Annotated in this window: 148 protein-coding genes, 2 tRNA genes and 7 pseudogenes; 76 read left to right on the forward strand and 81 right to left on the reverse strand. The window is 59.6% G+C overall.

The window, feature by feature from the left end; genetic code table 11:
• The 4 genes from BMX68_RS11220 to BMX68_RS11235 all read left to right on the forward strand — a co-directional run.
• The coding region (locus tag BMX68_RS11220) for a T6SS phospholipase effector Tle1-like catalytic domain-containing protein (RefSeq protein WP_143063277.1) at positions 1 to 1,501 on the forward strand (1,501 nt) is incomplete at its 5' end.
• Positions 1,498 to 2,151 (forward strand): DUF2931 family protein, encoded by a 654-nt coding sequence (locus tag BMX68_RS11225; RefSeq protein ID WP_074862183.1) that lies wholly within the window; start codon positions 1,498 to 1,500, stop codon positions 2,149 to 2,151. The genes BMX68_RS11220 and BMX68_RS11225, both read left to right, overlap by 4 nt.
• Before the next feature lie 137 nt (positions 2,152 to 2,288).
• The gene (locus tag BMX68_RS11230) at positions 2,289 to 2,942 is read left to right on the forward strand and encodes a DUF2931 family protein (RefSeq protein ID WP_074862186.1); all 654 of its coding nucleotides are present in this window, start codon (positions 2,289 to 2,291) and stop codon (positions 2,940 to 2,942) included.
• A gap of 137 nt (positions 2,943 to 3,079) precedes the next feature.
• Positions 3,080 to 3,736, forward strand: a complete 657-nt coding sequence (locus BMX68_RS11235; RefSeq protein ID WP_074862189.1) for a DUF2931 family protein — start codon at positions 3,080 to 3,082, stop codon at positions 3,734 to 3,736.
• 213 nt (positions 3,737 to 3,949) lie between these two features.
• Here BMX68_RS11235 and BMX68_RS11240 read toward each other — a convergent pair whose 3' ends face one another.
• The 4 genes from BMX68_RS11240 to BMX68_RS11255 form a co-directional block, all read right to left on the reverse strand.
• Positions 3,950 to 4,699 (reverse strand): class I SAM-dependent methyltransferase, encoded by a 750-nt coding sequence (locus BMX68_RS11240; protein ID WP_256218781.1) that lies wholly within the window; start codon positions 4,697 to 4,699, stop codon positions 3,950 to 3,952.
• Positions 4,696 to 5,847, reverse strand: a complete 1,152-nt coding sequence (locus BMX68_RS11245; RefSeq protein ID WP_026013096.1) for an MDR/zinc-dependent alcohol dehydrogenase-like family protein — start codon at positions 5,845 to 5,847, stop codon at positions 4,696 to 4,698. The genes BMX68_RS11240 and BMX68_RS11245 overlap by 4 nt, the downstream gene beginning before the upstream one ends.
• Before the next feature lie 58 nt (positions 5,848 to 5,905).
• Positions 5,906 to 14,371: a type I polyketide synthase gene (locus BMX68_RS11250; RefSeq protein WP_074862192.1), complete on the reverse strand. Its 8,466-nt coding sequence runs from the start codon at positions 14,369 to 14,371 to the stop codon at positions 5,906 to 5,908.
• Positions 14,372 to 15,000: 629 nt separating this feature from the next.
• Positions 15,001 to 15,876, reverse strand: coding sequence for a DNA/RNA non-specific endonuclease (locus BMX68_RS11255; protein WP_017131260.1), 876 nt, complete (start codon positions 15,874 to 15,876; stop codon positions 15,001 to 15,003).
• A gap of 232 nt (positions 15,877 to 16,108) precedes the next feature.
• Between BMX68_RS11255 and BMX68_RS11260 the strand changes: the two genes are divergently transcribed.
• Complete coding sequence (locus tag BMX68_RS11260; RefSeq protein WP_017131259.1) at positions 16,109 to 17,071, forward strand: class I SAM-dependent methyltransferase; 963 nt, start codon at positions 16,109 to 16,111, stop codon at positions 17,069 to 17,071.
• Positions 17,072 to 17,188: 117 nt separating this feature from the next.
• Complete coding sequence (gene rarD, locus BMX68_RS11265; protein WP_026013095.1) at positions 17,189 to 18,073, forward strand: EamA family transporter RarD; 885 nt, start codon at positions 17,189 to 17,191, stop codon at positions 18,071 to 18,073.
• A gap of 231 nt (positions 18,074 to 18,304) precedes the next feature.
• Here rarD and metC read toward each other — a convergent pair whose 3' ends face one another.
• The 6 genes from metC to BMX68_RS11295 form a co-directional block, all read right to left on the reverse strand.
• Complete coding sequence (gene metC / locus BMX68_RS11270) at positions 18,305 to 21,046, reverse strand: cystathionine beta-lyase (RefSeq protein ID WP_017131257.1); 2,742 nt, start codon at positions 21,044 to 21,046, stop codon at positions 18,305 to 18,307.
• A 26-nt stretch (positions 21,047 to 21,072) separates the two neighbouring features.
• Entirely contained in the window at positions 21,073 to 21,693 is a 621-nt protein-coding gene (locus tag BMX68_RS11275; protein WP_017131256.1) for a cysteine dioxygenase family protein, read from the reverse strand.
• A gap of 29 nt (positions 21,694 to 21,722) precedes the next feature.
• On the reverse strand, positions 21,723 to 22,544 hold the full coding sequence (locus BMX68_RS11280; RefSeq protein WP_017131255.1) for an amino acid ABC transporter ATP-binding protein: 822 nt from the start codon (positions 22,542 to 22,544) through the stop codon (positions 21,723 to 21,725).
• Entirely contained in the window at positions 22,531 to 23,220 is a 690-nt protein-coding gene (locus BMX68_RS11285) for an amino acid ABC transporter permease (protein ID WP_017131254.1), read from the reverse strand. Before BMX68_RS11285 ends, BMX68_RS11280 begins: the two co-directional genes overlap by 14 nt.
• Complete coding sequence (locus tag BMX68_RS11290; RefSeq protein WP_017131253.1) at positions 23,210 to 23,932, reverse strand: amino acid ABC transporter permease; 723 nt, start codon at positions 23,930 to 23,932, stop codon at positions 23,210 to 23,212. The genes BMX68_RS11285 and BMX68_RS11290 overlap by 11 nt, the downstream gene beginning before the upstream one ends.
• 236 nt (positions 23,933 to 24,168) lie before the next feature.
• Complete coding sequence (locus tag BMX68_RS11295) at positions 24,169 to 25,002, reverse strand: transporter substrate-binding domain-containing protein (RefSeq protein WP_017131251.1); 834 nt, start codon at positions 25,000 to 25,002, stop codon at positions 24,169 to 24,171.
• 243 nt (positions 25,003 to 25,245) lie between these two features.
• Here BMX68_RS11295 and BMX68_RS11300 point away from each other — a divergent pair, with 243 nt between their 5' ends.
• Positions 25,246 to 26,103 carry a LysR substrate-binding domain-containing protein gene (locus tag BMX68_RS11300; RefSeq protein WP_017131250.1) on the forward strand — a complete coding sequence of 286 codons (858 nt, stop codon included), beginning with the start codon at positions 25,246 to 25,248 and terminating at the stop codon, positions 26,101 to 26,103.
• 208 nt (positions 26,104 to 26,311) lie between these two features.
• Here the strand turns inward: BMX68_RS11300 and BMX68_RS11305 are convergent, their stop codons facing one another.
• Positions 26,312 to 27,610, reverse strand: coding sequence for an ATP-binding protein (locus tag BMX68_RS11305; protein ID WP_017131249.1), 1,299 nt, complete (start codon positions 27,608 to 27,610; stop codon positions 26,312 to 26,314).
• A 4-nt stretch (positions 27,611 to 27,614) separates the two neighbouring features.
• A complete protein-coding gene (locus BMX68_RS11310; protein ID WP_017131248.1) occupies positions 27,615 to 28,316 on the reverse strand; it encodes a response regulator transcription factor in 702 nt (233 codons plus the stop codon).
• A 157-nt stretch (positions 28,317 to 28,473) separates the two neighbouring features.
• Between BMX68_RS11310 and BMX68_RS11315 the strand changes: the two genes are divergently transcribed.
• Together BMX68_RS11315 and BMX68_RS11320 are read left to right on the forward strand one after the other, a co-directional pair.
• The gene (locus tag BMX68_RS11315) at positions 28,474 to 29,631 is read left to right on the forward strand and encodes an efflux RND transporter periplasmic adaptor subunit (RefSeq protein ID WP_017131247.1); all 1,158 of its coding nucleotides are present in this window, start codon (positions 28,474 to 28,476) and stop codon (positions 29,629 to 29,631) included.
• 2 nt (positions 29,632 to 29,633) lie between these two features.
• Complete coding sequence (locus tag BMX68_RS11320) at positions 29,634 to 32,723, forward strand: multidrug efflux RND transporter permease subunit (protein ID WP_017131246.1); 3,090 nt, start codon at positions 29,634 to 29,636, stop codon at positions 32,721 to 32,723.
• A 107-nt stretch (positions 32,724 to 32,830) separates the two neighbouring features.
• On the opposite strand, the gene BMX68_RS11325 is transcribed toward BMX68_RS11320, so the two are convergent.
• The 10 genes from BMX68_RS11325 to BMX68_RS11370 all read right to left on the reverse strand — a co-directional run bounded on the left by BMX68_RS11325 (position 32,831) and on the right by BMX68_RS11370 (position 42,928).
• Positions 32,831 to 33,466, reverse strand: coding sequence for an FMN-dependent NADH-azoreductase (locus tag BMX68_RS11325; RefSeq protein ID WP_017131245.1), 636 nt, complete (start codon positions 33,464 to 33,466; stop codon positions 32,831 to 32,833).
• Positions 33,467 to 33,505: 39 nt separating this feature from the next.
• Complete coding sequence (locus BMX68_RS11330) at positions 33,506 to 33,946, reverse strand: carboxymuconolactone decarboxylase family protein (protein WP_017131244.1); 441 nt, start codon at positions 33,944 to 33,946, stop codon at positions 33,506 to 33,508.
• A 303-nt stretch (positions 33,947 to 34,249) separates the two neighbouring features.
• Positions 34,250 to 35,533, reverse strand: a complete 1,284-nt coding sequence (gene dctM, locus BMX68_RS11335) for a C4-dicarboxylate TRAP transporter large permease protein DctM (protein ID WP_017131243.1) — start codon at positions 35,531 to 35,533, stop codon at positions 34,250 to 34,252.
• Positions 35,533 to 36,171, reverse strand: coding sequence for a TRAP transporter small permease (locus BMX68_RS11340; protein ID WP_017131242.1), 639 nt, complete (start codon positions 36,169 to 36,171; stop codon positions 35,533 to 35,535). Before BMX68_RS11340 ends, dctM begins: the two co-directional genes overlap by 1 nt.
• Before the next feature lie 111 nt (positions 36,172 to 36,282).
• Complete coding sequence (locus BMX68_RS11345) at positions 36,283 to 37,269, reverse strand: TRAP transporter substrate-binding protein (RefSeq protein ID WP_017131241.1); 987 nt, start codon at positions 37,267 to 37,269, stop codon at positions 36,283 to 36,285.
• A gap of 190 nt (positions 37,270 to 37,459) precedes the next feature.
• Positions 37,460 to 38,272, reverse strand: a complete 813-nt coding sequence (locus BMX68_RS11350; RefSeq protein ID WP_017131240.1) for an HpcH/HpaI aldolase/citrate lyase family protein — start codon at positions 38,270 to 38,272, stop codon at positions 37,460 to 37,462.
• Positions 38,273 to 38,341: 69 nt separating this feature from the next.
• The gene (locus BMX68_RS11355; RefSeq protein ID WP_017131239.1) at positions 38,342 to 39,556 is read right to left on the reverse strand and encodes a CaiB/BaiF CoA transferase family protein; all 1,215 of its coding nucleotides are present in this window, start codon (positions 39,554 to 39,556) and stop codon (positions 38,342 to 38,344) included.
• On the reverse strand, positions 39,556 to 40,905 hold the full coding sequence (locus BMX68_RS11360) for an MmgE/PrpD family protein (protein WP_017131238.1): 1,350 nt from the start codon (positions 40,903 to 40,905) through the stop codon (positions 39,556 to 39,558). The genes BMX68_RS11355 and BMX68_RS11360 overlap by 1 nt, the downstream gene beginning before the upstream one ends.
• A gap of 10 nt (positions 40,906 to 40,915) precedes the next feature.
• The gene (locus BMX68_RS11365) at positions 40,916 to 42,079 is read right to left on the reverse strand and encodes an acyl-CoA dehydrogenase family protein (RefSeq protein ID WP_017131237.1); all 1,164 of its coding nucleotides are present in this window, start codon (positions 42,077 to 42,079) and stop codon (positions 40,916 to 40,918) included.
• 21 nt (positions 42,080 to 42,100) lie between these two features.
• Positions 42,101 to 42,928: an HTD2 family dehydratase gene (locus BMX68_RS11370; protein WP_017131236.1), complete on the reverse strand. Its 828-nt coding sequence runs from the start codon at positions 42,926 to 42,928 to the stop codon at positions 42,101 to 42,103.
• A 130-nt stretch (positions 42,929 to 43,058) separates the two neighbouring features.
• On the opposite strand from BMX68_RS11370, the gene BMX68_RS11375 reads away from it, so the two are divergent.
• The 3 genes from BMX68_RS11375 (at position 43,059) to BMX68_RS11385 (ending at position 46,680) form a co-directional block, all read left to right on the forward strand.
• Positions 43,059 to 43,952, forward strand: coding sequence for a LysR family transcriptional regulator (locus BMX68_RS11375; protein ID WP_017131235.1), 894 nt, complete (start codon positions 43,059 to 43,061; stop codon positions 43,950 to 43,952).
• A 132-nt stretch (positions 43,953 to 44,084) separates the two neighbouring features.
• The gene (gene tal / locus BMX68_RS11380; protein ID WP_017131234.1) at positions 44,085 to 45,005 is read left to right on the forward strand and encodes a transaldolase; all 921 of its coding nucleotides are present in this window, start codon (positions 44,085 to 44,087) and stop codon (positions 45,003 to 45,005) included.
• A gap of 214 nt (positions 45,006 to 45,219) precedes the next feature.
• Positions 45,220 to 46,680: a DHA2 family efflux MFS transporter permease subunit gene (locus tag BMX68_RS11385; protein ID WP_017131233.1), complete on the forward strand. Its 1,461-nt coding sequence runs from the start codon at positions 45,220 to 45,222 to the stop codon at positions 46,678 to 46,680.
• A gap of 89 nt (positions 46,681 to 46,769) precedes the next feature.
• Here BMX68_RS11385 and BMX68_RS11390 read toward each other — a convergent pair whose 3' ends face one another.
• From BMX68_RS11390 to BMX68_RS11400, 3 genes are all read right to left on the reverse strand, one after another.
• Entirely contained in the window at positions 46,770 to 47,168 is a 399-nt protein-coding gene (locus BMX68_RS11390; RefSeq protein WP_017131232.1) for a VOC family protein, read from the reverse strand.
• A gap of 100 nt (positions 47,169 to 47,268) precedes the next feature.
• Positions 47,269 to 48,540 (reverse strand): Zn-dependent hydrolase, encoded by a 1,272-nt coding sequence (locus tag BMX68_RS11395; RefSeq protein WP_017131231.1) that lies wholly within the window; start codon positions 48,538 to 48,540, stop codon positions 47,269 to 47,271.
• A gap of 96 nt (positions 48,541 to 48,636) precedes the next feature.
• A complete protein-coding gene (locus BMX68_RS11400) occupies positions 48,637 to 50,127 on the reverse strand; it encodes an NCS1 family nucleobase:cation symporter-1 (protein ID WP_017131230.1) in 1,491 nt (496 codons plus the stop codon).
• A gap of 668 nt (positions 50,128 to 50,795) precedes the next feature.
• Between BMX68_RS11400 and hydA the strand changes: the two genes are divergently transcribed.
• The 3 genes from hydA to preA all read left to right on the forward strand — a co-directional run bounded on the left by hydA (position 50,796) and on the right by preA (position 55,061).
• Complete coding sequence (gene hydA, locus BMX68_RS11405) at positions 50,796 to 52,235, forward strand: dihydropyrimidinase (protein WP_017131229.1); 1,440 nt, start codon at positions 50,796 to 50,798, stop codon at positions 52,233 to 52,235.
• Between the two features lie 177 nt (positions 52,236 to 52,412).
• Positions 52,413 to 53,780 (forward strand): NAD(P)-dependent oxidoreductase, encoded by a 1,368-nt coding sequence (locus tag BMX68_RS11410; RefSeq protein ID WP_017131228.1) that lies wholly within the window; start codon positions 52,413 to 52,415, stop codon positions 53,778 to 53,780.
• Positions 53,781 to 55,061, forward strand: coding sequence for an NAD-dependent dihydropyrimidine dehydrogenase subunit PreA (gene preA / locus BMX68_RS11415; RefSeq protein WP_017131227.1), 1,281 nt, complete (start codon positions 53,781 to 53,783; stop codon positions 55,059 to 55,061).
• A 16-nt stretch (positions 55,062 to 55,077) separates the two neighbouring features.
• Here the strand turns inward: preA and BMX68_RS11420 are convergent, their stop codons facing one another.
• Positions 55,078 to 55,698, reverse strand: coding sequence for a TetR/AcrR family transcriptional regulator (locus tag BMX68_RS11420; protein WP_017131226.1), 621 nt, complete (start codon positions 55,696 to 55,698; stop codon positions 55,078 to 55,080).
• Positions 55,699 to 56,307: 609 nt separating this feature from the next.
• Between BMX68_RS11420 and BMX68_RS11425 the strand changes: the two genes are divergently transcribed.
• From BMX68_RS11425 to glgX, 8 genes are all read left to right on the forward strand, one after another.
• Positions 56,308 to 57,327, forward strand: coding sequence for an alpha/beta fold hydrolase (locus tag BMX68_RS11425; RefSeq protein WP_074862195.1), 1,020 nt, complete (start codon positions 56,308 to 56,310; stop codon positions 57,325 to 57,327).
• 14 nt (positions 57,328 to 57,341) lie between these two features.
• The gene (locus tag BMX68_RS11430) at positions 57,342 to 58,295 is read left to right on the forward strand and encodes a D-2-hydroxyacid dehydrogenase family protein (RefSeq protein ID WP_017131225.1); all 954 of its coding nucleotides are present in this window, start codon (positions 57,342 to 57,344) and stop codon (positions 58,293 to 58,295) included.
• 528 nt (positions 58,296 to 58,823) lie between these two features.
• Positions 58,824 to 60,389 (forward strand): glycogen synthase GlgA, encoded by a 1,566-nt coding sequence (glgA, locus tag BMX68_RS11435; RefSeq protein WP_074862198.1) that lies wholly within the window; start codon positions 58,824 to 58,826, stop codon positions 60,387 to 60,389.
• Positions 60,390 to 60,403: 14 nt separating this feature from the next.
• Entirely contained in the window at positions 60,404 to 62,209 is a 1,806-nt protein-coding gene (gene treZ, locus BMX68_RS11440) for a malto-oligosyltrehalose trehalohydrolase (protein ID WP_017131223.1), read from the forward strand.
• Entirely contained in the window at positions 62,206 to 64,287 is a 2,082-nt protein-coding gene (malQ, locus tag BMX68_RS11445; protein ID WP_017131222.1) for a 4-alpha-glucanotransferase, read from the forward strand. Before treZ ends, malQ begins: the two co-directional genes overlap by 4 nt.
• Complete coding sequence (locus tag BMX68_RS11450) at positions 64,284 to 67,037, forward strand: malto-oligosyltrehalose synthase (protein WP_060782286.1); 2,754 nt, start codon at positions 64,284 to 64,286, stop codon at positions 67,035 to 67,037. Before malQ ends, BMX68_RS11450 begins: the two co-directional genes overlap by 4 nt.
• A 21-nt stretch (positions 67,038 to 67,058) precedes the next feature.
• Complete coding sequence (locus BMX68_RS11455; protein WP_017131220.1) at positions 67,059 to 67,349, forward strand: DUF2934 domain-containing protein; 291 nt, start codon at positions 67,059 to 67,061, stop codon at positions 67,347 to 67,349.
• Positions 67,350 to 67,510: 161 nt separating this feature from the next.
• Entirely contained in the window at positions 67,511 to 69,661 is a 2,151-nt protein-coding gene (glgX, locus tag BMX68_RS11460) for a glycogen debranching protein GlgX (protein ID WP_017131219.1), read from the forward strand.
• 141 nt (positions 69,662 to 69,802) lie between these two features.
• Here the strand turns inward: glgX and glgB are convergent, their stop codons facing one another.
• The 3 genes from glgB to BMX68_RS11475 form a co-directional block, all read right to left on the reverse strand.
• Positions 69,803 to 72,037 (reverse strand): 1,4-alpha-glucan branching protein GlgB, encoded by a 2,235-nt coding sequence (gene glgB / locus BMX68_RS11465; protein WP_017131218.1) that lies wholly within the window; start codon positions 72,035 to 72,037, stop codon positions 69,803 to 69,805.
• Entirely contained in the window at positions 72,034 to 75,372 is a 3,339-nt protein-coding gene (gene treS, locus BMX68_RS11470) for a maltose alpha-D-glucosyltransferase (protein WP_060782285.1), read from the reverse strand. The genes glgB and treS overlap by 4 nt, the downstream gene beginning before the upstream one ends.
• A gap of 180 nt (positions 75,373 to 75,552) precedes the next feature.
• Positions 75,553 to 77,550: an alpha-1,4-glucan--maltose-1-phosphate maltosyltransferase gene (locus BMX68_RS11475; protein WP_017131217.1), complete on the reverse strand. Its 1,998-nt coding sequence runs from the start codon at positions 77,548 to 77,550 to the stop codon at positions 75,553 to 75,555.
• 224 nt (positions 77,551 to 77,774) lie between these two features.
• On the opposite strand from BMX68_RS11475, the gene BMX68_RS25905 reads away from it, so the two are divergent.
• Positions 77,775 to 77,942 carry a hypothetical protein gene (locus BMX68_RS25905; RefSeq protein ID WP_017131216.1) on the forward strand — a complete coding sequence of 56 codons (168 nt, stop codon included), beginning with the start codon at positions 77,775 to 77,777 and terminating at the stop codon, positions 77,940 to 77,942.
• A gap of 46 nt (positions 77,943 to 77,988) precedes the next feature.
• Complete coding sequence (locus BMX68_RS11480) at positions 77,989 to 78,228, forward strand: DUF3203 family protein (protein ID WP_017131215.1); 240 nt, start codon at positions 77,989 to 77,991, stop codon at positions 78,226 to 78,228.
• 130 nt (positions 78,229 to 78,358) lie between these two features.
• On the opposite strand, the gene BMX68_RS11485 is transcribed toward BMX68_RS11480, so the two are convergent.
• Positions 78,359 to 79,105, reverse strand: a complete 747-nt coding sequence (locus tag BMX68_RS11485) for an SDR family oxidoreductase (RefSeq protein WP_017131214.1) — start codon at positions 79,103 to 79,105, stop codon at positions 78,359 to 78,361.
• Positions 79,106 to 79,372: 267 nt separating this feature from the next.
• The gene (locus BMX68_RS11490) at positions 79,373 to 80,497 is read right to left on the reverse strand and encodes an MFS transporter (protein WP_017131213.1); all 1,125 of its coding nucleotides are present in this window, start codon (positions 80,495 to 80,497) and stop codon (positions 79,373 to 79,375) included.
• 315 nt (positions 80,498 to 80,812) lie between these two features.
• Here BMX68_RS11490 and mrdA point away from each other — a divergent pair, with 315 nt between their 5' ends.
• Positions 80,813 to 82,705 carry a penicillin-binding protein 2 gene (mrdA, locus tag BMX68_RS11495; protein ID WP_017131212.1) on the forward strand — a complete coding sequence of 631 codons (1,893 nt, stop codon included), beginning with the start codon at positions 80,813 to 80,815 and terminating at the stop codon, positions 82,703 to 82,705.
• A gap of 103 nt (positions 82,706 to 82,808) precedes the next feature.
• Here the strand turns inward: mrdA and BMX68_RS11500 are convergent.
• Both BMX68_RS11500 and BMX68_RS11505 read right to left on the reverse strand, forming a co-directional pair.
• A tRNA-Leu gene (locus BMX68_RS11500) sits at positions 82,809 to 82,893 on the reverse strand.
• A gap of 434 nt (positions 82,894 to 83,327) precedes the next feature.
• The gene (locus BMX68_RS11505; protein ID WP_017131211.1) at positions 83,328 to 84,200 is read right to left on the reverse strand and encodes a LysR family transcriptional regulator; all 873 of its coding nucleotides are present in this window, start codon (positions 84,198 to 84,200) and stop codon (positions 83,328 to 83,330) included.
• A gap of 250 nt (positions 84,201 to 84,450) precedes the next feature.
• Here BMX68_RS11505 and ampC point away from each other — a divergent pair, with 250 nt between their 5' ends.
• Together ampC and BMX68_RS11515 are read left to right on the forward strand one after the other, a co-directional pair.
• Positions 84,451 to 85,617 (forward strand): class C beta-lactamase, encoded by a 1,167-nt coding sequence (gene ampC, locus BMX68_RS11510; RefSeq protein ID WP_017131210.1) that lies wholly within the window; start codon positions 84,451 to 84,453, stop codon positions 85,615 to 85,617.
• A gap of 35 nt (positions 85,618 to 85,652) precedes the next feature.
• On the forward strand, positions 85,653 to 86,054 hold the full coding sequence (locus tag BMX68_RS11515; RefSeq protein WP_017131209.1) for a hypothetical protein: 402 nt from the start codon (positions 85,653 to 85,655) through the stop codon (positions 86,052 to 86,054).
• 95 nt (positions 86,055 to 86,149) lie between these two features.
• Here the strand turns inward: BMX68_RS11515 and BMX68_RS11520 are convergent, their stop codons facing one another.
• Positions 86,150 to 87,061, reverse strand: coding sequence for a helix-turn-helix domain-containing protein (locus BMX68_RS11520; RefSeq protein WP_026013092.1), 912 nt, complete (start codon positions 87,059 to 87,061; stop codon positions 86,150 to 86,152).
• A 173-nt stretch (positions 87,062 to 87,234) separates the two neighbouring features.
• On the opposite strand from BMX68_RS11520, the gene BMX68_RS11525 reads away from it, so the two are divergent.
• From BMX68_RS11525 to BMX68_RS11535, 3 genes are read left to right on the forward strand one after another with little or no spacing between them, the layout of a single operon-like run.
• A complete protein-coding gene (locus BMX68_RS11525) occupies positions 87,235 to 88,593 on the forward strand; it encodes a glutamine synthetase family protein (RefSeq protein ID WP_017131207.1) in 1,359 nt (452 codons plus the stop codon).
• Between the two features lie 34 nt (positions 88,594 to 88,627).
• Complete coding sequence (locus BMX68_RS11530; RefSeq protein WP_017131206.1) at positions 88,628 to 89,716, forward strand: polyamine ABC transporter substrate-binding protein; 1,089 nt, start codon at positions 88,628 to 88,630, stop codon at positions 89,714 to 89,716.
• Positions 89,713 to 91,014 (forward strand): NAD(P)/FAD-dependent oxidoreductase, encoded by a 1,302-nt coding sequence (locus BMX68_RS11535; RefSeq protein WP_017131205.1) that lies wholly within the window; start codon positions 89,713 to 89,715, stop codon positions 91,012 to 91,014. The genes BMX68_RS11530 and BMX68_RS11535 overlap by 4 nt, the downstream gene beginning before the upstream one ends.
• Positions 91,015 to 91,088: 74 nt before the next feature.
• Here the strand turns inward: BMX68_RS11535 and BMX68_RS11540 are convergent, their stop codons facing one another.
• From BMX68_RS11540 to BMX68_RS11560, 5 genes and pseudogenes are all read right to left on the reverse strand, one after another.
• Positions 91,089 to 92,318, reverse strand: a complete 1,230-nt coding sequence (locus tag BMX68_RS11540; RefSeq protein WP_017131204.1) for a D-amino acid dehydrogenase — start codon at positions 92,316 to 92,318, stop codon at positions 91,089 to 91,091.
• 64 nt (positions 92,319 to 92,382) lie between these two features.
• On the reverse strand, positions 92,383 to 93,042 hold the full coding sequence (locus tag BMX68_RS11545; protein ID WP_017131203.1) for a ribonuclease T2 family protein: 660 nt from the start codon (positions 93,040 to 93,042) through the stop codon (positions 92,383 to 92,385).
• 184 nt (positions 93,043 to 93,226) lie between these two features.
• Positions 93,227 to 94,504: a serine/threonine transporter gene (locus BMX68_RS11550; protein WP_017131202.1), complete on the reverse strand. Its 1,278-nt coding sequence runs from the start codon at positions 94,502 to 94,504 to the stop codon at positions 93,227 to 93,229.
• A gap of 212 nt (positions 94,505 to 94,716) precedes the next feature.
• Positions 94,717 to 95,316: pseudogene (locus BMX68_RS11555) on the reverse strand (integrase core domain-containing protein); the annotation flags it as partial.
• A 17-nt stretch (positions 95,317 to 95,333) separates the two neighbouring features.
• Positions 95,334 to 95,864, reverse strand: a pseudogene (locus tag BMX68_RS11560) (IS3 family transposase); the annotation flags it as partial.
• Between the two features lie 341 nt (positions 95,865 to 96,205).
• Here BMX68_RS11560 and BMX68_RS11565 point away from each other — a divergent pair.
• Entirely contained in the window at positions 96,206 to 98,104 is a 1,899-nt protein-coding gene (locus tag BMX68_RS11565; protein WP_157214223.1) for an AAA family ATPase, read from the forward strand.
• Positions 98,105 to 98,149: 45 nt separating this feature from the next.
• Entirely contained in the window at positions 98,150 to 99,205 is a 1,056-nt protein-coding gene (locus BMX68_RS11570) for a DNA cytosine methyltransferase (protein ID WP_074862203.1), read from the forward strand.
• A 223-nt stretch (positions 99,206 to 99,428) separates the two neighbouring features.
• On the opposite strand, the gene BMX68_RS11575 is transcribed toward BMX68_RS11570, so the two are convergent.
• Positions 99,429 to 100,325, reverse strand: a complete 897-nt coding sequence (locus BMX68_RS11575) for a hypothetical protein (protein ID WP_017131198.1) — start codon at positions 100,323 to 100,325, stop codon at positions 99,429 to 99,431.
• Positions 100,326 to 100,621: 296 nt separating this feature from the next.
• Here BMX68_RS11575 and BMX68_RS11580 point away from each other — a divergent pair, with 296 nt between their 5' ends.
• Positions 100,622 to 101,167, forward strand: a complete 546-nt coding sequence (locus tag BMX68_RS11580) for a DUF4946 domain-containing protein (RefSeq protein ID WP_060782276.1) — start codon at positions 100,622 to 100,624, stop codon at positions 101,165 to 101,167.
• Positions 101,168 to 101,211: 44 nt separating this feature from the next.
• On the opposite strand, the gene gorA is transcribed toward BMX68_RS11580, so the two are convergent.
• Together gorA and galU are read right to left on the reverse strand one after the other, a co-directional pair.
• Entirely contained in the window at positions 101,212 to 102,570 is a 1,359-nt protein-coding gene (gene gorA / locus BMX68_RS11585; RefSeq protein WP_017131196.1) for a glutathione-disulfide reductase, read from the reverse strand.
• Between the two features lie 140 nt (positions 102,571 to 102,710).
• Entirely contained in the window at positions 102,711 to 103,550 is an 840-nt protein-coding gene (gene galU, locus BMX68_RS11590) for a UTP--glucose-1-phosphate uridylyltransferase GalU (protein ID WP_017131195.1), read from the reverse strand.
• Positions 103,551 to 103,808: 258 nt separating this feature from the next.
• Here galU and BMX68_RS11595 point away from each other — a divergent pair, with 258 nt between their 5' ends.
• Together BMX68_RS11595 and BMX68_RS11600 are read left to right on the forward strand one after the other, a co-directional pair.
• The gene (locus tag BMX68_RS11595) at positions 103,809 to 103,991 is read left to right on the forward strand and encodes a hypothetical protein (RefSeq protein ID WP_017131194.1); all 183 of its coding nucleotides are present in this window, start codon (positions 103,809 to 103,811) and stop codon (positions 103,989 to 103,991) included.
• 12 nt (positions 103,992 to 104,003) lie between these two features.
• Positions 104,004 to 104,285: a hypothetical protein gene (locus tag BMX68_RS11600; RefSeq protein WP_017131193.1), complete on the forward strand. Its 282-nt coding sequence runs from the start codon at positions 104,004 to 104,006 to the stop codon at positions 104,283 to 104,285.
• A 12-nt stretch (positions 104,286 to 104,297) separates the two neighbouring features.
• Here BMX68_RS11600 and BMX68_RS11605 read toward each other — a convergent pair whose 3' ends face one another.
• Positions 104,298 to 104,654, reverse strand: a complete 357-nt coding sequence (locus tag BMX68_RS11605) for a hypothetical protein (RefSeq protein ID WP_017131192.1) — start codon at positions 104,652 to 104,654, stop codon at positions 104,298 to 104,300.
• A 208-nt stretch (positions 104,655 to 104,862) separates the two neighbouring features.
• Here BMX68_RS11605 and BMX68_RS11610 point away from each other — a divergent pair, with 208 nt between their 5' ends.
• Genes BMX68_RS11610 through alkB form a run of 3 tightly spaced genes read left to right on the forward strand, consistent with a single transcriptional unit; the run spans position 104,863 to position 106,063 of the window.
• Positions 104,863 to 105,168, forward strand: a complete 306-nt coding sequence (locus tag BMX68_RS11610) for a DUF1883 domain-containing protein (protein ID WP_017131191.1) — start codon at positions 104,863 to 104,865, stop codon at positions 105,166 to 105,168.
• A gap of 41 nt (positions 105,169 to 105,209) precedes the next feature.
• Positions 105,210 to 105,374, forward strand: a complete 165-nt coding sequence (locus BMX68_RS25910; RefSeq protein ID WP_169316087.1) for a hypothetical protein — start codon at positions 105,210 to 105,212, stop codon at positions 105,372 to 105,374.
• A 32-nt stretch (positions 105,375 to 105,406) separates the two neighbouring features.
• The gene (alkB, locus tag BMX68_RS11615; protein WP_017131189.1) at positions 105,407 to 106,063 is read left to right on the forward strand and encodes a DNA oxidative demethylase AlkB; all 657 of its coding nucleotides are present in this window, start codon (positions 105,407 to 105,409) and stop codon (positions 106,061 to 106,063) included.
• A gap of 112 nt (positions 106,064 to 106,175) precedes the next feature.
• Here the strand turns inward: alkB and BMX68_RS11620 are convergent, their stop codons facing one another.
• Positions 106,176 to 106,634, reverse strand: a complete 459-nt coding sequence (locus BMX68_RS11620; protein WP_017131188.1) for a GyrI-like domain-containing protein — start codon at positions 106,632 to 106,634, stop codon at positions 106,176 to 106,178.
• Positions 106,635 to 106,822: 188 nt separating this feature from the next.
• Between BMX68_RS11620 and BMX68_RS11625 the strand changes: the two genes are divergently transcribed.
• From BMX68_RS11625 to BMX68_RS11645, 5 genes are all read left to right on the forward strand, one after another.
• Entirely contained in the window at positions 106,823 to 107,887 is a 1,065-nt protein-coding gene (locus BMX68_RS11625) for an NAD(P)H-dependent flavin oxidoreductase (RefSeq protein WP_017131187.1), read from the forward strand.
• 175 nt (positions 107,888 to 108,062) lie between these two features.
• Complete coding sequence (modA, locus tag BMX68_RS11630; RefSeq protein WP_017131186.1) at positions 108,063 to 108,821, forward strand: molybdate ABC transporter substrate-binding protein; 759 nt, start codon at positions 108,063 to 108,065, stop codon at positions 108,819 to 108,821.
• Entirely contained in the window at positions 108,822 to 109,502 is a 681-nt protein-coding gene (modB, locus tag BMX68_RS11635) for a molybdate ABC transporter permease subunit (RefSeq protein WP_017131185.1), read from the forward strand.
• Between the two features lie 3 nt (positions 109,503 to 109,505).
• Entirely contained in the window at positions 109,506 to 110,594 is a 1,089-nt protein-coding gene (gene modC / locus BMX68_RS11640) for a molybdenum ABC transporter ATP-binding protein (protein ID WP_017131184.1), read from the forward strand.
• Positions 110,595 to 110,714: 120 nt separating this feature from the next.
• A complete protein-coding gene (locus BMX68_RS11645; RefSeq protein WP_017131183.1) occupies positions 110,715 to 111,503 on the forward strand; it encodes a PA4824 family protein in 789 nt (262 codons plus the stop codon).
• Between the two features lie 39 nt (positions 111,504 to 111,542).
• Here BMX68_RS11645 and BMX68_RS11650 read toward each other — a convergent pair whose 3' ends face one another.
• The 3 genes from BMX68_RS11650 to BMX68_RS11660 all read right to left on the reverse strand — a co-directional run bounded on the left by BMX68_RS11650 (position 111,543) and on the right by BMX68_RS11660 (position 113,576).
• Positions 111,543 to 111,887 carry a putative quinol monooxygenase gene (locus BMX68_RS11650; RefSeq protein ID WP_425262049.1) on the reverse strand — a complete coding sequence of 115 codons (345 nt, stop codon included), beginning with the start codon at positions 111,885 to 111,887 and terminating at the stop codon, positions 111,543 to 111,545.
• A gap of 109 nt (positions 111,888 to 111,996) precedes the next feature.
• On the reverse strand, positions 111,997 to 112,200 hold the full coding sequence (locus BMX68_RS11655; RefSeq protein ID WP_017131181.1) for a hypothetical protein: 204 nt from the start codon (positions 112,198 to 112,200) through the stop codon (positions 111,997 to 111,999).
• 119 nt (positions 112,201 to 112,319) lie between these two features.
• Complete coding sequence (locus BMX68_RS11660) at positions 112,320 to 113,576, reverse strand: 3-phosphoshikimate 1-carboxyvinyltransferase (RefSeq protein ID WP_017131180.1); 1,257 nt, start codon at positions 113,574 to 113,576, stop codon at positions 112,320 to 112,322.
• Positions 113,577 to 113,812: 236 nt separating this feature from the next.
• Here BMX68_RS11660 and BMX68_RS11665 point away from each other — a divergent pair, with 236 nt between their 5' ends.
• The 6 genes from BMX68_RS11665 (at position 113,813) to BMX68_RS11685 (ending at position 119,196) form a co-directional block, all read left to right on the forward strand.
• On the forward strand, positions 113,813 to 114,463 hold the full coding sequence (locus tag BMX68_RS11665) for an START domain-containing protein (protein WP_017131179.1): 651 nt from the start codon (positions 113,813 to 113,815) through the stop codon (positions 114,461 to 114,463).
• Between the two features lie 649 nt (positions 114,464 to 115,112).
• Positions 115,113 to 115,307, forward strand: a complete 195-nt coding sequence (locus tag BMX68_RS25440; protein WP_017131177.1) for a hypothetical protein — start codon at positions 115,113 to 115,115, stop codon at positions 115,305 to 115,307.
• Between the two features lie 242 nt (positions 115,308 to 115,549).
• Positions 115,550 to 115,708 (forward strand): hypothetical protein, encoded by a 159-nt coding sequence (locus tag BMX68_RS25915; RefSeq protein ID WP_157214222.1) that lies wholly within the window; start codon positions 115,550 to 115,552, stop codon positions 115,706 to 115,708.
• A gap of 180 nt (positions 115,709 to 115,888) precedes the next feature.
• The gene (gene folD / locus BMX68_RS11675; RefSeq protein ID WP_017131175.1) at positions 115,889 to 116,797 is read left to right on the forward strand and encodes a bifunctional methylenetetrahydrofolate dehydrogenase/methenyltetrahydrofolate cyclohydrolase FolD; all 909 of its coding nucleotides are present in this window, start codon (positions 115,889 to 115,891) and stop codon (positions 116,795 to 116,797) included.
• On the forward strand, positions 116,794 to 117,360 hold the full coding sequence (locus BMX68_RS11680) for a methylated-DNA--[protein]-cysteine S-methyltransferase (protein ID WP_017131174.1): 567 nt from the start codon (positions 116,794 to 116,796) through the stop codon (positions 117,358 to 117,360). The genes folD and BMX68_RS11680 overlap by 4 nt, the downstream gene beginning before the upstream one ends.
• 210 nt (positions 117,361 to 117,570) lie before the next feature.
• Positions 117,571 to 119,196, forward strand: a complete 1,626-nt coding sequence (locus tag BMX68_RS11685; protein ID WP_017131173.1) for an NADP-dependent glyceraldehyde-3-phosphate dehydrogenase — start codon at positions 117,571 to 117,573, stop codon at positions 119,194 to 119,196.
• Positions 119,197 to 119,206: 10 nt separating this feature from the next.
• Here the strand turns inward: BMX68_RS11685 and BMX68_RS11690 are convergent, their stop codons facing one another.
• Positions 119,207 to 119,425: a hypothetical protein gene (locus tag BMX68_RS11690; RefSeq protein ID WP_074862205.1), complete on the reverse strand. Its 219-nt coding sequence runs from the start codon at positions 119,423 to 119,425 to the stop codon at positions 119,207 to 119,209.
• A gap of 256 nt (positions 119,426 to 119,681) precedes the next feature.
• Between BMX68_RS11690 and BMX68_RS11695 the strand changes: the two genes are divergently transcribed.
• Positions 119,682 to 120,830, forward strand: a complete 1,149-nt coding sequence (locus BMX68_RS11695; RefSeq protein WP_017131172.1) for a MalY/PatB family protein — start codon at positions 119,682 to 119,684, stop codon at positions 120,828 to 120,830.
• Positions 120,831 to 120,864: 34 nt separating this feature from the next.
• On the opposite strand, the gene BMX68_RS11700 is transcribed toward BMX68_RS11695, so the two are convergent.
• The 16 genes from BMX68_RS11700 to BMX68_RS11775 form a co-directional block, all read right to left on the reverse strand.
• Complete coding sequence (locus BMX68_RS11700) at positions 120,865 to 121,497, reverse strand: S-adenosylmethionine--2-demethylmenaquinone methyltransferase (RefSeq protein ID WP_017131171.1); 633 nt, start codon at positions 121,495 to 121,497, stop codon at positions 120,865 to 120,867.
• On the reverse strand, positions 121,488 to 122,267 hold the full coding sequence (locus BMX68_RS11705; protein ID WP_017131170.1) for an IucA/IucC family C-terminal-domain containing protein: 780 nt from the start codon (positions 122,265 to 122,267) through the stop codon (positions 121,488 to 121,490). Before BMX68_RS11705 ends, BMX68_RS11700 begins: the two co-directional genes overlap by 10 nt.
• Complete coding sequence (locus BMX68_RS11710; RefSeq protein WP_017131169.1) at positions 122,264 to 123,055, reverse strand: ABC transporter ATP-binding protein; 792 nt, start codon at positions 123,053 to 123,055, stop codon at positions 122,264 to 122,266. Before BMX68_RS11710 ends, BMX68_RS11705 begins: the two co-directional genes overlap by 4 nt.
• A gap of 10 nt (positions 123,056 to 123,065) precedes the next feature.
• Complete coding sequence (locus BMX68_RS11715) at positions 123,066 to 124,097, reverse strand: FecCD family ABC transporter permease (protein WP_017131168.1); 1,032 nt, start codon at positions 124,095 to 124,097, stop codon at positions 123,066 to 123,068.
• On the reverse strand, positions 124,090 to 125,079 hold the full coding sequence (locus BMX68_RS11720) for a FecCD family ABC transporter permease (protein ID WP_017131167.1): 990 nt from the start codon (positions 125,077 to 125,079) through the stop codon (positions 124,090 to 124,092). Before BMX68_RS11720 ends, BMX68_RS11715 begins: the two co-directional genes overlap by 8 nt.
• Positions 125,076 to 125,972 (reverse strand): ABC transporter substrate-binding protein, encoded by an 897-nt coding sequence (locus tag BMX68_RS11725; RefSeq protein ID WP_017131166.1) that lies wholly within the window; start codon positions 125,970 to 125,972, stop codon positions 125,076 to 125,078. Before BMX68_RS11725 ends, BMX68_RS11720 begins: the two co-directional genes overlap by 4 nt.
• Positions 125,962 to 127,830, reverse strand: a complete 1,869-nt coding sequence (locus BMX68_RS11730; RefSeq protein WP_017131165.1) for an IucA/IucC family protein — start codon at positions 127,828 to 127,830, stop codon at positions 125,962 to 125,964. Before BMX68_RS11730 ends, BMX68_RS11725 begins: the two co-directional genes overlap by 11 nt.
• Positions 127,831 to 127,834: 4 nt before the next feature.
• Positions 127,835 to 128,608 (reverse strand): HpcH/HpaI aldolase family protein, encoded by a 774-nt coding sequence (locus tag BMX68_RS11735; RefSeq protein ID WP_017131164.1) that lies wholly within the window; start codon positions 128,606 to 128,608, stop codon positions 127,835 to 127,837.
• The gene (locus tag BMX68_RS11740; RefSeq protein WP_017131163.1) at positions 128,602 to 130,467 is read right to left on the reverse strand and encodes an IucA/IucC family protein; all 1,866 of its coding nucleotides are present in this window, start codon (positions 130,465 to 130,467) and stop codon (positions 128,602 to 128,604) included. Before BMX68_RS11740 ends, BMX68_RS11735 begins: the two co-directional genes overlap by 7 nt.
• Before the next feature lie 27 nt (positions 130,468 to 130,494).
• The gene (locus tag BMX68_RS11745) at positions 130,495 to 131,898 is read right to left on the reverse strand and encodes a DHA2 family efflux MFS transporter permease subunit (protein WP_086009296.1); all 1,404 of its coding nucleotides are present in this window, start codon (positions 131,896 to 131,898) and stop codon (positions 130,495 to 130,497) included.
• Positions 131,895 to 133,118 (reverse strand): type III PLP-dependent enzyme, encoded by a 1,224-nt coding sequence (locus tag BMX68_RS11750; RefSeq protein ID WP_017131161.1) that lies wholly within the window; start codon positions 133,116 to 133,118, stop codon positions 131,895 to 131,897. Before BMX68_RS11750 ends, BMX68_RS11745 begins: the two co-directional genes overlap by 4 nt.
• Complete coding sequence (locus tag BMX68_RS11755) at positions 133,111 to 134,895, reverse strand: IucA/IucC family protein (RefSeq protein WP_017131160.1); 1,785 nt, start codon at positions 134,893 to 134,895, stop codon at positions 133,111 to 133,113. The genes BMX68_RS11750 and BMX68_RS11755 overlap by 8 nt, the downstream gene beginning before the upstream one ends.
• A gap of 254 nt (positions 134,896 to 135,149) precedes the next feature.
• Positions 135,150 to 136,526: a diaminobutyrate--2-oxoglutarate transaminase gene (locus tag BMX68_RS11760; protein ID WP_017131159.1), complete on the reverse strand. Its 1,377-nt coding sequence runs from the start codon at positions 136,524 to 136,526 to the stop codon at positions 135,150 to 135,152.
• Positions 136,527 to 136,890: 364 nt separating this feature from the next.
• Entirely contained in the window at positions 136,891 to 139,293 is a 2,403-nt protein-coding gene (locus tag BMX68_RS11765; protein ID WP_017131158.1) for a TonB-dependent receptor, read from the reverse strand.
• A 69-nt stretch (positions 139,294 to 139,362) separates the two neighbouring features.
• A complete protein-coding gene (locus BMX68_RS11770; RefSeq protein WP_017131157.1) occupies positions 139,363 to 140,328 on the reverse strand; it encodes a FecR domain-containing protein in 966 nt (321 codons plus the stop codon).
• Positions 140,325 to 140,834 (reverse strand): sigma-70 family RNA polymerase sigma factor, encoded by a 510-nt coding sequence (locus tag BMX68_RS11775; RefSeq protein ID WP_026013089.1) that lies wholly within the window; start codon positions 140,832 to 140,834, stop codon positions 140,325 to 140,327. The genes BMX68_RS11770 and BMX68_RS11775 overlap by 4 nt, the downstream gene beginning before the upstream one ends.
• Positions 140,835 to 141,124: 290 nt before the next feature.
• Here BMX68_RS11775 and BMX68_RS11780 point away from each other — a divergent pair, with 290 nt between their 5' ends.
• Positions 141,125 to 141,454, forward strand: coding sequence for a hypothetical protein (locus tag BMX68_RS11780; RefSeq protein ID WP_026013088.1), 330 nt, complete (start codon positions 141,125 to 141,127; stop codon positions 141,452 to 141,454).
• Positions 141,455 to 141,461: 7 nt separating this feature from the next.
• On the opposite strand, the gene BMX68_RS11785 is transcribed toward BMX68_RS11780, so the two are convergent.
• Positions 141,462 to 142,145 carry a hypothetical protein gene (locus tag BMX68_RS11785; protein ID WP_017131154.1) on the reverse strand — a complete coding sequence of 228 codons (684 nt, stop codon included), beginning with the start codon at positions 142,143 to 142,145 and terminating at the stop codon, positions 141,462 to 141,464.
• 278 nt (positions 142,146 to 142,423) lie between these two features.
• A complete protein-coding gene (locus BMX68_RS11790; RefSeq protein ID WP_017131153.1) occupies positions 142,424 to 143,755 on the reverse strand; it encodes an aminotransferase-like domain-containing protein in 1,332 nt (443 codons plus the stop codon).
• A 121-nt stretch (positions 143,756 to 143,876) separates the two neighbouring features.
• On the opposite strand from BMX68_RS11790, the gene BMX68_RS11795 reads away from it, so the two are divergent.
• Positions 143,877 to 144,773, forward strand: a complete 897-nt coding sequence (locus BMX68_RS11795) for a DMT family transporter (protein WP_017131152.1) — start codon at positions 143,877 to 143,879, stop codon at positions 144,771 to 144,773.
• A gap of 80 nt (positions 144,774 to 144,853) precedes the next feature.
• Here BMX68_RS11795 and yfcF read toward each other — a convergent pair whose 3' ends face one another.
• Positions 144,854 to 145,489: a glutathione transferase gene (gene yfcF / locus BMX68_RS11800; RefSeq protein WP_017131151.1), complete on the reverse strand. Its 636-nt coding sequence runs from the start codon at positions 145,487 to 145,489 to the stop codon at positions 144,854 to 144,856.
• 518 nt (positions 145,490 to 146,007) lie between these two features.
• Here yfcF and BMX68_RS11805 point away from each other — a divergent pair.
• Positions 146,008 to 147,105: a carboxynorspermidine decarboxylase gene (locus BMX68_RS11805; RefSeq protein WP_060783936.1), complete on the forward strand. Its 1,098-nt coding sequence runs from the start codon at positions 146,008 to 146,010 to the stop codon at positions 147,103 to 147,105.
• 28 nt (positions 147,106 to 147,133) lie between these two features.
• Entirely contained in the window at positions 147,134 to 148,378 is a 1,245-nt protein-coding gene (locus BMX68_RS11810; RefSeq protein ID WP_026013087.1) for a saccharopine dehydrogenase family protein, read from the forward strand.
• Positions 148,379 to 148,508: 130 nt separating this feature from the next.
• Here BMX68_RS11810 and BMX68_RS11815 read toward each other — a convergent pair whose 3' ends face one another.
• Positions 148,509 to 149,327 carry a shikimate 5-dehydrogenase gene (locus tag BMX68_RS11815; protein WP_017131149.1) on the reverse strand — a complete coding sequence of 273 codons (819 nt, stop codon included), beginning with the start codon at positions 149,325 to 149,327 and terminating at the stop codon, positions 148,509 to 148,511.
• A 243-nt stretch (positions 149,328 to 149,570) separates the two neighbouring features.
• Between BMX68_RS11815 and BMX68_RS11820 the strand changes: the two genes are divergently transcribed.
• The 4 genes from BMX68_RS11820 (at position 149,571) to pbpG (ending at position 152,200) form a co-directional block, all read left to right on the forward strand.
• On the forward strand, positions 149,571 to 149,915 hold the full coding sequence (locus BMX68_RS11820; RefSeq protein ID WP_017131148.1) for a hypothetical protein: 345 nt from the start codon (positions 149,571 to 149,573) through the stop codon (positions 149,913 to 149,915).
• 269 nt (positions 149,916 to 150,184) lie between these two features.
• Positions 150,185 to 150,379 carry a hypothetical protein gene (locus BMX68_RS11825; protein WP_017131147.1) on the forward strand — a complete coding sequence of 65 codons (195 nt, stop codon included), beginning with the start codon at positions 150,185 to 150,187 and terminating at the stop codon, positions 150,377 to 150,379.
• A 141-nt stretch (positions 150,380 to 150,520) separates the two neighbouring features.
• Positions 150,521 to 150,703: a hypothetical protein gene (locus BMX68_RS11830; RefSeq protein ID WP_017131146.1), complete on the forward strand. Its 183-nt coding sequence runs from the start codon at positions 150,521 to 150,523 to the stop codon at positions 150,701 to 150,703.
• Between the two features lie 561 nt (positions 150,704 to 151,264).
• Positions 151,265 to 152,200: a D-alanyl-D-alanine endopeptidase gene (gene pbpG / locus BMX68_RS11840; protein ID WP_017131144.1), complete on the forward strand. Its 936-nt coding sequence runs from the start codon at positions 151,265 to 151,267 to the stop codon at positions 152,198 to 152,200.
• A 289-nt stretch (positions 152,201 to 152,489) separates the two neighbouring features.
• Here pbpG and BMX68_RS11845 read toward each other — a convergent pair whose 3' ends face one another.
• Positions 152,490 to 156,389: a glycosyltransferase gene (locus tag BMX68_RS11845; RefSeq protein WP_017131143.1), complete on the reverse strand. Its 3,900-nt coding sequence runs from the start codon at positions 156,387 to 156,389 to the stop codon at positions 152,490 to 152,492.
• Between the two features lie 311 nt (positions 156,390 to 156,700).
• Between BMX68_RS11845 and BMX68_RS11850 the strand changes: the two genes are divergently transcribed.
• From BMX68_RS11850 to BMX68_RS25445, 4 genes and pseudogenes are all read left to right on the forward strand, one after another.
• Positions 156,701 to 157,261 carry a GNAT family N-acetyltransferase gene (locus BMX68_RS11850; protein WP_017131142.1) on the forward strand — a complete coding sequence of 187 codons (561 nt, stop codon included), beginning with the start codon at positions 156,701 to 156,703 and terminating at the stop codon, positions 157,259 to 157,261.
• 70 nt (positions 157,262 to 157,331) lie between these two features.
• The gene (locus BMX68_RS11855; RefSeq protein WP_017131141.1) at positions 157,332 to 157,559 is read left to right on the forward strand and encodes a hypothetical protein; all 228 of its coding nucleotides are present in this window, start codon (positions 157,332 to 157,334) and stop codon (positions 157,557 to 157,559) included.
• A gap of 240 nt (positions 157,560 to 157,799) precedes the next feature.
• A pseudogene (locus BMX68_RS26815) lies at positions 157,800 to 158,015 on the forward strand (hypothetical protein); the annotation flags it as partial.
• A 532-nt stretch (positions 158,016 to 158,547) separates the two neighbouring features.
• Positions 158,548 to 160,254, forward strand: a complete 1,707-nt coding sequence (locus BMX68_RS25445; protein ID WP_143063278.1) for a hypothetical protein — start codon at positions 158,548 to 158,550, stop codon at positions 160,252 to 160,254.
• 297 nt (positions 160,255 to 160,551) lie between these two features.
• Here the strand turns inward: BMX68_RS25445 and mqo are convergent, their stop codons facing one another.
• Positions 160,552 to 162,201 carry a malate dehydrogenase (quinone) gene (gene mqo / locus BMX68_RS11865; protein ID WP_026013086.1) on the reverse strand — a complete coding sequence of 550 codons (1,650 nt, stop codon included), beginning with the start codon at positions 162,199 to 162,201 and terminating at the stop codon, positions 160,552 to 160,554.
• Between the two features lie 771 nt (positions 162,202 to 162,972).
• On the opposite strand from mqo, the gene BMX68_RS11870 reads away from it, so the two are divergent.
• The 4 genes from BMX68_RS11870 (at position 162,973) to arsH (ending at position 164,886) form a co-directional block, all read left to right on the forward strand.
• Positions 162,973 to 163,047, forward strand: a tRNA-Gln gene (locus BMX68_RS11870).
• Between the two features lie 205 nt (positions 163,048 to 163,252).
• Positions 163,253 to 163,603, forward strand: coding sequence for a metalloregulator ArsR/SmtB family transcription factor (locus tag BMX68_RS11875; protein WP_017131138.1), 351 nt, complete (start codon positions 163,253 to 163,255; stop codon positions 163,601 to 163,603).
• Positions 163,604 to 163,681: 78 nt separating this feature from the next.
• The gene (locus BMX68_RS11880) at positions 163,682 to 164,152 is read left to right on the forward strand and encodes an arsenate reductase ArsC (protein WP_017131137.1); all 471 of its coding nucleotides are present in this window, start codon (positions 163,682 to 163,684) and stop codon (positions 164,150 to 164,152) included.
• Positions 164,152 to 164,886, forward strand: coding sequence for an arsenical resistance protein ArsH (gene arsH, locus BMX68_RS11885; RefSeq protein ID WP_017131136.1), 735 nt, complete (start codon positions 164,152 to 164,154; stop codon positions 164,884 to 164,886). Before BMX68_RS11880 ends, arsH begins: the two co-directional genes overlap by 1 nt.
• 48 nt (positions 164,887 to 164,934) lie before the next feature.
• Here arsH and BMX68_RS11890 read toward each other — a convergent pair whose 3' ends face one another.
• Entirely contained in the window at positions 164,935 to 166,509 is a 1,575-nt protein-coding gene (locus BMX68_RS11890) for a L,D-transpeptidase family protein (protein WP_026013085.1), read from the reverse strand.
• A gap of 71 nt (positions 166,510 to 166,580) precedes the next feature.
• Between BMX68_RS11890 and BMX68_RS11895 the strand changes: the two genes are divergently transcribed.
• On the forward strand, positions 166,581 to 167,309 hold the full coding sequence (locus BMX68_RS11895) for a murein L,D-transpeptidase catalytic domain family protein (RefSeq protein WP_017131134.1): 729 nt from the start codon (positions 166,581 to 166,583) through the stop codon (positions 167,307 to 167,309).
• Positions 167,310 to 167,333: 24 nt separating this feature from the next.
• On the opposite strand, the pseudogene BMX68_RS11900 reads toward BMX68_RS11895, so the two are convergent.
• Together BMX68_RS11900 and BMX68_RS11905 are read right to left on the reverse strand one after the other, a co-directional pair.
• Positions 167,334 to 168,368, reverse strand: a pseudogene (locus BMX68_RS11900) (MFS transporter); the annotation flags it as partial.
• 38 nt (positions 168,369 to 168,406) lie between these two features.
• Positions 168,407 to 168,637 (reverse strand): annotated as a pseudogene (locus BMX68_RS11905) (recombinase family protein); the annotation flags it as partial.
• A gap of 209 nt (positions 168,638 to 168,846) precedes the next feature.
• Between BMX68_RS11905 and BMX68_RS11910 the strand changes: the two are divergent.
• The 3 genes and pseudogenes from BMX68_RS11910 to BMX68_RS11920 form a co-directional block, all read left to right on the forward strand.
• The gene (locus BMX68_RS11910) at positions 168,847 to 169,119 is read left to right on the forward strand and encodes a CopG family ribbon-helix-helix protein (protein ID WP_017131131.1); all 273 of its coding nucleotides are present in this window, start codon (positions 168,847 to 168,849) and stop codon (positions 169,117 to 169,119) included.
• The gene (locus BMX68_RS11915; RefSeq protein WP_017131130.1) at positions 169,119 to 169,394 is read left to right on the forward strand and encodes a type II toxin-antitoxin system RelE/ParE family toxin; all 276 of its coding nucleotides are present in this window, start codon (positions 169,119 to 169,121) and stop codon (positions 169,392 to 169,394) included. Before BMX68_RS11910 ends, BMX68_RS11915 begins: the two co-directional genes overlap by 1 nt.
• Positions 169,395 to 169,479: 85 nt before the next feature.
• Positions 169,480 to 169,755, forward strand: a pseudogene (locus BMX68_RS11920) (transposase); the annotation flags it as partial.
• A gap of 341 nt (positions 169,756 to 170,096) precedes the next feature.
• On the opposite strand, the gene BMX68_RS11925 reads toward BMX68_RS11920, so the two are convergent.
• Positions 170,097 to 170,372: a hypothetical protein gene (locus tag BMX68_RS11925; protein ID WP_017131129.1), complete on the reverse strand. Its 276-nt coding sequence runs from the start codon at positions 170,370 to 170,372 to the stop codon at positions 170,097 to 170,099.
• Positions 170,356 to 171,924 carry an IQM protein middle domain-containing protein gene (locus BMX68_RS25920; protein WP_017131128.1) on the reverse strand — a complete coding sequence of 523 codons (1,569 nt, stop codon included), beginning with the start codon at positions 171,922 to 171,924 and terminating at the stop codon, positions 170,356 to 170,358. The genes BMX68_RS11925 and BMX68_RS25920 overlap by 17 nt, the downstream gene beginning before the upstream one ends.
• Before the next feature lie 593 nt (positions 171,925 to 172,517).
• Here BMX68_RS25920 and BMX68_RS11935 point away from each other — a divergent pair.
• A pseudogene (locus tag BMX68_RS11935) lies at positions 172,518 to 172,937 on the forward strand (DUF4158 domain-containing protein); the annotation flags it as partial.
• 86 nt (positions 172,938 to 173,023) lie between these two features.
• Here the strand turns inward: BMX68_RS11935 and BMX68_RS11940 are convergent.
• On the reverse strand, positions 173,024 to 173,575 hold the full coding sequence (locus tag BMX68_RS11940; RefSeq protein ID WP_017131126.1) for a hypothetical protein: 552 nt from the start codon (positions 173,573 to 173,575) through the stop codon (positions 173,024 to 173,026).
• A 243-nt stretch (positions 173,576 to 173,818) separates the two neighbouring features.
• Between BMX68_RS11940 and BMX68_RS11945 the strand changes: the two genes are divergently transcribed.
• On the forward strand, positions 173,819 to 174,277 hold the full coding sequence (locus BMX68_RS11945) for a hypothetical protein (protein ID WP_017131125.1): 459 nt from the start codon (positions 173,819 to 173,821) through the stop codon (positions 174,275 to 174,277).
• 391 nt (positions 174,278 to 174,668) lie between these two features.
• Complete coding sequence (locus BMX68_RS11950; protein WP_143063280.1) at positions 174,669 to 176,588, forward strand: HAMP domain-containing methyl-accepting chemotaxis protein; 1,920 nt, start codon at positions 174,669 to 174,671, stop codon at positions 176,586 to 176,588.
• A gap of 132 nt (positions 176,589 to 176,720) precedes the next feature.
• On the opposite strand, the gene BMX68_RS11955 is transcribed toward BMX68_RS11950, so the two are convergent.
• The 3 genes from BMX68_RS11955 to BMX68_RS11965 form a co-directional block, all read right to left on the reverse strand.
• Positions 176,721 to 178,430, reverse strand: coding sequence for an amidase (locus BMX68_RS11955; RefSeq protein ID WP_017131123.1), 1,710 nt, complete (start codon positions 178,428 to 178,430; stop codon positions 176,721 to 176,723).
• A 282-nt stretch (positions 178,431 to 178,712) separates the two neighbouring features.
• Complete coding sequence (locus tag BMX68_RS11960) at positions 178,713 to 182,390, reverse strand: hypothetical protein (RefSeq protein WP_017131122.1); 3,678 nt, start codon at positions 182,388 to 182,390, stop codon at positions 178,713 to 178,715.
• A 382-nt stretch (positions 182,391 to 182,772) separates the two neighbouring features.
• On the reverse strand, positions 182,773 to 183,525 hold the full coding sequence (locus tag BMX68_RS11965) for a helix-turn-helix domain-containing protein (RefSeq protein WP_017131121.1): 753 nt from the start codon (positions 183,523 to 183,525) through the stop codon (positions 182,773 to 182,775).
• A 271-nt stretch (positions 183,526 to 183,796) separates the two neighbouring features.
• Between BMX68_RS11965 and BMX68_RS11970 the strand changes: the two genes are divergently transcribed.
• Positions 183,797 to 184,969 carry an NAD(P)/FAD-dependent oxidoreductase gene (locus BMX68_RS11970; RefSeq protein ID WP_026013084.1) on the forward strand — a complete coding sequence of 391 codons (1,173 nt, stop codon included), beginning with the start codon at positions 183,797 to 183,799 and terminating at the stop codon, positions 184,967 to 184,969.
• Positions 184,970 to 185,078: 109 nt separating this feature from the next.
• Positions 185,079 to 185,750, forward strand: coding sequence for an RraA family protein (locus BMX68_RS11975; RefSeq protein ID WP_017131119.1), 672 nt, complete (start codon positions 185,079 to 185,081; stop codon positions 185,748 to 185,750).
• A 188-nt stretch (positions 185,751 to 185,938) separates the two neighbouring features.
• Here BMX68_RS11975 and BMX68_RS11980 read toward each other — a convergent pair whose 3' ends face one another.
• Together BMX68_RS11980 and BMX68_RS11985 are read right to left on the reverse strand one after the other, a co-directional pair.
• On the reverse strand, positions 185,939 to 187,060 hold the full coding sequence (locus BMX68_RS11980) for a sterol desaturase family protein (RefSeq protein ID WP_074862211.1): 1,122 nt from the start codon (positions 187,058 to 187,060) through the stop codon (positions 185,939 to 185,941).
• Positions 187,061 to 187,174: 114 nt separating this feature from the next.
• On the reverse strand, positions 187,175 to 187,618 hold a 444-nt coding region (locus BMX68_RS11985), incomplete at its 5' end, for a type VI secretion IcmF C-terminal domain-containing protein (protein ID WP_305729086.1).

Here is a 187,618-nt window from a genome sequence, read left to right on the forward strand (position 1 = left end):
GGCGACAGCCAAGCCTGGAATGCCAATCCGGGAGCCCATCCTGGAAGAGGAGGAAGAAGAAGAGGAGCTGGAGCAAAGCGGTATCGTGCTCCATCTGGGCTTGTTCTTCGACGGCACCGGCAACAATCAGGGCAACAGCGCGATCGGTGAAGGTTGCCGGGCCAGTGACCTGGGTATGGATAGGGAGACGGCGGTCATGATTCGCCAACTCTGTACCACCTATGGCTTCGATGCATCTGGAGTGCCTCCCGACAATAGCTATGGCAATGCCACCAGCAATGTCGCACTTCTGCATGACCTTTATCCGGATCAGGCCGACGTGCAATTACCAAACAGGGTGGAGCAAGCTCATATCAAGGTCTACGTCGAAGGCATCGGCACAAGCAGCGGCCAGAGTGATTCTCTCTACACCCAGAGCAGCGGCCAAGGGGATACCGGCGTGGTGGCCAGGGTCGAACAGGCACCTGCCTTAGTCCTACAGCAGTTACGGCGGTTTCGAGAAAACAACCCCAGCCTCAAGATTCGCCGCCTTGAAGTCGACCTGTTTGGCTTCAGTCGCGGCGCGGCGGCAGCTCGGCACTGCGCCAATGACCTGCTCAAAGGGGCAGACAGCCTGCTGGCTCGGGCCATGCCGGTCGGTACACCGGGGTTTGCTGAAACCTTCGCCTGGCGTGCCGGCAGCGACGTCATCCTCAATTTTATCGGCCTGTTCGATACCGTGACCGGCATCGTCGCCCCGCTGAGCAACGATTTCAGTCCGCACAACGCCCTTAATCCTGGCGTGAATCTACGCCTGGCTCCAGGCAGCGCTCGTCAGGTGGTGCAACTGGTGGCCAACGACGAGCATCGTCACAACTTCTCGCTCACCCGTACCGACACTGATTTGTTTGTACCGGGCTGCCATTCCGACGTTGGCGGCGGTTACCTGCCGCTGGCCACGGAAAACCTGTTGCTGAGCAAACCCGACAGCAGCTTCAGTCCGCCCCAGGAACCCAACGAACATAGCGAGGCTTATCGCCGTACCCAACAGCGCCTCGAACGTAGCCAAGACCACTGGCAGCATTACATCCCGCACGAGGGGTTGAGTATTGTCACCTGGGACACGGGGACCGAACACCAGCGCCGCGATACCCCAGCACAAAAGCGTGTTTATGCGGCCATCGCGGGTGAGCGTCAGGTGCGCGGCGAACTCTCCTTGGTGTACCTGCGGATCATGCGTGCGCTGGGCGTGCGCGCTGGGGTGGCGTTTGATCCCGTTCCAGATACACCAGCCCTTGCCTTGCCTACCGAACTCCAGCCCATCGCCGCCAAGTTGCAAGCCTATGCCTTACATGAGCCCTTCACTCTCCTGAACGCCGAGGACCTCGCGTTGTTGCGCCGCCATTACATTCATCTCTCGGCCCATTGGAATGCCGCCAAAGGATGGAACAACAGCGATCTGGAGGGGGTGTTCATCAACCGTCCCGCCGAGGGTTATCAACGGGCGAAGTACCACCCATGAGTCCGCTTAAAGGCTTGCTGCTGTGCGGCGTGATGGTGTGGTTGAGCGGCTGCGCCCATGGTACCGGGCGCTTGCCGTATGACGCGTGGTACCTGGGGTTGTTCGTCCCCGATTATATGGAGGTGTGGATCGAAACTGCCGATGCGGTGGATATTCAAGACCGAGCCTACCGTCGCGCCATGAGCGGTGTGGCCTCAATCAACAGATCGAAAAACCTCAAGGACGATCCGCGTGGCTGGCCGAAGTTCCCAGGGGCCGGAAAGGGCAAGCTGGTCCTGGGGGCTGATTTACCGCGGCTGATTTATGTGCGCTGGCAATCGCTGGTGGAGCCGCAGACCTATGAGGCCTATATCGTTATTCCCGAGACCACCCGGCAAGCCATGCTTGTCGGTGAGAAAGCGTACTGCGCCGCCGATGGAAAATGGATCACGGATTATCGGAACATGCTGACGGTTGGCCTGGCTCCAGGCGGCATTGCCAGGGTCTGGCTTGGGGGAGCGTGCCTGAAACCCATCGACGTGGCACGGGTGCAGGGCTGGGTGGTGAAAGTGGGGCCTTATGACGGTACGTCAGGCGGCAGGCATCGACCACTATCCGCAATCGCCAAGGAATACATCGAGAAATATGGAGTTCCCTATGGTTCGTGGTAATACCAAAGTCACCTGGGCCATGAAGATCCAGCACCGGCTTCGCGATGCCCAGGCGCAAAAAGATGGAGCAACAGTGATCTGGAGGTGGTGTTCATCAACCGTCCCGCCGGGGCTAATCAACGGGCGAAGTACCACCCATGAACCCACCTAAAGGCTTGCTGCTGTGTGGCGTGCTGCTGTGGTTGAGCGGCTGCGTCCATGGTACCGGGCGCTTGCCGTATGACGCGTGGTACCTGGGGTTGTTTGTCCCCGATTATATGGAGGTGTGGATCGAAACTGCCGATGCGGTGGACATCCAGGACAGGGCCTACCGTCGCGCCATGAGCGGTGTGGCCTCAATCAACAGATCGAAAAACCTCAAGGACGATCCGCGTGGTTGGCCGAAGTTCCCAGGGGCCGGAAAGGGCAAGCTGGTCCTGGGGGCTGATTTACCGCGGCTGATTTATGTGCGCTGGCAATCGCTGGTGGAGCCGCAGACCTATGAGGCCTATATCGTTATTCCCGAGACCACCCGGCAAGCCATGCTTGTCGGTGAGAAAGCGTACTGCGCCGCCGATGGAAAATGGATCACGGATTATCGGAACATGCTGACGGTTGGCCTGGCTCCAGGCGGCATTGCCAGGGTCTGGCTTGGGGGAGCGTGCCTGAAACCCATCGACGTGGCACGGGTGCAGGGCTGGGTGGTGAAAGTGGGGCCTTATGACGGTACGTCAGGCGGCAGGCATCGACCACTATCCGCAATCGCCAAGGAATACATCGAGAAATATGGAGTTCCCTATGGTTCGTGGTAATACCAAAGTCACCTGGGCCATGAAGATCCAGCACCGGCTTCGCGATGCCCAGGCGCAAAAAGATGGAGCAACAGTGATCTGGAGGTGGTGTTCATCAACCGTCCCGCCGGGGCTAATCAACGGGCGAAGTACCACCCATGAACCCACCTAAAGGCTTGCTGCTGTGTGGCGTGCTGCTGTGGTTGAGCGGCTGCGTCCATGGTACCGGGCGCTTGCCGTATGACGCGTGGTACCTGGGGTTGTTTGTCCCCGATTATATGGAGGTGTGGATCGAAACTGCCGATGCGGTGGACATCCAGGACAGGGCCTACCGTCGCGCCATGAGCGGTGTGGCCTCAATCAACAGATCGAAAAACCTCAAGGACGATCCGCGTGGTTGGCCGAAGTTCCCAGGGGCCGGAAAGGGCAAGCTGGTCCTGGGGGCTGATTTACCACGGCTGATTTACGTGCGCTGGCAATCGCTGGTGGAACCGCAAACCTACGAGGCCTATATCGTTATTCCCGAGGCAACCCGGCAAGCCATGCTTGTCGGTGAGAAAACGTACTGCGCCGCCGATGGCAAATGGATAACAGACTATCGCGACATGCTGACGGTCGGCCTGGCCCCTGGAGGCATCGCCAGGGTCTGGCTTAGAGGCGCATGCCTGAAACCCATCGACGTGGCACGGGTGCAGGGCTGGGTGGTGAAAGTGGGGCCTTCGGGCGGTAAAAATGATGGCCGGTACGCATTGCCCCTGAAGCCAGCCGCCAAGGAATATATCGAGAAATATGGAGTCCCTTATGGTTCGTGGTGATACCAACACACTCGCCCCGCTTCTTGACGTCACCCACCAACGGCAACGCCCATGCATGAACATTCAATACACACGACATTTTCATGCCCGCCCCTTACGGCACTCTAAAATGAAAGAGATGGATTTCCGATGTTGGAGACAGGCCGTCATCTCGCCCTTGGCAATACCGTTCGCGTTGCATCCTTGGCGACAAGTGCTCACACAACTCAAAACCTAGCCCTTTCGCAACATTGCTAACTCAGGATTTAATTGAGTAACCAATTGTTCTCCTCGCCTTGCGGTAAATTTTTCAATTTTTTCAAATCTCGAAAAATCACAGCTATCGCCACACTCCTTCGGTACTCTTATGTCAACCACCAGCTCGGTACCACTGCAAAAATCATTAGCAATAGTGGCCATCATCTCCAGAAAAACCTTCTCTTGAATATAGTAACTCAAACCAAGAATAGAAAAAAAAGCTGGAACATCCTTTGAAAATCCAGAGCTCACTAATGACGCCTGAAAATCTTGACGTTCGAAATCTACCGGGACACAGTGCAGATTGGCGGGCATATCCGACAACAGCTTCATCACCAGCTTTTTCTTGTATTGTTGAGTCGTCGGGGCATCTAACTCCCAAACCCGTAGTGCCTCCATGGAGCCGACCCTTCTCAGGGCAAATGAATCAAGCCCCGCACCTAAAATAATATAATCCTGGATATTTTTTTCGAGCGATCGCTCAAGTGCATCTTCGGCAAAACGCGCTCGACACAGCACACTGGCCTGGGCCGGGCGCAAGTCAGCCAACAGCGTATCAAACACGCAAGCGGCGAAAAATCTGTTACCGCAAACAAAACGCCAAAACCCACTGGTAAGCTTGATCGCCCATGGATCATTGAAAATGATCGGACTATCGTAGAGTCTATGTTTCGCACGAACTGCCGCAACGATACTCGCCGTCTTGCTGATACGTTTGTCTTTCATACAGAATTAACACTGTAGACCGGAAAATAAGAGGACAAACTGCCATTTGCATACGCCGACACCAGTTCCGGGATGCTGTCAAAATCGTATTCAACCGTCACCGTCGGCATCCAGTTATTGGCTTCGGCGAACACCATAGCCTCACGAACCTCCGAATAACAGGCAGAATGCGTGTGGACATGAATATGTCGCCGAATACACTCGCTAGCCCGTAAAAATGTAGTTTTCATTCCCAGCTTCCAACCGGCAGTGGTGATCACGCCTTGGCGGGCCAACCCGCGCAGAGAGGCCCGTTGAACGGGGCTTCCTATGTAGTCTACAAATATCGAAACGCCTGCATGTCGGGTCCGCTCTTGGACGATTTCAATAAATTTCTTTTCTGCCGCGTTATACGCCATTTTATAATCGGCATCGGTATAATATTTGTTTTCATCGTAGTTGAGATCCGCTAGCAGGCGTCGATCAACTATTTCGAGACCAAGAGCTTGCGCTTCATGTTGGCGAGCCTTATTGCCCGCCACCAGGGTGGGCTCGCATCCAAAGTGACGGGCCAGGTCAAGCTCGGCAACCGTTGTTCCGCCACCCCATCCCCACACCAGTGGAACCGGAAGAGCCGCTTCATTCATTTGCAATCTCAAACACCCGTAGGCAACTCTCCAATTCGACCATGCAGTGAGGTAGCGAATTGAAAAGGCGGCCCATTGCTGCAAAGTAAAACGAGAGTCATCGGGAATGGGGAATAAATTGTTCGCCGCAACCTTCGTGCGCTTGGCTAACAAGCCTATCGTATTGGGTGCATCGTAAGCATGGGCCAGTTCAACATAACCATATCGATCACACTTAGTCGCCCCAAAAAACAAACAGTTATCACCCTCTGAAAGGCCAGTAACGTCACGACCACATTTAAGTACACGAACCACTCCAGAATTACCCAGCACCACCTCCGGCTCTCCTCGCGCCACACAAATATCGATCGGTGAGCGTTCGATGGCATGCGTCATATTGCCTTCCCAGGAACCGAACAATGGTTCAACCAATACTTCCGAATCTTTGATTTCGCCAAACTCAATGGCTTTTCTGATTAAAGAGTCAGTTGCACCGCCCATAGAATCGCCAGAACGCAAAACCCAAGCATCCGCAGTATACATAAGTCACCCTTAATTTAGATTAAGATCATTTAAACCCCACAATCCTCATCTAACTGATTTAAGTTAACGAGGCAATCCATTCCTCTACAGCCGTTGCGGTTTCCTTCTCTTGCAGCATGGAGTTGTGATCTCCCGAAACTGTCACTGTTGCAGTTGAGCGATCCCAATCCGAACGCCATTCGTGCTCTTTAAGCCCGCTCATACGCTCAGACACTTGCACATGTAAGACAGGGGCGGACAGCTTTGGCGGTTGCCAGTGTTGATTGAGCTCGCTGCCATCTTTGTCAAGCGGGAAGAACATCCGGCTATACCAGGCCATCGCTGTCAGCGCCGTGTCCGGAATACTCCCTAATAAAGAGGTGGTCTCAATAGCCTGCGCGCTCAGTTCGGCTATTATCGACGCAGTGACTTGCTCCATCTTGTGCGAATCCAATAGCACTACCCCTACCGGCCCACGTCCGATGCGCTCCAGATACTCGGCTACCCTATACGCAACCCACCCTCCCGAAGAATGTCCCAGGAGGACAAAGGGTGCATTCCCGGCACTGGCGAGGACGAGTCGCGCTCGCGAGGCCACTAAATCATCGAGATTTTCTGGTAATGGCTGACCGCTGCGATAACCCGAATGTGGTACGACCAACAGGTCACGTCTGCCTCTGAACTCGGCAGCAAAACGCGCAAATACAATGGGCCCGGATGGCAGCAGGAAGGACGGGAAACACAACAAACAGATTGCCTGCGGACCACTGCTCAGTCGAACGGGCGACGCTTCAGCTTGCGCTACCGCCTTTGACTGCTCCGTACTGACGCGAGCTTGCATCGCTGTTTCTATGGCTTTCAGACTCTCTTCATAGGCCCCTGTCACCCGCGCCTGGCGAAGCAGTCCAATCAAGCGTCCATCCTGCTCCTCCGGTGAGGAGACGGCTGGCACCGATGAGCCCGTGGAGAGTTCGGCCTCAAGACGCTTTAGCAGAGTCACCACCAAGGCTTCAGGAGTGGGGTGATCGAGCACAACTTTGACTTGCAGTGACAGGCCCGTTGCCGCCGCCAGATTGTTTCGCAGTTCAACGGCCATAAGAGAATCAAGCCCTAGTTCCTGTAGCGAACGAGTGGGCTCGATCTCTGTCGCGGCAAGGCCAAGAACCGTGCTGGCTTTGCTGCGCACAAGCTCCAGCAGAGCTTGCCGGCGATCGGTACTCGGTAGCGCCGACAGCTGTTGAGCAAACGAAGCACTCGCAGTGACGCCACTGGCGGTCGGCCGCTCGCGGCGGCGGCGTAACAGCCCACGGAACAAAAGAGCGGGACCATCAGCGCGAGCAGCGAGTCTGTTCATATCAAAACGCGCTGCGACCAGCGTAGCCTCTGGCCTCGCCAGCGCCGCATCGAACAAAGCCAGGCCTTGAGCCGACGAGAGCCCAAGCACACCTTGCTGCTCCATTCGCGTGATATCGGCAGCGCTGAGTTTTGCCACGCCAGATACCTGCTCCCAATATCCCCAGGCTATCGAGGTGGCGACAAGCCCTTGAGCTCGGCGTTGCTGCGCCAGGGCATCGAGAAAGCTGTTGGCGGCAGCGTAATTGGCTTGACCGGGACTACCGACAAGGGCGGAAATCGAAGAAAAGAGCACGAAGGCCGAAAGGTGCAGGTGCAGGTGCAGCGTGAGCTGATGCAAGTGCCAGGCGGCATCGAGCTTGGGTAAGAAGACTCGATCAAGACGCTCGGGGCTCATGGCATCGAGCACGCCATCATCAAGAATACCGGCCGCATGCACGATCGCGGTCAGTGGATGGGCCGCCGGAACGCGGTTCAAAAGGTCTTGCAGCGCGGCGCGCTCGGCGACGTCGCAGGCCATAATGGTGACCTCGGCACCTGAGGCCTGCAACTCCGCAAGCAAGTGGGTCGCGCCGGTCGCGCCAAGCCCTTGGCGTGAGACCAACAGCAGGTGCTTGACCCTCCATCGACTGACCAGATGACGGGCTATCAACGCACCCAACGTGCCCGTTGCACCCGATATCAGAACGGTGCCCTCTGGATCGAATGCCGGAGCGTCGGAGCGAGTGACCAGCGCCCGGCCAGCAAGGGAGCCTGCGGTCACAGGGTGCGATCCCACGGGCGCCTTCGGGGTCGCTAACAGATCCTGCGCACCAACCCTGGCCAATTGAGGGAGCAGACACTGCCCGTTGCGCAAGGCGAATTGCCGATGCCCCATGGCTACGCCCTTGGACAGCACGCGGTATGAAGCTTCGCTATCGTCGGTATCGACGAGGAAAATCGGCAGATCGGGGTTCTCGCTTTGCGTGGTACGGGCAAGTCCCCAGAGCGGTGCGCAAGCGAGCTCAAGGAGAGCGTCATCACTCGAAGTGGCAACTGCGTGAGACGTCAGCAGAACCAGTCGCGTGGAAGCAAGGCGAGAGTCTTTGAGCCAACTTTGCAGAAACGACAGCTCCAGAGCGGCTGCCCCATGGGCGGCAGCCACCAGATCCTTTGACGCGGGTACTGGTAACGCCAGAATGACAATATCAGGAGCCGCCGCACCGTCATCAAGCGACCGCTGCAAGGCCGGAAGATCGGGGTAACTTTCACCCTCAAGCCCGTCTGTCTGTCCCTCTTGCTTGTCGCCACAAACACCGAGAAATGCGCAATGCACAAAGGTGGCGGCGACCTTGGACCAAGGTGAAGGGGTCCAGCGAAGCTCAAGCAGCGTGTCTTGAGTGTTGAGTTGCCTGGTGGAGACGGGGCGCAGCGTCAACGCCTGAATCGAGGCCAACGCGTTGCCATCAGCGTCGGCGATATCCAGTTGGATATCGCCTGACTCTTTTTGCCGCTCCAAACGCACTCGTAACAAGCTAGCGCCCACCCGGAGCAAGGAAACACCCATCCAGGAAAAAGGCATCGCGAGGGGCGCCTGGCCAGCGTCGTCAACCATCAATGCATGCAGCGCCGCATCGAGCAATGCAGGATGAATGGCAAAGTTCGCGGCCTCCTCTACGAGAGTGTCAGGGAGCCGGACTTCACAGAAAATCGCCTCATCCAACTGCCAGATCGCGCGCAAGCCCTGGAAATCGGCGCCGTAGCTCAAACCGAGCGCAGCCAACCTTTCATAGAGTCCCTCGATAGATACAGATACGACTCCCTCGGGCGGCCATCGGCCCAGATCGAAAGAGGCCACCTCGATCTCGGCCGCCAGCGTCCCACTGGCATGTCGCACCCAAGGCGTATCCGCAAATCCGTCCTGGGCCTGGCTGTAGATCGTCAGTGGCCTTTGGCCCGTTGCGTTCTGGGCGCCGATAACCATCTGCAACAGCACCGCACCCTCGGCGGGAAGTGCCAGGGGCGCTTCCAGGGTGAGTTCTTCAACAAGATCAAGAGCAACATGATGCCCCCCCAGCAACGCGAGTTCGAGTAACGCCGTGCCCGGCAAAATCACTGAACCAGAAACGTTGTGACCGGCGAGCCAGAGCTGCTCGGCGAGAGATAAGCGACCACTGAAAATATAGCCCTCGCCGTCAGCCAGGGTAATGACGGAGGCCAATAGCGGATGGTCCACCGCTCCCTGCCCCAAGGTAGCGGCATTGGCTTCTTTATGTTTGCTGGCCTTCAGCCAGAAGCGCTCATGCTGGAAAGCATACGTAGGCAGCCCGACCGCCTGCGCCGGATAAGGTGCAAAGAAGCGCTTCCAGTCCACCGGCAAGCCTTGGACCTGTAGTTCGGCGACAGACAGCAGCAGGCGGGCAAGGTCGCCATTCTGGCGACGCAGCGTACCGGCAACAGCCGTGGCGAACGATCTCTTCTCCAGGGTTTGTTTTAGCGCGACGTTCAGTACAGGATGAGGACTGACTTCAATGAAGAAGCGGTGCCCGTTATCCAACAGCTTTTCAGTCACGTCGACAAAACGCACGGTCTGGCGCAGGTTACGGTACCAATGCCGAGCATCCAGCTCCGTGCCCTCGATCAGGTCGCCGGTCACCGTTGAATACAGCGCGAGCTCACTGGTGCGAGGTGCGATAGGAGCAAGGTGGCGCAAAAACTCCTGACCGACACTCTCCACCAAGGCACAGTGCGAGGCCCCCTCGACATTTAGCCTGCGAGCGAAGATTTGCGCCTGCGTCAGTTCGTTCAATAAAACTTCAATGGCCTGCGCCTCCCCCGCCACCAGTGTCGCATCCGGGCTGTTGACTGCCGCGATAGACAGCCGTTCGCCCCATGGCATCAGGTACGGCGCCAGGGCTTCGGCACCGAGTGCCACGGTCAACATCGCACCTTTGCCTGGCAGGCCCTTGAACGCCTGGCTTCGCCGAATAACAATTTGCGCCGCATCCTCGAGTGACAGCGCTCCGGCAACAAAGGCCGCGGCAATCTCCCCCTGGCTGTGACCCACCACGGCATCGGGCTCGATACCCATCGAGCGCCAGAGCGCCGCCAGCGATACCATTACAGCGAAAAGAACAGGCTGCACGACATCGACTTGATTGAGTTCACGATTGTCGATGCCGCTCAATACCTCACCTAAGGACCAGTCGAGATAGGGAGCGAAGGCACGCTCGCACGCCTCGATCTGCGCTTTGAACACCGGTGCGGTTGCCAGCAGCACGCTCGCCATACCCGCCCACTCCGAGCCTTGCCCGGGAAAGACGAAAACCACCTTCCCTCTAACGCTACGGCCGCTAGCGCTCCTTGGGACGGGCAAGCCCTGGGCCAAGGACTCAAGCGCGACGAGTAACTCGTTGCGTTCCGCCACGACGACGGCGGCACGATGCTCGAACTGCGTTCGGTGGGTCGCCAGCGAATAGGCCACATCGACCAGGGCAAGGCCCGCATCGGCCAACAGATGCTCGTGCAAACGCCGGGCCTGGGCACGCAGGGCCACCTCACTCTTTGCTGAAAGCAGAATCGGCCAGGCATCTACTGGTGGCAAGGAACTCTGGACCGATGGCCGCGTGGCATCGGGCGCGTCTTCAATAATCACATGGGCGTTGGTGCCGGACATTCCGAATGACGAGATACCCGCACGACGTGGGCGACTACCAGCCTTCCAGGGAACGGAATCGGTGAGCAAACGAACACTGCCAGAAGACCAGTCGACATGCGGTGACGGACGTTGCACATGCAGGGTTTTGGGCAACACCCTATTCTGCAGGGCCAGAACCATCTTGATGACCGCACCGACACCAGCCGCTGCCTGGCTGTGACCAAGATTGGACTTGAGGCTGCCGAGCCACAGCGGTTGTTCGCGGGAGTGGGCGCTACCATACGTCGCAAACACCGCCTTGGCCTCAATCGGATCACCAAGAGGGGTTCCCGTACCATGAGCTTCGACGGCATCCACGTCTTGAGGGGTAAGCCGGGCATTGACCAACGCCTGGCGGATGACACGCTCCTGCGCAAGACCGTTAGGTGCCGTCAAGCCTTGGCTTTTACCGTCCTGATTAATCGCGGAACCTTTGATCAGCGCCAGTACCGGGTGACCGTTGCGCTTGGCATCGGACACACGTTCCAGTAACAACATCCCCGCACCTTCGGCCCACCCCGCGCCGTCTGCCTCGGCAGAGAAAGCTTTGCAGCGCCCGTCCGCTGCCCCCGCGCTTTGCGGATCCAACAATATGAACGTATTCAGGGTCGCCATGACCGTCGCCCCACCGGCCAGTGCCAGCGTACACTCGCCGCGTTGCAGCGCTTGCGCAGCGAGATGGAGAGCGACCAGGGATGAACTACAGGCCGTATCGACACTGACCGCCGGGCCTTGGAAATCAAAGAAGTAGGCTAGACGACCAGCGGCAACGCTCGTCGCACAGCCAGTGACCACATGATCTTTCAAGTGCTCGATGCTTGAGGGCGGGTGTTGCGCGAGGTAGTCATTGGCGAAAATGCCGATAAAGACACCACTGTTGCCACCATCGTGCTGGACTGGATCAATGCCCGCACGTTCCAGCGCCTCCCAGGCGAGCTCGAGCAGTAACCGTTGCTGCGGATCGATAGCCAACGCTTCGCGCGGGCTCACGCCAAAAAAGGCCGGATCAAAACCATCGCAGTCATAAAGAAAACCACCTTCGCGTGCATAACGCTTGTCCGTTGCGCCCGAGGTGAGACGGTAAAAGCCATCGAGATCCCAGCCGCGATTCTCGGGAAACCCTGAAATAGCGTCTTCTCCATCGACTAGCAATTTCCACAGCTCTTCGGGTGTACCGGCGCCCGGGAACCGACAACTCATCGACACGATGGCAATAGGGTCCTCTTCTCCCTCCACTGAACACGGTGCTCCAGAACTCGCATCGGACTCCGGCAGACGCCCCAAAAGTTCAGCGGTCAAAAACGCAGAGAATGACAATGCAGTGGAGTGTTCAGACGCAACGCTTCCTTCAAGCCGAAATCCAGTAGTGGCGGCAAGCCTGTTGTGCAACTCGACAACCATCAGGTTATCCAGCCCCAATTCCTGGAAGGAACGGTGGGTGGCGATTGACGTTGCTGCGGGAGATTCGAGGAGCACAGCCGCTTCGGCACAAACGAGACCGAGCAGCCAACGACTGGTCAACAGACGGGTGAGCTGTTGAATGCTGGGATAGTCATAGAAAGCCGTGACGGGCACCTCCAGGCTGAATCGCTCCGTCAATTGGCTCATGAGTTGGGTCCCCTGGATCGAACTCAGCCCAAACTCGGCAAAGGGGCGGCTGATATCGACAGCCGATGGCGGCAACATCGTCAGTTCGCAGACACAGGCGATCATAAATGCTTCAAGATCAGCGGGTAACGAACACAACGCCGCTGGGGGGCGGTCCAGCGCAGAACTTTCTTTTGCCATGGCATCGCGACGATCCCATTGCGCGATCGTGTGCAACGAACCATCGAGGTAGGCCTGCCTGGAGGACGCTCGCTGAATCTTGCCGCTGGATGTCTTCAGTGTGCTGCCGGGGCTGATCAGCACGATTGCCTCAACGGGTAGCTCATAGATCGAGCCGACCGCCCGCCTGACCGCCGCGAACATCTCGTCAAACGACCAGCGAGCATAATTGCGAACCAATTCCTGCACGACGATAACTTTTTCCGCCTCCTCCCGTTCCACGGTAAATACCGCGCAGCCACTGGGTTTGAACGCCGGATGAGCCAGCACAATCTCTCCCTCGGCGTCCTGAGGGTAGTAATTGCTGCCACCGACAATGATCAAATCCTTAATCCTGCCGGTAATGAACAGCTCGCCTCCATTTAGAAAGCCAAGATCGCCCGTGCGCAAAAAGGACGGACCGGTGGCGTCGTTGGCCAACCTGGCGCCAAACGTCTGGGCGCTCTGCGTCGGACGCTGCCAATAACCACTGGCTACGCTGTCATTTCGTAGCCATATTTCCCCGATACATTCGGCCGAACACGTTTGCCCATCAGGATCGACAATTTTGAGCGTCGTACCCAGTGCCACCGGAGCACCGCAAGACACAATTTCGCTGACCGCCTCATCCGGCTTTGCCGGTTGGACAAGGTGATGTTTTAACGCCTCGGACGATAGTTTGAGACTGCGCGTCGGCGAGTTCCACTCCTTGGCGGTAACCAGACAGGTCGCTTCCGCCAGTCCGTATCCGCCGCTCACGGTGTATGGACTGAGGCCATAGGGAGAGAACTTTTCGTTGAAGCGCCGGATGGCATTGGCTCGTACCGGCTCCGCACCGTTAATTGTCAGACGCCAGGACGAGAGATCGAGCCCCTGGCATTCAGCTTCAGTCACTCGGTCGCAGCAGTGATCATAGATAAAGTTCGGCCCCATTGTATGGCTGCCGTTAAAATTTGAAATAGCCTGCAACCAACGAGCCGGCTTTTGCACGACCGAAAGTGGCGGCAACAAATAACTTGAGACACCTTTGTAGAGAGGAAAGAGTACGCCATAGAGCAAACCAAGATCATGAAAATGAGGCAGCCACGTTACAATTCGACTGTCTGTTTGATGACCGGCACGGTGATCGAAAAGAGCTAAATTATGCAACAGATTTTGATGTGAAAGCATAACCCCCTTGGGAATCGCCGTCGACCCTGAAGTGTATTGCAAACAGGCGAGTTGATGAGCGCCAAGAGGCTGCGGGGTAAATGCATAATGCCACCAGACCTCGGTATTATCGGTCGCAAACCATGCTATCTCGGCAAAGTCAGGATAATGACCAACAAAGTCCGGAGCCTGCTGAATTATCTGAGTCACGCCCAATATGATTGCCGGCTTAGAGTCTCGTATAATCGCCTGAACGCGCTTGCCCTTGGGTCCATTATCGGAGAGCCGCGCCGGGGCCACAGGCACAGCGATCACACCCGCAAACATACAGGCCATGAACGCTTCGATGAATTCGAGCCCAGGGGGATAGAGAAGCACGGCTCGCTGGCCGGAATAACCATTTGCAACAAGCCAACCAGCCAGGCGCTGAGCACGATCAGCCAGTTGCTCATGCGTGAGGGTGAAGCCAGGTACTTCACCCTCGTACAAATAAGTCAGTAATGTGGCAGGTTGATGTTCGACATTTGCGAGAAATAAATCGATGAGTGACTCAAATTTCATATCCCCTCCTTGGCCAGCTCCGGTCCATCTAACGGATTAATGGCTCACATAACTTCGATTCAATCGATAGCCTGCTAATCGATGACTTTATCTATGCACACGACTTTAGACACATCCTCCCGTTTGTCCAGCAGATGGATTAATAAACCTGCCGCTAATTTATGCTTTTTTCGTATACCTTCAAAATCCATGAGTTCTATACAGTAATGCCATAAAGATGGCAGCGCACCGAATAGCCCCGTTAATAGGCAAGATTGGTTTGTGAACCGCCCTCACAAAAAATCTGCTTTGATTACTTGATCGACGTGGTTGGCGCTGCCGGTAATTGATCATCGATTGTGTGAAGCCGCAGCGGTCAATCTTCTCGCTTTTTATGAACACTTTGGCTTTGGAACAGATGATTATCTTCAATATATGAGAGAGTGCCCTTTACTTTATTAGTAGAGGGCATCTCTCTTATATTAATACCGTCCAGTCCGAAACAACCCTGGGAAATTGCCGAGGGCGGATGGGCCATTCCGACAATCCTGACCTGGTACCGACTCCCACCCTGAACAGCAGGATTTCATTCAAGTGGCTGCGTGGCACCGGAACGATCCGCTCCGTGTAGACACGATCCGGGCCGTAGGCTAACCCTTGGCCAACGATCCCGACACCGGCAGGGTATCCAACAGGCGCAGCCCAGTGGTCTTGACGAAGGTCGGGTAGTCCATCGGTCGCTCGATGCGGGTTTGCGCATTCGGCAGCACATAAGCCCAGGCTCGCCCGGACGCACTGTCGTAGACCAGCTTGAACAGTCGCGTGGGCACCCAGACCTGGTTGTCGCCGATGGTCCCGTGGCCGTCGTCGAACAGCGGGCCGGTAAAGACATAGACGTTGCCCTCGGCACGCATCGCGAATTTGCGCACATCCGCCTCGACCTTGCTCCAGATTTTGCGGTTGTTGGTCGGATCTTGCGGCACCATGTTCGACAGCGCGAAGGATTGGGCCATGGCATTCGGGTTCGGCGCATCCGCCGCCGGCGACTGATGACCACGGTCCACTGCCGGATGCTGGCCACGGTAATCACTCAGTTCGGCCCGGCCGCCCTTGGGGATGCGCGGGTCCGGGTAGAACTGGTTGGTGCGCTCCTCACCCTTGGCGTCCTTCAACTGCGCGGAACTCAGACGCTCGACCACCACCAGCGGGGTCTTGCTGGTTTGCGAGTAGAGCACTGCGAAATGATCGGAACACAGCGCCAGGGGTTTCATGGTCGCCGGCACGCTGCCCAGGCTGATTGGCTTGGCGTTGGGGAACAACGTCGCACACCCCTCGAACGACGGCTGACGCTCCTGGCTGGAATAAAGATCGAGCGCCGCGCCCTGGCTGATGGAGCCGGAACCGTATCTCTGCTTTTCGTGGTGCGCCGGCGGGTCGAGAAAATCCAGCACACCACGCGCTTGCGCCGCGCCACTGGCGAACAACAAAAAGGCGGATAACCCTACTGCGATTTTACCTGGGTTCATGCATTGCTTCTTTGGATTGAGTGGTCGAAAAAAATCCTACAAAACCCTCTATATCGGGGCTCGGCGAGCCTTCTACCATCTGTCGAGAACAAATGACAGGAAAATCATCCGGCCCTCCCTTGAACGCATTTGCGTAGCGGCCCATTGACATCAATGAAGCCGATAAAGTCGCACGATTTTCCATCGGCATGGGGTTAAAATACGGGTCCTTTCAGATTGCCGATCCTGCCCGATGAATCCCCAAGCCCTGTCCCTCCTCCACACTCACCTGCTCGACGCCCTGGCGACCTGCCCGGAAGAAACCCGACGGCTGTTCCATGGGCGTGGCCGTTGCTGGCCAGGGCTGGAGCAAGTGACTGTCGACTGGTTACAGGGGGTGATCATGGCCTCCTTGTTCAAGGAGCCGGAGCCGGCACAACTCGCGGATCTCAAGCGGGTACTGCGCGAGTTGAGCCAGTCCGATGCCTGGAAAACCACGGGTGCCCATTCCCTGCTCTTGCAACACCGCTACCTGCCGTTGAGCCCCGCCGAATGGTTACTCGGCGAAGCCGTCGAAGAATGGACCCTGACCGAAAGCGGTCTGCGTTATCAGGTCGACCTGGACAAAAAGCAGAACAACGGCCTGTTCCTCGATATGCGCTATGGCCGCGACTGGGTCCGCGCCCATGCAGCCGGCAAACGTGTGCTCAATCTGTTCGCCTACACCTGCGGCTTCTCGGTGGCGGCCATTGCGGGTGGTGCGGAGCATGTGGTGAACCTGGACATGTCTCGTGCCGCCCTCGGCCGTGGCCGCGACAATCACCGCCTGAACGGCCACGATATGGGCAAGGTGAGCTTTCTTGGCCACGACCTGTTCAAGTCCTGGGGCAAGGTGATCAACAGCGGCCCCTATGACTTGGTGATCATCGACCCGCCCTCCTTCCAGAAAGGCAGCTTCCTGCTGACCAAGGATTACCAACGGGTACTGCGTCGCCTGCCGAAATTGCTGGCCGAAGAAGGGACGGTGCTGGCCTGCATGAACGATCCGTCAATCGGTTCGGATTTCCTGATTACCGGTATGACCCACGAAGCGCCAGGCCTGCGTTTCGAACAACGGCTGGAAAATCCGCCGGAGTTTCCCGATATCGATATCGAAAGCAGCCTGAAGGCGCTGGTGTTCCGCCGACAAAAGGCCGACGACATCCTTTCACACTGAAAACGACGCCATAGCGCAGCCACGCCCGAAAACCGCGCGACCGGTTTGCCTCGCCCGCCGTAAAGCATCAAGCTATCGGCCACCAAAAACCCGTACTCGCCCATCCGTGAGGCCGTTGTGTCCAGAGGTATTGTTTTATCGGTCTTGGCATCCTGCCTGTTCGCCATCCTGTATTTCTACACCGCCTCGCTCGAGCCGCTCAATGGCGAGGACATCTTCGGCTGGCGCATGCTGCTGACTGTGCCGTGCCTGACGGTGTTCATGTGGCTGTCCGGTGACTGGAAAGTGGTGCCCACGATCTTTATCCGCATTCGCCGACAACCGATATTGTTGGCCAAGCTACTGCTGTCCTCGGCGATGCTCGGCGTACAGCTCTGGATATTTCTCTGGGCACCGCTCAACGGCCACAGCCTCGACGTGTCCCTGGGTTATTTCCTGCTGCCGCTGACCATGGTGCTGACCGGACGCATCGTCTACGGCGAGCGTCTGTCGCGGCTGCAGACCATTGCCGCCCTGCTCGCCTGCAGCGGCGTGCTCAACGAGTTGTACCAGGCGGGCAGTTTCTCCTGGACCACCTTGCTGGTTGCCCTCGGCTATCCGGTGTACTTCGTGCTGCGCCGGCGCAATGGCACCGATAACCTGGGCGGCTTATGGTTCGACATGGCCTTGATGTTGCCGGTGGCCTGGTGGTTCGTGCAATACGGCGAACAAGGTTTTGCCGTGCTCGACCGGCGACCTGCGCTGTATGGGTTGATTCCACTGTTGGGGGTGATCAGCGCGGCGGCATTGATCTGTTACCTGTTGGCCAGCCGTATGCTGGCTTTTGGTTTGTTCGGCCTGCTGGGGTACGTCGAACCGATCCTGCTGGTGATCGTCGCCTTGCTGCTGGGCGAAAGCATCCGGTCATGGGAATGGCTGACCTATAGCCTGATCTGGCTGGCGGTACTGGTATTGGTGCTTGAAGGCGTGAAACGCGTGCTGGAACAGCGCCGGGCCTTATGACGGGCCCAGGACGTTTCACCGTGGAGGTAGGCCAGCCCGAGGGATCGTGACTTCCCTCGGGAGGCTAGTGGCCTGTACGGTGAGTTCGCCAGCTCGAGTTCGGATGCCACACGTCCATGGCCAAGACGCTATGACGAGTCATCGACGGGCTATGGCGAGCAATAGCAGCGCCGGCCAGGGGTGGGTGGCGCCGGCATTGACTCATAGAACGCGTCACGCAGGCCACTAGGCTCAGAGGGCGGCGAAGCCGCGTTGCAGATCCTCAATCAGCGAGGCGACCGCTTCCAGCCCGATATGCAGACGGATCACCGGGTGGCGCGACGGCACCGGGAACTGGCGATCGTCCAGATCCGCCAGCGTCACCAGGCTTTCATAACCCCCCCATGACGCCCCCAACCCGAACAGCTTCAAGGCGCCGATAAAGCGCTCGGCCTGCCGAGGGTCGGCCTCGGCGAACTCAAACGACAGCAACCCGTTGCTGCCGTTGAAATCGCGCCGCCAGAGCTGATGCCCAGGGTGCTCCGCCAACGCCGGATGGAACACCTGCCGGACCTGCGGTTGCGCCTGTAACCAGCGGGCAATCTCCAGGCCCTGGCGCTGGTGTACTTGCAGCCGCGCCGCCAGGGTTCGCGCACCGCGTAGCACCAGGAAGGCATCGTCGGGACTGACCGTGTTGCCAAAGCTGTCGCTCATCCGCGCCAACGGCTGCCAGGCGGCCTCGCTAGTGCAGACGCTGCCCATCACCACATCGCTGTGACCGGCCAGATACTTGGTCAGCGCCATGATCGAGATATCCGCACCCAGCGCCAACGGTCGATACTGGTACGCCGAACCCCAGGTGTTGTCGACTGCCACCAGGATATTGCGGGGTTTGCACAAAGCGACAATTGCCGGCAAATCGCTCAGTTCGTACAGCAACGAACCCGGCACCTCACAATAGACCATCCGCGTGGTGGCGCGCAGCCTGGATTGGAGATCGCGGCCATCCGCCGGAAAGTACTCGACATCGATACCGAAGGGACCGAGAAATTCCTTCGCCAGCCGGCGTACCGGCCCGTACACACCATCGGTAATCAATACATGATCACCCGGTCGCAGGTACGCCAGCAGCGTCTGCGCTACCGCCGCCAGGCCGGTGCTGAACAGCCGCGTGCGATAACCGCCTTCCAGCTCGGTCACCAGGTCTTCCAGGGCAAAGGCCGTCGGATTGCCACGGGCACCGTAGCTCAGCACCCGTTCGCTGTCGCGCCGGGTGCGGGCGTCGAGCATCTGTGCCAGATTGTCGAACAACACGGTGCTCAGGCGCGTCACCGGCACGTTTACCGCCCGAGCGCCGCTGCCATTGCAGGTCCGCGCGGCGTGCACCAGGCGAGTTCGCACATCGACCGGCGCGGTCGCCGGTGGCACTGGATTCAGACTGGCAATCTCGGCCTCGGTCATCTGCCCCAACAGACCGATTTCCCAAGCCAGGTACTGGCGTGCCGCGTCCTTGTTAACGGAGTGCCGGTCGTGGGTGAAGAACAGGTAGTCGATGCAATGCTCATCAGGCAAAGCCGAGGTGTCCTTCACCAGTTTCAGGCCGGCCTCTTCCCAGGACTTGATATCTCCTGCCAGCACTCGTGCCTGGGCGCGCTGGGCCGGCGGCAATTCCAGCAACGCCAACTGCGCGACCGCCCGGTCTGCAACGACAAGCACCAGTGGCCGCGTTTCATTCGCCACCTGAGCGGCCAGCAAAGGTCGGATCGACCATTGCGAGCCAGCCAGATGGCTCTCGCGGAAGGTCATGCTCGGACGCAGGTCGATCAGCGCCACGCGCTCTTGGGCCAAGGCCCGCGACAAGCTTGTCGCGTCGAGGGTGGGCAGTTCGGAGAATGGCGGCGAAGTCGGCACCGGCAAACTCAGGTCGCTGTGCAGGCCTTCCTCAAGGACCCGCGCATCGTGACCTAATTGACGCAACCAACTGGCAACAACCGGCGCGCGCACGCCATCGTCGTCGAACACCACGACCCGCGCCCCGCGCACACCGAGATACAGGTCGGTGTCCTGGATCAACTGGCCACCCGGTGTATGTTGCGCACCGGGCAGACTGCCCAGAGCAAACTCTTCGGCACTGCGCACATCGCAGAGAAACAGGCTGTCCTCGGTGCTTTCGGCCCAGGCACGAACCTGCACCGCTGTCACGCTCGGCACGCCGACGCGAAGCGCCAGTTGCCGGGCCGCTTCGCGCTGCTGCTCAAGCTTAGCCGGCGGCGCCTCGTCGCGATAACGCCGAGTGCTGCCATGTTCCAATTGCAAGTCGGCGAGAAACCAGCCCTGGGTGCCGTTTTCCAAGGCATAGACCGGGTTCTTCACGCCCAAGTTGATCAGCGTCTGCGCGCCGATAATGCTGCGGGTACGACCGGCACAGTTGATCACTATCGGCGTCGTCTCGTCCGGTACCAGGTCGTGCAGGCGATAACTCAGTTCGCCGTTCGGGCAGCAAATCGAACCGGGAATGGTCATCTGCAGGTATTCGCCGAATGGCCGACCGTCGAGCAGCACCACAGGCTTACCCTCGGCTTGCCAGGAAGCCAGTTCGCCTGCGCTGATATGCGGCGTATGGCAGACTTCCTCGACCCGTTCGCCAAACGCCTTGGACGGTACATGGACTCCCGCGAACAACTGCAAGCCGGCAGCCTGCCAGCCTTCGGCGCCACCTTCGAGGCGATGCACCTGACGGTAGCCAAGTTCAGCCAACCGCCGTGCCGCCCGTAACGACAGCTCACCGCCGTCCTGGTCATAGATCACCAGGCGTACCGCCAGGTTCGGCGCCAGGCGCCGGGCTTCCAGCTCCAACCGGCTATAGGGTAGATGAACACCATGAAACAGATGCGCCGAGCCGTACTGGCCGTACTCGCGAACGTCGAACAGGGCAATTTCCCGGCCATCGAACAACCACGTCTGTAACTGCACCGGAGTCACGGTTGTGCTCATAAAAGCTTCGCCTTGGGATAAAGAAGTCATTCCAACACCAATTCACGAGCACGAGCATAGGCATTGATCGAGGGCGTCATCTGCGACTTGTTGTAGTTGAGGACAGTACCATCGTCGCGCACGCCGTAACGGCCCTCCAGGGACTCCAACGGACGGCCATAGAGATGGAAGTGCAAGGTTGCCTGTTCGCCATCGACACGGATGCTGTGCAGGTCTTCGCCGAGGAAAGCAATCGACGTGCCGGGCTGCACCACCACTTCACGTTCCAGCTCCAGCACCGCGTGTTGCGGGTCGGCGCCGTCGTCGCGGCGGACATAGACGCGGTTCAGCTCCTGGCCTTCGACGGCGCTGATCACCGCCCACGTCTCATGGTTGTGGGCGATGGTGTTCTTGCCCGGTAGCAACGAGTTGAGGTACAGAGTGGGGGTGTCGCCATCGTCGTTCAGGCGGTAGCGGAACGCGCTATCGCCCTCGCCCACCACCGGCGCCGGAAAGTTTTCGAAATTGAACAGCTCACGGCGTTCGGCCAGCGCTTCCAGTAAAACGATGATTTCTTCCAGTGCCGCGCGATCGACGCCGCGCTGATGGATGGCGCGGATCTTCACCAGGAAAGATTCGATCACGTCGGTGCGTTCGGTGGTGCTCATGGGCAAGCTCCTTATCAGGTGAATCACGATCAGATGGACAGGCTCAATGGACTGATATTGCTCAGCCGGAACGGGTCGGCCTGCGTCGGGCGGCGGTGGACGTCGCCCAGGGCATGCCGGAGGAATTCGCGGGTGCGCTCGCTACGTGGTTGCTGGAAAATCTGGTAGGCACTGCCGGACTCGACGATCCGACCGTTCTCGGTGAAATACACCACGTCACTGATGTCCTCGGCGAAACGCATTTCATGGGTCACCAACACGCAGGTCATGCCTTCCTCGGTCAGCTCGCGAATCACTGTCAGCACTTCGCCAACGGTTTCCGGGTCGAGGGCCGAGGTCACTTCATCGAACAGGATCAGTTCCGGGCGCATCGCCAGCGCCCGAGCAATCGCTACCCGTTGCTGTTGGCCACCGGACAACTGGCCGGGAAAGGCCTCGGCCTTGTGCTCCATGCGTACTTTGGCCAGCAACCGGCGGGCTGGCGGCTCAGCTTCGGCGCGGCTACGCCCAAGCACCTTGCAGGGACCGACCAACAGGTTTTCCAGCACCGACAAGTGCGGGAACAGGTTGTATTGCTGGAACACGAAGCCGACCCGCTTACGCAGCTCGATCAACTCAGCTTCACGGCGCAATAGGTGGACCTCGGTGCCGCCGACACGGATGCTGCCGCGCAGCGGCTTGAGCAGCCCGGTGATACAGCGCAGGATAGTCGATTTACCCGAACCGGACGGGCCGATGATCGACACCGCCTGGCCGCGCTGGATATCCAGGTCGATACCCTTAAGCACCCGGTTGGTACCAAACGAGAGGTGCAGATCACGCAGACTGGCGAGCGTTTCAGTAGAAGGCATAACGTCGCTCCAGGCGTTGGGTCAGACGGGAAATCGGGTAGCAATAGGCGAAGAACAACGCCAGCACGCTGAAGTAGATCAACACGGTGAAGCCGCTGCGGTTGACGGTGTTGCTGGCGATCTGCGCAGTATCGATCAGGTCATGCACGCCCACCAGCGAAGCCAGGGCGGTGCCCATGGTGATCACCGCATAGAGGTTCATCCATGGCGGTAGCATGCGCTTGAAACACTGCGGCAGGATGATCGAACAAAATAGCTGGCGGCGACTGAGAGCCAGGGAGCGAGCAGCTTCCCATTGAGTGGCGGGAGTCGAGCTGATTGCCCCGCGAAAGATCTCCGCGACGTTGGCGCTGGTGGGTAAAGCCAGGCCAATGGTGACTTTCAGCCAGTCGGGAAATGGCAGATAGTGGCTGCCAGCATGGACTTCGAATGGGAACACATAAGTGGTGAAGTAGATCAGCACCAGCCACGGGGCATTGCGAAACAACTGCACCCACAACCGCGCCGGCCAGCGCAGCAGGCGCAATGACGACAACCCCAGGGCGCCAATCGGCAGGCCCACGGCAGAGCCGATGACAATTGCCAGCAAGCTGATCAGGATATTCTGGCCAAAGCCCACCGCCAGCGCCGGGGACCAACGCAGCAACGATTCGATCACCGACCATTCAATGGCCATAGCCAGGCATCCTCAGGCGCGCTTCAAGGTAGCGGCCGACACAATTGACGATAAAACTCAGCAGGCCGAAAAAGCTCAGGATCAGCAGCATCAGCTCCAGCACGTTGTCGCTCTGAGTCCAGATCATGATCGAGGCGTAGGTGATGTCACCGACGGCAATGGCCGAGGCCACGGCGGTCATCTTCACCAGATCGATCAGGTTGTTGACCAGCGACGGCAAGGCAAAACGCAGGGCCAGCGGCAGTTGCACATTCCACAGCAACTGCCAGCGGCTGAAGGCCAGGGAGCTGGCGGCCTCCAAGGTCACCACCGGTACCGCCTCGACGCCGGCCCGCAGGGCTTCAGCGTGAAACGCGCCTTTGTGCAGGGAAATCACGATCACCACCCAGGCGAACGGCGTCAACGGGTTAGCGGCGCCGACGGCCTGGGTCAGCAGCATGTTCAGCACCAGGAACGCGCAGTACAGCTGTACCAGCGTCGGTGTGTTGCGGGTCACTTCGACAAAGACTCGTGCCGGCCACGCCAGCCAGCGATGGCCGCTGGTGAGCATCGCCGCCAAAGCCAGTCCCGCCAGCAGGCTGCCGATAATGGCCAACAGGCAGAGCAAAACGGTGGTCCAAGCGCCATTGACCAAACTGCCGCGCTGATAGGCATCCAGCAGGAAGCCATAATTGAGGCTCAGGTGCCCGGCCCATTGCACAAAGCGCTCCATCAGCCGTGGTCCTCGACTCGCCCGACACAGGCATCGACGATACCGGCCAACAGAGAGTCTGGCCGGCTGATCTCGGCGCGAGCCGGAGGTAGATATTTGAGCATTGGGAGTGTCCTTGAGAGTTCGCGGGGTGTGGCGACCGTCTTTGCTGGCGCGACCGTCCCCACACTGCCTGTGTCAAGCTCTCAACGTGGGGGAAGTGCTTGCCTGAAGAGGCTCGTGGAGCGACAACGGGTTCAGCCCTTGAACTGGTTATGCCATTCCACCAGGGCGGGCGACGCCGGAGTGAGGTGATTGCGCGTCTCGGCCTCGATCAGCCAGCCACTGCGATGCAGCTCCTGGACCACGCCATCCAGGCGTTTCTGGATATCGGTTTGCCCCAGGCGACTCCAAATCACCGACGGCGCCGGATTCAACTCCGGGGTCAGCGCTCGGTAGTCCTTCCACTCGGGATTGTCGGCCAGCAATGGGTTGATCAGCGTTGCGTCATGCACAGCCGCCACACAGTTGTTGCCACGCAGCGCCAGCAGCGACTCCGAGGAACTCTTGAACGCCTTGAGGTCTACACCCAGCTCGCTCAGCGGCTTGACGTAGCTGCTACCCTGGGAGGTGCACACCGGCTGGCCCTTGAGGTCTTCCCAACGGCTGATCTTGCTGTCTTTCGGCACCGCAGCGACACCTCCGACCCGGTAGAACGGCGTCGGCACATGCCCCAGCAGGGTATCGCGCTCGGCGGTCCACTCCATGTTGGCGATCAGCAGATCGACCTTGCCCTGTTGCAGGAACTGCACCCGGTTGGCTGGCAATACCGGGACCAGTTCCACCGGCACATTGAGATCCTTGCCCAGGGCATTGGCCAGGTCGACGTTGAGGCCCCTGGGGTCCTGTGTGAGCGGGTCGATGGAGCCGAACGGCCCGCCGGATAACAGCACACCGACCACCAGCCGGTGCCGTTGCTGGATCTTGTCGAGGGTTGCGTCGGCCTGCGCGGATCCGACTACGCCAAAAGCGAGCACCGCGCCCAGTACGGTGGGTAGAAAACGCTGGATCGATGTGCGCGTGAACTGCATGGATATCCCCTCGGTGGCGATCGGCGTCTCCCGACCTCGTTGCCCACATGCTAGGGAGCGCTCCATCGGAACGGAAATTCAAATATCTAATATTGTTATAACTTTCTAGTTATTAGGTTTTTAAAAAAAAAGACATAAGCCGCATTTATTGGGTCATTTAAATTCAGCAGTAATTTTTTCTCGCCAGATACATAAGAATCCGTAATCTATTGAGCATCACCCTTGATATGAATTCGAACCGCCATGCCCTCTACGATCCTGGACCTGGAACTGCTGCGCACCTTCGTCGCGGTAGTCGATCATCACAACTTTGCCGAAGCAGGCCAGCACCTGGCCCGCACCCAATCGTCGGTCACCCAGCAAATGCAACGCCTGGAACATCAGGTCGGAATCAGCCTGTTCCAGAAACAGGGCCGGCAGAAACAACTCACCGAGCCTGGCCGGCAGTTGCTGCGCCACGCCCGGCAGATGCTCTCGCTGAACGATGAAGCACTCAACTCAGTGCGCGAGAGCCACCTGAGCGGCGTACTGCGTATTGGCTCACCCCACGATATCGCCGAGACCCTCCTGCCGCCGATCCTCAGCCACATTGCCCGCTCGGCGCCCCGAGTGCGCCTGGAGATCGATGTGGGACGCAGCCCCTACCTGATGGAGGATCTGCACCGGGGCAAGATCGACATGCTCATCTCCACCCGCGAGGACTCGCGCCTGCAAGGCTTCGCCCTACGCACCTCACCGGTCTGGTGGATCTGTTCGACGCAGTACCTTCATGTGCCCAGCGAGCCGCTGCCCTTGATCCTGATCGAGGAACCGAGCATCTATCGGCGTTATGCCCTGGAGGCGCTGGAGCGTGAGGGGATTGCCTGGCGCCAGGCGTATCTGGCGTCAAACCTGATCGGCATCAAGGCGGCGATTCGCGCCGGGCTCGGGGTGACACCCCGCAGCATGGAGCTGCTGGGACCCGATATGCGCGTACTGGGGGAAAACGACGGTTTGCCACGACTTCCGAACATTACCTATTACCTGTGGATCCGTTCCAACACGGTCAACCCGTTGGTACGCCGGGCCTATGATCTGATCCGCACCAGCCAGGGCCTCTAGTGGCCTGTGTGGCTAGTTCTATGAGTCAATTTCGGCGCCCTAAATCCCTGGCTTGCGTTGCTGTTCCTCGCCATAGCCCGGCTATGACTCGTCACAGCGCCTTAGCCATGAACTTATGGCATCCGAACTTGAGCTAACGAACTCACCGTACAGGCCACTAGCGGCTTGTGGCGCCGCAATTGATTAACAGAACTGGCCACACAGGTGACTAGAGCACCGGCAACCAGAGCCGCAAACGCGCCCCGCCCAGCGGCGACTGTTCGACCGTCAGGGTCCCGCCCTGGGCCTCGGCCGCCCGCCGACTGATCGCCAGACCCAGGCCAAAGCCTCCCGTGGACCGGTCGCGGCTGCGGTCCAGGCGGTAGAACGGCTCGAAGACCCGCTCGCGCTCCTGTTCGGGAATGCCAATGCCATCGTCATCGACCCACAGTTCACAACCTTCGGTGTTGGTGCAGATGCCGACCTGGATCCTGCGCTCACAATAACGGGTGGCATTGCGCAACAGGTTCTGTACGGCCCGCGCGGTCAGCCGTGGGTCGAGGGAAAACCGCTCCAGGGAGCCGTGCATCAGCACATCGATAACGATATCCGGAGCCTCCAACTCTTCGTCGAAACTGCCGAGGATACTGTCGACAAACTCATCGAGCGACACCATTACCCGCTCCGACACTCGCCCCGAGCTCTGCAGGCGACTGTAGGACAGCAACTCCAGCACCAACTCATCCAGCTCGCGGATATGCCCCACTAATCCTTGCAGACGCTCGCGCGAAGGCTGCGGTAAGTCATCCGAGAGGGCCAGGGCCATGCCGAAATCCAAGCGGGTCAAGGGTGTGCGCAGTTCATGGGACACAGCATTGAGCAGGTCGCGTTGCTGGTTGAGCAGGCATTCGATATCACCGGCCATGGTGTCGAAGACTGCCGCCAACTCGCCGATATTGGAGCGCGGCGAGATATGCGTGCGTTCGCTCAACCGACCCTGGCCGATGCGTCGGGCGGTCTGCTTGAGGCGCTCCAGGTCGCGCCAGTGCGGCCGTAGCCAAAACAGCAGGCAAGCCAGCAGCGCCGCGCCGATCAGTACATTCATACTCCAATACAACAGGTTGACGTCCAGCGGATCGGGCGGCACCACGCGCTCCACCGCCAGTTGCCCGTCCAGCGGCGAGGCCACCAGCTTGGCCGCGCCCCAGTCGCCCAAGCGGATCACATTCTCGCCACGGCGCAGGCGTTCCTGTTCAGGCTCGCTGAAACTGATGTCGTCAATACGGGCCAGCGCCACCCGCAACGGAGCGAAGCTCTTGTCCAGTTCGATCGCCAGCGCCGGCCATTGCTCGTTGGGCACCGCCTGAAACTGCCTGACCAACAGCTCCTGCATACCTCGGGACTGGTCAATGTTGTAGCCCATGAAACGGTCGCGAAAGAGCCCGATCACCAGGTCGGGCACCAGGTAGATCGCCGCGCTGTAGGTCACCATGGTCACCAGGTAGAGACGGATCAGAATCTTCAGCATCGATTCAGCATTCCCACTCGGAACGGCTGAACAGGTACCCCTTGCCCCACACGGTCTTGATCTTGCGGGCTTCGCCGGCATGGTCGTCGAACTTGCGCCGCAGCTTGGAAATCGCCACGTCCACCGAACGATCGGTGCCGTTGAACTCGATGCCGCGCAGACGTTGCAGGATCTGGTCGCGGCTGAGAACCTCACCGGCATGTCGGGCCAGCACCACCAGCAGGTTGTATTCGCCGCAAGACAGCTCCACGGGCTGCTCACGCCAGCTCACGGTGCGCTCGGACAGGTCGATGCACAGGCTACCCATCAGGATCTGGTCGCTAGCCACCTGCGGCTCGCTGAGGCTGCTACGGCGCAACAGCGTGCGAACCCGAGCCAGCAGCACCCGCGGCTCGCAGGGCTTGCTCACATAGTCATCGGCGCCCATTTCCAGGCCTAGCACTTGGTCATGGCTGTCGTCGCGGGCGGTGAGCATCAGGATCGGCAGCGTCGCCGAATCGGCCCGCAACAGCCGACAGACCTGCAGGCCATCGAGACCGGGCAGCATCAGATCGAGGATCACCAGGTCCGGCGGATTCTGCCGGGCCTGCTCGCGTACCTGGTCGCCACGGGCCAGCACATTGACCTGATAGCCGTTGCGCTCCAGATAACTGGCAATCAGTTCGCAAAGCGCGGCGTCGTCTTCGACCAGGAGAATCGTCGGCATAAATTAACCACAAGTAGGTGAACAACCGTAAAGGATATACGCCCTTTCGTGTGCGCGAGCACCAGCTTCACACTTTTTCACCAACCACCTACACAGCTTCACAGCACCTGTTGACAGCCACCCTTAGCATGCCTGGGGTCATTACTGGAACTTGATTATGTTGAAGAAGCTGTTGGCCCTGCCTTGCCTGTCGGCCCTGGCTCTGCTGTTGAGCGCCTGCGATCGGTCCGTGGGCGAGCCCGAAGCCCCGCCCGCGCCCAAGGTGCGGGTCGAGACCATTCACAGCCAACCGCTGTCGATCAGCAGCGAACTGAGCGGGCGCATTGCCGCGCCGCGCATCGCCCAAGTCCGTGCGCGGGTTGCCGGTGTGGTGCTCAAGCGTATGTTTGCCGAAGGCAGTGACGTCAAACAGGGCGATGTGCTGTTCCTGATCGACCCGGCACCGTTCAAGGCCGACCTCGACAGCGCCATGGCCAGCCTGCAGAAAGCCCAGGCTAATGCGTTCCAGGCGAAATTACAGCACCAGCGCTACCGCGAACTGGTGGACAGCAACGCCATCAGCCGCCAGGACTACGACAACGCCCAGGCCGCCGCGCGCCAGAGCGCCGCCGATGTCGCCGCCGGTCAGGCTGCGGTGCAGCGAGCGAAACTGAACCTGGACCATGCCACCGTCACCGCACCGATCTCCGGGCGTATCGGTCGGGCGCTGGTCACCGAAGGCGCGCTGGTCGGCCACAACGAAAGCACCGCACTGGCGTTGATCCAGCAGTTGAACCCGATCCATGCCGATCTGGCCCAGTCCACCCGAGAGCTGAACGATCTGCGTCGGGCCTTTCGCGCCGGTCAGTTGCAACAGGTCGGGCAGAACCAGGCCAAGGCGACGTTAATCCAGGACGACGGCAGCGCCTATCCGTTGCCCGGCAAGCTGCTGTTCACCGATATCAGCGTCGACCCAAGCACCGGGCAGATTATTCTGCGCAGCGAGTTCCCGAACCCGGATCTCGACCTGCTGCCGGGCAGCTTCGTGCGAGTCAAGGTCGAACAGGCGTTCAACCGCGAAGGCATCAGCGTGCCACAACGGGCGATCCTACGCGACAGCGCCGGGGTGCCTCTGGTGCTGCTGGTGGACGCCGACCAGCGCGTGAGTCAGCAGCCGGTCAGCCTCGGCGCGGCGCAGAACGACCGCTGGATCGTCAACGATGGCCTCAAGCCTGGCGACCGCATCATCATCGAAGGCCTGCAGCACGCCCGCCCCAACGAACGGGTGCAGGTCGATGACGGCCCTATTTCCCTGGCCCGGTCCGAAGGACAGTGAGCATGCCGCATTTCTTTATCGACCGCCCGATCTTCGCCTGGGTGGTCGCGTTGTTTATCCTGCTGGCCGGCGCGCTCGCCATCCCCAAGTTGCCGGTGGCGCAGTACCCTAACGTCGCGCCGCCCAAGGTGGAAATCTACGCGGTGTACCCCGGTGCCTCGGCGCAGACCCTCGACGAAAGCGTGGTCAGCCTGATCGAACAGGAACTCAACGGCGCCGATCATTTGCTCTACTTCGAATCCCAGAGCAGCCTGGGCAGTGCCACCATCACCGCGACCTTCCAGCCCGGGACTAGCCCAGAGATGGCCCAGGTGGATGTGCAGAACCGCCTCAAGGCGGTCGAGCCGCGCCTGCCCGCCGCCGTCACCCAGCAAGGCTTGCAGGTGGAGAAGGCTTCTTCCGGCTTCCTATTGCTGGCTACCCTCACCTCCCATGACGGCCAATACGACGATACCGCGCTCAGCGACTACCTGGCACGCAACGTGATGAACGAGATCAGGCGTCTGGACGGCGTCGGCAAAGCCCAACTCTACGGAGCCGAACGCGCCCTGCGAATCTGGATCGACCCGCAAAAGCTGGTGGGCTTCAACCTCACCGCCGCCGACATCAGCGCCGCCGTGGCAGCGCAGAACATCCAGGTTCCGGCCGGCAGCATCGGCGACCTGCCGGGGCCGTCGACCCAGGAAATCACGGCGGCGGTGCTGGTCAAGGGCCAGCTATCGCTCCCCCAGGAATTCGCCGATATTGTCCTGCGGGCCAACCCGGACGGGTCCAGCGTGCGCGTCGGCGATGTCGCCCGGGTCGAAGTGGGCAGCCAGGAATACCAATATTCGACACGCCTCAACGGTAAGCCCTCGACCGCCTTCAGCGTGCAACTGGCGCCCGGCGCCAACGCCCTGAAGACCGCGACGCTGGTGCGGGAGAAAATGGACGAACTGTCGCGCTACTTTCCGGCGAACGTGGAATACAAGATTCCCTACGACACCTCGCCGTTCATCAAGGTCTCGATCACCAAGGTGCTCTACACCCTCGGCGAAGCCATGCTGTTGGTGTTCGCCGTGATGTTCCTGTTCCTGCAGAATATCCGCTATACGCTGATCCCGACGCTGGTGGTGCCGGTGGCGCTGATGGGGACCTTTGCCACCATGCTGGCCCTGGGTTTCTCGATCAACGTGCTGACCATGTTCGGCATGGTGCTGGCCATCGGTATTCTGGTGGACGACGCCATCGTGGTGGTGGAGAACGTTGAGCGGATCATGGTCAATGAAGGCCTGGCGCCGAAAGCGGCGACTCGCAAGGCCATGGGCCAGATCAGCGGAGCAATCGTCGGCATCACCCTGGTGCTGGTGGCGGTGTTCATTCCCATGGCCTTTATGCAGGGCTCGGTCGGAGTGATCTACCAGCAGTTCTCGTTGTCCATGGCCACCTCGATCCTGTTCTCGGCGTTCCTTGCCCTGACCCTGACGCCGGCGCTCTGCGCGACCCTGCTCAAGCCAATCGCCAGGGACCGGCACGATGCCAAGGGGGGGTTCTTCGGCGGGTTCAATCGACGCTTCGAACAGATGAGCGCAGGCTACGAACGCTGGGTAATCCAAATCCTGAAACGCAGCGGTCGTTACCTGCTGCTCTACGGCTTGCTGCTGGTGGTTCTCGGCCTGCTGTTCAGCCGCCTGCCAGCCTCGTTCCTGCCGGTGGAAGACCAGGGCTACACCATCACTGATATCCAACTGCCGCCGGGTGCGAGCAAGAACCGCACGGTCAAGGTCGTGGAGCAAATCGAGGCCAATAACGCCACGGAGTCCGGTGTCGGAGACACCACCATGATCCTCGGTTTCAGCTTTTCCGGCAGCGGCCAGAACGCTGCGCTGGCCTTTACCACCCTCAAGGACTGGTCACAGCGCGGTGCCAGGGACACGGCGGCAGCCATCGCCGAACGGGCGAATATCGCCTTCGGCGACCTCAAGGATGCGCTGGCCTACGCCATCCTGCCGCCGCCGGTGAATGGCCTGGGCACCTCCAGCGGCTTCGAGCTGCGCCTGCAGGACCGTGGCGGCGTCGGTCATGCAACCTTGATGCTGGCCCGTACAGAGCTGCTGGCGGCGGCGGAAAAGAGCGAGGTACTGGCTAATGTCCGCGAAAGCGCCCTGGCCGAAGCACCGCAGGTGCAATTGGAAGTCGACCGCAAACAAGCCAATGCTTTGGGCGTGTCGTTCGCCGATATCGGCAATATCCTCGCCACCGCTGTCGGTTCGTCCTATGTCAACGACTTCCCGAACCAGGGACGCATGCAGCGGGTGGTCATCCAGGCTGAGGGCGACAAGCGTGCCCAGGTGGAGGACCTGCTGAAGATCCATGTGCGCAACAACAACGGCAAGATGGTACCGCTGTCGGCTTTTGTCGAAGCTCGCTGGATCCAGGGTCCGGCGCAACTGACCCGATACAACGGCTACCCGGCGATTGCTATCTCCGGCGAATCGGCGCCCGGCTACAGCACGGGCCAGGCCATGGAGGAAATGCAACGTCTGGTGACGCGGTTGCCAGCGGGCCTGGGCCTGGAATGGACCGGGCTGTCGTTGCAGGAGCGCTTGTCCGGCTCCCAGGCACCGATCCTGCTGGGCCTGTCGTTGCTGGTGGTATTCCTGTGCCTGGCGGCGTTGTACGAGAGCTGGTCGATTCCGACCTCGGTGCTGCTGGTGGTGCCGCTGGGGGTACTCGGCGCGGTGCTGGCGGTGACCTTGCGCGGAATGCCCAACGATGTGTTCTTCAAGGTGGGGCTGATCACCATCATCGGTCTGTCGGCGAAGAACGCGATCCTGATTATCGAGTTCGCCAAGAGCCTGTACGACGAAGGGCATGACCTGCCGAGCGCCACGGTGAAGGCCGCACGGCTGCGCTTGCGACCGATTATCATGACTTCGCTGGCGTTCATTCTCGGCGTGGTGCCGCTGGCAATCGCCACCGGGGCCAGTTCGGCGAGCCAACAGGCCATCGGTACCGGGGTGATCGGCGGGATGATCAGTGCAACCCTGGCGGTGGTGTTCGTACCCATGTTCTTTGTAGTAGTCATGAAACTGGTCACGCGCAAGGCCTGAAACTCTCAGGCCTTGCGCGTGACCACCAGCATGGGCATAGGCCGTACTTTCAACCCCTCGGTGAAAGCGCAAAGGTCGGTGTCCGGATAGCAAACCCGGCGCGTGGATCAAGCGGCCTTCAGCGCCCACTGCCGAGCAACGACCGCCAGCTCGGCCTTGGCCCGTTCCAGGGCCTCAAGGCGCGCCTCGGCCTCGGCAAACTGCAACGGCTGGGCGTCGACGAACTGCGGGTCCTGCACGCCGATAAAGGCAAACGCCGCCTTCAGCGCCGGGGTCAAGGCATCCATCGACGCTAACGGACTGCCGGGGCGCAGATCGGCGCCCCGGCTGGTCAGGAACAGCACCTTCTGCCGGCTCAACTGGCCGACAATGCCCTGCGGGGTATTCAGATAAGTCAGATCGGTACGGATGATGTTGTCGATAAAGGCCTTGAAGGTCGAAGGCATCGACCAGTTGTACATCGGCATGGCGAACAGGCAGGCATCGGCCTCTATCAATCGTTTGCACAGCGCATCCGAGGCAGCAAGTGTCTGCTTCATGGCCTCTGTGCGCGCCTGCGAGGGGGTATAAGTAGCGACCGCAAACGCCTCGGTGACATGCGCGGGAGTTTCGACGCTCAGGTCCAGGTAATCGATTTCCAGCTCAACGCCGAGTTCGTGCAGTTGCTCGATAAAGTGCCGGGACAACGCTCTGGAGTTGGACCGTTCGCCTTTGGCGCTGGCGTCAACATGCATCAGCTTCATTACGAATAACCTCTTGGTGCACCAGGGAAAATATTGACCTCAAACCGACAACTGTTGGCGGAACGCCACGGCCAGGCGGTTCCAGCAGTTGATCGAGGCAATCGCCACGCTCAGGTCGACCAGTTCGCATTCGCTGAACTGCAGGCGGACATGGGCGTATAATTCGTCACTGATTGGATGATTGGCGAGCAAGGTCAAGGCCTCGCTCCAGGCCAGCGCCGCCCGCTCGCGAGGGCTAAACAGAGGCGAATCACGCCACGCCAGAATACCGTGCAGGCGCCGTTCGGTTTCACCCTGACTGCGGGCCTCCTGGCTGTGCAGGTCGGCGTAGAACGAACAATGGTTGAGTTGCGAGACCCGCAATCTCACCAATTCTAGCAGGGGCTTTTCAACGGACAGACCGAAGCTGACCTCTTCCAACAGCAGCAGCCCCTTAAGAGCCTGGGGTGAAGCAGCATAGAAATCCAGGCGCGGTTCCAAGGTGTGACTCCATCGTGATGGCTCATAACGCTGTTCACATGCTGCCCAGCCTAAGGCTTCGACATTGAATGACGGATAGCCAATCCGAGCTTTTTTGCAGAGGCCAACGCCGCACCCTGATCGGCTGGCGGAACTTGCCGCAAATGAGCTGAACTGCCTGAACTCACCTATAGACTGTCGCTGCTAGGACTGTCTCGCCAGGCAATGCCGCTTGAGTAAAGCGATGAAGTGCTCAAAGGCCGCTACGAACCCATTCGCGGCGGCCTTTCAATGAAGTGTCAGTAGTCTATGCCATCAATCCACTCACGGCATCCCCAGCCAGTGCGGCAAGGCCAGCGAGATAATTGGTACGTAGGTCACCAAAATCAGGAACGCCAGCAGTATCATCAACCACGGCAGCGCCGCACGAATGGTCTGGCCGAGGCTCAGGCCGGTCACCGCCGAGGTCACGAACAGGTTCAGGCCCACCGGCGGATGCACCAGACCGATTTCCATGTTGACCACCATCACGATGCCCAGGTGAATCGGGTCGATACCCAGCTTCATGGCAATCGGGAAGAAGATCGGCGCGAGGATCAGTACGATGGCCGACGGCTCCATGAAGCTGCCTGCCACCAACAGCACGACGTTGACCACCAGCAGAAAACCAATAGGCGTCAGGCCTTCGGAGACCACCCAGTTGGTGATCTGTTGCGGGATTTGTTCGGTGGTCAACACATGGGCAAAGAGGATCGCGTTGGCGATGATGAACATCAGCATAATCGACAGACGACCGGACTCCATCAGCACTTTCGGGCAGTCGCGGATCTTCATGTCCTTGTAGATGAACAGTGCGACGAACGCCGAATACACCGCTGCCACCGCTGCTGCTTCGGTCGGGGTGAACAGACCGCTGTAGATGCCGCCGAGGATGATCACCAGCAACAGCAAGCCCCAGAATGCCCGGCGCGCCGCCGACAGCCACTCGCGTAAAGTCGCTCGCGGTTGCGCCGGGAGCTTCTTGATCCGGGCGACGATATAGATCGCCACCATCAGCATCAGGCCCAGCAACAGCCCTGGAATCACCCCGGCCATAAACAGCTTGCCCACCGAGGTCTCGGTCGCCGCCGAATACACCACCATCACGATCGACGGCGGAATCAGGATACCCAAGGTACCGGCATTGCAGATGATCCCGGCACCGAATTCCTTCGGATAACCGGAGCGCACCATGCCCGCCACGGCAATCGAGCCGACTGCCGCCACGGTGGCCGGCGACGAGCCGGACAAGGCTGCGAACAGCATGCAGGCCAGCACGGCGGCAATCGCCAGGCCACCACGGATATGCCCGACGCAGGCGTTGGCGAAATCGATCAGGCGCCTGGCCACGCCGCCGGTGGTCATGAAGGCACCGGACAGCAGAAAGAACGGGATCGCCAGGAAGGTGTAGCCGTCGGAGGTCTCGAACAACTTGATCGCCAGGGAACTGAGGGAGTCCTGGCTGAAGATCAGGATCGACACCGCCCCGGACAACCCCAGGGAAATCGCAATGGGCACCCCGAGGAACATGAAAGTGAACAACAGCAGGAACAGACAGAGTACGGCCATCAGTGCTGCTCCTTGTGCTCGCCAGCGAGCTTGCTGGCTTCGCCGGCTTCATCGGCCAGACCGAGACCGCTCTGGCGCCGGGTAAAGATGCGATAGAAGATTTCCAGGTAGCGGATCAGTACCAGGGCAAAGCCGATGGGCACGATCACTACGATGTAGCCGACCTTGATGCCGAATTGGTCGAGGTCCTCTGCGCCGATGCTGGCGGTCAGCAAAGCGTTCAACCACTTGTAGCTGGCCACCATGAACAGTCCGGCGTAGGCCAGGCAGCAGGCACAAGCCAGCAGCGCCAGGTAGCGTTGCACCGGGCGCGGAGTCAACTTGACCACGGCATCGACACCCAGATGGCCGGCGGTGCGCACCCCGTAGGAAATGCCGAAGAAGATCAACCAGCCGAACATGGCCTTGGTCAACGCCACGCTCCAGGTCATTTCCTGGGCCACGGTCATGGTGGCGTCGCCGAGGGCGTTGAAGAAGTCGCTGCTCCAGACCCAACGATCGGCCAGGTTGAAGAACAGCGTGTAGACGTTGTTGGCCATCACGTAGACAAAGGTCACCAACGTCATGGCGGCCAGGAGGAAGGCGATCAGGCCCTCCTCGAAATGCTCCCAGATGCGACGCAGCGATTGCGCTTGCATGGACAGGACTCCGCGAGAGAAAAAAGAGAGAGACTCTTCTCGACCTGATCGTTCGCCACGCTCGGCATGGCAACGATCAGTCACAGGTGTGGTTCACAAACCCGCTGTCGGTCAAGGCTGGTTGGACTTGTCCGCCGCATTGATCAGGTCGGCACCGATTTCGCTCTCGAACTTCTTCCACACTGGCTTCATTGCCTCGCGCCATTGCGTGCGCTCTTGTGGGGTCAGCTCGATGATCTCGCTGGTCTTGGCGTCGATGATTTTCTGCTTCGCGGTCTGGTTCAGTGCTTCGGCCTGCTTGTTCACCTCAATACTGACTTCGGCCATGGTCTTTTCCAGCTCACTGCGGATGTCAGCTGGCAGGCCGCTCCAGAACTTGCTGTTGGTGATCACCATGTAGTCGATCAGGCCATGGTTGGACGCGGTGAAGTACTTCTGCACCTCATGGACCTTCTGGCTTTCATAGTTCGACCAAGTGTTCTCGGTGCCGTTGACAGTGCCGGTCTGCAGGCCCTGATAAACCTCGGCGAAACTCATCTTGCGCGGGTTGGCACGGATCGCCTTGAACTGCTCTTCAAGCACACTGGAGGCCTGGACGCGGAACTTCAGGCCACGGGCATCGCCCGGCACCCGCAGTGCCTTGTTCGCCGACAGTTGCTTGAGGCCGTTGTGCCAATAGGCCAGGCCGAGAATCCCCTTATCCGTCATCGAAGCCAGCAACGCCTTGCCCTGGGCGGCTTGGAAACGGTCGACGGCGGCCAGGTCGTTGAACAGGAACGGCAGGTCATAAATCTGTACCTGCTTGGTGTACTGCTCGAACTTGGCCAGAGACGGTGCCAGCATCTGCACGTCGCCCAGCAGTAACGCCTCCATCTCCTTACCGTCGCCGAACAGCGAGGAGTTTGGGTAGACCTCGACCTTGACCCGACCAGGCAGGCGCTCTTCGACGAGCTTCTTGAATAGCAGCGCGCCCTGCCCCTTGGGCGTATTTTCCGCAACCACATGGGCGAACTTGATAACGATGGGATCGGCCGCCTGTGCGAGGCCAGCGACAACCAGGGTAGCGGCGCAGAACAGCGCCCGTGTCAGCTTGAGCATGAAAATCACCTTCTTATTGTTGTGTTGTCAGGCAGGTTGCCTAAAGCGGTGCATGTAGTGAATTTCGAATTTTGAGTACCTGCGTTCGGCTCAGGCGAACACAAGCCAATGTGCCACCTCAACCACCACACGCACTGATCCTAGCGCATCGCAAAGCTCAATAGCTGCCCTGCATAGCGCTTTATCGAGTCTAGCCCAATGCCAGCAGGCGCCGCGCCCGCAGCAGCACCGGAGCATCGACCATTTGCCCATCGACCTGATAGGCCCCGGCGCCGTGAGTGTCGGCAGCCACCACGCGCCGGGCCCATGCCAGGTCCTCGGCGCTAGGAACCAGTGCGGCGTGGATCACCGAGACTTGTCGGGGATGAATGCACAGCGCCCCGGCAAACCCCATGTCATAGGCATGGCGAATGGACCGGTGCAACCCTTCGGGGTCGTCGATAGCCGGATGCACACCATCCAGCGGCGCCACCAGGCCGGCGCTTCGAGAGTGGATGATCAACGCCAGGCGCGCCTGGTCAAGGGCCCATTGCGCGGCAGCCGAGCCATTGCTCAGGTTGAGGTCCAGGGCCAGGTCTAGGCCACCGAAGGACAAGCGCTCGACACCGGGCGCCACCGCGATCTGCGCCAGGGCCAGCAGCCCGCGGGCACTTTCGATGATCGGCCAGACGCGCTTGCCGGTGTTAGCCACCGCCTGGATCTGTGAGGTATTCTCAACCTTGGGCAACAACACGCCGACAACGCCGGGATGGTCCCTGCAGAATGCCAGGTCGGCGCTGTGTTCGGCATGATTCGGGGCATTGACCCGCACCAGGACCTGGGCCTGGGGATTGGCGGCGAAGAACTGCCCGAGATTGTCGCGGGCGATGCGCTTGAGCGGCTCCTCGACGGCATCTTCGAAGTCGACAATCACCGCATCGGCGCCGCTGGCCAGGGCCTTGGCGAAACGCTCGGGACGGCTGCCGGGCACGAAGAGCGCGGAACGGACAATAGGTGAAGACATGCTGTGTTCCTTGTTTTAATTCATATCAACCGGCTGGTAATGAAGCGCGGGCCACAAGGTATGCACGCCTCAGATCACGCCGTCCGCGCGCAACCGCGCCACCGCCTGCGCCGAGAAGCCTAACTCGCCCAGGATCACCTCGGTGTGCTGCCCCAGCCCCGGCACCGCATCCATCCGTGATTGGAACGCCGCATTGCGCGCCGGCGGCAACAGCGACGGCAGTTTCCCCGAGGGACTGTCGATCTCACGCCAGCCATCACGGGCCTTCAGTTGCGGGTGGTCCCAGACGCCCTGCATGTCGTTGACCCGGGCGTTGGCGATCTGCGCCTCTTCCAGCCGCGCAATCAGTTGCTCGACGCTAAGCCGGGCAAAGCTGTCGACTATGATCTGGCGTAGCGCTTCGCGATTGGCCGAACGCTTGAAGTTGGCCGAGAACCGCTCATCCAGCGTCAACTCGGGCATCAGCAGCACCTTGTCGCAAAACGCCGCCCACTCGCGCTCGTTTTGCAGGCCCAGCATCACGGTGCCGCCATCGCCCGTGGGGAACGGACCATAAGGGTAGATCGTCGAATGCGCCGCGCCGGCACGGGGTGGTGGTGGGGCGCCATCGAAGGCGTAGTACATCGGGTAGCCCATCCACTCCACCAGGCTTTCCAGCATGCTCACCTCGACTCGGCTACCCTCCCCGGTCTTGCCCCTCAGTAGCAGCGCCGAGAGGATGCCGCTGTAGGCGTACATGCCGGCGGCGATATCGGCGATGGAACAGCCGGCCTTGGCCAACTGGTCGTCTCCCACGCCACCGGTCACCGACAGAAAACCGCCCTCGCTCTGGATCAGCAGGTCGTAGGCTTTTTTCTTTTCATAGGGGCCACCTTCGCCATAACCGGAGATATCACAGACGATCAACCGCGGAAAACGCTCGTGCAACGCCGCGAAGGACAAGCCCATGCGCGCGGCGGCTCCCGGCGCCAGGTTCTGGACCAGCACATCGGCCTGATCCAGCAGTTCTTCGAGGATATCCCCGGCCTGGTCCTGCTTGAGGTCCAGGGTCAGGCTTTGTTTCGAGCGGTTGGTCCAGACGAAGTGCGAGGCCAGACCGTGCACGCGCTGATCGTAGCCACGGGCGAAGTCGCCGCTGCCGGGGCGTTCGATCTTCACCACTCGCGCACCGAGATCCGCCAGTTGTCGGGTACAGAACGGCGCGGCGATGGCGTGCTCCAGGCTGATCACCGTGATGCCGTCCAGCGGACGTGGGGCCGAGGTGTTGCCTGCTGGCGTGTTCATCAGCACAGCTCCTGCAAATCAGTGGTGTTACGCAGGTCCCAGACCTGACGGATCAACGCTTCACCCTGCTCGGGCGCACGAGCGCCGGAGAACCGCAACAGGCGGCGGAACTTGTCTTCCAGTTCGGCGCGCGAGAGGCTGTTGCCCGGATCGCCCTTCGGTTCGTCGATTGCCCCGTGCAGGGTCCGCCCGTCGACCGTGGTGACCGTCACCCGACCCAGCCAGCGTTGGGGATAGGCACCGTCGACCTCGGGGTCGAGAGTCATGCTGACCTTGTCGCGAAAGGCCGAGACGGCTGGGTCGGTCAGGGACAACTGATGAAATTCCGGCAACCCGGCGTTACCATGCACAGCAATCAGGCCCAGGACGGTGCCCATGGAGAACTTGGCCTGATGCACGGTCTGCGGCACCTTGACTCGCCCCAATACGTCGATGGCGCCCTGATGCACACAGGTTTCCACGTGCCGGATCTGCTCATGAGCCAAACCTTCCTGGCGCATCAGTTGCAGTAGCGCATCGGCGGCCGGATGGGTATGGCGGCAGGAGGCATGGAACTTGAACGAGGTTTCCACCAGCGCCCAGCGACTGCCTAGGCGGTCGGACAGCTTCGTCGGATCGGCATCGCTGGACATTCCGGCAGCCAGTCCCTGGTCGCCTTCGAGGATATTGCGCGCACCGGTCAAACCATCCGCTGTCAGGTACGCCGCCAACAGGCCATCGGCGGCAGCCTTGGCGGTGTGCAGTTGCTTGGAGTCGGCGGCATCGCGCAAGAACTCCCAGAGCCCGGCGGCCTGGGTGCCGGCGCTGCCGAGCAGGTTGAGGAACTGTTCCTGATTGAAGTTCATCAGCTTGCCCACGGCCACAGCGGCTGCCAGGGTGCCGACGGTAGCCGTGGTGTGAAAGATCCGATAGTGGGAGCGGCCAAGGAACTCGCCGATGCGAATCCCCGCCTCGTAGCCGGCAACCGACGCCAGCAGCAGCTCGCGGCCTGACTTGCCAAGATCCTGGGCCGCGGCCAGGGCTGCCGGGAAGACCACGGTGGCTGGGTGCAGCACGGAGCTGTTGTGCAGGTCGTCCTGCTCCACCAGATGGGACGAGGCGGCATTGACCAGAGCGGCGAAGTACGCCGAACTGCTCTGGCCATTGACCAGGATCCGCGCCGGACCAGAGACCGGCCCCATCTTGCGGGCATAAGCCTCAAACAGCGGAATCGGATGAGCGTGCTGGCTGGCCAGGGCCGAGGCCAGCCAGTCGAGGAACAGGTCTTCGGTGCGCTCGAACACGGCCTGAGGCACCTGCTCGTAACGCAGCTCGGCGAGGAAGGCGGCCAAGTCTTGGGTATGGCTCATGGGGTACTCCTCAGAAGCTGCGTGGCAGTTCGAGCAAGTGCTCGGCCACATAGGACAGAATCAGGTTGGTAGAGATCGGCGCGACCTGATACAGGCGGGTCTCGCGAAACTTGCGCTCAACGTCGTACTCGCAGGCGAAACCGAAACCGCCATGGGTCTGCAAGCAGGCATTGGCCGCCTCCCAGGAGGCCTTGGCCGCCAGGTACTTGGCCATGTTGGCACTGGCCCCGGCGTTCTGGCCCGAGTCGTATTCCTCGCAGGCGCGCCAGCGCATCAGGTCGGCAGCTTCGATCTCGATATGTGCCTCGGCAATCGGGAACTGCACACCCTGGTTCTGGCCGATGGGCCGGCCAAACACCACACGGTCACGGGCATAGGCGCTGGCCTTTTCGACAAACCAGCGACCGTCGCCGATGCATTCGGCGGCAATCAGCGTGCGCTCGGCGTTGAGGCCGTCGAGGATGTACTTGAAACCCTTGCCCTCTTCGCCGATCAGGCTGTCGGCCGGCAGTTCGAGGTTGTCGAAGAACAGCTCGTTGGTTTCGTGGTTGACCATATTGGCGATCGGCTGCACGGTCATGCCGTTGCCGATGGCCTCGCGCAGATCGACGAGGAAGATCGACATGCCTTCGGATTTTTTCTTGACCTCGGCCAGGGGCGTGGTGCGGGCCAGCAGGATCATCAGGTCGGAGTGCTGGATCCGCGAGATCCATACCTTCTGCCCATTGATCACATACTTGTCACCGTGCCTGATGGCGGTGGTCTTGATTTTGGTGGTGTCGGTGCCCGTGGTCGGCTCGGTCACGCCCATCGATTGCAGGCGCAGTTCGCCGCTGGCCAGCTTCGGCAGGTAGAAGCTTTTCTGCGCATCGCTGCCGTGGCGCAACAGGGTGAACATGTTGTACATCTGGCCGTGCACGGTGCCGGAGTTGCCACCGCAGTGGTTGACTTCTTCGAGGATCACCGAGGCCTCGGCCAGACCGAGACCGGAGCCGCCGTATTCGCTCGGGATCATCGCCGCCAGCCAGCCGGCATCGGTCAGAGCCTTGACGAAGGCTTCGGGGAAGCCCTTTTCCTCGTCGACCTTGCGCCAGTAGGCAGCATCGAATTCGGCGCACAGGGCGCGCACGCCTTCGCGGATGGCATTAAGTTCTTCGTTGTGATTCGGATTCATCGATGAATGGCCTTTTTCTTGTTAGTCGAAGTGCACTTCGGCGTGCTGGGCGATACCGCCCGCATTGCCTGCCCAGAGTTCGGCGATGCCGGGGCTGACGATCCGCCCGCCGACTTCAAAGGGGTGCGGAGCAATCAGGGGACGCAGGCCGCGATAGGAAAAGCGCCGCAGGGCGGCGCCGGGATGGGCCCGGCAGAAGGCCCGCAGGTTCAGGGTGGCAATCATCGGTCCGTGTACCACCAAACCCGGATAACCTTCGATTTCGGTGACGTAGGGGTAGTCGTAATGGATACGATGGCCATTGAAGGTCACGGCGCTGTAGCGAAACAGCAGGGTTGGCGTCGGCTCGACGACTTCGCGCCAATCGCCCGCGACCAGAGCCTGGCCGCTGTTCTGCTTGGGCGGCGTGGGTTCACGGTAGACGATGTCCTGTTCCTCGCGGATCGCCAGACGGCCATCCTGGGAATACTCATGTTGCACGGTGACGAACAGCAGCGAACCGGTGCGCCCCTGTTTTTCCTCGATCCGGGTGATGGTCGAGACCCGTGTGGCATCGTGACCAGCGCGCAGGCCGTGGAAGAACGTCAGGCGACCGCCCGCCCACATGCGATTGCGCTTGTCTGCCGGCGGCAGGAAACTGCCACGGGCCGGGTGGCCGTCGCCGCCCAATTGGCTCTCGACGAGTGGGTCCTGGAAAAAACACCATTGCCAGAGCGGCGGCAGGGCCTCGCCGTGGGAGGGCACGGTTTCTCCAAAGGTCGCGGCAATGCGCTTGAGCAGGTTGTGACTCAGTTGGTCGTGGGCCTCTTCGGTTCGTCCCAACCAGGCACTCAGATCCGTCACACTCATTGGAAGGTTTCCCCTTGCCGATTGTCGTTGTGTGCCGATGATGCAAGTTGATCGCCGTTCCGAGAATTTACATTTCAATAAGCCGGCGTTCAGTTATGCTGAACGCTCAGCCGTTGATTAGGAAAGGTCCATGCATTTCGATCTGGCGGATTTGCGTCTCTTCATTCATATCGCCGAATCGCCGAGTCTGACCCAGGGCGCCAAGCGCGCCTTTCTCTCGCCGGCAGCCGCCAGTGCGCGGATCAAAGCGCTGGAGGCACAGCTCGACACACGCCTGCTGTACCGCGACAGCCGCGGCGTCGAAGTTACCCCGGCCGGCCAGCGTCTGCTGCAGCATGCGCGGTTGATCATGCGCCAGGTCGACTACCTGAAAGGCGAGTTCACCCGCTATGGCGGCGATTCTGCCGGGCATATCCGCATCTTCGCCAACACCACGGCGGTCACTGAGTTTCTTCCGGAAGTGCTCGCCGGGTTCCTCTCGAAGCGTCCTGGTGTGACGGTGGACTTACAGGAACGCTTGTCGCGCGATATCGTTCGCGGTGTGCTCGACGGCACGAGTGACATGGGCATCATCGCCGGCCCGGTGGAGGCCAGCGGCTTGCAGGTGATGCACTTCAGCACCGACCGCCTGGTACTGATCGTGCCGGTGGATCATCCGCTGGCGAGCCGACAATCGGTAACACTGAAAAACACCCTGGCCTACCAGCATATCGGCCTACACGAAGGCAGCACCCTCCTGAGTTTCCTGCGCGAACAGGTCGAGCGACTGGGCAAATCCCTGTCGCTGCGGATCCAGGTCTCCAGCTTCGAAGCTATCTGCCGGATGGTCGAGGCCGGCGTGGGCATCGGCATCATTCCCGAATCCGCCGCCCTGCGTCACAGCCGGACCATGCAACTGATAACAGTAGCCCTCGACGAACCCTGGGCGATTCGCGAACGCAGCATCCTGGTGCGAGAGCTGGAGGCCCTGCCTGGCACCATTCGCGCCCTGATCGCGACCTTGATGCCACCGCCCGAAGCCTGAATTGCCCCGCGTTTTTGGGTTGCACAACACTCGCGTTCGGCGGCATTCTTGGGTTATTCCTCCGACCGAACTTTTTACGCTACAGGCACTCAATCAGTGCATTGACCCACGCCCTTCCCGACAGAGACGCTCATGACTTCGAAGCTGGAACAACTCAAGCAGTTCACCACCGTGGTCGCGGACACCGGCGACCTCGACGCCATTACTCGCCTCAAGCCGGTCGACGCCACCACCAACCCGTCACTGCTGCTCAAGGCTGCCGCGCTGCCAGGCTACGCCGAGTTGCTGAAAAGCGCCGTGGCCCATGCCAAGGGCGATGTCGGCCTGGCCTGCGACCACTTTGCCGTAGCGGTCGGCGGTGGCATTCTCAAGGCGATTCCGGGACGTATCTCCACCGAGGTCGATGCCCGCCTGTCGTTCGACGAAGCGGCGCTGTTGAGCAAGGCCAACCAGTTGATCGAGCTGTATGACAAGGCCGGCGTCGGACGTGACCGCGTGCTGATCAAGCTGGCGTCCACCTGGGAAGGCATCCGTGCCGCCGAGAAGCTGGAAAAGGCGGGTATCCAGACTAACCTGACCCTGCTGTTCTCCTTCGCCCAGGCGGCTGCCTGCGCCGACGCCGGGGTGTTTCTGATCTCGCCGTTCGTGGGGCGCATCTACGACTGGTACAAGAAGTCCACGGGCAACGAATACACCGGCGCCGACGATCCGGGCGTGCAGTCGGTGACCCGCATCTACAACTACTACAAGGCCAATGACTACCAGACGGTGGTCATGGGCGCCAGCTTCCGCAATATCAACCAGATCGAGCAGTTGGCCGGTTGCGACCGCCTGACCATCAGCCCGGACCTGCTGGAAAAGTTGGCCCAGGACTCAGGTACCTTGGCCCGCAAGTTGGCTCCGGGCCATGCTGGCGAAGCTCGGCTGAAGCTGACCGAGGCGCAATTTCGCTGGGCCTCCAATGAAGACGCCATGGCCACCGAGAAACTGGCCGAGGGCATTCGCCAATTCGCCCGTGACCAGGAGAAACTCGAAGCCCTGCTCTCCCGGTAATCCTGTCACTGATCGTTCTCGCGCTGGAGCGTGGGAACGATCAGATTGCCCGCAATGAGATATCGCGGCGTGATCGAAAGACCAACCCCGTAACGCCTTTGGGCATTGCCTACAGACCTGCGCAACAATCCGTCACAACCTCACTACACTCTGTTCATTGAGCCCAACCGCCAGGCAAGCCTACACTCTCGCGCCTGCCCTGTGAGAGAACACCATGGCCACCCCCGACATCTCTCCCCACGATTGCCGACAACGCTGGCTCGCCCTGATGGTGTTGTGCCTCGGGGTCCTGATGATTGTGCTCGACACCACCATCGTCAACGTTGCCCTGCCATCGATCAAGACCGACCTGGGGTTCTCCGAAACCGCCCTGGCCTGGGTGGTGAACGCCTATATGCTGACCTTCGGCGGCTTCCTGTTGCTCGGCGGACGCCTGGGTGATCTGTACGGGCATCGCCGGCTGTTCCTGCTGGGTATCGCTTTCTTCACCCTGGCCTCCCTGGTCTGTGGCATTGCCCAAAGCCAGGCCGTGCTGGTCTGGGCTCGCGCCTTCCAGGGCCTGGCCGCCGCGGTAGTCACCGCCGTGGCGTTGTCATTGATCATGGACCTGTTCAGTGAGCCGGCCGAGCGTGCCAAGGCCATGGGCGTCTACGGTTTTGTCTGTGCCGGCGGCGGTAGCCTGGGCGCGCTGCTCGGCGGGGTGCTGACCAGCGCCCTGAGCTGGCACTGGATTTTCCTGGTCAATCTGCCGATCGGCATAGCGGTGATCCTGTTGTCCTTGCGCCTGTTGTCGAAAACCCTCAACGAGCACCCTTCGCGCCATCTGGATGTGGCCGGTGCCCTGACGGTGACGGCTTCGCTGATGCTGGCGGTGTACGCCATCGTCAATGGCAATGAAATGGGCTGGGGCTCCACCCGCACCATCTGGCAACTGGGCCTGGCCGGTGGCCTGTTGATTGCCTTCCTGGTGATCGAAACTCGGGTCAAGGTACCATTGATGCCGTTGCGCCTGTTTAGCCGGCGCAACCTGGCCATCGCCAATATCGTCAGCGTGCTCTGGGCCGCAGCGATGTTTGCCTGGTTCTTCCTGTCGGCGCTGTATATGCAACTGGTGCTGGGTTACACGCCGCTGCAAGTCGGCCTGGCCTTCCTCCCCGCGAACCTGATCATGGCGATTTTTTCCCTGGGTATTTCGGCCAGGCTGGTGATGCGCTTCGGCATCCGTAGCCCTCTGGCAGCCGGCCTGGCACTGGCGACCCTCGGCCTGCTGCTGTTCGCCCAAGCCCCCGTGAACGGCGCTTTCATGCACGATATCCTGCCAGGCATGCTGCTGCTGGGACTGGGTGCTGGCATCGCGTTCAACCCACTGCTGCTGGCGGCGATGAACGATGTCGCACCGTCCGAGTCGGGCCTGGCGTCCGGGGTGGTCAATACCGCCTTCATGATGGGTGGCGCATTGGGGCTCGCCGCGCTTGCCAGTCTCGCTCAGGCGCGCAGCCAGTTGCACCTGAGCACCGGGTTATCGCCATTGGAGGCTCTCAACGAAGGCTATCAAGCCGCCTTCCTGGTGGGCGCCTTGTTTTCCGCGCTGGGCGCCGGTATCGCCGCGACGCTGATGCGCACGAAAACCGCCAGCAACATCGGCGGCGAGGCACCGTCGGCCAGTGATCACTGAGTGGACGCAGAGGTTTCGCCAGCCACTTTTTTGTCGCTCGGCCCGGCTGCTCCGGCAGACCCCTTGCCGGGAATCGCCGCCCAGCCGGGTTAGGAGGCCAGCCCGAGGCCTGCGGCCAGCTCGGAAATCTCGATCAGGTTCAGGTCTGGATCGCGCACATACACCGAGCGGATCGGTGCACTGGCTCCGGTACGCATTACCGGCCCCTCGATGATCGGCCAGTCGGCCTGGCGCAACCGTTCGATCACCTGTTCCAGGGGAATGGCGGCGATAAAGCACAGGTCCAGCGCCCCTGGCACTGGCAGATGGGCCTTGGGCTCGAACTCATGGCCACGCACATGCAGGTTGATCTTCTGGTGGCCGAAGCGAAACGCCTTGCGCCCGCCGGCAAAGGTTTCCAGGCGCATGCCCAGCACCCGCACGTAGAAATCCTCGGCGGCCACGGCATCGATGGTGGTTAGCACCAAGTGGTCGAGATGGTCGATCATGGGTCAGCTCCTGAGGCCTATCGGACTCGTTGCGCTTGTGGCTTCTACTGCTACCGGACTCCAGACAATAGACCCCGTCCCAGGACCCGGTGCAATAACGTCAGGCGCCGGCAATCGCTTCGGACGCCGCCAGCATGGCTCGCAACAATACCGCGCAGCCCGCCGCCAGGTCCTTGGGATCGGCATTCTCGATTTCGTTGTGACTGATCCCGCCCTCGCACGGCACGAAAATCATCCCCGCCGGCCCCAGTTTCGCCAGGAAGATCGCATCATGCCCCGCGCCACTGACGATATTCATATGGGACAACCCCAACCCCTCGGCCGCATTACGCACTGCCTCGACACAACCCTTGTTGAAATACAGTGGCGGGAAATCCGCGGTCGGCGTCAGTTCGAAGCTCAACCCATGCTCGCTACACGTGTTATCGATGACCTCCCTGACCTCGGCAATCATCGAGTCCAGACGTGCCGGCTCCAGGTGCCGGAAGTCCAGGGTCATGCGCACTTCCCCTGGGATCACATTGCGCGAACCTGGATACGCCTGCAGGCAGCCGACAGTGCCGCAGGCATGAGGTTGGTGCCCGAGGGCCGCACGATTGACCGCCGCCACCACCGCCGCCGCGCCGACCAAGGCATCTTTGCGCAGGTGCATCGGGGTCGGCCCGGCATGGGCCTCGACGCCGTTGAGCCTGAGGTCGAACCACTTCTGGCCCAGCGCCCCCAGCACCACGCCAATGGTCTTGCGTTCATCCTCAAGGATCGGCCCCTGTTCGATATGCGCCTCGAAATAAGCCCCCACCGCGTGTCCGCTCGCCGCACGCGGGCCGGCGTAACCGATGGCGTTCAGGGCTTCGCCCACGGTGACGCCCTCGGCATCGGTCTTGGCCAGGGTTTCTTCAAGGCTGAACTCTTGCGCAAACACCCCTGAACCCATCATGCAAGGGGCGAACCGCGAGCCCTCCTCATTGGTCCACACCACCACTTCCAGCGGTGCCTCGGTTTCGATGCCAAGGTCATTGAGGGTACGCAACACCTCCACTCCGGCCAACACGCCGAAGCAGCCGTCGAACTTGCCGCCGGTGGGCTGGGTATCGATGTGGCTGCCGGTCATCACCGGTGGTAGCAATGGATTGCGCCCCGGTCGACGGGCAAAAATATTACCCACGGCATCAACGCTCACGGTGCAGCCGGCGTCCTTGCACCAGCCGACAAAAATATCCCGGGCCTGGCGATCGAGATCGGTCAGGGCCAGACGACAGACGCCGCCCTTGACCGTCGCGCCAAGCTGGGCAAGCTCCATGAGCGAATGCCACAAGCGCTCACTGTTGATGTGCTGATGGTCGGACTGCATAACGTGGGCCAACGCGTTCATGATGATCTCCTCAAACAGTTCCTGTTACACCGATCTTTCCCGCGCCAAGCAGGGCAATGTCGGCCTGGATGCTCCGTGCCGCCTTTTTTGGCAATATCAGACTAATGGCTTGGCGGCCACCACGGCCTTGTCGCTGCCCAACCGGCACAGCCCGTAATACAACACGCCACCCAGCGTCGAGCCGGTGAACCAGCCATAGTCGTAGAACCAGCTAAACGCGCTGCTGCCCAGGGATATCAGCGTCAACACCACGGGTAGGCCGAAGGCCAGGAAACCGTTCCAGTTCCACGCCGGGTAGACATCGTCACGGTACAGACCAGCCAGATCCAGGCGCTGCTGCTTGATGATGAAATAGTCCACCACCATGATCCCGGCAATCGGCCCAAGCAGGCTCGAATAGCCCAACAGCCAGTTGGAATACACCGTCTCCAGGCTTACATCGGAGACCAACAGGCCGAGCTTCTTCAGCAACTCATGACTCATCAGCAACAACCCCACCAGACCGGTCAGCATGACCGCCGTGGTGCGATTGATCAGCTTGGGAGCAATATTTTGGAAGTCATTGGTGGGCGAGACGATGTTCGCCGCCGTGTTGGTGGCCAAGGTGGCGATAATAATCAGGGCCATCGCCAGGGCCACCCAGACCGGACTCTGGATATGTCCGATCAGGCTGACCGGATCGGACACCGTCTGGCCCACCAGCGATGCCGAGGCTGCCGTCATTACCACACCCAAAGCGGCGAACAGGAACATCGTCAGCGGCAAACCGAGAATCTGCCCGACGATCTGGTCCTTCTGGCTTTTGGCATAGCGACTAAAATCGGGGATGTTCAGCGACAGGGTGGCCCAGAAGCCGACCATCGCCGTCAGCCCGGCAAAGAAGTAGCCGTAGACACTGGCACCTTCAGGCCGCTTGGGCGGCTGGGCGAGCAACTCGGTCAGGGAAATATGCGGCAAGGCCCACACCAACAAACCCAAGCCGACCAACACCAGCAGCGGTGCCGAGAGGACTTCCAGCCACTTGATCGACTCCGCTCCACGCAACACCACCCACAGATTCAGGCACCAGAAGATCATGAAGCCGATCGCCTCGCCGGTGCCGCCCAGGGACTTCCATCCCTCGAAGATAGAGCCGAGAAACAGGTGGATCGCCAGCCCGCCGAACAGGGTCTGGATGCCAAACCAGCCGCAAGCCACCAATGCGCGGATCAGGCACGGCACGTTGGAGCCGATCACCCCGAAGGACGAACGCAGCAGTACCGGAAACGGGATGCCGTATTTGGTGCCGGCGAAGGCATTGAGCGTCAGGGGAATCAGCACCACGATATTGGCCAGCAGGATTGCCAGCAGCGCTTCGCCCACTGTCAACCCGAAATACGCGGTGAGGACACCGCCCAGGGTATAGGTCGGTACGCAGATCGACATGCCGATCCACAAGGCGGTGATATGCCATTGATTCCAGGTGCGTTCGTGAACCTTGGTCGGGGCGATGTCGTGATTGTAACGGGGGCTGTCGAGGACGTCGTTGCCGGCTTCCAGCTCGTACAAGCCAGCACGCTCAGTCACTTGCGATCGGTTCTGTTGCATTGGCCGCTCCACTGTTGTTCTGATTATTCGCTCATCGGACTGGCTGACGGAAAACACCGCGCGCCAGACGATGGCCGGAGATTCTGGGCAAAACATGCCTGCACACAGGCCTGCGGAAAACTCACCACGCCTGCAAGTTCCCGTGCCGAGCCTACGACACCTACAAACCGGTCAGCGTGTTGTCGGCGGCAATCAATAAACGTGCCGGGTTCTCCGAAAACTCGTCTGACCAATCCTAAAAACGGCTACAACTTGCTGATTTTTTTCAGCTTTATAAAATTTATCAGTGAGCCCCGGCAGCCTTGTCTTCAAGCACTCAGGCTGAATGCAGACGCATGCTGCGTACTATCGGGACTCAACTTGCCATCAGTTGCCGGGCACCTGCTCAAGCAACTGATTTGCCCTATAAAATCTCGCTTAAATTTGAATCTTGTCAAGCATGTCAAAATGCAAAAAATCGTGTGTATTTTTAATAAAAATATTTAATTTCTTATTTTTCAACGAGTTATTTTAAATATAAACTTATAAAAAATAATCTTGCTCATTTCATAACAAACAACTAAATTTTAATCCTGACACAGCTGACAGGATTGGAACTCCCCTTCAGCACGCTTTCCGTACAAAACCTAGAATCGGCACCAGCCGGTCAAGCCTGCGAGGAATTCGGTATGTCCCTATTGATCCGTGGTGCCACCATCGTTACCCATGAAGAAAATTATCGCGCCGATGTGCTCTGCGCCGACGGTTTGATCAAAGCCATCGGCAACTCGCTTGAGGTTCCGTCAGGTTGTGAAGTTCTCGATGGCAGCGGGCAATACCTGATGCCAGGCGGCATCGATCCCCATACCCATATGCAATTGCCCTTCATGGGCACCGTCGCCAGCGAGGATTTCTTCAGCGGCACGGCGGCAGGTCTTGCCGGGGGTACCACCTCGATCATCGACTTTGTGATTCCCAACCCTCAACAATCCCTGCTGGAAGCCTTTCACCAATGGCGCGGCTGGGCTGAGAAATCTGCCGCCGACTACGGTTTTCATGTCGCTATCACCTGGTGGAGCGAACAGGTCCGCGAGGAGATGGCCGAACTGGTGAGTCACCACGGCATCAACAGCTTCAAGCATTTCATGGCCTACAAAAACGCGATCATGGCGGCCGACGATACGCTGGTGGCCAGTTTCGAACGCTGCCTGGAATTGGGCGCGATCCCCACGGTACATGCCGAGAACGGCGAGTTGGTCTACCACCTGCAGCGCAAACTGCTGGCGCAAGGCTTCAGCGGGCCTGAAGCCCACCCATTGTCACGTCCATCGCAGGTCGAAGGCGAAGCCGCCAGCCGCGCGATCCGCATCGCCGAAACGCTCGGTACGCCGCTGTACCTGGTGCATGTGTCAACCCGCGAAGCCCTCGATGAAATCACCTACGCTCGCGCTAAGGGTCAGCCGGTCTATGGCGAAGTACTGGCCGGGCACCTGTTGCTCGACGACAGTGTCTACCGCGATCCCGACTGGCAGACCGCCGCCGGGTATGTGATGAGCCCGCCGTTCCGCCCACGCGGCCATCAGGAAGCACTGTGGCGTGGCCTGCAATCGAACAACCTGCACACCACCGCGACTGACCATTGCTGCTTCTGCGCCGAACAGAAAGCCGTCGGGCGCGACGACTTCAGCAAGATCCCCAACGGCACCGCCGGGATAGAGGACCGTATGGCGGTGCTCTGGGATGAAGGGGTCAATACCGGGCGCCTGTCGATGCAGGACTTCGTGGCGCTGACCTCGACCAACACCGCGAAAATCTTCAACCTGTTTCCGCGCAAGGGGGCGATCCGCGTCGGCGCTGACGCCGATCTGGTGCTCTGGGACCCGCAAGGCAGCCGGACGATCTCCGCCAAGACGCACCATCAGCAGGTCGATTTCAATATCTTCGAAGGCAAGACCGTGCGCGGCATTCCCAGCCATACCATCAGCCAAGGCAAGTTGGTCTGGGCCGATGGCGAGCTGCGGGTCGAACGCGGTGCCGGACGCTATATCGAGCGCCCGGCCTACCCGGCGGTGTTTGACCTGTTGAGCAAGCGCGCCGAACTGCAACGTCCGACCGCCGTCAAGCGCTGAACGCCTGGCGGCCTGTGCGGTGCGTTCGCTAGCTCAAATTCGGATACCCGCAGGCCAGGGGCTTGTGGCATCCAAAATTGACTAACAGAGCTCGCCACGCAGGGGCTACTCGATCCGCCAGAGATAAAACCACTGCCCGCCTAGAGGCAATTCGCACAAAACCGTGAGGCCTTCACCGTGATCAAGACCCTGAGCCACCTTCCTCATCCCAGTGACAACCCGGCTGCCCTCGCCGCCCATTTCACCGACCTGGCGCCGCCGTTGAACGCTCGTCAGGCCCATCTGGAGGCATCGCGCTGCCTGTATTGCTACGACGCTCCGTGCGTTAACGCTTGTCCCAGCGACATCGATATCCCGTCGTTTATTCGCAATATTCATCAGGACAATGTCCAGGGCGCCGCGCAGAAGATTCTGGAGGCCAATATTCTCGGCGGCAGCTGTGCGCGGGTCTGCCCGACCGAAGTCCTCTGCCAGCAAGCCTGTGTGCGCAACAACAGCCAGGAATGTGCGCCGGTGCTGATCGGCCTGTTGCAACGCTTTGCCGTCGACAATGCGCACTTCAGCGAACACCCGTTCAAGCGCTCGGCCGCCAGCGGCAAGCGGATCGCCGTGGTCGGGGCCGGTCCCGCCGGCTTGTCCTGCGCCCATCGACTGGCCATGCACGGTCATGACGTAGTGATCTTCGAAGCGCGAGAAAAAGCCGGCGGCCTCAATGAATATGGGATCGCCAGATACAAACTGGTGGACGATTTCGCCCAGCACGAACTGGAGTTTCTATTGCAGATCGGCGGCATCGAGATCCGCCACGGACAGAAAATGGGTCGCAATCTGTCCCTAAGCGAACTGCACTCACAGTTCGACGCGGTGTTCCTCGGCCTCGGTCTGGCCGCCACCCGCCAACTGGGGCTGACCGACGAAGACGCACCGGGCCTGCTGCCCGCCACTGAGTACATCAGCGAACTGCGCCAGGCCAGCGACCTCAGCCAACTGCCGCTGGCCAACCGCTGCATCGTGCTCGGTGCCGGCAATACCGCCATCGACATGGCCGTGCAGATGGCCCGTCTTGGCGCCCAGGACGTCAACCTGGTGTATCGCCGTGGGCTGGAGGACATGGGCGCTACCGCCCATGAGCAGGCGATCGCCAAGGCCAATCAGGTGCGCCTGCTGACCTGGGCTCAACCGCAAGCGGTGCTGCTCAACGAGCGGGGTCAGGTGCGCGGCATGCGCTTTGCCCGTACCCGCCTGGAAAACGGTCGTTTGCAGAGCACCGGCGCAACCTTTGAACTGGCCGCCGACGCCATCTTCAAAGCCATCGGCCAGACCTTCGATGACACGGTCCTGGACGATCCGTTGGCCCGCGAACTGCGCCGCGTGGGTGATCGTATCGAAGTTGACGAGCACCTGCGCACCAGTGTGCCCGGCGTCTACGCTGGCGGCGACTGCATCAGCCTCGGCCAGGACCTCACAGTCCAGGCCGTCCAACACGGCAAGCTGGCCGCCGAGGCCATCCACGCCCAACTCTTGCTCAATGTGGAGGCTGCATAAATGGCCGATCTGTCGATTGTCTTCGCCGGCATCAAGGCTCCCAATCCGTTCTGGCTGGCCTCCGCGCCGCCCACCGACAAGGCCTATAACGTGGTCCGCGCCTTCGAGGCCGGCTGGGGCGGCGCGGTCTGGAAAACCCTGGGGGAAGACCCCGCCGCGGTCAACGTGTCCTCGCGCTATTCGGCGCACTTCGGACCCAACCGCGAAGTGATGGGCATCAACAACATCGAACTGATCACCGACCGCTCCCTGGAGGTCAACCTGCGGGAGATTACCCAGGTCAAGAAGGATTGGCCGGACCGGGCGCTGATCGTGTCGTTGATGGTACCTTGCGAGGAAGACTCGTGGAAATTCATCCTGCCCCTGGTGGAAGCCACCGGAGCGGACGGCATCGAACTGAACTTCGGCTGTCCCCATGGCATGCCCGAGCGCGGCATGGGCGCTGCGGTCGGCCAGGTTCCCGAGTATGTGGAGATGGTCACACGCTGGTGCAAGACCTACTGCTCGCTGCCGGTGATCGTCAAGTTGACCCCGAACATCACCGATATCCGCCTATCGGCCCGCGCCGCCCATCGCGGCGGGGCCGACGCGGTGTCGCTGATCAACACCATCAACTCCATCACCAGCGTCGATCTCGATCGCATGGTTGCCCTGCCCATGGTCGGCAGCCAGAGCACCCACGGCGGCTACTGCGGCCCGGCGGTCAAGCCCATCGCCCTGAACATGGTCGCGGAAATCGCCCGCGACTCGCAGACCCATGGCCTGCCGATCTGCGGCATCGGTGGCATCGGCAGTTGGCGCGATGCCGCTGAGTTCGTCGCCCTGGGTTGCGGCGCGGTGCAGGTGTGTACGGCGGCAATGCTCCACGGCTTCCGTATCGTCGATGAGATGAAGGACGGTCTGTCGCGCTGGATGGACAGCCAGGGCTATACCCGCTTGCAGCAGTTTTCCGGCAAAGCGGTCGGCAATACCACCGACTGGAAGTACCTGGACATCAACTATCAGGTCATCGCGAAGATCGACCAGGACGCCTGTATCGGCTGCGGCCGTTGCCATATCGCCTGCGAAGACACCTCGCACCAGGCCATCGCCAGCCTGCGCCAGGCCGATGGCAGCCACAGCTATGAAGTGATCGACGCAGAATGTGTGGGCTGCAACCTGTGCCAAATCACCTGCCCGGTAGCGGACTGCATCGAGATGGTGCCCCAGGCAACCGACAAACCGTTCCTCGACTGGAACCACGATCCGCGCAACCCCTATCGGATCCAGGAGGCCAGCTAACCAGAGCACCGGGGGATCAGGGCTCCAACCCGATCCCTCGCAGGATGACCTGGGTCACTGTCTGCACCGCCTTTTCGAACTGCAGGTCCGACAGCGGCTGGTGATCGTTGAGAATCGCCACCTGATGGCTGAAGTCGGCATAGTGCTGGGTCGAGGCCCAGATCATGTACAGCAGGCTCAACGGCTCCACCGGCAGAATCCGACCGTCCTCCACCCACTGGCGAATCTTCGCCTCCTTCATCTTGGCCCAGTCATACAGGCCGAGATCGAGAGTCTCACCCAAGGCCGGCGCACCATGGATGATTTCATTGGCCCAGACTTTCGAGCCGTGGGGCCGGGTTCGCGAATGATTCATCTTGGCGCGAATATAGCTGCTCAGTACCACCCGAGGATCGTCGAACATCTCGAAACACAGGGCATCCTGCTTCCACACCTCCAGCAGATCGAGGAGTACCGCGTTATAGAGCTCGCTCTTGGTGCTAAAGTAATAGTGCAAATTGGAGCGCGGCAACTGTACCTCTTCGGCAATATCCGCCATGGCGGTGCCACCGAAGCCCTTTTCGGCAAAGACCTTCTCGGCCGCCAGGAGAATCTTCTCGACGTTACTGCGACGAATCCGAATCTTGTGATTGCCCATAAGGGCTCCCTGCAAACGACAGGCTCTAAGACTAACCCGTGCCGGATACGCGGTATAGCGCAATCGCGGGCACGCCCGTGAACAACCTCAACGGACACGGACCATCCCACCTCATCGCCTTGCTGGCCGACCTGTACATCGCATGCAAACCGTTACCTGATCGATAAGGAAACCTATCAAGAACATAATAAGCAGACTTGTCGATAAAATTAGTGACAGTAAATGTATTACTCTCCGCTCAACGTCGCGGCCATTTATGTCTAAATTAATCTTCATCCAGGCCGGGCCATCACCCCTTCCAAACATTCTCTATGGATTCACCGCACACAAACGAAAAATAATCATATGACGTGTGTCCATCATTTCGCAAAAACAAACCTTATACCCATGAAAAATAGTGTAAATATAGTAAAAATTTAGAGAAAATAGCACTGTGAATTGCAAGAAAATTCGCACAAAATAAAATCAAACAAGATAAAACAAAAAACAACCAAGGTCGCATTCAGCTTAAAATCGCAGGCATCTAACATGATGAATTAACCCTACTCACCTTAATCCAAGGTTAATCGTAAACTACCAGTATCGGCCTACTTCTTCTGGAGATTCCCTATGTCGAATGCCCGCGCCCTTGTCCTCGGCAGCCTGTTCCTCGCTGCCTCATTGCCCGCGCTGTCCCATGCCACCGAAGGACCGGCCTACGGTCAGGAACTGCAAGGTTTCGACTATCCCTATCCGGTCGAACACTTTGCCTTCCAGTCTCAAGGCAAGGCTCTACGGATGGGCTATATGGACGTCAAGCCCAGCGGGCCGGCCAATGGTCAGAGCGTGGTGCTGATGCACGGCAAGAACTTCTGCGGTGCCACCTGGGAGGAGTCGATCAAGGCTCTGAGCGCGGCCGGCTACCGGGTCATCGCCCCGGACCAGATCGGTTTCTGCACCTCCAGCAAACCCGACAGTTACCAGTACACGTTCCAACAATTGGCGAGCAACACTCACGCCCTGCTGGAAAATCTCGGCCTTCACAAGGCCGTGCTTCTCGGTCACTCCACCGGCGGCATGCTCGCCACTCGCTACGCATTGCTCTACCCCCGGCAGGTCGAGCGCCTGGCGCTGGTCAACCCCATCGGCCTGGAAGATTGGAAAGCCCTGGGCGTGCCCTATCGCACCGTCGACCAATGGAACGAGCGCGAGTTGAAGCTGACTGCCGAGGGCATTCGCAACTACGAACGCAACACCTACTATGCCGGCCACTGGAAACCCGAGTTCGACCGCTGGGTCGATATGCTCGCCGGCCTGAACAAAGGCCCTGGGCAGGTCGCGGTGGCCTGGAACTCGGCGCTGATCTACGACATGATCTTCACCCAGCCGGTGTACTACGAGTTCAAGGACCTGAAGATGCCCACCCTGTTGCTGATCGGCACCGCCGACACCACGGCCATCGGCAGCGATATCGCGCCGCCGGAGGTCAAGGCTCGCCTCGGTCACTATGACGTGCTCGGCAAGCAGGTGACCAAGCTGATCCCGCACTCGACACTGGTCGAATTCCCCGGCTTGGGCCATGCCCCTCAGATGGAAGAGCCGGCCCGTTTCCACAAGGCCCTGCTCGGCTGGCTGGCCGCCAAACAATAAAGAGGAAAGAGGCAATGACGTTGCAGATTGCGGTAATCGATGACTGGCAAGGCGTGGCGGGCGATGTCGTGGACTGGTCGGTACTGGAGGTCATCGGTCAGGTGAGCTTTCTCCACGACTACCCCGCCGCCACCGAAATCATGGCCGAACGCCTGGCAGGCTTCGATGTGATCTGCGTGATGCGTGAGCGCAGCACATTCGACGAGACCCTGCTGCGCCAGCTACCGCGCCTGAAACTGCTGGTGACCGGGGGCATGCGCAATGCCGCGCTGGATATCCAGGCCGCGACGGCCCTGGGTATCCCGGTCTGCGGCACGCAAAGCTACAAGCATGCCGCTCCGGAACTGACCTGGGCGCTGATCATGGCCCTGAGCCGCAACCTGTTGAAAGAAGCCAACGCCCTGCGCGCCGGTGACTGGCAGCAAGGGCTGGGCGGCGATCTCTACGGCAAGACCCTGGGCATTCTCGGTTTGGGCAGCATCGGCCAGAAAGTCGCTCGCTACGGCCAGGCATTCGGCATGCGGGTGATCGCCTGGAGCGAAAACCTCACGCCCGAACGCGCCGCCGAATCAGGTGTGGAATATGTCGGCAAACAGGCGCTGTTCGAACAGGCCGACCTGTTGTCCATTCACCTGGTGCTCAGTGATCGTTCCCGTGGCCTGGTGGACGTCCAGGCACTGGGCTGGATGAAACCGTCCGCCTTGCTGATCAACACCGCTCGCGGGCCGATCGTCGACGAACAGGCGCTGATCCATGCGTTGGAAAACGGCAAGCTGGCCGGTGCCGCGCTGGATGTCTACGAACAAGAACCACTGCCGAACAACCATCCATTGCGTACCCTGGAGAATGTCCTGGCGACTCCCCATATCGGTTATGTCAGCGAGAATAACTACCGGATGTTCTACAGCCAGATGATCGAGGACATCCAGGCCTGGGCGGCTGGACAGCCGATCCGGCGCTTGGGCTAAGCAGTTGCCTGCCCAGATCAGCCTATGGTGCAACTATTCCCCGACCCAGTGATCGAGGGATAGATCAGCGGGCTCTCTATCTGGGCGTATCACCCGCTGCTCCGCAATCATTAACGCACCATTCTTGAGCGACTGGGCTTGGAACTGGCGTCAGTGAGGAGCAATCCTCCCACGGTGTCCTTCAGCGGTGACGACGCTAGCGTCCGGACCTTAAGTCATATCGTCGGATATTTCCCACCTATTCGTCTAAGCGATGGCATCTCTTATACGCTGTTTGTTCAGGTCTATTGACCGCTCGGTCATTTCGTCGAGAAAAAGTCGAAACTTCTCAATAGTCGACCGGTCAGCTTAAAGGTAGGGCGTCTGTTTCGGCAGTCATGGGCACAGGCGTTCCCCCACTCTTTCATGTTCCGGTGCATTGGGCGGTGGTCGCCCAATCGCCCTGAATAGGTGTGGCCGACCAAAGGATGTGGTTTCGGCACGCTGTGTGAAAGGTTTGAGTCACATCAAATAAAATAGGAGAGGCACATGATCAGCGCTGCGTTGGAAGTTCAGGGGGAGGGTTTGAATCAAGCCAGCGAACCGGTCCACGTGTCAGTCCCCTTGGCGGGAGGGAAGACGTTGTCACCGCCAGTAGCCATCAACTCCAACAAGAAGAAAGTCCTGTTTGTCACCTCGGAATTCGCCGATCTGGTCAAAGCCGGTGGCCTGGGCGATGTCTCGGCGGCGTTGCCCAGGGCCATGCGTCATCTGCACGATGTGCGGGTACTGATTCCTGGTTACTCGCAGGTGCTGCACAGCGACAACCCGATCCACCTTGTCGGCGAACTGGGTGGCCATGCTGCCTTGCCACCGTGCAAGATCGGTCGTATGGACATGCCCGACGGCTTGGTAATCTACGTACTGATCTGCCCCGAGTTATTCGAGCGTGAAGGCACCCCCTATGGCGCCAACAACGGGCGCGATTGGCCGGACAACCATATCCGCTTCGCCCGCCTGGGCCTGGCCGCCGCCGATATCGCTGCCAACCTGGCACAGATCCACTGGACCCCCGACCTGGTCCATGCCCACGACTGGCCGGCTGGCCTGGCTCCGGCCTATATGCACTGGCGCGGCCAGCACACGCCGACCCTGTTCACCATCCATAACCTCGCCTACCAGGGCGTGGTCAGCCTGGCCTGCTGCCCGGAGTTGGGGATCCCGCCCCACGCCCTGCAACAGGAGGGCATGGAGTTCTACGGCAAGCTGTCGTTTCTTAAGGCCGGTATGGCCTATTCGAGCCATATCACCACGGTCAGCGCCACTTACGCCGAGGAAATCACCACCCCGGAGTTTGGGTGCGGCCTCGACGGTTTCCTCGCCAGCAAGACCTACCAGGGCCTGCTCAGCGGCATTCCTAACGGTATCGATGAAAGCTGGGATGCGGCCACCGACAGCCACCTGGTCTGCCCGTTCAATATCGGCGACTGGGACAGCAAGGCCACCAACATCGCCCATGTGCGCCAGTTGTTCGGCCTGGAGCCCTCCAGCGGCCCGCTGTTCGCCGTGGTCTCGCGATTGGTCTACCAGAAGGGCCTGGACCTGACCGAAGCGGTCAGCGAATTTATCGTCCGCGCTGGCGGCCAGATCGCCATTATCGGCCGTGGCGAGCCGGAAGCAGAACAGGCGTTGCGCCAGCTGGCCCTGCGTTTCCCAGGCCAGATCGGTGTGCGCATCGGCTTCAATGAAACCGATGCGCGGCGGATGTTCGCCGGCAGTGATTTCCTGCTGATGCCTTCACGCTACGAACCCTGTGGATTGAGCCAGATGTATGCCCAGCGTTTCGGCTCGTTGCCGGTGGCGCGCAATACCGGCGGCCTGGCCGACACCATCGAGGACGGCGTAACCGGTTTCCTCTTCGACGAATCCACCGTACAAAGCTACGAAGCAGCCCTGCACCGGGCCTTCAAGGTCTTCGCCTATCCGCCGCTGTTCAATGCCATGCGCTGCCGGGCGATGGCCGCGCCGTTCAACTGGTGTAAGGCGGTGGAACCCTATGCGCAACTGTATGAAACCTTGGTGGCCAATTCCCGGAGCAGTTCAGGCGAGCGCTGAGGAGGCCTTCAGAGATGCCGATAGGGACTTCGCAAACCTGGCCTCACGGTGCCATCATGCTGGACGCGGAACATACCCGCTTTGCACTCTGGGCACCGGACAGCCGTTACGTCAGCGTCGAACTGGAGGATGGCCGCTCGCTGGCCATGTCACCGAAGCACGACGGCTGGTTCACCCTGCAAACCTGCTGCGCGGCCGGCACCCGCTACCGCTACAACATCGAGGGTGACCTGCTGGTCTGCGATCCGGCTTCCCGCGCCCAGGCCGGTGGCGTGCGGGCCGCGAGCGTGGTGGTCGATCCGCTCGCCTATCATTGGCAGCATAACGATTGGCAAGGGCGGCCCTGGCATACGGCGGTGATCTACGAGCTGCATGTCGGTGCCTTCGGCGGCTATCGTGCGCTGGAGCGACACCTGCCGCGCCTGGCCGCGCTGGGGATCACCGCCATCGAATTGATGCCCCTCGCCGAGTTTCCCGGCAAGCGCAACTGGGGTTATGACGGTGTGCTGCCCTATGCTCCGCACGCCGCCTATGGTTCGCCCGAAGAGCTCAAGCACCTGATCGATAGCGCCCATGGCCATGGCCTGATGGTGATTCTCGACGTGGTCTACAACCACTTCGGCCCAGACGGCAATTTGCTCGGGCACTATGCCAAGGACTTCTTCCTGGAAGATCGCCAGACACCCTGGGGCGCGGCCATCGACTTCCGCCGCCGGCAAGTGCGCGACTTCTTTATCGACAATGCCCTGATGTGGCTACAGGAATACCGTTTTGACGGCCTGCGATTGGATGCCGTGCATGCCATCAACGACAGTGCCTTCCTGCGCGAGCTGTCTGACAAAGTGCGCCAGCAGCTCGACCCCACACGGCAGGTCTGGTTGACCGTGGAGAACGAACTCAACCAGGCCAGCCTGCTGGAAGAGACCTACGACGGACAATGGAACGATGACGGTCACAACGCCCTGCATGTGTTGCTGACCGGCGAGATCGAGTCCTATTACGCCGATTATGCACGGCAAACCACCACCAAACTGGCACGCTGCCTGAGTCAGGGTTTTGTCTACCAGGGCCATCTCAACCGTCACGGCCAGAGTCGCGGCGAACCGAGTGCGCACCTGCCGCCCACGGCCTTTATTCTGTTCCTGCAGAACCACGACCAGATCGGAAACCGGGCCCTCGGCGAGCGCCTCAACCAACTGTGCCCCGCTCCAGCCCTGCGCGCGGCCACGGTGCTGTTGCTGTTGTCGCCGATGATCCCGCTGATGTTCATGGGCGACGAGATCGGTGCCGAGGAACCTTTCCTGTTCTTCACCGATTACCAGGGTGAGCTGGCCGATGCCGTGCGCGAAGGCCGGCGTGCGGAGTTCGCCGAGTTCGAAGGTTTCGCCGACCCGCAACGGCGTGCGCATATCCCCGACCCGAACGCTACGAGCACTTTCGAGGCTTCATGCCCGGACCTCGACTCTCCCGTCCATTTCACCCGCCAGGCCACGGCGCGACTCTACCGGCAGTTATTGGCGATTCGTCACCGCGAATTGATACCCAGGCTGCCCGGCACCCAGGCGCTAGGCGCCGACGTGCTGGCTGACGGCGCCCTCAGTGCGCGGTGGCGGTTGGGCGACGGTAGCCTGCTGCGCATCGACCTGAATCTCAGTGCCGCTCCCGTCGATCATCGCGCCGACAGCACCGCCCGCTGGTTGTTCGAAAGTAGTCAGGGCGCTACCCGACAACTGGACCACGGTTGCCTGGCGCCTTACTGCGCCCTGGTCAGCCTGAGCACCGATGAAGACTTATCGTCCCTTGATGGAGAATTCCCGTGAGCGATACGCAGTTGGAAATGCTTGCGAGCCAAGCGGGCCTGGCCGTTGACTGGATCGATGCCAATGGTCGTCCTCAAAAGGTCCGCTCCGAAGTCCTGCGCAAGGTCCTGGCCGGCCTCGGGCATCCGGCCGATGACGATGCCGCCATTGAAAGCAGCCTGTTAGAGCTGCTGCGAATCCAACAGGACAGGCGCTTGCCGCCGCTGCTGACAGCAGACGTCGGCCAGGGGCTGGACCTCGCCCACTACTTCGCCCCCGACACGCCTTGTGAGATTCACCTGGAAGACGGCACACTGCTCAACCTGCGGCTGGACAACAACGCGGTGTTGCCAGGACAGGTACCGGTCGGCTACCAAAGCGTGAGTATCGAAGGTCAGCATTTCACCCTGGCCGTCGCTCCCGAGACTTGCCACAGCACGGCCGCCGCCACTGGCGCCCGAACACCCCGGGCCTGGGGCCTGAGTGCCCAGCTCTACAGCTTGCGACGTCCCGGCGATGGCGGCTTCGGCGACACCCTGGCCCTGGAAAACCTGGTACGGGCAGCTGGCGAGCGAGGTGCCGATGCCCTGGCCATCAGTCCGTTGCATGCGATGTTCAGTTGTGACCCGCAGCGCTACAGCCCTTATTCGCCTTCCAGCCGCCTGTTCCTCAACAGTCTGTACGCCGCGCCGGGGGCTATCCTCGGGGAGCGTGCCCTGCGCATGGCCATCGACACCGCCGGGTTGACCGATGAACTGCAAGCTCTGGAACAGTTGCCGCTGATCGACTGGCCCCGTGCGGCCCGTGCCCGACAACGACTGCTACGCGCCTTGTACGAGGGTTTCCGTCTCGGCGACCACCCCCTCGGCGCAGACTTCAATAGCTTTCGCCAGGCCGGTGGCGAAGCCCTGGAGAATCACTGTCGCTTCGAAGCGCTACAGGCCCTACGGGTTGCTCGCGGCGAAAGCAGCGACTGGCGTCACTGGCCCGAGGAATGGCGTCAGCCACGCGGCGCGGCACTGGAGCGCTTCGCTGAGGAACACGTTGAAGACATCGGCTTCTACGCTTTCAGCCAATGGCTGATCGCCCGCTGCCTGGAGCGCGCACAGGACGCGGCCTTGGGCAGCGGCATGCGCATCGGGCTGATCGCCGACCTCGCCGTTGGCGCAGACGGCGGCGGCAGCCAGGCCTGGAGCCGGCAGGATGAACTGCTGGCCGAACTCACCGTCGGTGCACCGCCCGATATCCTCAACCGCTCGGGACAGAGCTGGGGCATTTCCGCCTTCGCCCCCGAAGGCCTGAAGCGCCATGGTTTCCGCGCGTTCATCGAAATGCTGCGGGCCAACTTCGCCCACGCCGGCGGCCTGCGCATCGACCACGTGATGGGCCTGCAACGACTTTGGCTGATTCCCCTCGGCTCGCCGGCGAGCGACGGCGCCTATCTCTATTATCCTCTGGACGATCTGCTGCGTCTGCTGACCCTGGAGTCCTCGCGACACCAGGCCATCGTCCTCGGCGAAGACCTCGGCACGGTGCCCGAGGGCCTGCGGGAAAAACTCAGTGCCCGAGCGATCCTCGGCATGCGTGTGCTGCTGTTCGAGCAGGAGCACGACCATCGTTTCAAACCGATTCTCGACTGGCCGGACAATGCCCTGGCCACCACCAGTACCCACGACCTGCCCACCCTAAACGGCTGGTGGCATGCACGGGACATCGACTGGAATATCCGTCTCGGGCTGATCGACACCCCGACCGCCGATCACTGGCGCCAGACCCGCCAGCACGAACGCGAAGGCTTGCGCCGAGCCCTGAGCGCGGACCCGCAGAGCTTTCGCGACGAATCCCAAGAGACCGACCAGATGGTGGATGCCTGCATTCGTTTCCTCGGGCATACCCGTGCGCCACTGGTATTGTTGCCACTGGAAGACGCTTTCGCGGCACAAGAGCAACCGAACCTGCCGGGCACCCTCGACAGCCACCCCAACTGGCGCCGCCGCCTGCCGGGCTACAGCAACAAACTGCTGGACGATAGCGACGCGGCACGCCGCCTCGAACTGCTGGCCTGCGCCCGTCTCCAGGCCGCCGAGCGTGACCGATGAACAGGTTGGCGCAACCCGCCCTGCGTGCCACATTGCGACTGCAATTGCATAAGGACTTCACGCTCGATGCCGCCGTGCCCTGGGTGCCTTATTTCGCCCGGTTGGGCATCAGCCACCTGTACGCCTCGCCGCTGCTCAGTGCCCGGTCGGGTTCGATGCATGGCTACGACGTGGTCGATCCGACCCGGATCAATCCCGAGCTGGGCGGCGAACCGGCACTGCGACGGCTGGTGATGGCCCTGCGCGAACACGGCATGGGCCTGATCCTCGATATCGTCTCCAACCATATGGCGGTGGGCGGTGCCGACAATCCCTGGTGGCTCGACCTACTGGAATGGGGGCGATACAGCCCCTATGGCGAGTTCTTCGACATTCAGTGGCATTCGCCGGACCCATTGCTCGAAGGCCAGTTGCTGATGCCGTTTCTCGGCAGTGACTATGGCGTCGCCTTGCAGGAAGGCACCCTGCCCCTCTGTTTCGATGCCGCACGCGGCGGTTTTCGAGTGGAGCATTATCAGCACCACTTCCCGATCTGCCCCAGGGACTATGGGCAGATTCTCGCGGATCTGCCAGGCCTGGGAGACCTCGCCGCGCGCTTCAGGGCACTCAACACCCGCCCCGATGCTTACCATCAGGCCCGGCAATTACGCGCCGAACTGGCCAGCCGCACGGACAGCCACCCGGCGCTCCTGGCCAGCCTTGAACGCTACGACTCCCGTGACCCCGAAGGCTTTCAGCGCCTGCACCACTTGCTGGAACATCAACACTATCGTCTCGCCAGCTGGCGCACCGCAGGCGATGACATCAATTGGCGGCGCTTCTTCGATGTCAACGAACTGGCCGGCCTGCGCGTGGAGCGCCCGGCGGTGTTCGAGGCCACTCACCAGAAAATCTTTCAACTGATCGGCGACGGCCTGGTGGACGGCCTGCGGATCGACCATATCGATGGCCTCGCCGATCCACGGGGCTATTGTCGCCGGTTGCGGCGACGGGTCGATGCGCTGGCACCCGGACGGCACTTACCGATTTATGTCGAAAAGATCCTCGGCCCAGGCGAAAACCTGCACCGTGACTGGCGGGTCGATGGCACCACCGGCTATGAGTTCATGAATCAGTTATCACTGCTGCAACACGATCGCGCTGGAGCCGAACCCTTGGTGGAACTCTGGAGCCGTCTGAGCGAACGATCTGCCGAGTTTGCCCAGGAAACCCGCCTGGCGCGCCAACAGATGCTCAACGGCTCGCTGGCCGGCGACTTCGAAAGCGTCGCCCAGGCCCTGCTACAAGTAGCCCGCGATAACCTGATGACTCGCGACCTGACCCTGGGGGCGATCCGTCGCGCCTTGCAGGAACTGATCGTGCATTACCCGGTATACCGCACCTATATCAACGCCTGTGGCCGACCGGCCGAAGACGAGCGGTTTTTCCAGCAAGCCCTGGCTGGCGCTCGCACCACTCTCGGCGAAGCCGATTGGCCGGTCCTCGACTGCCTGCAACGCTGGCTGGGAGGCCAGCGCTGGCGCGACCGTGCGCCAGGTCGTCAGCGCAAACGGCTCAAGCACGCCTGCGTGCGCTTTCAACAACTGACCTCGCCAACCGCCGCCAAGGCCGTGGAGGACACAGCCTTCTATCGCTCGGCGGCGCTGCTCTCACGCAACGACGTGGGCTTTTGCACCGAACAGTTCAGTGCACCCGTGGAAGATTTCCATCAGGCCAATCAACAGCGCCTGCAAGCCTTTCCCGACAACCTGCTGACCACCGCCACCCATGACCACAAGCGCGGTGAGGACAGCCGCGCACGGCTGGCCGTATTGAGTGAATGCAGCACCACCTATATCGGCTGGATCGAGCAATGGCGCGAGCAGGCGGCAACCTTGCGCGATGATCCGGCGGCCCCCTCGGCAGGCGACGAACTGATACTTTACCAGGCCTTGCTCGGCAGTTGGCCGTTGGGCCTCGCAGCCGATGACCTGCCTGCCTTGCGCCAGTACGCCGAACGCCTGCGGCAATGGCAACGCAAGGCTTTGCGCGAGGCCAAGCTGCTGAGCAGTTGGGGCGCGCCGAACCAGGCCTATGAAAACGCCTGCCATGCATTTCTCGACACCTTGCTGCTCAAGCCCGAGGGGCAGGCATTGCGCAGTGCCATCGCGGCGGCGGCGCACTGCATCGCTCCCGCCGGTGCGCTCAACAGCCTGGCCCAATGCCTGCTACGAATGACCGTGCCGGGGCTACCGGACCTGTACCAGGGCAATGAGTTCTGGGACTTCAGCCTGGTGGATCCAGACAACCGACGGCCCGTGGACTTCGCCGCTCGACAGGCCGCGTTGCAGGCATCGACAGACCCTGCCGCGCTGATCAGCGACTGGCGCAGCGGCTGGATCAAACAAGCGCTGATTGCCCGCACCCTGGCGCTCCGGGCCCGTCACGCCAGCCTGTTCAGCGCCGGCGACTATCAAGCGCTGCCAGTGTCCGGCGAACAGGCTGGCAAGGTGCTGGCGTTCAGTCGTGCGACCGCGACGCAAACGGCCATTGTGATCGTGCCCAGGCTGGCCCAGCCCTTATTGGCTGCCGGCGAGTGGCCGTGGGTAGCGACAGCGGTTTGGGGCGATACGCGGATCAGACTGCCGTTCACCGCACCGGTCGACAAATTAAAGGGACTTTTCTCAACCTGCACAGTCACACCCCATGGAGAACTGAGGGTCGGTGACGCACTGGGAGACTTCCCGGTCAATCTCTTTATCCACCCTTGAGTTCATTTCAGGAGCATGGCGATGAGTACCGACGAAAAACGCATTCGTGAATTTGCTTATCAGATCTGGCAATCGGAGGGGCAGCCTGACGGCCAGGAAGCCCGCCACTGGGACATGGCTCGCAAGCTGGCCGAAGCCGAGGCACTGGCACCGAGCAAACCGGCAACCGCCAAAGCCAAACCGAAGACGGTTGTGACCCCCACCAAGAGCACCGCGAAACCGCCGGCCAATCCTATTGCCCCGCCTGTCGCCAAACACTTGGAGCCGGTGCCAAAGAAACCGCGAGCACCACGCAAACCGGCAGCCACTTGAACTGAACGCGCTTCGGACAGCCCGCCGACCCCGTCACGCTCGTTGGCCCGCCCCCCCTTTTGACACTCTGAGCCAAGACACTGTGGGAGCAGGCTTGCCCGCGAATAGGACCTAACAATCGCCGAAAGCCTGGCTCTTGGCGAAGATTGCAGGAGCATCACATGACCCAACCCAAGAAAACACCGGACACCGAAGCCTCGCGCATCCGCGAAGGCCTGCCCTTCCCACTCGGCGCTACCTGGGATGGCCTGGGGGTCAATTTCGCCCTGTTCTCCGCCCACGCCACCAAGGTCGAACTCTGTCTGTTCGACGCCAACGGCGAGGTTGAACTGGAACGCATCGAACTGCCCGAATACACCGACGAGATCTATCACGGCTACCTGCCCGACGCCCACCCAGGGCTGATCTACGGTTATCGGGTGCATGGCCCTTACGACCCGCAGAACGGCCATCGCTTCAACCCCAACAAACTGCTGATCGACCCCTACGCCAAGCAACTGGTCGGAGAGCTCAAATGGTCTGAAGCGCTGTTCGGCTACACCATCGGCCATCCGGACGCCGACCTCAGTTTCGACGAGCGTGACAGCGCGCCCTTCGTGCCCAAGAGTAAGGTCATCGACCCCGCCTACACCTGGGGTCGGGATCAGCGGGTCAGCGTGCCCTGGGACCGCACGATCATCTACGAAACCCATGTGCGCGGCATCAGCATGCGTCATCCCGCCGTGCCCGAGGAGGTACGCGGCACCTTTGCCGGATTGATGGTCGATGACCTGCTGGAGCATATCCGCAAGCTGGGCGTCTCGTCGGTCGAGCTGCTGCCGATTCATGCCTTCGTCAATGACCAGCACTTGCTGCACAAGGGCATGACCAACTACTGGGGCTACAACAGCATCGCTTTCTTTGCGCCCGACCCGCGCTACCTGGCCAGCGGCAAAATCGCCGAGTTCAAGGAAATGGTCGCGCACCTGCACGAAGCCGGTCTGGAACTGATTCTCGACGTAGTTTACAACCACACCGCCGAAGGCAACGAGCAAGGCCCGACACTGTCCATGCGCGGTATCGACAACGCCTCCTACTACCGCTTGATGCCGGACGATAAGCGCTTCTACATCAACGATTCGGGCACCGGCAACACCTTGGATTTGAGCCATCCCTGCGTACTGCAGATGGTCACCGACTCGCTACGCTATTGGGCCACGGAAATGCACGTGGATGGCTTCCGCTTCGATCTGGCGACCATTCTCGGACGCTATCACCATGGCTTTGACGAGCGGCACAGTTTCCTCGTCGCCTGCCGTCAGGATCCGGTGTTGCGCCAGGTCAAAATGATCGCCGAACCCTGGGACTGCGGGCCGGGCGGTTATCAGGTCGGCGGTTTTCCGCCGGGCTGGGTGGAATGGAACGATCGCTTTCGCGACACTGTGCGTGCCTTCTGGAAAGGCGACGATGGCCAGCTCGCTGACTTCGCCGGACGCATGACCGCCTCCGGCGAATTGTTCAACCAGCGCGGTCGGCGCCCTTATGCCTCGGTCAACTTCATCACTGCCCACGATGGTTTCACCTTGCACGACCTGGTGTCCTATAACGACAAGCACAACGAGGCCAACGACGAAAACAACCAGGACGGCAGCAACAACAACCTGTCCTGGAACCATGGCGTCGAAGGCCCCACCGACGATCCGGCGATCAACACCCTGCGCCTGCGCCAGATGCGTAACTTCTTCGCCACCCTGTTGCTGGCCCAGGGCACGCCAATGATCGTCGCCGGCGACGAATTCGCCCGTACCCAGCACGGCAATAACAACGCCTATTGCCAGGACAGCGAAATCGGCTGGGTCAACTGGGACCTGGACGACGACGGCAAGTCCCTGCTGCGCTTCGTCAAGCGCCTGATCAAGCTGCGGCTGGCCTACCCGATTCTGCGTCGGGGGCGCTTCCTGGTGGGCGACTACAACGAGGCAATCGGCGTCAAGGACATCACCTGGCTGGCCCCGGACGGCAATGAAATGACCACCGAGCAATGGCACGACAACCATGGTCGCTGCCTGGGCATGCTGCTCGACGGACGAGCTCAGGTTTCCGGCATCCGCCGCGCCGGGGCTGATGCCACCTTGCTGATCGCGCTCAATGCCCACCATGACGGGGTCAACTTCCGCCTGCCCGAAGTCCCTCAAGGCATGTACTGGACTTGCATGATCGATACCAACGACGCGGCGATCAAGGGCCAGGAGCGTTTCGCATTCAACAGCGAATACACCTTGACCGGACGCTCGCTGGTGATGTTCGAATTGCAACGCGATGACGAAGACTGAGAAGCCTGTGAGTCGATAGCAACAGAAGTCGCATGGCGACCACCTTGGACGAGAGTCGGAACGCCGTGCTGGGACGCGGCGTTCCGACAAACTCGCTCGCCACCGCCCGCCGTACTCACTCAGTCGAGGCAGTGAATCGTCTCAGTCACGCGCCAGCGGCTGCAACATCAACACCGCCAGCGGTGGCAGGTTCAGCACCAGCGACGAGGCCTGTCCATGACTGGCGCGGTCTTCGGTGAAGGCCCCGCCACCATTGCCATAGTTGGAGCCGGCATAGATCGCCGCGTCGCTGTTGATCACCTCCTTCCACTGTCCGGCAAAGGGCACCCCAATCCGGTAGGCCTCGCGGGGTACGGGCGTGAAGTTGGCGACCACCAGCAGCGGTCGCCCTTCGCGGCTCCAGCGCAACCAGGCATAGACACTGTTGATGGCATCATCGCCGATCAACCACTGAAAGCCCTGGGGAGCATCGTCCTGGTCGTGCAGCGCCGGCTCCTCGCAATAGAGCCGGTTAAGGTCGCTCACCAGCTTCTGCACGCCCAGATGCTCAGGGTATTGCAGCAAGTACCAATCCAGTTGCTGGTCGTGATTCCACTCGCGCCACTGGCCGAACTCACAGCCCATGAACAGCAACTTCTTGCCTGGATGCGCCCACATGAAACTCAGGTAGGCTCGCAGGTTGGCAAACTTCTGCCAGCGATCGCCAGGCATTTTGTCGATCAGCGAATGCTTGCCATGGACCACTTCGTCATGGGAAATCGGCAGGATAAAACGCTCGGACCAGGCATATACCAGGCCGAAACTCAGCTCGTTATGGTGGTGTGCGCGGTACACCGGGTCTTGCTGGATGTAATGCAGCGAGTCGTGCATCCAACCCATGTTCCACTTATGAGTGAAACCCAAGCCGCCCTGCTGGGTACCCTGGCTAACCCCCGGCCAGGCCGTTGACTCCTCGGCAATCACCAGAGCACCCGGCGCCTCCAGCGCTACCACATCATTGAGATGACGGAGAAAGTCGATGGCTTCGAGGTTCTCCCGGCCACCATGGCGATTGGGCACCCATTCCCCGGCCTTGCGCGAGTAATCGCGGTAGAGCATCGACGCCACCGCGTCCACCCGCAACCCGTCGACATGGAAATGCTTGAGCCAGTGCAACGCCGACGCCAGCATGAAGCCATGTACCTCGGTACGCCCGAGGTTGTAGATCAGCGTATCCCAATCCTGGTGAAAGCCTTCCAGCGGGTTGCCGTACTCGTACAGCGCCGTACCGTCGAATTGCGCCAGGCCATGGCTGTCGGTGGGAAAATGCGCCGGCACCCAGTCGAGAATCACACCGATATTGGCCTGGTGACAGGCATTGACGAAGGCGGCGAACTCCTCCGGCGGGCCATAGCGGGCACTGGGCGCGAATTGCGACAGCGGTTGATAGCCCCAGGAGCCACCGAAGGGATGCTCCATGATCGGCATCAATTCGATATGGGTGAAGCCCAATTGCCGGACATAGGGGATCAGCCGTTCAGCCAGCTCGCCCCAACGGTACTGGCGAGACACCTCGCCCGCTTCATCGATCTCGCACTGCCAGGAGCCGGCGTGCAGTTCGTAGATTGACAGCGGTGCATTCGGCCGTTGCCGTTCGCCACGCGCTTGCATCCATTCCTGGTCCTGCCATTCGATGTGCAGCGGCGATGCCACCTGCGAGGCGGTATCCGGCGGCAACTGGGTAGCCAGTGCCACCGGGTCGGCCTTGAGCGGCAGGATCGCCTCGGCGCCGAGTATCTCGTACTTGTAGGCCTCCCCCGGCTGCAGGCGCGGGATAAAGATCTCCCAGACCCCGCTCGAATGACGCAGGCGCATCGGATGGCGACGACCATCCCAGATATTGAAATCGCCGACCACCGAGACCCGCCGGGCGTTCGGTGCCCAGACCGCGAAACGCACGCCGTCGATGCCTTCGACCGTCATCGGTTGGGCACCGAAACAGCCGCTCAGGTCACGATGATTGCCCTCGGCGAACAGATACAGGTCCATCTCCCCCAGCAGGGGTCCGAAACTGTAGGGATCTTCGCAGACCTGCTCGCCGCCGGCCCAGTGGATACGCAGCAAGTAGGGTTGGCGATCAGCGCACCGACCGACATACAGGCCAGGCACCGCACTGTTGTCCAGGCTAACCAGCACCCGCTCGCTGCCACGGGCCAGAACCTGGACACTCAGGGCACCCGGCAGGAACGCGCGGATGAACTGCCCGCCAGCACCGTCATCATGGGGACCGAGAATGGCAAACGGGTCCTGGTGTTCAGCACGCACCAGGGCTTCGATATCGTGGTCGGCAGGTAATAGACCGACTTTTATTTTACCTGGATCCTGACTTGAATTCATTGCTGCTCTCCACCGGACAAGGATTTCACCTCACTCAACAACCCGCTCAAACCGTGCAGGGGCACGGGGAGCCAGGTTGGACGGTTCTGCGCCTCATAGGCAATTTCGTAGGCAGCCTTCTCCAGACTGAACAGGACCAGGGCCGCTTCCGCGCCCGCCGGGTCCCGCCATGCATGAGCAAGATTAGTAGTTGCCTGCCGATAGGCCCGAATAAAAGCCTCGCGTGAATCCTTCAGGTAACACTCGGCAATACGCTGCAAGGCGGCCTGGGCCGATGCCGAGGCATGGGCGGCGTGTGAGCGGTCAAGGGCCATCGCCGCGGCATAGTCGAACGAGCGCAACACCCCGCTGACATCCTTGTACGGACTGTGCTTGCCCCGGCGCTCCGGCAACGAGCGTGCCGGTTCGCCTTCGAAGTCGATCAGGTAAGCGTCACCTTGCACCACCAGCACCTGCCCCAAATGCAGGTCGCCGTGCACGCGAATGCGCAAACCGCCCTGCACTTGCGCCGCAAGGGCCTGGACGTGAGCGACGATGGCTTTTTTTTGCGCCGCCAGGTGCGTGATCAAGGCCCGGTCCGGCGCTGCAAATTGCGCCTGATGCTGTTCGAGCAATCGCAGGGCCCGAGTTATCTGACCGCCGATCTGCTTGCCCCAAGCCTGGCTGTCCTTGGCCGTACTGACCTGAGCGCAAAAATTCGAGTTGGCGGTCGGCGCGGCCAGCACCTGGTGCATTTCGCCCAGGCGCTGGCCCAACAAACCGGCGAAATTCGCCAGCTCGCCGAGTGCATTGAACGGCTGCTCATGCTCGACAATCCCATCGGCCAGTTCATCGCGGATCGCCCGCTCCAGATTGTTCTGAGTCCAGACCCAGGCATCGCCCTGGTTGTTCAGCAAGCCCTGGGCAATCATCAACAGGCTTTCCCCGCCCGCCGGATCACGCCGCACCACCGAACCCAGTAGCGGTGAAATATGCTTGAAGCCGGCGGCACTGAGGTAGGCGCTCATTTCCAGTTCAGGGTGAATGCCGGCGCTGACCTTGCGGATCAGCTTGAGCATCACCCGCTCGCCCACCACCACCGAACTGTTGGACTGTTCGGCGGACAGGTACCGCACCTCGGCATCTGCGGGCAGCGGCTGCGCCATCAATTCGGGGCTGGCTTGGAAATGCAGCTCGCCCGCGCTGCCGCTCAGCACGCTGCCTGCCTGCATGCCCTGGATCACCGCCCGCACAAAGCTCTCGAGGCTGAAGGCATCGGTGATCAAGCCGACCTGACGACCGCGACGAACCCGAGCCAAGGCCAACTGCTGTGGCAATGCGGCATGGATCTGCTCTTCGGCCAGCAAACCGAAAGGTATCTGGTAGCGGCTGACTTGGCCGCCAACGCTCACCTCGATTTCGCTGAGCAACACCGGCTGCTGGGCATCGCCGAAACGCAAGCCATAGACCAGATGCACCTGCTCGATGGCGGCATCTTTGTTGGCGAACCATCGCCGCTTGGGCAGCCACTCAGGCAACGACACCTGCTCCAGGGTGATGCGCGAAGGGGCCTCGAGCAATTCTTCAAGGCGCTTTTTTAAGACCAGGGTAGTGAAGTCCGGCAGGCTCTGGGGTGCTTCCACATGCCAGCTCGGCATCTGGGTCTCGGCAGCCAGGAGAAACCAGTAGAAACCGTAGGGCGCCAGGGTCAGCAGAAAATTCAACTGGCCGATGGGAGGAAAGGCGTTGCCGCCCAGCATTTCCACCGGCACCTTGCCGGCAAAGTGCGACAGGTCAAGCTCCGCCGCCTGGGCGGTGCGCGAGACATTGGCGACACACAGAATGATTTCGCTCTTGCCATCCGGCCCGGTGTATTCGCGGGTGTAGGCCAGAATCCGGCGGTTGGCCGGCGAAAGCATTTTCAGGCTGCCGCGACCGAACGCTTTCTGCTGCTTGCGCACCGCCAGCAGGCGACGGGTCCAGTTCAGCAACGAATGGGCATCGCCGGCCTGGGTCTCGACATTGACCGACGGATAACCATAGAGCGGGTCCATGATCGGCGGCAACACCAGGCTGGCCGGATCGGCACGGGAGAAACCGCCATTGCGGTCGATCGACCACTGCATCGGCGTGCGCACGCCATCGCGGTCGCCCAGGTAGATATTGTCGCCCATGCCGATTTCATCGCCGTAATACAGGGTCGGTGTGCCCGGCATCGACAGCAGCAGGCTGTTGAGCAGCTCGATCCGCCGACGGTCACGCTCCATCAACGGCGCCAGACGTCGGCGAATACCCAGATTGATCCGGGCGCGGCGGTCGGCGGCATAGTAATTCCATAGATAGTCGCGCTCGTGGTCGGTGACCATCTCCAGGGTCAGCTCGTCGTGGTTGCGCAAGAAAATCGCCCACTGGCAATTGGCGGGAATCTCCGGGGTCTGGCGCAGGATGTCGGTGACCGGAAAACGATCCTCCTGGGCCAGCGCCATGTACATGCGCGGCATCAACGGAAAGTGGAAGGCCATGTGGCATTCGTCGCCGTTGTCGCCCTTCTGTTCGCCAAAATACAACTGGGTATCTTCCGGCCACTGGTTGGCTTCGGCCAGCAACATGCGGTCGGGGTAATGGGCATCGATTTCGGCACGGATCTGCTTGAGCACCTGGTGGGTCTCGGGCAGGTTCTCGTTGTGGGTGCCGTCGCGTTCGATCAAGTAGGGAATGGCATCCAGGCGCAGGCCGTCGATGCCCATGTCGAGCCAGTAGCGCATCACCGACAGCACTGCCTTCATGACCTGTGGATTGTCGAAATTCAGGTCCGGTTGATGGGAGTAGAAGCGGTGCCAGAAGTATTGGCCGGCGACCGGATCCCAGGTCCAGTTGGATTTCTCGGTGTCGAGAAAGATGATCCGGGTCTCGGCATACTTGTCATCGGTGTCGGACCACACGTAGAAGTCTCGGGCACTGGAACCTGGCTTAGCCTTGCGGGCTCGCTGGAACCAGGGGTGCTGGTCGGAGGTGTGATTGATCACTAGCTCGGTGATCACCCGCAGGCCACGTTTGTGCGCCTCGGCGATAAACCGCCGGGCATCGGCGAGGGTCCCGTAATCGGGGTGAACCCCACGATATTCGGCGATATCGTAGCCATCGTCGCGGCGTGGCGAGGGGTAGAACGGCAATAGCCAGATGGTGTTGACGCCGAGGTCGGCGATATAGTCGAGCTTGGCGATCAACCCGGGAAAGTCGCCGATGCCATCGTTGTTCGAATCGAAAAAAGACTTTACATGTACTTGATAAATAACCGCGTCCTTGTACCAGAGCGGGTCATTGATAAAGGTTGCTGGGCGGGATTTCTTCGCCATGGGTAACTCCTTGAATAGTGGCGAGCGGGCTTGTCAAAACGCCGCACCGCCCGCTGGGCTGCGAAGCGGCCCTGAATCCAGGCAACGCGTTGCATCAGAAAGAACGCGTTCAATGGTTTTAGCGAGGACGGCGCCGCCGAGCGCGGCGGTGCGACGTTTTGACAAGCCCCCTCGCCACACTCACATCGTGGTGATCCGCCAGATTCCAAATGGCTGGTGCCAGGGCTCGATGCGCATCCACTGGGTCTTGCCATACCAGGTCCAGGTATGGCCATTCATCAGGTCCTCGCCCTGGGTCGCGGCATCGTCGGCCAGGCCGAACTCCCACAGCGGCAGCTCGAAATGCGCCTCCTGGGCGTTGTGCGGGTCGAGGCTGACCGCCACCAGAATGAAACTCTCGCGGTCGGCGGTGCGTTTGCCGAAGTACAGGATGTTGTCGTTCCAGGCGTTGTAGACCTGCAACCCCAAATGCGTCTGCAACGCCGGGTGCTGGCGGCGGATACGGTTGAGCTGGGCAATCTCGGCAATGATGTTGCCCGGCGTATTGAAGTCCCGTGGACGGATCTGGTACTTCTCCGAGTCCAGGTACTCTTCCTTGCCCGGCACCGACGCCGATTCGCAAATCTCGAATCCCGAATACATACCCCACAGGCCAGAGCCCATGGTTGCCAGGACCGCGCGGATAAGAAAGCCGGCGCGGCCCGACTCGTGCAAGAAGGCCGGGTTGATATCCGGGGTATTGACGAAAAAGTTCGGCCTGTAGCACTCGCGCCAGGGCGACTGGTTCAGTTCGGTGAAGTAACTCGCCAGTTCGGCCTTGGTATTGCGCCAAGTGAAGTAAGTGTAGCTCTGGGAGTAACCGATCTTGCCCAGGCGCGCCATCATCGCCGGCGTGGTGAAGGCCTCGGCGAGGAAGATCACTTCAGGGTGGCGAGCGCGAACATCGGCAATCAACCATTGCCAGAAAGGCAGCGGTTTGGTGTGCGGGTTATCGACCCGAAAGACCTTGACGCCCTCCTCGACCCACGCGAGGACGATGTCGCGCAGCTCGATCCATAGGCTGGGGATGGCCTCGGCGGTATAGAAGTCGACGTTGACGATATCCTGATATTTCTTCGGCGGGTTCTCGGCGTATTTGATCGTGCCGTCAGGCCGCCAGTTGAACCAGCCAGGATGTTGGCGCAGCCAGGGATGGTCCTGGGAACACTGAATGGCGAAATCCAGGGCGATCTCCAGGCCATGGTCGGCGGCGGCGGCCACCAGTCGCCGGAAGTCGTCGCGGCTGCCCAACTGCGGATGAATCGCCTCGTGCCCGCCCTCTTCGCTACCAATCGCATAGGGGCTGCCCGGATCGTCGGGACCGGCGTTCAAGGCGTTGTTCGGGCCTTTGCGGTGGCGCCGCCCGATGGGGTGGATCGGCGGAAAATACAGCACATCAAAGCCCATGTCGCGAATCGCCGGCAAGCGTGCGTGCACGTCATCGAAGGTGCCATGGCGCGAGGCGCGGTCGGTGACGGAGCGCGGGAACAATTCGTACCAACTGGCGAACTGTGCCAGGCTGCGTTCCACTTCCAAGGGAAAATCATAGCTGCGGCTGAGGTAGGCATGAGGATCGCCGAGGCGCACCAGCACCGCCGTGGCGGGTGTGAGCAGGCACTCGACTTGGCCATCCGTCGACAACCCAGACAATTGCTCATGCAACGCCATCAGCCGTTGAGCCAGATCACCTTGGCTACGTTCGCTGGCCTGGCGGATATGCTCGCGACCTTCCTGCAGTTCGAGGTCGATCGGTACCCCGGCCAAGAATTTTTTCTCCAGCTCGTAGCAAAAACTGCCGAATTGATCGATCCAGGCCTCGATCCGATACACATAATGGCCCTGGCCGCCGACCCGCAGTCGACCCTGCCAGGCGTTATTGCCCTGGTCGGTCATCACCGAACGCTGCCAGTCGGCCACACCGGAGGCCTTCCAAGCCAGCATCACGGCCAACTTGTCATGCCCGTCGGTAAACACCTTGGCACTCACGACCAGCTCTTGTCCGACCACCGCCTTGACCGCGAATTGCCCGCCATCCACGGACGGACTCACGTTCTCGATGGCAATGCGTGGCAACAATAGCGCCTGAGACAGAGGCAGGACTTCGCTGATTTCCTCGTCCAACGATTTATCAGTTGTCATCGAGCATCACTCCTTACGCCCTGTGGACGCTCTACCTTGCGTAATCAAGATTCGCGACGGGCTTCATCCTGAAAGGCCGCTCAAGTTCGGAGCCGGGACACCACCAAAAAGTTCAGACGGATTTGCCGGGAACGTCCATTCGTCAAAAAAGTGCAGTCAATCTTGAATGAACAAGGTCAACCGTTACACGAGGCACCCAGACCGTGCATAAAAGAGGTCACTTCATGAATATTCCGATTCCGGCGCAAACGCCCGATCCCAATATCGACCAACCGACCTTGCCGCCGACCGAGCCCCAGCCGGTACCGGAGCAAGAGCCGCCCGGCAGCCCCCCGCCACCCAAAATCGACCCGCCAACCACGCTACCGCCGGTGATCGCCAAGCCAGCATAGACTCGGTTCCAAGAGTGACGGGGCGCCAGAGCAAAAGGAGTACACCATGCCCATCAAGATCGATCGATCCAACCAGACCTGCACCCTGGAAGAACACGACACCTGTGTCCACGGTTTGGCCAAGAACGTCAGGATCACTACCGACGACGCCAAAAGCATGTCCCGCGCCGAACTCAACGGCAAGGCGATCTGGATTACCGAAGCAGAAGCCGACGCCTTGACCGGCGCCGGTGCCGTCGATGGCCGCCACCACGTCAAGGTCACGTCCAACCAGTCGGTGATTTGATTGGCGCGCCGCCGCGTGCCCGTCCTGTCGTCCAGCGACGGCGGTACCTCAAGCGTGGGACCGCACGCGCTAAGGCCATTTCCTCCGTGCCTGCGGCCCATTCGCGATCACCGCGAGACGGTGAACTGCGTCAGCGCCCGCCAGCCAGGTCGATAAAGGTGCCGGTGGCATAGGAAGCCTGGTCCGAGAGCAGCCAGATAATACCTTCGGCCACTTCTTCGGCGCGACCGCCACGCCCCATCGGAATCGCCGACGCCAGCTTGTCGACCCGCTTGGAATCGCCGCTCAGGGCATGAAATCCGGTGTAGATAAAACCGGGACGCACGGCGTTGACCCGAATCCCCTCGCCCGCCAGCTCCTTGGACAGGCCCAGGGTGAAGGTGTCGAGCGCGCCCTTGGAAGCGGCATAGTCGACGTACTCATTCGCCGAACCGATTCGCGCCGCCGCCGAGGACACGTTGACAATGTTTCCACCCTGCCCGCCATGGCACAGCGACATGCGCAGCACCGCATGCTTGGAGCAGAGAATCGGCCCCAGCACGTTGGTCTTGAGGGTTTGCAGAATGCGGAATTCGGACATTTCATCGACCCGCGACCGGTGTCCGACCGTTCCGGCATTGTTCACCAACGCAGTGACGGGGCCGAGTTCGGCATCCACTCTGCGGAACAGGTGGATCACGTCGTCCTCGCTGCTGACATCCGCCCGTACCGTGATGGCCTGGGCGCCCAGTGCCTGGACCTGTTCCTGCACCTTATGGGCGGCGTCAGCGTCGGTCAGGTAGTTGATGCAGATCCGATACCCGTGCTGTGCGGCCAACAACGCTGTCGCCGCGCCGATACCACGGCTACCGCCGGTGATGACAATGACTTTTTCCATTGAGCCCTTCCCACACCGTGCTAACTCTGTGCGTTCCAGCATAACCGTGCCGGGCGCAGTTTGTGTAGCGGTCAAATACCCTAGTGACCTGTGTGGTGAGTCCTACTGGCCAATTTCGGTGCCACAAGCCCTGACCGGCGTTGCTGTTCACCTCCGGCATCCTAACTTGGGCTAACGAACTCACCGCACAGGCTACCAGGTCGATTGGGGCGCTCATGCAGCCGGCAATCGTGCCCAGTGTCGCTGGGCAGACGCCAGGAATCAGGCCTAACGCCGCGACACCGCGCAACCCACCGCACTCAAGGCAATCGCCAGACCGGCCAGGGAGTAGACCCAACTGGCCGAGGCCACCGGCAGCAACACCCCTGCCAGCAAAGGCCCGACACCGGCACCGATATCGCGCCACACTGCATTGGACGCCAGCGCCTGGACCCTTGCAGGGCCGGGGTTGCGTCGGGCCACCAGGGTCACCACCAGCGGCAGTTGCAACGCGCGCAGGATCAGCACCGATCCGGCGCCGAGGATCAGCCAATGGCTGCCGAAGGCTGCCAGGGCAAGGCCACTGAGGATCGACAACAGCAGCAACATCCGCACCACGCCATAGCTGTCCGCCGCCCAGCCACCCAAGGGACTGAGGAGCATTTCCGAAATATAGCGCAGGGCCATCAATGCCCCGGCAATGATCACCGCATTGCCGCCCAGCACGGCGGAGGCCTGCAACGACAGGCCGAAGATAAACAGCCCATCCAACGCCACACCTTCGACAAACGACCAGATCGAGACACTGTCCGGCCATTTGAAGCGCCGTCCGGAAGGTGCCGACAACTCATGCCCCACCGTCGGCAAGCCGCGTGCCACCCACCAGCCGATCAGCGAGGCCGCACACAGCAGCAGGAAAATCAATCGCGGGCCGAACTGCAGGCTCAACCAGCCGCCCACGGACAACGCGATCATCGGGCCGATGGCAATCACCGCCCGCGAACGCCCTGCCCGGCGCGCGGCCCCCGTCGGTTCCAGGGTTGCCAATACTTGCGTCGAGAGGTTCAACGCCGCATAAGACAAGCCCCAACCCAGGCGTAGCAACAACAGCCAGAAGAAGCCGCAGATCAACGAATTGCCCAGGGCGCACACCGCACTGACGCCCGCTGCCAGCATCAGCGTCGAGCGGTCTCCGTGGCGGGCGTAATAGCGCAGCACATAACCGTAACCGAAGATCCGCACCAGGCGGTTGGCCGCCAGCAGCACCCCGGCCTGGGCCAGGGTCACGCCAAAGGCCATGCTGTTCATCGGCAGCAACAAGTAAAGCAGGACATCCCCGGGCAGGCACAGGGCCAGAACGATGGCGGAACGGCGCGAGGCGGAATCAGTCGGGTGAGCAGCCACGGCAGGCATGTGAGACAGGTCTCTACGACGAAGAGGAGAAGCCGCCAAGCATGCCGGTTTGAAACAATCACTGACAATGCTTTTTGTAAAACTGTTGCCGATGCGGCTGAGGCAACCGTGCTTCAACAGAGTGTTCGCAAGATCACGCCTGCCGGTCCCCCCCTGCCAATAGGCGAACTCCGTCTTTTGGCCGATTGCCCTCAATAAAGCCCCTAAATCCGCTACTTCTTGGTATCGTGTGCACCCATTTAAGCACCTATCTATTTGTTTTTTCTATCAGTAACACTTTTATCATTGACTTCTTTTGTATAAGACAGGTTCCTCATGTCCGATCCCATTCATCTCAAGGATCACGAGACCGAAAAACACCTGGTCAACAAGCGCCTGATCGCCTGTGGCCTGCTGGTGCTGGGACTCGCTGCTGCCTTGGTGGGCCGCCTCTACTTTCTCCAAGTCACCGAGTTTTCCTATAACTCCACGGTCTCGGAAAATAACCGGGTCCATGTCTTGCCCATCCCGCCGGAACGCGGGCTGATCTATGATCGCAACGGCGAAGTGCTCGCCGACAACCAGCCCAGTTTCAATATGACCCTCACCCGCGAACGTGCCGGTGACGTCGGTCACGTGCTGGACACGGTAATGAGCATCCTCAATCTGCCGGAAGAAGACCGGGCCCTGTTCGGCAAGGCGCTCAAGCAGTCGCGCCATCCCTTCGAGCCGGTGACCCTGCTCTACGAACTGACCGAACAACAGATCGCCCTGCTGGCCGTGAACGAATTCAAATTGCCGGGGATCGAGGTCGAACCGCAGTTCGTGCGACATTACCCACTGGGCGAGCATTTCGCCCATTCGGTGGGTTATGTCGGACGGATCAACGAGAAGGAAATCAAGCAACTCGATCCCGTGGAATACCGCGGCACCCAGTCCATCGGCAAGACCGGCATCGAGCGCTTCTACGAGAAAGAACTGCACGGTCACGTCGGCTACGAGGAAGTCGAGACCAACGCCCAGGGCCGGGTCATGCGGGTGCTCAAGCACACCGATCCGATTCCCGGCAAGAACATCGTCCTAAGCCTGGATATCAAACTCCAGGAAGTCGCTGAGAACGCCCTGGGCGACCGACGCGGCTCAGTGGTGGCGATCGATCCGAAGACCGGCGAAGTGCTAGCGATGGTCAGCAAGCCGAGTTTCGATCCGAACCTGTTCGTCACCGGTATCCGCGCCAAGGATTACTCGGCCCTGCGCGATTCCATCGACCGTCCGCTGTTCAATCGTGCCCTGCGCGGGCTCTATGCCCCCGGCTCGACAATCAAGCCGGAGGTGGCTATCGCCGGTCTCGACAGTGGAGTGATTTCACCCTCGACACGGGTGTTCGACCCCGGCTACTTCCAACTGCCCAACGTCGATCATAAGTACCGCAACTGGAACCACAGCGGCGACGGCTGGGTCGATTTGAACGCGGCGATCATGCGTTCCAACGACACCTATTTCTATGATCTGGCGAGCAAGCTGGGCATCGATCGGCTGCACGATTACCTGTACAAGTTCGGGATTGGGCAGAAAGTCTCCCTGGACATGTTCGAGGAGTCTTCGGGGCTGATGCCCTCTCGCGAATGGAAACGCGCCACCCGCCGCCAAACCTGGTTTCCGGGAGAAACGGTGATTCTCGGGATCGGCCAGGGCTACATGCAGGTCACTCCGTTGCAACTGGCCCAGGCCACCACATTGATTGCCAACAAGGGAGTGTGGAATCGCCCACACCTGGCCAAGTCGGTCGACCAGGTGGCACCGGTGGACGAGAACCCGATCCCGAATATCGTGTTGCGCGACGCCAAGCAATGGGAACAAGTCAACTACGCCATGCAACTGGTGATGCATGACCCACGCGGTATTGCCCGAGCGGCGGCCGTCGGCGCGCAGTACCGGATTGCCGGCAAGAGCGGTACCGCCCAGGTGGTGGCGATCAAGCAAGGGGAACGCTACGATCGCCTGAAGACCTCCGAGCGTAACCGCGACAACGCGCTCTTCGTCGGTTTCGCTCCGGCGGAAGATCCGCAGATCGTGATTTCGGTGATGATCGAGAACGGCGAGGCCGGTGGCCGAGTAGCCGGCCCTGTGGTGCGCGAAATCCTCGATGCATGGCTGCTGGACAAAGACGGCAAGCTCAAGCCGCAGTACGCGCATCCACTCAAGCCCCATGAGGATCCCAAGGTCTGATTGGGGCGATAGCCCAAGAACACCGCTAACAGCCTACGATAGTGCGTTAGCTCAAGTTTGAATGATGGTGATGCGGGCTGGAACGAGCGGCTTTGGTGGGGAATGGTGCCTCGAACCGGAGTCGAACCGGTACACCTTGCGGCGGCGCATTTTAAGTGCGATGTGTCTACCAATTTCACCATCGAGGCGGTGTAGCAGGCGGCAAATTAGACATCAAAAGACAGCACAAATCAACAGCTTAAGAAGACTGTAAGACCCCGTGGCCACTCAGAAAAGCAAATTCGCCGAGAGGGTGTAGGCATGTCGATACGCAAGCAATTGCGCTTGCGTCAGCCACTGTGCCCACTTGCGGCCAGTCCCGTGTCATGCGCCGACTCCGTCTGCGCCCCTATGACACAACGCTTGAATCATCACTTCGATTGATCATTCAAATCGCAAAACAGAATTTTTTATTTCCTGCGATTCGCTACAAGATGGGCCACCTTCTACCCCGCCGGACCCTCAATCATGAATCTGAATTTGACCATTGCTTGTGCAATCGTAGTGTCTTTTGCCATTGCCCTGATTCACGTCTGAAGCTGCGCACGATCTTTGCTGGCGGTTATGCACATCGCCAAGCGGCTCAGGAAAGCTGCTCAACCAGCCAACGGCGAAAGGTAGCCATCGCCGGTGTCGGCGCACGTGACTGTAGCCTTGTCAGCCAGTAACTGCCCGTGGCGATGCTTATATCGAAGGGTTGGCGAATATCACCGGAGTCCAATTGCCGGGAGAACATCATCGACGGTGCCAGGGCCACGCCTACCCCTTGCAGCGCTGCCTCTATCATCGCCAACGAAGAATCGAAGACAATGCTGTTGCAGACCTGGCTGTTGCTCGGCAATCCGGCAGCCTGAAACCATTCGGACCACTCGTCCACGCAGTAGGAACGCAGCAATGTCTGTTTCAACACATCCGCCGGGGTGTGGAGTTGCCGTTCGATTTCCGGAATGCATAAGACCGACAGTGGCGCCTCCAACAAGCGCATGGCGTCGATTCCATGCCATGCCCCCGCGCCAAATCGGATGGCGAAGTCGAGCCCTTCGGTAGCCACATCCACCCGGTTGTTGTGGGTCGACAGACGCAGGTCGATAAACGGATGGCTGGCCTGAAAATCCCTTAGCCGTGGCAATAACCAACCCACCGCGAAGGTGCCTACCGCTCCCACTGTCAGGACCTCGCGGTAATGCCCGCCCTCGAACCGGCCCAAGGTCTGCGCGATGCGATCAAAGGAGTCGCGTAGCACCGGCAACAGGCTTTCGCCTTCGGCGGTCAGCATCAGTCCGCGGGATAAACGCTTGAACAACGTAACCTTCAACTGACTTTCAAGCCCCTTGACTTGATGGCTGACCGCCGCTTGGGTTACGCACAACTCCACTGCCGCCCGGGTAAAACTCAGATGCCGTGCCGAGGCTTCGAATGCACGTAGCGCATTCAGGGGCAGGTGAGGTCGAAGCACGCTTTAACTCCTAGTTTTTCTAATGGCTAATCCGAAAATTTGTCGTTTGTCGCTAACCAGATCATCGCTTAGATTGAGCCTCGCAGTGCAATCAAGGTCCCTTGTTGTCCCGAATTTCACAGCCTTTACCAAAGTCCGATATATCGATCGTTACCCCATCAGCTATGTCGAACACGGACGTGTTTTGCGCTGAAGCCTGCTCGGCGAAAACGTAACAAAATAAGACAACATCCACGGAAAATAGCCGACTATGCCAAAAAATATCCCTTTCAGTAGCACATTATTCGCTACCACCCTTTGCCTACTCAGCTCCGTAAGCTGCCTGGCCACCGCCGCGACACCCATCGAACTCAAGGCAGTGGTGGACGCCACGATTCAGCCGCTTATGCAGGAACAGGGCATTTCCGGCATGGCCGTAGCCGTGCTCGCCCAGGGCAAGACACATTACTTTAACTACGGTGTCGCCTCCAAGACCGGCAAAGAGGCAGTGAGCGAAAACACCCTGTTCGAGATCGGCTCGGTCAGCAAGACCTTTGCCGCCACCCTGGCCGGCTACGCCGTCGCCCAGGGCAAGTTGTCGCTCGCGGAAAACGCCAGCCACTACCTGCCCGAGCTGCGTGGCAGTGCCTTCGACAAGATCAACGTGCTTGACCTTGGCACCTACACCGCCGGCGGCCTGCCCTTGCAATTTCCCAGTGAAGCGGACAGTTCCGACAAGATGATGAGCTATTTCCAACACTGGAAACCGCCCTATCCTGCCGCCGAACAACGGCAGTACTCGAACCCGAGCATCGGCCTGTTCGGCTATATGGCAGCCAGGAGCCTGGGCCAGCCGTTCGACGACCTGATGGAAAAGACACTGCTCCCCAAAATGGGACTGCAGAGCACTTACATCAGGGTTCCGAAGGCTCAGATGAGCCGTTATGCCCAGGGCTACAGGAAAGACAACTCCCCTTCCAGGGTTGGCCCTGGAGCGTTGGACTCCGAAGCCTATGGCATCAAGACCACCTCCAGCGACCTGCTGCATTACGTTCTGGTGAACATGAACCCACAACAGTTGGAAGCACCGTTGCAGCAGGCAATCGCCTTGACACACACCGGCTACTACCAGTTCGGGAACACCACACAGGGCCTGGGCTGGGAGCTTTACCCCTACCCTGTCAAGCTGGATACCTTGACCGAGGGTAATTCGAACAAGATGCTCGATCCGCAAAAAACCAGCTGGTTCAAGGCACCCCAACCACCCCACGCCGATAGCTGGGTCAACAAGACCGGCTCGACGGGCGGCTTTGGCGCCTATGTCGCCTACGTGCCGGCCAAGGAAATCGGCATTGTGATTCTGGCCAACAAGAACTACCCGAATCCGCTACGGGTCAAGGCCGCCTATGAAGTGCTCAGCGCGGTGCAACGCCAATGAGCAAAAACCATCCAGATTAACTATGATCGGAGTCCATGAGCCCCACGCCTGCGATCCGCCAGCCCTGTCCACCCGGCGCCTGCATTTGCGAGCGAGAGCGACTGTTGGACACACCCGGCACCGACCTGCGAATCCTGCGCCTGACCCGCCAGGAAGAAAAGGTGTTGCTCGACCGGCTCGCAGACCTCAAGAGCCTGGCTGACCTCGAACGCCTGCAACAGAGGATGTATGAACAACTGGGCATTCGCGTGACCATCGCCCCAGGGCATAACGAAGTGCGCACCATGCGCGGCATCGGCATTCATATCGATGAACTGCCCGGGATGTGCCGCAAGACGCGTCAGTCGATCCCGGCAGCGATTCGTCGTGGCCTGGAGAAGCGCCCGCACATCGCCTTCGAACTGCTCAACGCTCACGACTTGCTGGGCGGTCTCTGAGACTCGCCTGGGCTCTGTACAAAATTTCGAGCGAAGGCCAGGCCAGCCGGCTTTCAACGCCGCATGCGCGAGCGCCGATGCATTTCGCACAAAGCCTAGCGAATCAGTTGCCGACGTTTCAGGGTCTCGCTCGGCAACTCCTTGAACAGCGCCCGGTAGCTGCCGGAAAATCGCCCCAAGTGCCAGAACGACCAATGCATCGCCACCTCGGCAACCGTGGTCTCCAGATTACGGCTGCGCAGCAACTCATTGCGTGCGCTGTTCAGCCGGCGCAGACGCAACCAGTGGCTCGGAGTCATCCCGGTGAACGCCTTGAAGGCATGCTGCAACTGGCGCAATGAAACCCCGGCGACCTGGGCAAGTTGCAGCAGGTTGAGAGTCTCCTCGGGAGTATCGACCGCCCATTCGCCGATACGCTTCATAATCCCCCGCTCCTCCGCTCGGCGCCGCAGCGAACCTGGGTCCAGGCGCACGCAGGCGTTGTCGAGGATATACAGGCAGTCTTCCAGCAGTTGCTCAGTCAAGGCTTCCCGACTCGGCGGATCAAAGGTCTGTGCCAGACGCGTCAGCGTCCCGCTCAGCCAGCGGCTGAACAACGCGTTTTGCTGCGAATTGAGCGGCGCCAGGAACAGCCCCTCCAGCCGTGCGACATCCAGGCCGTGGCGCCGAACGAACTCCGGCCCGAATACCACCGCCACCTCCCGATAGTTCTCCGGGGTGATCCAAATATTGCGACTCTCGCCGTTGAGCATATACAAGGCGTTGTCACTGCGATCGAAACAGAACGCCAGCGATCCTGTCGGCGCGCTGAAACTCTGCTCGATGCGGGTATTCATACACTCCTCGTAGATCTCCACGCCATGCAGGTCCAGATAACGAATCTGCCCGGCGAAATGCCCCGGCGACATTTGCTGGTAATGCTGGACCCAACCCGGCGTCGCCCGTATCTGCTCGGCCACATCGGCGGTGTTGAACGCTTGCACCCGCAAGGGGGTTGACTGTGTCATGGGCTGACCATCGCGCACTTTTTTGGTGCGTCTTAGGGATAAAAAAATGGATAGATGGAACCGCAACGCTCGCTCAAGATAGTCGTCAATGCGCTACAGGGGAAGCTTCCCGCTATTTTTTTGGCAGGCGGGAGGTCTAACCTGGCGTTGATAAAACCAACGACGAGGTCCTTATGAATGCCCCTTTCGATCAGCTGTCTTCCTGGCTGAAAGAACACAAGATTACCGAAGTAGAGTGTGTGGTCAGCGACCTGACCGGTATCGCTCGCGGCAAGATAGCACCCACCAACAAGTTCCTGCATGAACGAGGCATGCGCCTGCCGGAAAGTGTGCTGCTGCAAACGGTAACCGGGGACTTCGTCGACGACGATGTCTATTACGACCTGCTCGACCCCGCCGATATCGACATGATCTGCCGGCCCGACGCTTCGGCGATCTATGTGGTGCCATGGGCCATCGAGCCGACCGCTATCGTGATCCACGACACCTTCGACAAACAGGGCAATCCGGTCGAGCTGTCGCCGCGAAATGTCCTGAAGAAGGTCCTGCAGCTCTACACCGACAAGGGCTGGCAACCTATCGTGGCCCCCGAGATGGAGTTCTACCTGACCCAGCGTTGCGAAGATCCGGACCTGCCCCTCAAGCCACCCTTGGGCCGCTCGGGCCGCGCCGAAAGCGGTCGACAGTCGTTCTCCATCGATGCCGCCAACGAATTCGATCCGCTGTTCGAAGATGTCTATGACTGGTGCGAGTTGCAAGGTCTGGACCTCGACACGCTGATCCACGAGGATGGCCCGGCGCAGATGGAAATCAACTTCCGTCATGGCGACGCCCTCGACCTGGCCGACCAGATCACTGTGTTCAAGCGCACCCTGCGCGAAGCGGCACTCAAGCACAACGTCACCGCGACCTTCATGGCCAAGCCCATCGCCGACGAACCCGGCAGCGCCATGCACCTGCACCAAAGCGTGATCGACATCGCCACCGGCAAGCCAATCTTCGTCAATGACGACGGTTCCAAGAGCCAATTGTTCCTGCATCACATCGGCGGCTTGCAGAAATACATCCCCAAGGTCCTGCCGATGTTCGCCCCCAACGTCAACTCGTTCCGCCGCTTCCTGCCGGACACCTCGGCGCCGGTCAACGTCGAATGGGGCGAGGAAAATCGCACCGTCGGCCTGCGCGTACCGACTTCCAGCCCCGAGGCCATGCGCGTGGAAAACCGCCTGCCGGGCGCCGACGCCAACCCGTACCTGGCCATTGCCGCCAGCCTGCTGTGCGGTTACTTGGGCATGATCGAAGGCATCGAGCCCAACGCCCCCGTGGAAGGCCGAGCCTATGAACGCCGCAACCTGCGGCTGCCCATCACCATCGAAGACGCCCTGGCTCACATGGAAGACTGCCCGACCATTGATCGCTACCTAGGCACCCAGTTCGTGCGCGGCTATGTGGCGGTCAAGCGGGCCGAACATGAGAACTTCAAGCGTGTGATCAGCTCTTGGGAGCGCGAGTTCCTGTTGCTGAGTGTCTGACTCCTGGGATAAAAACAATTAAACGAGGTGCGCTATGCGTCTATTGAAATCCGCGATTCCGGTTGCCCTGGCGCTGCTGTTCAGCGCCACGGCTCATGCTGAACCGACCGTCAGTGTCTACAACTGGACCGACTACATCGGTGAAACCACCCTCGCCGACTTCCAGGCGAAGAACGGCATCAAGGTGATTTATGACGTGTTCGACTCCAACGAAACCCTGGAGGGCAAGTTGCTGGCCGGACGCACCGGCTACGACGTGGTCGTGCCTTCCAACCATTTCCTCGCTCGCCAGGTAAAAGCCGGGGCCTTCCTCAAGCTCGACCGTTCGCAACTGCCGAACTGGCAGAACCTCGATCCGAAACTGCTCAAGCTGCTGGAGAAAAACGATCCGGGCAATGAGCACTCGGTTCCTTATCTGTGGGGCACCAACGGCGTCGGCTACAACGTCGAGAAGGTCAAGCAGGCCCTGGGCATCGACCATATCGATTCCTGGGCCGTGCTGTTCGAACCCGAGAACCTGAAGAAACTCAGCCAGTGCGGCGTGTCCCTTATGGACTCACCGGACGAAGTGTTCCCGGCGATCCTCAACTACATGGGCATGGACCCGCTCAGCTCCAATCCCGAGGACTACAAGAAAGCCGAGGCCAAGCTGCTGACCCTGCGGCCATACATCACCTACTTCCACTCCTCCAAGTACATCTCGGACCTGGCCAACGGGGATATCTGCGTCGCCTTCGGCTACTCCGGCGACGTGTTCCAGGCCGCCAACCGGGCCAAGGAAGCCAACAATGGCATCAATATCGCCTACTCAATTCCCAAGGAAGGCGCCAACCTATGGTTCGACCTGATGGCGATCCCCGCCGATGCGAGCAATGTGAAAGAGGCCCATGCCTTCATCAACTACTTGCTCGATCCCCAGGTGATCGCTAAGGTCAGCGCGACCGTCGGTTACGCCAACCCCAACCCCGCTGCACAGCAATACATGGATACCGAGCTGGTACACAATCCCGAGGTCTACCCACCGCAAGAAGTCCTCGACAAACTGTATATTTCAACCACCCCGAAACCGGAAATCATGCGCCTGATGACCCGCTCCTGGAGCAAAGTGAAGACCAACAAATGATCCATGACCGCACAATGGAACATACCCGCTCCTATTACGCCGCGTCCGCCCACTCGATACCGGATCGTCCCCGACTCGAATCGCATCTGAGCGCCGATGTCTGCGTGATCGGCGGCGGTTTCACCGGTGTCAACACGGCTATCGAGCTGGCCCAGCGCGGACTTTCGGTCATCCTGGTCGAGGGTCGGCGAATCGGTTGGGGCGCCAGCGGGCGCAATGGCGGTCAGTTGATCCGCGGCATCGGTCATGATGTCAGCGGTTTCGCCAAGTACGTCGGCACCGACGGGGTGCGTTACCTGGAACGTGCCGGTATCGAGTCGGTGGCGGTGGTCGGCGATCGTATCCGCCAGCATGCCATCGACTGCGACCTGCGCTGGGGTTTCTGCGAACTGGCCAATACTGCAGCGCAGTTCGCTGCGTTGCGCACCGAGCAGGAGCATCTGGCGGAGCTGGGCTACAGCCATGAAACGCGGCTTGTCGAGCCACGGGACATGCGCCAGGTGGTGGCTTCGAGCATCTATGCCGGCGGCCTGATCGACATGGGCTCGGGCCATTTGCATCCGCTCAACCTGGTCCTCGGCGAGGCGAGCGTGGCCGAGTCGCTGGGGGTACGGATCTTCGAGCAGAGCCCGGTACTCGAACTGGTTCATGGTGACACCGTGCAGGTACGCTGTGCCGCCGGTTCGGTGCGCGCCGGCAGCCTGGTGCTGGCCTGCAATGCACACCTGGAAGACCTGGAGCCACGGCTGAACGGCAAGGTCCTGCCCGCCGGCAGCTATATCATCGCCACCGAACCGCTGACTCCGGCAATGGCTGCCGAACTGATCCCGCTGGACCTGGCGCTGTGCGACCAAAAGGTTGGCCTGGACTACTACCGCCTTTGCGCCGAGCGCCGCCTGTTGTTCGGCGGTGCCTGCCACTACTCCGGGCGGGACCCCGCGGACATCGGTGCCTATATGCGACCGAAGATGCTCAAGGTATTCCCGATGCTGGCCGATGTGCGCATCGACTACCAATGGGGCGGCAAGATCGGTATCACTGCCAACCGCTTCCCCCAAGTAGGACGTTTGCAGCAACACCCGAATGTATTTTATGCCCAGGGATACTCGGGTCATGGCGTCAACGTGACCCACTGGACCGCGCGCCTGCTGGCCGAAGCCATCCATGCCGGCCAGAGCCGGGGCATGGACATCTTCGGCGCGGTCCCGCATATGACCTTCCCCGGCGGCAAGGCCTTGCGCTCGCCGCTGTTGGCATTGGGGATGTTATGGCATCGGTTGCGCGAAGTGCTGGGTTGAGGGGGAGCGGCGTTACACAGGCGCGCTCCTCTACTCCCTCGGGGACATGGGTGGGGCAAGAATCAGCGGCGCTTTCAGCCGGTCGTGTGTTCGACCAGTCGAACCAGTCGCCGCGCACTGCCGAAGGCCAAGGTCATGCCCAGTGCGCCATGGCCGGTATTGAGGTACAGATTACCGCCCGCAGGGCATTCAAGCACAGGCCGACCGGTGGGCGTGGCCGGCCGCCAGCCACTCCAGGGCTGACAATCCGCGGTGTTCCAGCCGGTTCCGAACAGTGCCTCGGTCGACGCTCGCAGTTGCTCGATGCGCGCAGCCGGAATCGATGCATCCATCCCACACAACTCCACCATCCCCGCAACCCGCAGGCGCTCGCCGATACGGGCGAACACGGTCTTGCGGCGTATGTCGGTGATACTCACCAACGGTGCCCGGCTGTGCTCGGTAATCGGCAAAGTAATGCTGTAGCCCTTGAGTGGATACACCGGTAGGTGGCTGCCCAGTTGCGCCAGCAAGCCGGTGCTATGAGCCCCCGCCGCCAGCACCACGGCCTCGCAGTGCAGCACCTGAACCCCGTCACGGGCATGCCGCAGGTTCAATGCGTCGATCCGCTGGCCCTGGCGTTGGAAGCCCTCGACCTTGTGCCCGAACAAAAATCGCACGCCTTCATCGGCCATGATCCGAGCCATTTCGCGACACAGCTTGAGACCATCCACCACACACTCGTTGTCGGTATGAATCGCGCCGTGGAACGCCGACCGGTAGCCGGCCAGCGCGGGCTCTATCGCCACCGCTTCGCCGGCGCTGATGGATTGCTGATGCGATCCCAGGCCGGCCTGAAAGCGCAGTTGACGCTGCGCCTTGTCCAGGCTCTCAGCATCTGGGTACAGCACCAGTTTTCCGGTACGGGTAAAATCGCAATCGAGGTGCTGCTCCTGCATGAACGCCTCCAGAGCGTGTCGACTCTCGGCTGCCAGCGCCAGTAGCTCCACGGTGGTCTGGCGGGATACCGAGGTCCGGCAGGCCGCCAGGAACTCCATGCACCAGCGCCATTGCTGCGGGCTCCATTGCGGGGTGAAGCGCAAAGGGCCGCTACGGTCGAGCAGCAGTTTCGGGATACCCGCCAACAATGACGGGTCGGCCAGCGGCTGCACGTAGCTGTAGCTCAACTGCGCGCCGTTGCCGGCCACGGCGCCCATGCCGGGACCGGACGCCTGCTCGACAACCGTGATCCGATGCCCGGCCCGGTGCAGGAACCAGGCGCTGCTCAAACCGACAATACCCGCGCCCACCACGCAAATGTCCATTACACCTGCTCCTTGCCCGGCGCCCGGCCGCTCGGGGTCATCTTCAAACAGACCTGTGTCTGGCTCAACGAACCGGAGGCAATCGCACCTTGCCGGTCCGGCATTGGCTGTTCACGCCCTTGCCGCAGGATGCGTATTCCAAGTCCCGATGCAGGCACACCCTCACCTCCGACAGTTGCGGGCCGCTACAACTCACCGACACCCCATCGTTCGGCATGCCTGGATTGCTCTGCCGGAACAACTGGGCGATTTCCTCGGCGGAGAACTCCCGCACCTGCGTGGAGGGTTGCAATGCATCGGGAATCCGTACCTTGCCCAATGCCCGATCGGTGGTGTCCAGATAAGCGCTGGCGCCCAGGCCGCTGCAGGTGCCGTGTTTTTTCCACTCATGCTTCATCAGCTGGGCCGTCGGAAACAGCGTCAGGCCCTGTTGACGCTGCTCGACCGACAAGGGAGTCAACGGCGCGCAATTCTGCGGCCAACCGCCCTGTGCGTATTGCGGCCAAAGGCCGTGAAGCACAAAGCCGTAGCCCTTGCCGGTGCATTGTGCGCTGCCGGCATGGGTCAGGCAGAATGTCGGCGACCAGGACAATGCCAGCAGGTAATAGTCGAACTCACCGGCCTGCCCGCGTTGCTTGTCCTTTCTGGAAGATTGCTGGTCCGCCCAGACACCACCCCCCAGCGATACCAATAAAAAAGCCAGTACCACGCAGATCAATTTCATGCTGATGTCCTATACCTTGTAAGAATGGGTTCTCCTTCACCCCTGACTCTAATCACGACTCAGCACCCATTGTGTTAAATAAATTATTAATACCCCTTACAAAACAGTAACATTTGATAAAATTGTCAGTCGTCCAAGGTCTAATGGCAGTGGCCATATCGAGCGGCAACCGGGCCGTTCGCCGTCAGGTCGACAGCGAGTAAATCAACGCAGAAATCGCCACCAGGCCCACCAGTGTCACGAACACATTGGAGATCTGCCCGGAGTACTGACGCATGGCGGGCACCCGACGGATTGCATACATCGGCATAAGGAACAACAGCGCCGCGATAATCGGCCCACCGAGGGTCTCGATCATGCCAAGGATGCTCGGGTTCAGGGTTGCCACCAGCCAGCAGATCAGCAGCATGAACGCGGCCGTCATGCGGTCCAGGGCCTTGGCCCCCGGCTTGCGGCCACTCTTGGCCACCAGCCCCTTGAGGCCTTCGCTGGCGCCGATATAGTGCCCCAGGAATGATTTGGCGATGGCCACAAAGGCAATCAGCGGCGCGGCAAAGGTAATGGTCGGGTTGCTGAAGTGGTTGGCAAGATAGGACAGGATCGACAGGTTCTGCGCCTTGGCCTCAGCTAATTGCGCCGGCGACAGGGTCAGCACGCAGCTGAATACGAAGAACAGCACCATCACCACCATCAGGCCGTGAGCCCGGGCCAGGATCAGGCTGCTGCGCGCTTGGGCATGCACGCCATAACGACGCTTCTGGTCAACCGCAAAGGCGGAAATGATCGGCGAATGGTTGAACGAAAACACCATCACCGGAATCGCCAGCCACAGCGTGTGCAACAACGCCGAGGGTTGCGGCAAGCTGTCGGCAGTGGCGAGAATGCCGCCATTCCAGTGGGGAATCAGAAACACTGCGAGAAACAGCAAGGCAATTATGAACGGGTAAACCATCATACTCATGGCCTTGACGATCACCTGCTCGCCGCAACGCACCACCGCCAGCAGGCCGAGGATCAACACCAGGGACAGAATGGCTCGCGGCGGCGGCGTGATCTGCAACTGGTGTTCGAGGAAACTGCCCACGGTGTTGGTCAGGGCGACGCTGTAGATCAACAGGATCGGGAAGATCGCGAAGAAATACAGCAAGGTGATCAACGCCCCGGCCGTCAAGCCGAAATGCTCTTCCACCACTTCGGTGATGTCCGCGCCGTCGCGCCCGGAGAGCACGAAGCGGGTCAAGCCACGGTGGGCGTAGAAGGTCATGGGGAACGCCAGCAGCGCCAGGATCAACAGCGGCCAGAAGCCACCCAACCCCGCGTTGATCGGCAGAAACAGGGTCCCGGCACCGACCGCCGTGCCGAACAGGCCCAGCATCCAAGTGGTGTCGTGGCGGCTCCCGTTGCTCAGTGAAGCGGATGCCGATTCATAGCGTTCGTCGGCGTTGTTGGCCTGGTCATTCATCCGGTCGAATCTCCGTTAGCCGGTCATTACCACGCGACCGGAGCAGAAAAAACGCGTCACAGGCAGTGCCCCGGCCATAAGAGGGGCGCGATTGTCCGGGATTAAGCTTAAGAAGCAAAGGGTTAGCTGAGCAACGGTCGATTGTGCCAGTGTTTCTGGGGATTCCTGTACGTGGACTTGCCCCTACCAGAAGACCGGACACCAACTCCCCGTTAAATTGATGCGGCTGCCAAGCGCCTAAATTCTCTCGGCGACCGATATTTCAAGGCGCTGTGTGGATGCTGCTCGTTGTAATGCTCGAAGGCAATCGTCAGATTGCGCAAGGTCGTTTCTCGATCCGGTTTGGGCATATGAGCCACATAATCACGCTTGATCGTCTTCGCGAAACTCTCCGCCATACCGTTGCTCTGCGGGCTGCGCACGGGTGTAGTCACCGGCTCCAAGCCGATCTGGCGAGCAAACTGACACGTCTGCTCGGCGATATAGACCGAGCCGTTATCGCTCAACCATTGCACCGGCGTGCTCGGTAGTTGATCCCCAAATCGCTTCTCCACACTTTCCAACATCAAGTCTCGGATGTCATCGCCGCTGTAGCCTGTCGGGCTGGCGACCCAGCCAATGGCTTCGCGGTCACAGCAATCCAGCGCGAAGGTCACGCTCAACTTCGCACCGTCGTCGCAGCGGAACTCGAAGCCGTCCGAGCACCAGCGGGTATCACTGGTCATGACCGCGATTCGGCCTTCATGCCTGCGCTGGACGCCGGGCTGCTTTACGCGTCGTTGTAGCAGCAGATTGTGATCGCGCATGACGCGACCGCCTGGCCCAGCTAGTCAACCAGTAACTGATGTTCTGGCAACAATGTCAGTTGTCTTCGTTGTCGGTCCCCCAGTAGTCGTTGAGCTTTTTTCGCAGTATCAACAACGCGGCTGTTCCAGCGAGCGCCTTGTCTTTGCGGCGCAGTTCGCGCTTAAGTTCGTGGATACGTTTCTTGTCTTTGAGCGCCTGCTCCCACTCTTCTTTTTGCAGAGCCTTTTGCGATTTCTGGCCGGTGATGAAGGCTTGTCGCCAGGCCGTGATTTGCTCGGGGTAAAGGCTTTTGCGGCGGCAATACTCGCCCAGTTCGATCTCGGACAAACCGGACGCTTCAAGCGCGACAGCAAACTTGGTTTCGACTGACCAGTTCTCGGTCAGTTGCTTGTTTTCGGACACTGTATTTCCTTCAGAGCTGAGCTGCTTGCGCCAGTTGGACAAAGACATTTCGCCGCCCCTTCGCGCCGGGAAACCTCGGCCATCGACAGGTTCAGCGGGGAAGCATCATCTTGAGTAATGCGGCTCTGCGTTCAGGTGAATAGTACGGCACGACCAGTCTCTTTCCGTCCCCGATATGCTTTTTTAGGAAAGTTCGCAGAGGCGACAACTATCCTGACACGGAGGCCTGTCGCCAAGGACGTTGAGAACGCGAGTAAAAGCAGTTAAGACCTATCAAATCGCTGGATTGATCAGGTAGTTTTTTATAAGATCAACAGAGCAAGGCTCTCGGGCGTCAACCATGCTCGATCCTTGGATTTAACTACACCATATGATCTGGGAAAAAACACCTATTAAGTCAATATTTATATGCTAGGTGTTACATGGCAGCTATCTGTAGCAGCTAGTTAAAAACGACATAATTTGATGCACATATTTGGGGAACAGGGAAAGATGTTGAACTTGAGGGAAGAGCTAGCCAAGCTTGAATTGACTCGTGGAAAATATGAAAAAATATTCCCTGGTTATATCACCCATATACGGTTTCCCCGATATAAAAATATTGTAGATGACACTCGCCTCGATTTCACCTTCCCAATTACAGCTTTGGTAGGAGTAAACGGATCAGGTAAGACCTCGGTACTGAATGCTCTGTATGGTGCCCCTGCTCGAAAATCTACAGGGCAGTATTGGTTCAGCACTAAAGTCGATCCTATCGAGGAAGGTGAAGGCAGCCCGAGTCGATTTATTTATGGTCATCAAAATCCGACGCTCAAGGCAGTAGTAGAAACCAGAAAGGCTCGAGTGAGGAAATTTAGAGACGGCCGTCTTGACCCGAACTATTGGGAGCCAACAAAAGAAAGCCCGGGCGACGACATGGTCGAGCCCGCACTAAAGCAGGGAAAAAAATACATAGGGCGCAGCAAGGATAGATGGAATCCCGTTATGCGAAAAGTGCTCTACATTAACTTTCGAAAAGAAATAAGCGCGTTTGATAAATATTTTTATTTTGGTAAAAATCCAGCATTACAAACTAGTGCTAAGCCTATGCCAGTAGAACCGATGAAAGATGCCAGCGCCAAAGTCGCTGACGCGAGTCCTAAAAAGCCTAATCCACGCCGTATAATAAACAAAAAAGATCAGGTCAGGCATGATGCCGAGTTGCTATCTCGAGTGATTGCAGCAGGTGATACATCGTATCTTTACCGAAATCGTAAAGTAGCCACAGAGAATCGGCTACTAAATCAAGAAGAACTTAAAACTGTAAGTTTCGTGTTAGGCAGAGACTATGAGGAGGCGCGCTGGATTCGGCATCGGCTATTCAAGGGGGATGGTGGGCTTAGCATCGTATTCAAAACAAAACATGGAAGGTACTCCGAGGCCTTTGCAGGTAGTGGAGAAGTTGCAGTAACCAGTTGTGTTGTTCAGGTTCTCGGGACCACAAAAGGTACCTTGATATTACTCGATGAGCCCGAGGTCTCTTTGCATCCAGGTGCGCAAGAACGATTACTCGCGTTTTTGGCGTGCAGAGCTCGCAGCTGGCAGCTCCAGATTGTATTTTCAACGCACTCGCCTCACTTGGTTGCTGCATTACCTGATGATGCCATTAAAACCTTCCATCAGCTGGATGATGGGCGGTTTTCTGTTATTCCGTCGACGCATCCCTATGCAGCTTTCCGACGACTGGGAGCAGAAGATGGAGGCCGAGTTCGCGTTATAGTAGAAGACCGTCTAGCCAAGGAAGTAGTACAACAGGCCCTGCTTACCCTCTCCGATGACGCAGAACGGCGAGTATTTAACGTTGAGTACCCCAGCGGCGGCGCGGACACGATTCTGATGTATCAGATCCCTGTGTTGATTGATACACCAATGCATACATTGGTTCTTCTTGATGGGGATAAACGCCGAGTAAACGAATTTATTGATCCAAGTGCAATTCCTGAATCTCAAAACTCAACTCTTACACAGATCATAAAAGACTCTGTGGGTCTTGAGCCTCGCTTGATCGTCGATGGTGGAGCAGGAGGTGGGAATACGCTGCAACTATTCAATGCCCAAAGAAAATATTTAGCTTGGATTCGGAAGAATGTGGAATTCATTCCCACGCAGTCCCCGGAGGAATTGGTGCTCCGTGCCGCAGGTAAGGCCGACCCAAAAGCATTGACCTCACTTGAGCATAAGGATACCTTAAGGCATTTGGTGGAAGAATTATTTGGAAAGGATGTAACCAATGAACGAACAGATGAATTTGGTGTGACATTGCTGGCTACCAATAGATCGACTTCTAAAGAAATTCATGAACTTGCCCAGATTCTTAAGAGCTATCTGGCGTCAGCTCAAAAAATCACATAGATTACCAAATATTGCGATTATTGATGTATAAATTGGTTTTATGATATGATAAGTACTCTGGGAAATATTGATCAACGATTGTACGCCATAGATCTATTTAGTGGTTGCGGTGGATTGACTCTTGGCTTGAAGAAGGCTGGTTTTGCAGTCCTCGCCGCAGTGGAAATTGATCACAAAGCGCAAGCGACTTATAAGCTTAATCACTCCAAAGTCCGCCTTTACAAACAAGATATACGAACATTAGATCCTTATCAGCTACTGCATGATATCGGAATGCAACCAGGGGATTTAGATCTACTTGCAGGTTGTCCTCCATGCCAAGGTTTTTCTCGCTTGCGCACCAAGAATCAGCAAATATCTGTTCAAGATGATCGAAATGATCTTGTAAGTGATTTCTTCAGGTTCGTAGAAGTTATGAAACCTAAGGCCATCATGCTGGAGAATGTACCTGCTCTAGCGAAAGATCCTGGATTTCTCGCGCTATGTAAAAAACTTGAGACCCTTACATATAAAATCGTCGTAAACGTATTGGATACCGCGGACTATTCAGTACCTCAAAGGCGTAAACGATTGATTATGTTAGCTTCTCTTGTACACACCCCTGCGCTAGCGAGCAAATCCTTAAAGCGGGTTACAGTTCGCGAGGCGTTGAGGAGACTGGAAAGCCCGAAGCTGACTAAAGATACACTTCATGCTGTAGGGGAAAACCGCACACCTGAAGTTCGTCAGCTGATTTCTTTGATTCCGAAAAATGGTGGTAGTCGTAAAGATTTACCAGATCAATACAAGTTAGAGTGCCATAAAAAATCCGATGGATTCAACGATGTATATGGGCGAATGGCTTGGGATGAGGTGTCGCCTACCATTACTAGCGGTTGCCACAATCCCTCTAAAGGCAGGTTTCTTCATCCCGCAGAAGACCGAACAATTACGCTTAGGGAAGCGGCAATTCTTCAGGGCTTCCCCCTGCGCTATAAATTTGACGTGAGCCATGGAAAAGAATCCATCGCTTTGATGATTGGTAACGCACTTCCACCGCCGTTCATTGCAGCCCACGCAGGTGCACTGGGCGAAGGCCTGAGAAACGCGCATATTTCCTGACTGTTTTGAATACTGTGATGCGTTCGGTCTCTTCGGTGAAGGCTCAGAACTGCACACGTCACATCCAACAGGTTGCGTGCTGGTTTGGTTACGGAATCGCGCACCTAAACAGCATTTACTAGCGTATTGATACGCTGGCCCGTCAGGTCGCCTGTAGCCAAGTTTATTCATGTGCCCATGGGGATGCAAGGTGCATGGGCATGCGGGGAGTGTATCTCAGGGGTTAAGACTCACCAAGGAGAGCAGTAAATTCGATCCCCTTGGGACGTATCCAAAGCTTCCCGTTTTTAGCTGATTTCCTCAGCGTTCCGAAAACCAAAAAATGCATACCGTCTAGTTGGTCGGTTGTCATTTTATGATGGGCGAGGAAAGGTTTTAAATCTTCTCGCTCGATAAGGACACTAACATCGTCTTTAAATCCGGTGTTGATCCATTGAGGTCCGCCGTACCCCTGTTTAGTGTCAAGAATATCCCCCCAAAACCCCCTGAACTCGCCCACGTGATCGTCATTTACATCTGAGAAGTTCATGAACAAGTCTTTGACTCGATAGGTTCCAACGTCAGGTAGCTCAACGGTTTGCTCAGATTGCCGAAACGACCCAGAATAAATCAAGTTTTTGAGGATTGGCCGAAGCCGCCTGTGCGACACCGAATTTTTGCGGCCCCCCGTTCCATTATATCGACCACCACTGGAACCTCCGTTACCGCTAGTTTCAGGATCACCATTGGTTTGTCCAACTTGACTATGCTTAAGATCGAGAACGATATGATCCCCGGGGTTGTGCAACATGTCCTTGTCATCGCCGCCGCCTTCGCCTCGCTCTGATTCAGGTGCTGCTAGAAAGCAGCTCAGGTGAGGACGCGCTCGAAAATGCGGGCCTTGACCGCTCTTGGCCTCCTTCACAAATAAGGCCCTTGTTCCGCATTTAGTGCAGACCAAGTTGCGTCTTTTTGAAGCAAGCTCAGATGGCGGGAGCTTGGCGAATTTCGAGGCATAATATTCAATGCCATCGAGCGTACATTTAGCGATATCCATTAGCGATTCCTCCAATTCGTGCAAGAGGAATAACAGAAACTCAGTGGCTTGGCGACCGATCTCAACGTGCAGATTGCCGGACATCTCAACGAATGCTTGCTGACCACGGCAGCGGTTTCTTTATGTTTACGTTCGCCCAGGCTGCTGGGGCCAGCAACGATAGTCGCGGCATCGATAAATGCCTTGAACCGAGTCAAGCCCTCTTCGTCCTGGCACGTGGCGCGACGGTATTCCACTGTTGCCGGGGCGATCTTTCTGGCCTAGGTGGCAGAGAGCACCATTGCCCCTGCAACGACCTTGAGCAAAGATGCAAAGAAATCGGCCTCATCTATTGATAAACTGTAACGATTGATCTCAATCTTCCTTGTCAGTGCCTGTCCATGATTCCTGTGCAACGCCACGCCTGCTTCATCACCCTCCTCCTGCTGCTTGGCGGCTCGTCGGCCCTGGCTGACGAGTTGATGGTCAGTTGGCCCGGCGACTGGGAAGTACAGACGCTACCGCCGGTTCAAAATGCGGCGGGCGAGGTCATCGGCGGGCTGCGCCAGCGTGCGGTGAAGAACGCCCCCAACGGCGATCCGATGATGGTCATGGAACTGACTCAATCGGTTCTCAATCCCGGTCACGAGGTCAACCTTCCCGGTGTATTGCTGGAAATGCGCAAGGCCGTGCAGAAGAATTTCGTCGAGCGCGGTTTCATGAGCGTGTGTAATCGCATTCACGAGAGCAGCCTGGGCGGTTTGGCGGCGGTGGAAACCACCTGCACCATCACCCAGAACGGCGGTCACGTGATGACCCAGACCCTGGTGGCCGCTGCCCATGACGGCAAGGCCTATTCCCTGCTGTACGCCGGCTCGGCGGACGGCTACAAAGCGCTCGAACCAACCGTCAACGGTATCCGCGCCGGCCTGCGCCTACAGCCATGAGCCCTCTCGCCCACGGCGAGCGGGCGCCGCCGCCAAGGCCATGATCAGTTGGCGACGGGCGTGCGCAGGGTGACAAACTCTTCCGCCGTCGTCGGATGGACACCGATGGTTTCATCGAAGTGCTGCTTGGTGGCACCGGCCTTCAGGGCGACCGCCAGGCCCTGGATGATTTCACCCGCCTCGGGACCGACCATATGGCAACCCAAGACCTTGTCGGTGCGAGCATCCACCACCAGCTTCATCAAGGTGCGTTCCTGACTCTCGCCCAGGGTCAGTTTCATCGGCCGAAAGCGGCTTTCGAAGATCTGTACCTTATAGCCCTGCTCCCGCGCCTGCTCTTCGCTCAGGCCCACCGTACCGATATTCGGCTGGCTGAACACGGCGGTCGGAATCATGTTGTAGTCGACCGCACGATACTGTTCGGGCTTGAACAGGCGCCGGGCCACCGCCATGCCTTCGGCCAGGGCGACCGGCGTCAGTTGCACGCGACCGATCACATCGCCCAAGGCCAGGATCGACGGCTCGCTGGTCTGGTACAGGTCGTCGACCTGGATAAAGCCGTGTTTGTCCAGCTTCACCCCGGTGTTTTCCAGGCCCAGGTTGTCCAACATCGGACGTCGACCAGTCGCATAGAAGATGCAGTCCGCTTCCAGCTCGCGGCCATCCTTGAGGGTGGCTTTCAGGCTGGCGTCGGCCAACTTGTCGATACGTTCGATATCGGCGTTGAACTGTAGGCCCAGGCCGCGCTTGCCGAGCTCTTCGGCCAAGTGCTTGCGCACCGCACCATCGAAGCCGCGCAAGAACAGGTCGCCGCGATACAACAGTTGGGTGTCGGCGCCCAGACCGTTGAAAATGCCGGCGAACTCGACGGCGATATAACCACCGCCGACCACCAGGATGCGCTTGGGCAGCTCCTTGAGGAAAAACGCCTCATTGGAACTGATGGCATGCTCATGCCCGGCAATTTCCGGAATCTGCGGCCAGCCGCCAGTGGCGATCAGGATATGCCTGGCACTGTAACGCTGGCCGTTGACCTCGACTTGATGCGGGTCCACCAGCTTGCCATGGCCTTCGAGCAAGGTAACGCCGCTGTTGACCAGCAGGTTGCGATAGATGCCGTTGAGGCGATTGATTTCCTTGTCCTTGTTGGCGATCAGGGTCGCCCAGTCGAAATTCGCCTCACCCGGCGACCAGCCGAAGCTTCGCGCTTGCTCGAAGTCCTCGGCAAAGTGCGAGCCGTACACCAGCAACTTTTTCGGCACGCAGCCAACGTTGACGCAAGTCCCTCCCAGGTAGCGGCTCTCGACCACCGCCACCTTGGCCCCGAAACCAGCGGCAAACCGCGCCGCACGTACACCGCCGGAACCGGCGCCAATTACAAACAGATCAAAATCGTAGGCCATTTCCATCTCCTCGGCAGACACACAGCATAACCGCTGTAGCCTTTTTTGGTCAGCCCCACTCACCGTACAGGCCATTAGGACGTCCCAAAAAAAAGCCACCCCGCGGATGGCTTTTGAGTTCTACTGGAGGCTGCTCTGGCTTAATAAGCCTTGCCGGCCTTGTAGAAGTGCTCGAAGCAGAAGTTGGTTGCCTCGATATAGCCTTCGGCGCCACCACAGTCGAAACGCTTGCCCTTGAACTTGTAGGCAATCACACAACCGTCCTGAGCCTGTTTCATCAGGGCGTCGGTGATCTGGATTTCGCCACCTTTGCCAGGCTCGGTCTGCTCGATCAGGTTGAAGATGTCCGGGGTCATGATATAGCGACCGATGATCGCCAGGTTCGAGGGTGCGTCTTCCGGTTTTGGCTTCTCGACCATATTGCGTACACGGTACAGGTCGTCACCGATCAAGTCGCCGGCGATCACCCCGTATTTGCTGGTTTCCTGCGGATCGACTTCCATGATCGCGACAATGGTGCAGCGGTACTGCTTGTACAGCTTGACCATCTGCTTGAGCACGCCGTCACCTTCGAGGTTGACGCACAGATCGTCCGCCAGGACCACGGCGAACGGCTCATCGCCGATCAGCGGACGGCCAGTCAGGATCGCATGCCCCAGGCCCTTCATTTCGGTCTGGCGGGTGTAGGAGAACGAACATTCGTCCAACAAGCGACGGATACCGACCAGGTATTTTTCCTTGTCAGTGCCCTTGATCTGATTTTCCAACTCATAGCTGATGTCGAAGTGATCTTCCAGTGCGCGCTTGCCACGACCCGTGACGATCGAAATCTCGTTCAAGCCCGCATTCAGCGCTTCCTCGACGCCGTACTGGATCAGTGGCTTGTTCACCACCGGCAGCATTTCTTTAGGCATGGCTTTAGTCGCTGGCAGGAAGCGAGTACCGTAACCGGCTGCTGGGAACAAGCATTTCTTGATCATATGAGTCCTTAAAAAGGGCGGTGTGTCCGAGTTTCGGCGCAGTCTAATCAGGCGGCGCTCACCTTACAATGCCTCGCCGACAGCAGACTGACGCCCACATAGAGAAAAACTGGCGCGGATAGTTCCAGAAGCCTGGTAAATAGTACGGCGCCCATGGAACACTTCCACGCGCGCCAAGGCAGCAATTGTAGCTGCCAATACCAACTTGCGCCTAAGCTATGGTTGCGGCCCCTCCATCCCTCCCAATGAGACAGATCAATGTCGACAGCAAAAAAAGTGAACGGTTACCTGATCAACCCAGCAAAAGACGGCCAATGGTGGGTTGCCAGTGTCGATGGCGAGAACATTGCCGGGCCGTTCCCGACCGAAGCACTGGCTATTGAAGTGGCGACGGTTTTCCAGGACACCCCAGCCCCCACCGCCACGCGTCGTGGCAACTGAAGGCTGAATCCTATGAAACGGCTTCTGGCATTGATTGCGGTACTGGCGCTGGGCGGATGCGCTACCGCATCCAAGACCTACCTGAACAACGGTCGGCAAGGCCTGGAGATCGACTGTTCGGGCCAGGCCATGTCCTGGGCCCAATGCTACGAGAAGGCCGACGCTTCGTGTGCCGGGACCGGCTACACCCTCGTCGGCACAGACGGAACACCGCAGCCCGCCGAAAGCGACAAGACGCTGGGCGTGGATGTCGGCAACTTCAAGAGCCGCACGGTGGTGGTGGTCTGCAAGTGACGAAGGCCGGCCTCAGGGTTGACCGGAAATGCAGCGGGTAGCCGCATCGAGCACCGCGCTGGAGCGCAACGGGAAGTTCGACATACTCTCGTAGAGCTTGATGCTGCTGCCGTTGGCGCGCTCATCGATATCCAGCAGCGCGGCCGGCGAGGTAGACAGCCGGTCACGCACGACCATCTTGATCCCGCTCTTGTGGGGCGTCAGCAACGAAGGGCCACGGCTCTTGGTCAGGATGGTGTCCACGCACTGGGCATATTCATCGGGCTTCTTGCCCGAAATCACGTTCAGCGTCGCAGGTGTCTGCTGGATCTCCTGCACACTCGCACAACCACTCAATGCCAAGAAAACGCCCCAAACGCCCCACTTCATGAAAAACCCTCCGATAAAGACGCTCCGACAGCACTCATGGAATTTTTCTCCCTCGCAACTGAATTAAATTCAACTTCTATGGCAACAAGACAGTGTAATCCGTCAAACTTGTCAGCCTGTCCGGAGAATACCTCCATCGTAGCCGCAAGCCCCGCTACACCACATGCTATCTTTTTGATTTTGTAGAAAAAGCCTTCTGGAGGCGCCCATGAAATTCATCCACCAGCGCGAGCACCTCAACGAAGACGACATTGTCGTGATCGAATGCTCCCAGACCTGCAACATCCGCCTGATGAATGATGCCAACTTTCGCAGCTTCAAGAATGGTGGCCGTCACACTTACCACGGCGGGGCCTTCGACAGCTTCCCGGCCAAGATCACCGTGCCGAGCACCGGGTTCTGGAACATCACTTTGGACACAGTCGTCACCAAGCGCGCCCTCAGCGTCACCCGCAAGCCGAACCTGACGCATTCGATCCGCATTATTCGCCGTTCCAGCTCGAAACTGCGTTAATTGAGCGTACACAGCCACCTTCTCTTGTTACTGGAATGACCGTGACCACCCAATATGTCATCAAATACACCCTCAACGGTGAACGCCGCTTCGATTTCGCCCAACTGGAAAACGGCACTGAAGCCGAAGCCCGCGCCGCGCTGGAAGCAATTTATGGCGAAGGTGACGATGTCATCGTCGTTATGAAAGTCACTAAGGCCCTATAAGCAAGCACACGAAGGGCCTGACGAGACAGCCCATGACCCTTGATCTGTTTGCCGCCGACGATCTACAGCAACCCGAGCGCAACGAGCGGATCGGTGAGCAGTCGTGGGTGTTGCGCGGTTTTGCCCTGCCCTGGGTCGAGCGCCTGCTCCCGGCCTTGCAAAACGTGCTACGCCAGGCGCCGTTCCGGCAGATGGTCACTCCAGGCGGCTTCACCCTGTCCGTCGGCTTGAGCAGTTGCGGCGCCCTGGGCTGGACCACCGACCGCAGCGGCTACCGCTACAGCGCCGTCGACCCGCAAAGCGGGCGGCCCTGGCCGGCCATGCCCGAAGTGTTCCGGCATCTGGCGGTCGATGCCGCGCAGGCAGCGGGCTTTGAGCAGTTCACTCCCGATGCCTGCCTGATCAATCGCTATGTACCGGGGGCGAAGATGTCCCTGCACCAGGACCGCAACGAGCAGGACTTCAACGCTCCGGTGGTGTCCGTATCACTGGGTTTGCCGGCGATGTTCCTGTTCGGCGGCCATGAGCGCAGCGACAAAACCCTGCGCGTTCCGCTGTTCCACGGCGATGTGGTGGTCTGGGGCGGCGTCGACCGGCTACGCTATCATGGCGTGCTGCCGATCAAGGACGGCCACCATCCACGGTTGGGCGCCGAGCGCATCAATTTCACCTTGCGGACAGCCGACTAGCGCCTCAGCGGTTGACATCCACCAAGATCGGTTCCCAGCCTGCCCGGCGAGCAACGACGGCGCCACCAAATCGACTGCCCAGAACGTACATGCGGCCTAGATGCCGATCGGCTCAAGCGACAATTCCGATATATACCGCGACGCTGTCCGGCCCGGTATAGGCCTCAAAATCGGTGGCGAAGCGACGCTGGCCCGGGTGCTGCTCGAAGTAGGACCAGATCGCCTGCCAGATTTCGATTACCGTCTGCGGCATGGCGCCTTGGCCGGCGAAAACCAGATAGGGGCCGGCCTGCACCTCAAGGGTCGGATAGCCTGGCGCGGGCGCCGTCACCGCCACTGCGGCGCTCACATCGAAATAGCCGCTGGCATCGGACTCGTAGCCGGAGTAGACCCCGTACACTGGCGATTCCGGCTGACGGTTGGCAATGCGTTCGGCCAAGTCGTCGGCGAAAAAGCCACCCCACAACCCGCCGATCCTTGCTGTTGAGGCCTGCTGCTCGTCCTGGTTGCAAGTCCGAACTCGTGGGCCGGATACTTGGAAAGCAGCCACTTCCACGCGTTTCACATCCATCCGAATCATGCTCCTGAGTGAGTATTTTTGACCTGCGACAACTTTAGGTGGACTCTGCCCTGAGCGTCACCACAAATCACTCTTTTTGCCTACTCGAACAGATGATGACTGGCCCGGCCTGCATCATTGCTGATACAAATCCGCCCTGTCTCGTCGTTATCCTGTTATCTGCCTCGGAGCAAAGTCGCATGAGCACCTGGCCTGACACCCGCATTTTAGAGCTGTTCGGCATCCAGCTACCGATCATCCAGGCGCCAATGGCCGGTGCCACCACGGCGGCGCTGATGCAGGGCGTCGCTCAGGCCGGCGGCCTCGCGTCATTGCCTTGTGCGATGCTCACCCCGGAACAGATTCGTCAGGAAGTTCAGGCATTTCGCGCAGCGATCCAGACGCCGCTGAACATTAATTTCTTCTGTCATCAGCCGCCAGCCGTCGACCCGCAACGTGAAAAACGCTGGAAGGAGTGCCTGGCTCCCTACTACCGCGAACTGGACCTGGATTTCAACGCACCGACACCCATTTCCAGCCGTGCCCCCTTCGATGAAACCAATTGCCAACTGGTGGAAGAACTGCGTCCGGAGATCGTCAGCTTCCACTTCGGTCTGCCTCCCGAAGCCCTGCTCGACCGGGTGAAAGCCAGCGGAGCGACAATTGTCGGTTGCGCCACTACCGTGGATGAGGCGCGCTGGCTGGAAGAGCACGGCTGTCACGCGATCATCGCCATGGGCAATGAAGCGGGCGGTCATCGTGGCCTCTTCCTGAGCCACGACCTCGCTACCCAAGTCGGCACCATCGCCCTGGTGCCACAGATCGTCGATGCGGTGAAGGTGCCGGTGATTGCTGCCGGCGGCATCGGCGACGCCCGTGGCATCGCGGCGGCCTTCATGCTCGGGGCCTCGGCGGTCCAACTGGGGACGGCTTATCTGTTCACTCCGCAAGCCAGGGTTTCAGCCTCCCATCGCCAAGCCCTGCGCACCGCGAAGGACAGCGAGACAGCCCTGACCAACCTGTTCACTGGCCGGCCAGCGCGCGGAATCATGAACCGGCTGATGCGCGACCTGGGGCCGATCAGCGACATGGCCCCGGCGTTCCCCCTGGCCGGTGGTGCGCTGTTGCCGTTGCGAGCCAAGGGCGAAGCGGACTTCAGCAGCCTATGGTCGGGTCAGGCCTTGCGCCTCGGAGTGGAATTGCCGGCCGAGGCACTGACCAGGCAACTGGCGAAACAGGCATTGGCAAAACTGACCGGACGCTGACAACGGGAGACCAAACGCGGGTCCGTGGCGAGCCGGTTTGTCGGAACGCCCGCTCGCCACCGGGATAAAACCGCTATATATTTCGATATATAGCGATTCACTCCTCTGAGCGCCGCACACTTCCTATCACAAGCGGCGCCTGTGCCTGTCCCCGACGTTTGAACGGAGCCGCTTCATGCTCACTCGTGCCTCGCGTTTTGCTCCAACTTGCCTGTTCGGCCTGTTCGTCTTTGCCTCGGCTCAGGCCGCCGAAGTCCAGGTGGCCGTCGCCGCCAACTTCACCGCACCGATCCAGGCGATTGCCGCCGACTTCGAGAAAGACACCGGTCACACGCTGGTGGCAGCCTATGGCGCCACCGGCCAGTTCTACGCCCAGATCAAGAACGGCGCGCCGTTCGACGTGTTCCTCGCCGCCGACGACAGCACCCCGGCCAAGCTGGAAAAAGAGGGCCAAATCGTAGCCGGCTCGCGCTTCACCTATGCCGTCGGCACCCTGGCCCTGTGGTCGGCCAGGGACGGCTATGTCGATGCCAAGGGCCAGGTGCTCCAGGACAGCGCCTACCAGCACCTGTCCATCGCCGATCCGAAAACCGCGCCTTACGGCCTGGCCGCGACCCAAGTCCTGGCCAAGCTGGGCCTGGCCGAGCAGGTCAAGGACAAGCTGGTCACCGGCCAGAACATCACCCAGGCCTATCAGTTCATTTCCACCGGCAACGCCGAGTTGGGCTTTGTCGCCCTGTCGCAGATCTACAAGGACGGCAAACTCACCCACGGTTCGGCGTGGATCGTCCCGGCCGATATGCATGAGGCCATCAAGCAGGACGCGGTGATCCTGACCAAGGGCAAGGACAACCCCGCCGCCAGGGCGCTGGTCGACTACCTGAAAGGTCCGAAAGCCGCAGCCATCATCAAGTCCTACGGTTACCAGCTCTAAATGCCGCTGACGAGTGCCGACTTCGCCGCGATCTGGCTGACCCTGAAACTGGCCTCGCTAACCACGGCGATCCTGCTAGTGATCGGTACGCCGATTGCGTTATGGCTGGCTCATACCCGTTCCTGGTTGCGCGGGCCAATCGGTGCGGTGGTGGCCCTGCCACTGGTGCTGCCACCGACGGTGATCGGCTTCTACCTGCTGCTGGCCTTTGGGCCACAGGGATTTATCGGCCAGCTCACCCAATCCCTGGGGCTGGGCACCCTGACCTTCAGTTTCACCGGACTGGTGATCGGCTCGGTGATCTACTCGATGCCCTTTGTGGTGCAGCCACTGCAAAACGCCTTCAGTGCCATCGGCACCCGCCCGCTGGAAGTCGCCGCGACCTTGCGCGCCAATCCCTGGGACACCTTCTTCAGCGTGGTCCTGCCCCTGGCCCGACCGGGCTTTATTACCGCCGCGATCCTCGGTTTCGCCCACACCGTCGGCGAGTTCGGCGTGGTGTTGATGATCGGTGGCAATATCCCACAGAAGACCCGTGTGGTCTCGGTGCAGATCTATGATCACGTCGAAGCCATGGAGTATGTCCAGGCCCATTGGCTGGCCGGCGCCATGCTGATGTTTTCCTTTATCGTGTTGCTGGCGTTGTATTCGAGCCGCAAGACCAAGCCTGGCTGGAGCTGAACCATGGCACCCTCGATACAGGTCAGTTTGCAACTGAACTACCCTGGCTTTGCTCTGGACCTCGACCTGGACCTGCCTGGCCGTGGCGTGACTGCGCTGTACGGTGACTCCGGCTCCGGCAAGACCACTTGTCTGCGCTGCATCGCCGGCCTGGAAAAAGCCGCCCAGGGGTTTATCCGGGTCAACGATGAAGTCTGGCAGGACAGCCGTCGCCAGCACTTCGTCTCGCCGCACAAGCGCGCGCTGGGTTACGTGTTCCAGGAAGCCAGCCTGTTCCCGCACCTTTCGGTGCGGGCAAATCTGGACTTCGGCCTGCGCCGCATTCCCCGCGCCCAACGGCAAGTAGACATGGTCCATGCCAGCGAATTGCTGGGCATCACCCACTTGCTGGAGCGCCATCCGCAGCACCTGTCCGGCGGCGAACGCCAACGTGTCGGCATCGCTCGGGCGCTGCTCACCAGTCCGCAACTGCTGCTGCTGGACGAACCCCTCGCAGCACTCGACAACAAACGCAAAGGCGAGATCCTGCCGTACCTCGAACGCCTGCATGCCGAACTGGATATTCCGGTGCTCTATGTCAGCCACTCCCAAGAGGAAGTGGCGCGCCTGGCCGACCATATCGTCCTGCTCGGCGACGGTAAGGCGCTGGCCAGCGGCCCCATCGGCGAAACCCTGGCGCGGCTCGACCTGCCCCTGGCCCTCGGCGATGACGCCGGTGTAGTGATCGAAGGCCAGGTCAGTGCCTATGACGCGCATTACCAACTGGTCACCCTGCAATTGCCCGGCAGCCTACTGACCGTGCGGGTCGCCCACCCCCCTTTGGCCGTCGGTAAGCACTTGCGCTTCAAGGTCCAGGCACGGGATGTCAGTCTCAGCCGACAGGCGGAAGAACCCAGTAGTATTCTCAATCGGCTGCCGGTGACGGTGACCGGCGAAATTCCTGCGGACAACAGCGCCCACGTGCTGCTCCGATTGGAGGCCGGCGGCACTGCGCTGCTGGCACGGATCACTGGTTTTTCGCGGGATCAACTGCAACTGGCGGTCGGCCAACAACTGTGGGCGCAGATCAAGGCTGTGGCGATACTGACCTGAATCGAAGGCCCCTTCGAGCCAGGCGAAAACTGATCGGCCGCTGGAAAAATCACCCCGCCCGCAACATTCATCTGGCTATAGACGCCTGCGGGTTGCCCATCGACGATTGAAGGAGCCTTCATGAGAAAGAATACTGCTCGCTGCGACACGCCGACTGGGCGGCCACTCTGCACTGGCTCATATACCTGCGCCTACCAGACCCCGCTGCGCGCCGTGCTGCTCGTCGGCGCTACCCTCGGCACCTTCGCGCTGCTGTCGATCGACTCCAGGGCGCAAGCAGCGGGCGGCTCCTATATCGTCGACGATGGAAGTCTCAACGACCCCGGCGAATGCAATATCGATACCTGGTATAAGAGCAGCCGCCATAATGCTTCGAGCGGGGAAACCGCGCTGTCCCAGGACTGCACTCCCAACAGCCTGCCCTCGCTGCAGTTTGGCGCCGATATCAATCGCAGTCGCGATGACGGCCAGCATCAGACGCTGCTCAGCCCACACCTCAAGGTCTCCCTACTCAGTCGAGCTGACCTTGGCCTGGAAGCCGCGCTGTCGACAGCGCTGCACTTCGCCACCGCCCGCCGGCACTCTTTGGACGGCGTCGAACTGAGCGTGCCACTGACATACCAGCCTATCGATCCGCTGCACTTGACCGTCAGCGGCGGCTGGGCCCAGGCCTACGACGATGGCCGACAGCATCGGGCCCTTACCTGGGGGACCGGAGTGGAATATGACGTGGCGCATGCACTGACACTGGTGGCCGAGCGTTTTGGCCGTCAGCATGGCGACCAGGGTTGGCAGACCGGCCCACGCCTGCATATCGGTGAAAAGCTCGATATCGATCTGGTGGTCGGCCACTACCTGAACGGTAATCGCGATCGCTGGCTCACTACCGGTGCCACCTTACGGTTCTGAAACCACGGGAAGGCATGGAGTCCTCCCCGCACTCAACCGTTACTGACCGGGGACCTCATCCATCAGCAAAACTTGCCGGCTCAACAGCAGATCGGCCGCCGCTGCGCTCATCACCTGGAAGTGCTCGGTATTGCGGTGCTTTTCGATTGCCGCCATGTTGATCCAACGCTCGACGAATACAAAGCGCTCGGGGTTGCTTTGGTCAACATGCAGAATGTATTCGCGACAGCCGGGTTCGGCCCGCGAGGGTACCACGGCAGCCTTCAGCACAGCCTCAAGCTCGACAGCCTTGCCCGGATGAGCTTGAAGAACTGCAACGACACGAATTTCATGATTCATGGAGTTTTTACCTGAAAAAGGGAGTTGAACGGCGACGGCGAGCATGATCCCTCTACCAACCATAGGCAAGGGCGAAAGCCTTCGGAGCACCCCTCGGAGGTGCCCGAAAACGCCGTTCCCGCAAGCAGGCGAACGGCAGCCAAGCCAGCAAAAATCAGGGTTTCAACGGTATTTCCCTGTCGCGCTCCGGCATCTCCTTGCCATCGTCGGGATGCTTCCAGGTTTGCGCGGGGGGTTCATCGTCGGTGGCGTCTTCGGCGACGTCATCCTCTCGCTGCACGGGCACTTCGCGCCACGGCATGGCACTGAAGGGTCGCCACGCAAACGGCTCGACCAGGGAAGCAGGCTGGGTATCCATACGCACCTCGCATCAGAACGCTCGGACCGTCCGGGCGTTGAATACCCAGTGTAGGCAAAACATGAAAGACTTGGTAATCAGCGCCGAAGACGTGCCCTATGCACCAGCTTGCTCTTGCGTTACGAAGCGTATTGCACACCCAGCGACGCCAGGGCTTTCCAGTAATCCGGGTAGGTCTTGGCGACACAGTCCGGGTCCTGGATACGGATACCGGCAACTTTCAGGCCTGCCAGGGCAAAGCACATGGCGATCCGATGATCGGAGTGGGTATCGATCAGCGCATCGCAGTGGCTGCCGGCCAGTGCCGGATCGGAGGCCACCAACAAATCGTCGCCCTCCACCGCCGCCAACCCGGAACGGATTTCGTTCAAGCCGGCGAACAGCGCCTGGACCCGATCGCACTCCTTGACCCGCAGGTTCGCCAGCTCGACAAAACGGACCGGTGTACGGTTGAACGCCGCCAGCACCGCCAGGGTCGGAATCGCGTCTTGCATCTGCGAGCCGTTGATCACCGCTGGCATGTTCGGGAACTGCCGGATCACCTCCAGTGCCCTGGCATCCGGTTGGGTGAAGTCCTCGCCCGCCACGCCCAGGTCGATACGCCCCGCAGTTAGCGCCTCGGCGGCCCACAGGTAGGTGGCCGCCGAGGCGTCCGGTTCGATCCGATAGTCACAGGCACGGTAGCCGCTGGCCGAAACACGCCACAGGGTCTCGTCGAGGACTTCCACCTGAGCGCCGAAAGCACGCATGCAGGCGATGGTCAGGTCGACATAACCGCGAGCGCCGATGTCCTTGCCGGTCAGTGCGACCTCCACCGGTTCCTCGCCACAGGCTGCCAGCATCAGCAAAGCCGAAACATACTGGCTCGACAGGCCACCGTCGATCTCGAACCGGCGCGCCGCGACCCGACCGCTGCCGCGCACAATCACCGGCGGGCAACCGGTGACGCTCTCGACATCCAGACCGCCACGACGCAGGGCGTCGAGCAACGGGCCAATCGGGCGTTTCTGCATATAGTGGTCGCCGTCCAGCACCACCGTACCTTTGACCGTGCTCACGGCAGCCGTGAGGAAACGCACCGCCGTGCCGGCGTTGCCGAGGAACAAGGGCTGCTCGGGCACCTGCAACTGGCCACTGCCGGTCACCACGAAGGTCGTATCGTCCGGCTCGCTGATGCTTACGCCCATTTGCCGCAGGGCATTGGACATATGACGCGTGTCATCGCTTTTCAAGGCGCCCGAGAGACGGCTGGTGCCCTGGGCCAGGGCCGCCAGCAACAGCGCACGGTTGGTGATGGACTTGGAGCCCGGCGGTGTCACCTTGCCGGTCAAGGACGCACGCACCGGGATCACGGTGACGGTTTGCTGCACACCCATTAATCAACTCTCCAGATTCGAAAAACAACCGCACATGGCCGTGCAGCCGGATAGTTGCCCATGATGCCATTAATGGAGCCTCGATGCCGCCTGGCTGTTACCGGGAAATGTCCAGACTGCCTCCGGGTCACAGCCTGGAGCATCCGAACTTGAGCTAACGTACTAACCGTACAGGCCACTGGCGTGTTATTGCTCGGTAGGCGCGGACATTCCCTCATGCGGCCCTGGAGACTCGAATGAACAGCTTGTTATCTGCGATTGCCCTGGCGGCGGGCTGCCTGAGCATCCCCGCCGTGGCGGCGTCCGAGGATTGGCAGTTGGCCCATGAGGAAGACGGGATCCAGGTTTTCCTCGGCAACGTGCCCGACTCGCACTATCAAAGTTTTCGCGGCGAGGTTGATATCAAGGCCGATGTCGCCACCCTCAGTGATTTGCAGGAAAATCTCAGGGTCGCCTGCAAGTGGCTGTATGCCTGCGCCGATATGCGCCTGCTGAAGAACGACGGCGACGATACCTGGGTTTACCTGACCACCGAACTGCCCTGGCCGGTCACACCTCGAGACATGGTGCTGCACGTGCGCACCGAGCGCAACGACGACGGCAGCCTGGTCCGCCATCTCGACGCAGCGCCCGACTACACCCCCACCGTGCCGGGGCTGATCCGCGTGCGCCAGTTGAGCGGCGTGTGGAAGATGCAGCCCAGCAGCGACGGTGAAACCCATGTGACCTACCAGTTGCAGGCCGAGCCGGCGGGGGACATTCCATCCTGGCTGGCTAACCAATTCGTGATCGATACGCCGATGGTCAGCCTCAAGACCCTACGGGCGGTAGCGGAACGACAAAGGGGCCGCCCGGCGACGACGGAGGCCGAAGCAACCGCGCCCTGATTGCGGGCCAACCAGGCGTTCAACTGCCCTGACACGGTTTGATGCCTTCGATCCAGACCTGAGGCATGGCCGAGTACGGCGCTTCGGGCCGCGCCATGGCCTCCCCACCATCGGGCCAAGCCTCTCCATGACTTAGGTCAGTGCTTGCCAGAGACAGATTGCCGAGCATCGGGGTTACATTTTATCGAGAGATAACCTTCACGCCACAGGGAAACTTCTGCGAAAAGCAGCGCTGGTTGATCCTGCCGTTACATCATTCGGTGTTTTGCAGTGACAGTTCGATGCTGCTGGACGAGGTCTCTGTTGTATCGATAGAGATGGAGGCTGTTCTGGTGATGATGTGATCGCTCCTGATTCCTACCAGGAATCGTCGTTATCTCAAAAAAGCCTGAAAACTGTAAGTTCTGACAGTAGACGCGGTAATCGCAGGTCTTCAACATCAACAGCTCAATAATTCAATAACTCAATAAAGGTATACGCCCACAGACAAGATAAAATCGCTGCGTTGATAGTGATGGCGTTGCGGCGGCTGCCTGAATGTATGCCACTGCCTTACTTCAGATTTTGGGAGTGCTCGAATGCTCTTGAGTGTGTGAGGTAAGAGTCAATCACTGTAAAATCCAATTTAAGTCAATGGAAGGTGACGAAAATGCCACATTATACCTATACGTATTATTCCAAAGGTGGAAAATCCAATACATTCGGCGGCGAGGTCGATGCAGACTCTGTCGAAGCGGCAGAAGCCAAGATACGAAGCGGGCTTAATCCTAACGATGGCATGCTCAAAATGTATGAGCACACTCCAGAAGGTACTAAATTGGTTCTGAATCAATACGATGGGTAAAGCATAGTGCTTCGTTAAGGAACTGCTGATTTATTCGATATTTCAGTGCGGAACACTCTTGACCCTGAATTGATTGAGATGATCGCTTGGTTGTTTGAGTAAATCAGCATTTCCTTGAACAAACGAATTGTTGATGCTCTTGCGTTATTTTCGAAATAGGCTCACATACTAATTGGACTTGTTTCGGCCAAATTGAACATCAGCCCCTGTTAGCCCCTATTAAATTGATGCTGGGACGCTCCATGCACGGTAATCAGGAACTGGTTGGTTTCTGGGCGTTTATCCGCGGCTACATGGAGGAAGGGCCGCAAACGGTGCCCAAACCCAAGCGGTTGCTCACGCTTCGACCCACTCCGATTGAGCTGGTGTTGGCGACCCTGCGTTATATGTCTGGCCTCTGACGTAATACGGAGTTTGAAACAAAGCGCGATTTCGTGCCGCATTGCCCCTCGGTCTTCCGCGCTATGTCACACTAGGCACCAGAGCGCGAATGCTATATTCCTGCCCTTTCCCAGCGGCTTGAGCGCTCCTTCAAGTCCCTGATCGTTCTCTTGTGTATCCAGACGATGGTGACGTATTCAATGAGCAGTTCCCTTCCCCTCGCCCGCGATATCGATGGCAAGGCCATTGCCGCCCGAGTGCTAGAAGAAGTCCGGGCGGATGTCGTGGCCCTGGCAGCGCAAGCCATTGTCCCGGCCCTGGCAGTGTTGCTGGTCGGTGACGATCCGGCCAGTCATGTCTACGTGCGCAACAAACTGATACGAGCCGAAGAAGCCGGGATTCGCTCGCTCGAACACCGCCTGCCGGCGACCACAACGCAAGCCGAAGTGCTGAAGCTGATTGGCGAACTGAATACCGACCCGCTGGTGAACGGTATCCTCGTACAACTGCCGCTGCCGGCGCATATTGAGGAACAGGCGGTGATTCACGCCATCGACCCCATCAAGGACGTCGACGGTTTTCACCGTGAAAACGTCGGCGGGCTGGTTCAGGGCACCGAAGTGCTGACACCCTGCACGCCCCGTGGCTGCATGCGCCTGTTGCAGGAAACCTGCGGGGACCTGGCGGGCCTGCATGCGGTGGTCATCGGTCGTTCGAACATCGTCGGCAAGCCAATGGCGACCTTGTTGCTGCAAGCTCACTGCTCGGTCAGTGTGGTCCACTCGCGCAGCGTCGACGCCAAGGCACTGTGCCGTCTGGCGGATATCGTGGTCGCCGCTGTCGGTCGCCCGCATCTGATCGATGCCAGTTGGCTCAAGGCCGGCGCGGTGGTGATCGATGTCGGCATCAATCGGATTGAAACCGCATGCGGGCCGCGCCTGGTGGGCGATGTCGACTATGCCAGCGCCCGTACCGTGGCCAGCGCGATTACCCCGGTGCCGGGCGGTGTCGGGCCAATGACGATTGCCTATCTGCTGAAAAACACGGTGATTGCCACGCAGTTGCAATATGCCCGACAGCCTCTCGGCATGGCACCCACGCCGCCATGAACTACACCTACCTGCTCATGCCCTCGCCTGTCGGCCAGTTGAAACTGGTCGCCAGGGGCGAGCGGCTCGCCGCGATCCTCTGGCAAGACGACAAGCCGAATCGGGTACGCCTGGGCGACATGGCGCTCGATCCGGAAAAACCGGTCCTGGTCCATACCGCGCGCCAACTGGCCGAGTATTTCGCCGGAGCCCGCCAGCACTTCGAACTGGAGCTGGACTTCAGCGGGACCGAGTTCCAAAAAAAGGTCTGGTACGCCCTGCTGACCATTCCGTTCGGCGAGACCCGGACCTACAGCGAAATCGCCCGGCAGATCGGCAGTATCAAGGCCGTGCGGGCAGTGGGCGCGGCCAACGGCAAGAATCCAATCTCGATTGTGGCGCCCTGTCACAGGGTAATCGGCGCCTCGGGCGAACTGACCGGGTTTGCCGGCGGGCTGGGAGCCAAGGCACTGTTGTTGGAGTTGGAGGGTTGTCAGTGGGCGAACGCTCGGCCAAACCAGTCAGGCACGGCGAAAAAAAGCCGGACCAAGGCACAAAGCCTGAACCTGGAACTGCCTTTCTGACGCTATCGTCCTGACGGCCTGGTGGGCGCGGCGCCTTACTTGCGTCCACTTGCTAGAAGCTGAAGCCTGCCACCGCCCGCACCGACGCGTTTCCACCGCAGGTATGGCAACCTGTGGTTTGCGCTGGACGAGACTAAGCTGTTTCGTGATAAAACAAGGGGAATCGCTGAAGCGTTTCAGCCTCTTTTCCACCAGACAGGTGTTCGCCTCATGACTGATCAGAAGCTACTCGGCTCACTATTTCCCACCGCTGCGGATATTCCGGAAAAATATCGACTCGAAGACCAACTGGAGCAACGCAAGTACCTGGTCGACGGTACCTTGCGCACTTGGGATGGGCCGTTGGCACAGGTGCGCAGCCCGGTTTACCTGGCCACCGCTCATGGCGATGAGCAGGTGATCCTCGGTAGCACACCGCTGCTGGACGCCGATACCGCCCTCACCGCCCTCGATGCGGCGGTTCGCGCCTATGACCGCGGTCAGGGCGCATGGCCAACGATGCGCGTGGCCGAGCGAATCCAGCATGTCGAGGCGTTCCTGCGACGCATGCGCGAACAGCGCGAGGCGGTGGTCAAGTTGCTGATGTGGGAAATCGGTAAAAACCTCAAGGACTCCGAAAAGGAATTCGACCGCACCTGTGACTATATCGTCGACACCATCAACGCCCTCAAGGAACTCGACCGACGCTCCAGCCGCTTCGAGCTGGAGCAGGATACTCTCGGCCAGATCCGCCGCGTGCCGATCGGCGTAGCACTGTGTATGGGGCCTTACAACTACCCGCTGAACGAAACCTTTACCACCCTGATTCCCGCGCTGATCATGGGCAACACCGTGGTGTTCAAGCCGGCCAAGCTCGGTGTGCTACTGATTAGCCCGCTGTTGGAAGCGTTCCGCGACAGCTTTCCAGCCGGGGTGATCAACGTCATCTACGGCAGTGGCCGGGAAACCGTCAGCGCATTGATGGCCAGCGGCAAGATCGATATCTTCGCCTTTATCGGCACCAACAAAGCCGCCAGCGACCTGAAAAAGCTGCATCCCAAGCCTCACCGTCTACGCGCGGCCCTCGGCCTGGATGCGAAGAATCCCGGGATCGTGCTGCCGGAGGTGGACCTGGACAACGCGGTCAACGAATGTGTCACCGGTTCGCTGTCGTTCAACGGCCAGCGTTGCACCGCACTGAAGATTCTCTTCGTCCACGAGGCCGTGGTCGACAATTTTATCGAAAAGTTCAATCGCAAAGTGTCCAGCCTGATCCCCGGTATGCCCTGGGACAACGGCGTGGCACTGACGCCGTTGCCGGAAGCGAACAAGATCGACTACCTCAATCGCCTGGTCGCCGATGCCCTCGACAAAGGCGCGGCGGTGGTCAACGCCGGTGGCGGCCAGACCCGCGCCTCGTTCTTCTACCCGGCGGTGCTGTATCCGGTGAATGCACAGATGCGCGTGTACCAGGAAGAACAGTTCGGCCCCGTGGTACCCATCGTGCCCTACCGCGACCTGGAAACCGTCGTCGACTACGTACTGGAATCGGATTTCGGCCAGCAGTTGAGCCTCTTCGGCACCGACTCGACTCAGGTCGGCCGCCTGGTGGACACCTTCGCCAATCAGGTCGGTCGGATCAATATCAATGCCCAGTGCCAGCGTGGTCCGGACACCTACCCGTTCAACGGACGCAAGAACTCAGCCGAAGGCACCCTGTCGGTGCATGACGCCTTGCGCGTATTCTCGATCCGGACCCTGGTGGCGACCAAGTTCCAGGAGAGCAACAAGGCGCTGATCAGCGACATCATTCATAATCGCGAGTCGAGCTTCCTGACCACCGATTACATTTTCTAAAAGCTGGTCGTCAGATACACAGGTAGACCGCCAGTAACATCAACGAAAGCGCCAGGATGGCTTCCCCGAACAGTTCGAGGGAGCCCTCGCGCTCAGGGGCGTAGTTCCAACTGACACTCGGCTGGCGCATGGCCCAGCGCCGGTTCGGCTGCTTGTCGAAATGCCCCAGCGCCCAAATGGCGGTCCCTATGGCCCCGAACTCCAGGGCAATGATCAAGAAAAGTGTCATACCGCTACCCTTCTTTAAGCCAGTTATCAGGACATTAGGGGGCGATTCAGGAAAAAGTTCGTAATGAAATCGTTTTTTTGTCAAAAAAAGTAATCATTTCTCTTACCAGACCCCGTGCAATGTCCTGACGCGCCCCCCCCTGGAGGCCCAGGGGTATGCCGTCGGACGGCGCGAACGGATAGACTAGCGGCCTCTATCCTCCCAGACCCTGAATCCCCGACAATTTCGGGGAGTTCTTTCGAGATGTGCAAGCAGCATGACCTTCAATTTCGACACGCTACTCGAGCGCCACAATACCGGCAGCACCAAGTGGAGCCGTTACCCGGCCGATATCCTGCCCATGTGGCTGGCGGACATGGACCTGCCAGTCGCGAACGAGATCACTCAGGCCCTGCACAGGCGTCTCGAACACCCGCAACTGGGCTACAGCCTGGCCCAGGATGCCCTGCGCCAGGCCATCGTCGCCGACCTCTGGGCCAAGTATGCCTGGCGCGTGCAGCCCCAGGAGCTGATTTTCCTGCCCGGTGTCGAGCCGGGTTTCAACATGGCCCTGCGCGCTTTTGTGCAACCGGGCCAGAATGTCGTGGTGCAGACCCCCAACTACCGTCCACTACGCCTGGCACCGGGCCACTGGAACCTGCCGAAGGTCGAGCTGGCGTTCGAACGCGATGCCCACGGCGACTACATCACGCCGTTCCCGGCCCTGCGTAACGCCTTGCAGGGCGGCGGCGCGTTGTTGCTAAGCAATCCGCACAACCCGCTGGGCAAGGTTTTCCCACGGGAAGAACTACAGCAGGTGGCCGATATCTGCCTGGAACAAGGCGCGCTGATCATCTCCGACGAAATCCACGGCGACCTCTGTTTCGACGGACGCCGGCATATCCCGATTGCCTCGCTGCGCCCGGACATCGCCCGACACACCATCACCCTGATGTCGGCGAGCAAGGCCTACAATATCGCCGGACTGAAAACCGCCTACGCAATCGTCCAAGACGCCACGATGCGCGAGCGCTTCAACGCCGCCCGCGCAGGTATGGTCGATAGCGTTAACACCCTTGGCCTGGAAGCCACGCGGGCTGCCTATGCCGAGTGCGGGCCGTGGCTCAAGGGCCTGGTCGAGTACCTGCAGGCTAACCGCGACTACCTGCGCCATGCTGTGGCAACCCGCCTGCCGGGCGTGGTCATGCAACCGGCTCAGGGCACCTACCTGGCGTGGCTGGATTGCACCGCGTTGGGCCTGGAAGATCCCTACGCCTTTTTCCTCGAACAGGCCAAGGTCGGCTTGAGCGCGGGCATCGAATTCGCCGACGATGCCCGACAATTTGTCCGGTTGAACTTCGGTTGCCCGAGGGCATTGTTGGAGGAAGGCATTCGCCGCATGGAAAACAGCCTGCGCCAGCGCTGAAGATGCTCCGAAGAGCGCCGGCCACACCTTCTGATCAGGCCCCTTTGGCGACCAGCCTGGCGAGCAACTCCGTCCGGCGCACGGCATCGGCGCTTTCCTTGGCCAGCAGTTGCGGCAGCAACTCCCGCACCTGCCGCGCCGCCAGGATGAATACGCCGTCGTCGTCACCGATGGCAATGTCTCCGGGATGGACCTGGACTTCGCCTACCCGGATCGGTTGGTTGAGTTCGCCCGTCTGCCCCAGGCTACGGGTCGTCAGCGCGCTGACACCGCGACTGAAGATCGGCAAACGATGCTCGCGCAATGCGCCAATATCCGTCACCGCGCCGGACACCACCACTCCGGCGAGCCCCTTGATCAACCCCGCCAGGGTCCGCAGTTCGCCCCAGCAGGCACAATCGGTGTCGCCGACGCATTCGATTACCAGCACATCGCCCGGCTCACTGCATAGCAAGGCATCGCGCAGGATGCTGCCGTCGGGGCTGAAGACCTTGACCGTCAGCACATTGCCGACCATCCGCAGCCCCTCGGACAATGGCCTGATACCGTGCAGGTAACCGCAGTCGACCAGGTGCCCAACGGTCGAGGAGGCAACGCCCCGCAACTGTTCGAGCAGCGCTGCGTCGACTTGTTGCTGGCGTGGGGCAATCCGCTGGTTCAGCGACATTTTTTCGGCCTCAACAAGGGACAGGTGGAACAATATTCGACCGGGTTGCTGGCCTCGTAATAGAAACAGCACGTGCGCCGGAAACGAATACTTTTACCTTCGGCGGCCAGCACCGTAGGTGGCCGACGAAAATGCCGCAGCGGATTGTAGTCCAGGCCAAACAGCGCCGGCTCGGCGTCATTCAGCAACCAATGGAAATCCGCTTCATGGCGTTGGCGAACCCGTGGGTCATCGACCTTGGTCATGCGTTTTTCGTACAGCGAATACACGCGCACGGCGGTGTTTTCCCAGAGGATACGTCGGGAAATCCCGCTGACCTGATAGAACGTCTGCCACAGCGGCTTGAGCAGCCCGGCGAACAGGCCGCCGACAATCGACTCGCGCCAAGCCTCGCGTTCCCCCGCAGGGCAGGTGATGGGCGAGATATCGTGCAGCGACATGGACGAGGTCCAGAGCCCGTCGTCGTGCCCGTACTCGACCAGGCAGTTGTCCAGTGATAGAAGCAAGCCTTTGTCGTACACCGACATGGCGTACAGACAGGCGCCGGTGCTCAGGAAGGAGAAACGCTTGGCCAGCAGCGAAGCGGTGATCGCCAGCGTCGGCGAGCCGATTACCGGCCCCAGCGCCCGGAGCATTCGCTCGCAGACCTCGGGATCGAGCAACGCCCGCGCCGTCAGCGAACGCGGATCCCGTTGCTCCGCCGGTCGCAGCCGTAGCGCCCCGGATAGCAGTGCCCATTGCGCCTCGGTAAAGACCGCCGGATGGGTCATTGCGGCAGTTCCCGACCAAAAGGAATGCACAACGGCGTGCCGAAGAACGGATCGCTGATGATCCTACAGTTGAGGTTGAACACCTGCTTGACCAGCGCCTCGCTGAGAATGTCCTGGGGCCGACCCTGGGCAAAGGCCGTGCGCTCATGCACCGCCACCATATGGTCGGCGTAACGGCAGGCCAGATTGAGGTCGTGCAACACCATGACAATGGTCTTGCCTTCCTGGCGGTTGAGGTCGCGCAACAGGTCCAGCACTTCGATCTGGTGCGCCAGATCGAGAAAGGTCGTCGGCTCATCCAGCAGCACGATCTCGGTGTCCTGAGCCAGAGTCATGGCGATCCACGCCCGCTGGCGCTGGCCGCCGGACAACGCGTCTACCGGCCGCTCGGCCAGCGCTTGCATGCCAGTCTGCAGCAGCGCACGCTCGACCATGGCCTCATCCTGCAGTGACCACTGCTGCATCCAGTTCTGGTAGGGATACCGTCCCAGCGCCACCAATTGCCGCACGCTGATGCCTTCGGGCGCGCTGGGCATTTGCGGCAAGATCGCCAACTCGCGTGCTACCGCCGCCGTGGATTTGTGGTGGATGTCCGTGCCATTGAGGATCACCCTGCCCTGCTGCGGCTTGAGTAGCCGGGCGAAGGACTTGAGCAGGGTGCTCTTGCCGCAGCCGTTACTGCCGATCAATACCGAGACCTGTCCTTGAGGAAGTTGCAGGTCAAGGCCGTCGATAATCACCTGACGTTGGTAGCTCAGGGTCAGACCCTGGGCCGTAATGGATGCCATCTACAATTCCTTAGTGCCGCTGATTGATCAAAAGATACAGAAAAAACGGTGTACCCAGCACCGCGACAAATATCCCAGCGGGCAAGTCCAGCGGTAGGAACAACGTGCGCCCGACCAAGTCGGCGAGCATCACCAGGTTGGCGCCGATCAAGGCAGCCATCAGTGCCTGACCGGCGAATCCGGGAGCTACCAGGCGCTTGGCGATATGCGGCGCAATCAGCCCGACAAAGGCAATCGCCCCGCCCCAGGCCACGGCGGCACCGGCCAGCACGACGCTGACCAGCAACAGGCCGGCGCGCAGCCACTGTACCTGCACACCGATCCCCAGCGCCAGGTCGTCATCCAGTTGCTGCACCCGCACTTGCCGGGCCAGCCACACCAGCAATGGCAGGATCGCCAGCAGCCACAGCGCCAATGCCCGGGGCTCCGGCCAACTGGCACCGTAAACGCTGCCTGTCAGCCAGACATAGGCCGACAAGGTAGTGGTCAACGGACTGAACACCAACAGGAAGGTGGTGACCGCCGCCAGCAGCGCGGAGATGCCGACGCCGATCAGCACCAGACGCAACGGCGAAGTGCCTTGCTTCCAGGCTAGCAAATAAATTGCCAAGGCCGCGAGCCCGGCCCCGGCCATGGCGGCCAGCGGCAGGAACCGCGAGCCCAGGGCCATGGAGAAGAACGACAGATAGAGTACCGCCGCCGCGCTGGCGCCGCTGGTGATACCCAGCAGGTCGGGCGAGGCCAGCGGGTTGCGAATGATGCTTTGCAGGATCAGCCCGGACACCGCTAGCGCCGCGCCCACCAGCGCCGCCAGCACCAGACGCGGCATGCGCAATTGCTCGACGATAAAGGTCAAGCCAGCCTCCTCCGATCCGGCCAGCACACGCAACACCGTCTGCGGCGACAGGTTGATCTTGCCCACCGCCAGCGCCATCAGCATGACCAGCAGGGTCAGCAGCAGCGCCAAGGCCAGGCGTGCCAGGGTGGAAAGGTTGAACTGGCGGGAAAAACCCCCACGGCGTAACGTCAAGTACTTATCCATATCGCGCACCTCGACGAGCCAGGGCAATGAAGAACGGCGCGCCGAACAGCGCGGTCATCACTCCCACCGGCACCTCCTGCGGCAGGATCACCACCCGTGCCAGGGTATCGGCCAGCAACAGTAACGTTGCCCCCAGCACCGCGCAGCCCGGCAGCAGCCAGCGATGGTCGATGGACAGGCCCTTGCGCACCATATGCGGGACCAGCAACCCGATAAAGCCGATGCTGCCCGCCAGTGCCACCGCGCTACCCGCCAGACCGATGATCAGTACGCTCATCAGCCAGCGGATCAACCCGGTACGCTGCCCCAGGCCCGTGGCGATCGTTTCGCCGGCATTCAGTACATTGACTTGCCCGGCCAACAACCACGCACCGAACAAGGCGCATGACACCCCGATCAGCAGCGGCGCGGCCATCGCCAAGTCGCGCTCGGAAAGCGACCCCGCCAGCCAGAACAACACCGTGTCCAGCCCCTCCTCGTTGACCACCAGCAACGCCTGGCTGAAGGCGGAAAACAGTGCGGTAATCGCCGCGCCCGCCAACACGATGCGCAGTGGATTGAGGCTGCCCTGCCCGCGATTGCCGATCAGCCAGACCAGCGCTCCCGCCAGGGCCGCTCCGATAAAGGCACACCACAGCCATTGATGCATCGACGACAGGGCAAGCAGCGACGAACCCAGGATGATCGCAAAGGTGGCCCCGGCGTTCACCCCGAACAATCCCGGCGACGCCAGCGGGTTGCGCGTCAGGGCCTGCATCAGGGCCCCCGCCACCGCCAGGCTGGCGCCCACGGCGACGGCCATGAGGGTACGCGTCAGTCGGGTGGTGACGATCAGTTGCTGGCCGGCGCTCAACGTGTCCGCTTGCATCAGTCCCGCGAGCAACTGCGACGGCTCGATCCAGGTGGCTCCCGCCGCCAGGCTCAAGACCCCGGATAACACCATGACCAACAGCCCCAGTAGCAGTTTCGAGGTATGACTCATGAAGACGCCACCACGCGGGCAATGTCATCGAGCATCAGGTTGGCCCCCAGGATTCCTCCCGAAAAACTCCAGGCGATAGCATCGACCCGCCAGACTTGCTCTTGTCGGGCCGCACGCATCTGGCGCCAGAACGGGTAATGCACCAATCGTTCGTAGTTGCGTTGCACGGCGGGACTGTCGGCGCGCTGGAACACAAAAAACAGGTCGGCATCGACCACGGGCAGGCTCTCTTTGCTGGTGAGTTTGATATAGGTGCCCTGGGCCTGGCGGGCGACCGGGCTCCAGGCGAAACCCAGCTCCGTCAACACGGAGCCGGCGAAACTACCTGGCAGGTAACTGCGCACATGGTCTTCGCGCACATCCAGCACCGACACGCTGAGCGGCCAGCGCCCGGAAAATTTCACCTGCAACTGCTCGCGCAGTCGCAGCACACGCTGTTGCCATTGCCCCAACAGGCTCATAGCCTGTTGCTGACGGTTCAGGGCCGCGCCCATCAGCGCCAGGGTGCGCTTGAATTCGAAAACCTCTTCAAGCAGCACCAACGTACCGATCTGTTCGAGCAGCGGCGCGATACGCTGGTGGCGAAAGCGCGAAGCGACAATCACATCCGGCTTGAGCAGCACGATGTCCTCCAGGCTCGGCTGGGTTTCCAGCCCGACATGGGACACCGCCGTCAACGCCGTGCGCAGGTAGCGGAACGTCGGCTTTTCGGTCGGCGAATCCACCACGCCCACCGGCGTCAACCCCAGCGCCACGGCGCTGTCGGTCGCGCCCTGAAACAGTGTGACCACCCGCCGCTCGCCCGCCTGGGCCATGGCAGGCAAGGCCAGCAGACCCAGGGACAGGCGCAACAGCGTGCGCCGGGAAGGATGCAGGGACGGCTCAGGCTTCACGGTGCAACCTATGGAACGGGTTGACCACTTCCCCCTTGCCGAACGGCATGCTGCCCGGCCCGCCCGCCCGCTCGATCATCGGCGTCAGCAGCAGTTTCTGCGGCCAGCGCGGTACTTCGAACAACTGGCGGCGGATCATGGCCCGAGCCTCGTCGTCGAAATCGATGGTGTCGAGCAGTGCTTCGAGAACATCGCGCAGGACGGTCCAAAGCGCCGTCACCGGCACCGCGTAGACCTGCGCCAGGGTGTCCATGATCGCACGCACGTTGACCTGGATACCCAGGGTTTGCAACCAGAACAGCAGGTCTTCCGGGCGTTCATGGTAGAGCGTGTTGGCATGGCCCTGCTTGATCCGGTAGACCGGATCGGCCATGCCGTTGCGCGCCAGCCACGGCACGAAGATGCGCAGCGAATCATGGTCGCGCAGCAACAGACCCTGAGCCCGACCGGCCTTCCATACCAAGACCGCGTTCTGCCCGTGCACCTCGCCGAGCATGCCGATACGCAGCATCCGCAGGTTGATATCGAAGAAGCTGTGGCTCAGCTCGCGAAACAGGTTCAGCACCGACGCCTGGTTGCGTGGCAACTGGCGATAGTCCATCCACTCGTCGAAGAAGTGTCGGTTGCTACCGGGCAACGCAGTCCCCAGCGCGGCCATCGGCAACAGGCGGCAATCGGGGTCGTCGAGCAACGCCGCCGGATAGCCGCGCACCATGGCCGACAGGTGCCGTGGCGCTTCATCGAACAGCGTCGCGTCGGGCGGCATGAACGCCCACCACCTGGTCTCGTCGCACAGGTGCAGGGTGCGCGCCAGGGTGGTGTCCTTGTCCAATGCCTGACGCAACAGGCGCTCGCTCAGACCGCCGTTGATCATCTTCACCGCCGGCAAGTAACGGGAGGCGCCGAGGGAATAGATCGCCATGGGCAACTTGAGATAGTCGGCACTCGGGAAACACGAGGTCATGGAGCGCAACGACGAGGTGGCGAACACCGTCGCCGCCCGGAATGCCAACCGTCGGCAGTCGCCGTTGGCAAACGCCGCGCCCAACTGGGCCTCCAGTACATGCTCGAACTGCCAGGGATGAACCGGCAGGGCAACGTGGCTGGTGTCGATCCCCTGCGCCCGCAATTCCTGCTCCAGTTGCGCCTGCAACGGCTCCGGCAACAGATAGCGCGCGGGCGTGGACTGCTCGATATCCCCGACGCCCTCGCCGCATTGCAGCAAGTGCTTGGCCACCGCCACCCAGTTCAACACCACCGGCTGGGCGAACTCGGCCTGATAGCGGCGGTACTCGTCTTCATCAAGCCCCTGCTTGGCCTTTGCCAACGGGTGATACGGGCGGTCGCGTAGCGACGCCCATTGCTCCATGGTCCTGAAGAACGTCGCGCCGTCCTGTGCCATAAGCCCCCGGTCGTCGACGTTGTGATCCAGCGACAGAGCTGTCTGCCAGACACTGGTACGCAACATATCGAGGAACAGCGCCAGGCCCTTTTCATTGCCGTGGAAACGAGGCGCCATGCCAGCGAACACCTGGCTCATGAAGTCCTCGGGCGACAGATGGGTCCAGGCTTCGTCCTGGCGGGCCAGCACCGGCGTACCGGGAACCTTCTCCCATTGCTGGGTAATGCCGGGCCGCAAGGCAATGCTGATAAAGCGCTGCTCCGAGGCATCGCAGCACCACTCCCAGATACGCTGTTCGGGACTTGCGGCATTGAGCAGCGGCGCTTGCGGATGGGTCAGTTGCCAGTGGGCGGTGTCCAGCAGGTTCAGCGGCTGGTTGCCAAAGAAGTCTTCCGCCAGCAGGCAATCGACCAAGTCCTGCATCACGATATCGGCGGCGAGTGCGGTGAAGTTCATCGAGTTATTTTCCTTCTGAAGAAACAGTGGTCAGGCGCGCCTGCAAGGCACGAAAGGCAATGCCGCGTTCGTCGCCCAGAACAAAGGCGCTGACCCCGCGCGCGCGCCAGCGGGCCGCGTCGCCGGGTTGCCGTGGAATCGCGCAGTACGGCACCCCCGCGGCCTGGGCGGCCTGCCAGGTATCGAGCAATGCCTGCTGCACCACGGGCTGGTCGATCTGCCAGGGCATGCCCAACGACTGCGACAAATCGGCCGCGCCTTCGAGGACCATGTCCAGTCCCGGCACCGCGGCAATCTCTGCGGCACGCCGCACGCCCTCGCCACTTTCGATCATCGCCACCAACAGGATCTGTTCATTGGCGGCACTGACGTATTGCGCCAGGCTGTGCTTGCCGAACGAGCCGGGACGACCGGCATTGAGGCTGCGCCGCCCCAGCGGATGGTACTTGCACGCCGCGATAGCCTCGGCCAGTTGCACGGGGCATTCGATCATCGGCAGCACGATGCCCTGTGCCCCGCCGTCGAGCAGGCGCAACAGGGTTTTCGGGTCGAGATCGGCAACCCGCACCAACGGCGTCAGGTCGTAGGTTTCCGCCGTGCGAATCATGTGCTCGACGGTTTCCGGATTGATCAGCACATGTTCCATGTCGATGATCACGAAATCGAAACCGGCCTCGGCGATCAGTTCGATGGCCGCCGGCGACGGAATCGAGCTGATCAACCCATGCACCACCTGACCCGTAGCGAGTTTTTGCTTGAGCTGGTTAGTTCTCAGCATGGTCGCGGCCCGTAGGCATGCAACGGGTTGGGGACGGACCTGAAGCGGCGCTCGCCATCACCCAGCAGGCGGCGTTTGGTCAGTTCCTCGACCTCGTAGCTCGGGGCAAACACATCGAACAGGTCGAAGCGTTCCCGATGCTGGGGATGGGCGTCCTGGTAGGCCAGGATCACCTCGGCGGTCATCTGCCAGAACAGCGCTTCGTCCAGTTGATACTGCTGGCGCAGGAAGATCGCCATCTCCGTCAGGCAGATGAAAAAGAAACAGTCGCAGGAGAAATCGCGCACCGCATTGACATCGTCGGTGACTATGAACGAGTTGCGATTGAGCCGGGCGTGGCTGGCCGGCAGCGGCACCAGGGTCGGGCACAGCTCGGGGCGCGCCAGGTGCGCCGGCGAGTAACGCACGCCGTCGTGGAAGTCCTTCAAGGCAATGCGCTGTGGCCAACCCTGCTTGACGATCAGCACGATATTCTGACCATGGGACTCCATGCCGATACCTTCGGCGTAGAGCATATGAATGATCGGCGGCACCGTGACCTCCAGCAGTTGACGCGTCCAGGCCTGCAGGCCGTACCGGCGGACCCAGGCGCCGATAAACGGTGACTGCTGGCCTTCACCATAGCGGTTTTCCACATGACTCAGCCCATTGAACGGTACGGCCTGTTCGTCGGCCTCGAGGTATTGATGCAGGCTCTCGCGCCAGATCGCGCCGAGGATACCGTAAGTCTGCGGTCCACGGGACTCGGGTAGGTGGTCGTAGTCGAAGCTGACGCCAGCGATTTCGCCGAGAATCACAAAATCCAGCTCGCGGGCGGTGCTGTCGCTGGCAATCAGGTGTTGCAGCCAGTCAGTGATGATCGGCCCGTTCATCACTGTGTGTCGGGCCAGGATCCGCGTGCTGGAGGTGTTGGTCATGCTCATCGCCAGCTTGACGTAAGGTCGCTCCTTGGCGCTGGCATTGGCCAGTGTGCGGATCGACTGCTGGGCCTTGTAGAGATCGTCCGAGGTGCCCAGGTGGATCAGTTCGCCGCTGAGTAGCTCCGGGTAGAAGGCCGAGACGATGGTGTTATCCCACTGCCAGGGATGCACCGGCATCAGTTGATAATCGTCGATGCTGCGTCCCTGACTGGCCAGGGTCCGGGTCACCAGGTCCCAGCGCGCAACGCCGAGTTCCTGGCGGATAAAGGCCTGGAAGTCGAGGGTGCGCGAATGATTGACCGCTGCCCGCGAGCGGGCCACCGCCAGCCACACCACCGCGATGGGCGTGGCGAACTCCGGCCCGTAGCGGACATTGTCTACCAGGGAAAAACCAATACGCGACTTGTAGCACGGATGGTAGCTGTGGGCGTCCATGAAGTGCTGCTCCAGGGCATCCACGTCCAACTCATGGGCCGGTCGGTCGGCCTGGTAGCCCTGGCTGCGGGCCTGTAGATCCTTGAGCTGGGTCTGCTCCAGTTCCTGGATGAACCGCGTCAGGTGCGGGCTGTCCCGAAACTCGCCGAGCCACTCCGTCAGGGCCTGGTGCAAGGTCGGCGTGCTGCGCTCACCGTGGCTGTCCAGACGTTCCAGACTGGCATGATCGAGGCGGATCACCTCGAAACTGGCGCTAAGCAGGCCGGTGCAGCGGTACTCGACCGGCGCCTGTCGGGCATCGCGGCCAGTCACACTGAAGCGATGCCGGCCATCGCCCAGGGGCTGCTGCTGGTAAGGCAACACCGCTTCATACAACAGGGTCTGCAGCAATTGTCCCACCACTCGCCGCTGCACGTTTTCGCTGCAGCGGGCATCAACCGTGGCCAGCCACGCTCCGGTGGCGGAGGTTGTCACATGAGGTGGTGCCGGTTCGAAAGTCGTCATGTCCATACCTTGTCGAAAGAGAAATTATCAGTGTTCGACGGCGACCGATGGGGGCTCGACCGTCTCGTCATGAAGGGGGAAACGCCAGGCACAAGGCAGTGCCAGCAGGATCAGCAGGCCGGTGGCAACAAACACCTCGCTGATGGCAGAGCCTGTGACCGCCTGCCCTCCCGAACCCATGCGCCACTCCAGCCAGAGCGAGGCGATGACAATCGCCAGGGACGCCAGCAGACGCCGGGAGATGTTGTTCATCGCCGCGCCCTGAGTGACCATCGGTTCGGGCAGGGCATTGAGCCCGGCGGTGGTCACCGGCATATACGACAGTCCTAACCCAGCCCCGCGAACCATCATCAATACGAACACCACGGCGATGGCCGCATCGGCCTTGAGCATGCCCAAGGCCAGGGTCGAGGCACCGGTCAGCAGCAGCCCGAGCGCCACCACCGTGCGTGGGCCATGACGATCCAGCACCCTGCCGCCCCACTGGCCGAAGAGGCTGGCGAACGCCGCCGTACACAGCAACGCCAGGCCGGTCCAGATGGCGCTGTAGCCGAGCACGACTTGCACCAGCAGCGGCAACAGCACCAGGCACTCGAACATGCCAACCGACTGCACCACGGCAATGATCACGCTCAACCGATAGCCGCGCAGGGCGAAGATTCGTAGGTTGAGCAAGGGCGCCTGACGGCTCAGCTCTACCCGGACGAACGCCACCAGGCACCCCACGCCGACCAGCAACAGTCCCAGGTTGAGGGGATCGAAGACCGTCGCGGCATGGCGCAGGCGGCTGATGGAGATCATCAACAGGCCGATGCCCGAGGCGATCAGCAGATAGCCGACCAGGTCGAACGGCTGGCGCTCGCCTGGCTCCGAATCCGGCAGCACCACAACGCCCAGGACCAGCGCCAGCAAGCCGATCGGTACGTTCATCAGGAACAACGAACGCCAGCTGAACCACTCCAGCAACAGGCTGCCGCACAAGGGTCCGAGCGCAGGGGCGAGCATCACCGCCGCGCTCCACAGTCCGGTCACACGACCACGCTCCGGCTTGGCATAGACCGCAAAGATAATCGCCAGTGACAAGGGGATCATCAGTCCGCTGGCAATGCCCTGCACCACCCGCGCAGCGATCACCAGGGCAATCGAGTCGGCCAGCGCGCCGAGCAGCGAGGCGCCAATAAACAGGGCGACCCCCCACAAGTACAAGCGTTTGCGTCCCAGTCGCTGACTGAGAAAGCTGGTCAGCGGCATGGTCATGCCCATGCTGGTCATGAATCCGGCCACGATCCAGGTGGCCCACAACGGACCGATGCCGAAGACATTCATAAACGTAGGCAACGCCGGGTTGAGCGAGCTGTTGCTGAGGCTCACCGTCAGCGTCCCCAGCAACACGTTGATCACCACCCAACGCCGTGGCACCTCACGCCTCACACCCACTGGCCGGTTCCCCGCAGCAATTGGCCGTTGTCCACGAAATGCTGGGGCGGCCTGGGGTGGCAGAGGAAATCGGCGTGGGAGATGTTGTAACCGTATGCGCCGGCCAGCGGCAGCACCAACAGATCACCGACCGCGACGCCCCTGAACGGCTGGCGACGACTGAGGACATCCTTGGGCGTGCACAACTGGCCGACCACGGTGCACAACTGCTCCGTCGACAAGGCGCTCGACGGCGTTTGCGGCAAGTGAATCACCGGGTGATCGTGACTCTGCGCGGCGGGCAGGCGGAACTGGTGCGTGCCGCCACGGCAGACCAGGAAATGCTCGCCATGGCTGGTCTTGATATCCAGCACCTCGATCACGTAATAGCCGCAGAAGGCACTGATAAAACGTCCCGGCTCGAAGCGCAATACCGGCGCATCAGGCTGTTGGGCCAAGCGTCGCTCCAGATAACGGCACAAGCGTTGCCAGTCGAACCGCCGCCCGCTGAGGTAGTCGACACCGATCCCGCCACCGACATTGAAATGACTCAGTTGCTCAGGGTAGGCCGACAGCGCCTTCCACTGCTGCCAGCGTTGCAGATAGAAATCCAGCAATTGCTCGTGACGCTCCACCGACAACTGATGGGACATGGCATGCACATGGAAGCCTTTGAGGCTCAGATGGCTGGCGTTATCGACCGCTTGCACCGCACGGGCCAGTTCCGACTCGTCAATGCCGAACGGCGTGGCGGTTCCGGCCATGGCCAACTTGCTCGACAGGGTCGACGGCAACTGCGGGTTGACGCGGATAAACACCGGTTGCAGGCGCCCTGCCTCATGGGCCAGTCGTTGCAGACGGCCAATTTCATTGAGGCTTTCCAGATGAATGGCTTCGACCTGCTGCGCCAGTGCGGCCCGCAGGTCGGAGTCCAGCTTGCCGGGGCCGGAGAAGACATAGGGCTTGCGAGTCGGGCAGGTCGTAACCCGGTCGATCTCGCCCCCCGAGGAAATTTCGAAACCGTGTACCAGCGGTGCCAGTGCCGCGAGTAGTGGCGCCTCGCTGTTGGCCTTGATCGCGTAGTACAGCTCGACCCCAGCCGGCAAAGCCGCCATGACATCGCCGACATGCTCGCGCAGCGCATCCAGGTCGTGGACGAAGGCCGCCAGCGGATCGCTGCTCAAGGCTCGGGCTTGGCCGATTGCCGCGAGCACGGTAGCGGGCAAATCAACCATGAGCCACCTCCTCGGCCCAAGGCGAACGCAAGGTGACGTAGCCGGCCTGGCGATCCGCCTTGGCCGCCAGCCGCACCTTGAGATTGGTCTTGCAGGCAATCGGTTGGCCGGCGATCAGCGCATCGAGCTCCGGCGCCGGGCGCACCAGCTCCTCACGAATGTCGCGCAATTGTCGCTCGACCCGTCGCCACATCAGCGGCGCCAGGTGCGCACGCTCCCAGCTCAGGGCCAACACGGCTTCGGACAGGTTGTTGATCAGCAGGCAGTAGGTGATTCGGTTCCAGCCCTGCTCGCGGGTATAAAGTAACGATTGGCGAACCCGTGGATGCAAGCCGACATCGATACTGTCCATACCCAGTTCGTCGGTCAGCTTGACCCCTTCGAAGTCGCGCAACAGCAACTGCCGAGGTTGGCCCTGGTCATGGATCAGCACCACGTTCTGCAAGTGCGGCTCCATCACTACACCGTGGTTGAAGAACAGCGCCATGACTGGCCGCAGTAGCAGTCGCTGGTATTGCTCGAACCAGTCCAGCAAACGGGCGTCATCGAGCACTTCGCCATTGAAGTCCTGGAGGAATTCGTGCACCAGCGGGCGCGAATAGATATCGCGGGCGAACAAGGTCCCCGCCATGACACTGCAATCGGCACCGACCCGACGACAGAAGTTCTCCCGCAGGATCGCCCCGGTCTGCTCGCGAAACCAGTGGGCGTCGGCTTCATCGGCCTGTGGCGGTGCCCAGCTCAGCGAGCCCGGCTCCGCCGCGATCGACAGGCCACCGAGAGTCTGCGGCTGAGTCTGTTGCAGGCGCTGGAACAGTTGATCGATGATCAGCGTACTTTCCAGTTCGTACCAGGCGTTTTTCCTGACGCAGTTGGTGATGCGCACATTGAGCGAGCCCTTGATGAAATAATCGTGGCCTTCGATGTACCAGGTACGCATCGATGCAGTTGGACTGGCCAGCGGGCCGCAGGTGCCGCGATCGACGATTTCGCCCAACTCCAGCAGCCGCTGTACGCGCCGGTCCTGGCGGAACAGTTGCGCCTGCACCGGGTGCATGCTGAGCAGCGCGTGCCCCGGTCGAGCCGGTGCCTGATCGGCGAAACCGGCCAGTACCTGTTCCTCGCTCAAACCGTTGGCCGCCACTCGCAGCCCGGCCCGCGGGACCTCGAACAGATGCAACGCGGTCTGTGCCTGGAACTCCGGGGCATAGGTCTCCTGGGCCAGGTGGGCGGGCCACAGGCGGGCCTTGGGCGCCGGATGGTTGGGGTGGCCGAACCACAATCCCTGCTCGCTGGCGAGGTAGCCGCTCAGGGGCGCTGGAAGTCCGGGCTGCATGTTGTGGGCGACGATGGCAGCCGTCAGTTGCTGGCTTTGTAGGACCTGGTCGAGCAATTCGTCGTTGCTGGCACCGGCCATATGTTCACAGGCGCCCAGTAGCTGCTCGACGAACTCGGCAAAGTCCGGGCAGCGCCAGTTGCCATCGCCCTGGCGCGCATACACATCGGACAGGTAACGTTGGCTGCCCAGGCGATCCTGGCGGTCCACCATGACAAAAAACTGCTGCTGGTTGGGCAGGCTGATGGTCAGGGGAGTCCCCTTCCAGTCCAGTCCGTCCAGATAGCTACCTGGGGCAATACCTTGCATATGGGTCGGCCATTCATAACACACGCAGCCTTCAGGGAGCGCAAACTCCTTGATCAGGCAATTGAGCAAAGCGCGGGTGCTCGCCAACTCGCTTATCATGGTTGCTAGCACAGTGCGATCGGGATTTTTCATAATTGCTCCACAGTGGCCACAAGGTCACGGACGAGATGATTTCGCGACAAATATCAAGTGAGCATCGGCTATGAAAAACCAGCGCAAACAATCGCGAGACCATGACTGATCGTTCGACAACCCGACAAATAAAAAGCCAACAGAAAATTTTATCGTGCAAACACACAAGATTGACGGCCGATATATTTAAGCAAACACTTATCAGGCCGCTGACAACCCTATCCGCGCAAGATTCATGACCCTCAATCGCAACTTCAGGAACGCAGTTGCAACAACGCCGCAGACAACGCAGCTTCAAACCGTTGGATCACCAGGCGGCAGTGTTCTTGGTCAATGATCAAGGGCGCCAGCAAGCGAATCACATTGCCGTTTCGGCCACCGCGCTCCAGTAGCAGGCCTTGTCTGAAGCAATGCTGCTGGATCGCCGTGGCCAGCTCGGGTGCCATCGGGAAACTGCCCAGGCGGTCGGCTGGCAGGCGCTCGTCGACCATCTCGATGCCCAGCATCAGACCGCGTCCGCGTACCTGCCCGATGGCCGGATAGCGCTGCTGCAAGCGTTGCAGTTGTTCCTTGAGCCACCCTCCCCGAACCTCGGCTTGGGCTGCGAGGTTCTGCTGCTGCAACACCTGCAATGTGGCCAGGCCGGTGGCCATGGCCATCTGATTGCCACGGAAGGTGCCTGCGTGATTGCCCGGTGCCCAGGCGTCGAACTCGCGCTTGATGCCCAGTACCGCCAGGGGCAGGCCACCACCGACCGCCTTGGACATGACGATGATATCGGGCTCGATCCCGGCGTGCTCGAAGGCGAACATTTTGCCGGTACGGGCAAAGCCGGACTGCACTTCGTCGAGGATCAGCAAGATGCCATGCTGGTGAGTCACTTCGCGTAATGTACGCAGCCAACTGGCGGGTGCGCTGTTGACCCCGCCCTCACCCTGCACGGCTTCGACGATCACCGCCGCTGGCAGGGACACGCCGCTTTCGACGTCCTCGATGAACTGGCTGAAGTAATAGCTCAACGCCTCGGTCCCGGCCTCGCCGCCGATGCCCAGCGGGCAGCGGTATTCGTGGGGATACGGGAGAAACTGCACGCCCGGCATCAGCGTGGCGATGGCGTTTTTCGGCGCGGTATTGCCGGTCAGCGCCAGCGCACCATGGGTCATGCCGTGATAGGCACCGGAGAAACTGATAATGTTATGGCGCCCGGTAAAGGTCTTGGCTAACTTCAACGCCGCCTCCACCGCATCCGCCCCGGATGGCCCACAGAACTGCAGACAGTAATCGCGCCCCTGCCCCGGCAACAGGCCCAGCAGAGTCTCGCTGAAAGCGTCCTTGACCGGCGTGGTCAGGTCGAGGGTATGCATCGGCAGCCCCGACGACAGAAAGCTGTCGAGCGCGCCCATGATCGCCTCATGGTTGTGCCCCAGGGCCAGCGTCCCAGCTCCCGCCAGGCAATCGAGGTAGGTATTGCCTTCGACATCCGTGACCCAGACGCCATGAGCCTTGGCAATCGCCAGCGGCAACTTGCGCGGATAACTGCGCACATTGGATTCAAACTTGCTTTGCCGGGCCAGATAGTTTGCATTGCTTTCCTGCACAGATTCAGAATGCAACATGCCATTACTCAACATCTGTTCATCCTCCTTAAGTTCGAGATGCACGCTATTATCATTGTTAGACAAGTGCAAGCCGTTGATTAAAGTTATTTCGAAACCTATTAAATTTACTAATTTTTTTCGGCACATTACAAAACGGACAAACGCACAAAAAAGCAAGCTTTAAATCCCGATAAATGGCCATGCAGATGCCACGAATATTTCATGCGCCTGCAATATGAAAGCAACTTGTAAAGTTATGTCATAAAGTCATAAGCCAGCTCGAAAGTTGTGAAGCGCTCCCCGTTGTAATAACCCGTCACTGTTCTTCCCTGGCCACCTCCAGGCAATCATCGATCGGGAATCTCAAGCCAACGATCCCCGACGCATGGTGGCTGGTTCAGAAGCCGACCGTCGCCGAAAGCAGGTAGGTCCTGGGGGTCGCCAGGGTCAAGCCGGGTTCGCTGTCATCCGAGGCACCCGCCGAACTCCAGTAGCGCTTGTCCATCACGTTCTCAACACTGGCGCGCAGGGTAATGGCCTTGTCGTCGACCTTGAAGGCGTAGCGGGCACCCACGTCGAAACGCTCCCAGCTATCGATTTCCTTGCTGTTGGCCTGATCCAGGTATTGCGAACTGGAATAGATGCCGCGTCCGGTCAGGGTCAGGCCCTGGATGCGCGGCACGTCCCATTCGGCGCCCAGATTGACGTTGTACTCCGGTGTCGCCGGAGCCCGATTGCCGTCGAAGGTGCCGTTGGTGGTGTTGCTCAAGTGACTGTCGATGTACATGACCCCGCCAAGCAGGCGAAAACCCTTGAGCGGCTCGCCGAACAGGCTCAACTCCACGCCACGGTTCCGGCGTTTGCCGTTCGGGCCGAAGACCTTCGATGTGGCATTGGTTTCGTAGGCCGGCTGCTTGATCTGGAAAGCGGCAGCCGTCAGGGCGAAGGAACCCAGGTCATACTTGGCTCCAACCTCGACCTGCCGGCTGATGAACGGCGGAAAAATCTCGTCCTCGTTGACCGAGGTCGACGGCGCAATCTTGCCCTGGCTCAGGCCTTCCATGTAGTTGGCATACAGTGACAACTCATCGGTGGCCTTGAACAGGATGCCGCCCGAGGGTGAGATCTTCTCTTCGTCGTAGGAGGTTTTGCCCTTAGTGCCGTTGGTCCAGTCGTCGACCTTCACTCGTTGCCAGCGGGCGCCGAGCGTCAACAGCAGACGATCATCGAAGAAGCCGAGGGTATCGGACAGCGCCACGCCACTGAAGCGGTTCTCGGTATACACCTTGTTGTCGAACCGCGTGGGTGTACCGGGCGTTGGCGTCGGCACCGGGTCGAACAAGTTGCTGTTGGCTGGAGCATAACGAGCGCCGCCGTTGGTGAAGTCCATGTAGAAGTCGCTGGCGGCCAGGTTGACTTCATGGCTGACGGAACCTGTGTGGAACCAGCTACGCATACCCGCCGTGGCGGTCCGCACGTTTTCGTCACGGGTGAAATCACGCGGCTGGACGCTGAAGTTACCGGCGTTGTCGATGATCGAGACGGCATGACGCAGGAAGTCATGGTTGCTCTTGCGCACCCCTACACCGCCGTACAGCATGACCGAGTCGCTGAGATCGTATTCGCCGTTGAGCGTACCGAAGGTGTCCTTGGTATGCGCCCAACTCCAGGACTGCGCATAGTTATCACGCACGTCGTTGGGGTTCGGCACCTTGGCATTGGGGCCGATTTGCACCCGCTCCTGCGGGGCATCGGTATCGCGCTCGGTGTGGCCGACATCCGTCGACAGGCGCAGGCGTTCACCGCGAAAATCCAGGCCCAGCACGGCCATTTGCCGATCGACATTCTGGTGATCCCAGGTGGTGTCACCGGACTGCTTGACCCCGTTGAAACGGATGCCGAACTTGTTCTCGTCACCAAACCGACGCCCGATGTCCACGGCACCGCCGGTCTGACTGTCGGAGGCATAACTGCCGGTGAACTCGGTGATGGGCGTGTCGGTGGCGCGCTTGGGCACCACGTTGATGCCGCCGCCGACGCTGCCCCGTGGCGAAATACCGTTAATGAGCTGGGTCGGTCCCTTGATGATGTCCACGCGCTCGGCCATTTCCAAGTCGATCGTATAGGTTGGCAGGACGCCGTAGAGGCCATTGTAGGAGACGTCGCTGTTGAACAGACTGAAACCGCGGATGGTGAACTGCTCGTAGCGTCCGCCCGCCGGGTTGGTGGCACGCACCGAAGGGTCGCTGGCGACCAGGTCGCCGAGGGTGCGTGCCTGCAGGTTCTTGACCGCCTCGTGGGTGTAGGTGGTTATGCTGAATGGCGTTTCCATAAAGTCCCGTGAGCCCAGCAGGCCCTGCGAGCCACGACGCGCGATCTGGCCGCCAGCGTAAGCTGGGCCGCCTGTCGAATCGCCGGCACCGAGGATCGAGGTGACAGGCAGCTCAACGCTCCCCCCCTGCGGCGCGGGTACCAGGGTATAGGCTTGATCGCCCACAGCTTGCAGTTGCAGGCCGGAACCCTGTAGTAACCGTGCAAACCCCTCCTGTACCTCGTACTCGCCAGACAGGCCACTACTTTGGCGGCCACTCACCAGCGCCGGGTCCACCGACAGATTGACCCCGGCCAGACCGGCAAAACGGGTCAAGGCCGCGCCAAGTCCACCGGCCGAAACCTGATAGCTGCGACGCGTCCCGCTGTCCGCCCAGGCGGGCAAGATAAGCAGCGCACCGGTACTAAGGGTCAACACAAGGCCAAAACGCAACAGCGGGCGCAACCGGAAAGGCGATAGTGCGGACATGGAGGGAAAGCTCTCGTATTTTGTTCACTTACCTGGAATGACAGGTGAGGTGAAAAAAAGGGACAGGCTTCACACAGTATTTTTTTCCGGGGTGGTTTTTCGGGGAACCAGCGTGACCCAGTAACGGCTACGCCAATGCACGTCCAGCGGCAGGCTTGCCGCCAGCAGGGACAGAATCCGATCAGTGTTGTCCAGGCGAAAGCTACCGGTGACTCGCAATGCCTCAAGAGCCGGCGCCCAGCGCAGCAGGCCGGATCGATAGCGGCCCAGCTCACGCAGGAAATCCCCCAGCGGTTGGTTCTGAGCCATCAGCACACCCTCGCGCCAACCGGGCAGTTTGCCGTCGAACGTGTCCACCGACCCGGCCCCCGAGGCACGAAGACTGACTTCATGACCTTCATTGAGCAGCAACGCCGGCCCTTGCAACGGTTGCAAGCGCGCCGAGCCGCTGACCACCGACACTCGGCAATCCTTGGCATTGAGTCGCACACACACCTCACTGCGACTGACGATGATGTGCCCATAAGGCGCCTGGATAGTCAGAGCGGCGCTGCCGGGGATCTTCAGCGATATTTCACCGCGAACCAAAGCCAGCCGGCTGGCCAGCATATCGACATTGACGGCGCTGGCGGTATTGAGTTGCAGGGTACTGCCATCGGTCAGCGGCAGCCGTTTGCGCTCGCCCGTGGCAGTCTGCAAGTCGGCGCGCCAGACGTCCAACGGTAACTGTTGTCCCAGCAACCACGCAGCAGGCACCAGCGCGGCAACCCCCAGGGCACGCTTCATGAACACACGGCGTCCCTGATCCGGACGGTCGAGGGTGGCCATGGCCAACGCCGTGGGCAGGCCGCCAAAGCGCTCGCGCAGCAACTGCGCCTTTTGCCAGGCGGATTCGTGAGCGCTGCTGCTCTCGCGCCAGTGTTGCAACTTACGGTGGTCCTCATCATTGGCCGCACCCGACTCCAGCAGCGCCAGCCACCGCGCCGCGGCCCGCGCCACTTCACGGGTCTCGGAGGAAATACCGGGACGAATCAAAGCTCCACCAGCAGGCAATGCTCATAGGCCTGGGCCATATAGCGCTTTACCGTGCGTTCGGACACTTGCAGGCGCTCGGCGATGTCGCGATAGCCCAATCCTTCGAGCTGGCTCCAGAGAAAGGCCCGGCGTACCACCGAGGGCATACCGTCGAGCAGTTCGTCCAGAGCTTGCAGGGTTTCCAGCAACAACCAGCGCTGCTCGGGCGACGGCATGCACGCTTCGGGCATCTGTGCCAGCGCCTCCAGATAGGCCTGTTCGAGGCTACGCCGGGTGTAGAAATTGCTCAGCAGACGCTTGCCGACAGTCAGCAGATACGCCCGTGGCTCGCGCAAGTCTGCCAATTGCTGGGAACTGGAGAACACTCGCAGGAAGGTATCCTGACTCAGGTCAGCCGCATCCCAGGCATTGCCCATGCGCCGCCTCAACCAGCTTTCCAACCAGCCGCTGTGATCGCGGTACAGGGCATGTAAGGTGTGCTCCGTTGGCGTCGCTGCTTCAATCATGGGGCGAGGACCTGCGCGAAGGATGTCTTAAATGAGACTGATTCTAATTAGTACTCTATTCATAACCAAGTCTTTTTAAAAAAAACACCGGCAGCACGAGCACCAAAAGCCGCCGAGCACCCACAAAGTGACGCCCGACAGAGCCTTCAGGTTGACGAAAAACGGCTGAAACGCCTCGGCCGCGTCGGCGAATCATGTTGTACCGGGCGCATAGCAGGCAATCTGATGGCCCCCAGGCTGTCTTGAAACAGCCAGAATCACTTTATTTTCAGGTAGTTAGGTTGGGTTAAATGCGCACTGTATGGGCCACACTGATCTCGTTTTCCCTGGCGGGTGTAGCTCTTTGCGCTGATGGCAAGGAGCTGAGGTCCAATGACCGGTTTATGTGCAACTGGGGCGCCGGCACGGCAGCCAGAGCCCAGAAATTGAAATTGTCGGGGGTTTCGCGGTACGCCGCACGGCAAAAGATCCAGACCTATAAATTCAACAAGGACTGGATGCGCATGATGGCTCTGGGTATCACCGAACAGACCTACGACAGCCAATCGCGGCTGAAACCCGAGGCTATTCGGCGCAGTTTTTACCAGGATTGCGTCAAGTACAAGCTAGCGCGCCGATAGCAACCACTCAGTTAGTAGCAACCTGATCGGCATCACCGGAGCTCACCAACGCCCTCAGCGAAGCATCGAACTGCTTCAGGGCATCGACCTGCAGCTCACGCTGTTGGTTGATCTGTGCGGCAATCTCCGGAGCGGCCTTGCCACGCACCCAGATCGACGGCAGCTCCTTGCCGGTCGAGCCCTCGGCCTTGCCGATATATTGCAGATTCGAGTCATAGAACTTGGCGACAAAGCGGGCCTCGAATTGGTTGTTGCGCTGGGTGACCAGACGGCTATAGGTGTCGAGCATCACCACCACATCGGGCCGGGCCTGGACCACCGCATCGAGGTTGTCGTAGACGGTCACCGAGGCGAATTGTTTCTGCAACGAAGCCGTGAGCCACTCGATTGCCAGCTTCGGATCGGAACTGTTGATAAAAGCCGTGCTGATGCGCGAATCAAGCGCATCGTTCTTCGCTCCGTTCAGCGCAACGCCATGGTAACGCTCAAGGTATTGAAGCGTGTTGACGGTGTTTTCGCTGTAGAGCACGCCCACCGAGCGGGCCTGTTTCAGGTTGACGCCGCTATCGGCCACCGGCGGGAAATGACAGACCTGATCAGCAACTCCACCGCTGGCGGCATAAACAGGAAAAGTAGCGGTCATACCGGTGCCGAGGATGGCGATAAAGGCCAGCAGGGTGGAAATTCTCATCGCTCGGGTTCCTTCAGAAGCAGGTTCGGTATGACGCTATCTTCCCCTTTCGTCCGAAAAAACAGAACTTGCGTTTTTCGATGGTCACTATTAACCGAACGAATGGTGGAAGTCAGTGAACTGCAATGTTGACATGCACTCAGGCTGATATCCTTGAACGTTCCTCCCCGGCGATGAGCGGCCGCTTTGCTCACCAAGCAAAAGCCTAGCAGAGACACAGCGCCGCACAGGCATTTTCTGATCTTTCGGACCAGTTGCACTCAACACTCGAAAGCCACCTAGGAACACGCTTCGATCACCCATTTCACCTTTTCCAGCGCCGCGCGCAACGCGCCCATCTCCACCGACCCCAGAGCCAGGCGCAGCGCATGGGGAACATGGGCTGAAATAGCAAACGGCTCGGCGGTCGAGACCGAGACGTTCTTGTCCAGCAACTCGCGGGTAATATGGTCCGCCCTCGCCTCCTCGGGCAACGGCAGCCAGAGAAAATAGGAGGCGGGATGGGTGATGCAGGGCAAACCGGCCAGCACCAGCGCCGCCAGCGTTTGCCGGGCGTGGGCGTCCTCGCGCTTTTCGGCCTCCAGGCGCATGACCGTGCCATCGTCGAGCCAGGCGCAGGCAAGGGCGGTCATCACGCCAGGGGTATTCCAGGTGGTTGCCCGAATCGTTCGCTGCAATGCCGCCACCCTGACCGGCGGCGCGACGACAAACCCTACCCGCAAGCCGGTAGCGATATTCTTGGAAAACCCCGAGACATAAACCGTCCGCTCCGGTGCCAGCTCGATCAAGGGAGCCGGGGAATTCTCGACCAGAAAAGCGTAGGCGGCATCCTCGATCACCAGCAGGTCGTACTGGCGGGCGATTGTCACCAGTTGCTCGCGCTGCCCGATGTCCAGCACCCAGCCTAGAGGATTGTGCAGCGTCGGCATGGTGTACAGCGCACGCACGCGTCGCCCTCGGCAGAGGCGATCCAGTGCCTCCAGGTCCGGCCCGTGGTCGAATAGCGGAATCGGCAGGATTTCCAGGTGCAGGGCCTCGGCCAGAACCTTGAAGCCGGAATAGGTCAGTGCATCGGCGGCAATCACATCGCCGGGCTGCAGCAACGCCATCATCGTCACCGCCAGCCCATGCTGGGCACCACTGACCAACAGCACTTGCTCGGCTGTCACCGTCAGCCCGCGCACCCGCAGATGTCGGGCCACCGAGGCGCGCTCATGCGAGCACCCGGCATGGGGCTGATAGCGCAACAGCGACTCCAGGTCGCCGGACAGCGCGAGTTGACGCAGGGCAGTGCGCAGCAGTTCCGACTGGCCCCGCAGCGCCGGGTAGTTGAAGTTGAGGTCCGCCACGCCCCTGGAGATTTCCGGCTGGTCGATCCCTTGCCCTGGCGGTAGCGACGTCTCCCTGACAAAGGTACCCCGCCCCGTCTCGCCACTGACCAGCCCCATGGCTTCAAGCTCGCCGTACACCCGACTGGCCGTCACCAGCGCCAGCCCGTGGGTCGCGGCCAACTGGCGGTGGGTCGGCAGGCGGGTACCCGGCGACAGTCGGCCAGAGCGGATATCCGCCGCCAGGCTGTCCACCAGCGATTTATAGCGTAAGCGCGGCATGTCGAGTGTATCCATGACAATTTTTTGATTGTCATGATACTCAGCCCTAGCATATCTGTTGTGCAACCCCTGATGCGGTGGCGCACCTCCTCCCAGGCCAACCGTAAGGAGCAAACCCTGAATGGAACAGCTAGCGAATCTACAAAATCCGCCAACCAGCAAGCCTGCCAGCGGATGGCTCAACGGTTTTATCGGCGTGCTTATCTTCAGTGGCTCGCTGCCCGCCACCCGACTGGCGGTGCTAGAGTTCAGCCCGGTGTTCCTGACGGTTGCCCGGGCCAGCATCGCTGGGCTGGTGGCGCTGTGCATGCTGTGGATCTTCAGGGAGCGGCGCCCCACTCGCCAGCAGTTGCCGGCGCTGGCAATCGTCGCTTTGGGGGTTGTCCTCGGATTCCCTCTGCTGACCGCCCTGGCTTTGCAGTATGTGACCTCGGCCCATTCCATCGTCTTCATCGGCCTGTTGCCCTTGGCCACCGCCGCCTTCGGCGTGTTGCGCGGTGGCGAGCGGCCACGACCGGTGTTTTGGTTGTTCTCGGTCTTGGGCAGCCTGCTGGTGGTGAGTTATGCGCTGTTCCAGGGGCTCAGCGCTTCGCCGGTCGGCGATCTGTTGATGTTACTGGCGATCCTGATCTGCGGCCTGGGTTATGCCGAGGGCGCCAGGCTCTCGCGGACACTCGGCGGCTGGCAGGTGATTTGCTGGGCGCTGGTGCTGTCGCTGCCGGTGGCGATGCCGTTGACGTGGCTGAGCGCCCCGCCGTCGCTCTCGGTCATCAGCCCGGCGGCATGGGCCAGCCTGACCTACGTTTCGCTGTTCAGCATGCTGATCGGCTTTGTCTTCTGGTATCGCGGCCTCGCCCAGGGCGGCATTGCCGCGGTCGGCCAATTGCAACTGCTGCAACCCTTCTTCGGCCTGGCACTGGCGGCCACGCTGCTGCATGAGCAAGTCAGCCTCGGTATGTTGGCGGTGACTGTAGCGGTGATTCTGTGTGTGGCGGGGGCGAGGAAGTTTTCGAGGTGATTCTCCAGTGGACTGGCGCTCGCCCGTGCGCGGCGGCGAAGCAGTCGGAACGCCTGCCGGTCAATAATATTGATAGAAGATCAACCGATCGCCGGACGCTCCAGACTCGCCCATTCCCGTACCGCCGGACGCTGCCAGTGGCGCTGTGCATAGGCCACCAGGGCCGGTGGCAGGGGATCGCCATTGAGCGCCAGCCGATTGAGCATCAACGCCAGGTCGACATCGACGATTGACCATTGGCCGAACAGAGACTCGCGACCATCGGCCAACAGCGCCTGGGCAGTGCCGATCAGCTTGTCCGCGGCGATCCTGGCGGCGGTCGACAACGGACCTTGGGCTTGGCCGTAAAACACCACCAGGGTCGAGCGTTCCTCGCGCAGCGCCAACAGGTCACTGCGCAACCAAGCCTGAATCTGCCGGGCTCGCGCCCGCAACTGAGTATCCCGTGGGTAAACCGCTGTCTGGGGGAACACCTCCTCCAGGTACTCGGTGATCGCCGAGGACTCGGACAAGGCAAAATCACCCTGCACCAGGGTCGGCACGCGCTGCGTCAGGGACAGCCCGGCATACCCCGTGGTTTGCTGCTCCAAGGCGTCCAGGTCCAGTGGGCTCAGATCGAATTCGATGCCCTTTTCGCGCAGTGCGACAAATACCGACAAGGCATAGGGACTGCTGAATCGACTATCAACGTACAGGCACGGACGGCTAGCACTCATGGCAAACGCTCCTTGGGGGGTGATACCACGTTACGAGATTAGCCTGGGTAAATGAAATCATGGATTTTCATGGGCGTATTCCCCAGCGTAATACCTGTCGCTCGGCTAGTGGCCTGAGTCGAGTCAGCACCTTGAAACGATAAGGCACGGTCACAAAATCATTGCCTTGCTGTCACCCCATCGTCATGCCAGACAAGCACAATGGCTGCAGCCAAAAGGACTTGGCCCCATCTATCGAGAGCTCGCCATTGAGCGCAATGTTGTTCACCCACGCCTGATCCTCGGCTCCGCCCCACCGCACTTGCTCGTCTACGTTCGCCTTGCCTGGTCATCTCCCGAAAACATTTCGTACTGAACCTGTGAAGCCCATGGCGTTCCGACCAGCCCGCTCGCCATAGTGCCCACTTCGCCTGGCGGCAACGACCGACCGGTAGGAAATACGCCCGTCAACCTTTCGATATGGGCCAAGTAAAGGCACAATGCGCGTCCTTTTTTTGGCCAGTGCCGGAGGCCTCGAAATGATCAAGACGCCGTACTACCTTATCGACAAGCAGAAGCTGCTGGTCAATCTGCAGAAGATTGCCTATGTGCGCGAGCAGTCCGGAGCCAAGGCACTGCTAGCGCTCAAGTGTTTTGCCACCTGGTCGGTGTTCGACCTGATGCAGCAATACATGGATGGCACGACTTCCTCGTCGCTCTACGAGCTCAAGCTGGGCCGCCAGAAGTTCGCCGGCGAGACCCACGCCTACAGCGTGGCCTGGGCCGACGACGAGATCGGCGAGATGCTCGAGAACTGCGACAAGATCATCTTCAATTCCATCGGCCAACTGCAACGCTTTGCAGAGGCCTCCACGAGCAAGGTCCGAGGCCTTCGGGTCAATCCGCAAGTCAGCAGTTCCGACTATCTGCTGGCCGACCCGGCGCGACCGTTCAGCCGCCTGGGCGAATGGGACCCGGTGAAGATCGAGCAGGTCATCGGGCAAATTTCCGGTTTCATGTTCCACAACAACTGCGAGAACGGCGACTTCGGACTGTTCGATCAGATGCTGGCGACCATCGAGGAACGCTTCGGCCACCTGTTGCACAAGGTCGAGTGGGTTAGCCTCGGCGGCGGCATCCATTTCACCGGCGAAGGTTATGCGCTAGACGCATTTTGCGCGCGCCTGAAGGCGTTCTCGCAGAAGTACGGCGTACAGGTCTACCTGGAACCGGGCGAAGCGGCGATCACCCAAAGTGCCTCACTGGAAGTCAGCGTGCTCGACACCCTCTACAACGGCAAGCACCTGGCAGTGGTAGACAGTTCCATCGAAGCCCATATGCTCGACCTGCTGATCTATCGCCTGGACGCCAAGATGGCACCGAGTGCCGGCGAACACACTTACATGGTGTGCGGCAAATCCTGCCTGGCCGGAGACATCTTCGGCGAGTACCTCTTCGACCGCCCGCTGTCCATCGGCGATCGGCTGTCGTTCATCGACGCGGCAGGCTACACCATGGTCAAGAAAAACTGGTTCAACGGCTTGAAGATGCCGTCCATTGTAGTGAAACAACTCGACGGTACTGTCGAGGTCGTTCGTGAGTTCGGTTACGAAGACTACCTGTCCAGCCTCTCGTAAGCTGGCGGATTGAGGAGAAATGAAAAAATTGAAGAAGAACGTACTTATCATTGGTGCAGGAGGTGTCGCCAAGGTGGTGGCCCACAAGTGCGCGCAGCACAACGACGAACTCGGTCGTATTGCTATCGCGTCGCGCAACATCTCCAAATGCCAGGCCATCATCGATAGCGTCAAGACCAAAGGCAGCCTCAAACAGCCCGCCGACATCAAGGCCTTCACGCTCAATGCACTGGATGTGGAAGCGACCAAGGCACTGATCCGCGAAACCGAATCGCAAATCGTGATCAATGTCGGCTCCGCGTTCCTCAACATGTCGGTACTGCGTGCCTGCATCGATACCGGCGTGGCTTATCTCGACACCGCCATTCACGAAGAACCGGGCAAAGTCTGTGAAACACCGCCCTGGTACGGCAACTACGAGTGGAAGCAGCTCGAAGAATGCCAACAGAAGAACATCACCGCCATCTTGGGCGTGGGCTTCGACCCTGGTGTGGTCAATGCCTATGCGGCACTGGCGCAACAACAGTATTTCGACCGCATTGACTCGATCGATATTCTCGACGTCAACGCCGGTTCCCATGGCAAATATTTCGCCACCAACTTCGATCCCGAGATCAATTTCCGCGAATTCACCGGACAGGTGTGGAGTTGGCAAGACAGCCAATGGACCAGCAACAACATGTTCGAAGTCAAGCGTACCGACGACCTGCCGGTGGTAGGTTCACAGAACCTGTACCTGACCGGCCACGATGAAGTGCACTCGCTGTCGAAGAACCTCCAGGTGCCCAACGTGCGTTTCTGGATGAGCTTCGGTGAGCACTACATTAACGTCTTCACGGTGCTGAAGAACCTCGGCCTGCTTTGCGAAAAACCGGTGCGGACCGCCGAAGGCCTGGAAGTCGTACCGCTGAAGGTGGTCAAGGCGGTGCTGCCCGACCCTGCCTCGCTGGCCCCGGGTTATGTCGGCAAAACCTGCATCGGCGACCTGGTCAAAGGCAGCAAGAATGGCCAGCCACGCGAACTGTTCATCTACAACGTGGCCGACCATGAGGACGCCTACGCCGAGACCGATAGCCAGGGTATCTCCTACACCGCGGGGGTGCCGCCAGTGGCCGCCGCTCTGCTGGTCGCTCGTGGCGAGTGGGACGTGCAGCGCATGGTCAACGTCGAGGAACTGCCCGCCGAGCCGTTTCTCAAAGCCCTGGATGCCATGGGTCTGCCGACCCGCATCAAGGACGAGCATGGCGACCGTGCCTGGGATGCTATCGCCTGATAGCCAGCCGTTGACAACGTGCGCCTGAACAGGCGCACGTTGCTTGCGAGCTACCAAAATCTGCAGCCGCAGAGCGAATTCAGCGGCTTGTGGCGCCGAAATGGGCTCACAGAACTCACCACACAGGCCACTAGGCTCGGGCAAACGCCACGGCCTTCTGGAACTGCTCCTGCGTGGGCCGTATGCCGGTGTACAACACAAACTGCTCCAGGGCTTGGATGGCAATCACTTCCAACCCGGTGATCACCCGCTTGCCCTGCTCTCGACCACGGACGATCAACGGTGTTTGCGAAGGAATCGCCACCACATCGAACAGCGTCTCGGCGGCATCCACCGCGCTCGCCTCGAATGCCAACTGGCCGGCCTCCGGACCGCCATCCATGCCCACCGGCGTTACATTAACCAGCATCTGCGCACGCAACGTACCCAACTCGGCCTTCCATTCGTACCCACAGATCGCCGCCAATGCCTTGCCGGCAACTTCATTGCGCGCCACGATGGTGCCATTGCGATAGCCGCCGTCACGCAGGGCCGACGCCACGGCCTTCGCCATCCCGCCACTGCCGCGCAGCGCAAAGGTGATGTCCCTGGGCACCGCATGGGTCGCCAGCAGCTGGGCAATTGCCATGTAGTCGGTGTTGTAGGCTTTGAGATGACCAGCCGTGTTGACAATCGTATTGATCGACTGGATCGCCGCCGCCGAGGCGTCCAATTCGTCCACCAAGGCGATACTGGCTTCCTTGAACGGCATCGACACCCCGCAACCACGAATTCCCAGGGCGCGGATCCCGGCGATTGCGTCAGGCAGGTCCTGACTGCTGAAGGCCTTGTAATAGAAGTTCAAGCCCAGTTGTTCATAGAGATGATTGTGGAAACGCAGGCCAAAATTTCCGGGGCGCCCAGACAATGACATACACAGTTGGGTATCTTTGTTGGGATTCATCTGCATGTTTCATCTCCTGATGGGAACTTTCGGATAGATGGGATTAGCCATCGCCCCTGTTTTCGTTGATCATCGAACTCTGGCGCGGGTATCGCAGGACTGTAAGGAAGCATCGCCCGCAACCTTACACAAAATTTACTCAGCGGCAGTGACGATTTTCAAGAAATCGCTGTCATAGAAGTATCCCCGCGACAGTCCTTGAGTCTATTGCAGACAACAAGCGTAGGGGTTTGAACCCGAGGAATAATCATGATTCGTACAATTCCCAAGGTAGCTTTACTCGTCGGTGCACTCGCTGTCGCAGGTCAGGCCTCTGCCCACGGTGGCGGCTGGGTGGGGCCTGCCTTGTTGGGTGGTGTAATCGGCGGAGCGATTGTCGGTTCGGTGGTGTCCAACAATCGGCCGGTCTATGTCCAGCAGCCGGTCTATGCACAGCCCGCACCGGTCTATATTCAGCAACCGGCTCCGGTCTACTACCAACCGGCCCCGGTCTACGTCCAGGCACCGCCTCCAGTGGTGGTGTACGGCGGCGGCGGATACTACCGCCCGGCGTACTACGGTCATCGGCATTACGGTTACGGCCCACGCTGGTAATCGTCAAGGCAAGCACCCCAGGCCCCGCTCGCAAGACGGGGCCTAACTCGTTCGGGGCTTACCAAAAGTGCCAGCACTTCGTAGGCCTGGTCTGAATTTCGGTGGTAAAGGTCGCAAGCGAGACAGCAACGCCGAGCCAATGGCGCATGATAAGCAGCGGCCGTCGCCTTGAGCAGCTCTTCACACAGCTGTCATATCGGTGCTATTACCGATCGGCAAGATCGCTCACATACCCTGAGAACCTCTACCTATAAGAACAAGGACAAGTCATGCCTACGCAAAATCCGCATCGCACCGCCGGCCTTTGCACTTCCAGCAAAGTCTACAGCGCGCTCACCGAACTCAAGCAACTGGAGAGCCATCGCACCGCCAAGTTTCTCTCGTTGCTGGCCGAGAACCTGGTCTGCAAGGGATTGTTGAGTGAACAGGAAGTGGTGAACATGCTGGACCAGGTCGTCGACTGACCCAGCCTCTATTCAAGCGCCTTCGGCGGCTTCCTTGTCAGGCGCAAAACTTGATTTCGTCGATGTCTACTATCGAGCGCGATGATTTTCCTCCGATCCGCGGTCCTCGTAAAGTAACTCCATAGATTGATGGAGGTACTTATGCCCAAGGTTCAAATCATGTCCGTTATCGGCAGCGCCGTCCCCGCCTCGCTCAGGGAATTGGGATTGCTCGCTTGCTGGTACCTGGTCCGCGACGGCGTCGCCATCAGCGGTCCTTTTACATCCCTTTCGGTGGCCAAGGCGCTCTCCGAGCGCATGGACGTGCACACCCTGGGCGCCTGATCGCCTCACCTGTTCCCAAATCGTGCGTTGCTCCGCACAACCCCTTGCCCGCACTGGTTGCGGGCTTTTTTATGGGCGCCGATCAAGCGTGTCCGGCTTGCGCAGTATTGACCCAATGGCTGTGTGGCCAGGGTCTGTACGAAGTATTGTCAGTCAATTTCGGCGCCACAATGCACTGACCTACGTTGCAGGCCCCGCTGCCCCCTTGGCTGAAACCCTCGAAATAAAGGCCCGCGGACCATACAACGGCGGCCATACCTGAGCTACCATATGTCTTATGGCCAGTATGGACGTGGCACTGATAGCCAAGCGGCCGAAACCCGCTGTCGAGGTTGCTCTGGCGACCGGCTCGCCTTGGCAGAACTCAATCACGGACGGGATCGGGAGCGGAAGCTCGAAGAGAAAAATGGGACGAAATCGGCGCAAAAGTAAATTTTGTGTCAGTTACGCCCAATACCTCCAGAGGTATGGCAACTTGCTGAACTATATTCATAAAATGTAACGCTTTTTCTATAAAAACCCGTTGCCAACGGCATATCCATTTTTTGCGAGTCCATCCGCGTGAACATTCGTCATTCCATCCTGAGCCTTTTTTTTGTCCTGGCCGGCACCGTCGCTGTAACCCCTGTCGAGGCACGTGAAACCACCCAAGCCCCTCGCGATACCGCCCACCTGCAAGTCGCTTCCGGCAGCGCCCTGCTGATCGATCTGCAAACCAACGAGACCCTGTATTCGAGCAACCCGGACGTGGTTGTACCGATTGCCTCGGTGACCAAACTGATGACCGCCATGGTCGTGCTGGATGCCAAGCTACCGATGGACCAGTACATTTCGGTGAACATCAGTGACACCCCGGAAATGAAAGGTGTGTTCTCCCGGGTCAAGCTCAATAGCGAGCTGTCGCGCAAGGAGATGCTGTTGATTGCCCTGATGTCATCTGAAAACCGCGCCGCCGCCAGCCTCGCCCACCATTACCCCGGCGGCTACGCTGCGTTCATCGCTGCGATGAACGCCAAGGCCAAATCGCTGGGCATGATCAACACCCACTATGTCGAACCGACCGGCTTATCGATCCACAACGTGTCCACCGCCCGCGACCTCAGCAAGCTGCTGATGGCTGCACGCCACTACCCGATGTTGAGCGAACTGAGCACCACCAAGGAAAAGACCGTGGCGTTCCGCAAACCCAATTACACCCTGGGTTTTCGCAACACTGACCATTTGATCAACAAAGACAACTGGAAGATCCAGATCACCAAGACCGGCTTCACCAACCAGGCCGGCCATTGCCTGGTGCTGGTCACCGAAATGGGCAACCGCCCGGTAGCTCTGGTGATTCTCGATGCATTCGGCAAATACACCCACTTCGCCGATGCCAGTCGAATCCGCAACTGGGTCGAAACCGGCAAGAGCGGTGGTGTGCCGGATGTGGCCTTGCGCTATAAGGCCGACAAGAACCTGAAGAACCGCCAGATGGATGTCCAGGCCGCAAAGTAACCACGGATCGAGCGGCCCGCTTACCCGGGCTGCGCTCAACGACGTTTGAGTGCCCGCTCATACGCGTACCTCGCCTTGTCGGCGTGCGCCAGGAGATTTGCAACCGGATCATGGCACTGTGGGTCATATTCGATCTGCCCCACGCTGAAACGAGTGCCATAACCCCGTTGCCGCCCTGAGTTGCGCTCATTCGGGGTTTCGCGCCGGGGCGCCATGGTCGCTTCGGCTCGACCGGGGCGCCGCCGCTCAACAGCCCCTCCATAACACCCCGGTGCGTGCCTTGGTCACATCAGCGGTTGACCGCCTTCAAGAGCAGGTCCACGGAGTGCTTCCAGGAATACTCTTCAGCTAACCTCCTGGCGAGCTTGTCAGCCCGCTCGAAGGCCGTCTGCGGATCGCGCAGCACTCCCTCGATACGCTTGGCCCACTCATCGGTGTCAGAAGACAAATCGCCCTGGGTACGCACGACGTAATGCTGAGACTCGACCTCTCCCAGCAACTGCAGGAGAAACTCGCCGATACCGCTCTGATGGCTGACCAGAATGGGCACGCCAAGGGCCAGAGCTTCCTGAGCGACCAAGCCGAATCCTTCACGCCTGGAGGGCATCAACAATAATGTCGCACGCTTCAGGTCCCCCTCGACCGTACTTTCCTCGCTGGTATATTCGCGCACCCGGATCGACAACTTCTGCCCACCGACGATCTTCAACAATTGCCCACGCAAAGCGGCACCGGTTCCTGGTGGTGCGCCACGAACAATCAACTCGGGGTCCGACCGAAAACGCACGTTACTGTCCAGCAACTTGGCAAGCCCCAGCGCTCCGATATCCAGCCCCTTGAGTTCAAGATCCTCGGCACGCCCTAGAATCAGGCAATGCAATCCATCGGGTGGCGTCCTCGTCTTCGAGCATGAAAACCCAGGAATCATTTCGTAGGTACTGGGAGGATGATTCAGTGCCGCCAGCAGATTGCGCGTCTCGCGGAATAGACGCGGTCCGACCGCAACGACCCATGCCGCTTTTTCAGAGAGTCTGAGTTCAATCCTTTCCCGCTCCTCGCTCTTGGCCGCGGCATCGTCTTTACCCTTGAACCACTCGATCTCCCCCGCAGCCATATGGACAAAATGGATCCGCTTGGCCTCGCGGAAGAAATCCGTTGCCTGGACATCCGCCGCCGGGCCAGTGATACGCCCATGTCCCACCACCAGTTCCGGGCTGAACCCCTCCGGCAGCGCCAGACGACGAAGCAACCCGCTCATGACTTCGGCACCGGGGCCTCCAGGTGCGCGCAAAAGATGGACGGCGCAATCCCGAGCATGAATGACTTCCGCCTCGGTGGCATCCGGCACCGCACAGACGACCCTACATCCGGCCCTTGCCAAGGCTCGACAAAACTCGCGATTGAAGGTGGACAACCCACCATGGGCGGAATTCCATTCCGTGGCCATCACCAGAACCGAGGGGCCATGGCAGCGCTCTTGCTGCGCCGGCACCTGGGACGTCAGTGATTGAGTCGACGCTTGGCCGCCAGTTTCTTTCATGTGCGTTATCCAATCCGTGAGTTCGCGGCAGGCGCTCATATTCAATGGCCGCCTGACAACATGATCCATCCCGGTCAAAGAGGGAGGCAGTAGAATGAGACAGTTGGCCGGATGGCTCATCGAATAAGACACGGGTCCATTCCAGAGCGCCAGCAGATCCATCTCCGTTAGCGTTTCGCCCCGCGCCAGCGCGGTACCCGTGTAGAAACCATAAAAGCGATACGCCGCAGCCACATCCCCTTGGCGAAAGGCAATGAAACACCGAAGCCAGGTTTCTGCGTTTTCAGGCAGATAGCTGGAGCGTTGCAGTGAGTCTAAAATCGCCTGCGCCTCCTCTAGCTGGCCTGCGCATAACCGGCAGAACACCCCTTGAAGCACCAGATAGTGATTGGCTGGCCAACGCGCAACGCCCTCATGGGCAATGTGGGCAGCCTCCTCCCAGTGCCCCGCTATCTGAGCCAGGAAGCACTTGGCGAACAGCACGGTTGCCGAATGACCGCCCTCGCGCCCGATAACAGTGTGCAGGTAGCCAAGATCAAGTCCGATGGCGGCGTTGAAAACCAGTTTTTCCTCAATGGTTGCGCTCTCGGCAACGTGGCGCGGAAAATCCGGGCGGGTGAGCAATTGATGCGCCTCTTCAACCCGATTATCGAGTCTCATCAAATGCGCACATTGGATATATATCGGGATTTGATGAGCTTCACGGGGCAATACTTCTATGCCCTGGGTCAACAGTGCAATCGCCTCCGCCAGCCGCCCGTCCTCTTTCAAACACGCCGCGCACAATTGATACAATCCAATGAGATAAAACTTCGCTGAGACTTTGCCAATGCCGCTGACCAACAAGGTAATGGCTTCGCCGAGTTGCTTGGCCTCTCTCAACAGTTCGGCGCACTGAATGTACAGCACCACACTATTGAACTCAGCCGAGATCAGCCCCAGACCTTCACGCAAAAAAGCGATTGCCTGCGCGCGACGATTTTCGTCCACGAGCAACTGTGCATAGGCATGGTAAAGCGCGACGACATTTTTCTCGGGCGGGATTGCGCCAATACCCTGTTTCAACAATTCCAGCGCTTCATTTCCTCGGCCCTGGCCCTTGAGCAATCTTGCCCCTTGCAAGTAAAGAGACACCGGATTGCCACTCTGCGAATAGGCCTCGATCGCCACATGGAGAGTCGCCAACGCATCATCGATCCGCCCCAGGCGCTCTTCAAGACGCGCCACAAAGTCCGCGGCATCGGGCGGTCCCTCAGGGCCGACCGCTAGCTTGGCATGCACCAGCGCCAGCTCGATATCGCCCGGCCTGTTGCGTTCGTTCAAACAACGGGCCAGGTAATATTCAAGCGGCCTGACCAGGCAATCCTCCAACAGAATGGTCAATACCGAGATCAACTCATCCAGTTCGTCCCCTGTTGGAATCTTCGAGTGGGTCTTGAAGGTTCTCAGCAGGTGATCGGCCGTGCTCAACACCACGCGATTGAGGTCTTCCTGACGGCCGCAATGGTGCAGGTGATAGCGAAGCTCGGCGAAGGTACTGGCGACTCTCTTGTGGTCGATCACCATCGCCTGGGCTTCATAGGGGCGTATGTGGTACTCGGCGGCTTTGGAGTGAGCCTGCTTGAAATCGGGCCGACAATCACGCAGATGGGCCAAGCCGATTTCCCGAATGATCGGATGAAGCGAATGCCAGCCCTGACGCTGGCTCAGAAGAAAGCGTGTAATCAGCAAGTTGCGAAAATCATTGGCGTCCTTGGTCACACCCGCGCAAATAATGTCGAAGCACACACGTTCAAAACTTCTGCGATGAACCGAGAGCATCAGCAAGCGACGCTGCTGGATCGGCTCCAAGTGGCTCATGGTACGCTCCAGCAGATCCCGCTCCAGCCTCTGCAGGAAATCACGGGACACTTCCCGATCCTGATAAGCCCAGAGACTGGGGTTGGCACCGATCACCGCGTCCAGGGATTCATAAGCCAGGGTTGCCACCAGGCTCTCGATAGCCCTCGGATTGCACCCCAGGGAACGGATCAGATCCTGCTTGCGCTCCGCCGGCACCGCATCGAGATTGCCGCTGCCCCGCAACCGATCCTCCAACAATGCCAGGGCATCTTCTTCGGCCAGTGCCGTCAGCGTCTTGATCGGAAAGCTCTCCGACCAGCGCGCACGCTCAACCAGGCGATCACTGATCAATAGCAATCGTCCGCGAAGATTAGGTCGAGCTCGCAGCAACGACAGAATCCCCACCAGTTCACCTTGCGGCTCCCCGGTATTGGCCTTGAACAGGCGCTGCGCTTCATCGAGAATAATCAGCACCGGTTTGCGCAGCGCCTGCTCCAGGGCGAAAGCGGGATTAGGCCGCTCGGAAAGCAACGTATTCAACATCGTTTCGACGCCCAGCCCCGTCAGCCTGTCGGCGATATCGGACAGCGTCGCCTGCAGGGCGAGCGGGCGTTCCACCACCTCTTCGATGATGACCTGCCAGCCCTCCAACTGCTCGACATGCGTGGCCAGCTCTACCGACAATTCACTCTTGCCGACGCCGGGAAATCCTTCGATAAAACACACAGCCGGCCCTTCCACAAGCCAACGATCTGTCAACCAGCTCAATACCTGACGACGATTCTCCCCAAAGTGAGCCTTGTGCATGCACATCATCCATAGTCTACAAATCGTGGGCCAGCACCTGCGCCCCTTCTGGATTCCCGAAGGAATGGGAGGCGAGTGTGTAGCGGTCTCATCGAAGCGCTCAGAGCGAACGGGCGAAAACGCCGAATCCGACAATGTTCAATTGCCATCATCATAAGTCAATATTCACCCCATCGACTATCCCGTGCGTGCGACAGCGCAGTGACCGCGCCACCGCTCTTGCTGCCCGTTCAATGCCCTGCTCCGTATTGAAGAAAACACCCCTGGCGGTGCACTATCCGGGGCAACCTGTTTCTCTGGAGAAACACCTCATGTCGGTTGCCCCCCCTGTCTCCATCATTCAGACCCACCGCCTGCTACTGCGCCCGGTGCAAGCGGACGACCTCAAGGTTGCCCAGGCCATCCACGGCGACCCGCAAACCAATCGCTACAACCCCCAAGGCGCGGCGTCCCTCGAAACCACCAGCAGCAACCTGTTCAACTGGGTCGAGCACTGGAAAACCAGGGGCTTCGGCTACTGGGCCGTCTGCGACAAGGAACATCCGGAGCAGGTATTGGGCTTCGGCGGCCTCCAGGACGGCGTCTTCGGTACGAGAACCGCGCTGAACCTATATTTTCGGTTCGCGCCGCACGCCTGGGGCAAGGGCTATGCCAGCGAAATGGTCGAAGCCGCCCTGCACCTGGCCTTCCTGACGCTGGAGCGCAACGAGGTTATCGGCCTGGTGCGGCCAGACAACCTCCCCTCGCGCCGCACCCTGGAGCGCGCCCGGATGATCGTCGACGGCGCACTGGATGATGTGCCGGGCCAGCCCCGCAGCCTGCTCTACAGCCTCAGTGCCGAACGTTACTTGAGCCCCGAAAATTTCATCTAGCGCGCACTGGCAAAAGCGTAAGATGGATCAAGCATTTATTACAAAATATGTCGACCCTGGGGAAGCCACTATGAAACCAAGCCTCGTCAAAGCCGCGCTGGTCGTCGCCAGCCTGTTACTGAGCGCCTGCTCTGGCGTGACCACCAACAGCAACAACAGCAACAACAGCGCCTGCGAAACACTAAGCTGCCAACAGCATTACAACAGCAGCGCACGCTCCAGCCAGCCAAGCGGCTCGATGAGCAACAACCTGGGTCGCAGTTTCAGTGAATACGGTGCGAGCATGCTGCGCGACTAAGGCAGCTCGATGCCTGCGCGAGCAACCGCTTTGCCAGAAATGAACCAGGTCAGTATCTAGTAGCGTCGAACCGTTCACCTGCGCCACAAGTTTCAGATACAGATGAGGAAAGGCCTCGGCAGTCTGGCGTCGAGTTAATACTTGGTGTTACTGTCGGGCTTCGCTACCTCCCGATCCCAGAGCACGCCGCCATGGATCTGTGGACCCTGACCCTTTTGCACACCCACTGTTGTTGGGGGACGACCCTTGACGCTGGTCAGCGAATGTCTCGGTATGGCGCGCTCGCAATTAGCAATTCGAATCAAGCAATCTGTATCGCTCAAAGTACGGCGAAACAGACATGTGGACGATACCGCATTGGTGTTGCAAATCCAGCAACAAATCAACGAGTTCGCCGTGTCTGGAGATGGCTGCGTCGCGCCCGTGAGACCCAGTTGCTGCCATCGATCAACGTAAAACGAGTTTACCGGGTGATGCGTGATCACAACTAACTGATTGGGCACCGAATCAAACAGCTCAATGTGCGGCGTCGGCACGAAGATCGTATTGCGGTGAAAACCAGCGACACGCGATGGGTGCTCGTTTCATTGCGAGGACGGCACAAAACTGAGCGTGACATTTGCCCTGGACTGCTGTGATCGCGAGGCCACCGGCTGGGTCATGAGTCCCACCTGGTAATTAGTGCTTGAAATATCGCTCGCCGAGAGAGTTCGAGCGCTTGGCAGTAGCACCAATTTAACGGAAATTGGTGCTCGGATTTGTAGAGGCAAGCCAAGCTCTCCGGCCCCATCAAATTCTTCACTCCAAGACTTCAACATCCGCCCTCAGCAGTGTAGACCTGACCAGCGAACAAATATTTACGTGCATCTCGATGGAACCACTCAAAACTTTCAAACCACTCAATCCGTTACAGTCGCTAATGACTTGCCAATGCATAACAGCAGCGCGTGTCTTTGGGCGGATCAGTGTCTATAGAGAGGATAAAGCTATGTTGCCCGTATCCAAAATGCAAGCTGGTATTCATCGGCTTGAAGCTACATCGACACCCGCCTCCGGCCAGGCGCAAAAAGAGCAGACCACGACAATCTCCACCCCAGATAACGGCCAATCAACCTCACAAGCTCATTCATCTCTGGCATTACCAAAACACATTTCATTCAATGGAAAAAACTTCAAAGTTGGCGCGCTAAAAGGTTCGATTGACTCAAATAAAATGAGGCAACTCCTGGATGCCACTGATCTTGGAGCAGCCTCAGCTATCAAACAAAACGCTGACCTTGGTCTAACTTATGAGACCAGCCTGAAAAGCCCACAAGGTAAATATGAAAGCGTATCGGTGTCGCTGAGCGCAGATAAAAATGATAATCTCAACAAAATCACATTAAAAAATCACAATAATGATCAGAGCAGTTTCCATGTAGAGTTTGATCACACCTCCGCGATTAGAGGTTTTTCGCATAACGCCCACCAATATAGTTCCACCCCTCTAGTAATCCCCGCTGGAGCACTATCTGATGGTGGCCTCGCACCAAGGCATCCGGGAGGTGAACGCTATCAGGTCATGCAATACATGAAATCTGGCGAAGAGCCTTTGATGGTCATCGGCCTGAAGGGATCCGAGAGTAATAACTTCGTCGTTTATAATAGCAAAAATCATAAGCCTGTAGGGCAATTAAAGATTATAGACGGTCCAGCTAGTGGCCAAGTTCCTAGAAAAGTTTTGGTGGATCTCAGCGAAGCCAAACTCCGCGGTGGCATGCGCCACATCAAGCGAAGAGCAGACGGCGTCAAAACTAGCCGATCATCTCCGACAGGCTACAAACTACACAACGGCCAGCCCTGTGACCGCCATGGCAATCCCGTACCTGGCTCCAGTTCATCAATTGTAGCTCAAGTGGCGACTAACAACTCCGCCTCCATCTCGCTGCAGCACATTGGTCTGCCATTATCTCAACGCCCCTACAGCGCATATGCAACACAGGTCCGTCAAGCGCTGCATGGAAAAGGCGAAGCGAAGCTTGACGCACATGCTGCCACTTATTACAGCGCCACCTCTCAACCTGTTTCAGCTATTACGGCGATAGACGGTGTTATCGCATCACTTGATCGATATAACCCCGATGAAGTGCGACTTTCCGAATTCTTACAGCATTTACAATCACAAGCAGCCGCAGGTCATCCCGTTTCTTTACCCGATTATTATCACTGTACAAAGGAACAGGGATTTGACGAAATGTTGTCATCATCCAACCCTCGAGTGAATGTTCAGACACCTCGCACAGGTACAGGGGCTCAAGGTGCGTGGCTATCAACCAAACCTGACGTCAGCGCCTTTGGGCCTTTTGTATTTGGCTTCAATCACCACTTAGACTTATTGCATTCGACCACTCACCCTGCTCAAGGTAAATCAACTATCGCAAATGCTGGCGGCGAATATCACATAGGCATTCAAGAGCCGATTTCACTGACGGGCCGTAATGCTTATAGCAACGCCGAAAACCCACTCAGCATAGTGGGCGCTCCAGCAAACGCGATAGAAGAATATAAACGCATGGTTGCCAACCTTGGCCCACAGCTTTCATTTCCTCGAGCAGATGGCTCTACGGATGTCGCGGTTTTCAATACTGAAACAATACAAAAACTGGCTTTCCTGCTACGTGAGCAAGAACCGCTCAAATACCCGAAAAGTTGGTAGCTCTTTTGATCTATCAAGTGGTGGTGTTGAACTGCTCTTGATCCGAGAGTTCCTGCTGTTTATTTCCTGACCAGAGCAGCGCCTCCGCCCCTGCCACCGACTACAGCTGCTCAAGCAGCTTCGATATACGCAATAATCGCTCATCGCCAAACAATGCCAGAATGTGGCGCAGGTAGTTGTCGTGATCGGTGCCCTGGAGGTGAGCACAACACCTTCTGGCGAGCCATGCCGAAGACAAAAACGCCACTCGATTGAGTGGCGTTTCCATGGCGCTTGCTGCGTTGACGCAGGCGCGGCTTACAGCGCCATGTCAGCCTTCGGATTGTCTTCGGTCTTGGGCTTGTCGGCGGCGGCAGGAGCGGCCGGTACCAGCGCGCTCTGATCGATCACCGGAGGGGTGGTCAATTGCAGGACTTCAGCGGTGTAGTTCCACTCTTTCTGCACCGCTTCAGGGTTGCCGTTCAGCTTGGTGCCGTAGCTTGGCACGATCTGGTGCAGTTTTTCCTGCCAGGCTGGGGTTGCCACTTTGTCCTTGAAGACTTTTTCCAGCACACTCAACATGATCGGCGCCGCGGTGGAAGCACCTGGCGATGCGCCCAGCAAGCCGGCGATGCTGTTGTCCTTGGCAGTGACCACTTCGGTGCCGAGTTTCAGGACGCCGCCCTTCTCTTCGTCACGCTTGATGATCTGCACGCGTTGACCGGCTTGCCACAGGCGCCAGTCTTCCTTCTTCGCCTCGGGGAAGTACTCCTTCAGGGCGTTGAAGCGATCATCGTCGGACATCATCAGTTGACCGCCCAGGTACTGGACCAGATCGAACTGATCGATGCCCACGCGGGTCATCGGCCAGATGTTGTGGGTGGTGGTGCTGGTCAGCAGGTCAAAGTACGAGCCGTTCTTCAGGAACTTGGTGGAAAAGGTCGCGAATGGCCCGAACAGGATCACGCGCTTGCCGTCCAGCACGCGGGTGTCCAAGTGTGGAACCGACATGGGCGGCGCGCCGGTCGACGCAATACCATAGGCCTTGGCCATGTGCTTGAGGGCGATGTCCTGGTTATCGGTAACCAGGAACGACCCACCGACCGGGAAGGCCCCGTAGTCGTTGGCTTCAGGGATACCGGACTTCTGCAGCAGGTGCAGTGCGGCGCCACCGGCACCGATAAACACGAACTTGGCGTCGGTCTGGGTTTCAGTACCGTCTTTCAGGTTCTTGTAGACCACGCGCCAACTGCCGTCTTCGTTGCGCTTGATGTCCCGCACTTCGCTGGACAGATTGAGCTTGAAGGTTGGCTGCTGTTGCAAGTACGCGACGTATTGGCGAGTGATCTCGCCGAAGTTCACGTCGGTGCCGATCGGCGTCCAGGTGGCGGCGATCTTCTGCTTCGGATCACGCCCCTGCATCATCAGCGGAACCCACTTCTTGATCTGTTCCTGATCTTCGGTGTATTGCATACCGCTGAACAGTGGGCTGGTCTGCAAGGCCGCGTAGCGATCCTTGAGGAACTTGACGTTGTCATCGCCCCACATGAAGCTCATGTGGGGCGTCGAGTTAATGAACGAGTGCGGGTTCTTCAGCACCCCCTGACGCACCTGCCAGGACAGGAACTGGCGGGTGATCTGGAACGATTCGTTGATCTCGATCGCCTTGGAAATGTCGATCTTGCCGTCTTTGCCATACGGCGTGTAGTTCGACTCGGCCAAGGCCGAGTGACCGGTACCGGCGTTGTTCCAGCCATTGGAGCTTTCTTCGGCCACGCCATCCAGGCGCTCGACCATTTCCATCGACCAGTCAGGCTGCAGCTCATTGAGCCAGATGCCCAGAGTCGAACTCATGATCCCGCCGCCGATCAGCAGCACATCAACCTTCTTGGCCTCGGCCGCGAACGAGGACGTGACCCCTATCGACAAGGCCACGCCCAACAGCACCTTGTTCACTTTTTTCAACATATAGTCATACCTACGATAGATCGCCATCCGTTCCTCCAGCCTTGCTCGTGAGACATACCAAGCGCACGGACACCTGGATTCGCACACTCGAAAGAACTGGAGAATGGGCACACAAGGCCGCCATCACTGGCATCGGCCTCACTTTTTATGTCGCTCCTGCGCTGACTTCTTATCGTTGTTGGCTTCAGCTGACTTGAGTGACATGCATTCTGTTGGTGCGTGGTTGCGCACAGGGACGGCATTGCCGCCATCAGACTCGGCACCACCCAACGAACAGGCCAATGCGCGACCGCAGGGTCGCGAAATGCCTGGCCTGGGCTGCAATCTCGCGCGGGGAAAAGCGTAGAGACTGCTCAGCATCAATGGTGGCCGAAATGCCATTGTCCACAGGACACGCAAGTCCGTCAAAAAAAGCGTCTAATTCCTACTTTATTTTGACAAAAGAGTGACATCATTTTCTTTAAAATCATGGTAGACGAACCTGCTCCAGATGCCAGCCCCTCTCTCGCCACGCCGTTTTTCTCTATCGAGCAGGATCACCACCATTTGGCGGTGACCACAAAACCAACGCTACCGAATGGCTCACATCCACCGGATAGACTGCCGAGCCACTCTGCTGGATAATTAAGTAGCTGTTTTAAAACAAATTTGTTTTACAAAGAGCTTTCCAGGCGCGGCGAAAATTGATAAATTCCCGCCCACTCCCGCGCTGGCCCTTACGGGACTGACAATAGCGGGAGTCGAGTGCCAGGCACTCGTCGCAACAGCTACAGGGGCGTCGCCAAGCGGTAAGGCAGCAGGTTTTGATCCTGCCATGCGTTGGTTCGAATCCAGCCGCCCCTGCCATTCTCCCTATTGAATGTCTGCAGGATCACCCATCGCCCTGTACGGGAACGCCGCGCCTCACGGAGCACGCTGGTGGGTTCGGCTGGCGCGCTCGCACCTGACCCACTGAGCGAAAGTCGGCCGATTCGCCTGACTGCTATCGACAAAGGCAATACATATGTATATTCGAATATACAGATATTCAAATATACACAAAGGCATTGCCATGCACCTGTCCCCAGCCACCTTCTTCCGCTGTCTCGGCGACGAGACCCGTACCCGCATCATGCTCATGCTCTGTGCCCAGGGTGAACTGTGCGTCTGCGAGCTTATCTGGGCACTGGACGATAGCCAGCCGAAGGTCTCCCGTCATCTCGCACAATTGCGCGCCTGTGGGCTGCTTGAGGATCGTCGCCAAGGCCAGTGGATCTATTACCGCCTTCACCCGCAGCTACCGGAATGGGGCTATGAGGTGCTTCAGGTGACCCTCAAGGCCAATCAGGCCTGGATCAACAGCGGCACCGAGCGGCTCGTGTCAATGGCAGATCGCCCCATTCGCCAGTCCACCTGCTGCTGATCTTGACCGCACCGCCGAGCTGCTAGTGCTCTTGCCGCGCAGGTCGTGCCAGCGAGTATTCACTCCCAGGAGAAAACCATGAAAGTCCTGTTCATGTGCACTGCCAACAGTTGCCGAAGCGTGCTCTGCGAAGGCCTGTTCAATCACACGGCGCCCGAAAACATGAGGGCGGTTAGCTCCGGCAGCGCCCCCAGCGGGCGCCTCAACCCGCGTGCGATCAGCACCCTGCAAGCGCTCGGGGTGGACACCTCGGGGCTCTACAGCAAAGGCTCGGAAAGCTTCGCCGACACCCCACCGGACCTGGTCATCACCGTCTGCGACAAAGCTGGGAGCGAACCCTGCCCGGTGTATTTTGGCCCCGCCATCAAGAGCCACTGGGGACTGGTCGATCCGTCTGATGTACAGGGCACCGACGCAGAGATCCAGGCAGCCTTCGATGCCACAGTGGCAAAGATTCGCCTGCGCTTTGCCGCCTTGTTCCGCCTCGACCTGTCGACCCTCGACCCGACAGCACTCAAGCAAGCACTGGACCGTATCGGAGCACTCTGATGAGCGATTTGAACACTGATTTCCCTGTCGATCTGCCGGGCCTGGATCTGTCCTTATTCGACCTGCCGACGCCGGAGAAACTCGCGCAGCGCACGCATCCGGAACACCCACCGCGCATTCTGTTGTTATATGGCTCGACCCGCGAATGCTCTTTCAGTCGGTTGTTGACCGAAGAAGCGGCACGCCTGCTCGAACACATGGGCGCCGAAACGGCGATCTTCGACCCCCGTGGCCTACCCCTGCCCGACTCCGTGCCCATCGATCATCCGAAAGTGCAGGAGCTACGCGACCTGGTGATGTGGTCCGAAGGACAGGTCTGGTGTTCCCCGGAACGCCACGGTGCCCTGTCGGCGGTGTTCAAGGCACAGATCGACTGGATTCCCCTGGCACTCGGTGCGGTCCGTCCCACCCAAGGCAAGACACTGGCGGTGATGCAGGTGTGCGGCGGATCGCAGTCGTTCAACACCGTGAACCAACTGCGGGTGCTCGGACGCTGGATGCGCATGGTCACCATCCCCGACCAATCGTCGGTACCCAAAGCCTTCCTCGAATTCGACGAGACCGGGCGAATGAAACCTTCCGCCTACTACGACCGCGTTATCGACGTGATGGAAGAACTGATGAAGTTCACTCTCCTGCTGCGCGGTCGGGAGCACTACCTGGTGGATCGCTATTCAGAACGCAAGGAAAGCGCCGAGGCACTCTCCCGCCGCGTTAATCAGCGCTCCCTATAAATGTCCACTCCACCTGATGTGAGCCGAAGGCCGGCTCTGCCACCAGCATCAGGACGAGCTTCCCAGAGCCTTCAGCAGCAGCGGATCACGCCCATAGATATCCGGTGCATAGAGCAACGTGCCATCGCTGTCGACCTGAACCGTCCAGTAACCGAGCAGAATCGGCACCGGTGCCGCCACGCGGAATTCGTGGGTGTCGCCACTGGCGAGCAACTCGTCGGTCCTGGCCTGCTCGGCCGAGGTCAGCAACAGGTCGCGCAACTGCAGCGGTTGCTCGACCCGCACGCAGCCTGAGCTGAAGGCCCGAGGCCCCTTGGCGAAGAGCGGCTGGCTGGGCGTGTCGTGCAGGTACACCGAGAACGGATTGGGAAAGCGCAGGACGATCTTGCCCAGCGGGTTACGCGCACCGGCCCCCTGGCGTAGGAGGATATTGCCCGGCCGCTCCCAATCGATGCTATCTGCCGCCAATGGATGCCCTTCGCGGTCGAGCACTTGCAGATTATGCTGGGCCAGGTACGCCGTCGGGTCCAGGCGGATGGCCGGCAGCATGTCTTCGCGCAAGATGGTCGGCGGCACGGTCCAGGTCGGATTCAAGGTCAGACGGGTGACTTGCGACTTCAGCAGCGGCGTCTGCCGCTCGGCACGGCCGACCTGAAGGCGGGTCTGCCAGATAGGGGCGCCGTCGTGGTAGACGCTCAACTGCGCCGCCGCGACATTCACCAGCACGCCCTCGGGCTCCAGATCCGGTGCCAACCAGCGAAAGCGTTCGAGGTTGATGCGCAACTGCTCGCGGCGCTGCGCCGCAGGGATATTCAGCTCGGTCAGAGTGCCCGACCCGATGACCCCGTCGGATTGCAGCGAATGTTGCAACTGGAAATGCTTGACCGCATCGGCCAGTTCTCTGCCGTAGCTCTTTTCAGGACCGCCGGGCCGGCCTTCCAGATAGCCCTCGGCCAGCAATCGCGCAGCCAATACCGGCACCCGTGCGTCCTCCATGCCTGGTCGCAGCAAGGGGCCGCCGGCCACCACCGGCCAATCCGCCAGCGGCAGCCGGCGTTGCAGGGCGTACAGGTGCCGAAGGCGACGGTACAACTCGACATTCGGCCGCGCCTGATCGAACCCCAGGGCCATATCCTGTAATCCGGTCGCGGCCAGCGTCAGCAATCGGGTGTCTGGATCCTGTGCCCCTGGCTGAGCGTGCCAGAGCGGCTCGAAACGGGCTTGAGACAGACGACCGAAATGCAAATCCTGCAAAGCTCGCAGGTACTGTCGGCTGATCTCGATATCGGTACACAGCGCATTGCCCGCACCGGGATCCAAGGGCAAGGAGTAGCTCGCCGGGTCCAGGCCATCATCGGCCAGTAATGGCAATTGGGCCTGCAAGGCCGCCAACCGATCATTGCCGGACCAAAGTGCAACGTTGTCGTGCTGCAAGTAGAACGCCTGCAGGCGCAAGCGCGTCGGTCCATCCAGTTGCACGGCCAGCGCCGGGCAGTCGCTCGGCAACTGCGCCAGCGCCGATTGCAAGGCGGTGGGCGGCTCGACCGGCAGATCCTGCGCCGTCGCGACCAGTGGTGCCACGAGCAGGCACATGCTCAAGTAATATGCGTGTTTTCTGAACAAAGGCTTGGCTCCCATCCACGGTCATCCCACGGGATGCGCAGGCCTGCACCCACGGCGGAGACGCTCCCTACATGCTGATACCTTGCCATCGAATCTGCCTGAGCATTTTGGGCCTGTTCATTATGACCCTGGCTGTGTCCGGCGGTTCTGTCCTGGCCGCCAGCAAGGCGAAATCGACGCTGTATGGCAGCCTCGCCCACGCCGCGCCAGAACTCAACCCCCTGGTACTGAAAAGCGCCCTGAGCGCCATGCAATGTGCGATCAATCAAGGTCATGGGCAATCCGAACGCCTGGCCGTGATCGACTACTCACAGCCTTCGACAGCGCGGCGCCTGTGGATCTTCGACCTGCGCCAGAAAACCCTGGTGCTGCGCGACCTGGTCGCCCATGGGCAGAAATCCGGAGAGAACTTCGCCACTCAATTTTCCAACCGCCTGGGCAGCTACCAATCCAGCCTGGGGCTGTTTCGCACCCAAGAAAGCTATGAGGGCAGCCATGGCTACTCGCTGCGCATGGACGGCCTGGAACCGGGCTTCAACGATCGCGCCCGCGACCGTGACATCGTCATTCACGCCGCTGACTACGTGAGCCCTTTGTGGAGCCAGCGCGAAGGCCGCATCGGTCGCAGCCAGGGCTGCCCAGCCGTGCGCCCGCAGGTGGCGCGACAAGTGGTCGACAAGCTCAAGGACGGCCAGTTCATGTTTTCCTGGTACCCCGACCGGCACTGGCTGAAGTCTTCGCCCTACCTCAATTGCAAGCCACAGCAGATGGCCGCTACCACTCTCCCCCAAGGCGGTTGAGCCACCACGGCTATGGGAATTGACTCACCTCAGGCGGCTGTTCGCCTCGCTGGCATCGTGCTGTCGCGCATAGGCAGCGCCGATCAGGTAGAAGCAACCGCCAGCGATAATGAAGCCGGCCAGCATGTAGAACATGAAATGCGGCGCCCACCAGGCCAGGGCAAAACCACAGAGCACGGGGCCCAGCGCACCGCCCAGGGTCGACAGGTTCTGCGCCCCGTAATACATGCCGCGCAGGTGCCGGGGAGCGATGCGATCGATAAACATATACTCGGCGGGAAACACGATGATCTCTCCCAAAGTGAACACCGCCATGGCCAATGCCCAATGCAACACCGTGCTCGATAATGCAAACCCCGCGACCCCAAGCAGGAACAGGCTGAAGCCCATCGTCAGCCACAGGTTCAGGTGCCGCTGGGTGATATGCCTGCCCACCAGGAACTGCAGGCCGATGACCACCAGCGCGTTCACCGCCACCACCGAACTGATGACCTGGTAGGTGAACTCCGGCGTAGCGGTGGTCACCAGGTACTGCGACAGATAAGCAGTGAACTGGCCGAACACTACGGCGCTGAGCAAGCCACCCAAGGTGAAGCAGACCAGGCGCTTATCCCGAAGCAGGATCCGGCTCACACCGATAAAGGACATCGTCGTCCTGGCCCGGTCGACCGGACGCAGGTGCCGGTCACCGAGGTTGTAGTAGGCCAGGAAAGACACCACCCCCAGCAAGGCAGACATCACAAAGGGCAAGCGCATATCGAGGTGGGCCAATCCCGCACCAACAAATGGTCCAACCGCATAGCCGATATTGATCAGCGTGTAGCGCACCGAGAACACACCGGCTTGCTCCTCTTCCGGCAGGATTCGGCCCAGGGTCGCCTTGACCACCACATCGATCACCGCATAGGCAAAGTTGAACAACACCAGGAACACGAAGAACAGCCAGAGCCGCTGGCTGATGCACATGCCGATAAAACCGAGCACGAACAGCCCGGTGAAAGCCAGTATCAGGCCAAAGCTGGAGCCCCTGTCCGTCAGGTAGCCGCCATAGACACTAAGTGTAGCGGCTCGCGTTTGAAAACACGTGGGCTCGCATTGACAATACCGCGTAAGTCGTCAAGGTTACGCGCCAAACGGTCCATGCTGTGCACGACTACGGTATCGCCTTCGCGGACAAATGCGAGCAATGCATCGAGTTGCAGCCGTTGAATATCCTTGCCCGATGCCCTGTCGATGAAAGTACGATCAACCTGGACATGCTCCAGCTGACGCTGAGTGTTTTGTTCCAACGTACTGACCCGAATGTAACCGACGCGTTGCCCTTGCATTTTTCTTGCGCCTCACACTTTGTCAGGTTGACATCTTAGACCCTGGTCTGAGATGTCAACTAATGCAAATAATGACCCTAATTTTACGCCTTTCCTCGGAATGTTTGACTGTCGATTAAGGGTATAGCCCAACCTGACAGCACGCTTGACGACACGTTGTTATTCACTATGATTATAGGTTATTCGAATTGAATCAGGATTGACCACAAATGGTAACTACCGCCAAAACCCGATCCGTCACAGCTCACGTTCCGGTGCAACTGGCGGAAAAAGTCGATTTGATGGCTGAGCGTCTGGAGCGCTCTAAGAACTGGATCGTCAAGCAAGCCCTGTCTGCTTGGATAGACCAGGAAGAAGAGCGTAGTCGCCTGACTCGTGAGGCCTTGGCTGATGTTGACGCTGGACGTGTTATTGACCACCAAGCCGTCCAGGCCTGGGCTGACAGCCTTAGCACCGACACTCCGTTGCCGGTGCCGCGCTGATGGAGTTGAAGTGGACAAGCAAGGCGCTTTCCGACATTACCCGGCTATACGAGTTTATGGCCTTGGCGAATCAACCTGCCGCAGCACCAGCAGTGCAGCAACTCACCACAGCACCTACCACGCTGCTGACTAACCCGCGCATTGGCGAACGTCTAGAGGAGTTCGAGCCAAAGGACGTGCGCCGAATTCAGATCGGCCAATACGAGATGCGTTACGAGATAGCGGATTTAACTATCCACCTGCTGCGCCTGTGGCACACCCGCGAAGACCGATAGAGGGACGGAACACATCAACTGGCGGGCCTACGACTGATCGGAAAACCTTAGCGTACAATTTTTTCCGAATTCTGTAGGCTCCCCTGACGCAGAACACCTGCGTCACTACTGCGACCGTTACCGAATACAGCCTGTGATCCCGCTACGGGCCATGTCACGTAAACCTCGACCTGGCTTGCCCCGACTCTTTGATCGTCCAAAGTATCGCCAGCGCAACATCGTTGAGCGGATGTTTGGCTGGCTAAAAGAGAACCGCAGAATAGGCACTCGTTACGACAAGCTGGCGAGAAGCTTTTCGGCCATAGTCACGCTGGCCTGCAGTCTGCGCTGTATGCGGCAATACTTTTCGTACAAAACCTAGCGAGTGTCGCCGAAACCGATCCGGGCAAAGCGATTGAACTTGTCAAAGGACTGTTCAATTACGGCATCGCCCGTCTACCCGGCGAGCAACACGCTGCAGGGCTGGAGCGGATAACCGACGCCATTCACGACATGGCCGCAACGATAGACCCGTTATGGGGTTATAAGCCGAAACCGCCGAAATTTCCGTCAGTCCGATCCGTGACATTGTGTATCGGGTTGATCAGCTTGCAGCCGGTTCGGTAGGTGTAAGTCCGTTCAGCAGGATGTGTCTTCAGGGTATCAATTGGATCTGCCCGCTTGCCTATCAGCGAGACTGGGAACCAGCGACAGGTGGCAGACTCATTCGGGCATAGATAAACAGATCTGCTTTAGCACCTTAGCGATCTCAGCGTTCGACTGGGGCAAATCCGGCAACATCGCCTTAAAATCGTGTTCGGGATGCTGGATTGCGTATGCCAGGGCCTGACGAATACCCTTCAGTTCTTCGACAGAATATTCCTGCGTCAGCAGCGCTACCTGCTTGGGGGTCAATCCCGTGAAACTTTCGACCTCATCAAGGTCATACAGCAGGTTCATCGGTATACGTAAAAAGTTGAGATTAACTAAGGTCTTCATCAATAAACACTCCTGCCACGCCTTGACTCTTCAGATGATTGACCGCTTGATTTAACTGCGCAGAACTAGGTCGGTAGTGGCCGCTTTTACGCGAAATGGCGGTCATTACCCCATTCTCGATGCGCACGTCGCCTGCGGCAGCGACCGACGCACCGCCAAAGAAACTGGAGTGGTGGAATTTGCCGCGAGTCTGTTCGTTGGAAATATACATCGAACCGTGTGCATCCATAACAAAGATCGCACGTCCTTTGTTTTGCGCGAACGCGGTTGATGCTTGGCGCGTGTCAAACAACTTGCCTGACGCATCATACACTTTCCCATCTTTGATCGTTACCTTGAATGCCGCTCGTTCTTGGGCATTCAGGTACTTGACCTTCGTCCCGAAAACCTGCCCAGCTTCCTCGCCTTTGTAGATTTGCTGCATGGGCTGCATGTTGGTGAACCGCACCGGTGCGCTGCTTGAAGCTTGCACTGCCATTGGCCGCTGCGCAGCCGACAATGCATTAGCCGCCGCGATACGGCTACGGGCCTCTATGGCGTTCGCCGGTTCGCTCTGGCGCCTACGATTCGCACCAGGGCGCAATGCATCCGGAATGTCCTGCAAGGCACTGAAGTTGTCAGCCACAGGATTGGATTGAACGCGTCGGCCCAAGCCCGGCCGTAATGAATCGGGTATCTCCATACCAGCCCCTGCGTTACCAGGCTGGATACTTGGCGTGACGGGCTTTGTGGGCTGCCCTCCGGGAAAGGAGAGGGCCCGCTGTGCTTGCTCCATGAGCTTGGGCGACAAGGATGGTATGGCCGGTTCGGATGCCCGGCGAAGTGCCTTGCGGCGTTGCAATGGTGCGCCGCCCAGTGCTCCAAACGACGGGCCGACCATGAACTTTTCGATATCATCCAATGGCATGTCGGGAGCCTCATCGAGATTTTCTTTGTCGACGGGCTGCTGAGAGGGCATGCTCGGAGGTGTGGAGGGCGGAGGAGGTGGCTTGACTGCTGAATGCCGTCCAGGCAAAGGCGGAGGTGTGCCATGAACCTGGCCGTTTATCTTCACGTGATGAGCGTTACCCAGCGCTACCCCCATGGAAGTAAGCGTAGCCTTGGCGCCGGGCCGTGGAGGCAATAGTGGTGAGGTGCTGTTACCTTGGGGACGATTAGGCGAAGCAGGTGGCGAGTCGGGAGATCCGACCCCAGGCGCCGAAGCCCACCGTTGCAGCTTTCCATCGGGGCTTTGCATGTCAACGCTAGCCAGGTTCAGATCCTGGTCTTGCCCAGGTTGGAAATTCAAGACCGGGCGGTGCGTCTCGCCACGCTCGCTGAAGGCGGGCATACCGAAGATATTCGCACCCAACGAGGCCAACTCGAACAGTGAACCATTTTGGATGCTGGCAGTAATCCGATTTCCAATCGAAGAACCCAGCTTGTCGAGCCATTTAAGCGAGTCCGCATTGATTTGGCGCGATGACTTAGGGATGGGCAGCTTGGCCAGAGCCTGAGTACTTGCAGTTAACAAGCCACTGACATTTAGCTTTGTAAGTTGTCCGATACTCATTGAAGTCTCCTACTCATCGCCAATGAGTGGTCATTTACGCTAGGTAGTTCCTCTCGACCAACGTTATGCAATCCTAGGCTCTGTACGAAAAGTCGGCGAGCGGAGATCAGGCAAGGCGAAAACAGATGAGAATGCGGAGTTTTTTGGGGTAAATGAGCATTCTAAGCCTGCTCTAACGCCGTCTGACAGGGCAAAGCGACTTTTCATACAGAGCCGAATCAGGGCTCGCCTTACCACGCGAGTGGCACGTCCATCCGCCCGGACCTCTGTGCCCAGGCGTCGTGTTCGCGTTGGAACATAGTCGAATCTGTAGCGCCTGTGGGCCGTATCTAAGCCCATAGTCGAAGTTGGGACAGGCTATCAACCACCACCGTGCGACCAAAGCAACATCCTTAAAAAATGCACGGAAAACCCTATCGTTATACACGTCTATGTTGGTTGGCTACATGCGCGTGTCGTCTGACGACGACCGCCAGAACACGGACTTGCAGCGCGACGCGCTGCTCGCCGCCAGCGTCGATCCGCGTCACCTGTTTGAGGATCGAGCCTCTGACGCGGGTCGGCTGGACGGGCTCACGTGGAGCATCGTCACGATGATCACCAAAAGCGAGCGGCTGGCCGTCCTTTCGGATGCCGAGCAAAAAGCCTTGTATGGTCTGCCGGACTTCGATGATGCTCAGCGGCTGGAGTACCTGGCGTTGACCGAATCTGAACTGACGTTCGCCAGCAGCCGGCCTAGCCTGCATGCTAAAGTCTCTTGCGTCTTGCAGATCGGCTACTTCAAGGCCAAGCATGCCTTCTTCCGCTTCGATTGGCACGAGGTCGAGGACGATTGCGCCTTCGTGCTGAGTCGCTATTTCCACGGCGAGGCGTTCGAGCACAAGGCGATCACCGAGCATGAGCACTACAACCAGCGGGGTCGGATCGCTAAGTCGTTCGGCTACCAATCGTGGGCGGCTAGTTTCCTGCCACAACTGGCGCAGCAGGCTGAACAGATCGTGCGGCGCGACGTGATGCGACCAGTGCTCAACGAGCCGGTTGTGTGTGGAAGGGCTGTCGATGCAATAGCCGGAAAATATCCGGCTAATTGGAAGCTTCTTTAAAAGTCATTATCGGAGTCAGACTCCACCTCATTGAGCAGTCTTTTAGCTTCAGACTTACCTACCTTAATACCCGCATCATCGAGCCTCTTCCTAAACACCTCGGCGTTGTCACCAGACGCTCTTCCTTTTCCGCCAAGAACATGTTTAGGCTTAATATCATATTTGGTTCTTAGCGTCGTTGGGTCCCTCATAAACGGATCACGCTCAAACTTCGCATGCTTATTAGTATGAGCCCCTAATGTCCTTATTAGAGCTGCTTGTAACCCGTGCGTAGAGGCAAAGCTACGGGCTACATTTTTGTCGCCAGTAATAAAATGATGGGGGGTGGCGTCTGCATCGGTGTAGGCCGTTTTCTTACCCGATTTAAAGCCATCGTTTTTTATGCTGCTGGCAGAGTGGGCGTCAGTGCCATGAAAGCGCCTTTCATTTTCATACACTGCTCTGGCCTTTGACTCAAGAGACTCACCCGCATGCGAACTGCTACCTTCCTGTGCGTCTGAATTTACCGGAGTATTGTAATAACCTGTTGAGGGAGGCACTCTCACCATTTTAATTCGCCTTTTAACTTTCAGGAATGAAAGTAGTGAGTGGTCAACGTCACAACAAAGGTTCCATCAGATCTAGATTTTAAAAAAACGGCGACAACGCGTCGATGCCGCCCGGAAAACGCTTCCATAAATTAACCTGTCTCGTGCTCTACGATTGTTATGGATATCGGCGCAACCGCTTCAACCGCTGGATGGACAGGTGGCTGGCAAGCAAAGTCCGTTACCTAGCTGGACCTGTGGGCAATGGGTGAACGCAACGAAGCCTTGCAGGCCGAACGTGAAACCCTCATCCGCACACTGAGCGAAACGGTCGACGCGCAATTGCTGCAAGCGCGGGAGCGTCTGGGCGTCAACGCGTGGATCGCCGATGCCCAAGCCCGGGCAGCCGACGTTGATACCGTCAAGCGCCAGGCCAACGGCCTGCAACAACAACTCGCGACCTATGCGTGCAACGAAGACCCGCACTTCCAGCGGGCTCGCAGCATCACCGATCAGTTGAAAAAACGCGGCATCGGGCAATTGATCGACATGGCCAACGACGCGCCCGACGCGGCCGACGACCTGATCGTCGATCAATTGCAGGTGCTGTATGCGAGCCTGAACGCCCTGCGCGGCCAGATCAGCGATATCCAGACGCAAATCCAGCAACACAAAAGCGATTACGGACGCGCCAAGGAACTACCACTCATCATTTGCAGATAACGTGAGCCCATCGCGGTGGAATGCGAGCCAGTGCCGTGGAATGCAAGCCCACTTGCAATTAATGTGAGCCCATGGGCTTCGTTAGTTGCAGATAATCTGAGCCGAAGAACGGGATAAATGCGAGTCCGAGTGTTTTCAAACGCGAGCCACTACAACTAAGCAGCGAACCCGCCACCAATGCACTGCCGACCATCAGGCCGATCTCGCTGATCGCAAGGGAAGGCGAACATGGCAAGCTCCCAAGCTTACGTATTATTTCCGACACAAATCTGCCACTACCCGTTTAGAGATATAAAGTTTCAGTTTCCCTGACCGATACCTCTGCTGTGACCTAATCCTTCTGGGGCCAGGCGCCCTCCTACCAGCAGCTCGTATCAGCGGAGATTGTTCAATGCTTGCGCCAATTAACAGAATGTTGGAGAACATAAGCGTCAGAGCCAAGCTCGCCCTGGGCTTCGGTATCGTCATGCTGCTGACTCTGTTGATTGCGACAACCGGTTGGCTAGGCATCAAGTCGCTGAGCGAGCGTGGCGACCGGGTCCTCGATATCGCCAGGCTCAACGAACTGGCCCGAGACATCCGCACGGCAAGCCTGGGCTACACCGCCAATCCCGACAAGGAGCACTCCGGAGCGGTGATCAAGCTGCTGGACAATCTCGACAACCACCTGGCCCACGACCAGAAGGTCTTCGACTCGGCGATCAACATCCCGGACCTTCAAGCCGCCAACGCTGCCGCCAAGAACTATCGCGCGCACTTCAACGAATTTATCCAGGCTATAGACGCGCGTGATACTACGCGATTGCTATTTGCCAGCAATTCCAACGCCGCCGTGACAGAACTGAAAAAGCTCATGGAGGTTGTCGTCTCTCCGACCGGCGACCCCGCCCAGATCGAGGCTCTGGTGCAGGCACAAACGGTGGTCCAAGAAGCGCGCTTCCAACTGCGGAGTTATAGCGGCAGCCTCAAGTCCGAACTGCAAAAGCCGGCCAAGGACGCAATCGACCAGGCCGTCACCTATCTCACGACACTCGACAAGCTGGTGCCCGCCTCCTTGCACGAAAACGTGCGGCGCCTGCAACTTGCAATGACCGGCTATCGCACGACCACCGACCAATTCAGCGAGGCTCAAGCCAAGGCCGATAGTGCGCGAGCGCAGCTTGACGGCGACATCAAGAATCTGCTCACGGCGAGCCAGCAACTCTCGCAAAACCAGATTGCGCAACGCCTCGAAGACGTTTTGGATGCTCGCAACCTGCTCGGCGGCGCCGTGCTGGCCGCGCTGCTGCTGAGCATCATTGCCGGTCGGGTAATCACCCGACTGATTGTCGGCCCGCTGATGGAAACCTTGAACGGCGCCGAACGCGTGGCGGCGGGCAACCTGACAGACAGTGCCGTGATTTCGCGCCGCGACGAGCTGGGTATGCTGCAATTGAGCATGCAGCGCATGACCCAGAACCTGCGCGAACTGATCGGTGGTTTGCGCGACGGCGTGGTGCAGATAGCCAGTGTCGCCGAGGAGCTGTCGGCGGTCACTCAACAAACCCGTAGCGGGGTCGGCAGCCAGAAACTGGAGACCGATCAAGTCGCCACCGCCATGAGCGAAATGGTCGCGACCGTCCAGGACGTGGCGCGCAATGCCGAGCAGGCCTCGAGTGCGGCGGTCAATGCCACCCAGGAGTCCCGTGAGGGCGACCAGGTGCTGGCCCAAGCCATGACGCAGATTGAAAAGCTCGCCAGCGAAGTGAACCATTCCACGGTAGCGATGAGCGACCTCAAGCAGGAAAGCGACAAGATCGGCAGCGTCCTCGACGTCATCAAGTCCGTGGCACAACAGACCAACCTGCTGGCGCTGAATGCCGCCATCGAAGCGGCGCGGGCTGGCGAAGCGGGTCGCGGCTTTGCCGTGGTGGCCGACGAAGTGCGCAGCCTGGCACAACGTACCCAGACCTCGACCGAGGAAATCGAGCAACTGATCACCGGCCTGCAAGGCGGCACCGAAAAGGTCGCCATCAGCCTGGAGAGCAGCCGCATACTGACCGACAGCAGCGTCGACCTGACCCGTCGCGCCGGCAACTCACTGAACGGCATCACTCAGTCGGTACTGGCGATCGAATCGATGAACCAGCAGATCGCCACGGCAGCCGAACAGCAAAGCGCGGTGGCTGAGGAAATCAACCGCAGCGTGATCAATGTCCGCGATATCGGCGAACAGACCTCGGCGGCCAGTGAAGAAACCGCCTCCTCAAGCATCGAACTCGCGCGCCTGGGCAATCAATTGCAGATGCTGGTGGGCAAATTCACCCTGTAAGGACACGACGAGGGGGCATGCAATAGCGGCTGCGCTCGGGTGATCCCATCCACCCTCCCCCTCCAATACCGCCCCGTTAGAATATAAACTTGGCGGGCTCGCCGGACGATGGTCGAACCCGACCGGTCTCGGCTATTGGCGGGTCAGTGCCGGTGTACGGGGGGCAATCAAGCGCCGGTTACCGGTGGCCTCGAACGCCGAGGCCAGACGCAGCAGCGCCGAATCGTCATAGGCACGGCCAGCGAAGGTCAGGCCGACCGGCATGCCGATATCAGCCATGACGCCCATCGGCACCGTGACCGTGGGCACCCCCAGGTGGCGGATCGCCAGATTGCCGTTGGCCACCCAGACACCGTTGCTCCAGGCAATATCCGCCGCCGCCGGATCGACATCGGCATTGGCCGGGCCGACATCGGCCACCGTCGGGAACAGCACCGCATCGAGGCCCAGGCGCTGCATCCACTCTTCGAGGTCGATGCGCCGCGTCTCTTCAAGCCCGCGCAAGCCGTCCGGCACACTGCTGATCTGGTTCCACGCCGTAAGGCCGCGCTCCGCCATCCGTACATACTCGTCCATGCCGGCGGCCAGGTCGCCCTCACGGTTCGGCAGGGTGCCCGGATCATGGGGAAAAATCAGCGAACCCTCGACATCCACCAAACGGTTCAACTTGGGGTCGCCGTTGGCCTGGAGAAAATCGTCGAAGGCCCAGGCGGTCAGGTCCCACAGTTCATGGTGCAGGAATTCCTTGGACACCAGGCCACGGTTAAACACGGTTGGCGCGCCGGGACGATCCCCTTCGCAATTGGATACCAACGGGAAGTCGACCTCGACCACCTCGGCGCCAGCCGCTTCGAGAGCCTGGCGCGCCGCTTGCCAGAGATCGATCACCGAAGCACGGGTGTTGATCCGCTGCCCGGTCGGGCCACCGATACCGGGTTGCTCGCTGGTGCCCGCCGCGGGATCGGCGTTGATAAACATGCGCGGCACCCCCAGGCGCTTGCCGGCCAGGGCCTCGGCCCCCACGGCAAGCGAGCCATAGGATTGGGGCCGTACCGAAGCCACACTCGGGATCGGCACCCAGGGTTGCAGGCGCCACAGGTCGCCACGGCTGTCGCTGTCTTCCGCGACCACTACGTCGAGCACTTCGAGCAGATCGGCCATGGTCCGGGCATAGGGCACCACCACATCCATGGTCGGCGTCAGCGGCCAGTTGCCACGTACCGAAATCACCCCGCGCGACGGGGTGTAGGCACACAGGCCATTGTTCGAGGCCGGCCCGCGCCCGCTCGACCAGGTCTCTTCAGCCAGGCCGAAGGCTGCGAAGCTGGCGGCGGTCGCGGTCCCGGCGCCGTTCGATGAGCCCGAGGCAAAGGGCGCCGTGAGGTAGTCGGCGTTGTACGGGCTTTGCGCTCGACCATAGAGCCCGCGCTGCATGCCGCCATTGGCCATGGGCGGCATATTGGTCTTGCCCAGACAGATCGCTCCGGCGGCACGCAACCGTTCGACAGTGAAGGCATCGCGATAGGCGATCAGGTTGGCGAAGGCCGGGCTGCCGCAAGCGGCAGTCAGGCCCTTGACCAGATAACTGTCCTTGGCGGTATAGGGGATGCCATCGAGCGGCCCCAGAGACTCGCCTTTGGCTCGACGGGCATCGGACGCCCGAGCCTCTTCGAGCGCAGCGGGGTTGCGCACCACCAGCGCATTGAGGGCGGTAGGTGTCTGCGGGCCGTCATAGGCATCGATCCTGGCGAAATAGGCCTGAACCAGCTCAACCGCCGTTGTCTGGCCGGATTCGAGCGCCTCGCGCAATTGCGCAATGGAAACCTCGGTTACTTCGATCATGCTGTTATCGTCGACTGCTGATGGGGGACGCGGTGATTGGAATCACCGCTATCTTACCCTAGTCGTCTGTGTGATTAGTTCTATTAGTCAATTTCGGCTGCCACCAGCCCCTGGCCTGCGTTGCTGTTCCTCGCCATAGCCCGGCTATGACTCGTCACAGCGCCTTGGCCATGGACTGGTGGCATCCGAACTTGAGCTAACGAACTCACCGTACAGGCCACTAGCTCCACTACGCGATAAAAAGGCAGCAGGCCCAGTGAAATCCAGCCGGTCCTAAAACACCTAGTTGACCGATAACTTAGGCAAGCCATCTTCTTCCGGCCTGTAGGAACCATAGCCGCTGACGTAAGTGTGCTCTTTGCCTTCATCATCAATAAAGGTTTCATCGTACCCCGAGGCCCAGGCATAGCCTTTGTTTATCTCGTTCAAGCCATCGCCGATGTAGTCGTTATGGGTCTCGTCCTCGCCCTTGAGCTCCTTCTCGCGGAAGTCAAAGATACTTTTGTTCTCGGGAGCGTCGCGCTGGAGATAATTGGCCAGATAGGTTTGCAGCGATACATAGTTCTCCGCACCCTTGGGTTGCAGCAGGCCATCCTTCTCGAATTGCTTGAGTTGATCCCACTTCTGGCCGGATATCTTATGCAGCTTTTTGGATTTGATGGTGCTGAGAATCGCACCGACAAAACCTAGGACAGCACCCGCCACAAACCCAACAGGGCCGAGGGCGCCGATCACTCGACCGGCGGTGCCGCCGATCAAGCCCCACGCGCCGTTCACGCTAGCGACACCTGCGATCACACCGCCAGCGCCGCCGAAGACTCCCAGGAAACCGGACGCGGTCTGCAGCGGGTCATGATTCTTCAGCCCGTCACGAATGCCAAAGGCGCTCAGGACGATGCCGGTCACCCCACCCGCCAGGTCACCAGAAGAGCCGAAGAACTTAGAAACCGAGCCGGCGATCCGGTGCGCAGTGCTAGCACCGGCGATGCGGTATTTGGTGTTGTAGTTGCCATCCAAGTAACCAGCCTTGAACGCGTCGGCATCGTAGTGAGGGTAGTTGGCCGGATCGCCGGTCGGGGTATTGCGCACTGCCCCTCCGCCTTTCTCATCGGTAATCCAGGAGCCGCCGCTATTGACGCCGCCCTGCTCAACTCGAAACCCGCCCTTGCCATCTGGAATATAGGTGTCCGGCTTGTCGGGCAAGAAACCCTGGCCGGCAAGGTGCTTGGACAGGTCCGACTCGATCTCGATAGGCGGTACCGTGCCAGGCTTGCGCCACATGTCTGGAATGGTTTTGCTCAGGCCCAGGTTGTCGTAAATCTTGGTTTTCAAGATCAAGTCGGCGGTTTTTGCGCCCAGGGTCAGGAAACCGTTCGAGAAGCTGGCGAAGGTCAAGAAGTCGGCTGCGATGCCCAGGCGACCTTCCGATGTAGAGGCAATTTTTCCTGGATCGCCGTGCAACTGATAGATACCCCGTGCCAAGCCGAACAGCCCGGACATGGACCCCAGGGTGCCGGTCTCCCTCATCGTCGCAAACATCTTGGTGAGGTTGTCTTTCTCTGTCGACGATAGTGATTTGAAGGCATTTTTCTCGGCGGCAAGGGCATCTTTTATGTCGGCCTCGGTGAGGGTACCATTACGCATGTACTTGTCACCCAGCGCCGCATATACTTTACCGAATGAAACTGCGTCATCCTTGTTCTTGATGAACTTCTCGACGGTGGTTTCCCAGGCGCTGATCAAGTGCGAAGGAATATCGGTTATCCCCCGCGCAGCGCGTAACCAGTATTTGGTCGTGTCGATAGCCGCTAGCGCGCTGTTGTCTTCGCTGATCTTGCTCGGATCGCCGATGATCGCATCAAGGTCCATGATCATGGTGTCTCGACTGAGGTCGCCTTTGAACTGTTCGGCCATCTTCGGATCGATCTGCGCCAAGCCTAGGTAGGTCTGCTGGATTTCCTGCTGGGCCAGTTCTGTCTTGCCGCTGTCTTCCAGGGCCTTGATGTACTTACGAAAGCTTTCGGAGTTGGCGCTGGTCTTGAGCTTTTCTTCGACTTCGGCGATTTTCCCTTCTCCGCCGACTACCTTGCTTTTGGAGTCCTTATTAATACGCTCCATGTCCGCCATGATCTTCTCGTCACTGCTCAATTCGGCCAAGCGCTTATCAATAGCCTTTACGTCGAAAATATCTTCACGCACATCCCGACCGGTAACCTCGATCGGATCGGTGGCATCGGATTTGTAGCCACGGCCATGTTCAGGAATAACGGTCATACCGTTGTCTGTCATGCTTTTGGCTTCCAGCGCCCGCAGGAACTTGGCACGTGAGTCGTCCTCACCAATACTGCCATTCTCGACACCCTCGCGATATTCCTTGACCAGGTTTTGCAGCGTCAGGTCCTGGATGCCCAGCGGGTTGCCGTCTTCGTCCTTTTCGGTAGTCGGCAATTCATTGATATTCAACTCGCTGGAGGGTGGTAAACCATATTCCTTGCGCAGTTCATCGACATCGTTGACCTGCGTGGTAATCTCGTCACGGTGCCCCGCAACCTGAGCAAAAAGCTCCGGGTTGATTTCCTCACTAACCACGACCTTCTCTTGTTGGCCTCCGGGTTTTTGGTAGGTATACGTAATCAGACCGGGACCATATTCGTCCACAGCGCCCACGCCGGAAATGTCCTCGGTGGAAGGCAGGTATTCATCCTCGCCCGCCAGGCGATAGCCCTCGCCCTGGGCGCGAGCGATTCCATCCAGGGTCTTGCCGGTTTCGCCATAAGCCTGGAACGAGTCCGGTGCCAGCGCCTCGATAACAGTGATGGTCTTGCCGTTTTTCAGGGTGACGACCTCTACACCACCTTCGCTGTAGGCGTGAATATTGTCGATATCGGCCAAAGAGGCTGGCGTCTCGTTGTCCTCGGCCAGGTAGTCCTTATTCTTGATGGCATTGACCAAGGCATCATGGGCGACGGTGCCTTCGGTCTGCTTGAGTGCCGTCAGAAGCCCATAAAGGCGTGTACCTCGTAGTTCCAGGCTCGGCGATTTGTCATTGCTACCCGCCCGGCCAATGCGAATATCCGGGGGCAAAGTGGATTCGGTTTCGCTGGCATCACCCGGTGGCAGCAAGTACTTCTTGCCGTCGTATTGAAACTTAATGACGCCGCTTTTTTCGTCGATGGATTCGACGTTCAGTTTGCTGATGTCATAGTCACTGGGCAGCGACGACGCCCGTTCGTAGCCATCAGCTTTACCTTTATCGAGCACTTTCTGCACTTCGCCCTGATACCCCAATTGTTTAGATAGCTCGGGGTTGAGATCTTCGGATATCACGTAGCGTTTGCCGTCCTTGGTTTCCACCAGAGTCAGGCCATTGTCCTTGTGTTCGATGCTTTTGTACTCAGTGCTGCTGGCCGGCAGTTTCTGCGTGTCACCCACCAGCTCATAACCGTCCTGCTTGAACTTCAATGCATCCTTTGCATGCATCAGCCGATTGAAGGTGTCCGGGGTCAGCGTATTGTTGACCACCATCTGGTTAGCGCCGAACTTGTAAGTGATAACGCCTTCGTCGGCATGGCTGGTATCGATTTCGCTGATGTGGTCGGCATAGCCGAGACTGTCCTCATTATCCACTGACAAGGTGTAGCCATCCGCCCGGGCTTGCAGCGTGAGTTGGTCCTTGAGTACTTGTTCGTAAAGTTTTGGCGCAGTGGCGCGATTTACGACAACTTCTTTACCGTCGTTGGTGGTGTAGCGAATAGTGTCTTTGCCATGTTTTTCTGGAGGCTCAATGCTCTTGTAGTCGAACAGCTTCGGGGCAGACTCATCGGCTTTTGCTTCTTTAGGCGCAGGCGCGTTGGGATTACCCGAATTAGATATCCTGGCATTCTTTAGTATCTCCTCGAAACGCGAGCCTGCTTTGGGAGTTTCGGAAGAAGGGGGCATACCGTCTTGAATTTTCGCCATCGTCTGCGCCTCGAGGTCTTATTGGATCTGAGCAATGCGTAACCATCTGGGTACGTGCCAGCTGCTGCTAGCGTATGACAATACGCATCCGATGACGCCGCAGAACGACAACATTTCACAAAAATTCGCAACATGATTTTGTTGTGATGCTCGCTTGAATCGCTCCAGATTCTTTCTGGCAGCCTGCAAGCTCATTGCCTACCGCCTTCCCAACCGCCCGCTCTGAGCTGCGACCGAGTCGCTGATGTCTTTTCCAGTGTGCGGCGGCAGAGGCCCGCACCCTCTCATAGGTACCTCTGCGGATCAGTCACCACATAACCGGGCTCTGCACAGAGGCATCTCCCAATCGTCCCGACTGAGCGGCAATCGGTGACCTGGATAATCACAAGGAGATACGTCGGGTTTTAATGTCACGGAATTGATGAGGAGTATAATGTGTTGCCGCCTTGAACTGTCTGGAGAAGGCGCTGTGATCTGCGTACCCGCATTCGAAAGCAATGTCGGTAATCAGCTTTTGGCTTTTCTCAAGCAGCTCGCAAGCCTTATCAATACGTACCTGCAAAAGTATCTGCTTGGGAGTCAGATGAAACACCTCCCTTGTGAGCCGCTCCAGGGTATCTGCCGAAAGATTGACTTCAGCGGCAACTTCCGGAATCAATAACTTCTCACCAAAGCGAGTTTCTATAATGGATATAAAGTCCAAAAGACGCTTATAGCTGGTGTGCCGTTCATCAGGCTTTGGCAAAATTCGTGATACGCCAACAAGACCGATAAATCTACCCTGATCGTTTTGTATTCTCACTTTCGTGCTCAGGCACCACTGCCTGGAGCCGTCCGCCGTGAAGTAGAGACGAAGCATGTCCAGCATCTGCTTGCCATCATGAATCACACTCAGATCCTGAGCCAAAATGGACGGCCCACTCACTGAAAAAAGCTCAGCGGCAGTTCGGCCATAAACTTGATCTTTCCGGGTAAATCCGGCTTGGCTAATCAACGCCTGGTTGAACATCCGAAACCGTGCTTGCTCATCCTTAACGTAGAAAAGAACCCCCGGTAGGCGACCAAAAATAAACTCAAGGAGCGACATATTGTGCTCACTTCCGTCAAGAATTTCTTTGAAATCAACTTGGAGCATAAGTCGCCAATCGTTCAGGAGTATAAGGAATGATGGTGTGGCCGCACTTTAGCATATGGATGATACGGCACTAAGTAGTGCCCTCCTCTTGAATCTACAGCAGGGAACCCGGTGCAGCAAGCCTGCCGCCTTTAACGAGCCCGTCGAGTTCGAAAAACTCAATTGGATTGATCGGTTATGCAGATTTCCGCACAATTTTTTCATATCCAATCAAGCGTTTTGCAACTGCCTGGTCATAATTATGGCGTTACGAAATTCTGGGAGGATGACTATGAGCCGGTCGAATGAAAGGGTTGTGATCATCGGTGGCGCCGTCATGGGGAGTTTCACAGGGTACTTTCTGCGCCGGGAAGGTTTTACCGGCTCCATCCAAATAATCGAGCAAGACAGCACCTATAGCCTCTCGTCGACTGCGCTGTCGGCGGCTTCGATCAGGACACAGCTCACATATCCATTCAGCATTCATATGAGTTTGTTCGCGGCACAGATCTGCCGCGACCCCAAGGCATGGTTTGGCCCCGAGGCGGACATCGAGTTTAGGGAAAGGGGTTACCTGACTCTGGCGGCCCCTGAATATGCGGAAGTCATGTACCAGAACGCCAAAATGCAGGTTGCCAATGGAGCCGACGTGGTAAAACTTGATCAGGCGGCACTAGCAGAAAAATACCCGTGGATTCACCATGACGATGTTGCCTATGGATTCTTCGGCGCCTCGAATGAAGGCTGGTTCGATGCCTGGGCACTTCTTCAGCTAGTGAAGCGAAGTGCAAAATCCCTGGGTGTTCAGTACATCGACGGACGAGCCGTAGGCATTCGTACTAATGGTTCAAAGGTAACGGCAGTTGATCTGGCAGACGGCACTACACGCGCATGCGATTGGTGTGTTAATGCTGCGGGTGCCGCCGGTGGCCGAGTAGCAAAGTGGCTGGATATCGATTTGCCGGTTGAGGCGCGCAAAAGAACCGTATTCCATTTCAAATCGCCAATTGCCAGCGGTGACTTCCCCGTCATCCTGGATACCTCAGGATTCTGGCTGCGACCCGAAGGCGACGGTTTCATCGCCGGCATTGCTCCCGACGCAGACAGAGATCCTCGTGCCGATGGTGACTTCGAGCCCGACCACTACCTGCTGGAGGAAAAACTCTGGCCGCTGCTCGCACACCGGATTCCAGCCATGGAAAGTTTAAAGCTGCAGCGAGCATGGGCAGGTCATTACGAAATGAACGTGTTTGACCATAACGGCGTGGTCGGGCCCCATGACGAGTTCAAAAACTTGATTTTCGCCACCGGATTCTCCGGCCATGGCGTGATGCACTCCCCGGCAACGGGCAGAGGCGTGGCTGAACTTATTACCCATGGTCAATTCCAGACCATTGATTTGTCCGAGCTCGGCTACGGACGCATCAGAAACAACACCCCCATTGTAGAAACAATGGTTTATTGATGGCCTTGACAGCAACAGCAGTGTCGGTAGTTCAGTCGAGTGAACAGTTTGATTCCAGCCACGGCCTTGGGCATCGGCTAAAAAAATAAGACTTCGAGGAGACAAACAAATGCTAATCAATGAGCAGGACGTCCTCAAACGTGGCGCGGCGATAGATACCAGTACCTGGTCAGATGCACTCGACGAACTGGGCGTTGCGGGGACTGTTTTAGATATTCCGCGTCAAAGCGGTGCAGGCCTGGCAATTGGCTTTGCCGTAACAGCGCGAGCCTTGACCGGAAAATTGGGAGATTTTAAAAAATCCGACTTCGCGGTGGGCCAACTGATAGCAGCCACCGGCCCCGGTAAGATGTTGATGGTTGACATGGGGGGAGCACGCATTTCAGCCATGGGTGGATTGGCGGCATTGGGGGCGAGCAACCAACACGCGACAGGTATCGTCATCGATGGTGGCTGCCGTGACATAGACGAGATTCGAGCCACGCAATTGTGGGTTTCAAGTCGTTGGGTAGTCCCCACGACGGGTAAGACTCGCGTCAAGGTATTGCCGCTAGGAGGCGACATCGTTGTCGGTGGAGTTTGCGTGTCACAAGGCGATCTGGTTGCCGGTGACGATACGGCCATCGTCGTCATACCTCGCGCCCATGTGCAAGCGGCGCTGGTTATCGCAGAACGCATTATGGCGATTGACGAGTGCGTGGAAGCGCGGATCCGCGCTGGCGAAAGCTTTGGTTTGGCAGCCGCGACCGCCGGCTACATCCCCGCTCGCGATAACCGGTAGCCCGGTCAGCCGTAGATTCGACTCGCTATTCCAAAGCTCAACCCGGACCCGCTGGACTTTGGCCCGGCGCTGATGTTTCAAATGCTGGTCGCATCGCGGATACAGCCTCCTCAAGGCAGTACCCGTAGCCGGCTTTGCGTTCCTCCAAACAGCACCATGCAGCCTGGCCACGGGTGATGATCAGGAGGTCATGGTTTGAATGGATACACATGCTGACGCAGAATGCCGTCTGGCAAGGGTTTGCCAAACACTCCGTAGCGGCTTGGCCACTCCTTCGCGGGTAGTTTGAAGGTTCCAAACAACATATCCACCAGCGGCAGGTGAATCGCATAGTTCTTGTAGATGTAATCCGGGTGACGAGCATGGTGCCAATGGTGATAGCGCGGAAGCACCAATACATAGTCCAACCAACCGCCATTGATGCGCACGTTGGCATGCGCCAGCACGGCTTGAATACCGACCAGAATCACATAGGCATTCAATGCCTGCGGGGCAAAGCCCAGTAGCATGAGCGGCACTAGCACGCCGGTACGGGTTAATAGCACCTCAACAAAGTGGACACGCGAACCTGCCAACCAATCCATGGCTGTACTCGAATGGTGAACAGCATGAAAACGCCATAGCCAAGGCACCACATGGTACAAGCGATGAAGCCAGTACTGCCCCAGATCCGCCACTAACACCGCAAGAAGAAACTGCACGGCTATTGGCAGGCTTTGCACCGTCTCTTGAAGGTCGGTAGAAACCGCCCAACCCGCCATAAAGGTTGAAGAGGCGGTAATGAAGATCAAGATGAATTGCACCAGCATATGACTGACAAAAAAATAGGTCAGATCAGTGCGCCAGTGTGGCCGTAGGATATTCTGTTGCGCATCCTTGGCATACAATTTCTCCAGCGGGATAAAGACCGCGGCAGAAATAAGCAGCGCCAGCACAAACCAATCCAGGCCCAGGGAATACGGTGTTTCGCCGATGGCATCGACCTGTATGTCGGTGCCCCCCAGGAACACCGCCAAACCGGAGGCGATAATTCCGGTAATGCCCAAACGCTTATGGCCGTTGAGTAATATGTTTAGAGTGCCCAGGCTGAATGACAGGAGTAATCCGAAAAGTAGCAGGGTACGGGCGAACTGCTCATCGTAAACCTTGCGCAGTTCGCTGGTGGTCAGCCACTCAGGAAATAAGAAACAAAGTACCGCCAGCAGACTCAACAGCCCCAGCGCGGCGGAAATGTAACCACTGATACGCCCCTCGCCCAATATGAACGGTGCGTGACCATGGTGCCGGAGATAATTTTTAATCTTTTGCATTGCGTATCCTTTGTATCCAAAGCCAAGTAATAATGTTTCCCAGTCGTTCGCCACGCTGAGGGGTGAATGCGGCCCTTGAGAGTTCTGACTTACCGTCGATCAATATCCGCCGGGTCATTCAAAGCTCCCGCTCTGCGCATAGGGCACGGGAGCGGCGCCCTCGCTGAGGAAAATCTGCCGGGGCAGCGTGAAGTGACGCAACTTGAGCAAGGCCAAAGGCCCCGCGTCCAATTCAGTGCGCAGGTTCCACGTCAGGTTCAGGCCATCGGGGGCCTTGAGGACCATGCGGTAGCGGCTGTCGCCGTCGTCCAGGGCCGTGAACCGGGCCTTTTCCAACAACCGAATCAGACCCCAGGTGCCCTGATAGTCACCCAACAGACGCTCGCCGGTATGCACGCTGGTCCAGGTCAGGCTCGCGCCCGGACGATCACCGACTCCCGGCCAACTGAAACGCTGCCAGAACTCTTTCTGGTTGAAGTACTGATGTCGCACGCCATCGAGGGTGAACGTGGTTTGCACCACATCGCGTACCGGCTTGCCTTGGAGTTCGAAGCTCAG

The sequence above is a fragment of the Pseudomonas agarici genome (assembly GCF_900109755.1).
GTDB classification, from domain to species: Bacteria; Pseudomonadota; Gammaproteobacteria; order Pseudomonadales; family Pseudomonadaceae; genus Aquipseudomonas; species Aquipseudomonas agarici.

What these genes read in the sequence shown, in the direction of transcription:
- BMX68_RS11225 (WP_074862183.1), top strand. Translation starts at nt 1,498, where the DNA reads ATGAGTCCGCTTAAAGGCTTGCTGCTGTGCGGCGTGATGGTGTGGTTG.
- BMX68_RS11230 (WP_074862186.1), top strand. Translation starts at nt 2,289, where the DNA reads ATGAACCCACCTAAAGGCTTGCTGCTGTGTGGCGTGCTGCTGTGGTTG.
- BMX68_RS11235 (WP_074862189.1), top strand. Translation starts at nt 3,080, where the DNA reads ATGAACCCACCTAAAGGCTTGCTGCTGTGTGGCGTGCTGCTGTGGTTG.
- BMX68_RS11240 (WP_256218781.1), bottom strand. Translation starts at nt 4,699, where the DNA reads ATGAAAGACAAACGTATCAGCAAGACGGCGAGTATCGTTGCGGCAGTT.
- BMX68_RS11245 (WP_026013096.1), bottom strand. Translation starts at nt 5,847, where the DNA reads ATGTATACTGCGGATGCTTGGGTTTTGCGTTCTGGCGATTCTATGGGC.
- BMX68_RS11250 (WP_074862192.1), bottom strand. Translation starts at nt 14,371, where the DNA reads ATGAAATTTGAGTCACTCATCGATTTATTTCTCGCAAATGTCGAACAT.
- BMX68_RS11255 (WP_017131260.1), bottom strand. Translation starts at nt 15,876, where the DNA reads ATGAACCCAGGTAAAATCGCAGTAGGGTTATCCGCCTTTTTGTTGTTC.
- BMX68_RS11260 (WP_017131259.1), top strand. Translation starts at nt 16,109, where the DNA reads ATGAATCCCCAAGCCCTGTCCCTCCTCCACACTCACCTGCTCGACGCC.
- metC (WP_017131257.1), bottom strand. Translation starts at nt 21,046, where the DNA reads ATGAGCACAACCGTGACTCCGGTGCAGTTACAGACGTGGTTGTTCGAT.
- BMX68_RS11275 (WP_017131256.1), bottom strand. Translation starts at nt 21,693, where the DNA reads ATGAGCACCACCGAACGCACCGACGTGATCGAATCTTTCCTGGTGAAG.
- BMX68_RS11280 (WP_017131255.1), bottom strand. Translation starts at nt 22,544, where the DNA reads ATGCCTTCTACTGAAACGCTCGCCAGTCTGCGTGATCTGCACCTCTCG.
- BMX68_RS11285 (WP_017131254.1), bottom strand. Translation starts at nt 23,220, where the DNA reads ATGGCCATTGAATGGTCGGTGATCGAATCGTTGCTGCGTTGGTCCCCG.
- BMX68_RS11290 (WP_017131253.1), bottom strand. Translation starts at nt 23,932, where the DNA reads ATGGAGCGCTTTGTGCAATGGGCCGGGCACCTGAGCCTCAATTATGGC.
- BMX68_RS11295 (WP_017131251.1), bottom strand. Translation starts at nt 25,002, where the DNA reads ATGCAGTTCACGCGCACATCGATCCAGCGTTTTCTACCCACCGTACTG.
- BMX68_RS11300 (WP_017131250.1), top strand. Translation starts at nt 25,246, where the DNA reads ATGCCCTCTACGATCCTGGACCTGGAACTGCTGCGCACCTTCGTCGCG.
- BMX68_RS11305 (WP_017131249.1), bottom strand. Translation starts at nt 27,610, where the DNA reads ATGCTGAAGATTCTGATCCGTCTCTACCTGGTGACCATGGTGACCTAC.
- BMX68_RS11310 (WP_017131248.1), bottom strand. Translation starts at nt 28,316, where the DNA reads ATGCCGACGATTCTCCTGGTCGAAGACGACGCCGCGCTTTGCGAACTG.
- BMX68_RS11315 (WP_017131247.1), top strand. Translation starts at nt 28,474, where the DNA reads ATGTTGAAGAAGCTGTTGGCCCTGCCTTGCCTGTCGGCCCTGGCTCTG.
- BMX68_RS11320 (WP_017131246.1), top strand. Translation starts at nt 29,634, where the DNA reads ATGCCGCATTTCTTTATCGACCGCCCGATCTTCGCCTGGGTGGTCGCG.
- BMX68_RS11325 (WP_017131245.1), bottom strand. Translation starts at nt 33,466, where the DNA reads ATGAAGCTGATGCATGTTGACGCCAGCGCCAAAGGCGAACGGTCCAAC.
- dctM (WP_017131243.1), bottom strand. Translation starts at nt 35,533, where the DNA reads ATGGCCGTACTCTGTCTGTTCCTGCTGTTGTTCACTTTCATGTTCCTC.
- BMX68_RS11340 (WP_017131242.1), bottom strand. Translation starts at nt 36,171, where the DNA reads ATGCAAGCGCAATCGCTGCGTCGCATCTGGGAGCATTTCGAGGAGGGC.
- BMX68_RS11345 (WP_017131241.1), bottom strand. Translation starts at nt 37,269, where the DNA reads ATGCTCAAGCTGACACGGGCGCTGTTCTGCGCCGCTACCCTGGTTGTC.
- BMX68_RS11350 (WP_017131240.1), bottom strand. Translation starts at nt 38,272, where the DNA reads ATGTCTTCACCTATTGTCCGTTCCGCGCTCTTCGTGCCCGGCAGCCGT.
- BMX68_RS11355 (WP_017131239.1), bottom strand. Translation starts at nt 39,556, where the DNA reads ATGAACACGCCAGCAGGCAACACCTCGGCCCCACGTCCGCTGGACGGC.
- BMX68_RS11360 (WP_017131238.1), bottom strand. Translation starts at nt 40,905, where the DNA reads ATGAGCCATACCCAAGACTTGGCCGCCTTCCTCGCCGAGCTGCGTTAC.
- BMX68_RS11365 (WP_017131237.1), bottom strand. Translation starts at nt 42,079, where the DNA reads ATGAATCCGAATCACAACGAAGAACTTAATGCCATCCGCGAAGGCGTG.
- BMX68_RS11370 (WP_017131236.1), bottom strand. Translation starts at nt 42,928, where the DNA reads ATGAGTGTGACGGATCTGAGTGCCTGGTTGGGACGAACCGAAGAGGCC.
- BMX68_RS11375 (WP_017131235.1), top strand. Translation starts at nt 43,059, where the DNA reads ATGCATTTCGATCTGGCGGATTTGCGTCTCTTCATTCATATCGCCGAA.
- tal (WP_017131234.1), top strand. Translation starts at nt 44,085, where the DNA reads ATGACTTCGAAGCTGGAACAACTCAAGCAGTTCACCACCGTGGTCGCG.
- BMX68_RS11385 (WP_017131233.1), top strand. Translation starts at nt 45,220, where the DNA reads ATGGCCACCCCCGACATCTCTCCCCACGATTGCCGACAACGCTGGCTC.
- BMX68_RS11390 (WP_017131232.1), bottom strand. Translation starts at nt 47,168, where the DNA reads ATGATCGACCATCTCGACCACTTGGTGCTAACCACCATCGATGCCGTG.
- BMX68_RS11395 (WP_017131231.1), bottom strand. Translation starts at nt 48,540, where the DNA reads ATGAACGCGTTGGCCCACGTTATGCAGTCCGACCATCAGCACATCAAC.
- BMX68_RS11400 (WP_017131230.1), bottom strand. Translation starts at nt 50,127, where the DNA reads ATGCAACAGAACCGATCGCAAGTGACTGAGCGTGCTGGCTTGTACGAG.
- hydA (WP_017131229.1), top strand. Translation starts at nt 50,796, where the DNA reads ATGTCCCTATTGATCCGTGGTGCCACCATCGTTACCCATGAAGAAAAT.
- preA (WP_017131227.1), top strand. Translation starts at nt 53,781, where the DNA reads ATGGCCGATCTGTCGATTGTCTTCGCCGGCATCAAGGCTCCCAATCCG.
- BMX68_RS11420 (WP_017131226.1), bottom strand. Translation starts at nt 55,698, where the DNA reads ATGGGCAATCACAAGATTCGGATTCGTCGCAGTAACGTCGAGAAGATT.
- BMX68_RS11425 (WP_074862195.1), top strand. Translation starts at nt 56,308, where the DNA reads ATGTCGAATGCCCGCGCCCTTGTCCTCGGCAGCCTGTTCCTCGCTGCC.
- BMX68_RS11430 (WP_017131225.1), top strand. Translation starts at nt 57,342, where the DNA reads ATGACGTTGCAGATTGCGGTAATCGATGACTGGCAAGGCGTGGCGGGC.
- glgA (WP_074862198.1), top strand. Translation starts at nt 58,824, where the DNA reads ATGATCAGCGCTGCGTTGGAAGTTCAGGGGGAGGGTTTGAATCAAGCC.
- treZ (WP_017131223.1), top strand. Translation starts at nt 60,404, where the DNA reads ATGCCGATAGGGACTTCGCAAACCTGGCCTCACGGTGCCATCATGCTG.
- BMX68_RS11450 (WP_060782286.1), top strand. Translation starts at nt 64,284, where the DNA reads ATGAACAGGTTGGCGCAACCCGCCCTGCGTGCCACATTGCGACTGCAA.
- BMX68_RS11455 (WP_017131220.1), top strand. Translation starts at nt 67,059, where the DNA reads ATGAGTACCGACGAAAAACGCATTCGTGAATTTGCTTATCAGATCTGG.
- glgX (WP_017131219.1), top strand. Translation starts at nt 67,511, where the DNA reads ATGACCCAACCCAAGAAAACACCGGACACCGAAGCCTCGCGCATCCGC.
- glgB (WP_017131218.1), bottom strand. Translation starts at nt 72,037, where the DNA reads ATGAATTCAAGTCAGGATCCAGGTAAAATAAAAGTCGGTCTATTACCT.
- treS (WP_060782285.1), bottom strand. Translation starts at nt 75,372, where the DNA reads ATGGCGAAGAAATCCCGCCCAGCAACCTTTATCAATGACCCGCTCTGG.
- BMX68_RS11475 (WP_017131217.1), bottom strand. Translation starts at nt 77,550, where the DNA reads ATGACAACTGATAAATCGTTGGACGAGGAAATCAGCGAAGTCCTGCCT.
- BMX68_RS25905 (WP_017131216.1), top strand. Translation starts at nt 77,775, where the DNA reads ATGAATATTCCGATTCCGGCGCAAACGCCCGATCCCAATATCGACCAA.
- BMX68_RS11480 (WP_017131215.1), top strand. Translation starts at nt 77,989, where the DNA reads ATGCCCATCAAGATCGATCGATCCAACCAGACCTGCACCCTGGAAGAA.
- BMX68_RS11485 (WP_017131214.1), bottom strand. Translation starts at nt 79,105, where the DNA reads ATGGAAAAAGTCATTGTCATCACCGGCGGTAGCCGTGGTATCGGCGCG.
- BMX68_RS11490 (WP_017131213.1), bottom strand. Translation starts at nt 80,497, where the DNA reads ATGCCTGCCGTGGCTGCTCACCCGACTGATTCCGCCTCGCGCCGTTCC.
- mrdA (WP_017131212.1), top strand. Translation starts at nt 80,813, where the DNA reads ATGTCCGATCCCATTCATCTCAAGGATCACGAGACCGAAAAACACCTG.
- ampC (WP_017131210.1), top strand. Translation starts at nt 84,451, where the DNA reads ATGCCAAAAAATATCCCTTTCAGTAGCACATTATTCGCTACCACCCTT.
- BMX68_RS11515 (WP_017131209.1), top strand. Translation starts at nt 85,653, where the DNA reads ATGAGCCCCACGCCTGCGATCCGCCAGCCCTGTCCACCCGGCGCCTGC.
- BMX68_RS11520 (WP_026013092.1), bottom strand. Translation starts at nt 87,061, where the DNA reads ATGACACAGTCAACCCCCTTGCGGGTGCAAGCGTTCAACACCGCCGAT.
- BMX68_RS11525 (WP_017131207.1), top strand. Translation starts at nt 87,235, where the DNA reads ATGAATGCCCCTTTCGATCAGCTGTCTTCCTGGCTGAAAGAACACAAG.
- BMX68_RS11530 (WP_017131206.1), top strand. Translation starts at nt 88,628, where the DNA reads ATGCGTCTATTGAAATCCGCGATTCCGGTTGCCCTGGCGCTGCTGTTC.
- BMX68_RS11535 (WP_017131205.1), top strand. Translation starts at nt 89,713, where the DNA reads ATGATCCATGACCGCACAATGGAACATACCCGCTCCTATTACGCCGCG.
- BMX68_RS11540 (WP_017131204.1), bottom strand. Translation starts at nt 92,318, where the DNA reads ATGGACATTTGCGTGGTGGGCGCGGGTATTGTCGGTTTGAGCAGCGCC.
- BMX68_RS11545 (WP_017131203.1), bottom strand. Translation starts at nt 93,042, where the DNA reads ATGAAATTGATCTGCGTGGTACTGGCTTTTTTATTGGTATCGCTGGGG.
- BMX68_RS11550 (WP_017131202.1), bottom strand. Translation starts at nt 94,504, where the DNA reads ATGAATGACCAGGCCAACAACGCCGACGAACGCTATGAATCGGCATCC.
- BMX68_RS11565 (WP_157214223.1), top strand. Translation starts at nt 96,206, where the DNA reads ATGTTGAACTTGAGGGAAGAGCTAGCCAAGCTTGAATTGACTCGTGGA.
- BMX68_RS11570 (WP_074862203.1), top strand. Translation starts at nt 98,150, where the DNA reads ATGATAAGTACTCTGGGAAATATTGATCAACGATTGTACGCCATAGAT.
- BMX68_RS11575 (WP_017131198.1), bottom strand. Translation starts at nt 100,325, where the DNA reads ATGTCCGGCAATCTGCACGTTGAGATCGGTCGCCAAGCCACTGAGTTT.
- BMX68_RS11580 (WP_060782276.1), top strand. Translation starts at nt 100,622, where the DNA reads ATGATTCCTGTGCAACGCCACGCCTGCTTCATCACCCTCCTCCTGCTG.
- gorA (WP_017131196.1), bottom strand. Translation starts at nt 102,570, where the DNA reads ATGGCCTACGATTTTGATCTGTTTGTAATTGGCGCCGGTTCCGGCGGT.
- galU (WP_017131195.1), bottom strand. Translation starts at nt 103,550, where the DNA reads ATGATCAAGAAATGCTTGTTCCCAGCAGCCGGTTACGGTACTCGCTTC.
- BMX68_RS11595 (WP_017131194.1), top strand. Translation starts at nt 103,809, where the DNA reads ATGTCGACAGCAAAAAAAGTGAACGGTTACCTGATCAACCCAGCAAAA.
- BMX68_RS11600 (WP_017131193.1), top strand. Translation starts at nt 104,004, where the DNA reads ATGAAACGGCTTCTGGCATTGATTGCGGTACTGGCGCTGGGCGGATGC.
- BMX68_RS11605 (WP_017131192.1), bottom strand. Translation starts at nt 104,654, where the DNA reads ATGAAGTGGGGCGTTTGGGGCGTTTTCTTGGCATTGAGTGGTTGTGCG.
- BMX68_RS11610 (WP_017131191.1), top strand. Translation starts at nt 104,863, where the DNA reads ATGAAATTCATCCACCAGCGCGAGCACCTCAACGAAGACGACATTGTC.
- alkB (WP_017131189.1), top strand. Translation starts at nt 105,407, where the DNA reads ATGACCCTTGATCTGTTTGCCGCCGACGATCTACAGCAACCCGAGCGC.
- BMX68_RS11620 (WP_017131188.1), bottom strand. Translation starts at nt 106,634, where the DNA reads ATGGATGTGAAACGCGTGGAAGTGGCTGCTTTCCAAGTATCCGGCCCA.
- BMX68_RS11625 (WP_017131187.1), top strand. Translation starts at nt 106,823, where the DNA reads ATGAGCACCTGGCCTGACACCCGCATTTTAGAGCTGTTCGGCATCCAG.
- modA (WP_017131186.1), top strand. Translation starts at nt 108,063, where the DNA reads ATGCTCACTCGTGCCTCGCGTTTTGCTCCAACTTGCCTGTTCGGCCTG.
- modB (WP_017131185.1), top strand. Translation starts at nt 108,822, where the DNA reads ATGCCGCTGACGAGTGCCGACTTCGCCGCGATCTGGCTGACCCTGAAA.
- modC (WP_017131184.1), top strand. Translation starts at nt 109,506, where the DNA reads ATGGCACCCTCGATACAGGTCAGTTTGCAACTGAACTACCCTGGCTTT.
- BMX68_RS11645 (WP_017131183.1), top strand. Translation starts at nt 110,715, where the DNA reads ATGAGAAAGAATACTGCTCGCTGCGACACGCCGACTGGGCGGCCACTC.
- BMX68_RS11650 (WP_425262049.1), bottom strand. Translation starts at nt 111,887, where the DNA reads ATGCTCGCCGTCGCCGTTCAACTCCCTTTTTCAGGTAAAAACTCCATG.
- BMX68_RS11655 (WP_017131181.1), bottom strand. Translation starts at nt 112,200, where the DNA reads ATGGATACCCAGCCTGCTTCCCTGGTCGAGCCGTTTGCGTGGCGACCC.
- BMX68_RS11660 (WP_017131180.1), bottom strand. Translation starts at nt 113,576, where the DNA reads ATGGGTGTGCAGCAAACCGTCACCGTGATCCCGGTGCGTGCGTCCTTG.
- BMX68_RS11665 (WP_017131179.1), top strand. Translation starts at nt 113,813, where the DNA reads ATGAACAGCTTGTTATCTGCGATTGCCCTGGCGGCGGGCTGCCTGAGC.
- BMX68_RS25440 (WP_017131177.1), top strand. Translation starts at nt 115,113, where the DNA reads ATGCCACATTATACCTATACGTATTATTCCAAAGGTGGAAAATCCAAT.
- BMX68_RS25915 (WP_157214222.1), top strand. Translation starts at nt 115,550, where the DNA reads ATGCACGGTAATCAGGAACTGGTTGGTTTCTGGGCGTTTATCCGCGGC.
- folD (WP_017131175.1), top strand. Translation starts at nt 115,889, where the DNA reads ATGAGCAGTTCCCTTCCCCTCGCCCGCGATATCGATGGCAAGGCCATT.
- BMX68_RS11680 (WP_017131174.1), top strand. Translation starts at nt 116,794, where the DNA reads ATGAACTACACCTACCTGCTCATGCCCTCGCCTGTCGGCCAGTTGAAA.
- BMX68_RS11685 (WP_017131173.1), top strand. Translation starts at nt 117,571, where the DNA reads ATGACTGATCAGAAGCTACTCGGCTCACTATTTCCCACCGCTGCGGAT.
- BMX68_RS11690 (WP_074862205.1), bottom strand. Translation starts at nt 119,425, where the DNA reads ATGACACTTTTCTTGATCATTGCCCTGGAGTTCGGGGCCATAGGGACC.
- BMX68_RS11695 (WP_017131172.1), top strand. Translation starts at nt 119,682, where the DNA reads ATGACCTTCAATTTCGACACGCTACTCGAGCGCCACAATACCGGCAGC.
- BMX68_RS11700 (WP_017131171.1), bottom strand. Translation starts at nt 121,497, where the DNA reads ATGTCGCTGAACCAGCGGATTGCCCCACGCCAGCAACAAGTCGACGCA.
- BMX68_RS11705 (WP_017131170.1), bottom strand. Translation starts at nt 122,267, where the DNA reads ATGACCCATCCGGCGGTCTTTACCGAGGCGCAATGGGCACTGCTATCC.
- BMX68_RS11710 (WP_017131169.1), bottom strand. Translation starts at nt 123,055, where the DNA reads ATGGCATCCATTACGGCCCAGGGTCTGACCCTGAGCTACCAACGTCAG.
- BMX68_RS11715 (WP_017131168.1), bottom strand. Translation starts at nt 124,097, where the DNA reads ATGGATAAGTACTTGACGTTACGCCGTGGGGGTTTTTCCCGCCAGTTC.
- BMX68_RS11720 (WP_017131167.1), bottom strand. Translation starts at nt 125,079, where the DNA reads ATGAGTCATACCTCGAAACTGCTACTGGGGCTGTTGGTCATGGTGTTA.
- BMX68_RS11730 (WP_017131165.1), bottom strand. Translation starts at nt 127,830, where the DNA reads ATGAACTTCACCGCACTCGCCGCCGATATCGTGATGCAGGACTTGGTC.
- BMX68_RS11735 (WP_017131164.1), bottom strand. Translation starts at nt 128,608, where the DNA reads ATGCTGAGAACTAACCAGCTCAAGCAAAAACTCGCTACGGGTCAGGTG.
- BMX68_RS11740 (WP_017131163.1), bottom strand. Translation starts at nt 130,467, where the DNA reads ATGACGACTTTCGAACCGGCACCACCTCATGTGACAACCTCCGCCACC.
- BMX68_RS11750 (WP_017131161.1), bottom strand. Translation starts at nt 133,118, where the DNA reads ATGGTTGATTTGCCCGCTACCGTGCTCGCGGCAATCGGCCAAGCCCGA.
- BMX68_RS11755 (WP_017131160.1), bottom strand. Translation starts at nt 134,895, where the DNA reads ATGAAAAATCCCGATCGCACTGTGCTAGCAACCATGATAAGCGAGTTG.
- BMX68_RS11760 (WP_017131159.1), bottom strand. Translation starts at nt 136,526, where the DNA reads ATGTTGAGTAATGGCATGTTGCATTCTGAATCTGTGCAGGAAAGCAAT.
- BMX68_RS11765 (WP_017131158.1), bottom strand. Translation starts at nt 139,293, where the DNA reads ATGTCCGCACTATCGCCTTTCCGGTTGCGCCCGCTGTTGCGTTTTGGC.
- BMX68_RS11775 (WP_026013089.1), bottom strand. Translation starts at nt 140,834, where the DNA reads ATGATTGAAGCAGCGACGCCAACGGAGCACACCTTACATGCCCTGTAC.
- BMX68_RS11780 (WP_026013088.1), top strand. Translation starts at nt 141,125, where the DNA reads ATGCGCACTGTATGGGCCACACTGATCTCGTTTTCCCTGGCGGGTGTA.
- BMX68_RS11785 (WP_017131154.1), bottom strand. Translation starts at nt 142,145, where the DNA reads ATGAGAATTTCCACCCTGCTGGCCTTTATCGCCATCCTCGGCACCGGT.
- BMX68_RS11790 (WP_017131153.1), bottom strand. Translation starts at nt 143,755, where the DNA reads ATGCCGCGCTTACGCTATAAATCGCTGGTGGACAGCCTGGCGGCGGAT.
- BMX68_RS11795 (WP_017131152.1), top strand. Translation starts at nt 143,877, where the DNA reads ATGGAACAGCTAGCGAATCTACAAAATCCGCCAACCAGCAAGCCTGCC.
- yfcF (WP_017131151.1), bottom strand. Translation starts at nt 145,489, where the DNA reads ATGAGTGCTAGCCGTCCGTGCCTGTACGTTGATAGTCGATTCAGCAGT.
- BMX68_RS11805 (WP_060783936.1), top strand. Translation starts at nt 146,008, where the DNA reads ATGATCAAGACGCCGTACTACCTTATCGACAAGCAGAAGCTGCTGGTC.
- BMX68_RS11815 (WP_017131149.1), bottom strand. Translation starts at nt 149,327, where the DNA reads ATGCAGATGAATCCCAACAAAGATACCCAACTGTGTATGTCATTGTCT.
- BMX68_RS11820 (WP_017131148.1), top strand. Translation starts at nt 149,571, where the DNA reads ATGATTCGTACAATTCCCAAGGTAGCTTTACTCGTCGGTGCACTCGCT.
- BMX68_RS11825 (WP_017131147.1), top strand. Translation starts at nt 150,185, where the DNA reads ATGCCTACGCAAAATCCGCATCGCACCGCCGGCCTTTGCACTTCCAGC.
- BMX68_RS11830 (WP_017131146.1), top strand. Translation starts at nt 150,521, where the DNA reads ATGCCCAAGGTTCAAATCATGTCCGTTATCGGCAGCGCCGTCCCCGCC.
- BMX68_RS11845 (WP_017131143.1), bottom strand. Translation starts at nt 156,389, where the DNA reads ATGCACAAGGCTCACTTTGGGGAGAATCGTCGTCAGGTATTGAGCTGG.
- BMX68_RS11850 (WP_017131142.1), top strand. Translation starts at nt 156,701, where the DNA reads ATGTCGGTTGCCCCCCCTGTCTCCATCATTCAGACCCACCGCCTGCTA.
- BMX68_RS11855 (WP_017131141.1), top strand. Translation starts at nt 157,332, where the DNA reads ATGAAACCAAGCCTCGTCAAAGCCGCGCTGGTCGTCGCCAGCCTGTTA.
- BMX68_RS25445 (WP_143063278.1), top strand. Translation starts at nt 158,548, where the DNA reads ATGTTGCCCGTATCCAAAATGCAAGCTGGTATTCATCGGCTTGAAGCT.
- mqo (WP_026013086.1), bottom strand. Translation starts at nt 162,201, where the DNA reads ATGTTGAAAAAAGTGAACAAGGTGCTGTTGGGCGTGGCCTTGTCGATA.
- BMX68_RS11875 (WP_017131138.1), top strand. Translation starts at nt 163,253, where the DNA reads ATGCACCTGTCCCCAGCCACCTTCTTCCGCTGTCTCGGCGACGAGACC.
- BMX68_RS11880 (WP_017131137.1), top strand. Translation starts at nt 163,682, where the DNA reads ATGAAAGTCCTGTTCATGTGCACTGCCAACAGTTGCCGAAGCGTGCTC.
- arsH (WP_017131136.1), top strand. Translation starts at nt 164,152, where the DNA reads ATGAGCGATTTGAACACTGATTTCCCTGTCGATCTGCCGGGCCTGGAT.
- BMX68_RS11895 (WP_017131134.1), top strand. Translation starts at nt 166,581, where the DNA reads ATGCTGATACCTTGCCATCGAATCTGCCTGAGCATTTTGGGCCTGTTC.
- BMX68_RS11910 (WP_017131131.1), top strand. Translation starts at nt 168,847, where the DNA reads ATGGTAACTACCGCCAAAACCCGATCCGTCACAGCTCACGTTCCGGTG.
- BMX68_RS11915 (WP_017131130.1), top strand. Translation starts at nt 169,119, where the DNA reads ATGGAGTTGAAGTGGACAAGCAAGGCGCTTTCCGACATTACCCGGCTA.
- BMX68_RS11925 (WP_017131129.1), bottom strand. Translation starts at nt 170,372, where the DNA reads ATGAAGACCTTAGTTAATCTCAACTTTTTACGTATACCGATGAACCTG.
- BMX68_RS25920 (WP_017131128.1), bottom strand. Translation starts at nt 171,924, where the DNA reads ATGAGTATCGGACAACTTACAAAGCTAAATGTCAGTGGCTTGTTAACT.
- BMX68_RS11940 (WP_017131126.1), bottom strand. Translation starts at nt 173,575, where the DNA reads ATGGTGAGAGTGCCTCCCTCAACAGGTTATTACAATACTCCGGTAAAT.
- BMX68_RS11945 (WP_017131125.1), top strand. Translation starts at nt 173,819, where the DNA reads ATGGGTGAACGCAACGAAGCCTTGCAGGCCGAACGTGAAACCCTCATC.
- BMX68_RS11950 (WP_143063280.1), top strand. Translation starts at nt 174,669, where the DNA reads ATGCTTGCGCCAATTAACAGAATGTTGGAGAACATAAGCGTCAGAGCC.
- BMX68_RS11955 (WP_017131123.1), bottom strand. Translation starts at nt 178,430, where the DNA reads ATGATCGAAGTAACCGAGGTTTCCATTGCGCAATTGCGCGAGGCGCTC.
- BMX68_RS11960 (WP_017131122.1), bottom strand. Translation starts at nt 182,390, where the DNA reads ATGGCGAAAATTCAAGACGGTATGCCCCCTTCTTCCGAAACTCCCAAA.
- BMX68_RS11965 (WP_017131121.1), bottom strand. Translation starts at nt 183,525, where the DNA reads ATGCTCCAAGTTGATTTCAAAGAAATTCTTGACGGAAGTGAGCACAAT.
- BMX68_RS11970 (WP_026013084.1), top strand. Translation starts at nt 183,797, where the DNA reads ATGAGCCGGTCGAATGAAAGGGTTGTGATCATCGGTGGCGCCGTCATG.
- BMX68_RS11975 (WP_017131119.1), top strand. Translation starts at nt 185,079, where the DNA reads ATGCTAATCAATGAGCAGGACGTCCTCAAACGTGGCGCGGCGATAGAT.
- BMX68_RS11980 (WP_074862211.1), bottom strand. Translation starts at nt 187,060, where the DNA reads ATGCAAAAGATTAAAAATTATCTCCGGCACCATGGTCACGCACCGTTC.